Origin of the sequence: Micromonospora cathayae (genome assembly GCF_028993575.1) — a bacterium.
Lineage (GTDB): Bacteria > Actinomycetota > Actinomycetes > Mycobacteriales > Micromonosporaceae > Micromonospora > Micromonospora cathayae.
The window spans coordinates 5,371,084-5,601,769 of the sequence record NZ_CP118615.1; the positions used below are offsets into that span (position 1 = coordinate 5,371,084).

The following is a 230,686-nucleotide window of genomic DNA, read 5'->3' on the forward strand; positions in this document are numbered from 1 at the left end:
CCTCCCGCACCAGCTGCCCGCCGGACGGGGCGGTGTGTCCGGTGGTGTAGAGCAGGTAGATCACCGTGAGCACGGCGTCCAGCCGGTCCGGCAGTTCCTCGGGCGGCGGCACCCGGTACGGGATCCGGGCCGCCATGATCTTCTTCTTGGCCCGGGTGACCCGGGCCGCCATCGTGGTCTCCGAGACCAGGAACATCCGGGAGATGTCGGCGGTGCTCATGCCGCAGATCAGGCGCAGCGTCAGCGCGATCTGGGCTTCCTTGGCCAGCGCCGGGTGGCAGCACGTGAAGACCAGCCGTAGCCGGTCGTCGCGGAACACGTGCTCCTCGGGCTCCTCCGTCTCGGTCACGTCGGGCTCCACGAGCAGGTGCATCTTGGACCTGAAGCGTTGCTCGCGCCGGATCGCGTCGAGCACCTTGCGTCGTGCGGTCGCCGTCAGCCAGGCGCCGGGATTGTCCGGCAGGCCGTCGGCCCAGGCACTGAGGGCCGCCACGTATGCCTCCTGGACGCACTCCTCGGCGAGGTCGAGGTCGCGCGCGACGCGCACCGTCGCGGCGAGCACGGCGGCCCACTCACGACGGTGCACATCGGCGACGAACCTCTCGAGATCGGTCGCGGCGGGTTCGGTCACGCCGAGAGCAGCGGCCGAACCTCGACACCACCACTGGCGATCGGCGTCAGCTTCGCGATGGCGGTGGCGTGCTCGATGTCCCGGGCCTCGATCACGAAGAAGCCGCCGAGGACCTCCTTGGACTCCAGGAACGGCCCGTCGGTGACCACCTCGCCACGGACCCCCCGGGCGGTGCCGGCCGGCTCCAGGGCGAACCCGTTGACGATCTTGCCGCCGAGCTCCTCGATCTTGCCCGGGAACTGCTCGTGCGCCGCCATCACCTCCGGCGGGAGATCGGCCCAACCACCCGGGGTCTTCGACTCAAAGATCATGATCGCGTACTGAGCCATCAGGCTCTCCTTTCAACCAGATGTCACCGTGGTCGGAGAGGTCTCCACTTAGGGCGACGAACAGGTCAGGCCACATTCGACAGCGGGTGCGGACATCATACGGCCAGTTTCGCCCGGTCTGCCGTTCTGCGCGCCCTGCGTCATCAGCACGCTACCACTGGTCGTGACCGCTCAGCCGCTCACCACGGGGCACCGGCCCGGCCGGTCAGGTGCCCACCCGTAGCCAGACCGGGTCCCGGGGCCCCGCAGCGGCGACGATCGCGTTGTACTCCGCCAGGGCCCGCTGCGCCACCGGCTCGGCACGGGCGAGCCGGTCCGCCGGCTCGACCCCGTGCCGCAGCACGTCGTCCATCGCCTCCATCACGGCCATCTGCACCCCGTACGAGCCGGGGATGATCGGCGAGTACGAGCCGGGCGTCCCGTCGGTCCGGGCGATCTGGTCGACGGCGACCCGGTGGTGCGGGTTCCCGGCGAACCAACCGTCGGCCTCCAGCCGGTCGATGGCGCTGCGGACCACCGGAGTGGACCCGCTCGCCGCCCGCCACCGGGCGGCGTTCTCCGGCGTGCCCAGGTACATCAGGAAAGCCAGCGCGCCGTCGCGGACCTCCGGGTCCAGGCCGTCGGCGAGCCAGACCGAGTCCCCGCCGATCCAGTTGCCGACCGGGGCGACCCCGTCCCGGTGCGGCAGCTCGGCCACCGCCACGTCGAACCCCTCCCGCTGCCCGGCCGCCCGCATGAAGTCGGCCTCGAAGGACGAGCCGACCCGCATCGCGACCCGCTGCCCGACGAACTCGGCCGCGTTGCCCGGCCAGTCCTCCAGGACCCCCGAGTAGCTGAAGTAGCCGCGCCGCTGCAACCCGGCCCACCAGTCCGCCAGGGCCAGCATCGGCTCACTGGTCAGGTTGACGGTGGTGGCCCGGCCGGCGCGGCCGTTGTCCCGGTCCAGCAGCGGCGCGCCCTGCTGGCTCAGCCACTGCTGGACCAGCTTGCCGTCGTTGGGCCAGGTGACACCGCGCACGCCGGGCCGCAGCGCGGCGACCCGGGCGCAGGCCAGCTCCACCTCCCGCCAGGTCCGCGGCACGTCCCACACCCCGGCCGCCCGCAGCAGCGTGGTGTTGACGTAGAACAGCATCGTGGACGCGCTCAGCGGCAGTGAGGTGAGATCACCCTGGTAGGTGAAGAAGCCCCGGGCCGGCGCGGTCAGGTCGTCGAGCATCACCCGCTCGCCGAGGATGTGGCTGCGGCCGTCCACCGCCCGCTCGATCGAGGTGAACAGCGGCGTACCGGCGCGGGTGACGGTGTCCCGGGCCTGCCGGCTGGCCCCCGAGTAGTAGGTCGCGACGGTCGGCGGGGTGCCCGCCAGGGCCAGCCGGGACACCTCGGCCGGGATCTCCTCGTAGCCGCAGCCACGCACCGTCACCCGGTACCGGGGATGGGCCCGCTCGAACTCGGCCGCCCGCTGCCGGATCGGGTCGAGGAAGCCCGGGAACGGGTAGTCGGAGAAGAGCGCGTCGATGACGAGGCGGTCGGTGCCGGGTTCCCGGGCGTCGACCGGCGACGGCGGGTGGGTCTGCTGCATGGGTCCTCCACGACTCGGGCTGCCGGGAAGCGGCCGGCGCCGGGCACGAGCGGGCACGCCGGCCGTCCGGCGGGGCCGGTCGGGGCGCGTGCGCCCAGCTTGCCCCCGGTGACGCGGGGACGCATCTTCGTACGTGTCCTCCGCCGCCGCGGTGCGCGGGGCCCACGGTCGGCGTGACCGGCGGCGGCGCACGGCCCCCCGTCGGGGCGGCCGGCAGCAGCGCACGGCAGGAGATGAACGCCCCGGCCACGCCGGGCGAGGCTGGCCAGGATAGCCGGGCGGCGTGGCCGCACGCCGCCCCCCGCCCGAGAGCGAGGACGAGCGAACCCATGGCAGTCGCGACGAACGCCACCCCGCGCCGGCGTCCCGTTCCGGATCCGACCGTCCCCACCGGGGCGGAGATCCTGGCCCGGGCCGAGCGGATCGCGCCGGACCTGGTGGCCCGACAGGCCGAGACCGAGGACCGCACCTACTACGCGCCGGACACCCACCAGGCGTTCCGTGAGGCCGGCTTCTACCGGATCCTGGTCCCCCGCCGCTACGGCGGCTACGAGCTGGGTGTCGACACCTTCATCCGGGTGGTGCAGACGCTCACCGCAGCCTGCCCGTCGACGGGCTGGATGTACTGTCTCGGCTCGGCGCACGCCCTGGCGGTGGGCTCGCTGTTCCCGGAACGCGCCCAGGCCGAGCTGTTCGCCGACCCGGACTTCATCTGTCCGGCGACGGTCAACCCGAGCGGCACCGCCGAGCGGGTCGACGGCGGCTGGCGGGTCAGCGGCACCTGGAACTACTGCTCCGGGTCGCCGTACGCGACGCACTTCATGGGGCACGCGCTGGTGCACCCGGACGACGGCGGGGAGCCCGCCCCGATGCTGTTCGTCGCGCCGGCCAGCCAGTGGCGGCGGCTCGACGACTGGGGTGGGCAGCTCGGGCTGCGCGGCAGCGGGTCGCACAGCATCACCATCGACGGGGCGGTGGTCCCGGAGCACCTGACCCTGCCGCACCACCTCAGCCAGGTCGACGTCACCGCCGGCACCCCGGGGCGGGACCTGCACGGGCCCGAGTACGGCGGCGGTCAGATGAGCTTCATGGTGCTGGAGGACGCGGTGCTCGCCCTCGGCATGGCCCAGGGCGCGCTGGCCGCGTACGAGGAACTGATGGCCCAGCGCACCACCATCTTCCCGCCGATCCAGCCGCGCCGCGCGGACCCGGACTTCCAGCTCTGGTACGGCACCGCGGCGGGCCTGATCGCCACCGCCGAGGCGGCCGTGCACAACGTGATCAGCCAGTGGCAGGAGCTGACCGAGGCCGGTCCGGCGGCGATCACCCCCGAGCGGGAGCTGCGCCTGGCGGCGGTGTGCCACGAGGCGACCCAGCTGTGCTGGCGGGCGGTGCAGGGGCACCTGTACCCCACCGCCGGGTCCAGCGCGGTCCGGCGGGGCGCGCGGATGGAGCGGATCTGGCGGGACATGTCGATGCAGCACACGCACGCCGGCATCGCCGTCTACCTGGGGGCGATCGCCAAGCGGGAGCTGGCCCGCGCCCGGTTCGACGTGTCCTGAGCAGCGACCGCCACGACGGTCGGGGCCCCTCCTGCGCGCAGGAGGGGCCCCGACCGTACGGTGAGGACGACCGGTGGGCCGTCCTCACCGCGGGTGTTCACGCGGAGGCGGCCGCCGGCACGGTCAGCCGGACCGGCAGGGCGCGGTGGCCGTTCATGATGAACGTCGGCAGCGGCTGGAGTTCGGCCGCGTCCACCGCCAGGCTCAGGTCCGGGAACCGGTCGAACAGGGTGGACAGCCCCACCGTGGCGACCATCCGGGCGATACCGGCGCCCAGGCAGTAGTGCGGTCCGTGGCCGAACGACAGGTGTTCCTTGTCGGCCCGGGTCACGTCGAACTCGCAGGCGCTCTCGCCGTGCAGCGCCGGGTCGCGGCCCACCCCGCTGTAGTTGACCAGGATCGGGTCGCCCTGCGGGATGGTCACGCCGTCCAGCTCGACGTCGGTGACCGCGTACCGCAGCGGCAGGTGCGCCAGCGGCGACTCCACCCGCAACGTCTCGTCGATGACCGCGTCCCAGCCGATCTTCCCGGACAGCACGAGTTCCCGCTGCTCGGGGTGGGTGAGCAGCGCGGTGATCGCGTTGTCGAAGAAGTTGATGGTGGTCTCCGACCCGGCGCCGAGGATGGCGAAGATGGTGTCGGTCAGTTCCTGCTCGCTGAGCCGGGAGCCGTCGGTGTCCCGGGCGGCGATCAGGTCGCTGGTGATGTCCTCGCCGGGGTTGCGGCGCTTCTCGGCGATCAGGTCGGCCATCGCGCCCCGCCAGCCGGCCAGCACGGCCTGGGCCTGCTCGGGGGTGACGGTGGTGTCCACCATCATGTCGATCACCTTGGCCGTCTTGGCCCGGGCGTCCTCGGACATGCCGATCAGGTCGGCGACCAGCCGGGCCGGCAGCGGGTACGCGAACATGGCGCGCAGGTCCACCACCTCGCCGTGCCCGCCGGCGGCGGCGAGGCCGTCCACCAGCTCGTTGGTCAGCTCGACCACCCGGGGCCGGATGGCCTCGGTACGGCGCGGACTGAACGCGGCCCCGACCAGCCGGCGCAGCCGCACGTGGTCCTTGCCGTACGCGGTGACCATGTTGTCCATCGCGATCCAGCTGATCATCTCCCAGTCCGGGGGGATCTGGCCGTTGATGAACGCGGGCCAGTGGTTGCGGGCGCTCTTGGTGACCCGCGGATCGCTGAGGATCTTCTTCACCCCGGCGTAGCTGTTGACCGACCAGGCGAGGACCCCGCCCGGCAGTTCGACCTGGACGGCGGGTCCCTGCGCCCGCAGGCCGGCCGCTTCGGAGTGCAGGTCGCGGCCCGTGGTGTCGAGGGCGACCGGACAGTGCTGTGCCATCCATTCTCTCCTGGTTCTCGTGGGCTGCGCCGACGGCCCCGCTCGCGGGGCCGTCGGCGGACGGTCGTCGGTGGTCAGTCGTCCGCGACCAGGTGGTACGGGTCGTCCATCTCGTACCAGCCGAGGCCCGGCGGGCAGCGGTCGTAGCCGAGCAGCCGGCGCACCTCCTCGGGGTACGCGCGGACCGCCTCGCGGGGCACCGCGAGGTACTGGTTCTCCTCCTGCCGGAGGTTGCCCAGGTCGTACGCGATGGTCATGCCGGTCCGGGCCGTCGCGGCGGTGTTCGCGCCGCCGCCGTGGTAGACCCCGCCCAGCCAGATCAGGCCGGATCCGGCCGCCATCTCGGTGGGGATCGCCTCGGCGGTGGTCGGCGCCCGCTCGTCGTCCCAGTGGTGGCTGCCGGGGATGACCATGGTGCCGCCGTTGGCGGCGGTGAACTCGCTCATCGCCACCATGAGCTGGACGCGGGTGGTGGGTCCTGGGTGTCGGTTCAGGTGCAGCGCGTCGTCCCGGTGCAGCGGCTGACGGCCCTGACCGGGGTGGATCTGGATGAGCTGCGTGATGCTGATCTGGATCGACGGCACCATCTCGATCCGGGACCGCCCCATCCACATCACGGCCGGCCGCTGCATGATGCGCCGCGCCGGGCCGAGGAACAGCGGATGGGTGACCACCGGCGTCAGGCCGGTGGTGCGGGCGAACAACGACGACACCCGTCGGGTGCGGACGCCGTTGTACCAGTCGCCGCAGTACTCGGTGTCTCCCAGCGACGGTCCCAGGTCGGCCCAGAGCCGGTGGAGGACGTCGTCGGGAACCAGGTCCTCGACGATGACGGCGCCGTCCTCCTCCAGGATCTGGACCACGTCGTCGAGATCGGTGTCGGGTTTGACCCGGGTCAGCTCGGGCATGTGTTGCTCACTTTCTCCGGTTCCCCGGCCTCATCCGTGGGCCGGGCTGGTTGTGCGGTGCAGCACGCTGTCGGTGAGGGACGCCAGCGTCGGGTCGTCCTCGAAGATGTCGCCGACGTCGATCAGCACGTCGAGGTCCTCCTCGATGCGGGACACGATCCGGACCGCCGCGACCGAGTCGCCGCTCAGCTCGAAGAACGTGGCGTCCGGCTGGTCGCCGGAGACGGTGAGCACCTCCCGCCAGATGTCCGCCACCCGTTGCCGGATGAGCTCCTCGCGGTCGTGCCCGATGCTCTTACCGGTCATCGCGTTTCCTCCTTGTCGATCGGTGGGTGGGCCGGTCACGCCGTCGGCGTACGGTCGGCCGGGGCGTCGAGCGGGGCGTCCGGCGCGTCGACAAGTCGCCGCAGCAGCGCGCAGTACTCGTCGGCCATCCGGGCCATCCGGGCCGGGTCGAGCAGGTTGGTGTTGTAGAGCAGACTGCCGACGGTCTCGCCGTCCGGGTCGAGGTCGAAGGTCCACAGCGCGCCGTCCGGCACGTCGGTGGTCTCCTCCTGGGAGGTCAGCCGGCGGCGCAGGTCGCTGTAGACGACGTCGCCGACGGTCTCCGCCTTCATGGCGAACGGCATCTGGAACACCTGGAAGGCGAAGATGGCCTGGTCGTCGGCGGCCAGCGAGGCCATCAGCTCCGGTGCCTCGCCCAGCACCAGGCCGAACGGCAGGTCGTGCGAGTACGCCTGCACGCAGGTGCGCCGGGTGGCGGTGACCACGTCGCGGAAGGTGTGGCAGTCCGACACGTCGGTGCGCAGCGGGACGAAGTTGAAGAACGACCCCACCGTCTGGTGGAACCTGGCCTGGCCGCGCCCGGAGCTGAGCGTCGGCACGGTCAGGTCGCTGCGGCCGGTGTCCCGGCGCAGGAACTCCTTGTACGCGGCGAGCATCACCATGAACGGCGAGGCGCGCAGCGACCGGGACAGCTTCAGCACGTCCCGGGTGAGGTCGGCGTCGACCAGGAAGCGGTGCGCGGCGGTGCTCTTGGGCAGTTGCGCCGAACGCGGGTGGTCGGTGCGGGTGGTGTGGATGCGCGCGCCCTTGAGCTTGTCCCGCCAGTACTCCCGGTTACGGTCGGCGCCGGGCGTGCCGACCCGCTCCCGCTCCCAGACGGTGAACTCCCGGTACTGGCGGACCTCCGGCAGCTCCGGCACCTGGTGGCCGGTACGGGTGGCGTACGCGTTCGCCAGGTCCCGGACCAGCAGCTGCATCGACCACTCGTCGGCGGCGGCGTGGTGGGCGATCAGCACCAGGGCCGCGTCGTCGGCGGCGAACCGGCCCAGCACCGCGTTCAGCAGCGGCAGCTCACCGAAGCCGTACTCCTCGGTCTCGACCTCGGCCAGCAGCCGCTCGGCCCGCGCGTCCCGGTCGGCCGGGTCGGGCACCGGCAGGTCACGGACCTCCAGTTGCGGCTGCGACGGCGGCCGGACCAGCTGGGCGCTGTTCTCGCCGTCCCGGACCACCTCGGTACGCAGGATCTCGTGCCGGCGCACCACGTCGGCGAGCGCGGCGCGCAGCGCGTCGAGGTCGAGGCTGCCGCGCAGCCGCCAGGCGGCCACGATGAAGTACTTCGGGCCGAACGGGCCCTCCCCGTCACCCTTGTCGAACAGGGACAGGAACTCCTGGTTGAAGGAGAGCGGCGCGCGGGCGGCCACGCCGTCCGACGCCGGCTGGGTCGCGGGAACGGTCATGATCGGGAACCTCCGGCTAGTGGGGCGGGATGACGGTCGGCGCCGGAGCCGGCAGGTCCGGGCGGCACCAGGGCGTACGGGGTGCGGGTGGCGAAGTCCGGCACGGCGGCCTCGACGGCGGCGGCCAGCCCGGCGAGGGTGGGGTCGGCCCAGAAGTCGGCGGCGGCCACCTCGACGCCGTACCGCTGGCGGATGCGGTGCAGCAGCACCGGCACCAGCAGGGAGTGACCGCCGGCGGCGGTGAAGTGCTGCCGGGGGTCGCCCGGGGTGACCCCGAGCACCTCGGCGACGACGGTGGCCAGGGCCCGCTGGGCCGGGGAGACCGGCTCGCCGGGGCCACCGGCGGCGTCGCGGGCCGCCAGCGCGCGCCGGTCCACCTTGCCGCCGGCGTTGCGGGGCAGGGCCGGCACGGTCCGGAAGACCAGCGGTACGGCCAGCCGGCCGAGGTGCCGACGCACGGCGGTACGCCAACCGTCGGCGGTGCCGTCGGCGGTGGTCACCACGTGGGCGACCAGTCGGGCGATCCGACCGTCGGGTCCGGCGACCGGGACGACCGCGCAGTCGGTGACGGTGGGCTGGGCGGCCACCACCGCCTCGATCTCGGTGAGTTCCAGCCGTACCCCGTTGAACTTGATCTGCTGGTCGTCGCGGCCCCGGAACTCCAGCGCGCCGTCCCACCGTCGCCGGCCCAGGTCGCCGGTGCGGTGCCAGCGGCCGGCGTGCGGGCTGAGCGTGCCGGGCTCCGCCACCGGCCGGAACACCCGGTCGTCGGCGGGGGCCGCGCCGAGGTAGCCGGCGGTGACGTACGGGCTGTGCAGCACCAGGTGACCGGTGACGCCGGTCGGGCAGGGCCGGTCGTCGGCGTCCAGCACCAGCAGCTGCCGGCCGGGGATCGGGGTGCCGACCGGCACCGTCGCCGGGTACGACCGGGTGACCTCGTGCCAGGTGGACAGGATGGCCTCGGTCGCCCCGTACAGGTTGACCAGGCGGGTGCCGGGCAGCGCGGCGCGCAGCGCGTCGGCCAGCCGGCCGGGCAGGGCCTCCCCGGCCAGCAGCAGGTGGTCCAGGCCGGCCAGGCCGGCGAGGTCGCCCCGGCGGGTGGCCGCGGCGAGCAGTTCCCGGGCGAAGCTGGGCACCGTCTGGAACACGGTGATCCGTTCCGCGGCCAGCCAGTCGAGCAGCCGTTCCGGGTGGGCGCGGATGCGCTGCGGCACCAGGCAGCAGGTCGCGCCGGCGACGAGCGCCGCGAAGGTCTCGCCGAGGCTGGCGTCGTAGCTGGGGGCCGCCCACTGCGCCACCCGGGAGCCGGGCCGGATACCGAAGGCGGTGGCGAACCAGCGGGCGAACTGGGCCAGGGTGGCGTGGGTCTGCGGGATGCCCTTGGGGCGTCCGGTCGAGCCGGAGGTGTGCGCCACGTACGCGCATGTCTGCGGCGTCACCGCGACCGGCTCACCGGCCGGCCCGGTCTCCGGGGTGTCCGGCGCGGCCGGGGCGTCGTCCAGCGCCCCGGCCGCCGCCGTGCCGGCCTCCACGACCCGGCCGCCGAGTTCGTCGGCGTACCAGCGGGTGACCGCGTCGTCGGTCGCCGGGCCGGCCACCACCAGGCAGGCGGGCCGGAGTCCGGCCAGCACCGACCGGCCCCGCTCCCCCACCTCCCCGGCGTCCAGGGCGACCAGGTGGGCACCGGCCCGGAACACCGCCAGCACGGTGGCGACCTGCACCGCCGACGGCGGCATCCGGACCGCCACCGGCCGCCCGTCGACCGGGCCGGCCCGGTGCAGGGCGGCGGCGATCGCGTCGGCGACGCGCTCCAGTCGGCGGTACGTCACCGTGCCGTCGGTGTCCTCCAGGGCCACCGTGTCGGGGCGTTCCCACGCCTGGTCGCGTACCTGCTCGGACACGGGCGGGCCGGGTGGCGGGCCGGCCGCGATCAGGTCCAGGGCCGCCACGGTGGCCCGCAGGGTGGCCGGGCGTTCCAGCGGCAGCTCGGCCACCCGCCGGTCCGGGTCGTCGGCCGCCGCATCGAGCAGGACCAGGAGCTGGTCCAGCAGGCGTACCGCGGCCGGGCCGTCGAGCAGGGCGGTACGGTGCCGCAGGGTGCCGCGCAGGACCGGGTCGGCCCGCTCGACGGTGAGGACCAGGTCGGCGACGGTGACCCCGGTGTCGACCGGCCAGGACCGCGCCACCGCGCCCGGCAGCCGGGGCGGCGCATCGGGCGGGCCGACGACCAGGACCGCGTCGCCGTACGGGACCCGGCGCGGGTCGCGGGGCGGATCCAGCAGCCGGACCAGCTCCGACAGGGGCACGTCCCGGTGGTCCAGGGCGGCGCGCAGGTCGTCGGCGACCCGCCGGGCCACCTGCCGGAAGGTCGGGGTACCGGTGAAGTCGCCGACCACCGGCACCGGGTTGGTGCAGGCCCCGACGAGCCGGTCGGGTTCGGGCGGCAGCACGGCGGGCGTCGCCACGGTCAGTCGTTCGTGGCCGGTGTGCCGGTGCAGCAGCGCGAGGAACGCGGTGAGCAGCACGACGTCCGTGCCGGTGCCGGTCGCCTCGGCGAGCCGCCGCACACCGGCCGCGTCGGCGCTGAACGGGGTGGTCGTGGCGGTCGGCCAGGGCACGGTCGGGCCGTCGGCGGGCAGGTCGAGGTGGGCGGGGACACCGTCCAGGGCGGCGGCGCGGCGCTGCGTCAGGGCGCGGGCCGCCGCGGTGGCGAGCCGGTCGCGGTGCCGTTCGGCGTACCGGGCGTACCGGTCGGTGTCGGTCGGTCCGACGGCCGGCGCGGCCGGCCGGGCCAGCCGGGCGGCGTACCGGGTGGCGAGGTCCTCGACCACGACGGACAGCGATCGTTCGTCGGCGACGGTGCGGTGCGCGACCAGCAGCAGGCCGTGGTCGTCGGTGCCCAGCCGGGCCACCAGCAGCCGGACCGGCGGGCCGGCGTCGCCCGGGAGAGCGGACCGGGCGTGCCCGGCGCACCAGCGGTCCAGTCGGCGGGCCCGGTCGGCCTCGGCCGGCTGCCCGCCGTCGGTCAGGTCGGTCAGCGGCAGCGGCGACGGTTCGCCGACGGCGTCGATGTGCTGCACCGGCCAGCCGCCGACCTCGCAGACCGTGGTCCGCAGCGCGGCGTGGGCGCGCCGCACGTCGTGCCAGGCGCCGGCCAGCGCCGGCAGGTCGAGGCGGCCGACGATCCGGTACCCACGGCACAGGTTCCCGACCGCCGAGCCGGGGGTCAGGTGGTCGGTGAACCACCAGCCGTCCTGCAACGGGGAGGTCGCCGCGAACCGGCGCGGCGGGGTCGCGGGGTCGGACATCGGGCTGCTCCCTTCGGCCGGCGTGGGACGGTGCTCGGATGGGCGGGTGGACATCAGTCGGGCAACGCCGAGGTGCCGGGCATGACGTCGGCCCGGAACACGCCGGTCGGGTCGACCCGTCGCCGTACCCGGTCGACGCGGGCCAGGTCGGCCGGGTCGAGGTGCCCCTGCGGCTGGTGGCGGTCCTCCACGAAGGTCGGTGCGGTGCGGCCGGTGTCCCACGGGCCCAACGCCCGGCGCACCAGCGCGCAGCGGTCGACGATCGCGTCGACGCCGGCACCGGCCTCGGGCAGCCCGGCGGCCATGTACGCGACCTGCGCGGCCAGGTGGTTCAGCACCCCGCCGGCCGGGTCGGGCACCGCCAGCGCGCCGCCGAGCTGCCGCAGCTCGGCCACGGTCAGCGGGGACCCCGAGTCGGGGCCGGCGACCCGCAGCAGTTCGGTCAGCGTCCGGTCGTCGGTCCGGTCGAGCAGCATGTGGTCGCCGAGCAGCGCCACCGGGTCGGCCGGGTCCATGTGGGTCTCCAGCACGTCGACCGGGCCGGCGTAGTGCCAGGTGTCCATGATCGGCTCGGCGATGGCGCGCAGCGGGGCGAGCAGCGCGTCGGCCCGGGTCCCGGCGGTCGCCCGGTCACCGGGCCGGGCCAGTACCGTGCCGGCGACGCAGACCAGCCGGCCGGCGGTCAGCTCCGGTGGCACGTTCGGGTCCGGTGGGATGTGGAACAACCGGATCGAGGTGGCCGCCTCCGGTGGGGCGTCCAGGCTCCACGCGTGCCAGCGGGCGAGCACCCGTTCGGCGTACCGGGCGGGCCAGAACGCGGCGCCGGTCACCGCCCCGTCGACCGGGTACAGCCGCACCTCGACGCCGGTGACGACACCGAAGCCGCCGCCACCGCCGCGCAGCGCCCAGAACAGCTCCGGGTCGCTGTCGGCGTCGACCCGCCGGGCCCGGCCGTCGGCGGTGACCAGCTCGACGGCGGTGACGCTGTTGGCGGCCAGGCCGACGGTACGGCCGTAGAAGCTCACCCCGCCGCGCAGCAGGTACCCGACCACGCCCACGGTCGGTGACGACCCATGCGGGGCGGCCAGCCCGTACCCGGCGGCGGCCCGGACCACCTCACCCCAGCGGGTGCCGGCCGGCGCCCAGGCCACCCGGCGGTCCGGGTCGACGCGGACCCCGCCGGTGAGCGCGGTACGCACCAGCAGCGCCTCCGGTACCACCCGGGTGGTGGCCGACGCGTGGCCGGTGGTGTGCACCTGCACCGGCCACCCCTGGGCGACGGCGTACCCGACGGCGGCCCGTACCTGCGCCACGTCGTGCACGGTGACCGCCGCGGCCGGGCGCAGCGGCGCGGACAGGTTGTAGACGGCGGTGGCGTCCGTGTACGCCGCCTCGCCCGGTCGGGCCAGGTCCAGTCCCCGGGCCAGCGTCATGGCAGATCCCTCGCCTCGGCGGCCGGCTCAGCGGGCCGCGCCGGACGCGGCGGTGTCGGGCACCGGGGCGAGCGGCGTCGAGGTGCGCTCGGCGGTGACGAAGAAGAACGTCTCGGGGTCCTGTTCCTCGACGATGCGCAGCCCGGCGTCGGCCAGCCAGCGCCGCACCTCGTCCCGCTCGAACAGCAGCATCCCCTCCGGACGGCTGGGGAAGTAGTGCGACTCCTGGAAGAACCGGTAGACCGGGTCCGGGTCGAAGCAGAACGTCATCAGCGTCAGCTTGCCGCCGGGCCGCAGGACGCGGCCCATCTCGCGCAGCGCGGCGGCGGCGTCGTCGGGGAAGGCGTGCAGGGCGTTCCAGCAGTTGACCGCGCCGAGGCTGCCGTCGTCGAAGGGCAGGGCGAGGGCGCTGGCCTGCACCGCCGCCACCTCGGGCAGCCGGGCGCGCAGCACGTTGAGCATCGGCAGCGCCATGTCCAGGGCGATCAGGTTCTCCGCGCCGACCGCCCGGGCGATCACCTCGGTCCAGCGGCCCGCCCCGGCGGCCAGGTCGAGCACCGGCGCGTCGGCCGGGGCCAGGTGGGTCGCCAGGTAGCGGTCCTCGTCGGCGTGGCTGACCGCCTCGCCCCAGTTGGAGCCGGCCAGCCGCAGGAACGACGGCCGCAGCACGGACTCGTAGTACGCGCCCATGCGCGGCATCGCGGCCAGCTTCTGCAGCAGGTCGTCGGTGGCGTCGTGGCCGGCGCGGTAGCCGTCGCGGACACCGGAGGCCAGCGCCAGGATGCCGTTGACGATCGGGTAGGTGGTGCCGCAGTCGGCGCACCGCGCCGAGGTGTCGGCGATCTCCAGCTTGGCGCCGCAGTCGGGGCAGCGGAACAGGTTCGCGTACCGGGCCAGCGGACCGGTGTCCGTGCTGGACGTGCCGTCCTCGGCCGGTACCGGGATCGGCACCACCGGCACCGGGGTGCCGTACCGCACCGCCCAGTACGCCTTGGCCCCGGCGTAGCTGCGCACCATCCGGGTGTCGTTGCGCCAGTTGTGCAGCACCTGCTCGGGGGTGAGGCCCCGGATGAACGACTGGTCGAACTGCTGCTCCTCGCCGTCGAGCCGCCACACCGACGGCGACGGCCAGCACCGGCCGAGGTCCGGGGCGTCCGGGTCGAGGTCCGCCAGGGACCGCTCCAGGCGGGTGCGGTCGGGGTCGGAGAGGGCGAGCGTGCCGGCCGCGGCCAGGATGCGGTCCCGGTCGTCGGGGAGCTGCCCGAGCAGGTAGAGCAGGGCCAGGGTGCGGGGCTCGTCGGGGGTGCCGGCGGTCAGCGTGGCGAGCAGGTCGGGCAGCGCGGCGCGGACCGCGCGGGCCACCGGCCCGTCGGTCGTCGGGTACTCCGCGTCGACCAGCAGGCCGAGCAGCACCGCCAGCCGGCCCTGCCGGTCACCGTCGAAGGTGCTCCAGCGCCCGAGCAGCAGCGTCGCGGCGTCCGGGGCCGCCCCGGTGCTGCGGCCGCGCTGCCACAGCGCGTCGGTCAGCGCGGTGGTGGCGGCCGGCAGTTCGGCCGGCGCGGCGGCACCGAAACGATCGATCAGGTCGACGACCGACTGGTCGCGGGCAGGGCTCATCACGCTGTCCTTTCCTGGGGAAGAAAAGCGATTTCACCGCTGCCCTCTACGGCTCGGCGGTGCACTGGTCGTCATTGCCGTCCGGCGGTCGCGGAAATTGCGATTCCCGGTACGGGAAAATCCTCGCACCGTCGGTGCGGAACGTCTTCTCCTCTCGTGCGGAGCCGCCCCGGGGGCCACGCTCCCGGGCGGCCCGCACCGGCCGGGGGTGGCGTTTCCCGGGGCGGCCCGCACCGGCCGGCGGCCGCCGCCACCGTAGGGCGGGACCGCCGGCCCGCACCGGCCGACGGCCACCACCGCACGGGCGGGGCCGCCGGCGCACACCGGCCGGTGGTCCCGCCCACGTCGTCGGGGTGGGGACCACCGGCCGGTGCCGGATCCGGCTCAGCGGGCGACGCTGTCCGCGGGCCGGTTCGACGGGGAGATGTGCCCGGCCACCGCGGCCCGGGTCCGCGCCACCGGGCCGCCGAAGAACGACTTCCACAGCACCTTCAGCATGAAGGCGGGCTTCTGCATCGTCTCCGGCCGGTCGATCATGCCGGCGGCCCGCATGTACGCGGCCGTGATGTCGCCGTCGCGGGTCGCGGCCACCTGCACCCGCTTGAGGAACGCCTGACCGATCCGGACGGCCAGGGTGCGCTCCCCCTCCACGCCGGGGAAGCTGAGGTCGACCACGTTGGTCATGCCCCACGGCGGGTCGATGACGTCGCGGGACAGGTCCCGGAAGTACTGCATCGGCTGCGGGGCCGCGCCGGTGTGCAGGTGCTGGCGCATGGTCAGCGCGCCGAGCGCGGAGACCGTCATGCCCTGCGCGTACACCGGGTTGAAGCAGCACACCGCGTCCCCGGTGACCAGCAGGCCGTCCGGGAAGCGTTCCATCTTCTCGTAGTGCCGGCGCAGCGTGGTGGGGAACCGGAACGCGACCGGCTCGTCCAGCGGTTCGGCGTGCTGCACCGCGTCGTAGATGTCCGGCGTGGCCAGCGTCTTGAGCCACTGGTAGAGGCCGGCCTGGTCGGTGGGCGGGTGGTCGCCGAGCAGCCCGTAGGTGGTCAGCTCGACCCGGTCACCGTCGGTCTTGGTGAAGATCGCGCCGCGGGGCAGCTCCGGCGAGGCCACCGGGTTGATCGACAGGTCCCCGAAGTACGGGTCCTGGCGCAGCTTGTAGTGCTGGGTGACGTAGCCGAGGCCGATCTTCTTGCGTTCCTCCTCGACCCGCCCGTAGCCCAGCTCCTCCAGCCAGATCGGGGTACGCGAACCCCGGCCGGTGGCGTCGACCACCAGGTCGGCGAGGAAGACCTCCTCGTCGTCGCTGCCCTGCTTCTGGACCCGCGCGCCGGTCACCCGGCTCTTGTCGGCGGTGGTGGTCAGGCCGAGGATGTCGTGCTGCTCGGCGAACTCGATGTTGGGGAACGCCGCGGTGCGCCGCCGGATGTGCTTCTCCAGCATGGGCCGGCTGGCGGCCACGCACACCAGGCCGGCGTGCTGCTGCTTGAGCGGCTTGCCGTTGAAGTACCAGCGCACGTCACCGGCCAGGTCACCGGTGGGCACGCCGTCGTCGAACAACTGCTGGGTGATGCCCGGGTACAGCTCCTCCATCGCCTGCTGGCCGCGGGCCAGCAGGCCGTTGATGTGCCGGCCCTGCGGGCAGCCCCGCCGGGGGCCGTCCACGTCGAGCAGGACGTCCCGGTCGACGATCGTGACCTGGTCGTAGGCATCGGCGAGCACCCGGGCGGCGAACAGGCCGGCGAGGCTGCCACCGAGCACCAGGGCCCGGGTCTTGTGGCCGTCGTCCACGACGGACACCTCCTTCTGTGCTGGTCAGGCCGGCACTGAGCGGACCAGGCCCCCGTCGACGACGAGTTCCTGTCCGCTCACGTAGGCCGAGGCAGGGGAAAGCAGGTAGGCCACCGCGTCGGCGATGTCGGCGGGGTCGCCGAGCCGGCCGAGCGGAACCTGGCTACGGAAGAACTCACGAACCTGGTCGTTGCCGGTCATCGCGTCGAACATCTCGGTGCGGATGTGACCGGGGGTGACCGTGTTGACCCGCACGCCGCGCTGGGCGAGGTCCGGGGCGAGGGTCTGGGCGAGGTTGGCCACGGCGGCCTTGGTGGCCGCGTACAGCGAGCCGGTGGCCATCCCGCGGTGGGCCAGCCAGGAGGACACCAGCACCACGCCGGCACCCTCGGTGAGCAGCGGCAACGACCGCTGCACGGTGAAGAAGACCCCCTTGAAGTTGGTGCCGACGATCCGGTCGAAGTCGTCCTCGGTGACGTCGGCGGTGGCGGCGTTGAGCCCCTCGCCGGCGTTCGCCACGACACCCTGGAGGGACCCGAACCGGTCCCGGACCCGGGCGGCGAGGTCGTCGAGCTGATCGGGGCGGGAGACGTCGGTGGGCACGGTCAGCACCCGGCCACCGGCGTCGAGGTCCTTGGCCGCCATGGCGAGCCGGTCGGCGTTGCGGCCGGCCAGGACCACCTGGCCGGCTCCGGCGATGACGCGGCGTGCGGTGGCCAGGCCGATCCCGCTGCCGCCACCGGTGATGAGTACGGTCTTGCCGGTGAATTCGGGCATGCAGGAAGCGTCACACCGGATGCTTGATCGATCATCTCTGACATTGCGCTGTGGCCCGCCGAGGGCAGCACGAACGAATACGTCCGGACTCCGCGCCGCAATTCACAATGGGGTTTTTCGAAGGACGTGGAGGCCGAATGAAAACCGCGTACCGTACCTGTCCACTGTGTGATGCCGTCTGCGGGTTGCGGCTGACCCTCGACGACGCCGGGCGGGTCACGTCCGTGCACGGCGACACCGACGACCCCTTCTCGCGCGGCTACCTGTGCCCGAAGGGCGCGAGCCTGGGCCGCATCGACGAGGACCCGCACCGGCTGAGCCGACCGATGGTCCGCGTCGACGGCGAGCTGCGCGAGGTGAGCTGGGAGGAGGCGTTCCAGGCGGTGGACCGGGGCCTGCGCCAGGTCATCGACGCGCACGGCCGGCAGGCGCTGGCGGTGTACCTGGGCAACCCGACCTTCCACACCATGGGCGGCATCCTGTACCGCTTCCCGCTGGCCCAGGCGCTGGGCACCCGGAACGTCTTCTCGGCCAGCACCATCGACCAGATCCCCAAGCAGGTCGCCTGCGGGCACCTGTTCGGCAACGCGATGGCGATCCCGGTGCCGGACCTGGACCGCACCGACCACCTGCTGATCCTGGGCGCGAACCCGCTGGTGTCCAACGGGTCGCTGTGCGCCGCGCCGAACTTCGCGGCCCGGCTGGCGGCGCTGCGCAAGCGGGGTGGCCGGGTGGTGGTGGTCGACCCGCGCCGGACCCGTACCGCCGAGGCCGCCGACGAGCACCTGTTCATCCGGCCGGGCACCGACCCGCTGTTCCTGCTGGGCATCGTGCACACCCTGTTCGCCGAGGACCTGGTGACGGTCCGGGTGCCGGTGGACGGGCTGGACGAGCTGCGCGAACTGGCCCGGGACTTCGCGCCCGAGGCGGTGGCGGCGCGCTGCGGGGTGCCGGCGGAGACCATCGTCCGGCAGGCGCGGGCGCTGGCCGCCGCGCCCACCGCCGCCGTGTACGCCCGGATCGGCACCACCACGGTGGAGTTCGGCACGCTGGCATCGTGGCTGGTCGACGTGGTGAACACGTTGACCGGCAACCTGGACCGGCCGGGCGGGGCGATGTTCACCCGGCCCGCCACGTTCGAGTTCTGGGCCACCGGTGAGCCGTACACCGACGGGCGGTGGCACAGCCGGGTACGCGGACTGCCCGAGGCGATGGGCGAGCTGCCGGTGGCGACGCTGGCCGACGAGATCGAGACCCCGGGCGAGGGGCAGGTCCGGGCGCTGGTGACGGTGGCCGGCAACCCGGTGCTGTCCGCGCCGAACGGTCCCCGGCTGGACCGGGCGCTGCCGGGGCTGGACTTCATGGTCTGCGTCGACCCGTACCTGAACGAGACCACCCGGCACGCGGACGTGATCCTGCCGCCGCCGCGGATGATGCAGATGCCGCACTACGACTTCCTGCTGCTGACCGTGACGGTCCGCAACTACGCCCGGTTCTCCCCCGCCGCGCTGCCGCTGGAGCCGGGGCAGTTGTCGGAGGCGGAGATCCTGGGCCGGTTGACGATGATCGCCGCCGGGGCCGGCCCGGACGCCGACCCGTCCGCCATCGACGAGCAGTTCCTGGCCGGCATGATCGGCGCGTCGGTGCAGATCCCCGGGTCACCGGTCGCCGGTCGGGACCCGGCCGAGGTGCGTGCCGAGATGCACGGCGACACCGGTCCGGAGCTGCTGCTCGACGCGATGCTCAAGCTCGGCCCGTACGGGTTGTCGCTGGAAGAGCTGAAGAAGCGGCCGAGCGGGGTGGACCTGGGCCCGTTGCAGCCGCGGCTGCCGGAGGTGCTGACCACGCCGTCGGGCCGGGTGCAGTTGGCGCCCGCCCCGGTGGTCGCCGACCTGGCCCGGCTGCGCGCCCGCACCGCCGGCCCGGTGCCGGAGCTGCTGCTGATCGGCCGGCGGCAGCTGCGGTCGAACAACAGTTGGCTGCACAACATCCCGACCCTGGTCGGCGGCAGCAACACCTGCACGCTGCACGTGCACCCGGACGACCGGGCCCGGCTCGGGCTGGGTGACCGGGCGGTGGTGAAGTCCGCGGTGGGCGAGCTGGTGGTGCCGGTGGAGCCGACCGAGGACATCATGCCGGGCGTGGTGAGCCTGCCGCACGGTTGGGGCCACGCCGGTTCCGCCCAGCCGGTCGCGGCGGCGCACGCCGGGGTGAACGCCAACGCGTTGACCGACGACTCGGTGCTCGACGTGCTCTCCGGCAACGCCGTGTTCAACGGCGTACCGGTGACCGTCTCCCCCGCCTGATCCGACGGTCGGGGCCGGCGCAATACGGAAGGTGAACCCGCCGGGCGGCGGTGACATGGTGGTCGGTGACGCGGACGACCACCCGCTGCCCCGGCCGCGGCGGGCATCCGACCGCGGCCGCCACCCGCCGGTGCCGTCCGGCGCGCCCGGCTCCGCCCGTCCGCAGCACCGCCACACCCATCGACCGGTCCGTACGCCCGGACCGGTGTCCGAGCGCGTCGCCGAGGAGGACACATGTTGGACACAGAAACGCCGTCGCGGGAGCAGCTCGTCGCCCGCGCCGCCGACCTGGTGCCGACGTTGCGCAAGCACGCGGCCTGGGCGGAGGAGCACCGCCGCCAGCACGAGGAGACGATCGAGGCGCTGGCCGACGCGGGCCTGTTCCGCCTGCGGGTGCCCAAGCGGTACGGCGGCTACGAGGCGGACACCCGTACCCTGGTCGACGTCACCGCGCAGCTGGGCCGGGGGGACGCCTCGGCGTCCTGGATCACCTGCGTGTACTCGATCCCCACCTGGATGGTGGGCCTGTTCCCGGACTCGGTGCAGGACGAGATCTTCAGCACCCCGGACGTGCGGGTGTGCGGCACGCTCAGCCCGAGCGCGATGGCCGCGCCGGCGTCGGGCGGCATCGTGGTCAACGGCAAGTGGGGGTTCATCAGCGGGGCCCACCACAGCCAGTGGCAGGAGATCGTGGCGGTGCTGATCGAGCCGGACCGCGACCCGATGCCGGTGCTGGCGATGGTGCCGATGACCGACCTGACCATCGTGGACGACTGGCACACCTCCGGCCTGCGGGGCACCGGCAGCGTGAGCACGGTGGCCCAGGAGCTGTTCGTGCCGCAGGAGCGGGTGCTGCCGCTGCCGGTGATCCTGGAGGGCCAGGTGGTGTCGGAGGCGAACGCGAACGCCGCGATGTACCGGGCCCCGCTGCTGCCGGTGGCGTCCGCCTCGTCGGTGGGTACGCTGCTCGGCCTGGCCGCCGCGGCCCGGGAGACGTTCCTGGAGCGGCTGCCCAGCAAGAAGATCACCTACACCGAGTACGCCAGTCAGGCCGAGGCCCCGCTGACCCACCTCCAGGTGGCCCAGGCGACCCTCTCCGCCGACGAGGCCGAGTTCCACGCCCACCGGCTGGCCGGGCTGGTCGACGCCAAGTGCGCCGCGGGCACCCCCTGGCGGCTGGCCGAGCGGGTGCAGGCCCGCGCGGACATGGGCGCGGTCGGCACCCGGGCCCGGGAGGCGGTGGACCTCCTGGCCACCGCGTCCGGTGGCTCGTCCATCTACTCGGACGTGCCGATGCAGCGCATCCAGCGGGACATCACCGCCGGCAACCTGCACGCCCTGATGCACCCGGACACCAACCTGGAGCTGTACGGCCGGCTGCTCTGCGGCCTCGGCCCCAACTCGCTGTACGTCTGACCCTCCCCCTCTTTCGCGGAAAGTGAGCAGCGCATGACGACCAGCACCCACCCCGGGCTGTCGCCGGCCGAGCAGGCCGCCGTCGCGGCCGTGCCGGCCCGCATGATCGAGGCCTGGGGCAAGCACGACGCGGACGCCTTCGCCGACCTGTTCGTCGAGGACGGCACGATGATGCTGCCCGGCCTCTACGTCAAGGGCCGGGACGCGATCCGGGCGTTCATGGCGGACGCGTACGCCAGCCGGTACCGGGGCACCACCGTGACCGGCAAGCCGATCGAGATCAAGCCGCTCGGACCGGGCGCGGTGGCCGTGCTCACCGAGGGCGGCGTCCTCCCGCCCGGCCAGACCGAGGTCCCCGTCCGGGCGGCGATCCGGGCCTCCTGGATCCTGGTCAAGTCCGACGACCGGTGGCGGCTGGCGGTCTACCAGAACTGCCCGCGTTTCCTGGGCTGACGGACCCGGCCGGATCACCGGCCTCCCGACAGCGGCGACGTCGACGGCCCCCGTCGGCGTCGCCGCGTCGTGCGTGTCCCCGGCCGGTCCGATGACTAACGTCCTCGGTGCAGCCAGGCCAACAGATCCGGTGGGGCCATCTCAGCAGCACGCCGGTGGTAACGGCTGAGTTCCTCGGTGCTCAGGAGCGCCTGTCCAGCACCCGACCGGCCCTGCCGGAGGAATGCCTGCTGGTCTTTCAGCACGCCGACAGCATCGGGCACCGTTCCTGGTCGATGTTGTCGCTCTGGTGGCACAGGGACACCGCCATGTCCAGCGGGTGTCGCGCCACCACGATGTACGACACGTCGGGCTCGATCGGTACCCCGTCCAGTGGCGTGTGCGTCTTGATGAAGCGCCGATGCCGCTGAGCGGCGAGATGGTCGTACACCTGCCGCTGGGGAGCAGTCAGCCAGTCGAGCCAGGGGGACAGTTGCGCCAACGGCGCCGGCAGGTCCGCGGTCTGGAAGACCAGCAGCGCGCAGATCATCTGCATCCAGGTGGTGCCGCTCTTCGATCGGGTACTGATGACGACGTCGCCGCGCCGGAACGGGAAACCGAGCCACCTGCCGCTGTCCTCTTCCGACGAGCGGTAGCGCACCGGGGTCGTCATCCGAGCGAGCGTAGAGGACCGACATGGCTGTCCGCCGGCCCAGGAGCATGGCCGCCCGGTTCGGCGCGGCAAACGCACCCGGTCACGACCGGAGTGCCGCCACCGGACGGGGACGCGCGTCCGACGGACCCGGCGGCGCATACGACACCGGCCGGGGTGCGGGCGGTACCCGAACACCCCGGCCGGAAGGGCCGTACCCGGGAAGGATCAGTGCAGCTCGGCGCCGGCCTCCTGGGCCGCCGCGACGAACTCGCCCCGGCGCAGCGCGTCCGCCACCGCCTCGATGTCGTCGGCCATGTACCGGTCGACCCGTACCGTCTCGGCGAGGCCCCGGATCCGGTCGTAGGTGGCGCGGGCGACCGGGCTCAGCTGGTCGTACCGGCCGGAGATGTCGACCGCCTGGGCGGCGGCCAGGTACTCCACCGCCAGGATGATGTCGTTGTTGCGCAGCACCCGGCGGGCGTTGCGGGCGGCGATCAGTCCCATGCTGACCACGTCCTGGTTGTCGCCGTTGGACGGCACGCTCTGCGTGCTCGCCGGGGCGATGGTCCGGTTCTCCGCCACCAGCGCGGTGGCCGGGTACTGCGCACCGGCGAAGCCGCTGTTGAGGCCCGGGTCGCCCATCACCAGGAACTCCGGCAGACCGTCACTGAGGTACCGGTTGAGCAGCCGGTTGGTGCGCCGCTCGGAGAGCACACCCAGCTGGGTCATGGCGATGGTGACGAAGTCCATCACGAACGCGATCGGCTGCCCGTGGAAGTTCGCGCCGTGGAAGATCTCCTGGCCGTCGAAGAACAGCGGGTTGTCGTTGGCGGAGTTCAGCTCGGTGCCGAGCCGGCTCACCGCGTGGTACAGGGTGTCGCGGACCCCGCCGAGGATCTGCGGCACCGCCCGCAGCGAGTACGCCTTCTGCAGGTAGACGTTGGTCCGCGACACGTCCCCGCCGGTCTTGCCGGCCGTCAACTGCGCCCGCAGGTCCGCGTGGTCGACGGCCAGCCCGCTGGAGCGCATGAGGGCGCGCATGTTGGCCGCGCAGTCGATCTGGCCGGGGTGCGGGCGGGCGATGTCGTGGCCCTCGGCCAGGAACGGGCTGGTGGAGCCCTGCAACGTCTCGATCACCAGCGCGGCGACGATCTCCGCGTGCCGGACCTGCTGGAGCGCGTTGCCCGCCACCAGCGCACCGAGACCGGTCATGCCGGACGTGCCGTTGATCAGGGCCAGGCCCTCCTTGAAGCGCAGCTCCATCGGCTCGATGCCCAGCTCGCGCAGGACCGGGCCGGTCGGGGTGCGCTTGCCGTCGCGCAGCACGTAGCCCTCGCCGATGACGGTCGAGGCGATGTGTGCCAGGGGTGCCAGGTCACCGCTGGCGCCCAGCGAGCCGATCTCCGGAATGGCCGGGGTGACGCCCACGCTCAGGTACAGGGCGAGGCGTTCCAGCAGTTCCGGCCGGACCGCCGAGTGCCCCTTGGCCAGCGCGTTGAGCCGGGCCGCGACGATGGCGCGCGCCTCGTCCTCGGCGAACAGCGGGCCGGCGCCGGCGCTGTGGCTGCGGACCAGGTTGGTCTGCAGCTCCACCTCCTTGGCGGTGTCGACCAGCATGTAGATCATCTCGCCGTATCCGGTGGTGACGCCGTACACCGGGACACCCTGACGGACGGTGTCCTCGAAGATGGCCCGGCTCTTCGCCGCCCGGGACAGCGCCGACGGCGCCACCCGGCACGCCGGCCGTCCCTCGGCGACCCGCTGAACGTCGGTGATGGTGAGGCTTTCCCCGTCGAAGGTGACCTGGTCCCCGGTCGGGCCTTGCGTCATCGGACTTTCCTCCTCGTAGATATCGCGGAGTGAACAGGCGTCTTTTTCCAGCACGACGCGACGGCGACAACATTCGTGGCGTGGCGTCCTGCTGGCCGGATGAGGTGTCGACAATGAGCAGCTCACCCAGCAGGTGGAAGTACCCGTCAATGCATCCGGCCCGGTCCGGTAACGCCCTCCCCGCTGCCTCGAAATTCTGCCAACGCGCGCCGGGCAGGTCTTCTCTTGAACTGCTGAGCTGCCCGGCCGCCCCAATAAAGGGCCGGGAATTGCGCCGCACACCATCGGCCGGACTGTCCTGTCCGGACCGCCGACACGAAGATCGTTGACAGGGCGAACCGGCCCCGGCCAGGATGGGCGCACCCATCGGCGACCATCCCGTCGAGGTTTGTCACGTCCATCCACGACCCCCGCACGTCGCCCCGGACCGGATCGGCGCCGGTTCACCGCCCCGCACACCCGGTTGGCCCCGGACCGTGCGGGCCGATGTCGCGATCCGCACCGCACCCACCGGCCCGGTGGGTGGCACCTCCACACGTCTTTCGGTGGACCGGAGCGGTACCGGCCGACCGGCCGGGCCGCTCGTCCCCAACAGGGAAGGTGGCGACTGATGTCCCGCTCCGCACTACCCTCCTGGCGTCGGCGGCTACCCGCGCTGACCGCCGCCAGCGTGGCGTTGCTCCTGCTCGCCGGCCCGGCCACGGCCGGTTCGGCCGCGCCGACCGGCAGTGACCCCGGTACGCACGCCGGGCCACCGGCCGTCCTGGACCGTCCCGCCGACGAACAGGCGAACGTGGTGGAGGTGGTGGTCGCCGACAGCGCCGAGCTGGACGAGTTGGTGGCCACCGGCGTCGACCTCGACCACCACGTCGACCGCACCGAGCGGGGCATCGTGGTGCACGCGGTGGTCACGCCCACCGAGACCGCCGCCCTGAAACGGCTGGGATACCAGCTCGGCGACACCCTGTACGACGCGGCGGACTCCGCGGACCGGGTCGCCGAACGCCAGTCGACCATCGCCGAGCACCGGGCCGAGAACCAGGCGTTCTCCGCGGCCCTGACGGTGACCTCCACCGCCGCCGACGTCAAGATCATCCGGGCCGACTACTACACCTCCGGCACCAGCCAGGTGCTGTCGGTCGAGGCGAAGTGGGCCCAGGGCCAGACGTCCACCAGCGCGCTGACCGTGGTCCGGGACAGCGGACCGGGCACCGAGCTCGGCTCCGGCGGCACCCAGAACATCACCCGGTTCGTCGACGCCGGGGTGTACCTGTACCACCGGGGAGCGGCGACCGTCACCGCCCGACCGCACCGCATCCAGATCACCAGCCCCACCGGCGACGTCGCGGTCGCCGAGGTCACCGAGTGGCTGCCGATCCCGGCGGACGACCCGGAGGGGCCCGGCTACCAGAAGGACTTCGTCACCAGCTACCTCACCCCGACCGAGCTGTACGACCGGATCAAGCGGCTCGCCGCCGACCACCCGCAGCTCGCCGAGATCGTGGAGCTGCCGTACAAGACCAACGGGTACCGGCGCAAGGCGCAGGCGGTGCTGGGCACCGCGAACGCCAGCCGGGTCGCGGTGGACTCGCTCGCCTGGGGCCACCAGGGCGGCAACGACATCACCGTCGAGCTGGCCGACCCCGGCGCGGCCGACCGGCCGCTGTCGGTGACGGTGACCGGCACGGCCGTCCGGGTCAGCCTGGCCACCAACGGCAGCGGCGCGGTAACCAGCACCGCCGCCCAGGTCGCCGCGGCGCTGACCGCGCAGGCCGGAACCCTGGTGACCGCCTACACGTACCGGGGCAACGCCGGCACCGGCGTGGTCGCGCCGACCGCGGCCACCCCGCTCACCGACAACCTGAAGGCGCCGGCGAGCGTGTCGCGGGACCCGCACCCGGTGTACGCGATCCGGATCGGCAAGCACCGGGACGGCTCGAAGCCGGGCGTGCTCGCCTACGCGCAGGAACACGCCCGGGAATGGGTTCCCCCGTTGGTGACCATCGAGACCGCGGAACGGTTGCTGCGCAACTACGCGCACGACGGCCAGACCAAGCAGCTGGTCAACAACCTGGACATCTGGATCGCCCCGTCGATCAACCCGGACGGCGGTCACTACTCGTTCTACGATTTCAACTCGCAGCGCCGGAACATGACCAACCACTGCCCGGCCGGTGGCGCGACCGACGCCCTGGCCCGTAACTCGTGGGGCGTGGACAACAACCGCAACTACACCGAGTACAGCCTCTTCGACGGGTACTCGGGCGCGTCCACGAGCTGCACCAGCGACACCTACGCCGGGCCGAGCGAGCTGTCCGAGCCGGAGAACCGGAACCTGGACTGGCTGGCCCAGCGGGGCAACATCAAGTTCTCGATGAACCTGCACTCGTCCGGCAACTACTTCATGTGGTCGCCGGGCGCCTACGCCACACCGGGCCGGATCTCCGCGCCGCGTCCGACGCTCGCCGAGGAGTCGTTCTTCTGGGGCGCGTCGTCGCGGATCCTCACCGCCATCAAGCGGCACCGCAACCTGGCGGTCACCCCGGCCCGGACCGGCCCGATCTCCGACGTGCTGTACTCGGCGGCCGGCAACTCCGGCGACATGCTCTGGTACAAGTACGGCATCTACGCCTGGAACTTCGAGGTCGGCGCCAGCTTCCAGCCGACCTGGGACGAGGCGCACCAGCAGACCCTGGAGTACGCCAACGGTCTGGTCGAGCTGATGCGGGTGGCCCGCGACTTCGACAAGGACAAGCAGCGGCCGGAGAGCACGCTGTCGGTGTCACCGAGCGCCACGCCGGGCATGGTGAGCGTACGGTTCGAGGTCAGTGAGCCGGCGGCGGTGTTCTACACCCTCGACGGCGGCAAGCCGACCTACGCCTCCACCCTGTACGGCTCGGCGGGCATCCGGGAGGGTGCCGAGACGCTGACCGTGCCGGCCGGCACCACGGTCCACTGGTTCTCGGTGGACGCGGCCGGCAACGTGGAGAAGAACTACAAGCCGGACGGCAACGGGAAGAACTTCAACAAGGGCAAGGCGGTCCTGCCCACCAGCTAGGACCGGTGGGACGAGGGCGGGGCGGCAGCCGGTCGGCTGCCGCCCCGTCGCGTGGGCGGGTCAGGAGACCGGGTTCCAGCCGTCCGGGCCGGCCAGGTACGTCTGCGCGGTGTACCCGGGAGCCTGGGCGTCGGTCAACTGCGGACGGTCGGCGGTGACCGTCGCGCCCGGCCCGGTGTTGCGGTACTCGAAGAACCGGGCGTCCCGCCAGGAGAACCCGGACATGTCGGTCCACGGCGAGTCCTTGACGTGCGCCCCCAGTACGCTGTCCCGGAACACCACCTGGCCGATCGCGTTCACGTCGCCGCCGGGGTGCCACGGGCGGCCCAGGTGCACGCTCTGCGGCCCGGCCGAGTCGGTGGTCAGGACGCACCCGGTGAACAGGAAGCCGTACCGGTTGGTGATCATCGTGGACGGCGCGGTGACGTACCCGTTGTTGCTGGCCGAGCCGCGACTGAGCGACCGGATCTCGCAGCGGTCGAAGACGCCGGTGCCGCGGCCGAAGATGAAGTCGACGTCCCCCTCGACGTAGCAGTCCCGGAAGTACGCCCGGCCGATCGCGCCGGTGTTCGCGCTGTTGTGGTAGAGCGTGTCCTGGTTGCCGAGGAACCGGACGTTGTCGAAGACCAGCCGGTCGGCCCGGGTCAGCACCGCCACCGCCTGCTCGGCGCTGTAGTCGTGGGCCGCCTCGTCGAAGCTGTTCGAGAAGGTCAGGTGCCGCGCGGTGAAGTCGTTGCCGTCGACGGTCACCGAGGCGCTGCCCGAGGTGCCGTAGGTGCCGCCGTCCGGGTGCGGGGTGCCCGAGGCGTTGTCGTAGGTGATGACGACGTCCCGGGCGTCGCCGGTCGCGCCGACGAACGAGACGTACGGCTTGTCGGCCGGGATCTTCACCACCTCGCGGTAGGTGCCGGGCCTGATGGTGATGGTGTACCGGCTGGTGTTGCCGGCCGGCACGGCGTCCACCGCGGCCTGGACGCTGGTGAAGTCGCCGCTGCCGTCCGTGGCGACCACGGCGGACTGCCCGGCCGGTGGGGTGCTGGTGGGGGTCGGTGTCGCGGTCGGGGTGGCCGTCGGCGGCACGGTGGGGGTCCCGGTCGGCGGGGTGGTGGGCGGGGTGCCGCCGGTGGTCACGGTGACGTCGTCGAACCGGGCGGTGGCGTACCGGGTCTGCACTCCGATCCGGCCGGTGGTGGCGACCGTGCTGGTGCCGGCGGCCACCAGGGTGCCGTCCAGGTAGCCACGCACGGCCGCGCCGGCCACCTCGACGCGCAGGGTGTACCAGGTGCCGGTGGTGACCGGCCGGGCGGACGCGCCGAGGGTGGTGACGGTGCCGCTGCGGACCGCCTCCAGCCGGACCTGGTTGCCGGGGTGCAGGGCGAGCCGGAGGTAGGTGGTGGCGCCGGAGGCGCGGGCGAGCAGCGCCACGGCACCGGTGGACGGCAGGCTCACCGCCTTGATCCTGGCCTGCACCGTGTAGTCGGTCCAGGAGGAGGTGCCGGCGAAGAGTCGGGCGTTGTCGGTGTCCGCCTTGGACTGTTCGAGCACGGCGCTACCGTCGGTGCCGACGGACCAGGTGCCGCCCGATCTCGACCAACCGCTGGTGTCGCCGTCGGAGAAGTCGTCGTGCAGCAGGGTGTCGGCGTACGCGGACGACGCGCCGCCGGGCAGGGCGAGGGCGAGCAGCGCCGTGGTCGCGACCGCGGTGAGGACGGCGAGCAGGGGCCGCCGACGGATCGTGGGCATGGCGGGGAACCTCCGGGACGGGTGAGGAGGCCGGACGTGCGCAAAGAAAGCGCTTTCCTGCCGCACCGTATCCGCCCCATACAGCCCTGTCAATGAGGTCGGCGGGACCCGGGCGCGGCGGCGCGGTGGGCACCGGAGCGTCGGTGCCCACCGCTGGTACCGGCCGGGTCAGACCACCGTGCAGGTCGCCCCGTTGAGCTGGAACGAGGACGGCTTGCCGGCGTTGCCGGTGTGGGTGGCCTGGAAGCCGAGGCCGACCGAGGAGTTCGGTGCGATGGTCCCGTTGTAGGAGACGTTACGGGCGGTCACCGCACCGCTGGTCGGAGCGTACGTCGCGTTCCAACCGTTGGTGATGCTCTGCCCGCCGGGCAGGGTGAACGCCAGGGTCCAGCCGTTGACGGCGCTGCCGCCGGTGTTGGTGACGGTGATCTCGGCGGTCAGGCCGTTCGCCCAGGAACTGACGGTGTAGCCGACCCGGCAGGCGCCCGGAGCCCCGGTGGGCGGCGGGGTGGTCGGCGGCGGGGTCGTGGGCGGAGGCGTGGTCGGGGGTGTCGTGGTGGGGGGTGGCGTGGTCGGCGGCGGGGTGGTCGGCGTGGTGCGGTCCAGACCGAAGAACCGGAGCACCTGGCCGGCGTCGACCGGCAGGTTGTGCGTCACGCCCTGCATGCTGATCCCCTCGACCGGCGCGGTGCCACCGCTGCCGCCGTAGCGGGTACGGGTGTAACCGGACTGCGGGGTGTCGGTGTACGTGGGGGTCTGGCTCAACCCGTGCACGTTGGTCCACTGCTTGATCTGCTCGCCGAAGTTGGGGTACCGGAGTGTGTCGTCGTTCGTACCGTGCCAGACCTGCATCCGGGGTCGCCGGCCGGTGTAGCCCGGATAGGAACCGCGCACCAGGTCACCCCACTGCGCGGCGGTACGGATGATCTGGCCGTTGGCGCAGTCGCTGTTCCACTCCGAACCGTTCGTGGTGGCGAAGCAGGCGTGCGGCACACCGGCGAACGACGAGCCCGCGCTGAACACGTCGGGGTAGAGCGCCAGCAGGACGTTCGTCATCATCGCCCCGGACGACGTGCCGGTGGCGAAGATGCGGTCCGGGTCAACGGCGTACCGCTGCCGGACGTGGTTGACCATCGACATGATGCCGACCGGGTCGCTGCCGCCGTCGCGGCGCAGTGCCTGCGGTGAGGCGACGTCCCAGCACTTGCTGCTGCGGGTCACCGAGGGGTAGATGACGACGTAGCCGTACCGGTCGGCCAGGGCCGCGTACTGGGTGCCGGAGTACATGGCCGGACCGCTGCCGGTGCAGTAGTGCGACACCACGAGCAGCCCCGGTCGGGGCGCCACGGTGTCCGGTACGTAGAGGTGCATGCGTAGGTTGGTGGGATTGGTGCCGAAGTTCGTCACCTCGGTCAGCGTCGCCGCCGACGCCGGTGCCGGCACGGTCACCGCGGCCAGCGCGGTCACCACGGCGGCCACCAGTGCGGCGCCGAGCAGTCTGGTTGTCGCTCTCATCGGATTCCTCCGAAGCGGGGGGTGGCGGTGGCCGGTGGACGCGGCCAGGATCGGCCGGGGCGGGACGGCGGGCCGGGAGGCCGCCGTCCCGCCGTGGGCCGGGTGTCTCCGGTGGATCGTCCGCCTCAGGAGGCGGAGCAGGTGGGAGTGCCGGTGGGTCCGCTGCCGGTGCCCTGGAAACCGAACTCGGTGACCGCGCCCGCCGCCAGCCGACCGTTGTAGTCGACGTTACGGAAGGTGACGGCACCGCTGGTGCCGGTGGACTGCGCGCTCCAGGTGTTGGTGACCGTCGCGCCGGACGGCAGCGTGACGCCCACCGTCCAGCTGTTGACCGGGGCCGAGCCGGCGGTGACCCGTACCGTGGCGACGAAGCCGCCGGTCCACGAGTTCAGCGACACCGTGGCCGAGCAGGCCCCGCCACCGGGCGGCGGGGTGGTGGGCGGCGGCGTCGTGGGCGGCGGGGTGGTGGTCGGCGGCGGAGTCGTGGTGGGCGGCGGCGTGGTGCCACCGCCGTTGAGGGTGTTCAGGGTGGAGGTGTACGCCGGCTTCTTGTTGCCGCTGCCGTCGAAGAGCAGCGGGGTGCCGTAGGACCGCCAGGAGTCGGTGTCCCGGATGCCCCAGACGGTGATGCCGGTGCAGCGGGAGACCGCGAGGCAGGCCCGCATCACCCGGGCGTAGTTGTCGGCCTGGGCCTGCCCGGAGCCCTCGATGTCCAGCTCGGTGATCTGCACGTCGACGCCGAGAGCCGCGAAGCTGGACAGCGTGGTCTGGTAGTTGCCCGGCACCGGCGAGTTGGCGTTGAAGTGCGACTGGAAGCCGACGCAGTCGATCGGCACGCCGCGCTGCTTGAAGTCCTGGACCATCCGGTACACGCCCTGGGTCTTGGCGTGCGTCCAGTCGTCGGTGTTGTAGTCGTTGTAGCAGAGCTTCGCGCCCGGGTCGGCGGCCCGCGCGGTGCGGAACGCCACCTCGATCCAGTCGTTGCCGGTGCGCTGGAGGTTGGAGTCCCGCCGGCCGCCGCTGCCGCCGTCGGCGAACGCCTCGTTCACCACGTCCCAGGAATGGATCTTGCCCTTGTAGTAGCCGGCGACCCCGTTGATGTGGTTGATCATCGCCTGCCGCAGCGCCGAGCCCTCCATGCTCTGCATCCAGCTCGGCTGCTGGGAGTGCCAGGCCAGGGCGTGTCCCCGTACCATCATGCCCTGCGCGCGGGCGTGGTTGACGATCCGGTCGGCGTTGGTGAAGCTGAAGCGACCCTGCTGCGGCTCGGTCGCGTCCATCTTCATCTCGTTCTCCGCGGTGACCGAGTTGAACTCCCGGTTGAGGATGCCCACGTAGGTCGAGTCGGAGAGCTTGTGCGCCGCCACTGCGGTACCGAAGTAGCGACCGCTCTCGCCGGCCGCGGTGGCGAGGGTCGTACCGGCGCTGGCGCTGGAGGCCACGGCCACCGACGTGGCGACCAGGGCGACGCCCGCGACGGCCGCGACCAACGCCGCACGCGATCGTGGCCCGGTCGGCGGGCGCCCGCTGCCGCGGGCGAACAGGTTTCTCATGGCAGGTGCCTTTCGATGAGCGGTACGGGGATGCGGAAGGTCGCCTCGACCACTGCCCACCACGGTGCCGGCCCGTCGTCGGCCTGGTCGCCCGGAAGCCACGCCGACGGTCACGGGTCCCGCTGAAGCACCGCGGGTAAATCGAAGCCCTTGCATCGGCACGGTATCGAAACAAGCTCGATAACTCAACGCGTGACCATTGCGGACGGCGCAGTATTCCTGTCCGACGGGTCTGCCGACGCACCCCCGAAGGACCCGACTCACGCGTGCCAACATGCCGCAAGGCGTGCGATGATGGCCGGCGGCACGACCGTCCATCCCCGACCGGAGGAACCGAAACTTTCGGTTACCCCAACCGGGGGGGCGCGGTGTCGTCGCTCCGGACGGAGCGCACCCCACCCTCCCGGCCCGAGGGCCGGAACATGCTGCGGAGGTCCTGGTGAAGATCGCCGACGCTCGGGTCATCGTCACCTGCCCGGGACGCAACTTCGTCACCTTGAAGATCGTCACCGACGAGGGACTCACCGGGGTCGGCGACGCCACGCTCAACGGCCGGGAGCTGGCCGTCGCGGCGTACCTGCGCGACCACGTGGTGCCGCTGCTGATCGGCCGGGACCCGGCCCGGATCGAGGACACCTGGCAGTACCTCTACCAGGGGGCGTACTGGCGACGCGGCCCGGTCACGATGAGCGCCGTCGCAGCCGTGGACACCGCGCTGTGGGACATCAAGGGCAAGGTCGCCGGACTACCCGTCTACCAGTTGCTCGGCGGCCGGTCCCGGGAGGGCGTCACGGTCTACGGCCACGCCAACGGCGAGACCGTCGAGGAGGTGCTGACCGAGGTGGCCCGGTTCGTCGGCCTCGGGTACCGGGCGGTCCGGGTGCAGTGCGGCGTGCCCGGGCTGGCGAAGACCTACGGCGTCAGCACCGACAAGATGTTCTACGAGCCGGCCGACGCGGCGCTGCCCACCGAGACGGTCTGGTCCACGCCGGCCTACCTGGCCCACGTGCCGACGGTGTTCGCCCGGGTCCGGGAGGAGTTCGGCCCCACCCTGCGGCTGCTGCACGACGTGCACCACCGGCTGACGCCGATCGAGGCGGCCCGGCTCGGCCGCAGCCTGGAGCCGTACGCGCTGACCTGGCTGGAGGACCCGGTCCCCGCCGAGTTCCAGGAGGGCTTCCGGCTGATCCGGCAGCACACCACCACACCGATCGCCACCGGTGAGGTGTTCAACTCGGTCTGGGACGCCCATCAGCTCATCCGCGAGCAGCTCATCGACTACGTCCGCACCACGGTGGTCCGCGCCGGCGGCATCACCCACCTGCGGCGCATCTTCGACTACGCCGCCCTGCACCACGTCCGCAGCGGGTCGCACGGGGCCACCGACCTCTCCCCGGTCTGCCTGGCCGCCGCGCTGCACCTGGACATCGCCATCCCCAACTTCGGCCTCCAGGAGTACATGCGGCACACCGCCGAGACCGACGTGGTGTTCCCGCACGCCTACCGGTTCGCCGACGGCTACCTCCACCCCGGCGAGGCGCCCGGTCTCGGGGTGGACATCGACGAGGAGGCCGCCGCGCGGTACCCCTACTCCCCCGCCTACCTGCCGGTCAACCGGCTGGAGGACGGCACGGTTCACCCCTGGTGACCCGCACCGCCGTCGCGGTCAGGACCGGCCGGGCAGCGCGGCGTCCGCGTCCGCGTCGGCTTCGGCGTCGCGGGCCGGGCGGCCCCCGGCGGTGGGCGCGCCGGGGCCGGCGAGCAGCGCGGCCAGCCAGCGCAGCTGTCGCCGCTGCTGCACCGCCTCACCGCCCTCGTGCCCGTTGAACGGGTACACGTGCATCTCGCACGTCGGGGGCGTCGGCCGGCCGTTGGCGGCACCGTACTGGTTGTAGGCGGCGAACCCGGTGCTCGGCGGGCAGACGGTGTCGCGCAGCCCGATCCCGAAGTGCGCGGGCGCGACCGCCCGCCGGGCGAAGGTGACCCCGTCGACGTAGGACAGCGTGCGCCGGACCGCCTCCTCGGTTCCCCGGGTGGCGGCCAGATACCGCACGATCTCCCCGTACGGCGCGGCGTCGGTCAACTCGATCGCCCGCTGAGGCTGACACAGGAACGGTGCCGTGGTGATCACCGCCGCCAGGTCGGGGACGAGCCCCGCCACCGCCAGGGCGAGCCCGCCACCCTGGCTGTTGCCGGCGACCACCACCCGGTCGACGTCCACCCCGGGCAGCGCGCGGACCGCCTGGACCGCCCGGACCGCGTCGGTGATCAGGCGACGGTAGTAGTAGTCCCGGGCGTCGAGGATTCCCCAGGTCACCGGCCACGGGCCGCCGGCCGCGCCGGCGCGCGGATCCGGGGTGTCGCCGCCGGCGTGCTGCCCGTGCTGCCCCCGGGGGTCCATCAGCAGGTGCGCGTAGCCGGCTACCGGCCAGGTCAGCCGTTCGTGCGGCAGGCCCCGGCCGCGGCCGTAGCCCACGTACTCGACCACGGCGGGGAGCGGGGCGTCCACCCCGGTCGGGCGGGTGTACCAGGCGCGCACCGGGTCACCGGCGAAGCCGGCGAACGTGACGTCGAAGGACTCGACCAGCCGCAGGTCGGTGGGTTCGGGTCGGACCTCGAGGAGCACCGGACCGGCCGTCGCCTCCCGCAGCGTCGCGCGCCAGAACGCGTCGAAGTCGGCGGGCTCGGCAACGGTGGGCGTGTACCGCCGCAGCTCGTCGAGGGGGAGATCGAACAGCGGCATGGGTCCTCCCGGGCGGTCCGCGCCGGCGACCGGAGCCGGCCACCCCCAGTCGGCCAGGTTATCGGAAAAATTTCGGCACAGCCTACCATGCAGACCACTATCGATTGAGACTCATCGCTCTAGCCCACCGGCAGGCCGACCAGTTACCACGACCGGAATCCATGGCTTCCTGTTGTTGAGCAGTGGCTCAGGATGCTTGACACGGCCAAAACAAGGCACTTAAGTTGCCCGATACGAGCACCGAACGGAGATCGAAACTTTCAGGACCCTCCGTTGCCTCGTCGCGCGTCCTGTCGTTCACGGAACCGGCCTCCGGGATCCGGCTGGAGGGTTTGCATGGAGAGTCTGTCGCCCGTCGACCACCGCCCGGAGTCCCCCGGGACGCACCGGTGGCGCGACCCGCACCTGCCCCCGGCGGAGCGGGCCGCCGCGCTCGTCCCGCTGATGACCCTGCCCGAGAAGATCGCGCAGCTGGTCGGGGTGTGGGTGGGGGCCGACGCCTCGGGTGAGGGTGTCGCTCCCCTCCAGTCCGACATGGTCGACGACACTCCGCAGTGGCCCGCCGTGATCCGGCACGGCCTGGGCCAGTTGACCCGACCGTTCGGCACCGCACCGGTCGACCCGGTCCAGGGGGCCCGGTCACTGGCCGCCTCCCAGGAGGAGATCGTGGCGGCCAGCCGGTTCGGGATACCGGCGCAGGTCCACGAGGAGTGCCTGACCGGGTTCGCCGCCTGGCGCGCCACCGTCTACCCGGCCCCACTGAGCTGGGGTGCCGCCTTCGACCCCGAGCTGGTCGAGGAGATGGCCGGCCGGATCGGCCGGTCCATGCGGGCGGCCGGCGTCCACCAGGGACTGGCCCCGGTGCTGGACGTGACCCGGGACTACCGCTGGGGCCGTACCGAGGAGACCATCGGCGAGGATCCGTACCTGGTCGGGACGACCGGCGCGGCGTACGTCCGGGGCCTGGAGTCGACCGGGATCGTCGCCACGCTGAAGCACTTCGCCGGATACTCCGCCTCCCGCGGTGGCCGCAACCTGGCCCCGGTGCCGATGGGCCGCCGGGAACTGGCCGACGTCATCCTGCCGCCGTTCGAGATGGCGCTGCGACTGGGCGGCGCGCGGTCGGTGATGCACTCGTACGCCGAGATCGACGGCCTGCCGGTGGCGGCCGACGAGGGCCTGCTGACCCGGCTGCTGCGCGACGAGTGGGGGTTCACCGGCACCGTGGTGGCCGACTACTTCGCGGTACGTTTCCTGGAGACCCTGCACGGCGTGGCCGGCGGAGCCGTCGACGCGGCCCGGCTGGCCCTGCGCGCCGGCATCGACGTCGAACTGCCCACCGTGGACGCCTTCGGCCCGCTGGCCGAGGCGGTCCGGGACGGGTTGGTCGACGAGGCCCTGGTCGACCGGGCCCTGCACCGGGTGCTGACCCAGAAGATCGAGCTGGGTCTGCTCGACGACGACTGGCGGCCCCGCCCCGCCGACCTGGACGAGCTGCGGTTGGACGACGAGACCAGCCGGGACGTCGCCCTGCGCCTGGCCCGGGAGTCGGTGGTGCTGCTGCGCAACACCGGGAACCTGCTGCCGCTGGCCGGCGACCGCCGGGTGGCGCTGGTGGGTCCGGTGGCCGACGATCCGATGGCGATGCTCGGCTGCTACTCCTTCCCGCTGCACGTGGGGGTGCACCACCCCGACCACGGCACCGGCGTGGAGATCGACTCGTTGCGGGACGCCCTCGCCCGGCTGCATCCGACGCTCACCTACGCCCCGGGCTGCGCGGTCACCGGCGACGACACCTCGGGCATCGCGGCGGCGGTGGCGGCGGCCCGCGAGGCCGACGTGTGTGTGCTGGCCGTCGGGGACCGGGCCGGGATGTTCGGCCGGGGCACCTCCGGTGAGGGTTGCGACGCGGTCGACCTGCGGCTGCCCGGCGTGCAGGCGGACCTGGTCCGCGCGGTGCTCGCCACCGGCACCCCGGTCGTGCTGGTACTGATGAGCGGACGACCGTACGCGCTCGGCGCGGACGTGGACGCCGCCGCGGCCGTCGTCCAGGCGTTCTTCCCCGGCCAACGGGGTGGGCGGGCGCTGGCCGAGGTGCTCACCGGCAGGGTGAACCCGTCCGGCCGGCTGCCGGTCGGGGTGCCCCGGGACGCCGGTGGTCTGCCCGGCACCTACCTCGCCCCGGTGCTGGGGCACCGTTCCCAGGTGTCCTCGGTGGACCCCACCGCGGCCTTCCCGTTCGGCCACGGGCTCAGCTACACCACCTTCGACTGGACGGACGCGGCGGTCCGGACGGCCGGGCCGACCGGAGCGGACGCCCCCACGGGCCCGGCCAGCCCGAACGGCCCCGCCGGGACGGCCGGTCCGAACGGTGCGAACGGTGCGGACCCTTCGGGCGGTCCGGGCGGTCCCGCCGGGGCGGCCGGCGCGAACGGTGCGAACGGTACGGACCCTGCGGGCGGTCCGGCCTGGTGGGCGGTCGACGGGGAGGTGACCGTCGAGGTGACCGTCCGCAACACCGGCGGCCGCGCCGGCACCGAGGTCGTCCAGCTCTACCTGCACGACCCGGTCGCGCAGACCACCAGACCGGTGGTCCGCCTGGTCGGCTACACCCGGGTTCCGCTGGTGGCCGGTGACGCCGCCCGGGTGGTCTTCACGGTGCCCGCCGACGTCACCTCGTTCACCGGTGTGCGCGGCCGGCGCATCGTCGAGCCGGGGGACGTGGAGCTGCGGTTGGCCCGGTCCAGCGCCGACGTGGTGGCCGCCCTGCCGCTGCGGCTCGTCGGCGCCGAACGCGAGGTCGGTCACCACCGGCGGCTGGTGTCGTCGGCGCGCGTCGAGCCCGTCGTTCGCCCGCCCGCCGGCTGAGCCCACCGCCGACCCCGACAGCGCCCCAGGGAGGTCGCCGATGAGCACCCCGGGCACCCTGCGCCCACCGCCGTCACCGCCGGCCCGGGACCTGCCGACCCGGACCGGCCCCGGCCCGCGCCGCCGGACCCGCCGCCGTACCTGGCGGCAGGCGCTGCGCCGGGACTGGCAGCTCTACTCGCTGGCCGTCCTGCCGTTGCTGTTCTTCCTGGTCTTCCGGTACCTGCCGATGACCGGCAACGTGATCGCGTTCCGGCGGTTCGAGCCGGGCGGCAGCATCTTCGGGGAACGCTGGGTGGGCCTGCGGTACGTGCGGATGTTTCTCACCGACCCGACGTTCTGGGACGTCTTCACCAACACCCTGGTGCTGGGCGCGCTCACCCTGCTGTTCTGCTTCCCGCTGCCGATCGTGCTGGCCCTGCTGCTCAACGAGGTCCGGGTACGCCGGCTCAGGCGGTTCGTCCAGTCGGTGTCGTACCTGCCGCACTTCCTGTCGATCGTGATCGTGGCGGCCATGGTCATGCAGCTGCTGTCGGTCGACGGCACGGTGAACCAGATCGTCGGGGCCGTCGGCGGCGACGAGGTGCCGTTCCTGCAACGCCCGGAGTGGTTCCGGACGATCTACGTCAGCTCCGAGGTGTGGCAGACCGTGGGCTGGGGCACGATCCTCTACCTCGCCGCCCTCACCACCATCGACGACAACCTGTACGAGGCGGCCCGGATCGACGGCGCGAACCGCTGGCGGCAGACCTGGCACGTGACGCTGCCCGGCATCCGGCCCACCATGATCACCCTGCTGATCCTCAACATCGGCACGTTCATGGCGGTCGGGTTCGAGAAGATCCTGCTGCTGTACAACCCGCTGACGTACCCGACCGCCGACGTGATCTCCACGTACCTCTACCGGATGGGCTTCGAGTCCAGCAACTTCAGCTACGCGGCGGCGATCGGGCTGTTCGAGGCCCTGATCGGGTTGACCCTGGTGCTCACCGCGAACACCATCTCCCGCCGCACGGTCGGCACGAGCCTGTGGTGACCGTGGACGCCGGCCGGGACCGGCCGCGGGCACACCGGCGGACGAGCCGGGGCCGTCGGGTCTTCCAGGCGGTCAACGGGGTGGTCCTCACCGTCGTGGTGATCGTGACGCTCTACCCGTTCGTCACCATCGTGGCCCGGTCGTTCAGCGACGAGGCGGAGATCATCGCGGGCCGGGTCAACCTGGTGCCGCGCGGCTTCGACCTCGGCACGTACCGGCTGGTGATGTCGGACTCGCTGTTCTGGACGAACTACCGCAACACGGTGGTGTACACGGTGGTCGCCACCGTCATCTCGATCGTGCTGACCACCTGCTACGCGTACGTGCTGTCCAAGCCGCGGCTGCGGGGGCGGGGGGTGCTGGTCGGCGTCGCGGTGTTCACCATGTTCTTCTCCGGCGGCCTGATCCCCAACTACGTGCTGATCACCAGCCTGGGCATGAAGAACACCATCTGGGCGGTGGTGCTGCCGAACGCGATCAACGTGTTCAACCTGCTGGTGATGAAGGCGTTCTTCGAGAGCCTGCCGGAGGAACTGGAGGAGGCCGCCGCGGTCGACGGGCTGAACACCTACGGCACGCTGCTGCGGATCGTGCTGCCGCTGTCGAAGGCGATCATCGCGACGATGGTGCTGTTCTACGCGGTCTCCTTCTGGAACTCCTGGTTCACCGCGTTCCTCTACCTGGACCAGCAGGAACTGTTCCCGGTCACGGTGTACCTGCGCAACCTGATCGCCGGGGCCACCGGCGCGCAGTCGGCCGGCGGGGTCGGCGAGGCCGACGCGCTCCAGGCCGCGGCCACCCTCCAGTCCGTCACCATCGTGCTCACCACGCTGCCGATCCTGCTGGTCTACCCGTTCATCCAGCGGTACTTCGTGTCCGGGGTCATGCTCGGCGCGGTCAAGGGCTGACCGGCCCGCTCCACCCACCACACCACCACCACCCGACAGGAAGGACGTGCCATGGTCCACCGAACATGGCGCCGCGTGGCGTTCGTCGCGGCCGGTCTGCTCACCCTCGGTCTGGCCGCCTGCTCCGAGGACGCCCCGGACGCCAAGGACCTCTCCGGCAACCGGGCCGGCGCGATGGCCGCGTACGGGGTGGGCGACGCGTTCACGGCCACCGAGCCGGTCTCGTTCTCCATCCTGTACAACAACCACCCGTCGTACCCGTTGAAGAACGAGTGGCTGTTCTGGTCGGAGCTGACCAAGCGGACCAACGTGAAACTCGAGCCGGTGGCGGTGCCGCTGAGCGACTACGAACAGAAGCGCAGCCTGCTCGTCGGCGCGGGCGACGCCCCGATGATCATCCCGAAGACGTACCACCCGCAGGAGAACGCCTTCGTTTCCTCCGGCGCGATCCTGCCGGTCAGCGACTACCTGGACCTGATGCCGAACCTCAAGGACAAGATCGAGCGCTGGAACCTCCAGCCGGAGCTGGACACGCTGCGGCAGTCCGACGGCAAGTTCTACCTGCTGCCCGGCCTGCACGAGAAGCCCTGGGCGGAGTACTCGGTGGCGGTCCGCGCGGACATCCTCGACCAGCTCGGGCTGGCCGTCCCGAAGACCTGGGACGAGCTGTACACGGTGCTCAAGGCGATGAAGGCGCGGTACCCGGACTCGTACCCGTACTCCGACCGGTGGAGCAAGCCCACCCCGGGCGGCGCGCTGCTGCGCATCGTCGGCGAGTCGTACGGCACCCAGGCCGGCTGGACCTTCCAGCACGCCACCTGGGACCCGGCCGCGCAGCGGTTCGGCTACACCGGCTCCTCACCGCAGTACCGGCAGATGATCGAGTACCTGCACAGGCTGGTCGCCGAGGGGCTGCTCGACCCGGAGAGCTTCACCCAGAGCGACGAGCAGGCCCGGCAGAAGCTCGCCAACGGCAAGTCCTTCGTCATCAGTTCCAACGCGCAGACCCTGGTCAACGACTACCGACCGGATCTGGCCAAGACCCAGCCCGGCGCGAAGCTGGTCAAGATCCCGCTGCCGGTCGGCCCGGCCGGGGAGATCAATCCGGCCTCCCGGCTGGAGAACGGCGTCATGATCTCCGCGAAGGCCCGGGAGAGCAAGCACTTCGTGGCGATGATGCAGTTCGTCGACTGGATCTACTACTCCGACGCCGGCCAGGAGTTCGCCAAGTGGGGCGTCGAGGGGACCACCTACACCAAGGACGCCGCCGGCAAACGCACCCTGACCGCCGACGTCAACGTCGTCGGCCTGAACCCGAAGGGCAGCAAGCACCTCCAGAAGGACTTCGGCTTCTTCAACGGCGTCTTCTCCTACGGCGGCAAACTCGACCTGATGCAGTCCTTCTTCTCCCCGGAGGAGATGGAGTTCCAGCAGGTGATGAACGCCCGTAAGCCGATCGAGGTGCCGCCGCCGGCCCCGCTCACCGACACCGAACGTGAGCAGGTGTCGCTGTGGGAGACGCCGCTGAAGGACCACGTCACCCAGAACACGCTCAAGTTCATCCTCGGGCAGCGGCCGTTGGCCGAGTGGGACGCCTACGTCGCCGAACTGGAGGCCAAGCACGCGAAGCAGTACATCGACCTGGTCAACAAGGCCCACGACCGGTTCCAGAAGGACAACGGCTGACCACCATGCGGGTCACCGTCCCCGACCAGCCCACCGGCCGGCTCACCGACGCCTGGCGCACCTGCGTCGGTACCGGCCGGTTCGACCTGGCGCTGCGCCGCGACTACCAGGACTCGCTCGCCCTGGTCCAGCGGGAGATCGGCTTCCGGCACATCCGCGGCCACGGCCTGCTCAGTGACGGGGTCGGCGTGCACCGGCCGTACGAGTACCGGGGCACCCGGCGGGTGCGGCACGCGTTCGGCTACGTCGACCAGGTGGTGGACGCCTACCTCGCCCTGGGCGTCCGGCCCTTCCTGGAGCTGGGGTTCATGCCGTCCGGGCTGGCCTCCGGCGACCAGACGGTGTTCTGGTGGGGCGGCAACGTCACCCCGCCGCGGTCCTGGACCGAGTGGGCCGACCTGGTCCGCGCCACCGTCGGGCACCTGGTCGACCGGTACGGCAGCGCGGAGGTGCGGCGCTGGCCGATCGAGGTGTGGAACGAACCGAACCTGCCGGACTTCTGGCAGCACGCCGACCGGGACGCCTACCACCGGCTGTACGAGGTGACCGCGCACGCGATCAAGGAGGTCGACGCGGACCTCCAGGTCGGCGGACCGGCCATCTCCCCCGGGGCGGACGACTGGCTGCTGCCGTTCGCCGAGTTCGTCACCGCCCACGACGTGCCGGTCGACTTCGTCAGCCGGCACGCCTACACCTCCGGCCCGGCGCAGCACGTGCCGTTCGGCACCCACCAGACCCTCGCCCCGGCCAGCGACCTGCTGGAACAGTTCGCCGCACCCCGGACGCACCTGGCCGGCACCCCGCTGGCCGACCTGCCGGTGCACATCACCGAGTTCAACTCCTCCTACCGGCCGGACAACCCGGTCCACGACACCGCCTTCCACGCCGCGTACCTGGCGCCGGTGCTGGCCGCCGGGGGCGACCTGGTCGACTCGTTCGCGTACTGGACGTTCAGCGACGTGTTCGAGGAGGTGGGCGTGCCCACCTCGCTGCTGCACGGCGGCTTCGGGCTGCTCACCCACCGACAGCTCAAGAAACCCACCTACCACCTGTACGCGTTCATGGCCCGGCTGGGCGGGCAGGTGCTGGCCCGGGGCGACGACCACCTGGTCACCCGGGACGACACCGGTCGGGTCGCGGTGCTGGCCTGGGCGCCGGTGGACGTGACCGGACGGGACCCGGTGGACCGGCACACCCTGACGTTGTCGGTCCCGCTCGGCCCGCCCGGGGCGACCTCGGCGTTCCTGCTCCGCTCGTCGGTCAGCGAGGAACACGGCAACGTCTGGCGGGCCTGGGGCGAACTGGGTCGCCCCCGGTCACCGCTGCCCCGCCAGCTCGACGTGCTGCGGGCCCTCGCCGAGCCGGCCCGTACCCACCGCAACCTGCCGGTGGACGGCGGTCGGGTCGACCTCGACCTCACCCTCGGCCGGCACGAGGTGACCCTGGTCGAACTCTCCGCCGTCCACGACGAGACCCCGCCGTGGTGGGACGACGACCGGCTGCTCGGCCGGCCGGGCCGCCCCGACAACCGGCCCGGCCGGCACGACGAACACCGGCCTGACCGGTCCGACCGGCACGACGGGTCCCGGCCCGACCTTGCGGGCCGCGACCCGGACGGCGACCGGCGGGAGCGACCGTGACCGACAGCGTGCGCGCCTGGCGGCAGATCGGCGACGGCCCCCTCGCCCGGGTCGCCGCCACCGTCCACATCCTGCTGGTGGTGGAGGTCCTGCTACTGCTCACCGCCGGCCCCGGCCTGGTCGGGCTGGTGCTGCTGGCCCGGGACGCCAGCAACCTGCCCCTGGTCGCGCTCTGCGCGGTGCCACTCGGCCCGGCGGTCTCCGCCGCGTTGTACACGCTGCGCCACCAGCGGCCGGACCTGACCGACCTGCGGCCCGCCGCCGTGTTCCGGCGCGGTTGGCGGGTCAACCTGGTGCCGGTGCTGCGGGTCTGGCTGCCGCTGCTGCTGTGGCTGACCATCGTCGGCGTCAACCTGGCCCACTTCACCGCCGCCGGCCTGCCCGGCTGGTGGGCGGTCCTGCTGGTGGGCGTGGCCGGGGCGGTGACCCTGGTCGGGACCAACGCGCTGGTGATCGCCTCGGTCTTCACGTTCCGCACCCGGGACGTCGTCCGCCTGGCGGTGTACTTCCTGGTCCGCACGCCGGGCGTGGCCCTCGGCCACGTCTGTCTGCTGGCCCTGGCCGCCGGGGTCGTCGCGGTCACCTCGGAGGCGGTGCTCGCGCTGCTGGGGGTGGGTTTCGTGCTCCTGCTCGGCCGGTTCAGCGGCCCGATGACCGACCGGATCGAGGAGGAGTTCACCAGATGAGCCTGCCGCACACCGTGCAGCCCACTCCCGACCGGGCGGTCGCCCGCCACCCCGCCTGGCTGCCACCGGAGGCGTTCGGCCCGCTGGGCATCCGGTCCGCCCTGGTGTGCGGCACCGGCCCGCTGGTCGACACGGTGGTCGAGGAGCTCACCCGGGCGGGCACGCGGTACGGCGGCCGGGTCCACCGGCACGCCAGGGCCGGCGCCGTCGAGCTGGTGCTCGCGTTGACCGGGGCGGACCCGTTGCCGCCGGTCGCCGCCCGGCTCGCCGGCGAGGTGGCCGGCACGCTCGGCGCGGAGGGTTTCCTGCTGGACCGGTCCGGCCACGTCCCGGTGCTGCTCGCCGACACGCCGGCCGGCCTGCTGTACGGACTGTTCCACCTGGTCCGGCTCGGCGGGTCGGCGTTCGACCTCCACCCGGTCGAGCGGCACCGACCGGCGTTGGACCGACGGATGCTCGACCACTGGGACAACGTGGACGTACATCCGGTGATGGGCCAGGTGGAACGGGGCTACGCGGGCGGTTCGATCTTCTGGCGGGACGGGGCCGCCCGGAACGAACCGGACCGGATCCGGGAGTACGGGCGGCTGCTGGCGGCCTGCGGGGTCAACGCGATCACGGTGAACAACGTCAACGTGCACGCCACCGAGGCGCGACTGCTCACCGACCGGCTCGGGGACGTGGCCGCCATCGCGGACCTGCTGCGGCCGTACGCGGTCCGGGTGCACCTGTCGGTGACGTTCGCCGCCCCGGTCGTCCTCGGTGGCCTGCCCACCGCCGACCCGCTCGACGACCGGGTACGCGCCTGGTGGGCCACGGCCACCCGGCAGGTGTACGACCGTATCCCGGACTTCGGCGGGTACGTGGTGAAGGCCGACTCGGAGGGGCAGCCAGGCCCGTTCACCTACGGGCGCGACCACGCCGACGGGGCGAACCTGCTGGCCGGGGCGCTGGCCCCGTTCGGCGGGGTGGTGCACTGGCGGGCGTTCGTCTACAACCACCGGCAGGACTGGCGGGACCGGACGACCGACCGGGCGCGGGCCGCGTACGACCACTTCGCCCCGCTGGACGGCCGGTTCCGGGACAACGTGATCGTCCAGGTGAAGCACGGGCCGATCGACTTCCAGGCGCGCGAGCCGGTCTCACCGGTACTGGCCGCCATGCCGGCGACCCGGCTGGCGGTGGAGGTGCAGGTGACCCAGGAGTACACCGGCCAGCAGCGGCACGTCTGCTACCTCGGCCCCTGGTGGAGTGAGCTGCTGGGCTTCACGCCCTGGGGTCCGCAGGGCCGCACCGTCGCCGACATCGCCGCCGGAGCCGGCCGGACCGGCACGGGTGCCGGAGGCGGCCGGACCGGCACGGGTGCCGGAGCCGGCCGGACCGACACGGGTGCCGCCGGGGGTCGTACCCTGCCCGGCGGTGGTCTGGTCGGAGTCGCCAACGTCGGGGCCGACCCCTTCTGGACGGGGCATCCGCTGGCGCAGGCCAACCTGTACGCCTTCGGTCGGCTCGGCTGGGACCCCCGGCTGGATCCCCGGGCCGTGCTCGACGAGTGGATCGGGTTGACCTTCCCGCCGTCGACGACCGGTGATCCGGCGCTGGTACGCCGGACGCTGCACGAGATCATGGACGACTCGTGGCGCACGTACGAGCGGTACACCGCGCCGCTGGGCGTGGGCTTCATGGTCAACCCCCGGGACCACTACGGGCCCGGGGTGGACGGGTACGAGTACAGCCCGTGGGGCACCTACCACTTCGCCGACCGGGACGGGGTGGGCGTGGACCGGACCCGGGCCACCGGCACCGGCTTCACCGGCCAGTACCCGTGCCCCTGGGCGGAACGGTACGAGTCGGTCGAGCAGTGTCCGGACGAACTGCTGCTCTTCTTCCACCACGTGCCCTACGACCACGTCCTGCGCAGCGGGTCCACGGTCATCCAGCACATCTACGACACGCACTTCGCCGGGGTGGAGCAGGTGAAGACGATGCGGCAGCGGTGGCAGCGGCTGGCCGGGCTCGTCGATGCGGCGGTACACGCCCGGGTGAGCGGGCTGCTGGAGGAACAACTGCGCTGCGCCCGGGAGTGGCGCGACCAGATCAACACCTACTTCTTCCGCAAGTCCGGCGTCCCCGACACCCATTCCCGCCCCATCCACTAACCCCACCCACCCCCTCCCCCCACCTCCCCCACCCCCGTCACCCCTGTTGACCATGAAGTTGTTGTCGCGACACGCCGAGAGGGTCGACAACATCTTCATGATCAACGCGGCGAGCGCGCGGGCGGGGAGGCGGGCGGCGAGGAGCGGGGCGCGGGTGGGGAGGTGGGTGGGGAGGTGGGCGGGGGTGGGTGGGAGAGGAGGGTTGCGGCGAGGAGGCCGCCGGTGAGGACGGCGACCGCGCCGACGGTCTGGCTGACCGCGACGGCAGAAGCGAAGGCCCCGGTGACCAGGTCGCGTTCCGGCTCGTCGCGCGCGGCGGCCCAGGCCGCCGGGAACGATCCGGCAGCGGCCAGCACGGCGGGCAGTGCCGCGGTGAACCGGGCGTTGAGCACCGCGCCGAGCACGGCGACGCCGAGGCTGGTGCCGACCTCCGCCATGGTGCCGTCGATCCCCGCCCCGGTGCCGGCCTTCTCCGGGGGGATGGCGCTCAGCACCGCCTCCACGATGGCCGGGTTGGCCAGCGCGCACCCGCCGCCCATCAGTACCAGCCCGGACAGCAGGACGCCGTAGCCGTCGGTGGGCGCGTGGGCGGCCACCACCAGTCCGACGGCGAGCAGGGTCATCCCGGCCGCGATGGCCGCCGGGATGCCGAGCCGTCGGATCAGCCGGGCGGCGACGCCGGTGAGGTTGAGCAGCACCACGGTGAGCGCGAAGGGGGCCATCCGCAGGCCCGCCTCCCAGGCCGGGTACCCCCGGACGAACTGCAGCTGCTGGGCCAGCAGGAACAGCGACCCGGCGCTGCCGAAGGTGATCAGCACGACCCCGGACACCGCGCCCACGAACCGGCGGTCCCGGAAGAAGCGCAGGTCGAGCATGGGTGCGGGGGTACGCCGTTCCCAGGCCGCGAAGAGGCCGAGCAGCAGCGTACCGGCGGCGGCCGCGCCGAGCACGTGGGGTGCCGCCCAGCCCTGTTCGGGACCGGAGATGATCGCGTAGACGACCGCGCCGAGGCCGAGGGTGGACAGTAGCGCGCCGACCAGGTCGAGCCGGCCCGCCGGGAAGCGCGCCTCGGGCACCAGCGGGCCGGCCGCGACCAGGCAGACCAGCACGATCGGTAGGTTGATCAGGAAGATCACCGGCCAGCTGAAGTGGGCCAGGAGCAGGCCGCCGACCGGGGGTCCGGCGGCGAAGCCCAGGGCGCTGACCGCCGCCCAGACGCCGATGGCCCGGGGGCGTTCCTCGGCGTCGAAGACCTGCATGGCGATTGCCAGGGTGGCGGTGGCGAGCAGCGCGCCTCCGACACCCAGTACGCCCCGGGCGGCGACCAGGTGTCCGGTGGACTGGGCCGCCGCGGCGGCGGCCGAGGCGAGCCCGAAGACGACCAGCCCGACCAGCAGCATCCGGCGGCGTCCGTACCGGTCCACCGCGCTGCCGGCGGTGAGCAGCAGTCCGGACTGGACCAGCGGGTACGCGTTGATCATCCATTGGATGTCGGCGGTGCCGGCGTCCAGGTCCCGGGTGAGCGCCGGCACCGCCACGGTGAGCACGGTGTTGTCCAGCACCACGACCAGTTGGGCGAGGCAGAGCACGGCGAGGACCAGCCAGCGGGTACGTGAACGGGACGCCGTGGTGGCGGGGGTGACGACGGTGTCGGGCAGGCTCACCGGGCGGTCCAGTAGCCGAGGGCGCTCACCTGCTGGCGGCCGACGCCGAGACCGCGGCGCAGGTGCCGGACGATGCCCCGGGTGCTGGCCGCCTCGCAGGCCACCCAGTAGAACGCCCCGTCCTCGGCGCGGTCCAGGCCGGCGCGGACGGTGTCGACGAGATGCCGGCCGTCGTCGCGGCGCGGCACCCAGGTCACCTGCTGGCCGGTCCGGGTCCGGGGGGTGAGGGCCTGCTCGCCCTGGTGCGCGTACTCGAGCCAGACGGTGGCGGGGACGTCGGCGGCGGCGTCGAGCAGGCTGTTGACCGCCGGCAGCGAGGCGGCGTCGCCGACCAGGTAGAGGTGGCGCGGGGTGGGGTCGGGCAGGGTGAACCCGGTGCCCTGCACGGTGGCGTCGATGGTGTCGCCGGGTTTCGCCTCGGTGGCCCACCGGGCGGCCCGCCCGTCGTGCAGGGCGAACTCGAGGTGGAACCGGCCGGTGGCCGGGTCGGGGTCGACGAGGGTGTAGGCCCGCTGGTGTGGTCGGCCGGCGGCGTCGAACCAGAGCCGGACCCACATGGTGGGGTGGCTGCCGCAGGCGGCCAGCAGACCGCCGTCGTCGACGAGCAGCCGCTGGTAGTGGTCGTTGACCGGGGTCGACTCGAGCACGGTGAGCCGGAACTCCCGACCGCCCATGGCCCGGAGCACCAGGGCCTCCCAGTTCCGTTTCACGTACGCCTCCAGCCCAGACCAGCAAGTTAGGTTAGGTTAACCTAACTTCGCGGCCCTGGGGAGAGGCGGTATGCCGTGCGCCGGAAAGAAGGCACGACCACGAGACGAGGTACCTGAGATGCACGAGGAAGAGATCCCCGGCTTCGGGCGGTGCGCGCTGACGCCGGTCGACCCGGCGGCCCACGCCGGGCTGCTACACAGGTGGGTCACCCAGCCACGCGCCCGCTTCTGGGGCATGGGCGACCACTCGGTCGAGCAGGTCCGGGAGGTCTACGCGTTCGTCGACGGACTGTCCACCCACCACGCGTACCTGATCCTGCTCGACGGCACCCCGGTGGGGCTGTTCCAGACCTACCAGCCGGCGGCCGACCCGGTCGGCGAGCGGTACCCGGTCGAGCCGGGTGACGTCGGCATGCACCTGCTGCTGTCCCCACCCGAGGGCACCCCGCGCGGGCTGGCCGCCGCGGTCGGGCCCGCGCTCGTACGGTTCCTGTTCCGGGACCCGACCCGGGACCGCGTGGTGGTCGAACCCGACGTCCGCAACGGGTTGGCGCTGCGCCGACTGGAGATCAGCGGCTTCATCTTCGGCGACGAGATCGACCTGCCCGACAAGCGGGCCCGGTTGGCGTTCCTGACCCGGGAACGGTTCGCCGCCCGGCACGGCGCACCGTCGTCGAACTGAGCCACACGGCACCGCGCACCGTCGCCGAACTGAGCCACACGGCACCGCGCACCGTCGTCGAAATGAGCCGGACCACCGTCCGGAACTACCCACGGTGATCATGGCGAAAAGTGTCACGACAATGAATCACCAACGCAGGAAAATGCCGCACGCCGCCATCGGTCGACACCGGAGTGACCGGCCGGTGGCAGCGCCTCCCATCCCACCACGGCCCCTGCCAGCCCTCCCGTAATGCGGGACGGAACACCACGGAAACCGGAACAAGCTCGTCGGTTTCCGGATCGCACCGACACCCCGGATCCCCCGGTCCGGGGTGGCTTCGGGCGGGCCGGAAGAAGCCGGATCCGGTAACCGTCGAACCCCCCGGACGGGCGACGGTCCGCCCATTCCGCACCGCCGTCGGCGCGGTCGACAGCCCCGCGCCGGGCCACCGCGCCGACGGCAGGTCACGGTCCGCACCCGTTGCCGCGCAACGGCTCCGCATCCGGCCAGGCCGCCTCCATCGTGGACGAAACGCCCCGCACGGCGTACCCCGCCACCGAACGGGGCAAGGGTGACCTTGTCGAGCTTTACCAGCGGTACCTGTTCTTGGCCGAGTACTTTCGGGCATTCCGCACGAGCGGCAACCACCCTCCGTAAAGCCCTGGCAGAACATTCGCCAAGTCCTTGACCGGCCGTACGCCAAGACCGCAACATATAGGCGGCCGTCATTCGAATGGCTTTCCCTCGATGCCCCCGATTCACCTGACCTGGGGGAACGCGGAAACAAACCGGACGATCCCAGTAACTGGAACGCAGCCGCGCTTCCGGTCATATCGAGCTGACCCGGGAAAGGGCAGGCACCGTGAACCCGTTGGTCTCCGTCGTCATCCCCTGCTACAACCGGGCCCGTACCGTCGGGCTCTGCGTACGGTCGGTGCAGCGGCAGACGTACCCGGCCATCGAGATCATCGTGGTGGACGACGCGAGCGACGATGACTCCGCGACGGTCGCCGCGTCGACCGGCGTCACCGTACGGCGACTGCCGACCAACAGCGGTCCCGGCGCCGCCCGGAACCTGGGCGCGGCCCACGCCCGCGGCGAGATCCTGTTCTTCCTGGACGCCGACGTCGCCCTCGAACCGGACAGCGTCGCCGCAGCCGTCGCGGAGCTGCGCGCCACACCCACCCTCGGCGCGATCTGCGGGGTGCTCCGACCCGAGTCGCTGCTGTCGCACAACCTGATCGCCGAGTACCGGGCGTTGCAGATGTACCACTGGTGGCTGGCCCAGGAAGGCCCGATGGAGGGACTGCACACCGCGCTGTGCGCGATGCGCGCCGAGGTGTTCGCCGAGATCGGACCGTTCAACCCGGACCTGCGGCACACCGAGGCCCCGGAGTACGGCCACCGGATCCGGCAACGGTACGAGGTACGCAGCACCGCCGCCATCGCCGGCACCCACGACCACGACACCACCCTGCGGGCCCTGCTGCCCAAGGTGTTCCTCCGGGCCCGCGCCAGCGCCGTCGAGGTACGCCCCGGCGAGGTGCTCGGCGGTGCCGCCTCCCGGATCCTGGCCAGCGGCCTGATCCTGGCCGCCGCGCTGACCCTGCCGGCACCGCTGCTCACCGGACCGGTCGGCGGGCTGCTGCCGCTGCTCCTGCTGGCCGGCGCGGTCGCCCTGGACGCCGGCACGTACCGCCGGGTGGTCGCCAGCCGGGGTGCCCGGTTCGGCCTCCGGTTCACCGCCGTGCACCTGCTCTACCAGCTCACCTCGGCGGCCGGCGCGGCGATCGGGACGGTGGAGCGCCTGTGGCACCGGCTCGCCTGGCGGACCGGCACGTCGGTCGGGGTCTCCCGGTGAGCGTGCTGCCCCGGACCCCGCCCCGGGTCGCCCGCCGGGGCCGCGCCGTCCCGGTGGGCGGGGTGCTGCTGTTCGCCGTCGGCGGCACGGCGGCGACCATCGCCGTCGTCTGGTGGGTGGCCGCGCACACCGGCAGCGCCTGGTCGCCCGGCGGTGACCTCGCCGTCTACCGGGACGCCGCGCAGGCGGTACGGGCCGGCGGATCGCCCTACCAGGTCGACCGGGACGGGTACGGCTTCGTCTACCCGCCGTTCGCGGCGCTGGTGCTGACGCCGCTCGCCGTGGTCGGCCCACTGGCCGGGTACGCGATCTGGACCGTGCTGTCCACCCTGGCCGTACCGGCCGTGGTGTGGCTGCTGGTCGACCACCTGACGCCCGCCGGGGACCACCGCCGCCCCACCCTGCTGGCGGTCGGCACCCTGGCCGCGCTGCCGCTGTCCCCGATCGCCGGGACGCTGCTGCTCGGCAACGTGAACATCGTCCTGCTGGCGCTGGTCCTGGTGGACCTGCTGCGGGTCCGGGGGCCGCAGCAGGGCATCCTGCTCGGCGTCGCCGCCGGGATCAAGCTCACCCCGCTGGTCTTCGTGGTCCACCTGCTGCTCACCGGACGGATCCGGGCCGGGGTGACCGCCCTGGCGAGCTTCGTCGGCACCGTCGGCGTCGGCGCGCTGGTGCTGCCGGCCGACTCGGTGACCTTCTGGGCGGGGGTGCTGGACAGCTCACGGACCCGCCCGCCCGGCGAGGAGGCGTACGGCGGCTCGATCCGGGGCGCGGTGCTGCACCTGCTGCCGGAGGCGGCGCACGGGGTGTGGCTGCCGGTCAGCGTGCTGGCCGCGGCGGCCGGGCTGGCGGTGGCGGTGTGGGCCAGCCGCCGCCACGAGGAGCTGACCGCGATCCTGGCCTGCGCGGTGACCGGGCTGCTCGTCTCGCCGGTCACCTGGTACGCCCACTGGGTGTGGTCGGTGCCGGTGCTGGCGCTGCTCGTCGCCCGGACCTGGCGGCGGCCGGCCCACCGGCGGTGGCCGGCCGGTCTCCTCTGGTTGGTCTTCGCCCTGCCGCTGCCGTGGTGGGTGGGGTACGTGCTGGGCTGGGCGCCGCTGACCGAGCCGGCCTGGATGATGCCGGTCGACCTGCTGTACACGGTCACTGCGGTGGCCCTGCTGGTGCTGGCGGCGGTCTGGTTGCGGCGTACCGCCCCGGCGGCCCGGGGGTGTCCGCGATGACCGAGGACGCGGTGGCGGTGATCGTGCCGAACTACAACAAAGCCAAGACCCTGCGCGCCTGCCTCGACGCCATCTACGCCCAGACCCACCCACCCACCGACGTCATCGTCGTCGACGACCAGAGCACCGACCACTCCCCCACCATCACCCACGACTACCCCTGCACCCTCATCACCCAACCCGTCAACGCCGGACCCGCCGCCGCCCGCAACACCGGCGCCCGCCACACCACCGCACCCCTACTCTTCTTCGTCGACTCCGACACCGCACCCCACCCCGACGCCATCGCCAACGCCCTCCACACCCTCCACACCACCCCCGGAACCGGCATGGTCCAAGGCATCTACCACCCCCACCCCCTCTACGACGACGGCCCCGTCGAGGCATACCGCGTCGCCTTCGAACACTTCTGGCGCAAACGCAGCGTCGGTCGCCCACGGGCCGCGACGCTGTTCGCCGCCGCGCTGATCCCCCGTACCGTGTTCGAGGAGACCGGCGGCTTCGACGAGACCCTGCGCACCGGCGAGGACGCCGAGTTCGGCACCCGGCTGCCCGAGCGGTACCGCCTGGTGGTGACCGACACCGTGGTCACCCGGCACGACGACGTGGACCGGTTCCTGCCGTTCGCCCGCGAACAGTTCGGCTTCGCCACGCAGACCCCGATGGTGATGCTGCGGGCCTGGGGACGACGCAACGCCGGCACCGGCATGCGGGTGAACGCGTTCTCCCCGACCGGGCTGGTGCTGTCCGGGCTGAGCCTGGCCACCCTGCCGTTCGTCCCGTGGTGGCCCTGGCTGGCGCTGGTCTGGCTGGCGTTGCTGGTGGCGTCCACCGCGATGAGCCACGAGTTCCTCCGCTTCACCTACCGGATCCGGGGCCTCGGCTTCGCCGCGTACGCGACCGCACTGCACGCCCTGCTCTACGCGCTGGCGGTGGTCGGCACCGGGGTCGGCGTGCTCCGGGTGGCGTGGACCCTGGCCCGGGGGTACCGGCGATGACCGACAGGCCGGCGCCACCGGCGATGACCGACCACCCGACGGGCCGCACGCCCGACGACCCGCCGGTGTCCCCGGTGACCGAAGGCGGGCCGGTGTCCGCGATGACCGAGGACGCGGTGGCGGTGATCGTGCCGAACTACAACAAGGCCAAGACCCTGCGCGCCTGCCTCGACGCCATCTACGCCCAGACCCACCCACCCACCGACGTCATCGTCGTCGACGACCAGAGCACCGACCACTCCCCCACCATCACCCACGACTACCCCTGCACCCTCATCACCCAACCCGTCAACGCCGGACCCGCCGCCGCCCGCAACACCGGCGCCCGCCACACCACCGCACCCCTACTCTTCTTCGTCGACTCCGACACCGCACCCCACCCCGACGCCATCGCCAACGCCCTCCACACCCTCCACACCACCCCCGGAACCGGCATGGTCCAAGGCATCTACCACCCCCACCCCCTCTACGACGACGGCCCCGTCGAGGCATACCGCGTCGCCTTCGAACACTTCTGGCGCAAACGCAGCGTGGGGCGGGATACCGGGGCCCTGTTCGCGGCGACGCTGATCCCCCGGGCGGTGTTCGAGGAGACCGGCGGTTTCGACGAGCGGCTGCGCGACGGCGAGGACGACGAGTTCGGCACCCGGTTGCCGACCCGGTACCGGCTGGTGGCGACCGACACCGTGGTCACCCGGCACGACGACGTGGACCGGCTCGGGCCGATGCTGCGCGAGCAGTACACCCGGGCCCGCACCAAACCGGCGCTGATGGCGCGGACCTGGCGACGTCAGCGCGGCGGGGCCACCGGCGCGCGGGTCGGGATGATGTCCCCGGACCGGTTCCGGCACCTGGAGTGGGCCGCCCAGCTCAGCCTGGCCGCGTCGGCGGGGATGGCGCTGACCGTGCCGCTCACCCCGCTGGTGCCGTGGCTGCCGCTGACCTGGCCGGCGTTCGGGCTGGCGGTGGTGGCCGCCAACCACCGGTTCCTGCGTTTCGCGTACCGGCTGCGCGGCCCCGGGTTCGCGCTGTTCGCCGCCGGGCTGCACGTGCTGGCCCACCTGACGCTGGTCGCCGGACTGGTCGCCGGACTGCCCCGGGCCGGGTACGCGCTGCTGCGGGACCGCGACCGGCCCGCCACCATCGGGTCGGGGCCGTCGACGGCGGCCAGCGGTGCCGCCCGGCCGGGCGGGCCGGCTGGAACGGGCGGGCCGGGATGAGCCTGGACACGGTCGACGGACCGGCCGTCGCCGAGCGAACCGCGCCGCCCTGGCGGCGACGGCTGTGGCGGGTGCTCGCAGTCGTCTTCGGGGTGGCCGTGGTGGTCGCGGTGGGCCGGGCGCTGGCCGGCCAGGACTGGTCGGTGGTCGCGGTGCTGCTGGCCCGCCGCGACGGTACGGAGATCGGGTTGCTGCTGGCCGGGGCGCTGCTGGCCGCGACGGTCGGTCCGCTGATCGGGATGCTGTCCTGGCGGGTGATCCTGCTGGAACTCGGCCCGCCGGTACGGCTGACCCGGGTGATGCGGATCTTCCTGGTCGGGTTCCTCGCCAAGTACGTGCCCGGCAAGGTGCCGGGCATCGTGGCGGCGGTGAAGGTCGCCACCGCCAACGGGGTGACGCTGCCCCGGATGCTGGTCGCCGGCACGCTCAGCACCCTGCTGGTGCACCTGACCGGGTTGAGCGTCGGGCTGCTCACCGGCGGGCAGGTGCTCGGCGGGCAGGCCGGCTGGCTGGTCCTGGCGGCGCTGCCGGTGCTGGTGGCGGTGGCCTGGCCCCGGACCCTCGACCGCCTGGTGGCGCTGGTGCTGCGGCTGGCCCGCCGGCCCGAACCGGCCCGGTCGGTGTCCGGTCGGGCGGTCCGCGTCGCGGTCGGCTGGCAGACGCTGTCCTGGCTGGTCAGCGGGGTGCACCTGTGGTTGCTGGCGGTGGCGATGGGCGCGGATCCGGCCGCGTCGCTGCCGCTGTGCGTGGGGGCGTTCGGCCTGGCGACGGTGGTCGGCGTGCTCGCCGTGGTGGTGCCGGACGGGCTGGGTGTCCGGGAGGCGGCGCTGACCGGGGCGTTGGCGCTGGTGCTGCCGGTGCCCTCGGCGGTGGCCGTCGCGGTGGCCAGCCGGCTGGTCACCACCGTCGGCGAGGTGGTGCTCGGCGGGGCGGCGCTGGCGGTGGTGGAGATCGTGCATCGGAGATCGTCCGCAGCGGATGCGGCACTGGAGAGGGAGATGAGGGGCCATGTCCAGGTTGATCGGGCTTGACGAGTGCGAACGGTTGACGACCGGGGAGGTGCACGACCTGTACCGCCGGTACGTCAGCAGATCGCAGGTGTCCTTGATGACCACGTTCGGCTTCGGCCGGGAACTGGTGGACTCCGCCGAGGGCGCCTGGGTGCACATGCGCGACGGCAGCCGGGTGCTGGACATCTCCGGTGGGGTGGGGGTGCTCAACCACGGCCACAACCACCCGCGCATCCTCGCCGCCCGGGAACGGTTCGCCCGGGAGAAGCGGCTGGAGGTGCACAAGGCGTTCTTCTCGCCGTACCTGGCGGCGTTGAGCCACAACGTCGCCGAGCTGCTGCCGGGCGACCTGTCGATCTCCTACTTCCCGAACTCCGGGGCGGAGGCCAACGAGGGCGCGATCAAGATGGCGTACAAGTACCACGAGGGGCGGCGGCAGACGATTCTGCGCGCCGACATCAGCTTCCACGGCAAGACCCTCGGCGCGGGCAGCCTGACCGGGTCCGCGGAGAACCACTTCCGGTTCCCCGGCCTGCCGAACGCGGTCATCTACCCGTACGGGGACGTGGCGGCGGTGCGGGCGGCGGTGGAGGCCACCCGGGGACCGGACGGCCGGTGCGACGTGTACGCGCTGATGGTGGAGCCGTTCTCGGCGTCCAGCATGCGCTGCTGGTCGGAGGAGGCGCTGCGGGAACTGCGGCAGCTCTGCGACGACGAGGACATCGTGCTGATCTTCGACGAGGTGTACACCGGGTGGGGCAAGACCGGCAGCCTGTTCTACTTCATGCGGCACGAGGGGCTGCTGCCGGACATCCTGGTCTACTCCAAGTCGCTCGGCGGCGGGAAGGCGTCGATCTCCGGGTACACCGCCCGGGAGCGGGTGTTCCGCAAGGCGTACGACCGGCTGGCCGACGTGATCCTGCACAGCACCACGTACTACGGGTTCGGCGAGGAGACCGCCACCGCGATCGAGGCGGTCAACGTGGTGGTGGAGGAGGACTTCCCCGGCCGGGCCCGGCAGATCGAGGCGATCCTCGGCCCCGGCCTGGACCGGATCCGCAAGGCCCACCCGGACGCGGTGGACCGGGTCGCCGGGGTCGGCGCGCTGTACGGGGTGTTCCTCACCAGCGGACCGAAGCTGCTGGACCTGGCCGGCAAGCTGATGCCCGGGTTCGGCAAGGACCCCCGGTTCGGCACCAAGCTGATCACCCTGTCGGTGATCGCGCACCTGTACCGCGAACACAAGATCATGACGTACTACAGCCCCAACGTGGAGAACCCGCTGATGGTGGCCCCGACCCTGATGGCCGAACCGGCCGACCTGGAGTACTTCCTGGAGGCCCTCGACGCCACCCTGGCGCTGGGGCTGCGCCGGCTGCTCACCGGCTTCGTCAAGGAGAAGGTGAGCGCGTCATGGTAGGCGGCCCCGACGACCCGGTGCACGACAGCACGGCGGACGACGGCACCGTGGACGACGGCACCGTGGACGACGGCACGGTGGACGACCGGCCGGTGGTGGTGACCGGCGGGAGCGGCATGCTCGGCGGGTTCGTGGTGCGCCGGCTGCGCGCCGAGGGCGTACCGGTACGGGCGGTGGACCTGCGGGTCCCCGAGCGGGCCGGGCCGGGCGTGACCCCGATCGTCGCCGACGTCCGGGACGCCGCCGCGATGCGCCGGGCCTGCGCCGGGGCGGCGGCCCTGGTGCACTGCGCCGCCGCGCTGCCCAGCTACGCGCCCGGCGAGATCCGGTCGGTGATCGTGGACGGCACCCGCACCGTGCTGACCGCCGCCCGCGCGGCCGGCGTGGACCGGGTGGTGCACGTCTCCACCACCGCCGTGTACGGGCTGCCCACCATCGTGCCCACCCCGGAGGAGCACCCCCGGGAGCCGGTCGACGCGTACGGGCGGGCCAAGTCGGCCGCCGAGGAGGTCGCCGAGGAGTTCCGCGACGCCGGGCTGTGCGTACCGGTCCTGCGCCCCAAGACGTTCCTCGGGCCCGGCCGGATGGGCCTGTTCGCGATGCTGTTCGAGTGGGCCGAGGAGGGCCGGCACTTCCCGATCCTCGGCCGGGGCGACGCCCGCATCCAGATGTGCGACGTGGACGACCTCACCGAGTGCGTGCTGCTGGCCCTGCGCGCCGACCCGGTCGACGCCAACGACACGTTCAACGTGGCCGCCGCCGAGTTCGGCACCTTCCGGCAGGACGTCCAGGCGGTGCTGGACGCCGCCGGGCACGGCCGGCGGGTGGTGTCGGTCCCGGCCCGGCCGGCGCTGCTCACCCTCCAGGCGCTGCGCCGGGCCCGGCTCTCCCCGGTGTACGACCGGCTGCTGCACAAGCTGCTCGCCGACTCGTACGTCAGCGTCGACAAGGTCGGCAAGCAGCTCGGCTTCACCCCCCGGCACAGCAACCGGGACGCGCTGCTGCGCACCTTCGCCTGGTGGCGGACCCAACGCGCCGCCGGGGCCGGCCCGTCGTCCGGCCGGACCAGCCGGGAACCCTGGTCGCAGGGGGCGCTACGGGTGGCGAAGGCGTTCTTCTGATGAACCCGGTCACCCACACCACCCCGCCTCCGGTGCCGGCCACCGGCCCGCACCCCACCGACGCCGTCCTGGTCCGGCATCCCGGCACCGTGGCCGGGGCCCTGCTGCGGCTGGCCCGGCCCGGCCAGTGGCCGAAGAACATCCTGGTCGTGTCGGTGCCGCTGCTGGACCCGCAGTCCTGGAGCCGGGCCGGCCTGGCCGGACTGGGCTGGGCGATCACCGCGTTCACCCTGGCCTCGATCCTGGTGTACGTGCTCAACGACCTGGTGGACCGGCGGCGCGACGCGGACAACCCGGCCCGGTGGCACCGGCCGCTGGCCTCCGGTCGGCTCTCCCCGCGTACCGCGACGGTGTTCGCGGCGGCGGTGGCGACGGCGCTGATCGCGGCGCTCACCGCGCAGACCGCCGCGACCGCCTGGCCGATCGCCGCCTACCTGCTGCTCAACCTGGGCTACTCACTGGGGCTCAAGCACGTGCCGCTGCTGGACGTGTTCCTGGTCGCCACCGGCTTCGTGCTCCGGCTGGTGTACGGCTACCTGGCCACCGGCGCGCCGATGCCCGGCTGGCTGCTCACCGCCGTGTTCACCCTGTGCCTGCTGCTCACCCTCGGCAAACGCCGCCACGAACTGCGCAGCACCGGCGGTGAGCACCGGCCCGCGCTGCGCGGGTACACCGTCCCCCTCACCGAACAGCTCATGCAGCTGTCCGCCGCGCTCACCGCCGGCAGCTACCTGCTGTACCTGCGCGACGAGGCCCCGCTGGCCGGGTACGCGTCGATCGCGGCGGTGCTGCTCACCCCGATGGCGGTGTTCGGGCTGTTCCGCTACCTGCAACTGGTGCTGGTGCACGACGTCGGCGGCAACCCGGTCCGCACCCTGGTCCGCGATCCGGCGCTGGTCACCAACACCGCCCTGTGGGCCGCCCTGTCCGGCGGGTTCCTGCTGGCCGCCCGGGGACCGTGGTGACCGCGACCCGACTCGACCCGGCCCCGCCGGTCACCCGGCCCCCGGCGGCCCGTCCCCGGACCGCCCGACTGGTCGTCGGGGTCGCCGGCGTCTGGCTGGCGTACGTGGTCGCGCACACCGTGCTGTCCGGGCGGGCCTGGTGGTGGAACCTGCCGGACCTGGTGCCGCCGCTGGTCTTCGTGGCCGTACCGGTGCTGCTGCTGCCGCTGGTGACGCTGGCCCGGCCGCGCCGGCGGGTGGCCGCCGCGCTGCTGGTGGGCGCGCTCGCGGTGGGCTGGTCGTCCGCCGGGGTGAACGCGGCGACGCTGTGGCACCGCCCCGACCCGGCCCCGGCGGACGCGGTGCGGGTGTTCTCCTGGAACACCTGGTACTGGGACCAGCTGGTGGCGACCGGGCCGGCCGGCGAGCCGATCCGCGACCCGGACCGGTTCTACCGGTTCCTGCACGCCCAGGCCGCCGACGTGTACCTGCTCCAGGAGTACCTCTACATCGAGGCCGAGGACTGGGACCCGATCCGGATCGACGACCTGGACCGGCTGCGCCGCGAGTTCCCCGGCTTCCACGTCGCGGTCTCCGGCGAGCTGGTGACGCTGTCCCGGTACCCGATCGTCGGAGAACGGCCGCTGGACCTGCGTCCCCACCTGGACCGGGCCTGGTCGGACCTGCCGCCGGCCGAATCGGCGCTGCCCGCCTACCACACCGTCAAGACGCTCCGCACCGACCTGGCGGTCGCCGGCCGGGTGCTGTCGGTCTACAACGCGCACCTGTACGTGCCGACGGTCGGCCTGCCGACCCGCGCGCCGGACACCGCGCACGACGCGTTGGCCCGGCACGACCTGCGGCGGGCCAACGTCCGGGCGATCGCCGCCGACGTGGCCGGCAACCCGAACCCGGTGCTGCTCGCCGGGGACCTGAACACCTCCCCGGCGATGCGGCTGATCCGCACCCTGCCGGACCGGCTGGTCGACGCCAGCGGCGCGCTGGACTCGCCGTACCCGGTCTCGTGGGCCCGGTACGGGCTGCCGCTGTGGCGGCTCGACTGGGTGTTCACCAGCCCGGACGTCGCCGTGCACCGGTACCGGATGGTGCCCCCGGACGGTATCTCCGACCACCACGGGCAGCTCGTCGTCGTGTCGCTGTAACCCTGCGCAGAAAGGATCCACCCCCGTGTCGACCAACGACCACCGGTACGACCTGACGGTCGCGCTCACCTACTACACCCCGTACATGAGCGGGGTGACCCACACCGCCCGGACGGTGGCCGAGGGGATGGCCGCCCGGGGCTGGCGGGTGGCCGTGGTGACCAGCCAGCACGACCCGTCCACGCCGCGCCGGGAACGGCTCAACGGGGTGGACGTGTACCGGTCGCCGGTGCTGGGGCAGATCACCCGGGCCCAGATCAGCCCGGCGTACCCGGTCGAGGCGGCCCGGATCGCCCGCCAGTCGTCGCTGCTCTACCTCAACCTGCCGATGGCCGAGGCGGCGGTGCTGGCCCGGCTGGCCCGGCCCACCCCGATCGTCAGCATGCTGCACATCGACCTGTACCTGCCGCCCGGCCTGCTCAACCGGGTCGCGGTCGCCGCGTCCGACGTCACCTCCCGGGCCGCGCTGCGCCGCTCGGCGGCGGTGGTCACCAACAGCGACGACCAGGCGCACGCGTCGAAGTTCTGGCCGCTGGTCCGGGAGAAGCTGTACCGGCCGATCCCGGCCCCCTGCCTGGACCGGCGCGGCGGGCAGCCGCGCTACCGGCGCGGCGGCGGACTGCACGTCGGTTTCCTCGGCCGCATCGTCGAGGACAAGGGCATCGTCTACCTGGTACGGGCGTTCCGGCGGATCACCGACCCGGACGCCCGGCTGCTGATCGGCGGCAACTACCAGACCGTGATGGGCGGTGACAACCTCGGTGACATCCGGGCTGAGATCGGCGCGGACAGCCGCATCCACGTCCTCGGTGAGCTGCGCGGCGAGGAAATCAACGACTTCTACGCCTCGATCGACGTGTTCGCGCTGCCGTCGGTGGCCGAGTCGTTCGGCATCGTGCAGGCCGAGGCGATGATGTGCGGCGTACCGTCGGTCACCACCGACCTGCCCGGCGGCCGGTACCCGGTGCTGGCCACCCAGTTCGGCACCCTGGTGCCGCCGCGTGACCCGGAGGCCCTCCAGCGGGCGATCCTCGACCTGGCCGACGCCCCGGCCGACTGGCGGGAGACCAAGGCCCGGGAGGCCCGCAAGCTGTTCGCCGCCGAACGCGGCCTGGACGCCCACGAGGAACTCTTCCGGCTGGTCCGGAAAGGCGGTCGCCACTGAGCCACTGCCTGCCTGCTCAGGCCCCCTTCATCACGATGAACCCGGCTTCCTGTGCGGCTGATGCCGCATGCCGTCCGCGGTCACCCTGTCTCAGAGCTCGACCAGGGCCAGCGTCCACTGGCCGTGTGCGTCTTCCCAGAGGGTGACGATCTCGCCGACCGGGACCGAGTTGTACTCGTGCCGCCCGTCTTCCTCGTAGAAGTCGCCATCCTTCTCGGCCGCCGCGACGATGCGCAGGGCGTCCTCGCGGGTGCCGTCGGTGGCTGCCCGGATGCGGGAGACCCGCCACGTGACACCGCTGAGGTCGCGGCCGATGAGCTCACTACCGGGCACGAGATTCTTGTCGTCGTCATCGATCTCGAAGAGAGTGCGGGAACCGTCGACCAGTAGCGTGTCGGTGTCGCCGATCATCAGGCTTTCGTCGATGACCTGTTGTTCGCCGCGGAGTACCGCCGGGTCGAGCCAGGCCGGCCACCGGTCGAGTCCGACCTCGCTGATGAAGTTTCCCCAGGCGTAGAGCGCATACATGCGCGGCATGCTACCGAGCGGCAAGATCCTTGCCTGGACCACCTTCGTCCGGGCCACCAGGCCGACGCACTGACCTGATCCACTCCGGTTCGGCGATGTCGCGGCATCCCCATCCGCACGACACCACGACATCGCCGAAACCGGGACACCGCCACCAGGCTGACCCCGCGCCGTGCGGAGGTTGACGCGATCGGTCAGAATCGGCCGGGTGTCACCTCTCGTGTCCTACCGTGCCGCTGTCCCCCCGCCCGACGCCCGACCGGTCCGGTCGTCGTGTGGGTGATCTGGGTGGGCGGCGGCGTGCTGCTGGTCGCCGCCGGTTTCGTGACCACGCTGACCCCGCGCTGGCGGGCCCGGCAGCGGGAACGCCGGACCGCCTGGTCGGGCGCGCGGGCCGCGATCGACAGCGCGACGGTCAGCCGGGACGCGGCGGTCCGCCCGGTGCCCGAGGCGGAGCGGCTGCTGACCCGGGCCGAACTGATCGCCGCTGGGCGGGGCGGGTCCGACGCGGCCCGCACGGCGGCGGAGCACGCCGCCCGCGCCGACCGGCTGTGGCGGGAGCACGCTGATGGCTGAGCGTACGGTCGGCAACCGGTTCGGGTGGGTGCGCTGGCTGCTGCTCGGGCTCGCCGTGCTGGTGCTGGTGGTCTTCCTGCTCGCCCAGCGGCAGAGCGTCGACGTCAGCTACGGACGGTCCCCGGCGCGGGCCGCGCTCCCGGAGGGGTCGTCCGGGGAGTTGAGCGACGCGACCGTGCCGTCGGTGGACGAGATGACCGCGCTGGTCGAGGCCGACCGGGTGGTCCGGCTGCCCGGCGCGGTCGCGCAGTGGGACGAGGCGGCGGTCCGGGCCGCGATCGGCCCCGACGACATCCGCATCCTGGTCGCGCCACCCGGCCTGGACGAGACGGAACGCAAGCGGGTACGGGACGTCCGCAACGCGCAGATCCGGGTGCTCGGCACCCAGGTCTCCGGCGGGATGTACCAGGCCGTCGCCGACGACCTGCCCGGCTGGCGGGCCCAGTTCGCCACCGCCGACGTGACGGACCTGCTACTCACCCTGATCGCCAACGAGCGGGACCAGCCGGCCCCGGCCGACGACGACCGGCTGCGCTGGCGCGACCCCACCCCGGCGGAACTCGCCACCGTCGTGGCCGACCTGCGCGCCACCGGCCGGCACGTCGCGCCCGGGGCGACCCTGCGGGAGGTACCGAAGGCCGCCGGCACCGCCTTCCCGGACGCCACCGGCCTGTACGTCGCGCTCCCGGCGCGGTACGGCACGCCACTGCCCCGGTACGGGCCGGCGCTGACCAGCGTGTTCCCGGACCGTCCGGTGGTGGTGCTGTACGGCTCGTGGATCGAGTACCACGGTCCACAGGCCACGGAGTTCGCCGAGCTGGCGGCGGCGAGCTTCTACGCCCAGTTCGCCGACCGGCTCAGCCGGTACGACTACCCGCAGGGCAACGTGCTCAACGCCTGGCTGAACCGGGTCACCGACATCCGGTACGCGGGCCTGTTCGACCGTCCGCTGCCGTACCGGCCGGTCGACCCGCTGCGGGTGGCGCTACCGGCGCTGCCGTGGGTCTTCGCGGCCTGCGTGCTGGGATTCCTCGTACTGTCCGCCCGGTCGCTGCTGCGGCTGCGCGGCACCGCGCTGGCCCCGTTGCGGGGGCCGGGCCAACCGGCCCGGCTGGCCGGGCTCACCGCGTTGGCGGTCGAGATGTCGCTGCTCACCGACCGGCACGCGGACCCGGCGTTGACCCGGGGGATGGTGAAGCTCCAGGCGGCCCGCGCCGCGCTGGACGAGGAACTGCCGGACGGGCACGTCGGTGGGCTGCTGGACGAGGCGGAGGCCGAGCTGGACGAGTGCGCCCGTACGGTGGGCATCGCCGGCTACCGGCCGGCGGTCTACCTGCAGGGCAGGCTGGCGTGAGGCGGCTGGGCCGGTTCCTCGGCACCCCGTTCGGGCTGGCGGTGGCGGGTTGTCTGGTGCTGGCCGGCTGGGCGCTGTGGTCCGGCGGGATCCTGGACGGCCCGGTGGCCCGGGAGGTGCGCACCTCCTCGGTGTACGCCGCGCCCGGTACCGGGCTGGACGAGGCGGCGGCGGAGCGGGTCATCGGCAACCGGCGGCTGGTGGTGATCATGCTGGACGCCGACGCCGACCTGCGGGACGGCTGCCACGACGTCAAACGGGCCGCCGACGGCACCGTGGTGCTGCTGCTGCGCCCGGACGGCGACGACTACGACACCTACGGGTGCGCGCTGCTCCCGGACCGGGACGACGAGAACTTCGGCAAGGCGTTCGTCGCGGAGAGCGTGATCGGCCGGGGCATCGACCAGTACGTCGACCGTCCGCTGGAGGCGGTGAAGGTCATCACCGTCAACTACGACCTGCTGGTACGGGCCGGGACCGTCCCGGACGGCACCCGGACGATCAGCCCCTCGCTGCCCCGCTTCCTGGTCGCCGCGGCCGCCGTGCTGGCGGTCCTGGTCGGTTCGGCCGGGGTGTACGCGGCCGGGTTGCGGGCCGGCCGGCTCACCGCCCGACGGCGCAGACTGCGGGACGCGCACGCCGACGAGCGCAGCGCGCTGAGCGCGGCCACCGCAGTGCTGGCCCAGCAGATCATCGACCTCGACCGGCGCTACGCCAGGGTGCCCCGCCGGGTCGGCGGCCCCATCGGGGGCACCGTCGCGCCCCGCGACGACGGGCAGCGGGCGTTCGTCCGTGACTACCGGCGGCTGGTCGCCGACCACACGGACCTGCTGGACGCGGTCACCGGGGCGTCCGGCGACCCGGCGGAGCTGGCCCGGCTGACCGCCCGGGTCGAGGCGCTCAGCCGGCGGGCCGGCCTGCTGGCCGGGGACGACGGCAGCGATGGCCCGTCGGCGGCACCACCGTCGGCAGCGCCGTCGACCGCCGAGGGCGGCGGCCGGTCGGGGCGCGGTAAACCAGTCGGCGGGGTGGACCGGCACCGGCCACAATGACCCGCGTGCGGAGATCCACGAAGCGGCTGCTCGGCGAACTCGACGTCCTGGCGTACCGGGACCGGATGGCCCGGCTGGCCCGCCGGTCCCGGGAACTCGCCGCCAAAGGCGAGCTGACCGGGGTGCTGGCGGACCTGCGGGCCGGGGTCACGTACCACCGGCTGCTCGCGCTCACCGCCGCCCAGGTGGTCGGTGACCGGGACGCGGTACGGGCGGCGCTGGCCGACCCGTACCGGCCGATCCGGGCGACCGCGCTGGCTGCGTCCGTCCGGGCCGGCTGGCTGACCGCGACGGAGCTGGCCGACCTGCTCGACGACGCGCCGGCCGACCTGCGGCGCACCCTCTACCGGAGGTTGCGCCGGGCGCGACGCCCCGGTCTCGCCGACGAGCTGGTCGACCGGGTGCACCGCGGCTTCGGTGACGCCGAGGCCGCCGTGCTGCTGCCGGCGTGCGGCCCGGCCACCGTCCGCCGGCTGCTGCCGGTGCTGGCGCACGCGGTGCCGAACTGGCTGCCGCTGGCCCGCCGGCACGGCGAGGTGCTGCTCGACCATGCCGCCGCGACGCTGCCCGGCCTCGGCCCGACCGAACGGTCCCGCTGGTGGGCGACGTACGGCGGCGCGGTCCTGGCGGTCGGTGAGCGCCACCCGGACCGGGTGCTCGCCCTGCTGGAGGGGTACGCCCCGGCCGACCGGCTGCCCGGTGCCCCGACCGGCTACGGTCCGCTCGCCACGGCGGCCCCGCGCCGGGTGCTGGCGTTGCTGACCGCGCCCGGTCGGGCCGACTGGCTGGGCGGCGTCCGGCTGCCGGCGGCGGTGCTGCGGCGGGTCGGGCGGGCGGCTCCCCGGGACGAGGCGCTGGTCACGCTGGGCCGGCGGCTGCGCGGCCGGCCCGACACGTTCCGGCAGTTGCTGGTGGCGCAGCCGCCGGCCGTCCGGGGCGAGCTGTACGACGCGGTGCTGGCCGACGTGGCCACCGACCGGCGGATCCCGTCCGAGATCGTCGTCGAGGTGCTGCCCCGGGCCTGGCGGGAACGGGAGGGCCGCCGGCTGCTCACCCTGGAGGTGGTCCGGCAGGACGAGTCGGCGGTACGGCGGTGGAGCGCCCTGCTGCCCTGGCCGGAGGCGTCGGCGGCGCTCACCCCGGCGTTGCGGGCGGCCGACCCGCAGGACCGGGCCACCGGCTGGGCGCTGCTGCTGACCGCCGCGCGCCGCAGCGGCGACCCGGCGGCGGTGGCCGACGCGGTGGCCCGGCTGACCCGGCTGCGCAACGAGCAGGACCCGGTGCGGGTGCAGGCGCTGTCCACCCTGGCCGGACTGTCCCGCCTGCTGCGGGCCGACTCGGTGGAGGTGCTGGCGCAGGTCACCGTGGACGCGACCACGACCCGGGACGCCTCCACCGGCACGCTGTCCGCGCTCGGTACCCTCGCCGCCCGGGTGCTCGGCCACCACGTCACCGACCCGGCCCTGTCGGGGTGGGCGCTGGACACCCTGGACCGGCTCTTCGGCGGGCACCACCTGCCCCCGCTGGAGCGCTTCGACCTGCTGCTGCGGCGGGGCCAGGAACGGCTGGTGGTCGACCGGCTCCGGGGCTGGCTGGCCGCCGGGATGGCGCGGGGCCGGTTCGTCCCGCTGTTCGCGGTGACCCGGGCGCTGGGCCGGCGGGCCTGGCGGCTACCCGAACTCCAGGAGCTGCTGTACCGGGCCAGCGTCGAGGGCACCGTGGGCACGGTGGTCCAGCAGGCCGTCGAGCTGTGGCTGGCCGACCCGCGCAGCCGGGCGGACCGGGTGGCCCGGGTGCTGGCGGACGATCCGTCCACCGTCACCTTCCCGACGGTGTGGCGGACGGTGAGCGCCCGGCGTACCGATCTGCTCGACGCGGTGCTGCTCGGCCCGCCACCGGCCGGGGCGTTCCTCACCGCCGGCGTCCGCTGGGTCCCGCCCCGGCCGGTGTGCCCGCACCGCTGGCTGCCGCGCCAGCAGCAGGCGTTCGTGGCGTTGCAGGCCCGGCTGGCCGCCGACGCCGGCACCCCGCTGCACCAGCGGGCCGCCGCGATCCGGGCCGCCGCCCCGGTGCCGGACGCCGGCCGTGAGCTGGTGCTCCGGTACGTCGACGCGGCGGACGTGACGCTGGCCGAGGCGGCGCTGGGCGCGCTGCCCTGGACCGACCGGCCGGCGGAGGCGCTGCCGCTGCTGCTGTCGTACGCCGACGACGACCGGGCCCGGGTCGCCCTGTACGCCGCCGGCCGGACGGCCCGGTTCCTCCGGCCCAGCGAGCTGGTCGGGCCGCTGTCCCGGATCGCCCTGGGCCGGGGCAAGGTCACCAGCCGCAAGGAGGCCCTGCGGCTGCTCGGCCGGTTCGGTCCGGCCACGGCGCTGCCGGTGCTGGTGGCCGCCTGGCAGCAGCCCGACCAGCACCGGGACGTCCGGGCGGCGGTGGTGGCCACTGCCCGGCAGCGGCTGCGGGCCCCGGAGAGCTGGACGGTTCTCGAGCAGGCGGTGGACGGTGGCCGGGAGGACGCCCGGAGTGTCCTGGCGACCTGGCCGGCCGACGTCGCCGTCGCCGACCGGCCCCGGTACGCCGCGCTGGTGGTCCGGGCCTGCGCGCACCCGGACCCGGTGGTGGTGCGGGCCGCCTGGTCCGCTCTCGGGCCGTGGCTGCCCTGGGCGCCCGACGTCACCGACCTGGCCACGGCCGCGTTCACCGACCTGCGGGACCGGCACACCTGGTCGGCGCTGCGGCCGGTGGTGGGGGCGCTGCTGGACCATCCGGACCGGCCCGAGCGGGCGGTGCTCGGCCGGACCGTGCGGGCCCTGGTCCGGGCCGACGAGGCGGACCCGGACCCGGGTGGGCCGGCCGACGACCGGCCGGCCCGCCGTCGGCTGGCCGGCGTGCTGACCGCCGCCGGAGGGTGGGCCGGGTCGGCGGACCCGCGCCTGGACCGGTCCCCGGTCCGCGCGGTGGCCCGCGAACTGGCCGGGCATCCGGCGTATCTGGCCCCGGCGGCCGGCCTGCTGACCGACCTGCTACGCCTCGACGGCGTACCGGCCGACCAGCTCACCGCCGAGCTGGTGGAGATCGCCGGGCTGGTCGACGGGCGGCCGGCGCTCGCCGGCCGGCTGGCCGACCGGTTGGCCGGACGGCACCGGCGGCGGGCCGCCACGGTGGACCCGGACCTGGTCCTCGACGCCGCCCGGGCGCTCGCCGCCCGGGGCGGGGCCGCCAGCGGCCTGTTCGCGGTCGCGTTGGCCCGGCGGGGCGCGGAGTTCACCTGGTCGGCCCCGTGGCGGGAACTGCTGCACGCGCTGCGGGCGCACCCGGTGGCCGACGTGCGGGACGTCGCCTTCGACCTGTCGATGGCGACGACCTGACGCTCCCGGGTTCTCGCACGGACCGGGTGCGGGGAGGGCCGGCTGCGCTTCCCCGCACCCGGTGGCGGCTACGCCGCGTCGAGGCGTCGGCGCTGGTCCGCGTCGAGCGTCAGGTCGGCCGCGCCGAGACACTCGTCGAGCTGCGCGACCGAGCTGACCCCGATGACCGGCAGCACCGGCGGGTCACCGCCCAGCAGCCAGGCCAGGACGACCTGGTTGGCGGTCGCCCCCAGCTCGGCGGCGACCTCGCGGAGCACCCGGAGCCGGGCCGGCGCGGCCGGGGTGTCGTAGTCCTCCGGCAGCGGCACCTCCGGTCGGGTGTACGCGCCGAGCAGCAGCGGCGAGTACGCCAGCACGGTCAGGTCCGGTTCGGTCCGGGCGTAGTCCAGCAGTTCGGCGGTGACCGGGAGCTGGATGGCGTCCGGTGGGGCCACCCGGAGCCGGCGGGCCTCCAGGTAGCTGTGCCGCTGCTGGATCGCCGCGTAGCCGGGCAGCCCCTCCCGACGGGCGACGTCCCGGGCCAGGGCCAGCCGCCAGGAGGTGTGGTTGCTGGCCCCGAGCAGGCCGACCGAGCCGTCGGCGACGAGTTCGCCGAACGCCCCGAGGGTCTCCTCGAACGGGGTGCGCCGGTCGTCGGCGTGGGCGTAGTACAGGTCGATCCGGTCCACTCCGAGCCGGCGCAGGCTCTGCTCGGCCTGCTCACGGATCCGCCGGCGGCCGAGGCCCTCCCGGTTGTGCGCGCCGTACGGGACGGCGGGGTCGTCCGGGGCGGCACCCACCTTGGTCGCCAGGGTGAGCTGGTCGCGCCGGCCACGGGAGCGCAGCCAGCGGCCGATCGTCTCCTCGCTCTCGGCCCCGGTGCCGCCGTCGGCCCAGAAGGCGTAGCAGTTCGCCGTGTCCAGGAACGTCCCGCCGGCGGCGGTGTACCGGTCGAGGATGGCGAAGGAGGTGGCCTCGTCGACCTTGGTGCCGAAGTACATGGTGCCCAGACAGACGGCGGACACCGGCAGACTCTGTCCGCCCGCCCGGAGCAGGTGTTGACGCATGTGCTTCCTCTCGTCTCGCGGCAGGTCCGGCGCCGCGCCGGACCCGGATCCGACCGTTCCGACTGATCGAACAGTCGGTGATCGTGCGCGGCCGACTGATCGAACAGTCGGCTACCGGACCACAGTGGATTGATCTCCGATGGTAGAAAGCAGGCGAGTGCCTCACCTCTCAGGTGATCACCAGGAGACTCTCAGGAGATCATCATGTCGCGTAACCCTGTCACCCGCCGGTCGCTGCTCGCCACCGGCGGTGCCGCTGTCGCGCTCGGCGCGCTGGCGGCCCCCCGTACCGCCCTGGCCGACCCACCGGTGGCCGCCCCGGCCCAGGCCGAGCCGCCGGTGGTCACCCCGGCCGAGGCGTGGCGTCGGCTGCGGCACGGCAACCACCGGTTCGTCACCGGACACAGCCGTCACCCGCACCAGAGCCTGGCCGACCTGCACCGGCTGGCCGCCGGCCAGCACCCGTTCGCCATCACCGTCGGCTGCGCCGACTCCCGGGTCGCCCCGGAGGTGCTGTTCGACCAGGGTCTGGGCGACCTGTTCGACAACCGGGTCGCCGGCAACATCGTCGACGACCTGCTGCTCGGCAGCGTCGAGTTCGCGGTCGAGGAGTTCCACAGCCCACTGATCGTGGTGCTCGGGCACGAGCGGTGCGGCGCGGTCAGCGCCACGATCAACGCCATCCGGACCGGTGGCACCGCCCCGGGTCACATCGGCACCATCGTGGACAGCCTCCGCCCGGTGGTGGAGCCGCTGCTCGACCAGCCGGGTGACGTGGTCGAGGCCGGGGTCCAGGCGAACGTCCGGGCCCAGGTGGCCGGGCTGGTGCAGCGCAGCCACCTGATCGCCGAGCGGGTGCAGGCGGGCACGCTGGCCGTCGTCGGCGCCCGGTACGACCTCGACAACGGCCAGGTCACCCTGGTCAACTGACCGGCGACGGCGGCGGGTACGCCCCCGGTACGGTCGTGGGCCGTCCGGTCAGCCGACCGGGCGGCCCACCGCTGCTCCGAGGCCGGTCGGTTCGCGGCCCAGCAACGTCCGCAGGTCGTCGGTCTGCGTCTCCAGCGCCCGGTCCGGGCCAGGGCGTGCAGCCAGCCCATCGGCCCGGCGACGGTGCCCTCCCGGGACGGCACGACCAGTACGGCGGCGAGTTGCGGGTACGCCCACAGCGGCCCGGTCAGCTCGTAGGTGCGCCCCCGGTGGGCCGGGTCGACCAGGGCCACCGCGGCCGCCTCGGCCAGGTCGGCCCGGGTGGCGGTGTGCAGGCCCCGGCCACCGGTGGCGTGCACCAGTTCCGGGACGCCCCGGGCCGCCTCGACGAACGCGTCCGTGTAGAACGGGTTCCGCAGCAGCGTGCCGGGCAGTCCGGCGGCACGCAGGGCCTCCTCGGTGGCGCGGTGCGCGTCGAACAGGCCGTCGATGGGCAGGAAGCTGGTGTAGACGACCGCGTCGACGCCGGCACCCGCGGCGGCCTCGACCACGTGCCGGTGCTGCGCGACCCGGCGGGCCGGATCCAGTTCGGGCGAGGAGACGAAGAGCAGGTCGGTCACCCCGGCGAACGCGCCGGCGAGACCCACCGGATCGGTGTAGTCGCCTACGCGGGTCCCGACGCCGAGGTCGGCGGCGCGGCCGGGGTCGCGGACGATCGCGACGATCCGCTCCGGTGGCACCCGGCGGCGCAGTTGGGCGACCGCGAGACGGCCGAGGTTGCCGGTGGCGCCGGTGACGCCGAACAGTCGGGCGGGCATGGCGCCCACCGTGCCGTCCGCCCCCGGCCGGCGGCAACCCGATTCCCGACCGGTGGCGAACGTGGTCGCCGGCCGGGCGGCCCACCCGCTGTCGAGGACGGGCGTGGAGCCGGAGCGGGCCAGACCCTTGAATGGATTTACGGGTGACGATACATTCGCGCCATCTCCGGGAAAGCGTTTGCTGGACACATGGGCGGTGTCCGGCCGGTCCGTCCACCACCACTCCCCCACCGAGGAGCCTCGATGGCATTCACCAGCACGGCAGCGCGCCCACGCCGCTGGCGGCTCGCCGCGGCGGCCACGGCCGCCCTCGCCCTGATCGGCGTCGACCTGACGGTCACCGCGCCGGCCGCCTCGGCGGCCACCGTCGACACCGGTGCCAGCTACGTGTTCGTCAACCGGCACAGCGGCAAGGCGATGGACCTGTACAACTGGTCCACCGCCGACGGCGCGCCGGTCAACCAGTACGCCCGCAACGACCTCGCCGTGCAGCAGTGGCAGTTCGTCGACGTGGGCGGCGGCTACTACCAGATCCGCTCGGCGCACAGCGGCAAGGTGCTCGAGCTGCCCAACGCCACCGACGGCGTGCAGCTCGTCCAGAACCCGGCGACCAGCGGAAACACCCGCCAGCACTTCCGGCTCGCCGACTCCGACAGCGGGTACGTCCGGTTCGTCAACCGGCACTCGAACAAGGCCCTGGACGTCTGGGCGTGGTCCACCGCCGACGGCGGGATGATCTCGCAGTACGCCGACGTCGACGGCTGGAACCAGCAGTGGCAACTGGCCCGGGTCGGCTCGTCGGCCGACTGCGGCAGCGGCGCGTTCCAGGCCGAGGCGGTGCTGTCCGGCAGCACCTGGACCGCCCGCAACGGCGGCAGCACCGTGTACACCGGCACCGACATGCGCGCCGCCGTCCAGGCCGCGATCAACAGCCTCACCGCCGGGCGCACGTCCAAGCAGCGGGTGGTCGTCCGGGGCTCCGGGTCGATCAGCGCCGGTTCCCGGATCTCGCTGCCCAGCTACACCACCATCGACGTGTGCGGCACCATCAACGTCACCGGCTCCGGCAGCGGCGACCAGGCGCCGATCTACTCGCGCGGCACCACCCAGATCGAGGTGCAGCACCTGAACGTCACCGGCGCGCCGCTGTACGGGATCTTCCTGCGCAACGTCACCAACGTGGTCCTCGGGCAGATCGACATGCGGCTCTCCGGCGGGCTCGGCATCCGGATCGACAACCGGGGCGACACCAGCCAGTGGACCCGCAACGTCCGCATCGACAACGTGTACGTGTCCGGGGCCGGTTCGCACGCGGTGGAGACGTACGGCGTGGACGGGCTGACCGTCGGCACCGTCACCGCGCGCAACGTCGGCGAGTCCGGCCTGCTGCTCAACCAGACCATCAACGCCACGGTCACCACCGTCGACGCGGAGAACGCCGGCACCGGCACCGGGTACGCCGCGTTCCGGATGGCCAACCGCAACGGTCGGATCGGCGACAGCTACCCGACCAACATCCGGGTCGGTACGGTCCGGGCCCGGGGCGGCGGCCGGGGCGTCTTCTGCGTCTCCGAGTCCGGCGGCGCGACGATCGACCGGGTGGACATCGCCAACACCGGCAACAACGCGGTCCTGATCGAGAACTGCTACGGCGTGAGCCTGGCGACCAACGGCGGGACGATCAGCGGCGGTGGGGAGGTCCGGTTGGCCGCGCGCACCGAGTTCCCCGGCAACCGGGACATCACCCTGCGGAACTTCACGCTGGTGAACAACCGGATCGTGGAAAGTCCCTGCGCGACCAACTTCGTGATCAGCAACGTCGTGTTGTCCAACTCCACGATCAGCCGGTGCTGACCGGACGCTGACCGGTCGACGGGGGCGACGCCAGCGGCGGGTGGCGTCGTCCCCGTCGACCGGCACTGAGTGGATCTTGACCGGGATATTCGCAGGTCATAGGCTCCGGCCACCCTGAGCTGTCTCCCGGGAAGGGCAGAGAAGCGACATGGTTCCACTGAAGCGTCCCGCGTGGACGAGGTCCCGGAAGCGACTGGCCGGCGCGGCCACCATCGCTCTCCTGGCCGGGCTGAACCCCCTGGTGACCGGCGCGCCGGCCGGCGCCGCACCCCAACCCACCACCTGCGTCGACGACCCCACCGCCCGGCTGACCACCGTGCCGAGCCCGGAGGCCGCGCTCGGCTTCCCGCTCGGCACCGGCCAGCAGCGGGTGGTCACCAACGACGAGATCCGCCACTACCTGGCGGCCGTCGACGCCGCCTCGGACCGGGTCGTCACCGGAGTCATGACCACCAGCGTGCTCGGTCAGCCGCTGCCGTACGCGGTGGTGTCGAACCCCCGCAACGTGCGCAACGGGGCGCTGAAGCGGATCGCCGACGACCTGCGCGACCTGCGCGACCCGCGCCGGACCTCCGCCCGGCAGGCCGCCCGCACCGCCGCCGACACCCCGGCCATCGTCTGGGTCACCGCGAACGTGCACGGCGGCGAGAAGAGCGGCGCGGACGCCGCCCTGAAGACCCTGTACGAGCTGGCCGCCGGCCTGTCCTGCGACGTGGCGCAACGCAACGACAACCTGGTCACCATCATCGTGCCGACCCAGAACCCGGACGGCCGGGACGCCAGCCGGCGGCAGAACGAGTTCGGCTTCGACATGAACCGGGACTGGTTCGCCCGCACCCAGCAGGAGACCGACGGCAAGCTGGAGCTGATGCGGCAGTACCCGCCGCAGGTCTTCGTCGACGCCCACGAGATGGGTGGCCGGCAGTACTTCTTCCCGCCGAACGCCGACCCGATCCACCACGAGATCGCCGGTGAGGTGGTCGACTGGATCAACCGGATCGGTGACGCCAACAAGGCCGGCTTCGGGTACAACGGCGCCTGCGGTGGAGCCGTCACCACCGAGTGCTACTTCAACTACTCGACCTACGACCTGTTCTTCATGGGCTACGGGGACACCGTGCCGGCGGCCGGGTTCGGCGCGGCCGGCATGACCTTCGAGAAGGGCAGCGCCTCGGCGGTGCCGGACCGGGTGCAGCAGCAGTTCCACACCCAGTGGTCCACACTGGGTTGGGCGGCGGCCAACCGGCACGAACTGCTCACCGACTACTACCGGATCTGGGTCGACGCGCTCGCCCAGGGCCGCGCCGGCACGCTGGAGCCCAACGAGGTGGTCCAGCCCACCAACGAGGTGCGGTTCCCGGTGCCGGCCGTCCCGATCCGGTCGTACTTCCTGCTGCCCGACCGGCAGCTCGCCGACGTCCGGCAACTCGTCGAGCGGCTGCGCCGGATGGACGTCGAGGTCTACCAGGTACGCAAGCCCACGAAGCTGTTCACCGCCCGGATCTTCGGCGGCCGGACGGCCACCGACGTCACCGTGCCCGAGGGCGCGTACTGGATCCCGATGGACCAGCCGCAGAAGCACTGGATCCAGGCCATCATGGGCGAGGACCCGTACACCCCGTTCCCGTACTTCTACGACGTGTCGTCCTGGAGCAACCCGCTGCTGATGGGCGTGAACGCCCTCTACACCGGGGACGACGTCCGGCCGCCGGCCACCCTGGTCCGGGGCATCTCCGGCGGCAGGACCTCGGCGGCCGGGGCGAAGGGCTCGTACACCTACCCGCTGGACTCGGCGGCCGCCGCCGAGTACACCTTCGCGCTGCTCGGCCGGGGCGTACCGGTGGTGCGGGACCTGACCACCGGTGAGGTCGGCCTGCCGGCCAGGAGCCTGACCCGGGAGGTCGACGAGCTGGCCGAGTCGCTCGGGGTGACCCTGACCCCGAACAGGTCACCGGCCAGCGGCACCCCGCTCTCCCGGCCCGACGTGGGCCTGTTCCAGGGCACCGGCATCTCCACCACCTCCGGTTCGCACGGCGAGGCCCGGTACGTGCTCGGCAAGCGCTGGGGGCTGGACCTGACCCCGGTGACCACCGCCGACATCAACGACAACACCCCGGCGTTCACCGGACGGGACGTGCTGCTCGTACCGGACGGCAGCAGCGCCACCGGCGGGCTCACCGCCACCGGCCAGGCCAACCTGCGGGCCTGGGTGGCCCAGGGCAACACGTACGTCGGGCTGCGCAACGAGGGCACCCGGATGGCCCGGTCGGCCGGGCTCACCTCGACCACCGAGAAGCCCAAGCCGGCCGGCTACACCGTGATCGGCTCGCACCTGCGGGTGAACGTGGACGGTGACAGCCCGGTGGCGCTGGGCCGCCCGGCGGAGGACTTCGAGTTCAACAACAACGACACGATCCTCAACCCGAGCAGCACCGGCACCAACGTGCTGACCTACCCGACCGGGGACACCTTCTGGGCCAACGGCTACACCGTCAACGGTGACGCGCTCAAGGGCACGGTCGCGCTGGTGGACGAGCCGACCGGGGCCGGTCGGGCGGTGCTGTTCGCGTTCAACCCGCTGTTCCGGGCGTACAACGAGAACGGCCTGCACCTGGTGGCGAACGCGCTGCTGTACCCGACGGCGGACCCGGCCGACGCGCCGGCCGCGCGCGGCTCCGCGCAGCGGACGACCGGGGTGGACCCGGCGCGGGCCGCCGCGGCGGCGTCGCCGGTGGTGGACGACCTGGGTGGCGGTTGGCGGCCGATCACCATCGAGGTGGCCGCCGCCGACCAGGCCCGGACCGAGGCGGTGGTGGACCGGTTCACCGGCACCGCCCGGGTGAGCGCCGGGGCGGACGGCGCGGTCCGGTTGGTGATCCCGAACCCGGCCGGACTCCAGTCCGACGAGCATCCGTTCCTGGGTGACCTGGTCCGGGCGCTGGCGGACGCCGGCGTCCCGCTGCGGTCGCTGGTGGCCTGAACCGACGGTGGTCCGGCCGGGCCTGCGCCCGGCCGGACCACCTGGGATGCGGCGGGTCAGCCGACGGTGCCGGTGACGTTGCCACCGGTCTTGGTCACCTTGTAGGTGAGCTTCGCCCCGCTCCAGAAGTGGAAGGTGAGGGTCACCGGGGCGCCCTCGTTGACCTCGGCGAAGAACTCGGGCTTCAGGGTGATGGTGTTGCTGGCGTAGTTCGGCGCGAACGTCACGTCGAACTCCTTGTACGAGGTCCAGTTGTGCGGGCCGGCGTTGCTGCCGTCGGCGTACTTCGCCTCCATGGTGGCGAGCTGGTCACCGCGGAACTGGGTGGGGACGTTGAACGCGGCGGTGGTGCCGGTGGCGTTGGACAGCACCGGCGTGTCGTAGCTGATGATGTCGATCCGCCACGGGACGCCCGCCGAGAAGTGCGCGTGCAGCGTCGAGTTGACGCCGTACGCCCGGTTGCCGGTCAGCCGGGTCAGCGCGGCGGCGGTGAGGGTGAGCTGGTCGCCGCTGACCGTGTAGTCGGTGCCCCGGACCAGGTCGGTGCCGCCCTGCTTCAGGCTGACGAACGAGGTGCCGTTCAGGTTCAGCGTGAGGGTCTTGCTGCTGATCGCGCTGGCCTTGGCGTTGTAGACCTGGTCGGACGAGGCGGTGCCGGACCGGGTGGTCCAGCTCGACTTGATCTGCCCGAACAGCTCCGGGTCCTTCCAGGTGAACGCGGTGCGGTTGAGGTGCTGGCCGTTGTCCCAGAGCATGGTGGTCAGCTTCTTCGACCGGGCGTAGTAGCCGAGGAACTCGAAGAACTTGAGCTTCTCGCCCTGCTGGATGGTGCCGGTGTGCCGGTCGAAGCCGAGCAGGCCGTACTCGCCGACGATCACCGGGATGCCCCGGGCCACGAAGGAGTTGTACACCCGGTCGAACGAGTCGGTCAGGTCCTTCTGCACGGTCGCGTCGAAGCGGGTGCCGCCGGCGACGTTCACGCTGAACGGCCAGTAGCCGTAGAAGTGCACGGTGGCGATCAGGTTCCGGTCGTTGAGCTTGGTGAAGGTGGCGCTCAGCTCGTCGATGCGGGCCTGCTCGGACGAGGTGTGCAGGGTCGGCAGCACCAGCAGCCGGGTGGCGTTGTTGCCGCCGGAGGCCCGGACGATGCGGTGGAACGACGTGTTCAGCTCGTCGAGCAGGGTGGCGTTCTGGGCGTCGCCGGAGCTGCCGGTGAACTGCGGCTCGTTGACGCTCTCGAAGACCAGCTTCGGCGAGGAGCTGCGGAAGGTGCTGGAGAGCTGGGTCCAGATCGAGTTGTACTTGTTCAGCACGTTGGTGCGGTCGGTGGGCATGGTGTTGATCCACTGCCACGAGTCGTGGTGAATGTTGATCATCACGTAGAAGCCGTCGGCGAGCGCCCAGTCGACGACCTCCTTGACCCGGTTCAGGTAGGCGGCCTCGATGGTGTAGCTCGGCGCGCCGCCCAGGTGGGCGCTCCAGGTCACCGGGATACGGATGCTCTTGAAGCCCTGCGCCCTGACGTTGTCCAGCAGCGCCTCGGTGATGCGCGGGTTGCCCCAGGCGGTCTCGTCGCTGCCGACCGCGTCGAGCGAGTTGCCGAGGTTCCAGCCGGGCTGCATCGCCGCGACGGCGGCCATCGCGTCACCGGCCGGCGGCGGGGTGGTCGGGGGCGGCGTGGTGGGCGGCGGGGTGGTGGGCGGCGGCGTGGTGCCGACCGTACCGTTGCAGGTGGTGCCGTTGAGCGCGAACGAGGTCGGCGCGGTGTTCGTGCCGGACCAGGAGCCGTTGAACCCGAACGAGGTCGACGCGTTCGTGGCGAGCGATCCGTTGTAGTCGACGTTGGTGGCGGTGACGGCGGCACCGGAGGCGGTGACGGTGGCGCTCCACGCCTGGGTCACCTGCTGCCCGGACGGGAAGGTCCAGGTCAGCCGCCAACCGTTGATGGCGTCGCCGAGGTTCTTGATGGTCACGTTGGCGCTGAAGCCGCCCTGCCACTGGCTGCCGACCGCATAGGTCACCTGGCAGCCGGCGGCGGCCTGGGCGGTGCCCACCATCATCATGGCGAAGCCGACCACCAGGGCGGCGATGGTGCCGCCGACCAGGCTGAGTCGCCATCGGGTTCGTTGGAGTGTGCCGCGCATGCCGGTCATCGCTGCTCCTTGCCGCAGACGGGGGTGTTTCGGTGGGGGTGGAACGCCCGCCGCCCACGCCGGCAACGTCCACGTCAGGCGCAGATTAAGTTTGGAGTCCAAACTTTGTCAATCGATCCCCCACGATCACCAGAGGCCGGCGCCCGCCGCGCACCCCGACCCGGCCGACCGCCACAGTGGAGCGACAATGGATGGTGGTCCGCTCCGCCGTCCTGTTGCACCGACAGTTCTCCGCTACGCGTCAGTCCGGTCCCCGTAAGGTGAGAAAACGTGCCACCTCGCAGATCCAAGCGGCCCAAAGGCCAGCGCAAGCCGTCGAATCGACAGGCGGAAACGCAGCCGTCTCCCCAACCGTCAGGCGGGCAGCCGGACCAGTCCGGGGCAGGTACCTCGCGCCGGACCCTGCTGTTGGCGGCCGGCGGCGCAGCGGCCAGCGCGGTCGTCGGCGCGGTGGTCGCCGAGGTAGCGAACCGGATCACCTCGTCCGAGCAGGCGGTACGGGACGACCGGGCGGTCGAGGAGGCCAAGCGGTCGTCGGCCCGGCAGAAGCCGCCCCTCACCGCCAACGCCTACTACTACAACCGGTCGGATGAGGCAATGGTGTGGGCGCTTCCGAGGCCGCTGACCGATCAGGAGCGGCAGCGGCTCGTCACCCCGCCGTCGCCCGGGTCCCTGGGTCTGGCCCCGGATTCCTTCACGGACGTCGTCCACGGGGTGATGCAGTACACCGCAGAGCCCCACCGGTTACTGACCCGGATCCGGATCTCCGTGGTCGGCCAGTGGAGCGGTCCGGTGTTCGTCAGACAGATCCGGGCCAGGGTGGTGCGACGAACTCCGCCGATCTCCGGTGCCTTCCTCTTCCACAACAGCCAGGGTGGAGGGGAGCCACTGGAGATTGGCTTCGACCTGGACGAGCCGGACAGCCTCGCGCGGCTGGTCGGGTCGGACGGGCACACCCTCGGTGCGGCATACCTGGATCGCCGATCGCTCACCCTCTCGCCGAACGAGCCGCTCACCATCGACGTGCAGGCGTACACGGCCCGCTCGTACTGTGAGTGGGTCATCGAGCTCGACCTCGACCTCGACGGCAAGCGCCGAACGCACGTCGTCGACGACCACGGCCAGCCGTTCCGCAGCACCGGTCTGGCCCGCCACTACCAGGACAGGTACTACATGCACATCACCAACGGTTGGACCGCCGAGGGTGCTGGTCCTCCCAGCTACAAGACGTGAACGCCCGTCGACAGCGGATCGTCGGGTTCGTCGTCGTCGCGGTGCTACCCGCGTTGCTGGCCTTCACGGTGGTGCGACTGCTGCGGGACGATGGTGGCGGTGCGCAACGGGCAGCGCCGTCCCACACCGGCGGGCCCGCCGTTCCGCCCAGCCCGGCGGTTTCGGATGGTGACGTCGACCTGGCCGTCCGGTTTGCCGGGTCCGCGCCGGGCGTCGAACCCACCTTCATGATCAATGAGAAGCAGGCTGCGGCAGGTCCGCCTCCGGAGATCAGGGACTGCCGTCGGTTCGCGGACTGGGCGCAGCGGGTCGGGGGCATCCCGGTCGACTTCACGCCGTCCCACGTCCTGTCGGTGCACGCCCGACGGAGCCTTGACCTGAACGGCGCGTGGATCGAGGCGGTACCGGTCGCCCAGGTCTCCATCACCGAGGGGGACGGCCCGTGGGTGGAGTTGGCCTGCCGCGACGGTGCGCCGACCCCCACCGCCACCCCGTCCGGTGAGTTCCCGTCGCAGGGGGAGGACGACAGCCCGCCGGTCGACCGGCCCCACGTCCTCGTCGCCGGGCAGACCATCGAGCTACCGATGGAGCTCAGCGAGCCGTACGACGGTGGGGACGCGTTTCCGCACGGCGTCTCCGACTACGAGCTCACGGTTTCCCTGGAGATCGACGGAATCTACCGGACGTACCGGCTGAAGAACGGTGACTCCTACTTCCGGTGCTGCGGGCGGACCACCTACATGGGCTACCAGGCCGCCAGCTACGAATGGAACCTCTCCCCTCCCCGCAGCCTCCGGCACTGCGAGGAACTCCGGTACGCCGAGGAACCACCACCACCGACGTGCACGGTCAGTCAACGTTGATGCCGTTACGTCCCGTGCGTCGATGTCGGTGGTGAACGTTCGCGCCGTCCGACAGTGGCAACCGGGCAGCGGTCACGGTCAGCGACGCGGGGTTGTGGTCGTCCTCACGGTTCCCAGGAAGCTGGCCCAGGTGTCACCGTCGAACGCGAGAGTCGGGCCGGTGGGGTTCTTGGCGTCCCGGACGCCCACTTCGTCGCTGAGGACGACGAGCCCTACCGGCCCGTCACCGGGAGGGTACGTCGACTGGTCCGGCACCGAGGTCCTCGCTCCCGCCGCGTCGACGACAGAAGCCGGCCAGGCCGACGATCGCCCCTCCCTCGCACCGAAGCAGCCGCGGTAGCCGCCCCACGTCGGCGTTGGTCGACCCGGCCCCGGTGGCGGCCCCGGCACCGGCACCGGCACCGGCACCTCCATCACAACCAGGATCAGTTGCACTGAAGCCTAGGAACCGCCAACCGCTCAGGAGCATTCGCGGAATGATCGGAATTCGGCTCCGCACTCCATAAAGGACGATTTCGCAAGTAGTTCGTCAGCGGCGAAGGCGGACACCGCCGCCTTGCTGGAGGAAATTTGATCTCCTAGGCTTCCATCGATACACCCGGATATCGGGTGTGAGATCCGAAGGGATGCGCATGCGTAGACGAATCAATGCTGCCCTGATCGCCTGTGGTGCACTCGTCGGCGGGCTGGTGGGTGTGGCACCCGCCCAGGCTGCGGACACTGCGCAGGTGTCCCAGACCGCAGAAGCCAGGCAACTGTTCCAGGCCGCGAGCGTTTCGCAGACCGTCAAGAAGATCCCCTTCTCGCCTTCGGCCAGGTCGAAGCCGGTGCAGATCTCCAGTCTGAACTGCTCGGCGGGAACGTTCAATTACGACGGATACCAGTGGTACTTCAACATCGCGTGTTCGCCCATCTCACCCACCACGGTCTGGCTCGCGTACATCACCTGCAACAACCAGAACACCTACACGTCCAACCTTCTGTACTCCTACTGGAACGTCAGTGTCTACTGCCCTCCGGGAACGATCCCGGTAGAGGCGGGCGTGGCGTGGGCATGACCCTCGGCTGACGGATCATGCGGCTACCGGAACCGGCCGCCCGGCCCGCCCGCCAACTGTCGACCTGCGGGATCGTCCGATGAGAACGGCACGGTACCGGCCGAGAGTGGGCGGGGTGTGCTGGCCGTACCGGACGGGCGGGTCGTTCGTGACGAGCTGCGACGGCTGGTCCCGGCCGATCCGCTCGGGCCGCCCGGTGGCCGGACGAGGAGTTCCCCACCGCGAGGATCCGATCGACCGCTACGTCCTGGGGCACCTCGCGCCCAGCGCGTTTCATGGCGCTGGTGGACCGGCGCGGTGACCGCACTGCGGGTCACCGCCAGGTGGCCCGCTACGAGCGGGCGGGTGCACCGACGTGGCCCGGTCAGCCCGGCAGCCGGGCCACGTCGGTCGGCCGTACCCTCAGCCGATGTTCGACTGCGGGCCGGCGTAGGTACGGACCAGGTTCGGTACCTCGGCGGCCGGGTCGAGGCGGTAGGAGTAGAAGCTGGACGGGTTGAACGCGGACCCGCCGGTCTGCTGCTTGCCGGACGAGTTGACCACGATGCTGCCGGACTGCCGCAGCTCGGCGGTGGTGTCCTTGTAGTAGGGGTCCTTCACCTTGTCGAAGTAGCTGTTCTCCAGCACCATCCTGGTCGCGCCACGCGAGTAGTTGCCGTACCCGGTGACGTTCTGCAGGTAGTTGTTGTAGAGGTGCGCGTACGCCACGTTGTCGGTGCTCGGGTTACGCGAGTTGGTGTCGCGGATCCAGTTGTGGTGGATGGTGATGCGGGCCGTGACGTTCTCGGTCCAGCCGATACCGAAGGTCTTGTTGTTCTCGGCGATGACGTTCCACGACACGGTCAGGTTCGTGGTGTCCTTCCGGCTGTCGATCAGGCCGTCGTTCATCCGGGTCAGGTGGTTGTGGTCGATCCAGATGCGGTCGGCGGTGTCCAACTGGATGGCGTCGTAGTCGAAGTCCTTGTCGTCCGGGTCGTCGGAGGCCACCCGGGTGTCGCGGATGGTCAGGTTCCGGATGATCACGTTGCTGGTGCCGGCCCCGAGGAAGAACCCGCCGCCGACGATGTGTCCGTTCTTTCCGACGCCGACGATGGTCTTGTTCGACCCGACCCGGATCTCCTTGCCGTACGGGGAGACGGTGATCGCGCTGTTCACCCGGATGATGTGCGGGGTGCTGGCGGCGGCGTAGCGCTCCAGGTCGGCCTGGTTGGTGACGGTGACCGTGGTGCCGCCCTGCCCACCGGTGGTCCCGGCCGCGCCGGCGAACCCGTCCGGGGTGTTCGAGTACGGCCCACTCGGCGGCGGGGTTGTGGGCGGGGGCGTGGTCGGTGGCGCGGTGGTGGCCGGCGGGGGCGTGGTCGGGGCGGTCGAGCCGGTGCACACCGTGCCGTTGAGGGTGAAGCTGGTCGGGGCCGGGTTGCTGCCGTTCTGCGTGCCGTTGAAACCGAAGTTCACGGTGCCGTTGGTCGGGATGGCGGCGTTGTAGTCGACGTTCGTCGCGGTGACCGTCGAGGTGCCGGTGGGGATGGTGGCGCTCCACGCCTGGGTCACCTGCTGACCGGCCGGGAACGTCCAGCCGAGCCGCCAGCCGTTGACCGCGTCACCCAGGTTGGTGACGGTGACGTCGGCGCCGAAGCCGCCGGCCCAGGAGTTGGTCACCCGGTAGTCGACCCGGCAGCCGGCCGCCGCCTGGGCGGACACCGCCAGGACCGAGCCGGTGACGGCGAGGACGGCGGTGGTGGCCAGGACCAGTCCGGTCCGCCAGGGACGGTTGTTCTTGACGAGTTTCACGGAGAATCCTTCGTGGGACGGGTTGGTGGGGGTGGTGGTCACAGCGGGTTCCAGCCGTCGGTGCCGGCGAGGTACTTCTGCGGCGTGTGGTTGGCCGCCTGCGCGTCACTGAGCTGGGGACGGTTGCTGTTGACCGTCGCGCCGGGACCGGTGTTGCGGTACTCCAGGAACCGGGCGTTCTGCCAGGTGGCGTCGCCCATGTCGGTCCACGGCTGGGCGTTCCTGACGGTGCCGCCCAGGATCGACTCCCGGTACAACACCTGCGCGCCCTGCCGCCACGGCCGGCCGAGGGTGGTGTTGTTGCTGCCCGCGCCGGTGATGGTGGAGCGGTAGAACAGGAACCCGTACGTCTTGGTGTCCGGGGTGCTGGCGGCGGTGATCGGCCCGCCCGTGGAGCGCTTCTCGTGGATCGTCGACCGGTCGATGACGATCGTGCCGCCACCGAAGACGAAGTCGGTCGTGCCCTCGACGTACGAGTCGACCAGGTAGGCCCGGGTACGGTCGTTGACCAGGAAGGTGTCCTGGTCGCCGAGGAGCCGGACGTTGCGGAACACCGCCCGGTCCGCGTTCAGGTGCAGGGCGACCGCCTGGTGCCCGCTGGGGGTCGAGTTCTCGTCGAAGTCGTTGGCGATGGTCAGGTTCTCCGCCACGAAGTTCGCCCCGTCGACGAACACGCTCGCACTGCCCGACGTGCCGTGCGTGTACGCCGAGTTGTGGTACACCAGCACCGTCTGCGCCGCCGCCGAACCCAGCCCCTGCAACGTGACGTGCGGCTTGTTCGACGGCACCCGGACCACCTCCCGGTACGTGCCGGACTTGATGGTGATCACCCTCCGGGTGGTGTTGTTGGCCGGCACCGCGTCGATGGCCTGCTGCACCGTCCGGTACGTGCCGGTGCCGTCCGCCGCCACCGTCGGCGTGCCGCTGGTCGGCGGCGGGGTCGTGGGTGGTGGGGTCGTGGGTGGTGGGGTCGTGGGTGGTGGACTGGTGGTCGGGCCGACCGGTCCGGTGCAGGTGGTGCCGTTGAGGGTGAACGTGGTCGGCTTCGGGTTGCTGCCGATCCAGGTGCCGTTGAAGCCGACGTCGATGGTGGCGTTGCGGGCGATCCCCGCGTTGTAGTCGACGTTGGTGGCGGCGACGGTGCCGCTGGTCGGGTTGGCGGTGAAACCCCAGGACTGGGTGATGGTCTGGCCGGCCGGGAAGGTCCAGCCGAGCCGCCAGCCGTTGATCGGATCGCCGAGGTTCCTGACGGTGATGGCCGCGGTGAACCCGCCGGCCCACTCGCCGCTGACCTGGTAGCTGACCTGGCAGCCACTTGCGGCCCGGGCGGAGGCCGCGGTCAGGACACCCGCGGCGAGGGTGGTGGCGACGGCGGCGGCGAGGATTCCCGCCGTACGTCGCCTCGGGTGGACTGTCACGTTTCGTTTCTCCCCATGTCGTCTGAGTCGCTGTCGGACGGTGGCGGTGACCGGCGGCCCGGCTCCGACGGTCACCCCACGCGGTACGACGTCCGGCGCTGGTGGACGCCGGACGGCCCGGACCGGGCCGTGCCCACGGCCCGTCGGATGAACAGACGGGGCTACGGCATCCGCATTACCGGTTTCGGCGACTTTTCTTCCGGCGACTTCTTAGGGAGCGTCGCCGGATTTCGGCAGCGTCGGCGCGGTCAGGACGGGGGACGGTCCGAGATGGGCCGGCCTCGACCGAGGGCGTCGGCGTACCCCCAGCGGCCCCGGATGTCGAGCAGCTCGATCTGGCCCAGTTCCTCCGGGACGCCGGCGTCGATACCCAGGTGGTTCTCGTACGGTTCGAGACCGAGCAGGGTACGCAGCAACAGCAGGGTCGCGCCGGCCGACGGGGCGTACGGGCTGTCGGTGAACCGGTGCGGCACCGGCACCCGGGTCCGGGCCCGGTCGTAGCCGGCGAACAGCGCCGGCAGCCGGCCCTGGAAGTGCTGGCCCGCCTCGAGCAGCGCGGACGCGATCCGGGCGGCCTCCTGCTTGAAGCCGTACCGGCGCAGGCCCCAGGCGATCAGCGAGTTGTCAGCCGGCCAGATCGCCCCGGTGTGGTGGCCCAGCGGGTTGAACTGGAACTCGGTGCTGGCCAGGGTCCGCACACCCCAGCCGGACCAGAGGGCCGGACCGGTCAGGTGGCGGACCACGCTCCCGGCCCGTTCGGGTGCCACGATGCCGCTCCAGAGCAGGTGCCCGAGGTTGGAGGCGAGCCCGTCGACCGGCGTGCGGTCGGACTGCAACGCCAGCGCGTACCGCCCCCGGTCGGGCAGCCAGAAGTCCCGGTCGAACCGCTCACGCAGCGCGGCGGCCTCCCGTTCCAGTTGGTCGGCGTAGCCGGGATCACCCCAGAACGACCGGGCCAGCCGGGCGGCCCGCCGTTTGGCGTCGTAGACGTACCCCTGGGTCTCGCAGATCGCCTGCGGGAAGGTGGCGAGCCGGCCGTCGGAGAAGCAGATCCCGTGTACCGAGCTGCGCCAGGTCTCGTTGGCCGGGCCGGTCCGGGTCTGCCGGCAGGTGGACCAGACGTAGCCGTCGCCGGCCCGGCCGGCGTACTCGTCGATCCAGGCGAGCGCGGCGCGGGCCTGGAACTCGTAGGTACGCACCAGGGTGTCGTCGCCGGTCCAGCGCTCGTACTCGTCGAGCAGGACGACGAAGAGCGGCGTGGTGTCGACGGCGGAGAAGGCGGCGGAGTCGGGGGCGTCGTTGAAGGCGGCCGACTCGCCGTACCGGCTCTCCTGGACGATCCGGCCGGGCTGCTCGCCCCGGAACGGGTCGACCCGCACCCCCTGGCTGAGCGCCAGGATCCGCAGCGTGCTCAGCGCCCGCTGCGGCAGGAAGGGCAGCACCTGAAGGCAACTGATCAGGCTCTCCCGGGCCAGCAACGTCATCGACCAGGGCAGCCCGGTCGCGGGCAGCCGTTCCCGGAAGTTGAGTCCCTGGTAGGTCAGCGCGGCGAGGTCCCGCACGCTGCGGTCGTAGGCAATGCTGAGCGGCTCGTGGTCGGAGCGCAGCCGGGGCATGCCGGCGATGGTCTGTTCGACCTCCCGGCTGGCCTCGGCCCGGGACCGGCCGGTCGAGCTCTCCAGTCGTTCCCGCAGGTCACGCCGGCGCAGGTCGCGGACCAGGGTCAGCACCCGGAGCCGGGTGGACCAGGTGCCGTGCGGCGCGACGGTGACGGTGAACGTCAGGCCGCTCCCGTCGATGTCGGCCGGTTCGCTGGCGGAGATCACCGTCTCCCGGTGCAGGGTCTCCCGCCGGTAGTGCAGCCGCAGGGACCGCTCGTCGATGGTGGTGGACACCTGCCGGTCCCGCTGGTATCCGTCGCGGATCTCCTGCACCTCGGCGAAGTCGGCCCCGACGTCGAGCCGGACGGTGTAGCACAGCGGCTCCGGCGCGAAGTTGAACAGGGTCAGTTCCTCCTCGAAGGTCTGCGCCACCCACCGGTGCCGCAGAACCGAGGTTGTGGCGTTGACGTAGTGCGTGGGCTGTCCGGGTACCAGCGCGAACTTCGCCTCGGCGGAGCTGATGTCGTCGATCGAGAGCACCGCCAGTCGTTCCCCGTCGACGGTCAACCGCCAGGTGGACAGGAACCGGGTGTCGAAGAAGAACAGGCCGAGCGGGGTGGGTTCCGGGGCGATGTCCCCGTGCCGGTCGCTGATCATGAACAGGTTGCCGTAGAAGATGCTGGCGGACTCGTGGATGTCGGTCCGGAACCGTTCGGCGGTGCGGGAGACGTCGGTGACCGGTTCGGGGTTGGCGCTGTCCGCCTCGATCGGGAGCAGCCGTCGGAAGATCAGGAACAGCGAGAGGTCGCCCTCGACCGAGACGACCCCCCGGAACAGCATCGACACGACGTTGTCGGCGCCGGCGAGCAGCCGCTCGAAGGTCTCCGGGCGCATCTCGACCACGCAGTCGGCGTCCGCGCCGGTCCGGGCCACCACGACCCGGCCGGATTCGAGGCGGACGAACCAGGTGGCGGGGTGGGTGTCGGTGCCGACGAAGGTGAACTGGATCGTACCGCGCGGTGGTGCGGGCAACCGCCCGGCGGCGGCCTCCTCCAGCCCGGCGAAGAACTCGTCGAGTAGCTCACTCACCGCCAGGCCCCTGTCGTCGCGCGCCGGCCTACCCCTTTCGCTCGACGTCGCAAAAGGGAGATAATGCCGCGAAAGAGAGATTACGCTACGAGCGCCGGCGCTGACCGCGCTTCAGTGGAACGACCGGGACACCACCCGGGTGACCTGCGGGAGGATCGCGATGGCACACCGGCAGACCGCTGCGGGGATGCGCTACTGGACGTACGGCCACGGCGGACCCGAGACGTACCTCCTGGTGCACGGCTGGTGCTGCCACCACGGGTTCATGGAGCCGATCGCCGGCCACCTCGCCGGCCGGCACGCCCGGGTGATCGCCGTCGACATGCCCGGCCACGGCGAGAGCCCACCGCCGCCGGAGGGCTACGGCGTGGCCCAGTTGGCCGCCCGGCTCCGGGCCCTGGCCGCCGCGCTCGACCTACGGCGGGTGGTGGTGATCGGGCACAGCCTCGGCGGGGTCTGGTCGCTGGAGGCCGCCGCCGGTGACCGGGACCGGTTCACCGGGCTGGTCATGCTCGACTCCGCGGTGGCCGGGGCGCCCGGTTCCGCCGAGGCCATCGCCCAGGTCGCCGAGTCGCTGCGGACCGACACCTCGGGCACGGTCCGGGAGTCCATCGTCCGGTCGTACTTCCTGCCCCGCTCCGACCCGCGCCTGGTCGAGTGGGTGGTCCGCGAGATGGCCCGGCCCACCACCGAGGTCGCGTACGAGCCGATCGCCGGGCTGGCCGCGTACGTCGGCGCGGAGGGGGACGTGGCGGCCCTGACCCGCTGGGACCGTCCGCTGCTCTACATCGGCAGCAACGCCCCGTTCGCCGACCGGGCCCGGCTGATCGAGCTGGCCCCGCAGGCCGACTACGGCCTCACCGTGGGGTCCGGGCACTTCGTCCAGCTGGAGGTGCCCAACCAGACCAACGCGATGATCGACCGGCATCTGCAGCTGACCCGCTGACCGGGCCGGCCCGCAAGCCGTCCAGCACCAGCCCGACGATCCGCTCGGACACCACGCCGGAGTCACCGGGGTCCTCCCGGAACAGCAGGGCCAGCAGCCTGGCGACATCTGCGGCGTCCACGTCCGGGCGCAGCGTCCCCTCGGCCTGGGCGGCGTGCACGATCTCGTCGAGCAGGGCGAGGCACTCCGACCGGAGCCGGGCGACCTCCGGGTCCTCCTGGGCGGCCGTCCAGGACGGTCCGGACCGGGCGGCCAGCCGGACGGTCAGCCGGACGCCCGGGCAGCCGGTGACCAGCCGGGCGAACGCGGCCCAGGCGGTGGGCTCCTCGGCGACGGCGGTCCGGGCGTCCCGCTGGACGGCGGCGAGGGTCTCCCGGGCCACCGCCCGGACCAGCGCCCCGCGATCGGGGAAGCGGCGGTAGAGGGTACCCACACCGACCCCGGCCCGCCGGGCGATCTCCTCCATCGGCACGTCGGTACCGGCGGTCACGAAGACGGTCCGGGCGGCGGCGATGATCTGGTCCCGGTTGCGGCGCGCGTCCGCACGCAACCGGTGTTCCGTGGGATGTGTCATGGCCGGGATTGTCCCGGAGAGCACTGTGGACGTGCCTCCCCCGCTCGGGTTACCGTGCGGGGAAACCGGAGACAGATCGTCCACTTGACCTTGACCGTTCACGATGGGATGGATCGATGACGGCTCCCGAGCTTCCGTTCACCCGTACCTGCCCCTTCGCGCCGCCCGCCGAGCACGTCCGACTCCGGGAAGAGGAGCCGGTCGCCCGGGTGACCCTGTCCACCGGCCGGGAGGTCTGGGCGCTGAGCCGGCACGCGGACATCCGGACCATGCTGACCGACCCCCGGTTCAGCACCGACCGGCGGCACCCCGGCCACCCGTTCCACGCCCCCGACCTGCCCCGGCTGGAGCGGTCCCGGCCGTCGTTGATCGAGCTGGACCCCCCGGACCACGGTCCGGCCCGGCGGGCCGTCACCGGCGAGTTCACCGTACGGCGGGTGGCCGCGCTGGGCCCGCGGATCCAGCAGGTCGTCGACGAGCACGTCGACGCGCTGCTCGCCGGCCCCCGGCCGGTCGACCTGGTCCAGGCGCTGGCGCTGCCGGTGCCCTCGCTGATCATCTGCGACCTGCTCGGCGTGCCGTACACCGACCACGACTTCTTCCAGGACCGCACCGCCCGGATGCTGCGCCGCACCGCCACCAACGAGCAGCGCTTCGCCGCCGCCCAGGACCTGCAGCGGTACCTGCTCGACCTGGTCTCCGGCAAGGCGGCCACCCCGGGCGACGACCTGCTCAGCCGGCAGTTGGCGCGCGGCGGCGACCTCGAGGACGTGGTCAGCCTCGGCTTCCTGCTCCTGGTCGCCGGGCACGAGACGACCGCGAACATGATCTCGCTCGGGGTGCTGAGCCTGCTGGAACACCCCGACCAGCTCGCCGCGATCCGGGCCGACCCCACGCTGACCCCGAAGGCGGTGGAGGAGCTGCTGCGCTACTTCACCATCGCGGAGCTGGTGGTGGCCCGGGTGGCGGTGACGGACGTGGAGATCGGCGGGGTGCTGATCCGGGCCGGGGAAGGCGTCGTCACGCTGGGCAACGCGGCCAACCGCGACCCGGCCGCCTTCCCCGACGGCGACCGGCTGGACCTGACCCGGGGTGGCCGGCACCACCTCAGCTTCGGTTTCGGCGTACACCAGTGTCTGGGGCAGAACCTGGCCCGGCTGGAGTTGCAGATCGTCTTCGACACCCTGCTGGCCCGGGTGCCGGGCCTGCGGCTGGCGACGCCGGTCGACCGACTGCCCTTCAAGGACGACGGAGCCGTCTACGGCCTGTACGAGCTACCGGTCACCTGGTAGGGGCGGCTCGGGTAGCCGGTCCCGTCGGCCGGCCGGTCGGGCTCAGGGCTCTACAGTGATCGCCGACGCCGGGCAGACCGCCGCGGCGTCGGTGACGTCGGCGAGCCGTTCGGCGGCGGGCGACGGGTTCAGGAGCACCACCACACCGTCCTCGTCACGCTGGTCGAACACGTCCGGCGCGGCCAGCGCGCACTGCCCGGACCCGCAGCACCTGTCCTGGTCGACGGTGATCCGCATGGTGCCCACCCTTCCGTGGTAGCCGGCTTCCGGCGTCCAGAGTGCCCGCTCGGCCGCCCGCCCGCCAGAGGCCGGCGACGAAACCGCAATGGACAGGACCCGGATCGCCGGCTACCGTCCACACCTCAGGACTGATCGACGTTGATGTATGTCTGGAGGTGCCGTGTCCCCACGTCATGCCCGAGGAAGGCGCTGCCTGGTCACGCTGTCCGCAGTGGCCGTCCTCGCCACCGCGGCCGCCACCACCACCGCCACCACCGCGGCCGCCACCACCGCCAGCCCCGGCACCGCCAGCCCCGTCGCCGCGGCTCCGGCCGTCGACGTCGTACCGGCGGTGACCGCCCGCCTTCTCGACCAGGCCGCCACCGGCCACCCGGCCCTGCGCGCCGCCGGACCGGACGACACCCGGGTCACCGTCAGCCGACGCGACGGCCGGACCTGGGCGACCGGCACCGCCGTCGTGGTGGCCCCGCGCGAGGAGGGCGCGTACCCGGCCGGCTGGGTGTTCCTCGCGCACCGGGACCGCACCGGCTGGCGGGTCGCGTTCGACGGCGAGGCCGCCTTCGCCGACCTGGCCCGGCACGCCCCGACCTCGGTGCTGTCCAGCCGGGAACGGGCCGTGTTCACCAGTCCGCCGGCCCCGACGTACGCCGGCGGTGACTACCGCACCGGCATGCGGCTGCCGTACGGCGTCGGGCAGTCGTGGTCGTACACCGGCGGGCCGCACGGCTGGGGCGGCAGCGACTCGCCGTGGAGTTCCATCGACCTGGCCGGCGGTGACCAGCGGGTGCTCGCCGCCCGGGGCGGCACCGCCTACACCATGTGCCGGGGCTGGATCCGGGTCATCCACGACCGCGGCTACGCCACCGACTACTACCACCTGTGGAACAGCATCAGCGTCAACGGGGCGGGCGTGGGTGAGGGCGCGTACCTCGGCGACACCGGCACCGACGTCACCTGCGGCGGCTCCGCAAGCGGCCGGCACGTGCACTTCGGCCTGCGGCAGAACAACGCGTACGTGCCGATCGCCGGGCACGACCTCGGCAAGTGGGTGCTGGCGAACGGCGGCGGCACGTACCAGGGCTCCGCGCTGCACGGCTCGGCGCAGGTGAACGTGGGTGGAACGCTCTACAACCACGGCGCGCTCGGGTTCACCCAGGGCGTCGTGGACAGCGTCGGCGGCGGCACGGTCAACCGGCGGTCCGGCCCCGGCACCGGGTACGGCGTGGTCGGCTCGGTCGCCGACGGGGCCACGGTGTCGATCGCCTGCTCCGCCAACGGCACCACGCACACCGGCCGGTGGGGCGCGACGGCCCTGTGGAACCGGCTGACCGACGGCAGCTGGATCAGCGACGCGTACCTGTGGACCGGCGTGAACGGCCCGGTCAACGGCTGGTGCTGAGACCGGGCACGGGCACGGGACGGCGGGCCGCCGTCGGCCGGGGCACGGGCGGAACCGCGGGCCGCCGGACGGGCCGGGGCACGGTCGGGCCGGCGGGGCACGGACCGGACGGTGGGTCGCCGTCGGTCAGGCCGCGCGCCGGGACGTGGGGTCGGTGTCCGGCAGGCCGGCGTACCGGCCCCGGTGGTAGAGCAGCGGTGAGCCCACGTCGGCGTGCCGGAGCAGCTCCGGTTCGGCCAGCACGATGGCGTGGTCGCCGACCGCCACCCGGTCCACCACCCGGCAGACCAGCCAGGCCAGGGTGTCGTCGAGGATCGGCACCCCCTCCGGACCGGTCCGCCACCCGGTGGGCGCGGCGAACCGGTCCAGGCCGCTGGTGGCGAAGGTCCGGGCCAGGTCCCGCTGGTGGTGGGCGAGCAGGTGTACCGCCACGTGCCGGGCCCGGGCCACGGTGGGCCAACTGGAGGAGCCGAGACGCAGGCAGAACGACACGATCGGCGGATCCAGCGACACCGAGGTGAACGAGGTGGCGGTGAAGCCGACCGGCGGCGGACCCGGCGCGGTGACCACGGTGACGGTGCTGGCCTGGTGGCGCAGCAGGGCACGCAACGCGTCCACGTCGGCGTCCGCCGGCAATGACACGTCGGCGTCCGCCGGCACCGGCACGTCGGCGGGCGGGATCATGCGCTCTCCTCCCCGGAGCCCCGGCCGGCCGGTGCGGGCAGGGTCGGCTGCCGCTCGTACGGGATCTGCTCGCCGGCCTCGACCGCGACCGGCAGCCGGTTCTCCGGCGGGGGCAGCGGGCAGGTGGCGAAGTCGGTGTACGCGCAGGGCAGGTTGACCGCCCGGTTAAAGTCCAGGGTCACCCGGCCGTCCGGGCCCGGCGGGTCGACCGCCAGCCACCGGTTCGCCGGGTACGTGGTGACGCCCGAGGTGGCGTCGGTGAACAGGATGGACAGCCCCAGACCGGGGGCCAGGCCCTCGAACACGGTCAGGCTCAGCGGCAGCCCGTCCACCTCGAACCCGACCCGGCCCAGGGCGTGGTAGACGTGCTCGAGCCCCTCGACGGTCGCGCCGACACTGGTCGGTCGGGGCGGCTCGTACGGCACGAACCGGCCGTCCCGGACCCAGCGCGGGTCCGGCGGGTACGTCGGGGTGCCCCGGTACCCGGTGCGGAGCGGGTGGTCCGGTCGCCGGGGCCGGACGACGTCCCGCCCGCCCCGGCGGGCCACCTCGACCACCCCGCCCTCGACGCCGACGGTGACCCCGCCGCGTTCGGAGATCGGGCCGAACTCGTACCGGTGGCGCACCGGACGGTCGGCCACCACGATCTCCTCTCCGGCGGACAGGGTGACGACCACCCCGGCGGGGCCGGTCTGCCACTCCCCCGGCGCGTCGGGCAGGCGGTGCGGCGTGGACGTGAGCCAGTGCAGGCCGGTGACGGCGAGGAAGCCGTGCGGTGCGGCCAGCTGGGCGTCGCGTCGGCGACGCCACTCCTGCCAGTCCCGGACGAAGGACGTGGGCGCAGCGGTGGTCATGGGTGGCTCCTCACCGGGCGGTCGGAACGTGACGTCGGGGAAGAACAGGGTGACGGGGCCGAGGGCCGGCGGCGGTGTCGGCCAGCGGGGGCGGCCGGACCAGGGGTCGGACCGCGGCGTTCGCCGACCGGTCAGGCCGGGGCACCCGGTACGGAACAGAGCTGCGAGGCGACCCGCATCAGGTCCACGACCCGACGCGAGGTGAGCAGTCGCGCGACCAGCATGGATCGATATTCCTACCGAAAGAATGGGATTTCAAGGGGGTGGTGGTCGGCGTCTCCCCCGGCCCGGTCTCCCGGCCCGTCCGGCAGCCGGCCACGCCCGGACGGTTTGTCGGCTAATGTCCGGATCACCGGGTGGCGGGGGCGGCATGGGCGGAATGCCAGCCGGGAGGACGACCGCAGCGGAGAGGACGACCACGGCGGAGGATGACGCATGACCAGCGCGGGCGGCCGGGGTGGCCGGCTGCGGGCCTGGCTGCTGTCCGACCCCACCCGGCCCGCCCAGCCGCAGGGCCCGTACCCCCGGGAAACCGGACGCCGGCACCACGCCTGGTGGAAGGTCATGTGCCTGACCGGCGTGGACTACTTCTCCACCCTCGGCTACCAGCCGGGCATCGCGGCGCTGGCCGCCGGGGCGCTCTCCCCGGTCGCCACGCTGGTGCTGGTCCTGGTCACCCTGTTCGGGGCGCTGCCGGTGTACCGGCGGGTGGCGCGGGACAGCCCGCACGGCGAGGGCTCGATCGCCATGCTGGTCCGGCTGCTCAGCTTCTGGCCGGGCAAGCTGCTGGTCCTGGTGCTGCTCGGCTTCGCCGCGACCGACTTCATCATCACCATCACCCTCTCCGCCGCCGACGCCACCGCCCACCTCGACCAGAACCCGTTCTGGCCGGCCGCTCTGCAGGGCCACCGGGTGGCGGTCACCCTGGCGCTGGTGGCGCTGCTGGGCGCGGTGTTCCTCCGGGGCTTCGGCGAGGCCATCGGGATCGCCGTCGTACTGGTCGGCACCTACCTGACGTTGAACGCGGTGGTGCTGGTGGACGCCCTCTGGCTGGTCGCCAGCGAACCGGGCCTGGTCAGCGGCTGGAGCGGCGCGCTGACCGCCCGCCACGGTGACCCGCTGTTGGCGGTCGGCCTCGCGCTGCTGGTGTTCCCCAAGCTCGCGTTGGGCCTGTCCGGCTTCGAGACCGGGGTCGCGGTGATGCCGCACATCCGGGGCGGCCACGACGACACGGAGCAGCGTCCGACCGGGCGGATCCGGGGCGCCCGTCGGCTGCTCACCACGGCCGCCGTCACCATGAGCGTCTTCCTGGTCGCCAGCAGCGTCGCCACCACCGTGCTCATCCCGGCCGACGCGTTCCGGGCCGGCGGCGCGGCCAACGGACGGGCCCTGGCGTACCTGGCCCACGCCCACCTCGGCCCGGTCTTCGGGACGGTCTACGACCTGTCCACCATCGCGGTGCTGGCGTTCGCCGGGGCATCGGCCATGGCCGGCCTGCTCAACCTCGTCCCCCGCTACCTGCCGCGGTACGGCATGGCGCCGGCGTGGGCCCGGGCGGTACGCCCGCTGGTGCTGGTGTTCACCGCGGTGGCGGCGCTCATCACCGTGCTGTTCTCCGCGAGCGTGGACGCGCAGGGCGGCGCGTACGCCACCGGTGTGCTCGTCCTGATCACCTCGGCGGCCGTCGCGGTGACCCTGGCCGCGCGACGCGACCGCCAGCGCGGCCGGGCGGTCGCCTTCGGGGTGATCACGGTGGTCTTCGTCTACACCACCGGCGCGAACGTCGCGCAACGCCCGGACGGCGTGAAGATCGCCACCTGCTTCATCGCCGGCATCATCGGAGTGTCCCTGCTGTCGCGGCTGTTCCGGGCGTTCGAGCTGCGGGTCGGCACGGTCGACCTGGACCCCACCGCCCGACGGTTCGTCACCGAACGGGCGGACCGGCTCCGGCTGGTGGCCCACGAACCGGAACGCGGCGACGCCGAAGAGTACCGCGCCAAGCTGGCCCAGGTCGTCCGGGACAACGATCTGCCCTCCGACGCCGACCTGGTCCTCGTCGAGGTGACCGTGACCGACCCGTCGGACTTCGAGACGGAGCTACGGGTGACCGGTACGCTCCGGCACGGCCGCTACCCGGTGCTGCGGACGGCGAGTTCGTCGGTGCCGAACGCGCTGGCCGCGCTGCTGCTGCACGTGCGGGACCTGACCCGGCGGCGGCCGCACCTCTACGTCGACTGGTCCGAGGGGAACCCGGCCGGCAACTTCCTGCGGTACCTGGCCTTCGGGCAGGGCGAGATCGCCTCGGTCGTCCAGGAGATCCTGCGCCAGCAGGAACCCGACCGCTCCCGGCGACCGCACGTGCACACCGGCTGACGGGCCGGGCCGGCAGTCGCGCGGGCCCAACCGACGGCGCGGCGGACCCGCCGGGCCGGTACGTCGGGGTGGGCACCGGGGCGGCGCCCGACCTGTCCTGGGGGAGTCGAGGTCGGGCGCCGCAGCTGTGGGGCGGGTCGGCCGGTGTTACGCGGACTTCGCCGGCACCGGCTCCTCGGCCGGCGCGTCGGTCGCCGGCACGTCGGCCGCGTCCGGGCCCTCGTCCCGGGGGGTACGGACCAGCGCCACCACCGCCACCGCGAGCAGCACGGTGATCGTGGTGGCGATCGTGGCGACCACGTTCAGCCCGCCGGTGAAGGCGTCCCGGGCCGAGGTGAGCAGGGCGTTCGCCGCGTCGGCCGGAAGCTGCCCGGCGACGGTGACCGCGCCGGCCAGGGTGTCGGCGGCCGCCGACCCGTCGGCGGTGCCCGCCGGCACGTCCACCCCGCTGCGGTAGACGATGCTGCCGATGGTGCCGAGGATCGCCACGCCGAGGGCCATGCCCAGCTCGGTGCTGGTCTCGGAGACCGCCGCGGCGGAACCGGCCTGCTCGGGCGGGGCCGAGCCGACCACGATGTCGGTGCCGAGGGCGATCAGCGGACCGCCACCGGCGTACACCAGCATGAACCCGACGACGAGCTGGGTGAGCCCACCCTCGCTGGGGATCAGGGCCAGCATCAGGTGGCCGACGGCCGAGATGGCCAGACCGGCGGCGACCACGTGCGCCGGGGCGATCTTCGCGGCCAGCACCGGGGCGAGCACGGAGGTGACGATCAGCGCGAACGCCGCCGGCAGCAGCCACAGGCCGGCCTTCAGCGGCGACAGGCCCACCACGAGCTGGAGGTACTGGGTGACGAACAGGTACGTGCCGCCGGCGATGAGCATGCTGAACAGCATCGCCACCAGGGCGGTGCTCAGCGTGCGGTGCCGGAACAGCCGCAGGTCGATCAGTGGGCTGTCCAGGGTGCGCTGCCGGCGGGCGAAGACCACCCCGATGGCCAGGCCGACCACGATGGTGAGCACCGGCACCACCGGGGAGGCGTCCTTGGCGAGTTCCTTGAGGCCGTAGATGACCGGCAGGATCGCGGCCAGCGAGAGCAGCACGCTGGTCAGGTCGAGCTTGCCGGCGTCCGGGTCGCGGTACTCGGGCAGCAGCCGGGGACCGGCGATCAGCAGCACCGCCATGATCGGTACGCCGAGCAGGAAGACCGACCCCCACCAGAACCATTCCAGCATCGCGCCGCCGACGACCGGGCCGAGCGCCACCCCGACGGAGAACATGGTGACCCAGATGCCGATCGCCACGCCCCGCTGCTGCGGGTCGCGGAACATGTTGCTGATCAGCGCCAGGGTGGACGGCATCAGGGTGGCCCCGGCGACACCGAGCGCGGCACGGGCGGCGATCAGCAGCACCGGGTCGTCGGCGTACGCGGCGGCCACCGAGGCGACCCCGAAGGCGGCGGCACCGATCAGCAGCAGCCGACGGCGGCCGATCCGGTCGCCCAGGGTGCCCATGGTCACCAGGAAACCGGCGATCATGAAGCCGTAGATGTCGATGATCCACAGCATCTGCGGGGCGCTGGGCAGCAGACTCTCGCTGATGTGCGGCACCGCGAGGTGCAGCACGCTCAGGTCGATGGAGAGCAGCAGCGTCGGCAGCGCCAGCACGGCGAGGCCGAGCCACTCGCGCGGGCCCGCGCGGTGGGGTGCTTCCAGGGTGGTTCCCAAGGTCTTTCCTTCCGGGTTACTGGGTTGTGCCGTGGTCGGGGTGCCCACCGGGCGGGTGCCCGGCCGCCGGGGCGAGCGCGGCGACCAGGTCCGCGGCGACGGTCGCGGCGGTGGTCGGGTCGTACAGGTAGAAGTGGCCGCCGGTGAACATGCGGCGGCGGAACGGGCCGGTGGTCTCCAGCGACCACAGGGCGAGCCGGTCGGCGACCACGATCGGGTCGTCCGTGGCGCCCAGGGACAGGATCGGCACGCCCGTGCCGCTCGGCGGTCGCTGGTAGGTCTCCATCGCCTCCAGGTCGGCGCGGATCGCGGTCAACGCGGACCGCACCAGGTCGGTACGGTGCAGCAGCTCGGGGGTGACCCCGCCGATCTCCACCAGGTGGTCGAGCATCTCCGCGTCGGTCCGCAGGTGCCCGAACGGCGGTTCGCTGGGGAAGCAGGGCGGTTGGCGGGCCGACACCGCCAGCAGCTCGGGTGGCAGCCCCTTGCGTTCCAGTTCCCGGGTCAGCTCGTAGCCGAGCACGCTGCCGAAGCTGTGCCCGACCACCGCGTACGGCAGCGGCTCCAGCTCGGCCACCGCGTGCGCGAGCCCCTCGACCAACGGTTCCACCCGGTGCAGCGGCGGCTCGCCGGCCCGTAGGCCCCGGCCGGGCAGCTGCCCGACGAGCAGTTCCACCCCGGCGGGCAGCACCCGCCGCCAGGCCCGGAACGCGGACGGCCAGCCACCGGCGTGCGGCAGCGCCACCACCCGCCCCCACGGCGTGCCGGGTCCACCGGGCGGACCCACCCGCAGCAGCCAGTTCCCGGTCATCCCGGTCCTCCCCCGGCCAGCAGCGGGTGGTGCGTGGCGAGGTGGTCGAGCACCCGGGCCTGGTGCGGGCGCAGCCGCTGCCCCGGCAGGTGTTCCAGGGAGTGCAGGAACGGGTCGGGTGGCTCGGGCCGGCCGGCGAGCGCGGCGGCCACGGCCATCACCAGGGTCGGCTGGTACCAGGCCGAGTAGCCGCCCTCGTGGGCCAGGACGATCCGCCCGCCGCAGAGTTCCTCGGCCAGCGCGCACATCCGGACGGTCATCGCGTGGAAGGTGCGGCTGGTGCACATCATCCGGCCCATCGGGTCGTGCCCGCTGGCGTCCACCCCGGCCGCGACCAGGATCAGCTCCGGCGCGAAGGCCCGCGCCGCCGGCTCCACCAGCCGGCTGAGCGCGGCCAGGTACGCCTCGTGGCCGGCGCCGGCCGGCAGCGGCACGTTGAGCGTGTACCCGGTGCCGGGGCCGGTGCCGGTCTCGGTGACCAGCCCGGACGCGGGCGGGAAGAGCCCCTCCTGGTGGATGGAGACGTACAGCACGTCCGGGTCGTCGTAGAAGGCGCGCTGGATGCCGTTGCCGTGGTGCACGTCCCAGTCCAGCACCAGCACCCGGCGTACCCCGTGCCGTTGCGCCGCCCGCGCGGCCACCGCCACGTTGTTGTAGAGGCACAGGGCCATCGCCCGGTCCGGTTCGGCGTGGTGGCCGGGCGGGCGGACCAGACAGTAGGCGCGGTCGAAGCGGCCGTCGAGTACGGCGGTGGTGGCCTGGACGCAGGCCCCGACGGCCAGCCGGGCGGCCTCGGCGCTGTGGTGGTTGACGTGCGCGTACACCCCGGCGTCCCCCGCGCCGAGGGCGGACGCGGCCTCGACCCGGTCGATGTGCGCGGCGGTGTGCACCAGCCGCAGGTCGTCGTCGGTGGCCGGGGTCGGGGTGACCCGGGTGTAGAGGTCCAGCAGCCCGGACAGCCGGACCAGACCCTCGGCCCGACGCAGGTCCGGGTCCACCGCGAACTGGCGCAGCGGCTCGATGCCCGGCCCGACCGGCAGGTATCCGGAGCCCTGGCCGGGGTCGTGCCAGAAGCACAGCTCGTGGCTGTACCAGGCGAGGTTCGACATGGTGGGTGTCCTCGGTGCTCGACGGGCGGGGCGGACGCGCCCGGCGTCGTCGGCGACGACGCCCGGGCGCGCGGCAGGTCAGACGCCGACGTTCTCCGGCAGCCGGGCCAGCCCGGACACCTCGGCGATCTTCCCCAGGTAGTACTCCCGTTCCTCGGCGGGTGTCTGCTTGGTCCGGAACGTCGAGTCGAGCCAGCCCAGCACCTGCTCGATCTCGGCCGGGGTGAGTCCCCGTTCGCCGACCTCCTTCTCGAACTCCCGGATCCGGGTCGCCGGAGCCAGTACGCCCTCGGCGTAGCCGGTCTCGTCGGCGTTGTGGTTCCGGGTACACGCGATGGCCTTCAGGACGGCACCGAAGAAGGCCCTGCTGTCGACGTCACTCACTGCGGTCTCCTCTCGACGGGATGACACGCGCCCCGGCGTGCGCGGGCCGGCGGCGCGGCTGATGCGGTTGCGGGCACCCCGGGGCCCGTCGGGCGTGCCCTGCGGCGACGGACCCGACGGGTACCTCCGGAGTGTCCAGCCCCGACCGGTGTGCTCAGGCGATGAGCCCGACCTGCCGGCCGGCCTTGGCGAAGACGGCGACGGCCTGGTCCAGGTCGTCTGCGGAGTGGCTGAGGTTGACGATGGTCCGCAGGCGCGGCAGCGCCTTCGGCACGGTGGGGTACACGATGGGTTGGACGAAGATGCCCTCCTGTTGGCAGAGCCGGGCCATCTCCTGGGCCTGCTCGGAGCTGGCGCAGATGATCGGCACCACCGGGGTCTCGCTGGCCAGGGTGTCGAAACCGAGACCACGCAGTTGCGCGCGGTACCGATCGGTGAGGGCCCGCAGGTCGTCGGGGAGGTTCGGGGCGGCGCTGATCACCTCGATGGCGGCGCGGGCGGCCGCCACCTGCATCGGGGTGCCGGCGGCGGAGAACATCCAGCCCCGGGCGTTGTTCTTCAGCGCGAAGATCAGGTCGGCCGAGCCGGCGACGTAGCCCCCGGTGCTCGGCACCGTCTTGGACAGGGTGCCCATCTTCACCGGCACCCGGTTCGGGTCGATGCCGAAGTGCTCGGTGATGCCCCGGCCGGTCGCGCCCAGCACACCGAGGCTGTGCGCCTCGTCGACCATCAGCGGCGCGTCGTACCGCTCGCACAGCTCCAGGATCCCGGGCAGGTCGGCGACGTCACCGTCCATGCTGAACACCGCGTCGGTGACGACCAGCCGGCCGGCGTCGCCGGCCTTGCGCAGCGCCCGCTCCAGGTCGGCCAGGTCGTTGTGCGCGTACGTGATGACCTTCGCGCCGGAGAGCCGGTACCCGTCCAGGATGCTGGCGTGGTTGTAGACGTCCCCGATGACCACGTCACCCGGGCCGACCAGCGCGCCGACGGTCGCCACGTTGGCCATGTAGCCGCTGGTGTAGACGATGGCGTCCTCGGTGCCGAGGAACCGGGCGATCGCCAGTTCCAGCTCCCGGTGCAGGTGCAGGGTGCCGGCGAGCAGCCGTACGCCGTGCGCGCCGGTGCCGTGCTTCTCCAGGGCCCGCTGCGCCTGGTGGTCGATGTAGTCGTGGCCGATCAGGCCGAGATAGCTGTACGAGGCGAAGTTGAGGAACCAGCGGCCGTCGAACTTGATCCACGCCCCCTTGCTCTCCTCGATCACCGGCTCGTAGAAGTAGCCGTCCTGGGCGATGACCTGCCGGTCGTCCACGGACAGCGCGTCGATCCGGCGATCCAGGAAGGAACCGTCCGGCCGGTCGCCGAGCCGGCCGGGCAGGGTCCGGCGGGGCACCCCGGCACCGCCGGCCGACGGCCCGAACGGATCGACCGGTCGGCCGGTCGTCGGCGCGGGACCGGTCAGCGCCGGTGCCGGTCGGTGCCCGTTCGGCGCGGCCGGAGCGTGCCCGTTCGGGGCGGGGTGGTGGCCGTTCGGCGCGGCCGGCCGGGTCACCGGGGCCGGTCCCGCTGTCGCCGGTCGGGATGCCGGGACGGTGCCGGCCCGGGACGAGGCGGCGTACCGGTCCGGCGGAGCGGCCGAGTCGACCGCCCGGAACCGGTCCCAGTCGGGGACGAACGCGGGCGTCTCGGGCTGGCCGACGGCGGCCGGTACCGGCCGCTCGACGGGGACCGGGGCGACCGGCCGCGCGGGCGCCACCGCGGCCGGCACCACCGGGGCCACCGCGACTGGGGCCACCGCGACTGGGGCCGGCGCGACCGGAGCCGGCGAAACGCCGTCCGGGGTGGCGGCGGCCTGGCGCGGCTGCTGCTCCAGGTGGCGCAGCAGGGCGTCCACGTCGGCGTGGTCGAAGAACGTCGCCGGGTCCACGTCGAGCCCCTCGGCGGCCAGCGCGGCCGACACCTCGACCGCCATCATCGAGTCCAGGCCCAGCTCCAGCAGGTTGTCCTGCGGCGACACCTCCGCGACGTGCAGGGTCTTCTTCAGGATCGCCGACAGGGCCGGCCACAGCCGGGCCTCGACGCTGCTCACAGGGGTCATCGGTGCGTCCTTCGGTTCACGGACTGCGGACAGGACGTAGTTGGCGGGCGGCAGGTCGAGGACGTGCCGCAGCAGCGCGACACCCTCGTCGGCGGTGAGCGCCGGCACGCCCCGCGCGGCGGCGGCGTCGGCGATCGGCTCGCCCATGCCGACCCGCCACAGCCCCCAACCGAGGCTGTACCAGGACTCGCCGGCCGCCCGACGACGGGCCGCGTACCCGTCCAGGTAGGCGTTGGCGCTGCCGTACGAGCCCTGGCCGAGGTTGCCGTACACCGCCGAGACGGAGGAGAACAGCACCACGAACCCGGGCCGGGCCGCGTCGGGGAACGCGGCGTCGAGCGCGTGCACCCCGCCGAGCTTCGGGGCGTACACCTCGTCGATCCGGTCGGCGGTGAGGCTGCGGACCAGGCCGTCGCGGAGCACCCCGGCGGCATGGAACACGCCGTCGTAGCGTTCGTGCGGCACCTCGGCCAGGGTCCGCACGTCGACGCCGAGGATCCGCAGCTCACAGGCATCCGCGAGGCGGTCCAGCCGGTCCCGGGTGGGCCCCTCGGAAGGTACGGTCCGGCCCACCAGGGTCAGGTGGGCGCAGCCCGCCCCGGCCAGGTGTTCGGCCACGTGCAGCCCGATCCCGCCCAGGCCACCGGTGATCAGGAACCGGCCACCGGCGATCCGGCGCGGCTCCCCGGTGCCGGTGCCGTCGACCGGTGTCACCGTCGGGGCGTACCAGGTGCCGTCCCGCCAGGCCAGTTCCGGCTGCTGGTGCCGGAGTTCGTCCAGGGTGGGCGGTTCGGCCGTACCGTCGAGCCCGACGTCCACCAGCCGGACCCGGGTCTGCGGGTGCTCGATCCGCAGCGTCCGGGCCAGTCCCCAGAGCGCGGCCTGGGCCGGCTCCACCGGCTCGTCCGGGGTCAGCTGCTGGGCGGCGTTGGTGACGATGGTGACCGCCGGCAGCGGCGGCTGCCCGGCGAGCCGCCGCAGCAGGGTGAACACCCCCTGAAGGAAACCGGTCGCGGTGGCCGGGTCGGTGACGTCCCGGGGCGCGACGTACACCACCTCGGCGGGCCGGGCCCCGGCCCGCAGCTCGTCCACCCGATCCGTGGTCAGGTCCGCCGGGTCGAGCCGGACCAGGCCGTCGACCGGGTCGGTGCCCACCGCCTCCCGGGTGACCAGCCAGATCGGGCCGCCGTCGGGAGCCGGCTCCGGGGTGGGTTCGGTGGCCGCCCAGGTCAGGGCGGTGACCGACCCGGCCGGCACCGACCGGCCACCGGCCGGCGTCGACCGGGTACTTTCCGCCGGATCAGCCGGGGTGGTACGGCCGGCCGGATCGGTCGGGGTCGACCTGGTACGGCCGGCGGGGTCGGTCGGGGTCGCGCCCTTGAGGACGATCCGGTCGAGTTCGAGCAGCACCTCGCCCTGCTGGTTGCAGACGGTGGCCCGGCCACGTACCGCACCGCCGGACCCGGTCCGCTCCACCAGGGCCACGACGGTGCCCGAGATCCGCCGCCGGACGTCGATCCGCCCCACGTACCAGGGCAGACAGCCACCGGAGGCACCCGCGTCGAGCAGCCCCAACAGTTGGAAGACACTGTCCAGCAACGGCGGCGGCACCATCGCCGGTTCGCCGGGCTGCTCGGGCGCGCGCAGCAACGCCACCATCCGGTCCGGTCCCCGGTGCACGCTGCGGATCACCTGGAAGGTGGGGCCGTACTCGATGCCGCTGGCCCGCCGCCAGTCGGCCACCACCGACAGGGGTACCTCGTCGGCGCAGCCGGCCCGCAGCTCGGCCAGGTCCAGGTAGTGCGGCGGGGCCAGCGGGCTGCGGACCGCGCGGGCCCGGCTGTGCGGGGTCGGGGTGACCGCGTCCGCCGGCCGGGAGCCGAGGGTGCACTCCCCGTCCGTGGTCAGCACGGTCTCGATCTCGACCGGCGCGCCGGGTTCGACACGCAGCGGGGCGAGGAACGCGACCTGTTCCAGCCGCCAACTGCCGCCCGGCTGCGCCGCCTCGCAGGCGGCGAGCAGGTGATCGATCTGGGCCGCCGCGGCCAGCACCGGGGTGCCACCGATCCGGTGGTCACGCAGCACGGGCTGGTCCGCGACGAGCAGGTGCCGGCGGCTCACAGCCGTAGGTCGAATCTGTCCGTGGCCAGGATCTGGCCGTTGACCTGGATGTCCACCAGGTGCTCCCCGGGGTAGTAGCGTCGGGTGGAGACCTCTCGGACGGGGTGGGCCTTCTCCACCGTCCGCCGCTCACCGGGCGCGAGGTCGAGGGTGGTGAGCTTGAAGACCTTCGGGATGCTCTGGCCGTTCTTCCGGACGTGGTGCACCACGTAGTCGACGGCCACCGTGTGCCGACGCCGGTCGGTGTTCTCGATCTCGAAGCGGAGCGTGGTCGAGTCACCGAGGGTCAGCTCGCGCGGACTCAGCCGCAGCGACGACACCCGGATGTGCTCGCCGCCGGTCACCCCGACGATCGCCAGGGCCTCCGGGTTGCCCTGCTTCACCAGGGTGCGCAGGGCGTGCTTGACGATCCAGGCGGTCTCCGGGGTACGGCTCTCCTGGGACCAGCGCAGCACGGTGGCCAGCGCGATGTCGGGCGAGTCCTTGGCGATGTCGTTGAGGTTGTTCGCCACCGACTTGCGGACGTACTCCGACGGGTCGCTGCGCAGCGGTTCGAGGATCTCCAGCACCGGCTGCGGGTCCTTGACGAACCTGGTCAGCGTCCGGGCCCAGGGCAGCCGGGGACGGATGCCCTCGCTGGCCGCCCGACGCAGGTTGTGGCTGGGGTCGCGGGCCCAGTCCGCCATCCGCGCCATGGTCAGCTCGTAGTGCCGCTCGACGTAGGGGCGGACGGCGTACTCCGCGGTGTGCCGCTTGGTGATCTCGGCCAGGGCGTCCAGGGACACCTCGGGGTGGTCCAGTCCCCACTCCTCCACGAACCGGGCCACCGGCATGAGGTACCAGCTCACGTTGAACATCCCCTCACCCTCGGCGAGTTCGTCGCCGAGGATGGCCAGCAGGATCTTCACGCTCTCGACGTAGTCCTCCGGCAGCCGGCTGCGCAGCCCCTCGGCCAGGACGAGGACCCGGTCCTTCAGTTCCTTTCCGGGAATGCGCCGTTCCACCTCGGTGGCGTAGCCGTCGACATCGAAGGTCGGGTGAAAGTCGCGGATCTTACCGCCGATGAGGCGGGCGGCGTCACCGTTGAAGTGCCGCTTCAGTCCGTATTCGCCAGTCATTTCATGGTCCTTACCGATGTGCGCTTTCCCTACGGGGCGGATAGAGGCGGATCCTAGGTGGCCCCGTTTCCTCCACCGGAGTGACGCGCCCGGCCGGCCCGGCACCGGCACCGTCCGGGGCTTTCGAGATCCAGTACTGCTGCCGCTCGAAGGGGTAGGTGGGGATGGTGGTGATCCGGTGGTGTTTGCCGTGGTGGATGCCGGTCCAGTCGAGGTCGCCGTGGCCGTGGTTGTAGAACGTGGCCACGGCGGCGTGCAGTTGCGCCTGGTCGGTGTGGTCGCGTCGGAGGGTGGGGAGCCAGGTCAGTCCGTCGGTGCCGAGGGCCTGTCGGCCGAGACCGACCAGGACCGGTTGCGGGCCGATCTCCCAGAACACCCGACCACCCGCGGCGTGCACCGCGTCCAGGGCCTGCGCGAACCGCACCGGCAGCCGGATTCCCGACCCCCACAGGCCGGCATCCGCCACCGACTCCGCGTCGTGCCAGGCACCCGTCACCGTCGACGCGAACTCCGCCCGCGGCGCGTTGGTCGTGACCCCGGCGAACGCCTCCGTGAACGGGTCGACCGCACCGGCCATCGCCGCCGAATGGAACGCGTGACTCACCGACAGGCGCTGCGTCCGCAACCCCGCCCCTGCGACGAATGCCTCCACCGCGTCCACCGGACCAGACAGGGTGACGTTGCGGGGACCGTTGAAGGCCGCCACCTCGACCCCCGGGAACCGGTCCACCACAGCGGCCACCTCGTCAGGGGAAGCGAACGCCACCGCCATCGTCCCGTCCGACGGCTGCGCCTGCATCAGCTCGCCCCGCACCGCCACCAACCGCACCAGGTCATCGAGCGAGAACACACCCGCCGCCCAACCGGCGGCCAACTCACCCACGCTGTGACCCACCACCACACCGGGCCGCACGCCCCACGACTCCAGCAGTCGTACCAGGCCCACCTGTACCGCCACGATTCCCACCTGCGCGAACCGCGTCTGCACTAGTTCATCCCGGCCGGAACCGAACAACAACTCCGTCAGGGAGACGCCGGAACGGGCGGAAAGAAGATCCCGGAACTCGTCGATGGCCGACCGGAACACCGGCTCCGTCGCATACAAACCACGACCCATGTCCGGATACTGCGACCCCTGCCCGGTGAACAGGAACACCGACACCGGCGGCTGATTCACCAACCGACCCACCGGCCGGTCACCCGCCGCCACCGCCGACAACCCCGCCACCAACACATCCCGGTCACCACCGGAAACCGCGACCCGGAACCGATGCGACGCCCGACCCACATTCGCCGTGAACCCGACATCACCAACATCCGCAGCCTGCGGCAACGCCTCCGCATACGCCCCGGCAAGCCGCCGCACCGCGTCCTCCGACGCGGCCGACACCCGCACAATGTGCGACTCCTGCCGAACCTCCGGACGATCAGCCGGCAGCGGCGCCTCCTCCACGATCACATGCGCATTCACCCCACCCATACCGAACGCCGACACCGCAGCCCGCCTCGGCACACCCACCACCCGACGCCACGGCACCACCCGATCCGCCACAAAGAACGGCGAACCCTCAAACCGAATATGATCATTCGGACGCACCACATGCAACGTCGGCGGAATCCGCTCCCCCTCCAACGCCAACAACACCTTCACCACACCAGCCAAACCCGCAGCCGGCTCCAAATGCCCAATATTCGACTTCAACGACCCAATCGCACAAAACTGCGTCCGCGACGTAAACGACCGCCACGCCCGCGACAACCCATCCACCTCAATCGGATCACCCAACGACGTCCCCGTACCATGCGCCTCCACCATCCCAATCGAATCCGGAGACACCCCCGCATCCCGCAAAGCCGCCACGATCACGTCGCGCTGGGCGCGCGGACTCGGTGCCGAGTACCGGGTGGTCCGTCCACCGTGGTTCACCGCCGCACCCTTGATCAGGCCCCGGATCCGGTCACCGTCCCGTTCGGCGTCGGCCCGCCGCCGCAGGACGACGGCGACCGCGCCCTCCCCCGGCACGAAGCCGTCGGCGGAGACGTCGAACGCGCGGCACCGGGACCCCGGCGAGAGGGCCATCAGTTCCGCCATCGAGCTGAAGTACTCCGGGCTGATCGCGGCGTGCACCCCACCGATCACGGCGGTGTCGATGTCACCGGCGCGCAGGTGCTGGAGCGCGCTGTGCAGCGCCACCAGCGAGGACGAACAGAGCGTGTTCACCACCACGCTCGGCCCGTGCCAGTCCATCAGGTACGACAACCGGTTCGGGATCATGGCCTCCAGGCCGAGGCCACGCCCGGCGGCGACCCCGTTGCGGGACCGTTCCTCGTGGTAGTGGTCGTGGCTGTAGCCGATCCAGAGACCGATCCGGTCGTCACGGTCCCGTCCCATCCGGCCGGCGTCCTCCAACGCCTCCCAGATGGTCTCGTACACGATCCGGGCCTGCGGGTCGATCAGCGGCGCCTCCCGTGCGGAGATCCGGAACGGGGTGGGGTCGAACTCGTCGACCCGGTCCAGGAAGGACGCGCTCGGCACCGGCCCCTCCACGGTGGGCCAGCGGCCGTCCGGGACGGTCCGGACGGTGTCGCGTCCCTCCAGCAGCAGCGACCAGAAGCCGGCGAGGTCGTTGGCGGTGGGCACCCGGATCGCCGCCCCCACCACGGCGACGTCCCGTACCGGGTCTCCGGCCCCGGCCGGGGCGGGCACCGGACGGTCCGCCGGTTCGTCGGCGACGGACGCCACCGACGTGACACCCGGTCCTGCGGACACCGCCCGGTCGGCGGGTGTGGACAGCGACGACGCGAGCAGCTCGGCCGACGCGGACGGCGATGGCGCGATCGGCGACGGCGCGGGGTCGGCGGACACGGCCGGCGACGGCGTGGACCGGGTCGCGCCGCCGGCCGGCGGCTCCGACGCGGTGGACGCCGGCAGGGAGGCCACGAACTCGGGAGCCTCGTCGACCAGGTGCTGCGCGAAGCTACGCGGGGTGGGGTACTCGAAGAACACGGTCGGGTACAGGGCCAGGCCGTGTTCCCGGGAGAGCCGGTCGCTGAGACCGACCAGGCCGACCGAGTCGAATCCGGCGGAGAGGAACTCGGTGTCGGCCTGCTCCTCGCCGGTGCCCGCCTCGGCCAGGAACCAGCCGAGCGCCCGGCCCAGCGGGCCGCCCGACGCCACGACCGCCGGCCGGGATGCCGCCGCCGGGGAACCGTCGTCCGCCACCGGGGACGGCCCGGACACCGCCGCGGACGGCCCGGACACCGACCCGGCCACCGGCCCGGACGGCACGGACGCCGGAGCGACAGGGCTGGACGACGACGCCGGGACCGTCCCGGCCGCCCGGTGCGCCTCGCCGGCCGGCTGGTCGGTGAAGGCGAGCACCGGTACCCGCTTGGAGGAGATGTCCCCGAAGACCAGCAGCGGACGCCCCTGCGCGTCGAGGACCACCTGGGTCACCCGGCAGGCTTCCTCGTTCCAGAAGGCGACCTCGGTACGCACGTACGCGGCGTCGTCGAGCGGGCCGTACACGGTGACCCGGTCGACGGAGAGCGGGATGAAGGCGGACGCCCGGTCGGTGCCGAACACCGGGTTGTCCGGGTCGATCGCGGCGATGGTGACGCTGTCCAGCAGTCCCGGGAAGAGTCGCACCTCGGCCGGGTTCATCGCCCGCTGCCGGCCGCCCTCGATCCGGGCGAGGGTACCGCCGGTGGCGAGGCTCGCCACCCACGAGATGTTCCGGTAGTAGCGACCGTGGTGGTAGCCGATGCGGCGCAGCCACCGGTAGACGCCCGATCCGGCGTGGACCCGGGCGCAACCCGCGAGCAGGTCGGCCAGGGGTTCCGGGGCGGCGGCCGGGCCGGGCCCGGACGCGTAGCCGCCGGTGACGAACGGCTTGCCGTCGACGTCCTCGACGGTGAACCGGCCCCGGCCGTCGACCCGGCACACCACCCGGTGCGCCCCGGTGGGGATCAGCGGACGGTGGAACAGCACGTCCCGCACCCCGTGGAACGGGTCACCGCGCAGTTCCGCGCCCTGCCGCAGGAAGTCGAACCAGGCGACGCCGGGCAGCATGATCCGCCGGTACACGGAGTGCTGGGCGGTGGGCGTCTCAGCCGGGCCGAACACCCGGGAGAAGACGTACCCGGCCGGGCCGGCGTCCTGGTCCAGCGTGGTCGGGCCGCCGGGTTCGGCGGAGCGGCGTGGTTCCCGCAGGTCCAGCGTCAGGCCCCGGGGCTGGGCGACGGGGAGCAGTCGCCGACGCCAGGGGGCACCGCCCTGGTAGGCGGTCCAGTCGACGTCCCGACCGGACTGGTGGACCTCGGCCGCGACGGTGGCGAACACCGCGGCCACCTGGTCGTCGTCGGTGGCGGTGGCGAGCCGGGCGCACAGGTCCCCGGCACCGTCGGGCGCGGGGTCGTCGGCGGGGGTGGCGGCCAGGACGGCGGCGAGGGCCTCCTCCAGGGAGGTCCGGCCGTACGCGAAGTCGGCGACCGCCGTCCAGCCGGCCGGCAGGTCGACCGCCTGCTCCGGTACGCCCACGTCGCGCAGTGCCACGGTCAGCGCCACGGCGGTGCAGATCCGCAGCAGCGGGCCGGTGAAGGTGCTCAGCGGGCTACCGACGGCAGCCTCGAACCGGCCGACGACCTCGCCGACCGCCGGTACGGCCCGGGGCAGGGCGAGCAGCCAGTCCGGTGGGGTCGACGCGGTGACCGTCCGGACGGCCACCGTGGCCGGGTTCGTGGCCGTCTCGCCGAGCGGGGCGTCGGCATGCAGCAGCCGGGCCCGCAGGGCGGCGGCCAGCTCGTCGGCGTCCCGTCCGACGACCGTGCAGCGCACGGCCCGGTGTGGCCGGGCCAGCCGGGCGGTGGCGCAGACGTCGGCCAGGTCGGCACCGGTGGCGGGCAGGAACTCCAACCACTGCGCGACGAGTTCCCGCAGCCCGTACGGGGTGTCGGCGGAGATCGGCAGCACCTCGACCGGCCGGCGGGCCGGCGCGCCGGACGCCTCGCCCGGCCCTGCGGCGTCGGTCGGCACGGCCTGTCCGACACCGGTCGACACGGCCTGTTCGGCGGGTGTCGGGTCGGTGACCGCCTCGGCGACCACGTGCGCGTTGGTGCCGCCGAAGCCGAATCCGCTGATCCCGGCCCGCCGGACCGGCGCGTCCGGCCAGGGCAGCGGCTGCGGGGGCAGGTGGAACGGGCTGGTGTCCAGCCGCAGTCGGGGGTTGACGGCGTCGATCGGGATGCCCGGGACGACCCGGTCCCGGAGACAGAGCAGGATCTTGGCGAGTCCGGCCATGCCGGCGGCCGAGTGCAGGTGCCCGATGCGCCGCTTGAACGAGCCGAGCGCGACACTGCCCCGGGCCACGTCGTGCCGGCCGAAGACCTCGGTGAGCGCCCGCACCTCGATCGGGTCACCGATGGCGGTGCCGGTGCCGTGCGTCTCGACGTACTGGACGGTGCCCGGGTCGATCCGCCGGTACACCTTGTCCAGCAGCTCGATCTGCGCCTCCAGGTTGGGCGTGGTCACGCCCATGGTGCGGCCGTCGTTGTTGACCCCGGTGCCGGCGATCGCGCCGAGGATCAGGTCACCGTCGGCGACCGCCGCGCCCATCGGCTTGAGCACCAGGGCGACGGCTCCCTCGCCGGGCACGTACCCGTTGGCCTTCTCGTCGAAGGTCTGGCACAGCCCGTCCGGGGAGAGCGCGCCGGTGCGGGAGAGCAGCACGAAGGTCAGCGGGTCGACCAGCAGGTCCACCCCGCCGACCACGGCCAGCTCGCAGCTGCCGGCGGCGAGGCTCTGGCAGGCCAACCAGACGGCGGTCAACGAGGACGAGCAGGCGGTGTCCACGACCAGGCTGGGGCCGGTCAGGTCAAGCCGGTCGGAGAGCCAGGCGGCCATGAAGTTCTGCGAGCGCCCCCAGAGCGCGGCCGGGACCGGCGCGCCGGTGTCGGCGGTCGCTCCGAGGCCCCGGTGGTGGTCGAAGCCGTAGGAGTTCATCCGGGCGGCGACGAACACCCCGGCGCCCAGCCGTCGGCGGTTCTCCCGGTAGCCGGCGTCCTCCAGGGCCCGGGCGCCGACCTCCAGCATGAGCCGCTGCTGCGGGTCGAGCCGGACGGCCTCGGCGGCGGTGAGCCCGAACGCGTCGTGGTCGAAGGTGAACGGGTCCTGGAGGAACGCCCCCCGGTGGTGGGCGCCCTGGTGGTCGCCGTCGCCGAGGTAGAGGTGCCGGGCCCAGCGGCTGGGCGGGACCTCGTCGACCTCGACGGAGTCCTGCCCGAGCAGCCAGCGCAGGTCCGGCACGTCCTCGGCGCCGGGAAGCCGTACCGCCATGCCGATCACCGCGATCCGGTCGTCGACCATGGTCGTGTCGCTCCTTCCATACCGATCGTCGGGCATGTCACTGGCCGCCCGGCCCGTGCTGGACCAGCAGGGGTCGCAGCAGCGCGCTCAGGGTGGCCGTCGGGGCGGCCGTGGAGCGGGTCGCCTCGGACGACGGGACGGCCTCGGCCGGGGTGGCCCCGGACCGGGCGGTCGCCGGCGTCCCCGCCGACGCGTTACCGAGCCAGGCCGCGATGTCGGCCATGGTGCGGGCGCGCATCACCACGGACGGGTCGACGGTGATCCCGCCGCGCCGTTCGATGGCGTTGGTCAGGTCGGCGATGACCAGCGAGTCCAGCCCCAGGTCGGGCAGGGGGACCAGGCCGGGGTCCTCGCCGAGCACGTCGACGAAGGCGCTGCGCACCACGGCGAGCGGGTCGGTCCCGGCCGCGAGCGCGCCAGCCGGTACCGGCTCCGCCCCGGCCGGACCGGCCGGCTCGACTGCCGGACGTGCCGGACCGGTCAGGTCAACTCCCCGGCGTGCCGGACCGGTCAGGTCGGCTGCCGGAGCGGCCGGTCGGTGCCCCGGCGCGGCGGTCGCCGCTGGCTGTTCCGCCACGACCGGCACCATCGGTCGCTCCCGTGAGGCGGGGGTCGACGGCTGCTCCCCCGGTACCGGGGCGACCGGCTGCTCCGGTGCGGCCGCGCCCGGGAAGACCACCGCACCACCGCTGAGCAGGTGGGTGCCGAACCCGCTCAGCGCCTGCGCCAGGCCGAGGGAGTGGCCGGCGGAGACGGACGCGTCCGCCTCCATGCCGATGCCGGTCCAGTTGGGCCAGGCGTGCGCGGTCACCGTCGGACCGTCGGGGCCGGCCTGTTCGGCGAGCGCCAGCTGGTACGCGTTGGCCAGGGCGTAGTCGACCAGCCCGCGACCGGCGTGCGGCAGCGCCCCGGCGATCGACGAGACCAGGGTGACCCAGCCGGCGCCCTCGGCACGGGCCAGGTCCAGCACGTTGCGGGACCCGGCGACCTTGGGCGCGGTGACCCGGGCCGCCTCGGCCCAGGGCCGCCGCCGCAGCGACCCGAACGGGTTGACCCCGCCCGAGCAGTGCACCACCCCGCGCAGCCGGCCCCAGCGGCGGCCGAAGGCGGTGGCGGCGGCGGTCAACGCGGCCTGGTCGGCCACGTCGCACGACCGGTAGTCCACCTCGGCCAGGGTTCCGAGTTCCCGCAGCACCGGGTCGGTGGCCGGGTCCACCGGGGACCGGCCGACGATGCCGACCCGCCGGGCCCCGGCGGCGATCAGGTGGGCGACCAGCCGGCGGCCGATCGCGCCCAGGCCGCCGGTCACCAGGTGGTAGCCGTCGCCGGTCAGGTCGACCGGTGTCCCCGGTCGGGCCGGGAGCTGCTCCGGCACGTACCGGCTGCCCTTGCGGTAGGCGACGACGTCGTTGGTGCCGGGGCGCAGCGCGGCGAACTCGGCGGCGATCTGCCGGGCCCGGGTCTCCACCGGATCGGTGGGGTCGAGGTCGAGTGCGACGACGGCCAGCCGGTTCTCGGCGGCGGCGGCCCGGACGGCGAGCACCCGGGCGGCCGCCGCCGCGTCCAGCCGGGCCCGGTCGGCGGCGTCGACGGCGGCCGAGTGCTGTTCCACCCAGACCACCCGGGCCTGCGACGGCAGCGCCGCCAGCAGGTCCCGGAGCTGCTCCCAGAAGCCCGCCAGGTCGGTGTCGTCGTCGGGGCGTCCGGTGGCAGCGGCGACCACCACCAGGCCACGGGCCGACTTGTCGTCGGCGACGATGTCCACGCCGCGCGCGGAGAGGGTCGCGGTGACCGCGCCGCCGGTGGCCCGGTCCGCGGCGACCACCCGCACGGTGATCCCGTACGCGGAGGCGGCCGGGAGCGGCTCGGCGAGCTGCCATCCGGTACGCCACGCCTGCGGCGGCTCCACGTCGGACGGGGGCAGGACGGCGGCGGAGGCGGTGGCGGGGGTACGGGTGTGCCAGTACCGGCTCCGGTCGAACGGGTAGGTGGGCAGCTCGACGACGCGGGCTCCCGGCACGGAGAGCGCCGCCCAGTCCACGCCGGGGTGCCCCTGCCGGACCAGCTCGGCCAAGGCGGCGTGCCAGTCGGTGGTCGACCCGGTGCCGCCCGTGGGAACCGGGGTCGTGAGGGTGTCGTCGACCCGGCCCACCGGGACGCGGCCGGCGGCGACCGCCCGGAGCTGCTCGGCGAGGGCGGGACCGTCGGCCCCGGTGACCGCGGTCTGGTGGCCGAACGGTGAGCGGCCGGTGTTGGCGGTGTGGCAGAGGTCGGCGGTGTGCCAGGGATCGGTGGCGGCGGCGAAGACGTCCGCGTACGCCCCGGCGAGCCGCCGCACCGCGTCCTCCGACGCGGCCGACACCCGCACGATGTGCGAATCCTGCGACACCGGCCCACGCTCGGCCGGCAACGGCGCCTCCTCCACGATCACATGCGCGTTCACCCCACCCATACCGAACGCCGACACCGCAGCACGCCTCGGCACACCCACCACCCGACGCCACGGCACCACCCGATCCGCCACAAAGAACGGCGAACCCTCAAACCGAATATGATCATTCGGACGCACCACATGCAACGTCGGAGGAATCCGCTCCCCCTCCAACGCCAACAACACCTTCACCACACCAGCCAAACCCGCAGCCGGCTCCAAATGCCCAATATTCGACTTCAACGACCCAATCGCACAAAACTGCGTCCGCGACGTAAACGACCGCCACGCCCGCGACAACCCATCCACCTCAATCGGATCACCCAACGACGTCCCCGTACCATGCGCCTCCACCATCCCGATCGAATCCGGAGACACCCCCGCATCCCGCAACGCCGCCACGATCACCTCAGACTGCGCCGCACTCGACGGCACCGTCAGACCCGACGTCCGACCACCGTGATTCACCGCCGAACCCCGAATCACCCCCCGAATCCGATCCCCGTCCCGCACCGCATCCACCAACGGCTTCACCACCACCGTCACCACACCCTCACCCGGCACGAACCCGTCCGCACCCGCATCGAACGCCCGCGACGCACCCGTCGGGGAAAGCGCCCGGAGGCTGTTCATCGCGACATAGTGCAGTGGGGACAGGGCCAGCCGAACGCCGGCGACGATGGCCTGATCGCATTCACCGTTACGGATACTGCGCACCGCGGTGTGCAGCGCCACCAACGACGACGAACACAACGTGTCGATCGTCATGCTCGGCCCGACCAGATCCAGGAAGTAACTCACCCGATTCGCCAGGAAGGCGTTGTGGTTACCGAGACCGCTGGGCGCGTCCAGTTCCGGCGGGATGTTGTAGTCCCGGTAGTGCTGGTAGCTGGCACCCACGAACACGCCGGTCGACGACGGCGTCGCCAACGGTGGGATGCCCGCCGACTCCAGGGCCTCCCACGCGGTCCGCATCAACCAGCGCACCTGCGGATCGAGTACCTCGGCCTGCTTGGCGAAGAAGTCGAAGAAGCGGGCGTCGAACTCGTCGATCCGGTCGAGGAAACCGCCCACGGCGTCACCGGCAGCGGTGGCCCCGGCCCAGCGGAACGTGGGAGCCGGTCCGATGCCGTTGCCGCCCTCGGTCAGCAGCGACCAGAAGCCGGTCGGATCGGTCGCGCCGGGCAGCGCGCAGGCGACCCCGATCACCGCCATGTCCTGACGGTCCGCGCCGCCACCGTCCGCGTCGCCGGTCCGGCCGGTCCCCGAGGGGGTCCGGACCGGATCGGTCACCGCGACCGGCACCGGCCCGGCCGGCGTGGCGGGCTGCTCGGGTCCACCCGGTTCGTCCCCGGGAACGGCGGACGCGACCTCGGAAGCGACGGCAGTGACCTCGGGGGACGTGACCCCGGAACCGGGGGACGTGACCTCGGGAGCGAGGGACGCGACCAGCCCGGTCAGCTCGCGGCAGTCCCGGGCCTGGAGAATCTCCACCGGGCTCACCACCGCCCCGAACTGTTCCTGGATCTCGGCGGCGACCATGGTCGCCAGCATCGAGTCGATGCCGGTGGCCGCGAGCGAACCGGTGGCGGTGACCTCCGGGTCCCGCAGGACGCCCCGGACCAGGGCGACGACCGCCGACTCCGACACGGCCGTCCGGGCGGCGGGACGCGCCACAGCGGCACCGTCGCCGCTGCCGCCGCTGACGGTGCCGGGGGCCGGGACCGGCCGGTAGACCACGTCGGTCAGGGTGACCAGCGGTCGGCCGTCGGCGTCCAGCAGGACGGCGTCGGCCCGGCGGTTCCCGTCCGGGTCCTGCTCGGTGAGTCGCAGGTGGACGTACGCGGTGCCGGACGGATCGTGCCAGCGCACCGCCCGGCCGACGGACACCGGCAGGTAGGTCAGCGTGGAGGCGGTCGGGTCGGCCAGGGTCAGCACCGCCATGGCCTGGAAGGCCGCGTCGAGAGCGGCCACCACCCGGACGCCCGGATCCCGATCGTCGACGGCGATCCCGGCGAACACGCTCGTCGGGCCGTACCCGATGTCGGTGAGCACCCGCAGCGTCGGCCCGAAGTCGACCCGCTTGGCGGCGAACCAGGCGTACAGACCGGCCGGTTCGATGCTGCGCGGGTGGTCGGCCCGGACCCGGTCCACGGCCAGCGGGTCCGGCTCGGTGGGCCGGGCGCCGCCCAGCGAGAGCTGACCGACGGGCTGGTCGGCGTACCGGAACGTCACCGCGCGTCCGGCGGACTCGTCGCTGGTGAGCTGGTGCCGGCCGGTCGCCCGGGCGGTGAAGGCGAGCCGGTCCAGGACGGCCGACCGGGCGAAGCCGCTGGCGACCAGGAACGCCGCCGGCACGGTCGGCTCGCCGAAGACCCGGTGCGCGTCGAGCAGCCGGGTCAACGCCTCCGCGTCGGGAGCGACCGGCCGGAGCGCCTCCGCCGACGCGCCGGGGCCTCCGCGAAGGCCGCCCGGACGCGCGGCCGGGGGCAGGTCGGTCCGGTCCCGGAACGGGTACGGCGGCAGGGTACGGCGGGTGCCGCGCCCGGCGTCGTGGACCCGCCGCCAGTCGACGGCGCGGCCGGCGACGTAGAGCAGGGCCAGCCCGGTGAGCAGCCGGTCGTCGGGGGTACGCAGCTCGGCCGCGATCCGGTCCACGGTGAGCGGCGCGTACAGGGCGAGCTGTTCGGCCAGTTCCCGGCTGACCGGCGCACCGTCGGGGAGCACCGTGCCACCGCGCAACGCCAGACCGGGCAGCTGGTCCGGACCGGCGTCGAGCGCCCGACGCAGACCGGCCGCCAGCTCGTCGGTGTCCGTGGCGAGCACCGCCACCCGGTACGCCAGGTGGCTGCGCCCGACCGCCGCGGAGAAGCACAGGTCGGCCAGGTCGACCGGGGTGTCCTCGGTGATCAGCCGGGACACGTCCGCCACCCGGCGGGCCAGCAGGTCCGGGGTGTGCGCGGAGAGCACGAGCAGGTGCTCGCCGTCCGACCGGTCCGCGCCGGCGCGGCCGGCGGTGGGCGTACCGACGTACTCCTCGACCACCACGTGCGCGTTGGTCCCGCCCATCCCGAAGGCGCTGATCCCGGCCCGGCGGGGGCCGGCGGAACGCCACGGTCGGGGCGCGGTCGGGATGGCGAGCAGGTCGGCGGGCAGGTTGATGTGGGCACCGAGCCGCTCGAACCCGGCCACCGGGGGGATCTCCCCGTGCTGGAGGCAGAGCAGCACCTTGACCAGACCGGCCAGGCCGCTCGCCGGCTCCAGGTGGCCGAGGTTCGCCTTGACCGAGCCCAACTGGCACGGTTCGGGTCGGTCACCGGCCGCGCCGAACACCTCGGCGAGGGCGGCGATCTCGATGGGGTCACCGAGCCGGGTGGCGGTGCCGTGCGTCTCCACCAGGGAGATGTCGGCGGGGTCGAGCCCGGCGTCGGCGAGGGCGGCCCGGATCACCGCGACCTGTGCCTCGCTGCGCGGCACCGGCAGGGCGCTGCCCCGGCCGCCGTGGTTCACCGCCGCGCCGCGCACCACCGCCCAGATCCGGTCCCGGTCGCGTTCGGCGTCCGCGAGGGGCTTGAGCATGACCGCGACCGCACCCTCACCGGGCACGAACCCGTCGGCCCGGTCGTCGAACGGCCGGGGCCGGGACGGCGAGAGCGCGCCGAGCTGGCTGAGGCTGCGGTAGTACCACGGGGTCAGGCCGACGTGGCAGGCGGCGACGATGGCCGCCCCGCACTGACCGGTACGCAGACTCACCACCGCCTGCTGGAGCGCCACCAGCGACGACGAGCAGAGCGTGTCCACGGTCTGCGACGGCCCGGTCAGGTCCAGCGCGTACGAGATGCGGTTGGCCAGGACGGCGTTCATCGAGCCGAGCGCGGTGTGCGGGCCGACCGCGTCCAGCCCGTTGGCGTCCCGGTGGTGGGTGTAGGTGGCCCCGACGAAGACACCGATGTCGCGCCGGCCGGTGAGGCCGCTGTCGTCCACCACCGACCAGGCGTGCTCCAGCAGCAGCTTCTGCTGCGGGTCCATCTCCTCGGCCTCACGGACCGCCATCCCGAAGAACTTCGGGTCGAACCGGTCGATGCCGGCGACGAACGCGCCGGTACGGCAGTAGGTGCCGGTCAGGTTCGGGCCGCGCCGCTGGTAGTGCTCGTCGATGTTCCAGCGGTCGGCGGGGATCTCGGTGAAGGCGTCCGCGCCGGCGCGGAGCATCGCCCACAGGCCGGTCAGGTCACCGGCGCCGGGCAGGTCACCGGAGACGGCGACGATCGCGATCTCGTCCCCGCGCCGCTCGACGGCCGACCCGGCCGGCGCGACGCGGTCCACGACGGACGGCGCGACGGAGGGGAGGACGGACGGCGCGGTGGTGACGACCGGCGCGGCGGTCGGCCCGGCCGGCTCCGGCGCGGGTCCGGCCAGCGGACCCGGCTCAGGCATACGGTTCGGCTCGGGCGTGCCGGTCGACTCAGGGGTGTTGGTCGGCTCGGGCGCGGGTCCGGTCGCTGTGTCCGGCTCGGACGTGCCGGTCGGCTCGGGTCCGGGTCCGGTCGCTGCGTCCGGCTCGGGCGCGGGCGGGGCGGCCCGGTAGCGGGTGACCAGCGCGTCCGCGAGCTCGGCGAAGTCCCCGTACTCGAGGAACAGGGTCGCCGGGAGGGTGGCCTGCCAGCGGCGGGACAGCTCCTCGGCCAACTCGACGCTGACGATCGAGTTGATGCCGTAGTCGGTCAGCGGGGCGGTCGGGTCGAAGTCGACCAGGTCCAGTCGTTCGGCGAGGAACGCGCCGAGCGCGTCGGCGGTCCGCTCGGCGTCCGCCGCGTCATCGGTACGGCCCGCGTCGACCCCGCCGGCCCGGTCGCCGGAGCCGGTCGTGACGGCGGAACCGGTCGTGGTGGCGGGACCGGTCGTGGTGGTGCCGGACCGGCCGGCCGGCGGGCTGCCGGTGGCGGCCGACGACGTTCCGCGAGCCGTCGGGGCCGGCGGGGCGGCGGAGGCGTCCGGATGCGCGATGACGACCTGACGTACGTCGTCACGCAGCGCGGTCATCATCGCGTCCAGCGCCTCGACCGTGCCCAACGGCCGTACGCCCCGGCGACGGAGCTGCTCGGCGACGGCGGTACCCATGCCGACCTCGCCCCACAGCCCCCAGTCGACGCTGGTCCACGGGTTGCCCCGGGCGTGCGCGAAGGCGTCCAGGTAGGCGTTGGCGGCGGCGTACCCGCCCTGGCCGAGGTTGCCGAAGGTGCCGGAGACCGAAGCGAACAGGACGGCGAAGTCGAGGTCCACCCCGTCGACGGCCTCGGCCAGCGCGTGCACCCCGTCCACCTTGGGCCGCAGCACCTCGGCCACGTCTTCGACGGTGGCGCTGCGCAGCAGCCCGTCCTTGAGCGTGCCGGCGGCGTGCACCACGCCGTGCAGGTCGCCGTACCGTTCCCGGATCTGCGCGACGGTGCCGGCCAGCGCGCCCGGCACGCCGACGTCCGAGGCGTACGAGACGACCCGGCAGCCGTACGCCTCGATGGCCGCCACCGCGTCCGGGTCGACGTTGCGGCCACCGGAACGGCTGACCAGGGCGACCAGGCCGGCTCCCTCGGCGGCGAACCGGCGGGCCACCACCAGGCCGAGCCCGCCGTGCCCGCCCAGGATCAGGTACCGGCCGCCGGGCCGGACCGGGGGCCGCCCGGCGTCGAACGCCGGCAGCGGTACCCGGCTGGGCTCGTGGCGTACGCCGGCGCGGTAGCCGGTCTCGACCGGGCCGGCGGCGGTCAGTTCGGCGGCGAGGGCCTCGGCGGACGCCGGGTCGAGGTCGACCAGGCGGGGCTTGAGCCCGGGGTACTCGATGGCGGCGGTGCGGACCAGTCCCCACAGCGCGGCGCGGGCCGGGACCGGCCGGTCCGCCGGCAGCAGCGGCTGGGCGTGTTCGGTGGCGACCACGAACCGGCCGGTGCGCTGCCGCTGGCCGAGCGTCCTGATGGCGTGCAGCACCGCGTAGAGACCGTCCCGCAGTTCCGCCGTCTCCGGGCGGGCCTGGCCGGTGTTCCACAGGTGCACCACGCCCGCCACGGGCTCGTCGATGTCCGCCCAGAGCTGCTGGAAGGCCGGTTCGTCCGGCTCCGGCATGATCCGCTGGTCGGGACCGGGGGTGCTCGTCGGCCCGGGCAGCACCTCGACCACCCGGGCGCCGTCGGCACGCAGGCTCCGGACCACCGCCGGGCCCACGCCGTCCGGCAGGCCCGGGTGCAGTACCACCCAGGTTCCGGTCGCGGGGGTGCGCCCGGCGGTCGCCCCGGCGGGGTGCCAGTCGATCCGGGTGAGCAGTGGATCGGCCGTCGCGGCACTGGCCGGTGTGGCGCTGGCCGCACTGGTGCCGGCCGTCGTGGCGCTGGCCGGTGTGGCGCTGGCCGCGGTGGTGGGCAGCCGCCGCATCCGGACCCCGCCGAGTTCGGCGACCACCTGACCGGCGGGGTCGAGCAGGATGGCGTCCGCCTCCGACCAGGCGTCCCGCACGGCGGTACGACGGACCCGGACGGTCACCCCGGCGGTCAGCCGGGACAGTTGAGCGTGCAGGGTGAACCGGGTGACCCCGATGGGCAGCATCGGCCGTGGGCCGGCACCCCCGGTGAGGTCCTGGAGGGCACAGCTCACCACCTGGAACACCCCGTCGACCAGCAGCGGGTGCGCGTACCAGGGCAGCGGCTGGGCCACCGTCTCCAGGGTCGCCTCGGCAGTGCCGTCCCCGACGGCGAGGGCACGTACGGTCCGGAAGTCCGGCCCGTACTCCAGGCTGGCCTCCGACCAACTCCGGTAGAGCAGCTCGGGGGCGACCGGTACCGGGCAGGTGACCGTCCACGCGGCAGGTGGACGGACCTCGGCGGCCACGGTCCGGCCCGACCCGGTCGAGATGGTCTTCCGACCGTCCGGGGTGACCGCGCTCAGCTCGAACCGGATCGGTTCGCCGATGGTCGCGTCCAACCGGGCGGTGACCCGCTCGCCGTCGCCCACGGTGAACGGCCGGACGAAGGAGACGTCGGCGAGTTCGAGTGGGGTGAAGCTCCGGCGCTGGGCGACACCCAGCAGGGCCATCTCCAGTTGCACGGAGGCGGGCAGGATGCCGGTGCCGTGCGAGCGGTGCTGGGCGATGAACGGTTCGTGCCCCGCGAAGGTCTTCTCGTAGGTCTCAACCCGGTACGTCACGGTCCCTCGCTCTAGTGCTCGTAGTGCCGGTCGAAGAGCGGGTGGCCGGCCGCCTGGTCAGCGGTGGCGGGCACGGCGGCTTCCGGTTCGGACGGTCGGCGTGCGGTGGTGGTCTCCCGTGCGGTGGTGGTCGCCCGTGCGTGCGGTGCTCTCAACTCCCTGCGGTCGAAGGGGTAGGTGGGGATGGTGGTGGTCCGGTGGCCCTTGCCGTGGTGCACTCCGGCCCAGTCCACCTCGCCCGCGCCCTGGCTGTAGAACGTGCTCACCGCCGCGTGCAGCTGTGCCTGGTCGGTGTGGTCGCGTCGGAGGGTGGGGAGCCAGGTCAGTCCGTCGGTGCCGAGGGCCTGTCGGCCGAGACCGACCAGGACCGGTTGCGGGCCGATCTCCCAGAACACCCGCCCACCCGCGGCGTGCACCGCGTCCAGGGCCTGCGTGAACCGCACCGGCTGCCGGATCCCTGAACCCCACAGCTGCGCGTCCGTCACGGTGGCCGTGTCGTGCCAGCCGCCGGTCACCGTGGACGCGAAGCCCACCTGCGGGGTGTGGGCCGTGATGCCGGCGAACGCCCGGGTGAACGGGTCGACCGCGCCGGCCATCGCTGCGGAGTGGAACGCGTGACTCACCGACAGCCGCTGCGTCCGCAACCCCGAACCCGCCACGAACGCGTCGATCGCTTCCGTCGGTCCGGACAGGGTGACGTTGCGGGGCCCGTTGAACGCCGCGACCTCGACCCCCGGGAACCGGTCCAGCACGGCGGTCACCTCGTCCGGGGACGCGAACGCCACCACCATCGTCCCGTCCGACGGCTGGGCCTGCATCACCTCGCCCCGCACCGCCACCAGACGCAGCAGATCCGACAGGGAGAACACCCCCGCCGCCCATGCCGCGGTCAACTCGCCCACACTGTGCCCGACCACCAGGCCCGGCCGAACCCCCCAGGATTCCAACAACCGGACCAGACCGACCTGCACCGCGGCGATACCCACCTGCGCGAACCGCGTCTGCACCAGATCATCCCGACCCGACCCGAACAACAGATCCATCAACGACAGCCCGTGCCCGGACAGCAGATCCGCGCATTCGTCGACAGCCGACCGGAACACCGGCTCCGTCGCATACAAACCACGACCCATGTCCGGATACTGCGACCCCTGCCCGGTGAACAGGAACACCGACACCGGCGGCTGATTCACCAACCGACCCACCGGCCGGTCACCCGCCGCCACCGCCGACAACCCCGCCACCAACACATCCCGGTCACCACCGGAAACCGCGACCCGGAACCGATGCGACGCCCGACCCACATTCGCCGTGAACCCGACATCACCCAACTCACCCGCCCGCGGCAACGCCTCCGCATACGCCCCCGCGAGCCGCCGCACCGCATCCTCCGACGCGGCCGACACCCGCACGATGTGCGACTCCTGCGGCACCGGCCCACGCTCGGCCGGCAGCGGCGCCTCCTCCACGATCACATGCGCATTCACCCCACCCATACCGAACGCCGACACCGCAGCCCGCCTCGGCACACCCACCACCCGACGCCACGGCACCACCCGATCCGCCACAAAGAACGGCGAACCCTCAAACCGAATATGATCATTCGGACGCACCACATGCAACGTCGGAGGAATCCGCTCCCCCTCCAACGCCAACAACACCTTCACCACACCAGCCAAACCCGCAGCCGGCTCCAAATGCCCAATATTCGACTTCAACGACCCAATCGCACAAAACTGCGTCCGCGACGTAAACGACCGCCACGCCCGCGACAACCCATCCACCTCAATCGGATCACCCAACGACGTCCCCGTACCATGCGCCTCCACCATCCCAATCGAATCCGGAGACACCCCCGCATCCCGCAAAGCCGCCACAATCACCTCAGACTGCGCCGCACTCGACGGCACCGTCAAACCCGACGTCCGACCACCATGATTCACCGCCGAACCCCGAATCACCCCCCGAATCCGATCCCCGTCCCGCACCGCATCCACCAACGGCTTCACCACCACCGTCACCACACCCTCACCCGGCACGAACCCATCCGCACCCGCATCGAACGCCCGCGACGCACCCGTCGGGGAGAACGAGCGCAGCCGGGAGCCGAGCTGGAAGTACTGCGGGGACATGCCGAGGTGCACCCCGGCGACGATGGCCTGGTCGCACTCACCGTTACGGATGCTGCGCACCGCCGTGTGCAGCGCCACCAACGACGACGAACACAACGTGTCGATCGTCATGCTCGGCCCGACCAGATCCAGGAAATAACTCACCCGGTTCGCCAGGATCGCGTTGTGGTTACCGAGACCGGCGGCGGTCTGCACGACGTCGCCGACCACCATGTCCCGGTAGTGCTGGTAGCTGGCACCCACGAAGACACCCACCGAGCGGCCGGCCAGCCGGCCGGAGAGACCGGCGTCCTCCAACGCCCGCCAGGCGGACTGGATGAGGTGCCGCTGCTGCGGGTCGATCCACTGTGCCTCGGCCGGGGAGATCCGGAAGAACGGCGCGTCGAAGGTGGTCAGGTCGTCAACGAAGCCCGCGCGGCGCAGGTAGACGGTGCCCGGCTCGGCCTCCTCCGAGTAGTAGTCGTCGATGTCCCACCGGGACTTGGGTACCTCCTGGAGGCAGTCCTGCTGGTTGGCGAGGATCTCCCACAGTTCGTCCGGGCTGCCGGCGTTGGGGAACACCCCGTCGTACCCGATGATGGCCATGGCGTGCCGGTCCCCGCGGTCGGGAGCCGGCTCGACCACCGACACGGCGGGTACGGCCACCGGCACGGCGACCTCGGCCGCCGACGGCACGGCCATCGGCACGGCAGCGGCCGGCGGTGCGGTCGGCGACGTGGCGGCGGCCGGCGGCGCGTCGACGGGCAGCGGCGCGGACGGCACCGCCGAGGCCCCGGGGACACTGGTGACACCGTAGTTGTCGCGCAGTTCGGCGGCGAGGTTCTCCACCGTCCCGACCTCGAGCAGCAGGGTCACCGGGATCTCGACGTCCAGCTTGGAGCGGATGTCCTGGGCGAGCGAGATGGCCAGCATCGAGTCGAGGCCCTGGGCCTCCAGCGGCCGGTCCAGTTCGAGGGTCTCGATGTCGGTCTCCAGCCCTTCGGCGATCCACGCCGCCAGGGCCGAGGTGAGGTTCCCACCCCCGTTGACCGGGATGCCGGCCGGACGCGGCCCCGCCGCCCCCGGGGCCTGCGGACCCGTCGGTCCCGACGCCTGCGGGCCCGTCGGTCCCGACGCCTGCGGAGGCGTCGGTCCGGCGACCGCTTCCGCCGAGGGTGCGGCGGTGTTCGCCACCGGGTACCCGGCGGTGCTGGCACTCACCTGGCCGGTCACGGCCGGCACGTGGCCGTTCTGGCTGGCGGTGACCCGGCCGTTGGCGGTGCCGTTCGCCGGGGAGCCCGGCTGCGCCCGGTCCTGGCCGCCGGTCGTGCCGGGACGGCCGGTCGGAGGCGCCGTGGAGATCCGCCGCCAGGTGATCCCGTGGGCGGTCAGCACCGGACGGTCACCGTCGACCACCACCAGGCTGGCGGTGAGCAGGCCGGCGTCGGGGGCGCTGCCCCGGTCCCGGCGGGCGTAGACCCGGACCGTGCCGGACAGTCGTCCGGAGACGGTCAGCCGTTCGACGGTGAACGGCACGTACAGGCCCTGGGCTCCGCAGGCGGCGAGCGCCACCTGGAAGGCACCGTCGAGCAGCCGTACGTCGACCGGGCCGGGCCCGGCGGCGGCTCCGGCGAGGGTGCCGACGGCCTGGCCGGGAGCGGTGGCCAGGGTCTGTACGCAGCGGAAGCCCGGGCCGTAGGCGAGCCCGTTGCGCGCGAAGTCGCGGTACATGCCGTCGAGGTCGACCGGGACGAAACCCGCCTCGTTCAGTGGCGGGGTCAGCGTCGGTTCGGTCGTCTCCGGTTCGGTCACCTCGACGTCGCAGACCACGGTGCCGCCGCCGTCGCGGAAGGAGATCCGGCTGCCGTGCAGTTCGGCGGTCAGCGTCGCCGGGGGCCGGACGGTCGCCCGGAAGGTGAGGTCCCGCAGGGTGAACCGGTCCCGGCCGACGATCTCGGCGACCTTGCCGGGGTAGCCGGAGCCGGGCAGCGTCGGGTCACCGAGCACGACGTGCTCGTGGGCCTCGGGGTGCTCGCGCCAGGTCCAGGCGTGCGGTCGCCCACCGAGGGCGGTCCGTTCGGCGGACGGCAGTTCGCCCTGCGGCTCCAGCCACAGGTACCGCTCCTCGTGCGGGGTGGTGGGGAACCGGACCGGGGCCCGTTCCTCGGTGGTGAGGCTGTCGCCGGCCACGAAGCGGCGGGCCGCCGTGTCGAGGGTGTCCCGGCCGGGGTTGCCGCCGAACGGCGCGATGGTGCGGCCGGTGGGTTCGGCGACCCCGACGTACAGGTTCCGGGTGCCCTCGGCGCGGGCGAGGAACAGCATCAGCTTGTCGTCGAGCTGTTCGACGGAGTCGACCACGCAGGCCAGCCGGTAGGTGGCCGCCGGTCGCTGCCGGCTCGCCACGCAGAGCCAGGCCAACGGGGGGCAGTACGGCGAGCGGAGCAGCCGGACCAGCCGGCCGGCGAGGACGCGCAGCCCGTCGACCGAGCCGGCCGAGAGGGTGAGCAGGCCGGGGCCGGTCGCGGCGGGTACCCGGGTCGGGGTGGGCGCGGCGGTGAGCACGGCGTGCGCGTTGACCCCACCGAAGCCGAAGCTGCTGACCCCGGCGACCCGGGGGCCCGACCAGGGGACCAGCCGGTCCGGGACGAACAGCGGCGAATTCTCGAAGCGGAACGCCCGGTTGGGGTGGGTGAGGTTGGCCGAGGGTGGGATCCGTTCGGCCTGGAGGGCGAGGATGGTCTTGATCAGACCGGCGACCCCGGCGGCCGGTTCGAGGTGACCGATGTTGGTCTTGACCGAGCCGACGGCGACGGTGCCCCGGCCGGCCCCGGCGAGGGCGGCTTGGAGGGCCTCCAACTCGATCAGGTCACCGAGCTGGGTGCCGGTGCCGTGCGCCTCGACGTAGCCGACACCGGTCGCGTCGATCCCGGCGCGTTCCAGGGCGGTCCGGATGACCGCCTGCTGGGCGGTGCTGCTCGGCGCGGTGAGGAAGCCGGCCGCGCCGGTGTGGTTGACGGCGGCGCCACGGACCACGGCGAGGATCGGGTCGCCGTCGCGTTCGGCGTCGGCGAGCCGCTTGAGGACGATCACCCCGCAGCCTTCGCCCCGGACGTACCCGTCGGCGTCGTCGTCGAAGGTGCGGCACTGCCCGCTCGGCGAGAGCATGCCGTTGCGCAGGAACGACCGGGTCTTGGTGGGGGTGAGCACCAGGTTCGCCGCGCCGACCACGGCGGCGTCGATCTCGCCGGAGCGCAGGTGCATGGCGGCCTGGTGCAGGGCGACCAGCGACGACGAGCAGGCGGTGTCGACGGCGAAGCTCGGGCCGGTCCAGTCGAACGCGTGGGAGAGCCGGTTGGCGACCATGGACACGGCGGTACCGGTGGCGACGTGCGGGTCGCCCGCGCCGACGCTGCCGGCGACGATCTCCGGGAAGTCACTGGCGATGGTGCCGACGAAGACGCCGGTGTGGGTGCCGAGGGTGGCCGAGGTGTGGCCGCAGCTCTCCAGCGCCTCGTCGGTGACGCTGAGCAGGATGCGCTGCAACGGGTCGAGGCGGCGGGCCTCCCGGTCGGTGAGCTTGAACCGGGCGGCGTCGAAGTACTCGATCCGGTCCACCCAGCCGGTGGGGACCTCGTCGGTGTCGGTCCACAGGTGCCCCCAGCCGCGGTGGCCGGGGGGCGCGTCGCCGACGTCGACCACGCCCTCGGCGAGGTTGGCCCAGAACTCGTCGGGGGTGGCCGCGCCGGGGAACCGGCAGGCCATGCCGATGACGGCGAGGGCGTCCTCTTCGCCGGCGGGTTCCGCCGCGGGGCGGACCGGTGCCGGGTCACGGCGGGTCGGGTCGCCGGCGTCCGGAATCGTCCCGGCCGGCGGCGGGGTCGGTCCGGCGGCGGGGACAGCCGGAGCCGGGGTCGGGTCGGTGGCGGTCGGCAGCGGGTTCGGGTCGGCGGCCGGGGTGGGCTCGGGTTGCGGTACCGCCTCGACCACCGCCTCGGCCGCCGCCAGGACGGCCTCCTCGACGCTGGTCGCGGGCTCCGGCTGCGGTACGCGGACCGGGCCGGCCGGTTGCAGCAGGTCGGCCAGGCGTTCCGGGGTGCCGGTGGCGAACAGGGCGGTGGGGCTCACCTCCACGCCGAACTCGGCGCTGAGCGCGGTGGCCGCGCGGGTGACGTTCGCCGAGTCGCCGCCGAGGTCGAAGAAGTTGTCGGTGACCAGGAAACCGTCGTGGCCGAGGACGGTGGCGAGCACCCGCGCGATCCGCTCGGCCGGGGGTTCGGTCACCGCCGGTTCCGGCGTGTCCACGGCGTGGGCCGGGGTCGGCGCCTCGGCGTCGACCGGTTCCGGCGTGTCCACGGCGTGGGCCGGGGCCGGCGGCTCGGTCGGGGCGACGGACGGCACACCGGTCCGGATGATGCTGTGCCGGGTCGGTTCGGGCAGCAGCCGGCGGGCGATCTTGCCGTTGTCGGTGAGCGGCATGGCGTCCAGCCGCACGTACGTGTCGGGCACCATGTACTCGGGCAGCCGCTGGCCGACGAACTCGTCCAGTTCGGCCTTGACCAGGGTGCGCTCGGCGACCAGGTACGCGGTGAGTCGGGGCTCGCCACGGCCCTCGAAGGCCACGGCGATCACGGCGGCGGCGGTGACGCCCGGGAAGGTGGCGAGCACCCGCTCGATCTCGGCCGGTTCGATCCGGTTACCCCGGACCTTGACCTGCGAGTCGGCGCGGCCCAGCCACTCGATCGCCCCGTCGGCGTGCAGTCGTACCGTGTCGCCGGTCTTGTAGAGCCGCAGCCCGGTACGCGGGTGCTCCAGGAACACCTCGGCGGTGCGGTCGGGACGGTTGACGTAGCCGCGGGCCAGCCCGATGCCGGACAGGTACAGCTCGCCGACGCCGTCGGGGCCGCACGGGTCGAGGTTGTCGTCGAGGACGTGCAGGTCGAGGCCGGGCAGCGCGTCGCCGAGCGGCAGGAACGTCCCGACCCGGTCGACCCGGTGGGTGGAGACCCAGATGGTGGCCTCGGTGGGGCCGTACAGGTTCCACAGTTCCCGGGCGGTGGCGTGCAGCCGCTCGGCGACCGCCGGGACGAGCGCCTCCCCGCCGGAGAGGACGGTGAGGTCCGCCGCCGGCGTCCACCCGGTCTCCAGCAGCAGCCGCCACAGGCTGGGGGTGGCCTGGGCGACGGTGACCTCGCCGATCAGGTCGGCCAGCCGCTGCGGGTCGCGGGCCACCTCGCGGGAGGCCAGCACCACGGTCGCGCCGACGGTGAGCGGCAGCAGCAGTTCCAGCAGGGAGATGTCGAAGGCGACGGTGGTGTGGGCGAGCATCCGGTCGTCGGGCCCGGAGCCGAGGCGTTCGCCGATGCCGGTGAGGAAGTTCGCCAGCGCGGTGTGGCCGATCTCCACGCCCTTGGGTTCGCCGGTCGAGCCGCTGGTGAACAGCACGTACGCCAGGTCGTCGCCGGTGACCGGCGGGGGTACGGCCAGCGCGGAGCCGTCGGCGGTGGGGATGGGCAGCACGGCCGGGCCGATGGTGGTGCCGAACGCCAGGCTGCGGTGGTCGGCCAGGATCAGGTCGCAGGCGGCGACCTCGAGGTACCGGCTGAGCCGTTCCACCGGGTAGTTGGGGTCCAGCGGCAGGAACGCGGCCCCGGTGCGGAGGATGCCGAGCATGGCCGGCACGAGGTCCGGTCCCCGTTCGGTGAGCAGGCCGACCACCGAGCCGGCCTCGACGCCCTGGTTCCACAGGTGGGCGGCGACGGCGTCGGCCCAGGCGTCCAGGGTGGCGTAGTCGATCTCCCGGTCGCCGCTGCGGACGGCGACCGCGTGCGGGTGCGCGGCGACGGTGGCCGCGACCAGGTCGAGCAGGGTGGGCACGGACGACACCGGATCCCGTTCGGTGTCGTCGGCGACCGGCTCGGGCGCGGCGTGCGCCACCGGCTCGGGCGCGGCGTCGGCGACCGGCGCCGCGACGGTGGTGGTGTCGGCGGGTACCCCGGTGGTCGCGGGGTCGGTCCGCTCCCCGCCGGTCACGGTGGCGGGCTGCCCGGTGGTCGCGGCGGCGGGCTCGACCGGGGCGGCCGGGGTGGTCTCGGGTTCCGGGGCCACCGGTACGCCGGGCAGCATCGCGCCCAGCGCGACGTCCTCGACCCGTTCGGTGAACTCCAGGGCCTCGTCGGCGCTCATCGCGGTTTCCCGGACGAACACGATGGGCGGCCCGTCCCGCAGGCAGAGCAGGGCGATCTCGGTGTCCGCCTCGGTGGCGGCCTCCTCGTCGGGGGCCCGTTCCAGCACCATGATCCGGGTGAAGGTGGGGCCGTCCGAGCCGTACGGGCGGTGCGCCAGACCGAGGCGTACCTCCAGGTCGGTGGCGTACCCGTGGCGGGCGGCAGCGGCGTCGAGCCGGTCGGCGAGCGAGTCGGCGTCGGCGGCGTCGAACCGGACCGGCACCCGGGCGACGGCCAGCCCGTGGGTCTGCTCGGCCCGGGCCCGGACCGCCGAGGTGGACCAGGCGAAGTCGAAGCTGGGTGCTTCCATCCGCTGGGCGAGCACGGCGAGGAAGGCGCGGACGACGCTGACCGTCTCGGCCCGGGAGCGGGGCACGTACGCCAGCTCGTACCGGCTGTAGTGGGCGCCGGCGGCGGAGAAGTCGGCGGCCTCCAGCGGTGCCGGGCGCAGGTCGGTCAGGTGTTTCTTCCACCAGTTCTCGTGCCGGCGCAGCGGTGCCTGCGCGTCGGCGATGGCGGCGAGCACCTGCGGCGGGGCGGCCGGCAGGGGCTTGCCCACGGCCAGGCCGAGCCGCTGGGCGACGGCGCGGCCGCTGAGCGTGCTGCCGTCGGTGCCGCTGAAGTCGCTGACCAGCAGGTCGGCGTCCGGGGCGGAGAGAGTCAGCGCGGTGTCGGTGACCGCGGCCACCAGGGTCTGCGGGAGGGCGCCCTCGCGGGGGACGAGCCGGACCTGGCGCGCGAAGACCGCCCCCTGGGCGGTGATCAGGGCCGGCACGCCGAGCGGGTTGGGGAAGTTGCCGTAGTCGAGCGCCTTGGCGATGCGTTCGGCTTCGGCTGCGGAGGTGCCGGCGTGGATGAGCCCGCCGGCGGCGATCCGGTCGGAGCTGAGGTAGAAGCGGCGTTCCCGGTCGCTGGTGTCGATCGGCTCGGGCAGGGTCCGGGCGACGACGTGCGGGACGAGGTCGGCGAAGAGCTCGATGCCGACCTCGGCGGCCTCGTAGGTGAGCGACAGCGCGGTGGAGTGGTTGCGGATCGGGAACCACCGTTCCAGCAGCACCGACCCGGCGTCCACCGCCTCGGTCATCACGTGCCAGGTGGCCGCGTGCCGGCCGGCGCCCTCGTAGAGGGCCCAGGCGGCGACGTTGCTGCCGGAGTACCGGGGCAGCGGCCCGTCGTGGAAGTTGATCGCGGCGACCTTCGGCAGCGCCAGCACCGGGCCGGGCAGGATCCGGAAGTTGACCACGCTGAACAGGTAGTCGACCGGGGTCTCGGTGAGCGCGGCGACCAGGTCGGCGCGCGGGTCCAGCACCGGGACGCCGTGGCCGGTGGCCCAGTCGACGGCGACCGGGTCGTCGGTGAAGACCCCCTCGACGCGGACCCCGGCCGCGACGAGCTGGGCCGCGCACCGGGCGAGGACCCGGGTGCCGCCGATGAGGAAGCAGTTGGTCACGGTGCTCATGCCTCGGTCTCGGCCGGGTCGGCGGTCTCCTGGGCGACCCAGGCGTCGATCTGGGAGACGACCTCCTCGTCCAGCGACAGCTGGCCGGGGGTCCACCTCGGGTTGGACAGGCCGCGGTGGGTGCGCTCGCACAGCTCCCAGTCCTCGTAGTTGGCCTTGTCCCAGAGGGCGAAGACGGCTTCGTGGGAGAAGTCCTTCTTGGCCGTCTCGTTGGGGTGGAACAGCCAGAAGTGCCGCACGTAGCAGGTGCCGGGGCTCTCCGGCCAGACCCACTGCATGAACACGTAGTCGGCGGTGAAGCCGAACAGCAGGTTCGGCAGGATGGTGATCCAGTTGATCTTGCGACGGTCGGCCTCGGGCACCAGCGGCATCGGATCGCGGGTGCTCCGACCGGTCATCGAGACCGAGTTGAAGCTCTCCCGGATCACCTGCCAGGCGCCGATGATGTTGTCGCCCTTGAGCTCGTAGGTGCCGGCGTCGTCGAAGTCGGTGATCCGGTGCAGGTCCTTGTGGGCGGTCGGGAAGTGCAGGCTCTCGTTGACGTTGTGCGCGACCAGCTTCCAGTTGCAGGCGACCGGGTAGTCCTTGGCCTGCACGCACTGGAGGTTCTCCAGCTCGTACACCCGGGCGAACTCCCCGAACTCGCCCAGCGAGACGTCCAGGTCGGGGGCGTCCTCGGAGAAGGTGATGAAGACGACCCCGAACCGGATCTCGGTGCGTACCGGCAGCAGACCGTTCTTCTCCTTGTCGAAGAAGTGGTCGAAGTAGGTGCCGTTGAAGCTCTTGAGCTTGCCGTTGCGGTCGTACACCCAGCAGTGGTAGATGCACACCAGGCTCTGCCGCTTGCCGGTGGCCTCCTCCACCAGCCGGTAGCCCCGGTGCCGGCAGTAGTTGTGGTACGCCTGGATGCCGTCGTCACCGTGGATGATCAGCACCGAGCCGGTGCCGATGGTGAGGGTGGCGTAGGAGCCCTTCTCCTTGAACCGGGAGACGTGGTCCACGGGCAGCCAGTGCCGCCCGTAGATCCGCTCCATCTCCCGCTGGTACTGCTCCTGTCCGGTGTAGAACTCGTGGCTGCGGCCCCGGCCTCCGGTGTCGAAGTAGGGCCGCTGCTCATCCTGCTCGCTGATCAGGTCGAACATGCTGGACGCGGCGGTCATCTGGTGGCTCCTCCAGAGATCAAGTGCAGGGTTGACCGGCGGAGGACCCCAGATGCCTTCGCCGTCGGGGCCGCGCTCGTCCCGCGCGGCGCAGCTAGCGGGTCACGCCCACTCGTGGGGCGCGGCTAGCGGGTCACGCCCACTCGTAGAGGCGCTCGTCCTCGGGCACACCGGTGTCGTTGTAGAGGCGCTCGAGGGCGTCCGGCGCGAAGATCTCGCCGCCGTCCACGCCACCGGCGATCATCCCGAGCATCTTGGTCGTCCACGCGTCGCTCTTGCTGATCGCCGAGAGCACCGTCTCCAGGAACGGAGGGAGGTGGAACTCGGCCATGGTGGTGGTGAAGTCGTAGACCGGCGCGCTCTCCTCGTCGCGCAGCTTGGCGTACTCGGCCAACGCGTCGTCCATGGTCCGCAGTCCGGAGAGCGCCTCGTTGATCTTGTCGGCGAGCAGCTCACCGTGGAGGAACGCGTCCGTCATGCCCCAGCCGGTGATCGGGTCCTTGTGGTAGCCGGCGTCGCCGACCAGCGCCCAGCCCGGTCCGTGCGACTTGCGGTAGTAGTTGTCCGGGTAGCGCATCGGCCGCAGCGGCTCCTCCCGCCGGCCCAGCTCGCGAAGCTGCTGGCCCTTCTCCGGCTCGACGTCGTCGAAGACGGCGAGGAAGCGGCGCTCCGGGTCCTGCCGGAACTCCTTGAGCTGCCGGCGGCTGCAGATCACCGCGACCATGTGCTGGTCGAAGTTGGTCGGCCAGGCACCGAACCACTGCTCGTGGAAGCCGGTCTTGTGCTGCATCTCCCAGTCGAGACCGCTGTAGTACGAGTAGTAGATGAACCCCGAGGCGGGGCGTACGTTGTACAGCTCGGCGTTGACCTTGCGGGCCACGGTGGAGTGGAAGCCGTCCGCACCCACCACCACGCTGGACCGGAACTCCTGCTCCGGCCCGTCGCCCTCGCGGCCCCGGATGCCCACCACGCGTCCCTCGTCGAAGACCAGGTCGGTCATGGTGAACTGCTCGATCACCTCGACGCCGGCCCGGCGGGCGGCGTTGACCAGGATCTCGTCGAGCACGACCCGACGCGGGCAGTAGACCGCGTCGATGCCGTCGATGGGGTCGGCCCAGCCGACCAGCGGGATACCGGTGTAGGAGAAGTTCATCTTGCGGACGGCCGGCGTTCCGGCGGCGATCACCTCGTCGAGGAGTCCCCAGTCCTGGAGGCGGGACAGCCCGGCCTGGTGGATGTAATGGGTCGACACCGTGTCACTGGGGAATGACGAACGGTCGACCATCAATACCCGATGACCGCGCCGCGCCAACAGCATTGCCACCGGCGAACCCGCGCAGCGCGCACCGACAACGATTACATCGAACATGGGCCTGCTCCGATCAGTCGTCAGCCCGAATAGCACCCGTCCAATGCGGATCTCGGTGGCCCAGAAGGTAATAGATCAAGTCCCGCACGGTCAATGCACGAACTTCGACGCAGAATGGTCGCCCCAAGCAACCAACCGGATGGTGGGAGCGTTAAATCACCTGCATGTCGCGCATCCGGGAAAAGCCGACAGCGACGCAGGTGTGACCTGGATCACGTCCGATATGCCGTGTTCCGCCCGCCAAACCCACCATTCGTCGGACCGGTCGGATTACACCCGACATCAGCACCGACAGAGAGGTGAATTACCGACCGAATGCCACGAGACATCCACCATGACCGCCATCAGTCAACGAAGCACAACGGAACGCAACCGTTGCCCACGAAGATACTTCAGAGGCTTCAATCGATCCCTCACCCGGCCAGAACCCAGCCAAGGTATCCGGAGTATATCGACCGTCGCCTGCACACCCAGATCGCCTCAACTCGGACATCACCCGCTCTGAGCTGGGAAGATGCAGCGGTTAACACCGGGCAACGGCCAGTCGACGACACGCTGGACGACCGACGGGCAATAGTTGTCGGCGGGCAACCTTCAGTGGCCACGGTATGCGGCACCAAGCAGCCGGCGGACGCCCGTCCTCCGCACCGGAACTCCGACCCGACCGAGGCAGATGGAGCAGCCGCAAGCGGCCCGGACAGCTCCAGCCGCAGACACCCGGGCAATCGGACGATCCGAAACGACAACAGGAGAATGGTGGACTGAAACGGAAAGGCATTTCCGGGCCGGAAACCACGACCGCCGACCGGGTCGACAACGAGCCGACCGATGTTCGATTCCATTCGCAGCGGAACGCCGCCCGCCACGGGCGTCTTTCGGCGACGACTCCTGTCGCCGGCAAAGACCGGACCCGACATCACCCTTACGCGTCGGACCGGCCACCCGACGGCCCTTCGCCGTTGTCGCCGATTCCGCACGGCGGCCGATCCGGCCGGTAAACCGGAAACCGCACCCCCCGGTCGGCGGCCATCGGGACCTACCGAACCGACCGGTCGCGGCGTCACCAGCCCGGCCCACACGTCGTCCGTGATCGTCGGCGCCAGCCGGTCACACCACCGTCGAAGCGACCACCAGGCAACGACAGTCATCAATCAGAAGCGGATCGGGTCGGGGCCGGACAGCCCCCTCAGGGACCGGAGCAGCGGAGCCGGGCTCCGACCCACCCACCTTCCATCACATTCGACCAGCATCGATGGAGTCAGGCCAAGATCGCTGGTCCGGCCCCTCCTCGACGGTCCGATCGCCTCCCCAACCGAGCCTCGCACCCCGCGCCGGCGACACTCCATCCAACTGAGACCGGGGCGGGGCCACGCTGCCATCCGCCGCCCGGTACACTGCCCAACCCCGTCCTGATAAAAGTTTTCAGAATCGCCGGCGTCCACCTGCCACCGAACGCATCGACGCCGCCGGCACACCGACTGGAAGCCGGACATCTTGCGGCGGAATTCCGGGTCGGCCGCAACACCGCCGCACGACGAGGGTCCGCACCGGACAGCCCGCCGCACCCGGACGCCAGCGCCCATCGGGCGATGTTCGTTACATCCAGGCTCAGCAATGTCTCGATGTTCGGTCGAGAGCGCGGCACGGAACATCGACATGCGTACCACCTCCGGGTGGAACCGAAGCCGGCCGGGGCAACGGCGCACATCGACGGAGGGCCACACGATTCGTAGACAGATGTCTGACAACTGGGACCGAACCGGTTCAGGTCTTGGGGTCGCCGGACCAGCCCGACCGGGCCAGCAGCCGCGCGGAAAAATCGGGCGGGGTAGCGTCGAAACCGGCCTACGCTGCGGAATCCGTCGCCTGAGGACGGCCGTCCGTCGGAGATGGCCGGAGAAGCGGCCCCCACACCACCGACCACCGACCACCGACCGCCCGGCCGGGCCGGCAACTCCCGACCGCGGGCCGACCGGCCGTTGCCCGGCCGGATCCCCACCGCCGCCCGGTCCGGTCTCCGGACCCACCGACCACCGCCCGGCCCGACCGGTCGCGACAGCGGCCGGCACCCCGATGACAGGAGCCACCGGCGATGACGCTCGTCCACCTGCGCCGTGCCCGGACCAGCCTGGTACTCGACGCCCGTGGCCCGGGGCTGCCCCGGGTCGTGTACTGGGGTACCGACCTGGGACCGCTGTCCGCCGCCGACCTGCCCGCCCTGGTCGACGCCACGGTCGCCCCGCTGGTGCCGAGCAGCTTCGACGTCCCGGCCGTCCTGTCCCTGCTGCCGGAGGCGGGCGCCGGCTGGAGCGGTCGCCCCGGGCTGGCCGGGCACCGCGCCGGTTCCGCCTGGACCACCGCGTTCCAGCTGACCGCCGTCGACGTCCACGACGCGGACACCGTCCCCGGCGCTTCCCCCGGGCGGCCGCACCCCGAGCCGGGCCAGGACCCGGGCCCCGGGGACGGGTGGGCGCGGGTGACCGTCCGGGCCGCCGATCCGGACGGGGCGCTCACCCTGACCGTCGAGATCGAACTGGACCCGGCCGGACTGCTCCGAATGCGCCACCGGCTACGCAACGACGGCGACCGCCCGTACGACCTGCACGGACTGACCCCGGTGCTGCCGGTCCCGGCGGTCGCCACCGAGCTGCTCGACCTCACCGGACGCTGGTGCCGGGAACGGGTCCCGCAACGGCACCCGTGGCCGATGGGTACCTGGGTACGGGAGGGCCGGCACGGGCGGACCGGACACGACGCCACCCTGCTGCTGGTGGCCGGGACCCCGGGCTTCGGCTTCCGGCACGGCGAGGTGTGGGCGGTGCACACCGCCTGGAGCGGCGACCACGTCACGTACGCCGAACGCCTGCCGACCGGCGCGGCCGTCCTGGGCGGCGGTGAGCTGCTCGTTCCCGGTGAGATCAGGCTCGCGCCCGGCGCGGAGTACGCCACTCCCCTGCTGTACGCCGTGCACTCCACCGACGGGCTGGACGGGATCAGCGACGTGCTGCACACCCATCTGCGCGCCCGTCCGGAGCATCCGCGTACGCCCCGGCCGGTGACTCTCAACGTGTGGGAGGCGGTCTACTTCGACCACGACCTGGGGCGGCTGCGCGCCCTCGCCGACCGGGCCGCCGAGGTGGGCGTGGAACGTTTCGTGCTCGACGACGGCTGGTTCCGGGGCCGCCGGCACGACCGGGCCGGCCTGGGCGACTGGTCCGTCGACCCCGACGTCTGGCCGGACGGCTTGGGACCGCTGGTGGACCACGTGCGTGGGCACGGCATGCAGTTCGGGCTCTGGGTGGAACCGGAGATGGTCAGCCCGGACTCCGACCTGTACCGGGCCCACCCCGACTGGGTGCTCCGACCGACGGACCGGCTTCCGCTGCCATGGCGGCACCAGCAGGTGCTCGACCTCGCCCACCCCGACGCGTACGCCCACCTGCTGTCCCGGCTGGACGCGCTACTCACCGGACATCCGGGCATCGCATACCTCAAGTGGGACCACAACCGGGACCTGACCGAAGCCGGGCACCGGGGCCGGCCGGGGGTGCACGCGCAGACCGTCGCGGTCTACCGGCTGCTCGACGAGCTGCGGGCCCGGCACCCCGGCGTGGAGATCGAGAGCTGCTCGTCCGGCGGGGGCCGGGTGGACCTGGAGATCCTGCGCCGCACCGACCGGGTCTGGCCCAGCGACTGCAACGACGCCCTGGAGCGGGTCGCCATCCAGCGCTGGACCGGGCTGCTGCTCCCACCCGAGCTGATCGGCGCGCACATCGGCCCGCACCGGTCGCACAGCACCGGCCGGGTGCACGACCTGGCCTTCCGCGCGGTCACCGCGATCTTCGGCCACCACGGCATCGAGTGGGACATCAGCGCGGTCTCCGCCGGGGAACGGGCCGAACTGGCCGCCTGGGTAGCCGCGCACAAACGCCTCCGACCGCTGCTGCACTCCGGTCGGGTGGTCCGGGTCGACCACCCCGACCCGGCCGTCGAGGCACACGGCGTGGTCGCCGGGGACCGCTCCCGGGCGGTGTACGCGATCTCCCAGCTCGGGACGTCGGTGGCCCAGGTCCCCGGCCCGGTGCGGCTACCGGGTCTGGCACCGGGGCGGCGGTACGCGGTACGACCGGCGGCCGGCGTGCCGCAGCCGGCGGTGCTCCAGGTGACCGCGCCCGGGTGGCTGGCCGCCGGCGGAGTGACCCTCACCGGGCGGGTGCTCGGCGCGGTCGGGGTGCAGCTACCGGCGCTCCGCCCCGAACAGGCGCTGCTGCTGGAGGTCACCGCCGTCGACCGCGGTGCCGGGCCGCCTGCCGCGGGGGTGGACGGCGCGGACGTCGGCGGGCCGGTCACCGGCCGCGACGCGAGCCGCGGCCGGTGACGGAGTCGGCCCCGAGGGCTGATTCAGGGGTGTTTCGACAAACCGTGCCATGGGCATGGCACCGCTGTGCTGCGGAATTGAACCTCGCTCGCCATGATCAGTTTTCGGAGGAAGCACAACAACAGAAGAATGACGCTGGGCAACACCCCGCGAAGGCTATGGATTCACCACAAGCTATGGACATCGGTCCATGGATGTGGAAGAGTCACTTTCAGCGATGAAGCGACCACGCCCAGCCAGGACAGTCTCGACATGCACAAAGGATATCTGTACCCCCATGTCGCTCGCGGCCCTCCGGGAGCACAGCGGCACTGGCACGGGAACACGCTGTCGCGGCCCGGTGCATGGGGAAAGCGCATCGTCGCGTCGATCCGTCCGGACCCGGCCACCGCCTTCGGGAAATCCTTTCATCGGCCGCCTTTCGGGAGCGGGAGCACGCCGGGACGGACCCGCTTTGCCCGCTGACCGTCCACAGCGAACGGGGAGCGCATGAAAATAGACCTTTTCGGCCCTGTCCGGGTGCGGGGAAACAACAGCGTGGCGCAACCCACCGCACCGAAGCAACGCCAACTGGCGGCGCTTCTCGCGCTTCGCCCGAACAAGCTGGTCACCAAGGACCTGATCATATCCGAACTGTGGCAACACAGCCCTCCACCGAGCATGACGACGACCGCGCAGACGTACATCTACAAGTTACGCAAGTTGCTCGCCGAACACTCGGAAGCAAGGTCCGGGAAGGAACTGATCAAAACTCACGACCCGGGCTACATTCTCACGGTCGACGAGTCGCAGATCGATGTCTTTCGCTTTCGCGTCCTGGCTAGGCGGGCTCGCGAGCTGAGCCGAGAACGACCCGAGACGGCAGCCGTGGTGCTACGGGAGGCGCTCGGGCACCTGACCGAGCCGCCGCTGGTCGACGTACCGCTGGGTCCCGTCCTCCAGATCGACGCCGCCCAGCTCGCCGAAGAGGCGATCAGCATGGTCGAGCTGCGGATCGAGTTGGACATGCGGCTCGGCCGCCACCAGGAGCTGGTCAGCGAGCTGCGCTCGCTGGTGGCGCGGCATCCGCTCCGTGAGTGGTTCCACTACCACCTGATCCTCGCGTTGGCCCGCTCCGGTCGGCGCAGCGAGGCATTGCAGGCGTACGACCGGCTCCGCCGCACCATGCGCGAGGAGCTCGGCATCGACCCGCAGCCGCTCGCCGAGCGGTTGCAGCGGGTGGTGCTGGACGGCAACGACGAGTTGCTGGACCCCCGGCTCGTCCCGCACGCGCTGGTCGGCGCGGACCGGTAGCCGCCCGGGTGGTCGCCGCGCGGCCGGCGACCACCCCGCCCCGATCCGGTCCGCTCCCGCCGACGACCGGCCGGAGCCGTTCCGGTTCCCCCTCCCGCAGGAAAGGACGACCGTACCGTGCCCGTTGAATTCGTCGGCATCGGCGCCACCAATGACGGATCCGAACTCCAGGCGAGATCCGGCCCGGCGTTCGACCGGGAACACACCCTGAAACTGGCCCGGGCGCACGAGGCCCACGGCTGGGACCGGGTGCTGTATCTCTACGGCTCCGGCGCACCCGACCCGGCAATGGTGGCGTCATACGTCGCAGCGCACACCGAAACCCTCGGTCTACTGGTGGCGCACCGACCGAACGTGTCGTATCCCACCTTCGCCGCGAAAACCTTCGCCACTCTCGACCAGATCTGCGACGGCCGGCTCGCCGTGCACTTCATCACCGGCGGGAACGATCGGGAACAACGGCGGGAAGGCGACACCCTGAGCAAGGACGAACGGTACGCGCGCACCCGGGAGTACATCAGCGTCGTCAAACGGATCTGGACCAGCGAAGAACCGTTCGACCATCACGGGAAGTACTACTCCTTCGAGAATTTCGTCAGTGACATCAGGCCCGCGCGGCAACCCCGCCCAATCGTCTCGTTCGGCGGTTCGTCTCCGGCCGCCTACGCTGCGGGCGGCGCGGAGGCGGACATCTACTGTCTACTCGGCGAGCCGCTCGAACACACCCGGGAACAGATCGCCTCGGTCCGTGCCGCGGCGCGGGCGGCGGGCCGCGCGGATCTGCCGCGCATCCAGGTCGGTTTCCGTCCGATCATCGCCCCGACCGAGGAAAAGGCATGGGACCGGGCCCGGGAGATTCTCCGCAGAATAGAGGACAACACGTCCGCCGGAGGCGCTCTGCGGTACGCGGTGACCCGACCGGAGAACACCGGATCGCAACGCCTGCTGGCGATCGCCGAGAAGGCCGAACGGTACGGCAGGACGCTGTGGACGCCGACCGCCACCGCGACCGGCGCGATCGGCAACTCCATGGCCCTGGTCGGCACCCCGGAGACCGTGGCCGCCGCCCTGCTCGACTACTACGACCTGGGGGTGACCGTGCTGAACACCAACGGCTACCACATCCTCGAGGACGCTGTCGACTTCGGCCGGGAGGTCATTCCCCTGGTCCGGGCGGAGGTCGCCCGGCGGGACGCGGAACAGGCGGTGGCCGACCGGGCCGTACCGCACGACGGCCCGGACCTGCCGGCCTACCGGGGCAGCACCACCTCGTGAGCGAGCTGCGCCTCGACCGCGATGCGCCGCGCCGCCAGGCGCAGCGCGTCGCGGTCGTCGTCCGGGCCACCCGGCCGCGCCGGGAGCATCGCCACCACCGCGCTGGCCCCCGAGGCGACCGCCCGGTGCCGGCTGGCCAGCGCCGTCAGACCCCGGCCCGGCCCGGCTTCGACCAGCAGCACGTCGCCGGCGGCGAGCAGCCGGTCCAGGGTGGGCCCGAACAGCACCGGGTCGACCGGCTGCCGGGCCCAGAACCGCGGGTCGCAGGCGTGCGCGGCGGTCAGCACGTCCCCCAGGTACGCCGAGTAGACGGTCCGGCGGGGCGGACGCAGCCGGGTGAGCCGCCACTGTTCCAGCGAACTCTCCGCCGCCGCGGTCATCGCCGGACTGTGGAAGGGCTGCCGGGACCGGACCGGGAGACAGGCCCGGCCCTCGGCACGCAACGCCCGCTCGGCCGCGGCGAGCGGCGCGGCGGGTCCGGCGAGCAGGAGCTGTCGGGGCGCGTTGACGGCGGCGACGGCCACCCCGTCGCCCAGATGGGCGGCGACCTCGTCCGGGGTGGCGGCCACCGCCAGCATCCCGCCCGGGGGTGCCAGCCGGCAGCTCGCCACCCGGTCCCGGATCAGCCGTACGCCGTCGGCGAAGTCCAGCACCCCGGCCAGGGTGGCCGCGGCCAGCTCGCCGACGCTGTGTCCGAGCAGGGCGACCGGCCGGACGCCCCAGCTCAGCACCGTACGGCCCAGCGCGTAGTCAACCGCGTACAGCAGCGGCTGCGCCCGGGTGGCGTCGTCGAGCAGGTCCGGTGGTCCGTCGGCCAGCCAGTCCCGCCGGATCGCCGGCCCCTCCGGGCCGAGCAGCGCGAAGGCCCGGTCCAGGACCGAGGTGAACACCTCCTCCCAGCCGTACAGTCCGGCGGCCATCCGGACGTGCTGCGCGCCCTGGCCGGGAAACATCAGCGCCACCGCCCGGGGCCGACTCGTCGTGGTGACCATCTCGCTCCCTTCTCAGCGCGCCGCGGCGGGCGACGCCTCGGGCAGCGGGGGGAACGGGAACGGTTGCAGCACCCCCGGGCGGAGCACCCACGCCTGCCCGCTGCCGGGACTGTCGAGGACGGTCCCGAAGGCGTCGGCCACCTGGTCGGGGGTGAGGACCGGCAGCCCCCGGTCCCGTAGGCCGGCCCGCGCCTCGTCGATGAACGGGGTGTCGACGAAGGTCGGACAGAGCGCGTTGATCCGGATTCCGTCCGGTGCCAGGGCCGGCGCCAGACACCGGACCAGGCCGATCACGGCGTGCTTGGTGGTCGCGTAGACCGGGTCGAAGGCGGACCCGACCAGGCCGGCCAGGCTGCCGGTGACCACGATCGTGCCGCCCCGGCCGCGCAGCCGGGGCAGCGCCGCGTGCACTCCGAACACCACCCCGTTGAGGTTGACCGACAGCGCCCGCAGGTAACGGTCCGGCGCGAACTCGTCGCCGAACCCGCAGCCGCCGCTCACCCCCGCGTTCAGGTGCACCACGTCGAGCCGGCCCAGCCGGGCCGCCGCCGCGACCACCGCCCGGTTGTCGTCGAGGCTGGTCACGTCGGTACGGACGAAGACACCGCCGATCTCGGCCGCCAGTGCCTCACCCGCGGGCACCGCCAGGTCGGCGACGACCACCCGACGCCCTGAGGCAGCCAGCCGCCGGGCCACCGCGGCGCCGATCCCACCGGCGCCGCCGGTGACCAGCGCGACCCGGTCGCAGGGGGTCCGGTCGCGAGCGTCGTCAGCCACGGGACGCCCCGGCGAGCTGGACGACCCGGCTCTGGTCGTGGTCGATCCGGCGGGACCGGACGTACAGCCGACCCTCCACGCGGTGCAGCACGTCGTGGACGAGACAACTGGTGGGGATGATCGGTTGCACACCGGGCCGGGTGGCGACGACCAGGGCGTAGTAGTCGGCGCGGATCGAACCGTCGTCGTCCGGGGCGACACAGAGCATGTTGAACCAGTGCCGCCGCACGACCGGGTCGTCCCGGTACCGCTCGTCGAACTGCCGGATGGCCGCGACGATGTCGGCCCGGCCGTACGCGGGTGGCTTGTCCGGTGACGGCTGGTGCGAGCCGTCCGGGGTGAAGGTTCCGGCGAACTCGTCGAGCCGGCCGGCGTCGAGCAGGTGCATCTGGCGGGCGTAGAACTGCTGGACCTCGACGTACAGCTCGGCCGGGGCGGGTCGGGGGGTCATCGGCAACTCCAGGGGTCTCGGGGCACGGGGGGGTGCGGTGGTCCGGTGGATCGTCAGCGCGCCGCCACGGCGGCGTCGACGAAGTCGAGCAGCTTCCTCGGGGTGTCCAGCTCGGTCACCTGCTCGTCCGGGATCTCCACCCCGTACCGGCGGCGGAGCCGGGCGGCGGTCTCGATCAGGGCGAGCGAGTCGTAGCCGAGGTCCCGGAACGGGGTGTCCAGGATGTCGCCGTCGAGTCCGGTGGACTCGTCCGCGCCCGCGGCTTCGACGAGGATGTCGCGCAGCGTGTCCAGGGTGATGCCGGTCATCGGTCGCCTCACTTTCGTCGGTTCGGTTCGGTCCGGTCGGTCGGGAGGTCCGGTCAGTCGGGGGTCGGCGCCTGGAGCACGACGGCGGAGTTGTAGCCGCCGACACCCCGGGCGAGGACCAGGGCCGCGTCGATCCGCTGTGCCCGTGGCTCGTCGCGTACCAGGTCGATCCGGTGTTCGGGCAGCACGTCGGTGGACTGGACGGTGGGCGGGACCAGGCTGTCCCGGATGGCCAGCAACGCCCAGGCCAGGTCCAGCGGCGCGCCGCCGCCCAGCAGACGACCGGTCATGGTCTTCGGCGCGGTGACCGGTACGCCGTACGGGCCGAACAGCTCCCGCAGCGCCGCCGCCTCGACCTCGTCCAGGGCGGGCAGTGCCGCCGCGTCGGCGAACACCACGTCGATGTCGGCGGGGGTCAGTCCGGCGTCCCGTACGGCCGACTCCGCCGCCCGGAACAGGCCCGGTCGCCGCCCCGAGCCGGGTGGCGGGTCGAACGTGGCCGCGTACCCGGTGATCCGGCCGTAGCAGGGCCGGCCGTCGAGTCGGGCGGCGTCCTCCACCACCAGGATGGCGCCGCCCTCGCCGGGCACGTGCCCGTCGGCGTTGACGTCGAACGGCAGGTACGACCGTCGCGGGTCGGTCTGCCAACTCAGCCGGTGCGACGCCATGTGTGCCACCCAGCCCCACGGGTCGAGGGAGGACTCCACCCCGCCGGTGAGCACCAGCGGCGTGCCGCGGCGCACCGTACGGCGGGCGTGCCCGACCACGTCGAGCCCGCCGGCCTGCTCGGTGACCAGCACCGTGCTCGGCCCGCGCAGGTCGTTGCGGATGGAGATCTGGCCCGTGTTGGCGGCGTAGAACCAGGCGAACGACTCGTAGACGCTGACGAACTCCGGGCCTTCGGTCCAGAGTTTGCGCATCTCGGTGTGGGTGAACTCGAACCCGCCCGACGCGTTGGTGGTCACCACGCCCATCCCGCCGGGTGGCAGCGCGGCGGTGTCCACGCCGGCGTCGGCCAGGGCCCAGTCGGCGGCTACCAGCGCCAACCGGGTGACCCGGTCGGTCTGCGGCAGCAGCCGGTTCGGCAGGTGCTCGGCGGCGTCGAAGTCGTCGATCAGCCCGGCGAACCGGCTCCGGTAGCCCGACGGGTCGTACCGGTCCAGCCGGCCGATCCCCGACTTGCCGGCCAGGGTCGCGGCCCAGCACCGTTCCACCCCGAGACCGTTCGGGGCCACCACGCCCAGCCCGGTCACCACCACGTCGGTCATCGCGCCACCACCGTCGGGTCGCGCAGGACCAGGGCGCTCTGGAACCCACCGAAACCGCTGCCCACGGTCAGCGCGGTGGACACCCGGTGCTCCCGGGCCACCAGCGGCACGTAGTCCAGGTCGCACTCCGGGTCCGGTTCGCGCAGGTTCGCGGTCGGCGGCACCACGTCGTGCCGGATCGCCAGCGCGCAGGCGGCGATCTCGATCGAGCCGATCGCGCCGAGCGAGTGCCCGACCATCGACTTGATCGAGCTCATCGGGGTGCGGTAGACGTCCGCGCCGAGGCTGCGTTTGACCGCCGCCGTCTCGTGGATGTCGTTCTGCCGGGTGCCGGAGCCGTGCGCGTTGACGTAGTCGACCGGGGCGGCTCCCAGGTCGGACTGCTTCAGCGCGTCGTTGATCGCCTCGGTCATCTCCCGACCGTCGGGACGCAGACCGGTCATGTGGTACGCGTTGCACCGGGTGGCGTACCCGGTGATCTCCGCGTACACCGTCGCGCCGCGACGTTCCGCGTGCCCCCGTTCCTCCAGTACGAGCATGGCCGCTCCCTCGGCGAGCGCGAAACCGTTGCGGGTCCGGTCGAACGGCCGGCAGGCGCCGGCCGGGTCGTCGTTGCGGGGCGTGGTGGCCTTGATGGCGTCGAAGCAGGCGACGGTGATCGGCGTGATCGGGGCCTCGGTGCCCCCGGCGAGCACCACCTCCGCGCTGCCCTCCTGCACCAGCTGGTAGGCGTGGCCGATCGCGTCGAGACCGGAGGTGCAGCCGGAGGAGAGGATGGTGACCGGCCCCTCCGCGCCCACCGACCGGGCCACCTCCGCGGAGATCGCGCTGGGCACGAAGTAGTCGAAGAGGCCGGCCGACTGGTAGTCCGCGTCGACCACCCACTGTCTCCCCGAGTCGGACAGCACCAGGTACTCGCGCTCCAGGCTGGTGGCCGAACCGGTCGCGGTCCCCACCACCACCGCCAGCCGCTCCGGCGGAAGGCTGGCCAGGTCGATTCCGCTGTCCCCGACGGCCGCGCGGGCACACACCACCCCGAACTGGCTGGCCCGGTCCATCCGGCGGATCTCCCGGGGGGTGAACCCGTGCGCCGCCGGGTCGAAGTCGCACTCCCCCGCGACGCGCGAGCGGTACGGGCTGGGATCGAAGGTGGAGATGAGGCGGGTGGCGCTGCGCCCGGCGACGATCATGTCCCAGAACGCCCCGGTGTCGCCGCCACCGGGCGCGAGAACGCCCAACCCGGTGATCACTACCCTTCTGTTCATGGGGGCAGTCTGTTCCCGGCGCCTTGAGCGGTCCTCGAGCGAAGTTCGTCTCGACAATCCGTCGAGTTTCGCTCCAAACCGACCCGCACCATCGGCTGTGGCAATGTCTCCGAGCCGAGGGGAACCACAGGGATGGGCGACAGTGGAGACCACGTCGTCGAACGGCAGACCGTCGTGGACGCGCCGCCACAGGCACTGGTCGACCTGCTGGACGACGTTCCCGCCTGGCCACGGTTCGATCCGGAGGGCGTCCACGCCCACCGCCTCACCGACGGCGGTGGCGGCCGGTACCGCTACTGGACGCTGGCGGGCGACACGGCGGTACGCGTCTGGCGGCTCGGCTGCCGGACGGACCGGGCGGACGGACGGATCACCTTCGAGGCGGTGCCCGAGGACGGTGGCCCACCCGTGTCCGGGCACTGGTGGCTGCGGGAACGGGGGGCCGGCACGCTCGTCCGGCTGCGGTTGACCTCGGCGGGCGGGACGGACGTGGCGACGCTGGACCGGGCCGCCGGCGCCCAGCTCGACACGCTCCGGCGGGCGTACCGGCACCGGACGGAGGCGACGCCGACGGTGGTGACCACCGACGACTCGGTCCTCGTCGCCGGCTCCCCGCACCGGGCCTACGACTACCTGTACGACGTACGGAGCTGGCCGCACCGACTGCCGCACGTCTCCCGGCTGACCCTCACCGAGCAGCCCCGCAACGTGCAGTTCTTCGAGATGGACGCCGTCCTGCCGGACGGCACCCGGCACACCACCCGCAGCGTCCGGCTGTGCTTTCCGACCCGGCTCATCGTCTACAAGCAGCTCACCCCGGCGGCGCTGATGGAGGGGCAACTCGGCCGGTGGCGGTGTGAGCCGACGCCGGAGGGGACGCGGCTGACCGCGCAGCACACGCTCATCCTGAAACCCGGCTCGCTCGCCACGCTCGGTATCGCACCCGGCGCGCCGGACGCCCGACAGCGACTGCGGGACCTCTTCTCGACCAACAGCCGGACCAGCCTGCGGCTGGCGAAGTCCTGGGTCGAGCAGCCCACCGATGCCGCCCGCCCCGGCTGACCCGGCACGTCGGCCGTCCCACGTCCGCAGTCGGCCGGCGGGAGCGATCCGTCCCGGCCGGACGGCCGGCCCACCAGGTTCCGGCGACCGCCGTGACCAACCGCGGCACCCGGTGCCGCCCTCTTCCGATGGGAGCCCCACAATGACCTCGACCGCCCTCACCCCGGTGGCGGAGTTCACCGACGCCCCCGGCGACGCCGTCGAATCCAGCTACCGGAAGCTGGTACGCGGACTGTGGGACGACGGACGGCTCACCGAGGCCGCCCTACCCACGGTGCCCGAGCTGGTGCGCGCGCTCGGCACGGTCGGCCGGGACCGCCGGGGCCACCTCGCGGTGCTGCTCGGCCTGCTCGCCGAGGTCGAGCCCGAGCAGGACGCCCGTCCGGTGCACGAGGCGGTACGCGCCGGCCTGGCCGGCTACCTCGACCAGCTCGCCGCCGCCACCGACGACTACCCGTTCCGGCTCGCCCTGCTCTACCTGCTCGCCCACTTCCCGGCGGACGCGGCGGCGATCCGGCCGGTGGTCGCCGGACTCCGGCTCGACGAGGACGACCTGACCCGGTTGGAGCGGTGCCTGCAACAGCTCGACCCGGACGCGCCGGACCTGGGGCGGGTCTGGCCCGCCCCCTCCGCGTGGAGCCTCACCGAGGCCGAGCGGGCCCTGGACCGGAAGTGGATCAGCCAGTTGACCCCGGAACAGGTGCGGATCACCTGGCGCAACGACACCGACTCGCTGCTGGGCTACGCCGGGGCGAAGGCCCGCTGGGCGGTCGGCAACGGTGACCCCGTCCAGCTGCCCGGTACCGTCGACACCGTGCCCGCCGGCCCGGCCGCCCCGGCGGGGGCACCCCGGCACCTCGCCGTCCTCCGGTGCCCGGTGTGCCGCTCGGGCGGGCTCACCGCCGACACCGGCACCGACACCGGCACCGTCCGGTGTACGGACTGCGCGACCCGGTACGGGATGCGCAACGGCTGCCTCGACCTGTCCGCCGGGATCGACGAGAAGACCACCACCGTGGTCGCGGACGTGTTGCAGGAGTCCGCGGTGCTGGAGAACATCGCCATCTCCTACGAGAGCCGCATCCGCCCGGCCTTCCTCCGGGTGATGGGTGGCAACTGGTCCGGCGGGGTGACGCCGGTCGACGAGGACCGCTACCTCGACGACCACGTCCGGCCGGTGGACGGCCCCGTCCTCGACCTGGCCGCCGGTTCGGGACGGTGGACCGAGGTGCTCGCCCGCCGGTTCGGTGCCGACCGGGTGATCGGCCTGGACGTCAACATGTCCATGCTGAGTTGCCTGCGCCGCCGGCTGCCGGACGTGTTGGCGGTGCGGGCCAGCGCGTTGGCGCTGCCCTTCGCCGACGCCAGCCTCGGCGCGGTGAACTGCTGGAACGCCCTCCAGGCGTTGCCCGACGCGGCGGAGGCGATCGCCGAGGTCGGCCGGTGCCTGCGGCCCGGGGGGACGTTCACGGTGATGACCTTCCGGCCGTCCGAGGACCCGGTCTACGCGCACTTCCAGATGCTGCACCGCTTCCCCAGCCGGCCACAGCAGTTGCTGCTGTTCCCGCCGGAGCTGATCGAGGGTTGGCTGGCGGCGGCGGGCCTGACCGTACGGCACCGCGGCGGGTCGGGAACGTTCGTGTTCCTCACCGCCGTACGCGGCGCGGACCGGGGGGAGTAGTCCGATGGCGGCGAGGACCGCAGCGGTGACCGGGGGGACGAGCGGGATCGGACTGGCCGTCGCCCGCACCCTGGCGGAACAGGGACTGACGGTGTTCATCTGCGGTCGGGACCGGGCCCGGGTCGAGGACACCGTGCGCGCGTTGCGCGCGGACGGCCTCCCGGTCGACGGCCGGGTGTGCGACGTGCGGTCCCGGTCGGACGTACGGGCGTTCATGCGGGCGGTGGCGACGGCCGGCGGGGTGGACGTCCTGGTCAACAACGCCGGTCGTAGTGGTGGCGGCCCCACCGCCCAGCTCTCCCCCGACCTGTGGACCGATCTCGTCGACACCAACCTGACCAGCGTGTTCACCGTGACGCAGGAGGCGTTGACCACCGGCGGAATGCTGTCCCGCGACTGGGGCCGGGTGATCAACATCGCGTCGACCGCCGGCAAGCAGGGGGTGCCGCTCGGCGCGGCGTACTCGGCGTCGAAGGGCGGGGTGATCGCCTTCAGCAAGGCGCTCGCCAAGGAACTCGCGCAGCACGGCATCACCGTCAACGCGGTGTGTCCCGGCTACGTCGACACCCCGATGGCCGACCTGGTCCTGGACGCGTACGCCGAGCTGAACGGCAGCACCGTCGAGACGGTACGCCGCCAGTTCGAGGCGAAGATCCCGCTCGGCCGGTACAGCACCCCGGAGGAGGTCGCCGCCCTGGTCGGGCACCTGGTCCGGCCGGAGGCCAACTCGATCACCGGGCAGGCCGTGAACGTCTGCGGCGGCCTGGGCAGCTACTGAGATCCCGTGAGGAGGGTCGCGTGACCACCAAGGTTCCCAAGGGCCACCCGGCGTACGCCGGCTCGGCCCCGTACAATCCCGCCCAGTTGCGTTTCTACGACCCGGTCGTGCTCCGGTTCGCCAACCGGTTCCTGTGGCGGTGCCCCACCGACCGGATCGTCGACCTGTACAGCCGGAACGTCTCCGGCCGGCACCTCGAACTGGGCCCCGGCACCGGCTACTTCCTGGACCGGTGTCAGTTCCCCGTGCCCGATCCGGAGATCACCCTGGTCGACCTGAACTCCAACCCGCTGGCTCACACCGCGCGCCGGATCGCCCGGTACCGGCCGCGGACCCTCCAGGCCGACCTCCTGGAGCCGTTGGACCTGCCGCCCGGCGGTTTCCACTCGGTGGGGATCAACTACGTCCTGCACTGCCTGCCCGGCCGGATCGAGACCAAGGCGGCCGTGCTCGGCAACCTGCGACCGCTGCTGGCCCCCGGCGCCGTCGTGTTCGGTGGGACGATCCTCGGCGACGGCGTACGGCACACCCGCCTCTCCCGGCGGATGATCGAGCTGTACAACCGGATCGGCGCGTTCACGAATCTGGCCGACGACCGCGACACCCTGGACCGGGTGCTCGGCGAGCGGTTCACCCACCACCGGATCGACGTGTGCGGGGCGGTCGCCCTGTTCGTCGCCCGAACCGACTGACTACCGGGCCAGGGGCGGATCCCGGCCGTCGAGGCACCCGGCGTGATCGCCGGGGACCGCTCCGGTGCCGGGTACGCGCTCTCCCGGTCGGGGGCCTCGGTAGCCCAGGTCCCCGCCGTCGACCGACCCGTTCGCGACGGGACCGGCCGGGACGGGGACCGGGCGGTCGGGGCCCCGGACCCGGAAGGTGCGGCGGTACGCCGACGGGGCGACGCCGACCTGCTGGTGCAGGCGCTGGCGCAGCGCGGCAGCGGTGCCGAAACCGGACCGCCGGGCCACCTGCTCGACGGCGAGGTCGGTGGTCTCCAGCAGCAGCCGGGCATGGTCGGTGCGTTGCCGCAGCAGCCACTGTGCGGGACTGAGTCCGGTCTCCGACCGGAAGTGCCGGGTGAACGTGCGGACGCTCATCCGGGCGTGTGCGGCCAGCTCGCGCAGGGTCACCGGCTCGGCCAGCCGCTGCCGGGCCCACTCCCGGGTGGCGGAGGTGCCGTTGTCCGGTTCCCGGGGCACCGGTCGTTCGATGTACTGCGCCTGTCCACCGTCGCGCCAGGGTGGCACCACGCACCGCCGGGCCGCCCGACCGGCCACCTCGCTGCCGTGGTCGGTCCGCACCACGTGCAGGCACAGGTCGAGGCCGGCGGCGACCCCGGCCGAGGTCAGCACGTCACCGCCGTCGACGAACAGCACGTCCGGGTCCAGGTCGACGTCCGGGTGCAGCCGGCGGAACCGGTCCACGTACGCCCAGTGGGTGGTGGCCCGGCGGCCGGTGAGCAGGCCGGCGGCGGCGAGCACGAACGCGCCGGTGCAGATCGCCATCACCCGGGCCCCCCGGGCGTGGGCCGCCCGCAACGCCGCCCCGACCACCGGGTCGACCGTGCCGCTGTCCAGCGCAGGACCGCCCTGCACCCCGGGCACCACCACCGTGTCGGCGGCGGTGAGCAGGTCCGGCCCGTGCTCGGGCAGCACCCGGAAGCCGTTGCTGCTGCGCACCGGACCACCGTCCGGGGTGCAGATCCCGACCGCGTAGCGGTCGGTGCCGTCGCGGTCCCGGGCGGCCCCGAAGACCTGGGTGGGCATGCCGAGGTCGAGACCCACCACCTCGTCGAGGGCGAGCACGGCGACCCGGTGCGGAGCACTCGTCATGGCCCGATTCTTGCGTATGGTGGCCGTCCGGCCACTCGTCGGGTCCACGGACCGGCCTCCAGACTCGGTACGTGTTCCGTACCCGCCGGGTCCACCCGGCTTGGATCGTGGCCGCTGTCGCCTTCGTGGCGCTGGTCGGGGCCGCCGGCTTCCGCGCCGCGCCGTCGGTGCTGCTGAACCCGCTGCACGAGGAGTTCGGCTGGCCGCTGGCCACCATCTCCGCCGCCGTCTCGGTCAACCTGCTGCTCTACGGCCTCACCGCGCCGTTCGCCGCCGCCCTGATGGACCGGTTCGGCGTCCGGCGGGTGGCGTCCGCGGCCCTGCTGCTGGTGGCGCTGGGCAGCGGCCTGAGCGTGTTCGTCACCGCGAGCTGGCAGTTGCTGCTGTGCTGGGGGGTGCTGGTCGGGCTGGGCACCGGGTCGATGGCGCTGGCCTTCGTGGCGACGGTGACCGGGCGCTGGTTCGTCCGCCGCCGGGGCCTGGTGACCGGGGTGCTGACCGCCGGCGGGGCCGCCGGTCAACTGGTCTTCCTGCCGCTGGTCGCCGTCCTGGCCCGCGACCACGGCTGGCGGGTGGCGATCCTCGTCGTCGCCGGGACGGCGCTGGCGGTCGTCCCGCTGGTCGGGTGGCTGCTGCGGGAGCACCCGGCCGATCTGGGTCGGCCGGCGTACGGGGCGGCCGAGGTGAGCCGTCCCGCGCCGCCGACCGGGAACGCGGCGGCGCGCGCGGTGGGCGCGTTGACCGCCGCCGCCCGGACCCGACCGTTCTGGGTGCTCGCCGGCGGGTTCGCGATCTGCGGCGCGACCACCAACGGCCTGGTCGGCACACATTTCGTACCGGCCGCCCACGACCACGGGATGCCGCAGACCACCGCCGCGTCCCTGCTGGCCCTGGTGGGTCTGTTCGACATCGTCGGCACGGTCGCCTCCGGCTGGCTCACCGACCGGGTGGACAGCCGGCTGCTGCTGGCCGCCTACTACGCGCTGCGCGGGCTGTCCCTGCTGCTCCTGCCCGGTCTCTTCGCCGCCACCGCCGAGCCGAGCATGCTGGTCTTCGTGGTCTTCTACGGCCTGGACTGGGTGGCGACCGTGCCGCCCACGGTGGCCCTGTGCCGGCAGTACTTCGGCGCGTCCGCCCCGGTGGTCTTCGGCTGGGTCTTCGCCGCCCACCAGGTGGGCGCGGCGGTCGCCGCCACCGGGGCCGGTCTGGTGCGGGACGGGTTCGGTGACTACACCCTCGCCTGGTACGTCGCCGGGGCGCTGGCGCTCGGCGCGGCCGGGCTGTCCCTGCTGCTCGGCCGGCCGCACCCGGTCGCCGCACCGCCACCGGTCACCGCACCGCCACCGGCACCGGCACCGGCACCGGCACCGGCACCGGCACCGGTCACGGCACCACCGACGGTGCCGACCACCGGTGGCCGACCGGCCATCGACGACCGATAACGGTGGAGGTGCGCGTGACGACGGTGGGCTTCGTCGGCCTGGGGATCATGGGACAGCCGATGGCGCTGAACCTGGCCCGGGCCGGAGTGCCGCTGGTGGTGTGGAACCGGACGGCGTCCCGGGCCGGCCCGGTGCTGGCGGCCGGCGCGGAGTGGGCCGACGGCCCGGCCGAGGTGTTCGCCCGCGCGGAGGTGGTGCTGCTGATGCTCGCCGACGAGACCGCGGTCGACGCGGTGCTGGCGCGCGGCACCGGCGGGTTCGCCGACCGGGTCCGGGACCGCACGGTGGTGCAGATGGGCACGGTCGCCCCCGGGTACTCCCGGGACCTGGCCGACGAGGTGACCGCCGCCGGCGGCGGCTACCTGGAGGCGCCGGTCTCCGGTTCGCGGGGCCCCGCCGAGGCGGGCCGCCTGGTGGCGATGGTGGCCGGGGACCCGGCCCGGGTCGCGCGCTGCCGTCCGCTGCTGGCACCACTGTGCGCCGAGGTGTTCGACTGCGGGCCGGTGCCCTCGGCGCTGGTCATGAAGTTCGCGGTGAACGTCTTCCTGATCACCATGGTCACCGGTCTGGCGGAGTCCGTGCACTTCGCCGAGGAGCACGGGGCCGACCCGGCGCTGCTGGCCCGGATCCTCGACGCCGGGCCGATGGCCTCCACGGTCTCCCGGACCAAGGTCGACAAGCTGGTCCGGGGCGACTTCTCCGCGCAGGCGGCCATCGCCGACGTGCTGAAGAACAACCGGCTGATCACCGACGCCGCCCGCCGCCGGGGCACCGCCGCGCCGCTGCTGGACGCCTGCCACGCCCTGTACGCCGAGACCGTGGGGCTGGGCCACGCCGACGCGGACATGGCGGCCGTGGTGCACGCGCTGCGGAACCGGACCCGGACGGTCGGTCGGACCCCGGAGGCCGGCGGACCGCTGCCCGCTACGCCCCCGGCGCGGCCGGTCGGATGACGGTGAACACCGCGCCGGCCGGGTCGGCGAGCGCGGCGACCCGGCCGGTCGGCACGTCGCGCGGCGGCACCAGCAGCCGCCCGCCGAGCCGGTCCGCCCGCTCGGCGGCCCGGTCCGGGTCGGCCACCGCGAAGTACACCATCCAGCCGGTCGGTAGCAGCTCGGCCAGCGGGGCGGGCAGCGTCAGCCGGCCGGCGACCGGTCGACCGGCGGCGCTGAGCAGGACGTACGAGTCGTCCGGCGCGCCCGGCGGCGGGTCGGCCCGCAGGCCGAGGGTGTCGTGGTGGAACCGGTCGACCTCGGCGGGGGTGACCGTCATGTACTCGTACCAGCAGGGCCGGCCGGGGCCGGGTGGGGCGGCGGTCGCCCCGGCGCGGACCCGGAACCCGCCACCGAACGGGTCGTGCACGTCCTCGCCGTCCAGCCGCGCGCCAGCCCGGACCGCGGTGGCACACACCTCGTCGGCGTCCGGCGCGGCGAACACCGGCCACCAGCGGGCGGGGGCCGCGCCGGCCCGCAGCGACGCGGCCGGAGCGCCGTCGGCGTACGCGGTGGCACCGTCGCCGGTCTCGGTGTAGCTCCAGCCGAACAGGTCACGGTAGAAGAGCCGAACAGCGTCGAGATCGGAGGTGACCAGTTCGACGCGGTCGGGTACCGCCGGGGTGGCTGCTTCGTTCACCTGGGGCTCCAGACGGGACGGTGCGACTTCAGTGATCATGATGACGTACCGCGACGGTGGGCGCGGTAGGCCGTTCGTCCCTGATCCGGCGCAAAAGGATGTCCAGCGGCACCGGACGACCCAGGTGGTACCCCTGGCCGGCGTCCACACCCAACCCACGCAGGGCGGGCACCAGCCCGGCGTGCTCGACCGACTCGGCGACGGTCCGCATGCCGAGCCCGTGCGCGGCACGGACCACCGCGTCGATCAGCACCGGGTCGGCCCCGCCCCGGTCGGCCTGGCGGACGAAGTCACCGGCGATCTTCACGGTGCTGAACGGCAGGTGCTTGAGGTAGGCGAACGAGCCGAAACCGGCGCCGAAGTCGTCCAGGCTCAGCCGGCAGCCCACGTCGCGCAGGGTACCGGCCAGGTTCCGCACGGCCGCCACGTTGGTGATGGCCGCGGTCTCGGTGACCTCCAGCCCCAGCCGGCCGGGGGCCACACCGACGGCCCGCAGCCGTTCCACCACCCAGTCACCGAACCCGGGCGACTCCATGGAGCGGGCCGAGATGTTGACGTCGAAGCACACCCCGGCGGCGACGGCCGACGGTTCGGCCAGCGCGGACGTGGCGGTCGCCACCACCCACCGGTCGATCTCGCCGATCAGGTCGTCCCGTTCCACGGTGGGCAGGAAGTCCACCGGCGACAGCGGTGGCTGCCGGCCGTCCCGCAGCCGGATGAGCAGTTCGTGGCTGACCACCTCACCGGACAGCAGGTCGATGATGGGCTGGGCGTCGAGGTGCATCCGCTGCTCGTCCAGGGCGGTACGGACCCGGGTCGTCACGTTGACCCGCTGCACCGCGTGCCGGTACTGCTCGGGCAGGTACAGCCGGGCCCGGTTGCGGCCGGCGTTCTTCGCCTCGTACAGCGCCAGGTCGGCGTGGGCGAGCACCGCGTCCCGGGTGTCGCCGGGCTCCACCGAGGCGGCCCCGATGCTGAGGGTGACCCGCAGCCCGCCGCCGGCCACCGGCACCGGGGTACGCACCGCGACGTTGCACAGGCTCTCGGCGACGGCGAGGGCGTCACCGGCGGCGGCGTCGGGCAGCACCACGGCGAACTCGTCACCGCCCAGCCGGCCCAGCACCGTCCCGGTCGGCAGGTGCCGGACGAGCAGTCGGGCCAGCACCCGCAGCACGTCGTCGCCGACCGCGTGACCGTGTACGTCGTTGATGTCCTTGAAGTTGTCGATGTCGATCAGCAGCAGCGCCCCGGACGGGACGCCGGACGGGGCGAGCAGGTCGTCCAGGCGCGCGAGCAGGGCCCGCCGGTTCGGCAGGTCGGTCAGCGGGTCCCGTTCGGCCAGGTGGGTCAGCTCCTCCTGGACGCGGCGCATGGCGGTGATGTCGTGGGCGGTGCCCAGGACGCGCACCGGCGCGCCGGACGGGTCGGTGAAGACCTCGCCGTAGCACTCGAAGACGCGCAGCGTGGTGCGGTCCGCGAGGTACATGCGGTGGGTGTAGGAGAACGGTCCGCCGGTGCCCAGCGCGGTGGCGAGGGTCTGCTCGATCAGCCCCACGTCCTCGGGGTGCAGCAGCTCCCGGTAGGACGGGTAGTCCAGCTCGGTGCCCGGTGGGTACCCGAACATCTGCAACAGCACGTCGGACCAGATCACCGTGTCGGTGGCGATGTCCCACTCCCAGGTGCCCACCTTGGCGAGCTGTTCGATGTGGGCCAACCGCCACCGGTAGTTGCGGCCCAGTTCCCGTTCGACACGCTCGTCGGTGACGTCGCGCAGTTCGTACAGGCGGCCGGGCCGGCCGTCGTGTTCCAGCGGGTGGCAGCACGCCTGGATCCAGCGGGTGCTGCCGTCGGGAGCCGACCAGGGCAGCTCGACGGCGTCACCGCCCGGTTCGATCCGCTCCAGCGGCAGTTCCTCCGGCCGGACGCCCAGCCGTCGCGCCGCCGCGTTCGACCAGACCGGCCGGCCGTCGGCCGCGAGCACCGTCATGGCGGTGGAGGCGACGTCGGCCACGACTGCCGGCAGAGTGCTCACCTGCGGGTCACCCATCCCTTCGCCGATCACGACGGCCCGCCGCGGTCACCGACACACGGTCGTCCCGTCGCGACGCGGAGTCTACCCACGGACCAGCCGCGTCGGCGGTCCGATGGTGGTGGCGTCGACGCGCGGCGGGTGCCCTGGTGGGTGGGTGGGCGGGCGGCCGGGCCGCCCGCCGGCTGCTCTTCGTGGTCAGGACCGGGCGCGGCGCGACGCCCCGGCGGGCGGCCGGCCGGAGGGGGTCGGGTGGGCGGCGGGGCAGGGTCGGGCGGCACGCGCCGGTCAGACCGGGGCGACCCCGTTGACCCGGGCGCTGACCGTCAGCGTCCGGGTCTGTTTGCCGTGAGCGTTGGTCACGGTGAGCTGGTACGTGTGCTTCTGGGTGCTTCCCTCCGGCCCGGAGCAGGGGAAGTTCAGGGTCTCGGTGCCGGTCGGCGCGTAGCTGTCGCCGTAGATGCCCGGCCCGTCGACGGAGAGCGCCACCCGGTCGACGTTGGTGGCCTCCCACTCCAGGACGACCGGGTTGCCGGCGATCGGGTTGACGTTGGTGCCGGCCGGGCAGGACGGCTGCTGCCGTACCCGGAACTGGACGATCTGCGGGCCGTTCGCCGCGGCCTTCGTCGTGGTGGAGGTCGCGGGCTTCGTGGTCGGGTTCCCGCCACCGGTGGAGCCGCCGCCCGTGGAGCCGCCGGTGGAGCCGCTGCTGCTCCCGCCGCCGGTCGCACCGCCGTCGTCCTTGCTGCCGCCGCCGTCGGTCGGCGCGGATCCCGGCCCGTCGCCGGTCGACCCGGCGGTGTCCGTCGCCGGGTCCGCGCCGGACGCCTTGGACCTGCCGGACGGGTCCACCGTGACCGAGCAGCCGGTGACCGCCACCGTGGCGGTCAGCGCGGCCACGACGAGTCGGGAAAGGTTCGAGCTACGCATCGGCGCTCCTCGGGAAGGACGCCGGTGTCGGGGCGTCCGGCTGACTGATGTCTGCACGGTAGGGACGCCAGTCAAGCCACCCGGCCGGTCGGGGTCCCGCCCCGTCCGGGAACGGGGCGGGACCGGTCAGTCCGCCTGACCGGCGGCCGGTGGTGTCGCCATCTTGTGGTTCTGTCCCGGCACCTGGAAGTGGTGGAACGTGACGGTGGCGCTGACGTCCAACGCCGCCACCCAGTGCCACCAGCCGACCGGGACGAGCAGCATCTGGCCCGGTTCCAGGACGGTCTCCAGCACGGTCGCCTCAGCGAAGCGCGGGTGCCGGGCGAGGTCCGGCTCGGCCGCGTCGACCGCGCTGAACGTGCCGCCGCGCGGGTAGACCAGGTGCCGCTCGTACGACGGGACGAGCCGCACGTGCTTGCGCCCGAACACCTGGCACAGCAGCACCGAACTGTTGTCCACGTGCAGGGGCGTCACCGTACCGGCCGGCCCGAGCAGCAGGTGCCCGAGCGCCGACGGGTCGACGATCCCGGCCGGCGGTCGGACGTCGGCGGCGAGCGGCCGGAGCGGACCGGACCAGTTCTCGTTGCGCGGCACCATGTAGTAGTCGTTGGTGCGGGCGCCGGAGCCGAGCAGCGCCAGGTAGTCGCGGAACGGCATGGTGGTGCGGTGCCGGTCGTACTGCCAGGCGTGGTCGGGGTTGGTGTCCCGGCCGGTCATCACCTCGACCTCGGCGTCGCCGCACCGCCGCGCCAGCGTGTCCAGGGTCCAGTCCAGTGCGGGCCAGTCCGCCATCAGGCCGTCCAGCACGACCGGACGGTGGCCGAAGTAGTACCGGCTGAAGAACTCGTCGGCCGTGACGCCCGTCCGGTGTTCCAGGGTGCGGCCCCCGTCGCTGTTGCGCAGCGCCCGGTACGTGTCCAGGACGGACTCCATCCAGTCGTACCGCAACGCCAGCCGACGGCACACCGCGAAGTACGGGTGCGCGGTGAGTTCCCGGAGTTCCGCGTCGACGGCGTCCGGGTCGCCGCACCCGGCGACGGCGGCGGCCCGCACCTGGTCGACCGGGGCGCCCATGGCGAGGTTCTCCACCAGCCACTCCCGCCAGTCGGCGGCGAGCCGGGACAGGGTGGGCACGGTCATGCGCCGGTGCCCGGGACGACGGTGAGCCGGGCCGCGCGGGCGTAGTGCTCGCAGTTGACGTAGGAGCCCTTGACGTGCGTCGGGAAGTGCTCGGCCGCCGGCGGCGGACTGAGCCGGGCGGTGCGGGCGTACTCCTGGCAGTTGACGTAGGAGTTCTTGACGTGCGCCGGGAAGTGGTCGGCCGCCGGCGGCGGGCCGAGCCGGGCGGCGCGGACGGACTCGCCGCAGGTGGGGTAGGAGTTCTTCACGTGCGCCGGGATGTGGTCCGGGGAAGAGGTCATGGCCGCAGTCAACCGGCCGGGGTGTCCCGGTCACCAGTGACCGGTGTCCCGCCCGGGACGGGACACGCCGGTCCCCCGAACGGCCGGTGGGTCGGCCCCCGGAGGCGGCTGGATCACCGTCGCGCCGGCTGACAGAGTGGACCCGCCATGCCGACCTCCCCCACCGCCGGCCGGATCGCCGCCCGGCTGGTCCTCGCCGTCACCGCCGTGTTCACCACCGCCGCCGTCGCCGCCTGGTGTGTCGCCCTGCCGGCGTTCACCGTCACCCAGCTGTACTCGCTGGTGGACCTGATGGACGGGATCGTCTACGGCGGCGTCGCGTGGCTCGTGCTGGGCCGGCGACGCACCGGTGGGCGGCTCGCCGGGTGGATCACCGCCGCCGCCGCGGTGGGTGGCTCGGTGTCCGCCTTCGCCGCCCAGTGGGGGCTGCTGTCCACCGGGCCGTACTGGTTGCTGTCCGCCCACCACTGGGCCTGGATCCCCGGCCTGTACGCGCTGGTCGTGGTGATGCCGTGGCTGCTGCCCGAACGCCGGCCCCGGCCGGTCGAGCGGATCGCGGTCGCGGTCGGGCTCGGCTACGTGGCGCTGGCCTGGGTGGCGGTGCTCACCGCGCCCGCGCCACGCGGGCTGGTCCCGCTGGGGCCCGCGGCGGTGGAGTTGCGCGCCGGGCTGGTCCGCCCCCTGCCGTACCTGCTGGTGCTGCTCGGCCTGGCCGCCGCGGTCGGGGCCGGTTGGCGCTGGCGGCGCGGCCCCCGGGACGGTCGGCACGGCATGGGCTGGGCGACCGCCGGCAGTGCGCTGCTCACCCTGGCGTTCCTCACCACCATGCTGCCGCCGTTGCTGCCCGCCACCGTGCCCGCCCTGCTGATGCTGGCCTCGCAGGCGTTCTTCCCGGCGGCCGTCGCGGTCGTCGTGCTGCGCCAGCAGATGTGGGGACTGCGGCTGGTGGTCCGGCGCACGCTGGTGTGGTACCTGATGACGGCCGGGGTGATCGCCGCCTACAGCGCCGCGGTCACCGTGCTGGACCGGCTGCTGCCCGACTCGTCGTCCGCGCCCCGGATCGTGGTCACCGCGGCCATCGCGGCCGCCTTCCAGCCGGTACGGCAGGCGGTGCAGCGGGCCGTGGACCGGCTCGTGCACGGCGACAGCCCGGAACCGTTGATGCGCCGGGTCGCCGACAGCCTGCGCAGTTCAGCCGAGATCGGCCCGGCCGTCGCCGCCGCGCTCCGCCTGGCCGGCGTCACGGTCACCGATGGTCCCGGGCCGCCGCCCGACGCCGGGGGCCGGTCGGTGACCGTACCGTTGACCAGCGGGGACCGTACCGTCGGCTATCTGCACGCCTGGCCGCGGCCCGGTGAGCTGCTCGGCAGCCGGGCCACCGGGGCGCTCACCGAACTCGCCCCGGTGGTCGCCGCCGTGGTGGACCTGGCCCGCACCAACGAGGAGTTGACCCGGTCCCGGCGACGCCTCGCCGAGGCCCGGGACGAGGAACGACGGGCGCTGCGCCGGGACCTGCACGACGGGCTCGGCCCCGCGTTGAGCGGCATCGGGCTCGGTCTCGCCGCCACCCGCAACCTGCTGCACCGGGACCCGGCCCGCGCGGACGAACTGCTGGACCGGCTGATCGCCGAACTCACCACCCGCGCCGACGACGTCCGGGACCTGGCGCACGGGCTGCTGCCGCCGATCCTCGCCGACGGCGGCCTGGAGCCGGCGGTGGACACCCTGCGGCACCGGTTCGCCCGGGACGGCCTGGCGGTGACCGTCCACGTCCCGGTGCCGCTCGAACCGCTGCCCGGCTCGGTCGCCACCGCCGCGTACGGGGTGGCCGCCGAGGCGGTCCGCAACGTGCACCGGCACGCCGGGGTGCGGCACTGCACGGTACGGCTGGACCGGCTGCCGCACCTGCTGCGGATCAGCGTCACCGACCACGGTCGGGGTCTGCCGGCCGCCGGGCCGGCCCCGGGTGTCGGCCTGCACGCGATGCGGGAACGGGCCGACGGCGTGGGCGGCACGCTGACCGTCGGGCCGGCCGAACCCCGGGGCACCACGGTGTGCCTGAGCATCCCGCTGGAGGCGGCGTGACCGGACCGATCACGGTCGTCGTGGTGGACGACCATCCGGTGTTCCGGCTCGGGATGGTCGCCCTGCTGTCCACGCTCGACGGCATCGAGTGTGTGGGCGAGGCGGCCGACGTACCGGCCGCGCTGGACACGGTGGCCCGGACCCGGCCGGCGGTGGTGCTGATGGACCTGCACTTCGAGCGGGGGTCGGGCATCGAGGCCACCCGGCTGCTCACCCGCGACCGGCCGGGGATCGGTGTCCTGGTCGTGACGATGCTCGACGACGACGCGTCGCTGGTCGCGGCGATGCGCGCCGGGGCGCGCGGCTACCTGCTCAAGGGGGCCACCGCGGCCGACGTGGAGCGCAGCATCCGCGCGGTGGCCAGTGGTGACCTGGTGCTCGGTGCCGCGGTCGCCGGCCGCGCCGGGCTGCTGTTCCGCGCCGGGCCCGCCGGGCGGGTACCGTTCCCGCAGCTCACCGACCGGGAACGGGAGATTCTCGAGCTGCTCGCCCGGGGGCTGCCCAACGCGGGCATCGCGCACCGGCTCGGTCTCAGTCCGAAGACGGTCCGCAACAACGTCTCCACCATCCTGCTGAAACTGGGCGTGGGCAGCCGATCGGAGGCGATCGCCGCCGCCCGGGACGCGGGGTTCGGGGCCGCCACCGCAGGCTGACGTGATCCCACGTCGTCCGGCCGGGTGTCCGGGCGTTTCCGGTCGGCGGTCGGCCGCGGGTCGTGGCGCGACGCACACAGATCGATGTACGTTCCTCGGGTTCGTCACCTCGGAAAGGACGGTCGTCCATGGTCGATCTGCCGGTTGTCGCACGGGACGAGTGGCTCACCGCCCGCAGGGAGCTGCTCGACCAGGAGAAGGAACTCACCCGGCTGCGGGACCGGGTGACCGCGTCGCGGCGGCAACTGCCGGCGGTCGCCGTCGACAAGGAGTACACCCTCACCGGCCCGGACGGCCCGGTGCGGTTGGCCGACCTGTTCGAGGGCCGGCGGCAGCTCATCGTCTACCACTTCATGTTCGATCCGGCGTGGACCGAGGGGTGCAGCAGCTGCTCCCTGCTGGTCGACAACGTCGGCCACCTGGCGCACCTGCGGGCCAGCGACACCACCTTCGCCGTCGTCTCCCGCGCGCCGCTGTCGTCGATCACGCCGTTCCGGGACCGGATGGGCTGGACGTTCCCCTGGTACTCGTCGCACGGCAGCGACTTCAACTACGACTTCCACGTGACCAACGACCCCGACGTGGCCCCCGTCGAGTACAACTACAAGGACGCCGCCACGCTGGAGCAGGAGGGACTCACCCCCTTCCTGCGGGGTGAGGCGCACGGGCTGAGCGTCTTCGTCCGGAGCGACGACGGCCGGGTCCTGCACACCTACTCGACGTACGGGCGGGGGCTCGATCCGCTGCTCAACACCTACAACTACCTGGACCTGACCCCGCTGGGCCGGCAACGGTACGTCAACGAGTTCCCGCACCACGACACCTACGACACCCCGTCCACCGGCGGGCACTGCCACTGACGTCCGCCCCGCCGACCGGCCCCACGGCCGGGCCGGTCGGCGGGGGTGAGCCGGTAGACGCCGGGAGGGCTCAGCGGGTCGACGTCGGCGGGCAGCCGGCCGGCGTTCGGAGGGTCAGCCGGCCAGGGCCGCCTCGACCAGTCGTGCCTCGACGTCGCGCAGCAGCCGCTCCGCCCGCTGCGGCGGCAGGTAGACGCTGTCGACGGTGACCACCAGTTCCACCGCGCCGGGCGCGTCGACCACCTGGATCCGGCACCGCCAGGCGAACCGTTCCAGCTCCTCCAGCCAACGGAACGGGCTGGCGTCCCGGGCCGCCCGCAGGGTGGCCGCGTCCGGGGCGGTGACCCCGGCCGGTACCTCCTGGGGCAGCCGGATGTCGTTGAAGAAACAGAACGGCGCGAGCGCGGTGCCGTAGTCGATGCCGTGCCCGGCGAAGGCCGCCGCCATGGCGAGCGGGTCGTAGTAGGCGTGCCGGTACCCGTCCAGTGACGCCTGCTTGGTCCGGGTGAGCAGGTCGGCGAAGTCCGGCCGACCGGTCAGGTCGATCCGGCACAGTCCGAGCTGGTTCAGTTTGCTGATCGCGGTGTCGTACTCGGGCTGGAACCGGTTGTTGCCCATGGTGAAGATGCCCCGGGCGTCCGCCCCGTCGCCGGGGAGCACGTCGGCGACGGCGGCCAGCAGCACGGTGGCGTTGCTGACCCGGTACCGGGCGGCGAGCAGCCGGGCCGCGTGGTAGGCCGCCGTCGAGGTCAGTGCGCCCCGGCGGTACCGGGGGGTCGTCCCGGCCCCGGCCACGTGGAAGGTGCCGACCGGCAGGGCCCGGAACTGGCGCAGCCAGTACGCCACCGCCCGGTCCGACCGGCGTCGCTCGACCTGCCGTTCCCGCTCCGCCACGTCCAGCGACTGCAGGCCCGGCGGGTGGGGTGCGGTGCCCCGGACCAGCAGCATCCGCAGGTCCCGCAGCACGGTCTCGGTGGCGTGGAAGTCGACGGTGGAGTGACTGAAGACCACCACCACCTGCCGGACCAGACCGTCGACCACCACGACGGCGGCCCGCAGCGGCCACTCGGTGGCGTGGTCGAACCGCGGGTCACCCAGCCGTACGGCGAGCGACCGGGCCGCCTCCTGCCCGACCGGGTCCGCCCCGGCCGTGGGCACGGTGTGCACCAGCACCGGCAACCGGCCCTCGGCGGCGGCCTCCTGACGCAGCTCACCGCCGGCCGGACGGACCCGGGTCCGCAGTGACTCGTGCCGGTCGACCAGTGCGGCGAGCGCCCGCACCGCCCGCTGCGGCGACACGTCCGCCCGGGGCGAGACGGCCAGGACACGGCGCAGGTTCAGGAAGCTGTGCTGGGCGGACTCGAACTCGGTCACCGCCCGCCACATGGCCCGTTGGCCCCAGGTGAGCGGTCCGGTGGCGACCCGGCCGCCGTGGAAGTCCGCGTACGCCAGTTCCTCGGTCGACGCGGCGACCTGGTTCATGAACGGGGAAGTGAGCACGCCTGGAGGTTACCGTCCACGTCAGCCCAGCAGCGCCCGCGACGAGGGCGTCCACGGCCAGTCGACCTCCCGGAAGGCCGCCGTGACCAGCAGGTCCTCCAGGTCCCGCAGGAACGGCTCGATCGATTCGGCGGGCCGGAACCGGGTGTCGACGCTGAGCGTGACGCCGACCGCGTCCGGTTCGTCGACGACGTGGGTCAGCAGGTGCCAGGCGGTCCGGGTCAGGCCGTCGACCGGCTGGAAGGTGCTCTCCGCCATGGCCGCCCGCAGCTCGTTCTCGCTGGCGGTGGGGACCGGCTGCGCGCCGCCACCGGCGAGCCGTACGTCGTTGAAGTAGTAGTACGGCAGGAAGGCGGTGTCCGTGTCGTAGTCGGCGGCCAGGAAACGTTCCCGCAGCCCCTTCGGGTCGTAGTAGGCGTGCCGGTAGCCCTCCAGCGCGGCCCGCCAGATCCGGGGCAGCAGCTCGGTGAAGGAGGGACGGTCGGCCACGTCCACCACACTCATGCCGATCTGCCCGATGTTCGCCACCGCGTGCGTGTACTCGGCGCGGAACCGGTTGTGCGCCATGGTGAACAGGCCGCACCGCTGCTGGCCGCCCCCGCCGGCGGCCAGCGCGGTCGTCCCGGCGAGCAGCACCGAGGAGACGCTGACCCGGTGCCGGGCGGCGATGATCCGGGCCGCCCGGTCCACCGCCGACGACACCAGGGTGCCGCGCTGCACCAGTGGCGTGCCGGCCGGGTGCTCCGGTGTCAGCGGCGACCGGGGCAGCCGGCCGAACTCCCGCATCCAGTGGTCCAGCGCCCGGGTCGAGCGGGCCTGGTCCACCCCGTTCTGGTCCCGGGCCACCTGCACCGACTGCGGGCCGGGCGGGGTGGTCAGCTCACCGCGCAGCAGGATGAGCCGCAGGTCACGCAGCACCACCTCGGCCGCGTAGGCGTCCACCGTCGAGTGGCTGAAGACCACCACCACCTGGCGTACCAGGTCGTCGACGGTGACCACGGCGACCCGCAGCGGCCACTCGGCGCCGTGGTCGAACGCCACGTCGGCGAGTCGGTCGGCCGCCGCGCGGGCCGCCGCAGCGCCGTCCGCCTCGCCGGACACCACCAGCACCGGCAGCTGGCCGCCGGCGGCGGCCTCCTGGCGCAGCTCACCGTCGACCGACCGGACCCGGGTCCGCAGCGCGCTGTGCCGGCCGACCAGCAGGCCGAGCGCCCGGGTCGCCCGGGGCAGGTCGGCGCGGACCCGCGCGGAGACCGGCACGGTACGACGGAGGTTCATGAACCGGTGGTTGGAGCCGGACCGCTCGGCGGCCCGCCACATCACCCGCTGCGCCCAGGTCGGCGGGGCGGTCTCGGTACGGCCACCGCCGAACTCGGCCAGGACCATCGGTTGGTCGGCCCACTCCGCGGGCACGGTGGCATCAGCGAATCGCATTCCTGACCGTAGGCCGGCCACCGGGCCGCCGGATCGATCGTTCGGGTTTTCCACAGTGCACCGGACAGGCGCTTCGTACTGCGCCGAACAGTTGATTACATGCGTCGGTTGCATTCGGCAGACTGCTTGCCTCGCCCGCCATCGACCTGAGAAGGCCTCCCCGTGACCAATGTAGACCTTCCGGCCCGGGCTGTCCGTCCCGTCACGAGCGGGATTTCCGGCCCGGCCGGGGCGGGACCGGTGCTGTCGTTCGGGCAGGAACGGATCTGGTTCACCGAACAGCTCACCCCCGGCACGGCCGGGTACCTCGTCTACGCGACGCTGCGGCTGACCGGCCCGCTCGACCCGGGCCTGCTCGCCACCGCCATCGACGCCACCGTCGGTCGGCACGACAGCCTGCGGATGCGGTTCACCGAGAACGACCTCGGCGAGCCGGTGGTCGAGGTGGTGCCCGCGGTGCAGGTGCCGGTCACCGTCACCGGCGTCACCGACGAGGCGCAGGCCCGCGCCCTGGTGGCCGAGTCGGCGTCCACCCCGTTCGACCTGGCCGCCGCTCCCCTGCTCCGCGCGCTGGTGATCAGGCTGGGGGCCGACGACCACGTCCTGCACCTGGCGATGCACCACATCATCAGCGACGGCTGGTCGCTGGACCTGCTGCTCACCGAGATCGCCACGATCTACGGCGCGTTGCGTGACGCCGGCCCGGTGCCGGCCCCGCCGACGCTGTCGTACCTCGACTACGCCGCCTGGCAGCGGGAGCGGGTGGACGGTCCGGGGGCCGGCGCGGAGCTGACCTGGTGGACCGAGGCGCTGGCCGGGGTGCCCGCGCTGGAACTGCCCACCGACCGGCCCCGCCCGGCCGTGCAGACGTACGCCGGGGCCACCCACCGGTTCCGGATCGACGCCGAGCTGACCGACGGGCTGCGGCGGCTGGCCCGCAGTCACCGGGCCACCCTGTACATGACGCTGCTGTCCGGGTTGCAGGCGCTGCTGTTCCGGCACAGCGGGCAGCGGGACTTCGCCATCGGTTCCCCGGTCGCCGGGCGGGTGGTGCCCGAGCTGGAGAACCTGATCGGCCTGTTCGTCAACACGCTCGCCCTGCGCGCCGACCTGTCGACCACCGGCGGCACCGCCGACTCCCCGGGTGCGGAGCCCAGCTTCGGGATGCTGCTGCGGCGGAACCGGACGACCGTGGTGAAGGCGCTGGCCCGGCAGGAGATCCCGTTCGAGCGGCTGGTCAAAGAGCTGAACGTGACCCGGGACGTGAGCCGCTCCCCGGTGTTCCAGGTGCTGTTCACGCTCCAGAACTACGCCCGTACCGGGGGCGGCCGGTGGCCGGACGGGCTGCGCACCGAGGGCTTCGGCGCGGACGGCAACGCCGCCCGGTTCGACCTGTCGCTCTACCTGAGCGAGGTCGGCGACGGGTTGCGCGGCATGTTCGTCTACAACACCGACCTGTTCGACGCGGACACGGTGGCCCGGCTGACCGACCGGTTCAGCACGCTGCTGCGGGCGGCGGTGGCCGACCCGGACCGGCCGATCGTGGACCTGGACCTGCTCGCCGACGGGGAACGGGACCGGGTGCTGGCGTTCAGCGCGCCGGACGAGCCGGTCGGGCCGGTCAGCGCGGCGTCGGAGGTCGCTGCGGTGACCGGCCCGGCCACCACCCTGGCGGAGCTGCTCGTTCCGCACGTGGCGGCCACCCCGGACGCGCCGGCCGTGGTGTGCGGCGCGGACACCCTGACCTACCGGGAGCTGGACCGGCGGGCCAACCGGCTGGCGCACTGGCTGCGTACCGTCGGGGTCGGCCCGGACGCGCTGGTCGGGGTGCTGCTGGACCAGTCGGTGGAGTTGGCCGTGGCGCTGCTCGGGGTGCTGCGCGCCGGTGGGGCGTACCTGCCACTGGACCCGGAGCAGCCGCCGAACCGGTTGGCGACCATGCTCGCCGACGCCCGCCCGGCGGTGGTGCTGACCAGCAGCGACCTGCGGGACCGGCTCACCCCGACCGATCCGACGATCGTGGTCCCGGTGACCCCCACCTGTCTGGACACGATCACCGCCGAGGTGGCCGCCCAGCCGGACACCGTCCCGCCGTCCGGCACCCGACCGGACAACCTGGCGTACGTGATCTACACGTCCGGTTCGACCGGCGTCCCGAAGGGGGTGGCGGTGCCGCACCGGCAGGTGCTGCGCTACCTCGACGGGGTGGCCGCCCGGTTCGACGTCGTGCCCGCCGGCCGGTACGCGCTGCTCCAGTCGATGTCGTTCGACTTCAGCGTGACCATCTTCTACCTGGCGTTGGCCACCGGCGGGGTGGTGCACCTGCTGCCCCGCCGGGGCACCGGGGCCGAGCTGGCCGAACAGCTCCGCACCCACCGGATCGACTATCTGAAGATCACCCCGTCGCACCTGGCCGCGTTGACCGCCGACGCCGAGCCGGCCGAGCTGCTGCCGGCCCGCGCCCTGATCCTCGGCGGTGAGGCGTCCGACCTGGAGCGGATCCGACCGCTCGCGGCCGTCGGGGCGACCCGGGTGTTCAACCACTACGGGCCGACCGAGGCGACCGTCGGCATCGCCACGTACGAGGTGACCGCCGACGCCGCCGGGACAGGTCCGGTGCCGACCGGCCGGCCGCTGCCGTACGCCCGGGTGCACGTGCTCGACGAGCGGATGCGGCCGGTGCCGGTGGGCGTACCCGGGGAGATCTACCTGGGCGGGGACCGGCTGGCCCGGGGCTACCTGGACCGGCCCGCGCTGACCGCCGAGCGGTTCGTGCCCGACCCGTACGGCCCGCCCGGCGCGCGCCTCTACCGCACCGGTGACCTGGGGCGGTGGCGGGCCGACGGGCAGCTGGTGTTCCTCGGCCGGGCCGACCACCAGGTCAAGATCCGGGGGTACCGGGTCGAGCTGGGCGAGGTGGAGGCGGCGCTGCGCGACTGCCCGCCGGTGCACCAGGCGGTGGTGGTGCTGCGCGACGACCGGCTGGTCGCCTACCTGGAGTCCACGCCCGGGGCGGACCGGCCGGAGTCGGCGGCGCTGCGGCGCGTCCTCGGCGACCGGCTGCCCGACCACATGGTCCCGCAGCGGTTCGTCTGGCTGGACCAGCTGCCGTTGCAGCAGCACGGCAAGGTGGACCGCAGGGCGCTGCCGGAACCCACCGCCGAGACGCCGACCGGGGAACGGCTCGCCCCGGTCGGCCCGGTGGAGACCCTGATCGCCGGGATCTGGCAGGAGGTGCTGGGCCTGCCGGAGGTCGGCGTCACCGACGACTTCTTCGACATCGGCGGGCACTCGCTGCTGGCCACGCAGGTGGTGGCCCGGATGCGCCGGGAGTTGCCGGCCGACGCCGACGGCAACCCGCCCCGGGTCAGCGTGATGGACCTGTTCCGGCACCGGACGGTCCGTGAGCTGGCCGAACGGGTCGGCACGACCGACACCGGGCCGGCCCTCCTGCTGCACGAGCTGACCCCGCCGGTGCCGGCCGCCGAGCGGGTCGCCACCCTGGTCTGCGTCCCGTACGGCGGTGGCAGCGCGGTGGTGTACCAACCCCTTGCCGACGCGCTGCCGGCCGGGTACCGGCTGTTCTCGGTCTCCATGCCCGGCCACGACATCGGGCTGGCCGACGACCCGGCCCCGATCGACGAGGTCGCCGGGGACGTGGTCGCGGAGATCCTGACCCGGGTGGACGGTCCGCTGGTGCTGTACGGGCACTGCGGTCCGGGTGGGGCGCTCGCGGTGGAGGTGGCCCGGCGGCTGGAGGCGGCCGGCCGGGAGCTGGCGGCGGTGTACCTGGGCGCGGTGTTCCCGTTCGCCCGGCCGGTGGGCGGGGTGCTCGGGCCGCTGATGCGGCTGCGGCTGGCCGAGCGGATCCGCAGCGACCGGATCTACCGCACCTGGTTGCAGGCGCAGGGCACCTCGATCGGCGCGCTCGACCCGGACGAGGTGGCGTTCCTGATCCGGGCCATGCGGCACGACGCCCGGGTCTCCGAGGAGTACTTCACCGACCTGATGCAGCAGCAGGTGACGCCGCTGCGGGCACCGATCGTGTCGGTGGTCGGCGACCGGGACCGGGGCACCGAGTACTTCGAGGAGCGGTTCCGGGAGTGGCACTTCCTCAGCGACCGGACCGCCCTGGCGGTGGTCGACGAGGGCGGGCACTACTTCCTCAAGTACCGGGCCGAGGAGCTGGCCGAGATCGTCACCACCGTGCACCACCGGCTGGCCGAGCCGGCCGGGGTGGTGGGCACGGTCGGCGCGGACGGCCCCGATCCGGCCTGGGTGCTGGCCGCCGTCTCGGACCGCGGCCCCGAGCCGCCCGCGCCGGTCACGGCCCCGGCCGTGCCGCCGGACCGGCCGGCCCGCCGGCCCCGCACCGGCACCGACCGCACCCCGCAGCCGAGCATGGCCCGGTTCGGTCTGGTCGCGGCCGGTCAGATCGTCTCCAGTACGGGCACCGCGCTGACCAACTTCGCGATCCCGCTGTGGATCTACCTGGAGACCGGGTCGCTGGCCCGGTTCGCCCTGTTCGCGGTGATCGGGCTGCTGCCCGGACTGCTGGTGGCCCCGCTCGCCGGGGCGCTGATCGACCGGACCAGCCGCCGCCGGGTGCTGCTGCTGGCCGGCCTGGCCGCCGGAGCGGCCAACGCGGCGTTGGCCGGGCTGGTGCTCACCGACCGGATCGAGGTCTGGCACTTCTACGTGCTGGTGGGCTGGCTGTCGGTGGCGTTGGCGTTCCAACGGTTGTCGTTCATGTCGGCGGTGCCGCAGCTGGTGCCGAAACGGTTCCTCGGGCACGCCAACGGGCTGACCCAGACCGCCACCGGCATCACCCAGTTCATGGTGCCGCTGATCGCGGTGGCGCTGCTGGACGCGGTCGGCCTGGCCGGCATCCTGGTCCTCGACGTGGTGTCGTACGTGTTCGCGATCGGGGTGCTGCTGGCCATCCGGTTCCCGCGCACGCTGGCCCTGCAACGCCGGGAGGGCATCGGCGAGGAGATCATGGGCGGGCTGCGGTACTCGGTACGCCGCCGCGAGTTCCGGTCCATGCTGATCTTCTTCGCCGCGCTGAACCTGTTCCTGTTCCCGGTGCTCTACCTGCTCTCCCCGCTGGTGCTCGGCTTCGCGGAGCTGGCCCAGGTGGCGCAGATCGCGCTGACCGGTGGGCTGGGGGCCGCCGCCGGTGGGCTGGTGATGCTGGTCTGGGGCGGCCCGCGCCGGTACCGGATGCGGGCGGTGCTGCTGGGCACCCTGGGCATCGCGGTGGCCTGCCTGGTCACCGGCCTCCGCCCGAACCTGGTGGTGATCGGGGCCGGCGCGTTCGGCATGTACCTTGCGCTCGGCATCGTCAACGGCGTCTACAACACGATCATCCAGACCAAGGTGCCGCCCCGGTTCCACGGTCGGGTGTTCGCGCTGAACCAGATGGTGGCCTGGTCGACCATGCCGCTGGGCTGGGGGGTGATCGCCCCGTTCGCCTCGCAGGCGTTGGAGCCGCTGCTGATGCCGGGCGGGGCGCTGGCCGGCACCGTCGGCGCGGTGATCGGGGTCGGCCCGGGTCGCGGCATCGCCCTGCTGTACGTGGTGTTCGGCGGGTGCATCGCGCTGACCGCGCTGGTGTCGCTGCGGACCCGGGTGCTGTCCCGGTTCGACGACGAGGTGCCCGACGCCCCGCCGGACGACCTGATCGGCATCGAGGCCCGGCAGGCCCGCGCCGCAGCGACCGGGGCATCCGGAGCGACCGGGGTATCCGGAGGGTCGACCGGGGTGGCGGTCGACGCGACGTCCGGGGTGGCGGGCGGCACGACGGCGAGCGCGCCGGCCGAACCGGCCGGGAAGGCGGCCTGAGGTGACCGCGACCCCGGTACGCCGGCCGGTGACGCCGGCCGCCCGGACCGTACCCGAACTGCTCGCCTGGCGGCGCGCGGTGCACCCGGACCGGGTGGCGGTCGAGGTGCACGGGGTGGCCGCGCTGACCTTCACCGCCTGGGACGACGAGGCGACCGCGGTGGCCCGGTCGCTGCGCCGTCGCGGGGTACGCCCCGGCGACCGGGTCGGCCTGGTGTTCGGCCCCCGCGACTGGACCGGGTACGCGGTCGCGTACTGCGGGGTGCTGCGGGCCGGGGCGGTGGCCGTACCGCTGTCGGAGCGGCTGGCCGCCGGCCAGCTCGACCACGCGTTGACGCACTGCGCGGCAGGCGCGGTGGTGCACGGCGACGACGCCGCCGCCCCGCCGGCCCCGGCCGGGGTGCCGGTGTGGCCGGTGGCCGAGCTGCGCGCCGCGCCGCAGGTGCCGGAGGCCGCGCACGCCGGGGCCGACGACGACGGGGACGTGGAGCTGCCGACGGTCCGGCCGGGTGACCTGGCGCAGATCCTCTACACCTCGGGCACCACCGGCCGACCCAAGGGGGTCGGGGCCAGCCACGCCAACCTGGTGGTCGGCGCGCCGAACCACCCCCGGCGGCTGGCGCTGGCCCACTCGGAGCGGTTCCTGCACGCCTTCGCGATCGGCACGAACGCCGGGCAGACCATGCTGTTCAACGCGCTGACCGCCAAGCCGACCGCGGTGACCCTGCCCCGGTTCACCCCGCTGCGGTTCGCCAAGCTGATCGAGACCGGCGGGGTGGGGACGGTGTTCGTGGTGCCGTCGGTCGCGATCGAGCTGCTCGAATCGGGTGCGCTGCGGGACCGGGACCTGTCCGGCGTACACCTGATCGGGTCGACCGCGGCGGCCCTCGCGCCGGCGGTGGCCGCCCGGCTGGCGGCGGTGTTCCGGCAGGCCACCATCGTCAACTACTACACCTCCACCGAGGCCGCCCCGGCCCAGACCACGATGATCTACGACCCGACACGGCGGGACGCGGTGGGTCGGCCGGTCGGCGGACAGCTCATGATCGCCGACGCCGACGGCAACCCGCTGCCGGCCGGGGCGACCGGGGACGTGTGGCTGCGTGCCCCGCACCCGCGCGCCTACTACCGGGACGAGGCCGCCAACCGGGCCACCTTCCGGGACGGCTGGGTCCGGATGGGGGACGTCGGCCGGTTGGACGCCGACGGCTACCTGTACCTCTCCGACCGGCACCAGGACGTGATCAAGTCCGGCGCGTTCAAGATCTCGTCGTTGGAGGTCGAGGCGGCACTGCACGAGCATCCCGGCGTCGCCGAGGCGGCCGTGGTGGGCGTGCCGCACCCGGTGCTCGGCGCGGCGGTGGCCGCCGTGCTGGTGCCCCGGCCCGGGACACCGCCGGACGAGGTGTCGCTGGCCGCGCTGCGCGGGTTCCTCGCCGACCGGCTCGCCGACTACCAGCTGCCGTCAAGGGTGCGGCTGGTCGACGAGCTGCCCCGCAACGAGGGCGGCAAGGTCCTCAAACGCCAGTTGACCAGCCAGTTCGACAACTGACCACCCGAAGATCGTTGGGAGAGCACGTGGGCACCGCCGAGACGACATACGCGCAGCACGCCGTCTGGTTCACCGAGCAGGCCGGGGTGGCCGGCACGGCGTACCACATGGCGCTGGGCATCCGGTTCGGCGCGGAGCTGGACCGGCGGGCGCTGGTCGAGGCGTGCGCGGCGGTGATCGCCCGGCATCCGGTCCTCGCCACCCGGGTGGTCGCCGACGACGACGGCACCCCCCGGCTGGTCCCGGCGGACGGGCGACCGGCGGTCACCTCCGGTGAGTGGACCGACGCGCGGGTCGCCGAGGAGATCGCCCGCCGCCACGACCCGGCCGTCGGGCCGCTGGCCCGGTTCGTCCTGCTCACCGCCGCCGACGGCGGTCACCTGCTGCTGGTCTGCGCGCACCACCTGGTCTTCGACGGGATGAGCAAGGACGTGCTGGTCCGGGACCTGGCCGCCGGGTACGCCGCCGCGCGCGCCGGCGGGTCGGCCGACCTGCCGGCGCTGTCCGACGGGTACCCGGGGCACGCCGCCGCCGAACAGGACCGCATCGGCGGGCAACTGCCGGCCGCCCGGGAGTACTGGGCGGAGCACTGGTCCGGCCCCGGTGACCTGGTGCTGCCCGGCCTGCGCCGGGTGCCGACCGCCGCCGAGCCCGGGGCCACCGTCGACGTGGACCTGCCCGCCGACCTGGTGTCCGGGGTGGAGCGGACCGCCCGCTCGCTCGGGGTGACCCGGTTCGAGCTGCTGCTCGCCACGGTGCACGCGCTGCTGGCCCGGTACGGCAACACCGGCGTCCCGGTCGGGGTGGGACTCTCCACCCGTACCCCGGCCCAGGCCGACCAGATCGGCCTGTTCGTCAACGAGCTGCCGGTCCGGGTCGCCCCGGCCGACGGCGACGTCGCCGGCTACGCACGGGCGGTGCGGGCCCGGGTCCGGGAGCTGAACGCGTTCCGGGACGTGCCGCTGGCCCACGCGGTGTCCGGGCTGCGGCCGGCTCCCGCGCTGACCCCGGTGTCGGTGGGCTACCGGCGGCGCGGCGCGGAGCCGACCTTCGACGGCGTGGCCAGCCGGGTCGAGTGGACGCTGTTCAGCGGTGCCGCCCGCAACGCGCTGCACGTGCAGATGGTGGACGGCCCGGACGGGCTGACCGTCGGCCTCCAGTACGCTCCGGCGGCCATCGACGCGGACGCGGTGACCCGGATCGGCGGGCACCTGCGCACCATGCTGGCCGCCGTGGTCGCCGACCCCGGGCAGCCGGTGGCCGGGCTGCCGCTGCTCCCCGCCGACGAGGCCGACCTGGTACTGCGTGCCTTCAACGACACCGGCCGGGCGTACCCGGTCGGGGTGACCGTGCCGACGCTGGTCGCCGAGCGGGTCCGGGACACCCCGGACGCGGTGGCCGTGGTCGACGGCGACCGCACGTTGACGTACGCCCAGCTCGACGCGTCCGCCGCCCGGCTGGCCGGGGTGCTGGCGGACCGGGGCGTCGGGCCGGGCACCCTGGTCGCGGTGGCCCTGGACCGGTCCTGGCAGGCGGTGGTGACGCTGCTGGCGGTGCTGCGCCGCCGGGCGGCGTACCTGCCGGTCGACCCCGGTCACCCGGTGGCCCGGCAGGAGCTGATCCTGGCCGACGCCGACCCGGCGCTGGTGGTCACCGCCGCCGGCCCGCCCGCCGGGCTCGACCCGGGCCGGCCGGTGCTCGCCCTCGACGAGCTGACCGACCTGGCCGACGCGCCGCCGCAGGACGTACCGGCCGCCGCACCGCCCACCGGTGACGACCTGGCGTACGTGCTCCACACCTCCGGCTCCACCGGCCACCCGAAGGGGGTCGCGGTACGGCACGGCGAGCTGGCGAACCTGCTGCTGGCGGTCCGGGACACCCTGGACAGCGGGCCGGCGGACCGGTGGCTGCACCTGACCTCGCTGTCGTTCGACATCTCCGGGGTGGAGGTGTTCCTGCCGCTGGTCACCGGTGGTCGGGTGGTGGTCGCGTCGGCGCTCAGCGCGCTGGACGGGGCCGGGGTGCTGCGGCTGGTCCGCGAGGCCGGGGTGACCCACGTGCAGGCCACCCCGTCCGGCTGGCGGGTGCTGCTGGAGGCGGGGCTCGACCCGGCCACCGGGGCGCAGCCGCTGGTGGCGGTCACCGCCGGCGAGGCGCTGCCGGTGCCGCTGGCCCGGGAGCTGCGGGCCCGGGTGGGCCGGCTGGTCAACGGGTACGGCCCGACCGAGGCGACCATCTACGCCACCATGGCGGACATCCCGGCCGACCCGGACGAGGTGACCATCGGCCGGCCGCTGCCGAACACCCGGGCGTACGTGCTGGACGACGCGCTGCGGCCGGTGCCGGTGGGGCTGCCCGGTGAGCTGTGCCTGGCCGGGGCCGGGCTGGCCGCCGGTTACCTGGGCCGCGACGACCTGACCGCCGAACGCTTCGTCACCGGCCCGGCCGGGACCGACGCGGGTGGCGACGCCGAGCGGATCTACCGCACCGGCGACCGGTGCCGGTGGCTGCCGGACGGCCGGATCGACTACCTCGGCCGCACCGACGACCAGGTCAAGATCCGGGGACACCGGATCGAGCTGGGCGAGATCACCGCCCGGCTGCTGGCGCACCCCGCGGTGGCCGAGGCGACGGTGGTCCTGCACACCCCGGCCGACGGGGACGACCCGAGGCTGGTCGGCTACCTGGTCACCCGGCCGGGCGTCGCGGCCCCGGAACCGGCCGAGCTGCGTGCGCACCTGGCGCTCACCCTGCCGGCGGTGATGCTGCCGGCCGACTGGGTGCTGCTGGACCGGCTGCCGCTCAGCCCGAACGGCAAGGTCGACCGGGCCGCGCTGCCCGCCCCGGCCGCGCGGGCCGCAGCGACCGCCGACGTGCCGGCGGCCGACGTCGACCCGCTGGTCGAGACGCTGCGGGAGATCTGGCAGGACGTGCTGAAGATCCCGGACATCGGCCCGCACGAGGACCTGTTCGACCTGGGTGGCCACTCGCTGACCATCACCCGGATCAGTGCCCGGATCGAGCAGCGGCTCGGCGTCGAGGTGCCGCTCGACGCGTTCTTCGACACCCCCACCATCGCCGAGATCGCCGAGATCATCCGGCAGTCCGGAAAGGAGTTCTGATGGGTACCACCGAGCTGCGGCAGCGGATCGCCGAGCTGGTCAGTGCGGCGACCGGCGGGGAGGTGACGGTGGCCGACCTGCTGGCGGGCGGCTCGATGGTCGCCCTGGGCGTGGACTCGCTGGGCCTGCTGCGGCTGGTGGACGCCATCGAGCTGGAGTACGGCGTCGAGGTCGACCTCCAGGCACCCGGCCGGGGCCTGGACACGCTGGACGACCTGGTCACCCTGGTGGCCGGGGCGCGCGCCGCGCTGACCGGCTGACGCTCCGGCGCGGGCCCCTCCGGCCGCCTGTCCGGCACCGGAGGGGCCCGGTTCGGCTGCCGGCGGGGGCCCGGTTCAGGTCCCGGCGGAGGGCCGGCCGGACAGCTTGGCGCGGAACCGGCCGAAGTGCGGATCGAACCGGGCCGGGTCGGTGCCGGACAGCTCGGCCGGCGACCACCACCGGGCCGCCCGGAACTCGCCCTGCTCCGGGTCGAGTCGCTGGTCACGGCGTACCTCGACGACGTACCACAGGCTCACGTCGGTGTGCCCGGCGTCGATGCCGACGGTCCGGGTCACGGTCAGGAACGCCGGGACCTCGGCGACGGCGTGCTCGGCCAGGACGAGACCCAGCTCCTCGTGGGCCTCGCGGCGGGCGGTGGCGGCCGGGTGTTCGTCCGGTTCGACGTGACCACCGGGCGGCAGCCACAGTCCGGCGTTGACGTGGTCGACGAGCAGGACGCCGCCGTCGTCGGGGTCCACCGGCACCACGTACGACACCAGGTGCCGGGCCGGTGTCGCCGGCCTGGCCCGGCGGAACACGTCGTCGGTGCCGGACAGCCAACGCAGGGTGTCCGCCCGGTGCTCCGCCTCCAGCGGGTCGGCCGGCACGATGTCCGCGACCAGCTCCGCCACCACCGCCACCGAGTCACGCATCCGGCCGATGATGCCAGCTCCGGCGCGGCCCTGCACCAGCCCGGTCGCCTCAGGGCGTACCGACGGTCTCCTGCGGCAGGTGGCGTGCGCACAGTTCCCGGCTCAGGGCGGTGACCGCCGCGATGGTCGCCGGGTCGGTGGCCCGGGGGTCGACGGCCCTGCGGCGGCCCCGGACCCCGACGATGCTGCCCGGCTCGACCTGGTCCGAGGTGGCCGCGATGATCGAACTGGACGCCGCGGTGGTGACGCTGGTCCGGTAGAGGTTGACGTAGATCAGCGGGAAGGCCAGCTTCATCGGCCAGGGAAAACTGTCCGGGCGCATCGACCTGCCCATGTCGGTGGCCGTGCCGCCGGGGTCGGCCGAGAGGGCGGTGACCCCGGTGCCGCGCAGCCGCCGGGCCAGCCCGGTGGTGTACGCGAGGTTGGCCAGTTTGGCCCGCCCGTACGCGGTGAAACCGAAGTACCGTCCGGACACCTCGACCCGGTCGAGGGGGGTACGGTCGGCGACCCGGACGGCCCCGGAGCTGAGGTTGACGATCCGGCCGCGTCCCCGGTCGACCATGTCGCCGACCAGCAGTTCGGTGAGCAGGTAGCCGGACAGGTGGGACAGGGCGAAAGCCGCCTCTATCCCGTCGGTGGTGAGTCCGTGCCGGCGGTAGCTGCCGCCGACGTTGTTGACCAGGACGTCGACCGGGCCGCTGGCGCGCAGCGTGGCGGCGAGGTCGCTGACCCCGGTGAGCGAGGACAGGTCGGCGCGGACGAACCGGGCCGGCGCGGGACCGGCGGCGGCGAGTTCCGCCCGGGCGGTCGCGCCGCGGCCGGGATCCCGGCCGACGATGGTGACCGCGTAGCCCTGTCCGGCGAGGCCACGTGCGGTGGCGAGGCCGATTCCCCCGGTACCGCCGGTGACGACGGCGGTGCCTGCAACGTTCTTCATGACTAAGAAAATAGTACTAGCTACGAAAAACACAAGAGGGTACGCGGTTAGAGTTGGCACCGTGCCGGACGTGCCCGCCCCACCCACGCCGACGCCGGACTCCCGGACGCTGATCGACGCCGCCGGCCGGCTACGCGGCCGCTGGGCACTGCACGTCGTGCAGGCGTTGCTGGCCGGGCCCGCCGGTTTCAACGACCTGCGGCGCGCGGTACCGGGCGCGGGCCCCAGCGTCCTCACCCGCCGCCTCGCCGACCTGGAGGCCGCCGGGATCGTCAGCCGGGAGGTCATCCCACGCACTCCCCCGGCAAGCCGCTACGCGCTGACCCCGTCCGGTACGGCGCTCGGCCCGGCCATCGAGCGGATGGTGGCCTGGGCGGCGCAGTGGCGGATCGGCGATCCCCACCACGACGTCGCCGGCGCGCTGGCGATCTTCCAGGAACGCTGGATGCTGGAACTGCACTGCGCCCTGCTGGCCGGCCCCCGGCGGTTCGGGGAACTGGCCCGGACCATCGGCGTGAACGAGGCCACGCTCAGCCAGCGCCTCGGCGACCTCGAACGCCGCGGGCTGATCCACCGGCTGACCGACCAGCCCGGGTCGCCGTACGCGTTCACGCCGGCCGGTCGGGGCTTCGAGCCGGTCGGGACGGCGCTGCTGGAGTGGGCGGCCGCCGCCTCCACGCCGCCCACTCCCTGACGGGACGTACCGGTCGCCGGGAAGGACCACCCCCCCGAATCGACACCGGGCACCAGCGGTTTCTACTGTGGAGCACCGGGCCGGCCCACGCTGCGGGCCGGCCACCCCAGGCCACTCCATCGAGGACCGATGACCGGTAACGACTCGTTGCAGCCCTTCCGACCCGACGGCCTCGTGCCACGGTCGACCGGGGTGCCCGCACGCCCCGGCCCGGCCGCACCCGTGCACCGGCCCGGGGAGGTACGGTGGTCCGACTCCCCCGCCAGCCGGGAGGAGTGCTGGCAACGCCTCAGCCCGGCGGTACGCGGCCGGGTCGACCAGCGCATCGGGCGGATGCTCGACTGGTGGGCCACCGACATCGCTGGCCGGGTCAGTGCCGCCGTGCTGGGCACCCGCGCGCTCGTCGTGGTCAACCCGACCGTCAACAGTGCCGGCCAGCCCGCGTACGAGCTGGTCACCGTGCACCTGGCCGAGGCGTCCTTCCGGTCCGCCCCGGTCCGGGGAGCCAGTCCCGAACCGACCGCCGACGCCACGGCGGGCACCACCCCGTTCGGCGCGGCACCAGGCCCGGCACCGGTCGGGTCGGCACCGGGCGGCTCCGCGCCGGGCGCACCGGGTGGGCCGGCCGGGACGCTGCCCCTCGGCCGGGACTTCACCGCCGTACTCGGGCTCCTCCCGCCCCGCGCCCAGCAACTCGTCCAGGACCCGTTCCTGGCCTCGCCGAAACCGGTGCGCGGCGACTGGTACGTCTCCTACACCGGCAACCCGGCCTCGCTGGGCGGTGCCGTCATCCGGCTGTGGTGCTACCTGACCGACGAGCGGACGCTCACCTTCTGCTCCGGTCTGGGCCACGGCTACCGGGAGGGCACCGGGGCCCGCTCGTGGGAGGTCACCTGCTGGCGTGCCACCACCCTGCCCCGGTCCGAGGCCGCGAACCGGTGAACCCGTCGCTGCGCGCCCTGGGCGGCCGGGATCCGTACGAGATTCTCGGCGTGCCGCGTACGGCCACCACCGGGCAGATCGTCGCCGCCCACCGCCAGCGGGTACGGACGCTGCATCCGGACTCGGGCACCGGGGACCTGCACGCCGCCACCCTGCTCAACCTGGCCCGGGACGTGCTCTGCGACCCGGCCACCCGCCGCGCCTACGACGAACGGACCGCCCCCGACGACGGGCCGACCGGCGCGGACGGCCCGGCCGCAGACGCGCCGGGCACCTCGCTCTGGGACGACCCGGACGTCGTCACCGGCACGACCGAGTCACCCCACACCGGGTGGCGGCACCACTCGCCACCGCCGGATCCCGGGCCGGTGGTCACCGAGACCTTCCCCGACCCGCAGCCGCAGCCGCAGCCGCCGTACGGGTATCCACCGCCGTACGGGTATCCGCCGCCCTACCACCCGCCACCCCGGGCGGGGCTGCCGCTCGGGGTGCTCGCGCTGATCCTCACCTTCGTGTGCGGACCGGTCGGTCTGGTGCTGGGCATCGTGGCGCTGAGCCGCCGACCCGCCCCCGGCACCGCAGACCGGACCTGCGCGCTGCTCGCGGTCGGCATCGAGAGCGTGCTGCTCTGCTGCACGGCGTCCTACCTCGGGCTCGTCGTCGTCGGGGGCGCTCTCGGGTCGTAGCTCCGCCGCCGACCGCGACCCGGTCGGACGCTCAGGACCGGACGATCCGTCCCAGGTGGACATCCAGCGCGCGGTCGTATCCGGTGCGCTTCGCGTCGCCGCCCGTCAGACAGCGGTGGGCGAACGGACGGGACATCGGCCGCAGCGAACGCATCCGCAGCTCCGACCCGCACAGCCCCAGTTCGCAGCCACAGCGCCCGGTGTCGGCACCGTGGGCGAGCAGGCGACTGACGAGACAGCCGGGCAGCGCGTCGTTCGTCAACGCGCCGACCCGTAGCCTCGTGCCGGTCTGGTCCGGCTCCGCCACCCGCAGGCGGGCCTCCAGCAGATTGAGCACGATCGTGGTAACGGCCAGTACGCGCGCGGCACCGTCGTCCAGTTCGTTGCCGGCGGTCGCCAGCGCATCGGTGTCGTCGGGCCAGACCGACCGGTAGACGTCGGGACCGAGGTCACCGCCTCCCGTGCGCACGACATCCGCGAGAAGCCGCGAGTAGTCGCGGGTGACGGGATGCCCGTCGGCGCTGCCTTCGTCAAGCAGGTGCCGGACCAGGCTGATCCTGGCCGGCTCCGCTGCCGCGCCGAGCACACACGCCTGCAACGCCACCAGCCGTGACACCCAGGCCCGGCCGGCGCGCACGGTACGGACGGCGGTGGTCCACACCTCGTCCGGTAACCGCCTGCCCGACTGCATCACGACGTGCGCGGCGTCCTTGCAGCCCTCGGCGAGCGAAATCTCCAGGCCGAGGTCCGCGCGCCCGTCGTCGATCAGGTCGCCTCCGGGTACCGTCGTCTCGGCGAACCGTCGTAGCAGGTCGACCACCCGCACCGCCTCGTCGCCTTCGACGACGATCGTGACGGCAGGGAGGATCCAGCCCAGTGAGGCGAGGGCGTTGCCGTGTCGCCGCCACACCGGGCCGCGTCGGTCCCGCCAGGCGAGGCCGCCGCTCTCCGCGGCGCGAACGGCTTCCTCCCACTGCGGACCGAGCCGCCGCCAGGCCGCCTCGCCGCGGCTCTGGAGCGCCCGCGCGATGTCCCTGCGGAGGCCGTGGCCGGTCCGGTTGAACAACGGCGCGCGCAGCCGGCTCCACAAATAGTCCATGGTCGTCGTGGGCAGCACACCCGGGAGACGGTTGACGAACATGGACCGCTCGGCGTCGTCGGCCGCCTCCCACAACTCGCCGAGCAGGTCGACGGACAGCTCAGGAGGGCTGACCCCGAACGAGTTCAGAGCCCGCGCGGCGTCGCCGACGGCGCTCAGCAGGCCACTGCGGACCGCGGCCTCGCAACCTGCCCGCCACACCGCTTCGCGTGTTCCGTCGTCTGCCGCGGCCGTCCGCTCGAGCAGTTCCCCGGTGAACGCCGGCCCGCCCCGCGCCACAGAGTGCCGGAACGCCGCGACGGATCCGGCCAGACGTATCCCCACCACGAGTTCGCGCAGTTCCGGGTCCAGGAACCGGATCACCTGGTCCGAGTCCCGTTCCTGCCGTTGGACGATCGACCGTCTCTCCAGTTCGATCACGCCGAGCAGAAAGCCGTCCACCCGGCTCCAATCGAGTCCGTCCACCAGGTCGGACCAGCTCGCCTGGCTGGTGTCGTGCACCAGCAGGTGCTCGACGACCCGGTCCAGGGCAGCCCAGGCGACGACGGCGACCGGCTCGGGCGTCGTGGACCTTCGGGCCAGCACGGCCGGCGCGGCTACGCCTGCGGGAAGCCGACGTAACAGCAGGGCCGTGGGGCCGTCCGTGTCGATCCGGGCGGCGAACGTCCGGAGGAGGGCCTCGTCGTCCGCGTCGTCGCCCCACATGTCGGCGGCTGCCGCGCGCAGCGTGTGCAGGCTGAGTCGCAGGTGGCGGAGGTCCGAGCCGATCCGTCTCAGCAGCCCGTCCGTCGTCCGGGACGGTGCCGCGCCCCGGGTGACCAGACTGAGCAGGGCGGTGTGGCTGATCGGCGCCAGTCGGATCCGGGCCGCGAGCGCCTCCGGCGGGGTGGCGTTGGCACCGATGACGGCGACGTGCGCGAGATGGGCGGCGCTCAGCTCGTCCAGGCGTCGCCGGATGGCTTCCGCCGCCGACGAGCGGCGAGACAGGTGCACCCGGCAGTCGAGGCCGTCCACCAGGACGACGATCCTCCGTTGCTTCGCCAGGAGTTCCATGGTGCGCAGTAGCGGGGCGTCCACCCCCGCGTGTGCCATCAGGCGACCGAACCTCTCGGTGGCGGCCTGGACGACGGACGCCCCGGTCAGGTCCGCCTCGTCGAGTTCGATCGCCACCACGCCCCGCTCGGACAGTACGGTGACGAGCTGACGCAGGAACGAGGTCCGGCCGCTACCGGCCGACGCCTCGATGACGATCGAGCCCGACTGTCCGACATCCGTGAGCTGTGCCGCGATGGCGCCTGCCTGCCGGACGCGATCCGTCGGCCGGTCCGTGCCGGCGCCGGAGGTTACCCGCTGGACGGCGAGCAGTCGGCGCAGCGCCTGCCGCCGCGCGGTGACCACGAAGGTGACCACGGCGGCGGCACCGACCACCACCGACGCGGCCACGTTCACCGACAGGTCCGCGGCGGTACCGACCAGGCCCTTCCCGTCGACGGCGAGCGCCAGGCCACCCAGGATCAGCGCGGCGGAGACTGCCGCGGGTAGCCAGGTGACGAGTCGTCCAGCGGCGCGACGCGGCAGACCGACCGTGGCCCGTCGCACGAACGTCCGTCCGGCCCGGAACCGGGCACGCCAGAGGAACGTGTCAACGGCGGGCCAGATGTTGTCCGGCATCAGCGACGACTACCTCACCCGACAGTGCAGGATTCGCTATTGCGACCGCGGTCAGCGCCGCTGCGGCCTCGTCCGGACTGAGTACCGACCCGCGCGGCGTACGGCTGCCTATGCTATCGAAGTCGGTCTCCCTGCCCATCAGCCGACCGAGACGGACGTAGTTGGCCGTCCGGGTGGTTCCGAGGGCCACCGCGTTGATCCGGATTCGGTCCCGTGCCAGGGGCCCCGCGAGAGCGGCCACCAGTCCGTGCAGGCCGGCCTTGGCAGCGGAGTAGCCCGGTGCCCCGTAGCCGCCGAAGGCGTTGGTGGAGGACGTCAACGTGTACGAGCGGTCTCCGTCGGTCGCGCGGAGAAGGTCGACCGTGGCCCGGATGACCGTGTGCGCGCTGAACAGGTTGAGCGCGACGGTTCTCTCGAACACCCCGGCCGGCACCCGCGCCAGGTCGGTCTGGCGCAGCTCCTCGACGTCGCTTCCCCCGACCACGTGGACGACGTACTGCAGCGCGCCCGCCGCCGCCAGGTCGTGGAGCGCGGTCTCCGGCACCTCGGCGGCTGTCAGGTCCACCGGCTGGTACGAGGACAACGGGAGGTCCGCCCGGGGCGGCACGACGTCCCATCCGACGACCGTGTAACCGGCGTCGTCGATACGCCGGCACACCGCGGCTCCGATGTCCCCTGAGCACCCCGTGACCAGGGCGGTGCGGGGGACGCTTCCGTCTATCACGGGGCAAGCCTACGACCGACGGTCGAGGCACGACCGGATCTCCGGTGCCCACGTACCCCTGAGGGCCCCTGACGACCGGCCCCGATCCGGGGACGATCGGCCACCCGGCGGTATCGGGCACGCCGGGAAACCGCGGTATCGCCGCCATCGAGTCGATCGAGCGGCCCGGTGCTGCAGCGTGACCAGCAGGTCCAGCAGGGGCGTCGCCAGGCGACCACGCGCGTCAGCGGCCACCGCGTCCGTACGCCCGGTACGGGCGGGGCCACCGCCGGTCCGTCCACGATGGAATGACAGCATGTCGGGATGGATATCTACGAGGACGCCCGGACCGTGTCGCGGGCGGATCTGGCCGCCTGGCTGCGGCAGGTCGCCAACCAGCTGGAGACCACCGGACAGGTCTTCTACGGCGCTGCCGGAACGATCGCCGTGCCGGACCGGGTCCGGTGCGAGCTGGAGATCGAGCAGGAGGACGACGAGTTCTCGGTCGAGATCGAGTTCTCCTGGGCGGCCCCGAAGGCCATCGAGTCCGCCGACTCCGCCGGTGAGCCGGACGGTGAGGAGGACGGGACGACCCCGGAGACCACGGCGGCCGAGTGACCCAGCGGTACCCGCACACCCGGCACCGCGAGTCGGCGACGACGGACGACCCTGGTCCGGGGGTACTCCCCGGGCCGGGGTCCACCCGTCGGATCCCCGCTGGTCCGTCGGTGTCGTGCGCGCTCCCGGTCGACCGACGGGAGCTGACGTGCGGCGTACGCCCGGATCGAGGCCAGCAGCCGGTAGCGGCGCGGGGCGGTCGTGGTGTCGACGGTGACCAGTGACTTACGGACCAGCGCGACGAGGTGGGCGATCAGCCGGCCGTCGGCAGCACGACGGTCTACGCCGAGCCCGTCGGCACCGGGCCGGTCCACGCCGGACCGGCCGTCGGCACCACGACGGTCCGCGACGAACCGGCCGTCGACGCCGCGCCGGTCCACACCGAACCGGCGGGCGGCGGCCAGGTCGAAGCTTCCCTCGATGGCGCTGAGCCGGTCGAGCAGCCGTCGTTCGCCGTCGGTCAGCGACCGGTAGCTCGCGCCGATCGCGGCGGCCAGGCTGCGGTGCCGTTCCGGGCGGTGCGGACCGGCCGTGAGCAGGGTGAAGCGGTCGTCCATCCGGTCGGCGACCTCGACCAGGGACAACGCCCGGCACCGGGCGGCGGCGAGTTCGATGGCCAGCGGCAGCCCGTCGAGGTCCACGCAGAGCCGCTCGGCGACAGCCCGGTCACCGTCCTCGATTCGCCCGCCCACCGCGGCGATCCGCTCGGCCAACAGGGTGACCGCGTCCCCGACGGGCAGCGGCGGCACCGCCAGGACGTGTTCGCCGGGAATGTCGAGGGCCTCCCGGCTGGTCGTGAGGATCCGCAGCCGTGGGCAGCGGGCGAGGAGCCCGCCGACCGCCGGGACCAGACGCGGTAGCAGGTGTTCGCCGTTGTCGAGGACCAGCAGCGTCGACCGGTCGGCCAGCGCCGCGGTGAGCTGATCCGGGTCGCCGCCCGGCCGGCCGAGGGCGTCGGCGATCGCGTCGATCACAGCTGACGGCTCCCGCAGGTCGGCCAGGTCGACCAGCCACGGGCCGTCACGGTCGGTACGGCGGCGGGCGAGTTCCCGGGCCAGCCGGGTCTTCCCGACACCCGGCGGCCCGGTCAGGGTGACCAGCCGGTACGCGGCCACGGCTGCTTCGGCCCTCGCCAGTTCGGCGGTACGTCCCACGAAGGACGAGAGCCGGGCCGGTACGTTCCCGCCGCCGGCCGCCAGGGCCGGTGCCGCGGGCGCGCGGTCCGTCCCGGCCGGCACTGCGACCGCCCGGTCCGCCCCGCCTACCAGGACCGGCGGGGAAGCGGCGGTGAGCGACTCGTCGTGGGTGAGGATCGCGGTCTCCAGGCGGCGCAGCGCCGGCCCCGGGTCGGTGCCGAGCTGCCCGGCCAGTTCGGTACGGGCGCGGCGGAGCACGGCGAGCGCGTCGCCCTGCCGGCCGGACCGGTACAGCGCCAGGGCGAGCAGTTCCCAGCCGCGTTCCCGCAGCGGGTGTTCGATGACCAGCGCCTCCAGGTCACCGAGGACGGCGGTGTGCCGGCCGAGGTCGAGCAGGGCCCGGATCCGTAGTTCGACGGCGGTGGCGCGGGCCGCCTCCAACCGGGTGACCTCGGGCAGCGCGAACGGCCGGTCACCGACGTCGGCGTAGGCGGGCCCGCGCCACAGCGTCAGGGCCGCCTCCAGGGTGACCGCCGCCTCGCCGGCCCGGCCCTGGTCGAGCAGGGTGCCCCCGTGCCCGAGCAGGGCGGTGAAGCGTTCGGCGTCGACCCGGTCCGGGGGCAGGCGTACCGCGTACCCGGGCCCCTCGCGGACCAGCAGGCTCCCGGAGCGGGCGGTGCGGTCGGGCTCCAGGGCCCGGCGCAGGCCGGCGACGTAGCCGTACAGGGTGGCGCGGCTGGCGGTCTGGTCCCGGTCGCCCCAGACCAGGTCGCGCAGGCGGTCCACCGGGACCACGCGGCCCCGGGCGAGGAGCAGGGCGGCCAGTACCATCCGCTGCCGGCGACCGCCGAGCGGCACCGGCCGGCCGCCGCGCCGGGCGCTCACCGGGCCGAGTACGCACAGCTCGACGCCGGTTGCCGCATCCGTCACGGATCACCTCCACTGCCCCGGTGCGCCGCCGGGCTCGACTCGTCGCCCCCTGTGGACGCCGGCGGTGATCGGGATGGTTCGTGTCGGGTAGCGGACTGTCCCGCCGGGTCCCCAGCCGGACCCCAGACGGATCCCAGACGGGCCGCGTTCGCTGCCGATCATGAGACGTCTTCTCGCGGCTGTCGCCGCGGCGGTGGTCGCCGTCACCGCCGCCGTCACGGTCACCGCCGTCCCCGCCAGCGCCCAGCCCGACTGCGACCAGTTCCCACCGCCGCCGATCTGCCTGCCGCCGGAGGAGGACCCGCCGCCGCCGGAGGGCAGTGACAAGTCGCCCACCGGCCGGGTCGAGTCGTACGGCTACGCCAGCGGCCAGTTCCACCTGCGCGGGTGGGCCCGGGACGTCAACGGCGGGCCGGTGACGGTCTGGGTCAACGTGGACGGGCCGTTCGTCGGCGGTTTCCCGGCCGGGCAGTGGCACGCCGGGCAGGGCGGGTACGTCGGCTTCGACATCACCGTGCCGGCACCCTCCACGGCCGGCACCCACCAGGTGATGGTCACCCTGGTCAACGTGCCGGACGGGACGCAGCCCGAGGCACCCTACTCGTCGATCCTGAACTACCTGACGTACACGGTCACCCCGACCGCGCCGGCCGACCTGACCCTGACGCCGGGCCGGATCAACGGCCAGTACGCCGTGACGGTGGGCTTCACCGACCTGTCCACCAGCGAAGAGGGCTACTCGATCACCTACGACTGGCTGGCCCGCACGTTCGAGGACGGGCGCTGGGTGTACACCCCCGAGGCCCGGACCGTCACGGTCGGCCCCGGCGCGGGGACCGGCTGGTACACCCACACGGTCGGTTCGCTGCTGCCGAACACCTTCTACCGGTTCTACGTCCGGACGAAGGAGAACGGTCTGCTCTCCACCACGGTCTCCGCCGGGGTCACCATTCCCGAGTGATCCGGGCGGCGGCGCGGTCCGCGGGTGCGGCGCGACCGGCCGGCCGCGGGGGTGGGGACGGCGTGGCTCGTCGCCCCCCCCCCGCGGGTCACGCCGACAGACAGGCCCGCAGGGCCGCGGTGAGCCGGTTGGACCGGTCGTCGACGGACCCGCCCATCTGGTTGACCACGTAGCCGAAGCCGATGCCGTACCGGTCGTCGCCGAAGGCGAGGTGCCCGCCGGCGCCGTCGTGGCCGAAGCTCCGCGTGCCGAGCAGAGGTCGGGCCGGCGGCGAGTCGAGCAGGAAACCGGTGCCCCACCGCTGACCGGCGTCCGGCCCGCCGTGGAACTGCCGGCCCCGGACCCGTACCACGGTGGCGTCGTCCACGGACGCGGTGCTGAGCAGCGGCGGCCCGTCGACACCGGAGACGCAGGCGGCGTAGAGCCGGGCCAGCCCGTCGGCGGTGCTGACCGCGCCGGCCCCGGGTAGCCCGGCCGCCTGGATGGCCGGGTCGTTGAAACTGACCAGACCGGTGTCGTCGGCGGGGAACGCGTGCGCGCCGCCCATGGTCGCGGCCCGCTCCACCCAGTCGGGCATCGGCTCGCCCGGCGGCCCGGCCTCGGCCGGCGCGGCCACCATCCAGGCGACCGTGTCGCGTTCGGCGGCCGGCAACCCGAGCCAGGTACGCAGCCCGAGCGGGCCACCGAGGGTGTCCTGGACCAACACCCCGGGCATCCGGCCGGTGATCCGGCGGAGCACCTCGCCGACCAGCCAGCCGTACGTCATCGGGTGGTAGGCGTGCGCGGTGCCCGGCTCCCACAGCGGGGTCTGCGCCTCGATCGCCTCGACGACCGGTGTCCAGGCGAGCACCTCCGGCAGGGTGAACGGGCGGTCCAGCGCCGGCAGGCCCGACTGGTGGGTGAACAGCCACCGCACCGGAACGTCCGCCTTGCCGTGGCCGCCGAACTCGGGCCAGTAGCGGGTCACCGGGGCGTCCAGGTCCAGCCGGCCCTCCTGCACCAGCAGGTACGCGCAGACCGCCAGGATTCCCTTGGTGCAGGAGAAGACCACAGCGGGGGTGTCGGCGGTCCAGGGCCGTCCGGATCGGGGGTCGGCGAGGCCGCCGTACAGGTCGACGACCTTGCGGCCGTGCCGGTAGACGGTGACGGCCGCGCCCACCTCGCCACGGCTGGCGAAGTTGTCGCGGAACACGTCGGCGACCGGGCCGAAGGACTCGTCGGCGTCGCCGTGGATGGGGGGTCGGGTGGTCACGCGGTCGCCCTTCGGGGGTGGGGAGCGGGTCGTGGTCGGGCTCAGAAACTGCTGACCAGTTTGACGAACGCCTCGTCGATCATCGCCGGGTCGGTGGCGTCGAACGCCTTGCCGGAGGACGCCTTGGCGATCCGGTCCAGGGTGGCGAGGTCGGAGTCCCGGTCGAAGGCGATGCAGAAGACCTTCACCGGGCGTTCCGGGTCCAGGGCGACGTCGGCGAGCAGCCGGGCCAGGTCGTTGTCCCGGGTGTACTCGTTCTTGCCGTCGGTCAGCACGACCACCGCGTTGATCCGGTCCGGGTCGTACCGGTCGAGCAGTTGCCGGTGGGCGGCCCGGACCGTCGCGTACAGCGCGGTGCTCCCCTCGACGTGCAGGTTGGCGATCCGGCTGGTGACCTTCTTCCGGTCGAAGTCACCGAGCCGGACCTCCTCCCGGTACGGGCCGTCGGGGCGTTGCGACGTCTCCGACGAGAACGACCAGAGCCCCACCCGGTCCTCCGGGTTGAGCAGCGCCAGGCCCTTGGCCGCCGCCGCCGAGGCCACCTGGAAGCGGGTACGGTTGCCGATCGCCGCCTCCATCGACCCGGAGGTGTCCAGCGCGATGAGGATGTTGGCCTTCTTGCGCAGCGTGCCCCAGCCGTCCAGCATGGCGTCGACCACGCCCGGGTCCGGCGGATCGAAGTAGGTCAGCCCGCCGGTGGGTTCGGTGCCGACGCTGGCGAGCAGCTCGTCCGGGGCCCGGCGTTCGTGGTCACGGAAGCCGAGGTCGGCGAAGGCCGCCTGCTGGTCCTTGTCGGTCAGGAAGGTCAGGAAGTCGTCCGCGGCGGCGCGCTGCCGTTCGTCGGCGGTGGGCAGCACCACGTACGGGTGGTCCAGGTTGAACGTGCCCTCCTTCGGGTGGATCGCGACCAGCGGCACGTTCGGCTTGCGGCCGCGCTGCTCGCCGTCGCCCTTCGGGCTCAGCTCCCCCTCGTTGTAGAGGTGGACGAGTTCCTCCTGCATGACGACGGCGCTCAGGTCGTCCGTGCTGGCGCCCCCGCCGGCCAGGTCGGCCTCGGCGTGGTCACGCAGCAGGTCCACCACGTCGTCGCTGTAGTGCGACACGTTCGCCTCGATGCGGCGGACGAACTGGGTCACCTTCGGGTCGGCGAGGTCGGCGCGGGTCAGGTCGCTGGCGCGCTGCACGGCGGCGTAGTAGGTGGCGATGGTGGCGGCCAACCCGGAGGTGGACAGGTTCGGATTGTCCTTGCCGAAGGTGAAGCGGCCCCACTCCGGCTTGCCGAATCCGGCCCAGCCCTCCCGACCGGACAGGCCGAGGATCTCACCCCAGCCCAGCGCGCCACGCTGGCGGATCAGGTCGGCCTTGGGCTTGGGCATCGCGATGACCAGCGGGCTGTTCGCGATCGACGGGTACCGGTCCGGGGTCTGTGGTGGCCGTCCGGCGGCCTGGTCGAGCAGCCGCAGCTGACCGGTCCACAGGCTCGACGTAGGCAGCCAGACCTGCGGCCGGGGCAGCCCGGTGCCGGTCCAGCCGGCGGCCAGGACCTCGGTGGCCTTGCCCGAGGTCAGGGCGGTGACGTGCACCCGGGCGCAGCCGCCGCCGTCGAGCGTCCGGTCGGCGCTGTTGTACCGCTCGGCCAGCCCGGCCACCAGCGCCGCCTTCTCGGTGGAGGAGTTGACCTCCAGGGTGACGGTGCAGTCGGCCCGGGGCCGTCCCGGGTCCTGGTCCTGCCCGCGGACCAGTAGGAACGCTCCGGCGATGACCACCAACCCGGCGGTGACGGCGGCGGTGTACGGCAACCACTGCCGGTTACCCGACGATGGCGCTACGGCCATGGGAGAGCCCTCCTCGACGGTCGACTGACGGAAGTCAACCTATCGGTTGGCCGCCAACGGACCGGCCCGCAGACCACCCGGCGGAACAACTGGCGGTACGACTGGCGGCGCGGCCGGCGGTACGACTGGCAGCGCGGTGCACGGCGGCCAGCGGCGACCAGCGACGGTCAGCGGCGGTCGGGGCGGCCCGCGAGGGACACCGCGAGCAGCAGCCGGACCAGGTAGACCACGACGAAGGCGACCAGCCCGGTCGCCGCAGCGGTGGCGACGTCCTCCGACGCGACGTAGCCGGCGGCCGACCCGGCCAGACCGAGGAAGATCGCGGCGGACATCCCCCACGGGTCGACGGCCTCCCGCCGTAGCCGGGTCCCCCAGCCGTCACCCTCCGGGCGGGACGGCGCGACCTGCACCGTGGGCGCGGCCGGTCCCGGCCACGCGGCCGATCCCACCGACGCGGACGGTCCGGCATACGCCGCCGGTCCCGTGGACGCCGACGGACCGGCATACGCCGCCGGTCCCGTGGACGCCGATGGTGACGCGGGAGCCGGTGGGTCCGGCCGGAGCTGCGCCGGCACCACCGACACCGGCCGGTCGTCCGGCGACGGGGACGGCGGGACCGGCACCGGCGCGGCGACCGGCCGGACCGCCACCGGCGACGACGGCGACGATGGCGGCGCATCGGCCGGTGGGACCGGCGACGACGGGTCGGGCAGTGGCAGCGGCTGGTTCGGGGTGGGCGCTCCGGCGGTGTCGTTGCCCAACTGGAGCACGGTCTCCCGGCGGAGCGGACTGGTCACCCTGGCGTCCTGCCGGAGCAGCCGGATCAGCACCTGCTCGGCCTCGGGCCGCCGGCCCGGGTCCTTGTCCAGGCACTCCCGGATCAGCTCGTCCAGGCCGGGCGGCAGCGGCGGCAGCTCGGGCGGGGCGTGCACGACCCGGTGCATCACGGCGAACAGCGAATCGTTGCCGAACGGTGGCTGCCCACCGGCGGCGAAGGCGATGGTGCCGGCCCAGGCGAAGATGTCGCAGGCCGGGGTGACCGTGTCGTTCTGGAACCGTTCCGGGGCCATGTACGCGGCCGTGCCCAGCACCCGGCTGGTCGCCGTCTCGGTGACCCCCAGGGCCCGCGCGATACCGAAGTCGATGACCCGTGGGCCGTCCCGACCGAGCACCACGTTGTCCGGTTTCAGGTCACAGTGCACGACGTCGGAGCGGTGGATCGCGGCGAGCGCGGTGGCGGTGCCGACCGCGAGCCGGTGCAGGGCGTTGCCGCCGACCGGGCCGTGCTCGCGGACGTGCCGGTACAGCGTCGGGCCCTCGATGAACTCGCTGACCACGTAGGGCTGGTCACCGTCCACCTCGGCGGCGAGCACCTGGGCGGTGCAGAACGGCGCGACCCGCCGGGCGGCGGCGATCTCGCGCAGGAACTGTGTCCGGGCCCGGGGATCACTCAGGTCGACGTGGACCATCTTGACCGCCACCCGGTGACCCTGGTCGTCCTCGCCGAGGTACACCACCCCCTGCCCGCCCATGCCGAGGCGACCGACCAGACGGTAGGGGCCGGCGGTGGCGGGATCGTGGGTCCACAACGGCGTCAGTCCCGGCACCGGCCCCTCGGCCCGTCCTGTCATCGGCGACTCCATCGGTGTCGTGTCCGCGCCGACGGCACCGGACCCCGGCCATCGTGCCATGCCGGCACCGACGGCCACGGTCAGAAGGGTACGCCGCAGGGACAGCCGGGCCGCCGGAACATGCACCCGGCCGGGGCGTCACCGGTCGGTGCGCCGTCGGCGGGTGGCTCGGCACGGGCCACCGGGTAGGTCCGGTGCGGTGTGGTGATGGTGCGCGGCGGCCGGCTGCCGCTACCGAAGAAGGAGAGCTTGCGGATCGGTTGCCCCGGCGCGGTCGCGGAATCCGTCACGGTGGTGTCCCCTCTCGCTCAGTCCCAGACGACGGGCACGGTCCGTACGACACCGCCGTCGCGGCGGATCTCGTCCAGGAGACGGTCCGGTGACACGGCGAGCCGGAGCGTCGGCAGCCTGCGGAACAGCGCCCGGTACAGCAGTTCGAGCTCGAGGCGGGCCAGGTTGGCCCCCGGGCACCGGTGTCGCCCGTAGCCGAAACCCAGGTGCGGGTTGGCCGGCCGGCGCCCGTCGAAGTCGTACGGGTCGGCGAAGTGGTTCTCGTCGTAGTTCGCGGTGTGCGTGTCGAGGATCAGCAGGTCACCGACGTTGATCTGGGCGTCGGCGAGCTGGAAGCTGGTGTTCGCGTAGCGGGACAGCCCGTTCGGCGGGTTCGCCTCCGGTCGGGGGCGCACGAAGGAACGGACCCGGACGATCTCGTCGATCAGGCCCGGGGCGAGTTCCTCGTCGTCGAGCAGGGCCCGCTGCTCGGGATGGTTGAGCAGCAGGACCAGCCCGTGGTCGAGGACCGACGTGGGGGTGATGCTCCCGGCGATCAGGATCAGCGCGGCGAGGTTCTGCATCGGTGGCGCGGCGGTGCCGGCCGCCTGCCCCGAGCGGTCCGCCCGGGCCAGCACCGTGAGCAGGTCCTCCCGCGGGGACCGGGCCCGTTCCCGGAGCTGCTGGAGCATGTAGTCCTGCAACTGCGACACGGCGGCGCTGGCCCCGTGCCGGTCGGCCCCGTCGTGGGTACGTTCGATGAGCGCGCCGAGGTGCTCGTGGTCGTCGTCCGGGACGCCGAGGACCACGCCCACCACGGTACGGGGCAACGGTTCGGCGACGAGCTGGTGGAAGTTCGCCGGCTGCGGGGCGTCGGCCAGGCGCTGGACGTGCTCGTCGACCACCCGCTGGACCAGGTGCCGGAGCCGCTGCGAGGCCCGCCAGCTCGCGATGGTCTGCATGACCTGGCGCATCAGGTCGTGCTGGGCGCGTTCCTGCTCGGGGGTGACGTCGAGGGGCCCGACCATCGGCGAGTTGAGCATCCGGGAGGCGAGTCGCGGTACGGGGTGCGCCAGCCCGAGCCGTTCGTCGCCGAGCAGCGAGCGCACCAGGTCGTAGCAGCCCACGTGCCAGGCGAGGGCCCCGCCGGAGGCCCGTACGACCCGCAGGCACTCGGCGTGCGCCGCGTCCGGGGTGGCGGTCATGCGAGGATCGCCTTCGGGGCCACCAGGTCGATGTGCGCGCCGGTGACGCCGTTGCCGAGTCCGATGTGCAGCCCGCCGACGGCCTCGTTGAACTGCGAGTTGATGCTCCAGTCGACGTCCACGGGCCACTGGATGGCGGCGAACCCGAACTCGGTGATGAACTCCCGTTTGTTGGGGTCGACGAAGGTCAGCACCTCGTCGAGGACCGATTCCGGGCCGCAGGTCAGGCTGACCGGGCGGGAGTCCCTGATCTCGACGACGATGGGTGCGCCGCCGTTGCGGGCACGCAGGTCGGTCAGGTAGTTCCAGGCCCGGGCGGCGGTCTGCCCGATGCGGTCGGCGTAGAGACGGTGGTGGGCCACCACGAATCCCTCGGCCACGAAGGTGCCGTTCATGTCGTGGTGCGGACGCTGGGTCTCCGGTGCCGAGACGAGACCGACCTCGAGGTACTGGGCGATGCTGACCCACTCGCCGCGCTGGATGGCGATGTTGCCCTTGGGGCTCATCAGGTTGACCTCGTCGCCGAGGACGACCTCGACGTCCGTGCCGCCGCCGACGAGGCGGAGCCGGGGCGCGGTCTCGAGTTGGCCGAGCCAGTACTGGACACCGTCGACACAGCGAGGCAGGTCGATGTCGGCGAGCAGGGTGAGCATGTACCGGGCGCCGTGCTCGGTGCCGCAGAACGAGGCGACCGGCACCACGAGCATGGCCGAGTTCCCGAAGTGCTGCTCGATGACCGGCCCGGGTGGCGTGGTGGTGAAGTCGATCGGGATGGCCACCACGTCCCGGAGCAGGTCCGGGTCCGTCGTGGTGATCTCGCTGTAGGAGCAGGCGGTCAGCCCGTGCTCCCGCAGGACGTCGACCAGGGCGGCCGAGTCACTGAGGAAGGTGGGCACCCGACCCGAGAAGGCCGGTTTCAGGTTCGACCCGAGCGACTCGAGGCTGGGCACGCTTGTCCTCCAGGGGTGAACGGGTGCGGACGCGTCCCGGCCCGGCGGGGCGGGGTTTCGGGCGGGCAGCGCCGCCCGGAGACAGGCCGTGGAGGGATGCGGCGCTGCCGGCCCGACCGTCGACGCACCGGACCGGCAACACGTTCGCGGGGTCAGTGACCATTGGGCGGGTCGCCCAGGGTCAGAAGGTGGCGCTGCAGGGGCAGAGCTGGGGCTCCGCGGGGGCGGCGAACTCGACCCCTTCGGGGGCCGCCGCGATCTCGTCGTAGACACCCTCGACGTAGGACTGGGTGTAGGTCTCCCGGAGGACCAGTGGTGCGTTGTCCACGTTCCAGGAGCCGGCCGCCGTGGTGACCGTGTTGTCGCCGTGCACGCCGTCACCCAGCATGCGCAGTTTTCTGGTTTCTACCGCCACTTGTCACACCTCCCGTGCCCGAAGGCAGAGCTGGTCAATACGCCGAACGTATACTACGAATCCAAAACACTCAACCAGTTGACGTGAGTCAATCTTTAATTGAAGATCCATTTTCTGTCTGACGGATCTTGCCAATGCGGCCCACGTCGCCGGGCACCGGGGCATTCCAGCAGGCGGTTCACGATTCGCACGACCCGCCCGGCACCCGTCGACACCCGCCCCGAGACCCGTCGCCATCCACCCCGAGACCGCGCCCGGAGCAGGACCGACCCGGCCGCACCGGGACGGCGACCGCACTGGAGCACCCCGCCCGGTGGACGGCCCACCCTGACCCGACAACGCTCGCCCCACCCACCGCACACCCGGCCCCGGGCCACGCCCTGCGGCACCCGGCACCCGGCACCCGGCAGGAACCGGCCCGGTCAGGCGTACGCGGCGGCCTGCTGGGAATACATTCCCGCATACTTTCCACCCAGCGTCATCAGTTCGTCATGGGTACCCTGCTCAATCAGCCTGCCGTTGTCGAGAACCAGGATCCGATCGGCCACCCGAACCGTGGAGAATCGGTGGCTGATAACGAGTACGGCCCGACTCCCCCGCAATCGGGAAAGGGTCGAGAAGAGCTTCGCCTCCGCCTCGGCGTCCAGGGACGCGGTCGGTTCGTCCAGGACGACCAGCGACGGGTCCCGGTACAGGACCCGAGCGATAGCCACCCGCTGCCACTGCCCCACCGACAGGTCGACACCGCCGGCCAACTCCGCCGCCAGCAGGGTCTCGTAGCCGCGCGGCAGGCCCGCGAGGAAACCGTCCGCCTCGGCCTCCCGGGCCGCCGCCCGGACCCGGTCCAGGTCGGCGTCCACCGGCCCCACCGCCGCACCGACCCGGATGTTGTCCGCCGCCGAGAACCAGTACCGGGCGAAGCTCTGGAAAACCGCGCCGATTTCGTTGCCCGGATCCTGGGCCCGAATCGGCCGACCGTTCCAGCGGACCTCCCCCGACTGCGCCTCGTACAGTCCACAGAGGAGCTTGGCGAGGGTGGTCTTGCCGGATCCGTTGTGCCCCACGATCGCCACCATCTCGTCGCCCCGCAACGAGAACGAGACGTCGCTGAGCGCGGGACGGTTGGCGGCCGGATAGGAGAAGGTCAGCTGGTCGACGTCCAAGCGGGTCAACGGCCCGGCCGCCGGCCGCCGGTCGACGCCGGTGCCGGCGAGCCGGTCCAGCAGGCGCATGGTCGCCAGGAAGTCGGCCAACTGTCCGGAATGTTCACGGAGCGCACCGACGTTGGCGGCGATCGTCTGCGACTGGTTGGACAGGATGAGCACGGAGACCCCGACGGTCACCGCCGCCAGCAGATCGACATGGCCCCGGGCCAGCAACCAGGCGAGCGAGACCAGCAGGACGGTCAGGCTGGCCGCCACCCCGACCGCGGCGACGACGGCCCGACGCAGGAAGCCCCGGACCAGGTCCCGGATCTCGTCGATCCGCTCGTCGTACAGGTGCCGCCACCGGTCGGCGAGGAAGTCCTGGATCCCGAAGACCCGGATCTCCGCGGCCTGGTCCCGGGACTCGAGGATGTTCTCGATGTGCTGGCGTTCCCGGTCGCTCGGGGTGTGTCCCCAGGTGAACGTCAACAGCCGCTCGCCGAGGGCCCGACCGGTCAGCAGCACCGGCAGCCCGGACAGCAGCGCCACCGGCAACAGGACGGGGGCGGTGAGCGCGACGGCGACGACGAGACCGCCGACCGTCAGGGACGCGGCGATCACCCGGGGCACCGCGAGGGTGATCTGCAGGGCCGAGGTGGAGGCCCGGCGGGCCCGTACGAGCCGGTCGTGGAACGCCGGAGTGTCGAACTCGATGAGTTCGCTGTGCGCCGACAGGAGGGTGATCTGCTCCTCACACCACCGGATGACCTTCTCGGTCAGCAGGCGGTGCAGCCCGCCCCCCACCATCCGGCCGAACGCGACGACCGCGACCAGCAGGACCACGGCGGCGAGCAGGAGCCACAGCGACAGGCCCGGTCGTCCGTCCTGCCGGGTCAGCCCGGCGGCCAGGCTCCGGCCGAGGACCAGGACGGCGGCGAGTCCGATCCCGGTCGTGCACATCGTCGCCAGCACGCCGTAGAAGGACGCGCCGCCGGCCCGGGCGACCAGCAGGACGACCTGCCAGAGCGACACGCGGGGCGGTGAACCGACCTCGTCGTCCCGCCCCGGGCCGGTCACGACCCGGCCCGGTTCGTCCGGCTACCGCCGACCACCGCACCCACCCGGGCGGCGGCCGGCACACCCCGGCCCCCGTCAGAAGTCCGTCGAGACACGGCTCGAAAGTAGTCGATGGATATACCCGGGGCAACCACTCCGGCACCCTACGGATGCGGCACCCGCCCACCGACCGGTCGGCGCGGGCCGGGGATCCGGCCCGCGCCGGTCGGCTCAGCTCGCCGTGCAGGTCAGGGACGGGGCGGCGTTGCCGCCCTGCCCGGAGCCGAGGAAACCGAAGGTGGTGCCGGCACCGGCGCCGAGGTTGCCGTTGTAGCTCACGTTGCGCGCGGTCACCGCCGCCCCGCTGCTGCTCACCGTCGCGTTCCAGGCGTTGGTGACCGCCTGCCCGTTGGCGAAGGTCCAGGTGACCGTCCAGCCCCGGATCGCCGCGCCGCCGGCGGTGATCCGCACCTCGCCCTGGAAACCACCCGGCCACTGGCCGATCACGTGGTACGTGGCGGTGCAGGCCCCGGGGCCGCCGGTCGGCGTCGGCGTGGGACCGACCGGCGGGCTCGTCGGGGGCGTGGTGGGTGGTGTGGTCGGGCCCGTACCGCCGAAGACGGTGGCCTCCCGGGCGGTCGCCGCGATGCCGTCGGTGCCGTGGAAGATGCGCTGCCCCCAGGTGGTGAGCTGGTCGGGGTCGAAGTCGCGGGCCATGTCCAGGATCGGGTCGGTGTTGCCGCTCCAGGACCAGCCGAGGTAGCCCAGGTCGCGGCGGTTCGCCTCGGCCAGCAGCGTCTCGTGGTCCACCTCGCCGGCGGTGAACCGCCAGCCGAACTCACCGATCACCAGCGGCCAGCCGTTGGCCTCGAACCGGTCGAGGTAGTCGACGATGCTGGCGGCGGTGTTGAACACCGCGTACATGTGGATGGACAGCACCGTGTTGTGCTGCCGGTCGGCGTCCAGGACCGTCTGGGCGTTGTCCCGCATGACGTACTGCCAGTCCTGGCCCCAGTTCGGGCCGTCGACCATGAGCAGGTGCGCGAAGCCGTTGTCGCGCATCTTCCGGATCGCGGCGGCCGTCGCACTCGTCCACTGGGCGGCGTTGACGTTGCCGATCGGCTCGTTGCCGATGTTGATGACGACGTAGTTCTCCTCGCCGACCAGGGCGCTCTTCTGGCTGATCCAGTAGTCGACGGCCTCGTCGAGCGAGGCGGCGGCGCCCTCCTCGCCGTAACCGGTGGTGTCGTGCACCTCCAGTACGCAGATCAGCCGGTTCTGTTTGCACCGGCTGACCACATCGGCCACGTCGGTGGAGGGCCCCCACCGCTTGCCGCTGCCCAGCACCACCCGGACCGTGTTGGCGCCGAGGGCCTTGACGTCGGCGAACGAGTTGGTCTGGCCGGTGTACCACACGTGCGGGTGGTTGACCCCGCGCATCACGAACGGCTGGCCGTTGGCCTCGACGATGGTGGTGCCGTCGACGTGCAGACCGACGGCCGCCTGGGCCGGCGGGACGAACATCAGGACGGAGCCGGCGAGCGCGAGCAGCGCGGCGCCGAGCAGGGCGAATCGTCTTGTCATGACCTACCTCGGGGTGGGTGGCCCCGGAGCCGGGGCGCACGACGACCACGCCTACCGGGGTGCCCAGATCCGACCGCCGTTGCCCTGGTGGTCGCGGATCAGCCCAGCTCGTGGTTGTTGTTACGTTTGTAATCCGGCTCGCTGCCGTACGATACGCTTCGATCTCTTCGCGGGCAATCGACGACCCCGGCGGACGACCCGGGGACGGGAGAGCGAGGCGGGACGGTGACCGAACGCGGCGGGCCACGGCGGGTCCGGATGCGGGACGTCGCCGTGGCGGCGGGAGTGTCCGCCTCGACGGTCGCCAACGTGCTGAGCCGGCCCGACATCGTCGCGCCGGAGACCCGCCTGCGGGTGGAGCAGGCGATCCGGCGTACCGGTTTCGTCCGCAGCGGGCCGGCCCGGCAGCTACGCGGGCTACCGAGCCCGATCGTCGGTAGCGTCGTGCTCGACCTCGCCAACCCGTACTTCGCCGCGTTGAACCGGGGTGTCGAGGACCGGCTCGCCGAGGCGGGCTGCCTCCTGTTGACCGCGAGCACCGACCTGCGTCCGGAGAAGGAGGGACAACTGCTCGACCTGCTCCAGGAGCAGGCGGTACGCGGCATCGTCATCGCGCCGATCGGGTCCGATCGCGGCGCGCTGCTCGCGGCGAGCCGGCGCGGCACCCCGGTGGTGCTGGTCGACGAACCCCGCTCGGGGCTCGACCTGTGCGCGGCGGCGGTCGACGACGTGCTCGGTGGGCGGCTGGCCGCCGAGCACCTGTTGGCGCTGGGCCATCGCCGGATCGCCTACCTGGGCGCGACCGTCGAGTCCGGCACGGTCACCCGGCGTCGCGCCGGGGTACGCCAGGCGGTCGCCGACGCCGGGCTGGATCCCGACGACACCGTCGTCGACCTGCGGATGGTGTTGCATCCTCCGGCCCTCGTGGACGCCGCCGCCGGGGCGGTGGACCACCTGCTGGCGCTGCGTCCCGCGCCCACCGCCGTGCTGTGCCTCAACGACACCGCCGCCCTCGGCGTCCTGCGCCGGCTGCACGCCCTCGGGCGGCGAGTGCCGGAGGACGTCTCCGTCGTCGGGTACGACGATCTGCCGTTCGCGGCCCTGCTGTCACCGCCGCTGACCACCGTGCGGCAGCCGACGTACGCCCTCGGCCGGACCGCCGCCGGGCTGCTGCTGGACGAGGCCCGACCGGACCACACCCACCGGCAGGTCCTGTTCCGCCCGGAGCTGATGGTCCGTTCCTCGACCGCGCCGCCGCCCGGCGAGCCGGCTGCGGATCCGCCGCCGCCGACCGCCCGCCGGGAACGGCGGTAGACGGCGGCGGGCGGCGGCCGGTCACGGGTGGGCACTGTCCCGGGCGGCCGGCACCGGCGCGAACACCCGGCCCCCGGTGACCAGTTCGGCCACCACCAGCACCACCGCCTGACCGATCACCAGCGTGGTCACCACCGCCGCCATGGTCCCGGTGGCGGCCACGGTCGCCGCGCCCAGGTTGTACAGCGCGTGCCAGACCGCCACCGCCGGGACGCTGCCGGTACGGTTCCACAGCCAGCCGAGGACCACCGCGCCACAGAGGATGCCGATGGTGAAGCCGACCAGGGTTCCGACGGAGAACCCCCGGTAGCTGCTGAGGACGGCGAAGAGCGGCAGGTGCCAGCCGACCCAGATGCCGGTGAGCACCACGACCGCGACCAGGGGTCGCAGCCCGCGCTGGAGCCGGGGCTGGAGGAACCCGCGCCAGCCGGTCTCCTCCCCCAGTCCGTTGACCAGCACGAGCAGCCCGAGCACCCCGACGACACCCCACTGGGGGAAGCCGTTCACCAGGCCGAAGTCACCGGGCGCGGGTGGGTCTCCGGCGAGCGCGGCGACCGCCGCCCCGAGCCCGACCATGGCCAGCGGGGAGCACGCCACCAGCCACCACCGGCCGATCCGCCACCGGGTCAACCGGGCGCGCATCCCCACCGGCCGGCCCCGCCGGGCCAGCACCGCCGCGACCAGCAGGGCGGCGAGCGCCGGCCCGAGCAGGCCGGGCAGGTGGGTGGCCGAGCCACCCACCCGCACCACCCGCCCGGTCATCAGCAACGGCAGCCAGCAGGCCCAACTGCTCGCGTACGCGAGCAGCGCGTACCCGACGACCACCGGCCAGCCGACGGCGGACCGGTCGGGGCGCGACCCGACGGGACGGGTACCGGTGCGGTCGAGTGTGCTCATGCCCTGATCGTGGCCCTCGTGCGACGGGCCGGACACGGCCGTCTGGCACCGGCCGGCCGGGCCTTTCGGCCCCGTTCCGCCGCACCTGGCCCGATCTGCCGCGAAAAGCATGTCGGAATGGTGGCCGCCACTACTGCTCCGCCAATACCGCCGCTGACCTGAGACGTAACTTAGCCGACATGTAAGTGTGGTCAAGTCACCGGATGACAATTTCCGGATGCGGAAAAGCGATGCGGACTGCCCGGCGCGCCTTCCTGCTGGCAGCAGGGCTGACAGCGCTGGCTGTCCCCCTGGTGACGGTCCCGGCACAGGCGCTGACCCCGGCGGCTGCGGAGATCAGGATGCCGGAGTGCGCCTGGTCGGCGAAGTACGGCGTGAACGGCCTGAACGCATACTGGCCGGATACTGCCGCCACCTACTGGTCGACCATCTATCCGGTCACCGGCGACCTGGAAGTCACCATTTCCGGAGTTTTCCCGGACGCCCGATACGCGTCTTTCAACGTTTATGACGAGAAGCCGGCCCAGTTTACCCGTAACGGTGTCGCGTCCAGCCTCCCCGACTATCTGATCGTCCCGGACCCGGGCAGCGTCAACCCGTGGCGGACGCCCGGGACGTCGGGCGGCCGGTTCACCGTCACGCTCAGTCCGGAGGTGACGGTCGGGGAGGTCAACCGGCTGCCACTGTCCCGGGAGGACGCACCGGCCGGCGCGAAGGCATCGGTGATCTTCCGGGTCTACCTGCCGACCGGCGGCGACGCGGCGGTGGTCCTGCCGACGGTGACCCTGACCCAGGGTGGGGTGTCGACGACCCTGCCGCCCTGCGCGGCCGGGACCGGAAACGGGACCGGGACCGTTGCCGCGCCGCTGGAACCGCCCGGCAGCGGGACGGGTGGTTCCGGCCGCACCGGTGGCGGGCCGGGGCAGCCCGGCGGACCCGGCCACCCGGGTCACCCCGGCGGGCCGGGAGGACCGGGAGGACCGGGGCATCCCGGCGGGCCGGGCGTTCCCGGGCACCCGGGGCACCCGGGAGGACCCGGCGGTCCGGGGCATCCTGACGAGGCGGGTGAGAAGCTCTTCCGGCACACCTCCGAGGTGGAGAACCTGGCCCCCAACCCGGACAACGCGTACCTGGGCGCGTGGATAGCCCCGCCGGGAGCGGAGAACGTCGTGGTGATCCGGGGCCGGGCACCCCGGGCGGTCGCCGGAACCCATCCGGAGGTCTGGCCCCGCCGGAAGACCGATCTCCGCTACTGGTCGATGTGCACCAACCTGGGCGGTCAGCTCAAGCCGGTCGTGATCAACAGGCCCACCGACGGACCGGCGAGCTACGGCTGCCGGTACGACGACGAGACGTCGACGGACCGACACGGTCACTACACCTTCGTCCTCGGCACGGAGGCGCAACGGCCGGCCATCGAGGCCGTGCCGGGGGTGACCTTCCTGCCCTTCTCCACGTCCTACCCGACCTCGACGCACATGGTCCTGCTCCGGAACCTGATCCCGGTCGACGGGTTCCCGCACGCCGTGCAGAACGTGCCGTTGAACAGTTCGGCGGAGACCGCGGCGGAGGTCATGGGCCCGTACTATCCGCTGGTGCGGGTCTGCGGACTGGCCGACCTCGCCAGCCGGGGGCCGCGGCACTGCGCCGCCTGACCGGTGGGTGGCGGCGGGTGGGCTGTCCCGTCCGCCGCCGCTCCGGCCGGACGCCGGCCGTCAGCCCGGCCCGGTGCCCCACGCGGCGTCGACCAGGGCGGGCAACACCCGGGCGGCCGGGCCGCGCAGGTTCAGGTCGGCCACCCGGTCCAGCGGGGTCTCCTCCGGGTTGACCTGCACGACGGTGGCCCCGAGTCGGGCCGCCACCTGGGGGATCTCCGCCGCCGGGTAGACCACTCCGGAGGTACCCACGGTCACCAGCAGGTCGCAGGAAGCCGCCGCCTCGGCGGCCGCCTGCAACGCGTCCGGGGGCAGCGCCTCGCCGAACCACACCACGCCCGGTCGGACCGGGGCGGCGCACCGGACGCACCCGGGCGGCGGCAACCGCCGGCCGTCCGGCGGTTCCTCGCCGTCGGCGACCGGGGCGGGGTGGGCGCAGGCCGAACAGCGGGGCGCGAAGAGGCTGCCGTGCAGGTGGACCGGGGCCGGGGAGCCGGCGCGCTCGTGCAGGTCGTCGACGTTCTGGGTGACGACGACGGTGCCCGGGAGCCGGCTCTCGATCGCGGCCACGGCCCGGTGGCCCGCGTTCGGCTGGACCCGCCGGACCGTGCTGCGCCGCCACTCGTACCAGCCCCAGACCAGGGCGGGATCCGCCCGGAACGCCTCCGGGGTGGCGAGCGCCTGGGCGTCGAACTGCCGCCACAGGCCGGTGAGGGCGTCCCGGAAGGTCGGCACGCCGCTCTCGGCCGACATCCCGGCCCCGGTGAAGACCACGACCTGTCGGGCCTGGCTGAGCAGTGCCGCCGCCTGCCGCAACGGGTGCGGTGTCATCTGCCTGGCCCTCCCGGGTACGTGCACCGTCCGGACGGCGGTTCACCGGTGCCCGGCGGGGCCGATGTCCACCACCCGCGCCCAGTCCGGAGGCCGGTCCGGTACCCGGTCCGGGTCGCGCTCATCGTATCCGGACCGGGGGAACAGCCCGACCACGGTCCGGCACGGCGGCCGCACGGTGGGCCAGGGGGTCTGTCCGTCGGTCAGGACCACGACGACGTCCGGCCCGGGCGCCTGCCGCAGCGCCCGAGCGAAGCCGGTACGCAGGTCGGTGCCGCCGCCACCCAGCAGCGGAATGTCCTCGGCCCGGCACAGCGGGTGCACCACCCGGGCGGCCGCGTCGCACGGCAGCACGGTGACCAGGTCGCGCCGCCCGGCCACCGCCCGGGAGATCGCGGTGACCTCCAGCAGCGCGCTGCCCAGCTCGGCGTCGCTGACCGAGCCGGAGGTGTCGATCACCACGCACACCCGGGGCGGCCGGCGGCGCAGGGCCGGCAGCACGACCCCGGGCACCCCGCTGGACCGGCGGGCCGGCCGGCCGTACGTGTAGTCCTCCCCGACGCCGGCGACCGACACCGCCGAGCGGACCGCCGCGCCCAGCAGTTCCCGCCACGGCTGCGGTGGGTGGAACGCCTCCTCGGCCCAGCGACGCCAACCCTGCGGGACGCTGCCCGGCCGACCGGTGATCCCCTGCGCCACCCGGAACCGCACCGCGTCCCGTTCCTGCGGGCTCAGGCCGTGCGCGCCGTCCGGCCCGAGGTCCCACTCCCGTTCCCGCCCGTCGGCGCCGCTGCCGCAGTCCAACCAGACCCAGTCCTGGGTACGCGGGCCGAGCCGGAACCACCGGAGGTAGTCCTCCATCAGCTCACCGGGGGGCAGTCCCAGCCCCGCCGGGTCGACGACTCCCTCGGGGCGGGCCAACCCGTCACCGAAGACGTCGTCGTTGATCTCGCAGTCGGCGGCGATGTTCATCCGCAGCCGCTCCCCCGGCCCGGTCAGCCCCCGCTCCCGGGCCACCCGGTCACCGCGCCCGTGGTGGTCGCGGAGCAGGTGGGACACCTCGTGCACCCACACCCCGGCGAGTTCCGCCACCGGGGTCCGGGCCACGAAGCCGGGTGAGACGTAGCAGCGCCAGTGCCGGTCCACGGCCATCGTCGGCACCTGCCGCGACTCGACCACGTGCAGGGCGAACAGCGCGGTCGCCAGGTAGGGCCGCACCTGCACGGCGTGCAGCCGCGCGGTGAAGAGTTTGTCCCGGTCCAGCGTCCCGGTGGCGGCCGGGGTCACCGATCGGCCCCGGCCGCCACCTCGGCGGCCCGCCGGGACAGGGCCACCACGCCGGCGAGCCGGTCCACCGACGCGGGCACGTCCCAGTCGTCGCGGCGCAGGGCGGCGAGGGTACGCGCGGGCACCACCACCAGGTCGGGGGGACCGGACTCCAGGGCCCCGGCCAGCACGGTCCAGGCGGCCTCCCAGCGGGTCCGCTCCGGACGTCGCCGTACCGCCTCGACCACCCCGTCCAGTACGGCCTGGCGCAGGTCGCCCCGCTCGGGCAGGGTCGCCGCGCCCGGGTCGGCGAGCAGCGTCTCCGGGTCCGGCAGGTCCATCCGGTCCAGACTGGCCAGCAGTTCCAGGCCGGGGCCGTCGCCCACGGCTCCCCGGACCAGCAGGGACAGCACCTCCCGGGAGGTGTCGGCGGCGGTGGCGAAGGCGACCAGCCGGACGGTCATCTCCCAGCTTCGGGGCGACGGCCAGGCACCGCCCCGGCGGGCCTCGGTGGTGGGCAGCCGGTGCACCAGCCCCGGGCGGGCGGCGAGCAGGCCGCAGACCGCCCGGCGGGCGAACCCGACCGCCGGGACCAGCCGGTGCCGGTCGAGGCGGGGCAGGACGCACCGGGGCCAGGTGCCGGCCAGCCCGCGTACCACCACCTCGTGGTCGTGGGTCCACTGAAGGTGGACGAAACGGTTGGCCAGCGGCGGACTCAACTCCCACCCGTCGGCCGCCGAGGACCGTGGGTTGGCGGCGGCCACGATCCGCACCCCGGGCGGCAGGCTCAGCGCGCCGATCCGCCGTTCCAGCACCACCCGCAGCAGGGCGGCCTGCACGGCGGGCGGCGCGGTGGAGAGTTCGTCCAGGAAGAGCAGCCCGCGCCCGGCGCGGACCAGGCGTACCGCCCAGTCCGGCGGGGCCATCGGGACGCCCTGGTTCGCCGGGTCGTCCCCGACGACCGGCAGGCCGGCGAAGTCGGACGGTTCGTGCACGCTGGCGATCACGGTGGTCAGCGGCAGGTCCAGGGAATCGGCGAGCTGGGTCAGCGCGGCGGTCTTGCCGATGCCCGGTTCTCCCCACAGCAGCACCGGCAGGTCGGCGGCGACGGCCAGGGTCAGGGCGGCCAGTTGCGGGTCGGGGCGGGGCTCGGTGGTGGTGGCGCGCAGCAGCGCGAGCAGGTCGGCGGCGACGTCGAGCTGGGGCTCGTCGGTGGTGGCGGGCACGGGGTACACGGGCATGGGCGGTCACCTGTCAGGTCGGAGGTTCAGGGTGAAGGGGGGTGCCCGGGTCAGCGGGCGAGGGCGTGGCGTGGGTGGCCGCGACGGTCCCGCTTGCGGGTGTGGTCCGCGTCGGAGCGGCCAGGGCCCCAGCCGGCCAGTCCGGCCCGGAACAGTCCGTACGTGACCCGCCGCGACGCGGCGGTCTCGAGTTCGGTACGCAGGTCACCTGCGCGCAGCAGGGCATCCGGGCCGAGCAGGGCCTCGACCACGGCCAGGGCGCCGGCGGTGTCTCCGTGGTCGAGGCGGCCCCGGACGTCGGCCAGGCCCTCCGGGTGGCGGTACGCCCGGTCGACGGCCCGCAGGCAGGGCAGCGGGGTGCCGGTGAGCGCGGCGAGCAGCTCCTCCCGGCGGATCTCCGCCGGGTCGTGGTCCAGTGCGGTGAGCAGCCCGTCGACCACGCCGATCCGGTGTCGGGCACCCCGGCACACCACCGGCGTCACGACCGGGCCCGGTACCGGGGCATCCGGGGTGCGGGTCCGGTCGGGAGCCAGTGCCGCCGCCACCAGCGGGTGCAGCCGCTCGACGTCGAGCAGCCCCCGGCGCAGCAGCTCCAGGTCGGGTGGGAGCCAGGTCGCCGCGTCCGGCAGCACGGGGGTGCCGGGCGGGGCGGCCGACGGGTGGGCCGGCCGTAGCCGCGTCCCGTCCGGCGAGACGTCGAGCAGCAGGCGTTCCCGGGCCCCGAGGCGGACGACGACGGGTCCGTGGCCGGGCCCGTCGGCACGTAGCAGCGTGGTCGCCTCGGCCGCCCACCGGCCGACCGCGCACCCGCGGTCGGCCAGGGCCGCGGTGCGCTGGTCGGCGGCGACCCGGCCGGATGGGTCAACAAGGTCGGCGTCGACAACGGCTTCGGCGTCGAGCCGGTCCGCGCCGCAGCGGTGCCGCAGGTCGCCGGCCCGGCGGGCGTCCCAGAGGTGCCGGTGCAGGTCGAGCCGGAACCGCCGGTCCGGTCGGGGGTGCGGGTGGGTGCCGGGGCCGGTTCCGGACCACAGGGCCAGGCTGATCCGCTGGGCCGCGTCCGCCCACGCCGGCGGGGTCCGCACCACCAGGTGCGGCGTGACCCCGCCGGGTGCCGCCAGCGGGTAGCGGGCCAACGCGACGGTCAGCCCGGGGCGCAGCAGCCCGTCCGGCGCGATCCGCGGCAGGTGCCACCGGAGCAGGTCGGGGGCCAGGTGCCGGAGGTCGTCCCGGACCCGGGCGGCCAGGTCCCGGCCGTGGGTCCGGGCCACCGTACGGAGGTCGAGGTCGACGTCGACCCGGGCGGCGGCGCAGGCACCGGCCCAGTCGCCGACCAGACGTCGGGCGGTGGCGGACTCGATCATGGACGGTGGCACGGCGTACCGGCGCACGTGCGACCAGAGGGAGAGACGGGTTTCCGCGTTCGCGGCCGGGGAGCGCATCAGCACTCACCTTGCGTGAACGGGGCCCCCAATCTGCGACGAGGAGTCATCATCGCCGGGGACACTACCGCCACGCCGTACCCGACGCCACCCCGATACCGGTACCGGACCGGGGCGGTTGGGGCGGCCGTTGCCGGGGCAGTAGGGGGTGATGGATGAGCGTGTGATGGTGTTCGCCCCGGCACCCCTGTTGACCGTGACGATCGAGCAGCAGGCCGACACGCTGGAGCTGCACCTGCATCCGGGGGGCCAGGGCGTGTGGCAGTCCCGCATGATCACCTGCCTGGGCACGCCGGTGACGCTCTGCGTGGCCCTCGGTGGGGAGGTCGGTGCCGCGCTGGGCAAGCTCCTCGTCGACGAGGACGTCACGCTGCGGGTGGTGAACGGGGGATCGACGACCGGCTGGTACGTCCACGACCGGCGGGACGGGTCCCGGGCGGAGGTCGCCGAGAACCCGGGCACGCCGATGGCCCGGCACGACATCGACGAGTTGTACACGGTCACCCTGACCGAGGGGCTGCGCGCGCCGGTCAGCGTGCTCAGTGGTCCGGCCGATCCCGACGTGGTCGACCCGGACATCTACCGGCGGCTCGCCGCCGATTTGACGGCCAACGGCGGGACGGTGGTGGCGGACCTGTCCGGGGCACACCTGGCGGCGGTGCTCGACGGCGGGATCGCGGTCCTCAAGGTCAGTCACGAGGAGCTGATCGACGACGGCCTCGCCGACGACGACAGCGTCGGGGCCCTGCTGGCCGCCGGCCGCGCGTTGCGGGAACGGGGCGCGGCGTCGGTGCTGATCAGTCGGGCCGGCGAGCCGGCCCTGGCGCTGCTGGACGACCAGCCGCCGATGCTGGTGCACGCTCCGCCGCTGGAGTTGGCCGACCATCGCGGGGCCGGTGACTCGATGACCGCCGGTGTCGCCGCGGTGCTCGCCCGGGGCGGTGACCTGACCGAGGCGGTACGGACCGGCGCGGCGGCCGGGGCGCTGAACGTCACCCGGCACGGGCTGGGCACCGGCCGGGCGGAGGCGGTACGCGAACTCGCCGGCCGGGTGCGGCTGACGCCGCTCGACGAGGGGACGGCGGGCAAGCAGACGGGGAACGAGAAGACGGAGGACGGGCGGACGGGGGACGACGGTGGCCGGTGACCGACCGGGCCGGGTGCTGGTGACCAACGACGACGGGGTGTACGCCCCGGGTATCCGCTGGCTGGCCCGGGCCGCGTACGACCGGGGCTTCGAGGTGGTGATCGCCGCGCCCCGGGAGGAGGCCAGCGGGATGAGCGCGGCGCTGACCGCCGTCACCGACGAGGGGCGGGTGGTGTTCGAAGGTACCGAGCTGGCCGGGCTGCCCGGGGTGCCGGCGTACGCGGTGGCCGCCTCGCCGGGCTACATCGCCGTGCTGGCCGGGCTGGGGGTGTTCGGTCCGCCGCCGGACCTGGTGCTGTCCGGGATCAACCGGGGCGCGAACGCCGGCCACGCGATCCTGCACTCGGGGACGGTGGGTGCGGCGCTGACCGCCGCCAACAGCGGTGCCCGCGCGATGGCCGTGTCCCTGGACGTGCTGTCCCCGGCGGCGGCGAGCGCGGACAGCGGCGGCGCGGCCATCGCCGTGCTGGACTCGGTCGACGACGAGGCCCGGCACTGGTCCACGGCCGCCGACCTGGCGGGCCGGCTGCTGCCCTGGCTACGGGACGCGGAGCCCGGGACGGTACTCAATCTCAACGTGCCCGACCTGCCGCCGGACCGGGTCGCCGGGCTGCGCCGGGCCACCCTCGCCCCGTTCGGTCAGGTGCAGATGACGGTCGCCGAGAGCGGTCAGGGGTTCGTCCGGACCAGTGTGGAGGAGAACGGGGCGGACCGGGTTCCCGGCTCCGACCTGGCCTGGCTGGCCGACGGCTACGCCGCGGTGACCGTGGTCCGGGGGCCGGGAGAGCTGCCCGACGTGGTGGTACCGACCGACGCCTGACCGGCGTCGGTCGGGGTCTAGGCGATGAGCATGCTGCGGGCGCGGTCCAGGCCGCCGACGGTGTCCCGCAGGGCCGCCACGATCGCCGTGTCGAGGTCCGGCCGGAGGCGGGTCACCGGCACCGAGATGCTCACCGCGTCGACCGCCGGCGTGGCGAGTGGTACGGCCATCGCGAAACACACGATGCCTTCGGCGTTCTCCTCGCGGTCGACGGCGTACCCGGCGGTGCGTACCTCGGCCAGGGCGGCGTGCAGCGCCTGGCGGTCGGTGACGGTGTGCGGGGTGAGCGACGGCAGGGGCCAGGTCAGCAGTTGGTCGACCGCGTCGTCCGGGTGCCCGGCGAGCAGGGCCTTGCCGAGCGCGGTGGCGTGGGCCGGCAGCCGGCGGCCGATCGCGCTGTAGAGGCGCAGCCGGTGCACCGATTCGCGTTTGGCGAGGTAGACGACCTGGTCTCCGTCGAGGCGGCCGAGGTGGACGGCCTCACCGAACCGGCGGGACAGCTCGTCGAGGACACCGGCGAGCAGGTCGACGTTGTCGTCTCCGTCGAGGTAGGCGGCGCCGACCCGCAGGGCGCGCATGCCGAGCCGGAACCGGGTGCCGGTGTCGTCGGCGCGCACCCAGCCGCGGCTGGTCAGGGTGCGCAGCAGGCCGTGCAGGCTGCTCTTGGGGATGTCGAGGGCGCGGGCCAGGTCGCCGAGCGCCCAGGGCCGGGGCTGGTCGGCGAGCAACTCGAGCAGGTCGAGGGTGCGACCGGCCGACTTGACGGGCTGGAAGTCCTCTGGCGCGCTCGGCACGCCATCACTCTAGCGAACGCTCCGCGCCTCCAGTACGGTCACGTACGTGACTGACGTTCATAGGAGTGAACAGTTGGGGATCGGGCGCATCCTGCCGGTCGTCGTCCTCGACGACGCACGGCACGCCGATCCCCTGGGCGACGCGCTGGTCAAGGGCGGGTTGGCCGCGGCCGAGGTGACCCTGCGCACCGCCGCCGGGCTCGACACGATGAGGGCGCTGGCCGCCCGGGGCGACCTGGCGGTCGGCGCGGGCACGGTGCTCAGCGCCGGGCAGGCGGAGCAGGCGATCGCAGCCGGGGCACGGTTCGTCGTGACGCCGGGTTTCGCCCCGGCCGTGGTCCGGGTGTGCCAGCAGGCCGGGGTGCCGGTGGTACCGGGGATCGCCACCGCCACCGAGATCCAGATGGCCCTCGACGCCGGCCTGGACACGGTCAAGTTCTTCCCGGCGCAGCAGCTGGGCGGGGCCCCGATGGTCAAGGCGCTGGCGGCACCGTTCCGCCAGGTGCGGTTCGTGCCCACCGGCGGCATCACGCCCGCCGTGGTGGCCGACTACCTGGCCGTACCGGCGGTGCTGGCGGTCGGCGCGAGCTGGATCGTCGCGTCGGAGCTGATCGCCGGCGAGCGCTGGGACGAGATCACCGCCCGGACCGGGGCGGCGCTGGCGGCGGCCGGGGGTGCGGCATGAGCGCCCTCACCCCCCGGCCGGCGGCCGACTGCCGGTACGACCTGGTCTCGCTCGGCGAGGTGATGCTGCGCCTGGACCCCGGCGAGGGCCGGGTCCGCACCGCCCGGCAGTTCCGGGTCTGGGAGGGCGGCGGGGAGTACAACGTCGCGCGTGGCCTGCGGCGCTGCTTCGGGCTACGGACGGCGATCGTCACCGCGTTCGCCGACAACGAGGTGGGTCGGCTGCTCGAGGACCTCGTCCTGCAGGGCGGCGTCGACCCGAGCCTGATCACCTGGATGCGCTACGACGGGATCGGCCGCAGCGTCCGTAACGGCCTGAACTTCACCGAACGCGGCTTCGGGGTACGCGGCGCGGTCGGCACGTCCGACCGGGGGCACTCCGCGGCCAGCCAGCTCCGCCCCGACGACGTCGACTGGGACCACCTCTTCGGCGCCCTCGGGGTGCGGTGGCTGCACACCGGCGGCATCTACGCGGCACTGTCGGAGACGGCCGCCGAGACGGCCGAGGCCGCGATGACCGCCGCCCGCAGGTACGGCACGATCGTCTCCTACGACCTGAACTACCGGCCCAGCCTGTGGAAGGCCGTCGGGGGGCAGGACCGGGCGCGGGAGGTGAACCGCCGGCTCGCCCGGCTGGTCGACGTGATGATCGGCAACGAGGAGGACTTCACCGCCTGCCTCGGGTTCGAGGTGCCCGACACCGACGTGCACGCCGGTGGCGCACTGGACGCGGGCAACTTCAAGGCGATGATCGAGCAGGTCGTCCGGGAGTACCCGAACTTCCGGGTGGTGGCGACCACCCTGCGCGGCGTCCGCAGCGCGACGGTGAACGACTGGGGTGCCGTGGCCTGGGCCGGCGGGTCGTTCGCCGAGGCCACCCACCGGCCCGGCCTGGAGATCCTGGACCGGGTCGGTGGCGGGGACAGTTTCGCCTCCGGGCTGATCTACGGCCTGCTGGAACGCGGCGGCGACCTGGCGCTGGCGGTGGAGTACGGCGCGGCGCACGGCGCGCTGGCGATGACCACCCCCGGCGACACGTCGATGGCGAGCCTGGCCGAGGTGGAGGCGCTGGTGCGCGGAGCGGGCGCGCGGGTCCAACGCTGACCGGCTCCCCCGGCGGCGGCCCCGTCGCCGCCGGGGCCGTCCCGCAGATATTGGCAACCATCTTTACTGTTAACAAGCTTTAATTTAACGTGGGTGTCACCTCACCAGTCCTGACCTCGAGGAGATGACACCCATGCGTCGAACATTCACGATCCCGTTGGTGGCGGCCGGCGCGGTCACCGCCACCCTGGCCGTCGCCACCCCCGCACAGGCGCACGGCTACGTCTCCGGGCCACCCAGCCGCCAGGCGCTCTGCGCCCAGGGCCGGGTCCCGGACTGCGGACAGATCAGGTACGAGCCGCAGAGCGTGGAGGGTCCGAAGGGGCTGCGCAGCTGCCACGCCGGGATCGCGCACTTCGCCGTCCTCAACGACGACAACTGGGGCTGGCCCGCCACCTCCGTCGGCTCGACGGTGACGTTCACCTGGACGAACACCGCCCGGCACGCCACCAGCAACTGGGAGTACTTCATCGGCAACACCCGGGTGGCGGTGTTCAATGGCGGCGGGCAACAGCCGGGGGCCACCGTCTCGCACACCGTCAACCTGGGCGGCTGGTCCGGCCGGCAGAAGGTCCTCGCGGTGTGGAACATCGCCGACACCGCCAACGCGTTCTACTCCTGCGTGGACCTCCAGATCGGCGGGGGCGGCAACCCGACGCCCAGCCCGACGCCGCCGTCCCCCACGCCCACCCCGACCGTCGCGCCGACCCCCACGCCGCCGCCGACCACCACCCCCGCGCCGGGCGGCACCTGGACGGCGGGCCGGACGTACCAGGTCGGCGACCAGGTCAGCTACGGCGGACTGAGCTACCGCTGCCGGCAGGCGCACACCGCGATCCCGGGCTGGGAGCCGCCGTACGTGCCGGCCCTGTGGACCCAGCTCTGACCGGCCGGCGGCCCGCGCCACCGCGAGCGGACCGGAGCACGACGTGACCCGACTGTCGAGTGTCGTCCTGCTCGCCGCCCTGCTGCTGGTCACCGGATGCACGGCCGGAGCCTCACCCGGGCCGGGCACCGCCCCGCCACCCGGGCCGGCCCCGGTGACCAGCACGCTGAGCGGCCTCGACGTGGTCTTCCTGACCACCATGGTCGCGCACACCGAGCAGACGCTGGAACTGCTCCGGCTCAGCCGGGGACGGGTGACCGACGAACGGCTGCGCACCCTGGTCGCCGCGATCGAGGCCACCGAGTCCGACGAGCTGACCACCATGCGCGGCTGGCTGCGGGAGGCCGGGCCGGTACCGTCCGGCGGGGCGCACCGGCACGACCACGGGGCGGGCACCGCGGGCCTGGCCCGGCTGCGGGCCGCCCCGCCCGGCCAGGTCGACCGGGTGCTGCGCGACCTGCTCGGCACCCACCAGCGCGCGGCGGCCGACCTGGCCCGGTCCCACCAGGCGGTCGCCGCCGACCCACGGGTACGGGACCTCGCCGGGCGGGTGGAACGGTCCCGGGCGGCCCAGGTGTCCCTGCTGGCCGGGCCCGGCCAACCGACCGCGGGCTGACCCGCACCGCCGACGCGGACGGGTCCCGCCGGCCGCTCCGTCGACTGTGGACTCCGCCTCGTATCGTCGGGCGCACCCACACCACCCCGTGAACGAGGAGTCGCCACATGCACGTCCGATCCCACGCCCGCCGCGCCGGCCGGCGGACCGTACCGGCCCTGGGCCTGGCGGCCATCATGGTGCTGACCACCCAGTTGGCGGTGGTCGCGCCGGCCGGCGCCGCGCTGGCCGGCCTGACCCGGGTCACCAGCACCGGCCCGAGCAACAGCGACTGGAAGACCAGACAGGCGAACTGCCCGACCGACACCCTCCTCGTGGCTGGCGGGGGTCGGGTCAACGGGGCCACCGGCCAGGTGGTGATGGACACCATGCTGCCGGTCCTCGGTGCCACCGACGGCTACTCGGTGACCGGCCGCGAGGACGACGCCCCCGGCTTCACCGGCGACTGGTCCATCACCGCCACCGCCCTGTGCGCCCGGGAGCCGGCCGGCTGGGAGCTCGCCGAATCGACCACGCCCTGGTCCTCGGCCAGCAAGGCGCTCACCGTGTTCTGCCCGCTCGGCAAGCAACTGCTCGGCGTCGGCCTGGAGATCAACGGCGGTCTCGGCCAGGTGGTGGTGGACGAGGTGCGGCCCAGCGCCGACCTGAGCCAGGTCACCCTCACCGCGATCGAGGACGGCACCGGTTACGCCGACGAGTGGCAGATCCGGGGCAAGGTGATCTGCGTGTCCCCGCTGGCCGGACTGGCCCGGGTCGCCGGCATCGGCGTGCTCGACTCGAATCCGGTGAAGTCCGCCACCGCGACCTGTCCCGCCGGCAAGCTGGTGCACGGCGTCGGTGGTGAGATCGACGGCGGTGCCGGTCAAGTCCGCCTCACCGGCCTCGAACCGATCTCCGACACCCAGGTCCGGGTGACCGCCGCCGAGGACGAGGACGGCTTCACCGGCAACTGGGCGCCCCGGGCGTACGCCATCTGCGCCTGACCCGACGGCAGCGGGCCAGGGACCAGCCCCCGTGGGACGGCCCGAGGTGCCGGGCGTACGCCTCGACGGTGAAGAACGCCGGCAGGTCCTCGTCGAGCGCGGTCCGCTCGAAGATCCGCGCCGCCGCCCCGGCCCGCTCCCGGCCGGCGTCGTCGCGCCCCTCGGCCAGCGCGGCCAACTCCTCGGCGAGAATCGACCGGACCAGCTCCTCGGTGACCCGCCCGCCGTCGGCCAGCGGGGTGCCGTGGTGCCGCCACTGCCACACCTGGCAGCGGGCGATCTCGGCGGTGGCCGCGTCCTCCATCAGGTTCCAGAGCGCCACCGCGCCGGTGCCGCCGAGCCAGGCGTCGACGTAGCGCAGCGCCACCGCGACGTTGGACCGCAGGCCGGTGGCGCTGACCTGGCCGGGGGTCTTGTCCACGGCCAGCAGGTCGGCGGCGGCGACCTGCACGTCGTCGCGGCGTCGGTCGACCTGGTTCGGGCGGTCGCCGAGCACCACGTCGAACACCTCGCGGCACACCCCGACCAGGCCCGGGTGGGCCACCCAGGAGCCGTCGAAGCCGTCACCGGCCTCCCGCTGCTTGTCCGCCCGCACCTTCGCCAGGGCGGTCTCGTTGACCGCCGTGTCGCGGCTGGGGATGAAGGCGGCCATCCCGCCGATGGCGTGCGCGCCGCGCCGGTGGCAGGTCCGCACCAGCAGTTCGGTGTACGCGCGCATGAACGGCACGGTCATGGTGACGTCGGCGCGGTCCGGCAGGACGAAGTCCGGCCACTGCCCGAAGTTCTTGATGATGCTGAAGATGTAGTCCCACCGGCCGGCGTTCAGTCCCGCCGAGTGTTCCCGCAACTCGTAGAGGATCTCCTCCATCTCGAACGCGGCGGTGATCGTCTCGATCAGCGTGGTGGCCCGGATGGTGCCGATCGGCAGGCCGAGGTAGTGCTGGGCGAAGACGAAGATCTCGTTCCACAGCCGGGCCTCGCGGTGGGTCTCCAGCTTGGGCAGGTAGAAGTACGGCCCGGAGCCGGCGTCGAGCTGCCGGCGCGCGCAGTGGAACAGGTACAGCCCGAAGTCGACCAGGCTGGCCGAGATGGGCCGCCCGTCCACCGCGATGCCCTTCTCCACCAGGTGCCAGCCGCGCGGCCGGACCACGATGGTGGCGAGGTCGTCGCCGAGCGCGTACCGCTTGCCCCGGTCGTCGGTGAAGTCGATCCGCCGGTCCAGGGCGTCGATCAGGTTGAGTTGGCCGCCGATGACGTTGTGCCAGGTCGGGGCGGTGGCGTCCTCGAAGTCGGCGAGCCACACCTTCGCGCCGGAGTTGAGCGCGTTGACGGTCATCTTCCGGTCGGTCGGCCCGGTGATCTCCACCCGCCGGTCGACCAGGCCGGGGGCGGCCGGCGCGACCCGCCAGTCCGGGTCGGCGCGGATGTGCGCGGTCTCGGGAAGGAAGTCGGGGAACTGGCCGGTGGCGTAGCGGGCGCGCCGGGCCCGGCGGGTGTCCAGCAGCGCCACCCGGCGGGCGGCGAACTCGCTGTCCAGGGCGACCAGGAACTCCAGCGCCTCGGCGGTGAGCACCTCGTCGTACCGGTCGGCCAGCGGGCCGATGATCTCGTACCTCATGCGAACTGCTCCTCTTCGGTGGAGCCACGCAGGGCGGTGGTCTCGGCGGCCGGGTTGAGCACCGTGCTGATCAGGTCGAAGTAGCCGGTGCCGACCTCCCGCTGGTGCTTGACGGCGGTGTAGCCGGCCGCCTCGGCGGCGAACTCGCGTTCCTGGAGGTTGACGTACGCGGCCATGCCGTCGCTGGCGTAGCCCCGGGCCAGGTCGAACATCGAGTAGTTCAGGGCGTGGAAGCCGGCCAGGGTGATGAACTGGAACCGGTATCCCATGTGGCCCAGTTCCCGCTGGAACTTGGCGATGGTCGCGTCGTCGAGGTGCTTGCGCCAGTTGAACGACGGCGAGCAGTTGTAGGCGAGGAGCTGGTCCGGGTACCGGTCCTTGATCGCCTCGGCGAACCGGCGGGCGACCTCCAGGTCCGGGGTGCCGGTCTCCATCCAGATCAGGTCGGCGTGCGGCGCGTAGGCCAGGCCCCGGGCGATGCACGGCTCGATGCCGTTGCGGACCCGGTAGAAGCCCTCGGCGGTACGCTCGCCGGTGACGAACGGCTGGTCCCGCTCGTCCACGTCGGTGGTGAGCAGGCTGGCGGCCTGCGCGTCGGTGCGGGCGACGATCACGGACGGCACGCCGGCCACGTCGGCGGCCAGCCGGGCCGCCTCCAGGGTGCGGATGTGCTGGCCGGTGGGGATGAGCACCTTCCCGCCCAGGTGGCCGCACTTCTTCTCGGCGGCGAGCTGGTCCTCCCAGTGCACCCCGGCCGCGCCGGCCGCGATCATGGCGGTCATCAGCTCGTACGCGTTGAGCGGCCCGCCGAAGCCGGCCTCGGCGTCGGCGACGATCGGGGCCAACCAGTCGATGCCCCGCTCGTCGCCCTCGGCAGTGGTGATCTGGGCGGCCCGGAGCAGCGCGTTGTTGATCCGGCGGACCACGGCGGGCACCGAGTTGGCCGGGTACAGGCTCTGGTCGGGGTAGGTGTGTCCGGCCAGGTTGGCGTCGGCGGCGACCTGCCAGCCGGACAGGTAGATCGCCTTCAGCCCGGCCCGGACCATCTGCACCGCCTGGTTGCCGGTGAGCGCGCCGAGCGCGTGGATGTAGTCCTCGTCGTGCAGCAGTCGCCAGAGCCGGTCGGCCCCGTGCCGGGCCAGGGTGTGTTCCTCCTGGATCGCGCCGCGCAGCCGCACCACGTCCTCGGCGCGGTAGCTGCGCTGCACTCCCTGCCAGCGCGGGTCGGTCTCCCATTCGTGGCGCAACTGCTCGGCTGTGGTCCGCATGGTCTTCTCCTCGGGGGTTTCGGTGCCGGCGGCACCGTTTCCCGGCGGCGGCGTCGACGCTGGCGCGCTGCGGGCCGGGTGGATCGGTGCTGGTGGACCGGTGTGTCACCAACGTTCACACGACGTGGGCAATGCGGTCGAGAGACGGAATCAGCCAATTCTTGAAAACTCTCCGAGCAAATCTGTTAAGTTGTGAATGAGCCTCTTTACAGTGGTGTTAATGTGATCCCGTCCGGGCCGGATCCAGCTGTGGGAGGTGAGGGCGGTCGACAAGACCTTCGTCGGCGCCCGGCTCCGCCGGATGCGCGAGGAGCGGGCGCTCAGCCAGGCGGACCTGGCCCGCCTGCTGAACATCTCACCCAGCTACCTCAACCAGATCGAGCACGACACCCGGCCGCTCACCGTCCCGGTGCTGATGCGGATCACCGAGGTGTTCGGCGTCGACCCGACCGTCTTCGCCCCGCACGACACCCCCCGCCTGGTCGCCGGGCTCCGGGAGGCGCTCGGCGGCCGGGCCGGCCTGGCCGAACTCACCGAACTCGCCGGCCGGCTGCCCGAGGTCGCCGAGGCCGTGATCGAGCTGCACCGCCGCTACCAGCAGGTGGACGAACAGCTCGCCGAACTGGTCGGCGACCGCGAGCGGGTCGGCCGCAGCCCGCACGACCAGGTCACCGAGTTCTTCTACCGGCGGCAGAACTACGTGCCGGACCTCGACGAGGCGGCCGAACGGCTGGCCGGGCAGATCGGCCTGCGCCGCGGCGAGGTACGCGCCAACCTCCAGGACCGGCTGGCCCGGCGGCACGGGGTACGCGTCGCCCGCGACGACGCCGACGCGCTCGGCGGCGAACTGCACCGCTACCGCCCGCAGACCCAGACGCTGCACCTGTCCACCTCACTGCGCCCCGGGCAGGAGGCGATGCGGATGGCCGCGCAGATCGCCCTGCTGGAGTACGCCGACGTGATCGACGAGATCGTCGAGGAGGAGCGGTTCGACGACACGCAGACCCAGATCCTGACCCGGGTCGGCCTGGCGAACTACTTCGCCGCGGCGCTGATCCTGCCGTACGAGCGGTTCCTCACCGCCGCCGAACGCCTCCGGTACGACATCGAGCTGCTCACCGAGCACTTCGCGATCGGCTGGGAGACGGTCAGCCACCGGCTCAGCACCCTGCAACGGCCCCGGGCGCGCGGCGTGCCGTTCTCGTTCGTCCGGGTCGACCGGGCCGGCAACATGTCGAAACGCCAGTCGGCCACCGGTTTCCCGTTCTCCCGCACCGGCGGCACCTGCCCGCTGTGGAACGTCTACGAGGCGTTCAGCTCCCCCGGCCGGGTGGTCACCCAGGTGGCCGCCATGCCGGACGGGCAGCGCTACCTGTGGATCGCCCGCACGGTCACAAGGCACCACGGCGGCTACGGCCAGCCCGGCAAGGTCTACGCGATCGGGCTGGGCTGCGAGACCCGGCACGCCGGCCGGCTGGTGTACTCCGCCGGGATGGACCTGCACGCCGCCGAGGCGGCCACCCCGATCGGGCCCGGCTGCAAGACCTGCGAACGGATGTCCTGCCCGCAGCGGGCCGCCCCGCCGATCAGCCGCCGGCTGGACCTGGACGAGAACCGCAGCACCTTCATCCCGTACCCGCTCAAGGACTGACCCGTCACGGGGCTGTTGGCGGTGGCGGCGCGGGCGCGGGCCGACCACCCGGGGTGGGCGCGTCGAGGGTCGCCCACGTTGTCGTACCCGCCCGGTAGCTTGCTCCGGTCCACAGTGGTCGACGGGCGGGGGCGGGCGATGACCGAGGTGACCGACGAGGTCCTGGCGGCGGTGGCGGCGCAGGTAGGGCCCCTCGTGCCGGTACTGGCGGCCCGGATCCCCCGCGGCCCCGCCACCACGCTGGGCCGGTTGGGTGCCCCGGACGACGAGCGCCATCGCGCCCCGGGCGGCCCGGTCCGGCCCGAGGTGGCCCGGAGGCCGTCCGGCCCGCTGCCGCCCCATTCGGTGTCCCCGCCCGCCGCCCGCCCGGTATCCCGTCCCGCCGCCCTCCCGGCGCAGCCGGACGCGCTGGCCGCCCTGCACGGCCTGGGGTCGTTGCTGGCCGAGCGTCTGCTGGGGGCGCTGGAGCTGAGCGTCACCGACCTGGTGCCGTCCGGCCCGCCGGCGCTGGAGGCGCACCTGCCCCCGGGTCCGGCCGGTCAGCAGTTCGCTTGGGTCTCGACCGGGCAGGACAGCGCGGCGCGGACCATGTCCGAACTGTACGAACGGCTCCGTCCCGGGGTGACCGGTCTGCTGGTGTCGCTGGTCCGGCGGTTGACGGAACACCCGTCTATCCGTCCGTCGCTGGACGGGGTGCCCGGGGTCGGCGACGAGGCCACCATCGCGGCCCGGCACGGGGCGGTCCACCTCGCCCTCGCCGTGGCGACCGCCGCGCTCGTGGTGGATCCGCGGCACACGCCGGCGGCGGTCGACCGGGAGGCCGCCGTGGTGGGGCTGGGCACCGGCGTGGCGGCGCTGCTGCTGCGGGAGACGCCGATGCCACCCGGGTACGCGGCGGCGCGGCTGGCCCGGATCCGTGCGGAGTACCTCCTCCCCCGCGAGTCGTCCGGGTCGGTGCGGGTGTCCGGTCACCGGTTCGGGCTGGTCGAGGGGGAGCTGGCGGGCCACCGAGGGCCTGGCGTCGGTCTTCGGCCCGGCCGGCGAGACGGCCACGCACCGCAGCGGCCAGACCCCGCCCTGGCCGGGCGACTACCGGCTACGCGTGCACGCCCGGGGCCGCGACGACGGCGACGCCGAGTTCGAGGGCTACCGGCTGGTGGTCTGGGCGGCACCGGCCACCCCGCCGGCGGTGCACCGACGGACCGATCGGCTCGGACACCGGCTGCGCGGTGAGCCCGAGCCGGTACGCCCACCGCGCCCGGAGCACGGGTACCGCTGGATCCACCGCAGCCCGCTGTCGACGGCGGCGACCGTCACGGTCGTCACCGGGACCACCACCGGCGATGTGCTGCGGGCCTTCGGTGCCGACCCGGACCGTCCGGTCCGCCTCCGTGACCTGCGCCTGCAACCCGGTGCCGACCCCTGGGTCGCCGTGCTCGACACCGGCGCCGCGGTACTCGCGGTGGAGTACAACGGCTATCTCGGGTCGCGGGCGGAGGTGCTGCTGGCCGCCTCCGCGCAGGGCCGGGCGGCGAGCATGTTCTGGAACGTCAACGCGGTGACCCGGCTGTCCTTCGCGGAACGGGGCCGGCTGCTCGCCTCGTTCGAACCGATGGGCGACGTCGACACCGATCCGGTGGTCGCCGCGACGCTCGCCGGGCTGGACTTCGCCGGGTACGGCGGACGGGCGGAGAAGGGCCTGGTGGCGGTGGAACGGTTCACCGGGCGGGGCGTCACCGCCGTCGATCTCGCCCGCATCGAGGAGGAGGGCATCGCCTTCCGGGCCGCCCGGCCGATCGGCCGCCGGCGGGGCCCGGACGAGAGCCACGCACCGTCGTCCCGTACCCGCTGAAGGATCGACCAGGCCGGGATCTTCATTAATCCATCGATGATGATTACGCTTCGGGAAGCTCGTTGGTGATCGACAACGGAGGTGCCCATGAAGAAGATGACCATCCGCCGCACCAGCACCCTGCGCCTGCTCTCCGGGGCCCGCCGGCTCTGGATCGAGTGGTGCTGGTAGTTCCCCGCCCGGCGGGTGCCCCCGGGCACCCGCCGGCCCGCACCGACAGGTCGTCCCGGCCCTCCGCCCGCACCGGCAGGTCCACCCGTTCCTCGCCCCGGACCCGGCGGTTTCCGGGGAGGGCGGGCGCGCCGGTCCGACGTCCTCGGCGAGCCGGCCCCGGCCGCCGGTCGTGACCGACCGCCCGTACGTCCACGACTGCCACCGCGACCACGGGCCGTACGCCGGGGTCGCCGACCTGCTCGTCCGGATCGCCGCCGAGCGTCCCCGGCTGGCCGCCCGGCACGCCGTGGAGCTGCACGCCATCGCGCCCCGGCTCGACCCCGTCGCCCGGCCCGCCGCCGAGGAGGAGCCGATCCGGTTCCACCCGGCCCGGCGCACCGCCGCGCTGGCGTACGGGGCGACCGAGTTCGTGGCGACCTGGGCGGAGCGGCTGCGCCGACCGGTCACCGTCCGGTTCGACCACGTCGACCACGCCGACGAGACCACCCGCGAACTGCTGGACACGCTGACCCGCCGGCTCGCCCCGTCCCCGCTCCGCCTGGACCTGCGCGGCGACGGACCCGACCGGCCGCCGACCGAGCCGGACCCGGCCGCACTGCGCGGGGCACTGGGCGACAGCCTGGCCCGCGGCTTCTACCACCACGCGGCCCGGACCGCGCGCCGCGGTCGCGCCCTGGTCCGCCCGGACGACGACCTGCGGCACTGGTGGGCCTTCACCACCGGGCTGGCCACCGCGCTGGCCGCGCTGGACCGGGCCGCCGAGGCACTCGACCTGTACGACGAGGCCCGCGCCGCCACCGACCACCCGAAGATCACCATGTCCGCCGCGTACGCCACCGCGATGCTGTACGCCCGGCACCTGCCACCGGCCGACCAGGATCCGGCGCGGGCGCGGCACTGGCTGGACCGGGCCCTGCGCCTCGCCGCCGGGCTGGACGACCCCCGGCAGCGGGTGCTGTCCACCGTCTTCTACGAGCAGGGCCTGGCGCTGCTGGACAGCCGGGCCGGCGAACCGGCCCGCGCGCTCCGGCTGGTCGACGACGGGCTGGCCCGCCTGCACGCGGTGCTCGCCCCCGGCGAACGGCGGCAGGACCTGGCCCGGCTGCGGCACAACCGGGCGCAGGTCCACCTCGCCCTGGGGGATCCCGGGCGGGCGCTGGCCGACCTCGACACGGTGATCGCCGACGATCCCGACAACTGTGAGTACTACGTGGACCGGGCCGCCCTGTACCGGGCGGCGGGCCGGACCCGGGCGGCGATCCGGGACTACGGCACCGCGATCCGGTTGGGCCCGCACCTGCCCGAGGCGTACTACAACCGGGCCGTGCTCCAGCAGGAACGGGGTCGCCCCGGACGGGCGGCCGACGACCTGGACCGGGTACTGGCCATCGACCCCGGACATGTGGACGCGCGGATCGCCCTGGTCAACCTGCACCTGGCCCGGGGCGCGCAGGACGCCGCCGAGACGGCCGCGCGGGCCGGGCTGGCCCTGGCCCCGCAGGAGCCCGCGCTGCTGTGCACCCTCGGCCTGGTCCGCTCGGAACGCGGTGGCCTCGCCGAGGCCGACGACCTGCTGACCCGGGCGCTGGCCGGGGACACCACGCTGGTCGAGGCCTGGACGAACCGGGCAGCCGTCCGGTTCGAGCGGGGCGAGGTCGCCGCCGCCGTCGCGGACCTGGACCGGGCGGTGGCGCTGTCGACGGCCCCCGTACCACGCTTCAACCGGGGTACGGCGTTGCTGCGGCTGGGGCGCTGGGACGAGGCCGCCCGGGACTTCACCGCCGCGCTCGCCCAGCCCGACCTGGACCGGGCCCTACGCCGTGAGCTACGCGCCGGGCTGGCGCGCTGCCGACGCGCCGGCACCGGACGGCCAACCGACGGCTGACGCCGCAGCCGGACGGTGTCGGCGAGCTGCGCGCCGACCGGCTGCCGCCGGACCCGACCACCCCGATCGGGGCGAGGTGGCGACCGCGCACAGGCAGGCGACGCGCAGGCAGGCGGGGCAGGGTGGCGGTCGTTCAGGCCAGCATGGCCGGGCGCAGTTCCGCGCCGAGGTTGATGGTGCCGACCACCCGGTCGCCGGCCGGGTGGTACACCTCGATCCTGTTGTTGCGACGCATCAGGTCCCGGACCGGCGGCGGCAACCGGGGCGGATCGTCCAACGCCGCCCGGATCTGCTGGGTGGCCGAGATCAGCCGGACGGCCAGCGACGCGGCGTCGACGTCCACCCGGACCTGACCGTACTCCCACCCGGCGACGGTGAGGTCGAACACCTCGAACAGCTGAGCCAGCAGCGGTTCCGGGTCGGTGATCCGGGCGAGCCGGGTCGCCCCGTCGCCGACCACCGTCACGGCCGCCGCCACCTGCACGTACGGGTGGAAGCCGCAGGGCAGGGCGAACAGGGGCGTACGCAGCTGCGGCCCGGCCACCTGCCACAGCGGGCGGTAGTTGCGGCGGTCGGCGACCAGCCACCGGCCGGTACGCCGTTGCAGCTCGAACGCCTGGGTGAGGATGGCCGCGTGCGCCTCCTCGGCGACCTCACCGACCACCCGGGCCGCGACGATCAGCCCGTCGTCACCGGCCAGCAGTCCGGTGACCGCCGCGACCTGGTCGGCCACCGGGGTCGGTACCCGTGCCCCGAAGTGGTGCCGGACCTGCTGGAGCAGCTGTTCCTGTCGGGCCGGGTCCTGCTGGACCGGTTGCTGCCCACCCAGTATGCGCCGGAGCCATTGCATATCGCCTCGTCTCAGCAGCCTCCTCGGAAGGCCGCAATCTAGCACCCGACCGGCCGTGGTGGACGGTCCGACCCGGACCGGTCGGCCCCGGCGGTCCGGGTCGCCGGCCACCACGACCCGAGAAGGCGGTAAATCCGATAGATTTGATAGGGCTTACCATCTCGCCAGGAGGAAGACGTGCCCACACCCGCGACGCCGCTCGGAAAGCTCGGTTTCCTCACCATCGGCCTGTTCGACGAGACCGATCCGCGCGCCGGCCACGAGTCGACCCTGAACCTGATCGAGCTGGGCGAACAGCTCGGCTTCGACAGCGCCTGGGTACGCCACCGTCATCTCCAGTTCGGCGTCTCCTCGCCGGTGGCCGTCCTGGCCGCGGCGTCGCAGCGGACCCGACGCATCGCGCTCGGCACCGCGGTCATCCCGCTCGGCTGGGAGAACCCGCTCCGGCTGGCCGAGGACCTGGCCACGGTCGACGTCCTCTCCGGCGGGCGGCTCAATCCGGGGGTCAGCATCGGTCCACCGGCGCACTACGACCGGGTCCGGCAGGCGCTCTACCCGGACACCGCAGACGTCGAGGACTTCAGCTACACCCGGGTACGCCGGCTGCTCGACCTCATCGCCGGCAAGCCGGCCAGCGACTTCGCGGGCGTGGAGGGCTTCGAGACCTACTCCGACCGGGTGCAACCGCACTCCCCCGGCCTCGGTGCCCGGATCTGGTACGGCGCGGGCAGCCTCCGGTCCGCACGCTGGGCGGGCGAGCAGGGCCTGAACCTGCTCACCAGCAACGTGGTGAAGGCCGAGGAGTCGACGGACTTCGCCGAGATCCAGGCGGCGCAGATCAGGGCCTTCCGCGCCCACCACCCGGACGCCGCACGGGCCCGCGTCTCCCAGGGGCTCGTCGTCATCCCCACCGACACGGCCACTGCGGCCCAGCGCGACAAGTACGCCCGGTACGTCCACCGCCGCACGCCGCGCACGACGGCGCCCCAGGGACCGGCCCGGATGATGATCGCCCCGGATCTCCTCGGCCCGGCCGAGCTGATCGCCGAGCGCCTGGCCGCGCACGCCGGGTTCCGGGAGAGCACCGAGGTCACCTTCGCGCTGCCGTTCACCTTCGACCACGCCGACTACGTCCAGATCCTCACCGACATGGCGACCCGGCTCGGTCCGGCGCTGGGCTGGCGTCCCGCCGGCTGACCCGCGCGCCCGGCCGGACACCGGGATTCCCCGGCAGGTGGCCGGGTCGTATGCTTGTCGGCAGGTCACGAGCGCCAGCGTGAAGCCCCGGCTTGCTGGCCGGCAACCCTCGTCGAGTTCGCGGTGGGGTGCCCCGGGTGATGACCGGGCCCAGCCCCGTCCGGTGCTGGGCAAGCGCGGACCCCGTCCCGGTGCTGTCACCCGGGGTCCCCGGACTCCGGAGGTTGTCGTGTCCGTCGCCCTGCTGACCCCGCCCGTGGCCCGACCGCTCGACGTGCTCGGCGTACCCGGTCAGGTGAACCTCGACCACGCCGCCAGCGCGCCCTGCGCCCGGGTCGCCGCCGACGCCGTGGCCGAGCTGCTGCCCTGGTACGCGAGCGTGCACCGGGGCGCGGGCGCGCTGTCCCGACGCTGCACCCTGGCGTACGAGCAGGCCCGGCAGACGGTCGGTGACTTCTTCGGTGCCCGCTCCGACGACCACGTGGTCTTCACCCGCAACACCACGGACGCGTTGAACCTGCTGGCGCGGGCCCTGCCGGCCGGGACCACGGTGGTCACCTTCGCCGGCGAGCACCACGCGAACCTGCTGCCCTGGCCGCGCCGGTCGGTGCGGCTGCCGGTGCCGGCCACCCCGGGCGAGGCGGTCCGGGCCCTGGCCGCGGCGCTGACCGAGCTGCGGCGCGCCACCCCGGCCGACCTGCCGGTCCTGGTGGCGGTGACCGGGGCGAGCAACGTGACCGGGGAACGCTGGCCGGTGGCCGAGCTGGCCCTGGTCGCCCGCCGGCACGGTGCCCGGATCGCGGTGGACGCGGCCCAGCTCGCGCCGCACGCCCCGGTCGACGTGGCGGCGCTGGGCGTGGACTACCTGGCCGCGTCCGGGCACAAGCTGTACGCGCCCTTCGGGGCCGGGGTGCTGGTCGGCCGGGGTGACTGGCTGGACTCCGCTCCGCCGTACCTGGCCGGTGGTGGTGCCACCAGCCACGTCGGCGCGGCCACCCACGACGTACGGTGGGCCGTCGGGGCGGCCCGGCACGAGGCCGGCACGCCCAACCTGCTCGGCGCGGTCGCCCTGGCGGCGGTGTGCGCGGCGCTCTCCGCCGCCGACCGGGCCGCGCTGCACGTCCGGGAGCAGGCGCTGCTGACCCGGCTCCGGGACGGGCTGGCCGCCCTGCCCGACGTGGTGGAGCTGCGCACCTTCGGGCCGGACGCGCCACGGGTCGGCATCGTGTCGTTCGTGGTCGCCGGGCGGGACTCGGGCGAGGTCGCGGCGGAGCTGGCCACCGGGTACGACATCGGGGTCCGCGACGGCCTGTTCTGCGCGCATCCCCTGGTCCGGCGGCTGCTGGCCGGGGCGGCGGCGCGCAGCGGACGCACCGACCTGCCACCGACCGCGCTCCGCGCCAGCTTCGGACTCGGCAGCACGACCCAGGACGTGGACCGGCTGCTCACCGCGCTCGCGGCGTTGACCTGAGCGACCGGCGGCGGGGCGGCCGACGGCGGCGACGGGGCTCCGTCCGGGCTCAGCCGGGGCAGTTGTTGCTGGTCCGGCGGACGGTGTACTCGCGGTCGTCCCGGGTGATGCCGGACGGTTCCCCGTCGAAGTACGTCTCCACCTTCTCCCAGCCCCGGCGCTGCTCGTAGTGCAGGTGTGGTGCGCCGGAGTTGCCGGTGCTGCCCAGCCGGCCGATCTGCTCGCCCTGGGCGACCCGCTGCCCCTCGCGCACCAGCGGGGGTTCCAGCAGGTGCAGGTACTGGGTCTCCCACCGGCCCCCGTGGTCGATCTTGACCCAGTACCCGCCGCCCCGGCCGCGCGGCCCGTCCGGGTTCTCCGGGGTCCGGCCGCCCAGCGAGCCGTTGATACCGGCGACGGTGACCGTGCCGGCGGCGGACGCGAGCACCGGCCGCCCCCATGCCTCGCCGTCGAGGGGGAACAGGTCGACGTCGTAGTCGTCGTGCCCGGGATAGGTGCCGAGCTGCCAGTTCTCCCCGCAGGCGACCGGGAGTTGGAACAGCGGTCGCGGGCCGGGCGGCAGCAGCATCGGCACCACGACCACCGCGAGGGCGGCCAGGGCGGCCACCGCGCCGAGCGCGAGCACGACGCGCAGGACTCGGTGGCCGCCACGACGGTGGGAACGCGGACGGATGGGGTGGCCGGTCGTCACCCTGCCAACAATGACAGACCCGGGACGGTCCGCCGTCCCGGTGGTCAGGCCGGCAGCCGCCAGACCTGGTTGGCGCCACCGAAGCAGTCCCAGATCTGGAGCCGGGTGCCGTTGGCGGAGCTGTTGTCGGTGGCGTCCAGGCACCTGTTCGACGCCGGGTTGCGCAGGGTGCCGTTGGCCTGGGCCTGCCAGACCTGGGCGCCGGTGCCGTTGCAGTCCCACAGTTGGATCTTCGTGCCGTTGGCGGTGCCGGCGCTGGTCACGTCGGCGCACTTGCCGAGGGCCCGGAGGGTGCCGTCGCCGCCCACGGTCCAGGTCTGCGCGGCGGTGCCGTTGCAGTCGTACAGCTGCACGGCGGTGCCGTTGGCCGAGCTGGCGGCGGCCACGTCCACGCACTTGCCGCCGATACCGGTGATCGGGCCGGTCCGGCCGCCCGGCGGCGGGGTGCCGCCGCCCAGGACGGTGTCGTAGATCGCGCTGACCAGCGACGTCGAGCCGGTGGTGTCCTGGCTGAGTTCCCAGTTCATCATGCCGCCGGCGTTGGCCAGCGCCCACTGGGTCTTGCGCTTGACGGTCGGTACGCCGTTGTAGCACTGCTGGACGCCGCCGACGGTGGTGCAGTCCCGGTTGGCGTTGGCCGGGTCCATGCCGACCAGCGCCGAGTAGGTGTAGTAGCCGGGCCGGCTGTAGAAGGGCACCCCGAGGACGGCCTTGCTCGCCGGCAGGCCACGGGCCTTCCAGCCGTTCACGGCGTTGATCGACCAGTCGTAGTTGGCGTGCGGGCTGCCGCCGTCGTACGCCATGATGTTGAGCCAGTCGACGTAGCCGAACACGGCGGTCGGCACGCCCGAGGTGTAGTAGCCCTCGGCGACGACCGCGGCGGTGAGCAGCTTGCCCCGGCTGCGCAGGGCGCTGCTGAGCTGTTGCATGAGCAGGCTGTAGTTGGTGGCCGAGGCACCGGGGTCCGGGTACTCCCAGTCCATGTCGACGCCGTCGAGGTTGTACTGGTTGACGAAGTTGACCACGTTGGTCACGAACGCGCTCCGGGTGCCGGAGTTGGCGGCGAGGGCCTCGAACGCGGAGTCGTCGCCGTCGTTCCAGCCGCCGATGGCGATGGACACCTTGACGTTGTTGGCGTGGGCGAGGGACACCAGCGTGGAGAGCTTGCCGGGGTTCTCCACCGCCCGGAGGCTGCCGTCGCTGTTGGGCAGGACGAACGCGTAGTTGACGTGGGTGAGCTTGCCGTACTGGACGGTGTTGACGTTGCCGGTCCAGGACGGCAGGTAGCCGACGCTCTTGAAGTTGTTCGGCAGCACGGCGGCCTCGGCGGGGGCCCGGGTCAGGGTGAGCGTGGCGACGGCGGTGGCCAGCGCGAGCAGGCCGGCGGCGAACCGGGTACGGCGGGAACGTGGTGAGGGCATCGAGGGCCTTCCCGTGGCGGGGGTGCCACACGTCCGCCGGACGGATACCTGACGATCGGGCACCGGCCGGCGTGCGGGTGGCGGGACGGGGTCGGACTTCCTCGAGGCAGGCAAATACTAAAGAGTATTAACTGTGAACGTCAACGACGATCGTCGATTAATCGTGCGGGGCGGAACGGCGCCGGTCAGGCTGGGGCTGGTCCGTTGTCGGTGAACCGGAAGCTGTTCGCGGGAGGCGCGTCGCCCAACTCCTCCAGGATCAGGCCGTTGCGCGCCGAGGTCCGCAGGAACGCGCCCGCGTTGCTGATCACGTACGCGCGTTCGCCGCCGGTGGCCGCCGGGGCGATCTCGAACTGCTGGCGCGGGTCGTCGGTCCGGCAGGTGGCCGTGTCGACCGACAGCGGGCGGGTGTCGCCCGGGTTGTGCACCCGCCAGCACACGGGTTCACCCGCGCCGGGCCCACCACCGGAACCTCGGTACGCCTTGATGAGGTACTTCCCGTTCACCGGAGTGGGCACGAACAGTTGCCGGCCGCTGTCGTCGTCGACCTCGGTCAGCCGCCCGTCGTCCCCGAGCGACAGCCCCGACTCGAACGCGTCGACCCGGACGATGGTGACCTGCCGCCGGCCGGAGAGCACGGGCGAGGTGGCATCCGGCCGGGCCGTCGCGGTGGCGGACGGCGTCCCGGCGGAGGACGTACCGGCGGACGGCGTCGACCTGGACGGCGCGGCGGACGGCGTCCCGGCGGTGGTCGCGGCCGACGGCGTCGGGCCGAGGTCCGGGGTGGCCCCGGAGGCGCCCGGGGTGTCCGGGGCACCGGTCGTCCCGCAGCCCGCCATCGTCAGGGTCGACGCGACCAGACCGGCGGTGGTCAACCATTCACGCTTCGCCATGCTCCCACTCCCCACTGGTACCGCACCTGCCCGACCAGATCCCCACCGCGCTGCTGCCAGACCGGCCGGGCTGGCCGTCCGGAGGGCAGTGACCACCAACCCGCCGCCCCTGCGTGCGGTGGCGGCTTCCCGGCGCGTTCACCCGGTACCCTCCACCCCGGACGGCGAAACGACCAAACCGGTCAGCAGGTACGGATTCGCCTGATCCGTCGTCGCGCTACGGACGGTCGTCGGCCAGGTCGGCGAGCGCCCGGCGGTGCGGGTCCTCCTCCGCGAGACGGGCGAGGACCGCCGCGCTGATCCCGGCGAGCGCGTCGAGCTGCGCCGGGGTGAGCAGGTCGAGCAGGTACGAGCGGATCATCTCGGTCCGGTGGGCGGCGGCGGCCCGGACGGCGGCCTGCCCGGCTCCGGTCAGTCGGACCACCGCGCCGCGCGAGTCCTCGACGCACTCCTCGCGGACCACCAGGCCACGGTGCTGCATCCGGGCGAGCTGGTGGGAGAGTCGACTCTTCTCCCACTGCACCTCGCACCGCAGCGCCAGGGCACGGAGCCGGTGGTCGGGCGCGCCGAGCAGGGCGTCGAGGATCACGAAGTCGGCCTCGGAGAGCCCGGCGCGGTGCAGCAACTGCCGGTTGAGCTGGGACGCCAGCCCGGCCTGCATCCGCCGCCAACCCTCCCACGCGCGCTGTTCCGGGGCGGTCAGCGGGCGGCTCTCCATGCCCTGACGATAGCCGTTGGTTGACGCATCATCCACAGCAGCTATGGTTGACGCATCAACCAGCTTCGGAGGTGCGGTCATGGCCGACTACGGGCACGATCTGCTGTTCGGAACCTTTCTCACCCCGCACGCCGACCGCGCCGACGAGGTCGTCGCCCTGGCCCGGCTCACCGAACAGGTCGGGCTGGACCTGGTCACCGTGCAGGACCACCCCTACCAGCCGGCGTTCCTGGACGCGTGGACGCTGCTCTCGGTGATCGCCGCGAGCACCGAACGCGTCCGCGTCTCACCGAACGTCGCCAACCTGCCCCTGCGGCCCCCGGCCGTGCTCGCCCGCTCGGCCGCGAGCCTCGACCTGCTCAGCGGCGGCCGGGTCGAACTCGGCCTCGGTGCCGGCGCGTTCTGGGAGGCGATCGCGGCCAACGGCGGCCCGCACCGCACCCCGGCCGAGTCGGTGGCCGCGCTGGACGAGGCCATCCGGATCATCCGAGGGCTGTGGGGCCAGGCCGGCCGTAGCGTCCGCGTCGAGGGCAGCCACTACCGGGTCACCGGCGCCAAGGTCGGCCCCCGGCCGGCGCACGACGTCGGCATCTGGGTCGGCGCGTACAAACCCCGGATGCTCCGGCTGGTCGGCCGTGCCGCCGACGGCTGGCTACCCAGCCTCGGCTACCTCCAGCTCGACCAGCTCCCCGAGCTGAACGCGATCATCGACGACTCGGCGACCCGGGCCGGCCGCTCCCCCGGCGACGTCCGTCGCCTCCTGAACATCACCGGTACCTTCGGGCCGGGTGGCTCCGGCCCGCTCAGCGGCTCGCCCGAGGAGTGGGCGGAACGGCTGGCCGGGCTCACCCTCGAACACGGCATCTCCACGTTCATCCTCGGCAGCGACGACCCGACCGACATCCGGCGCTTCGGTGCCGAGGTCGTTCCCCTGGTCCGTGAGCTGGTCGACGCCGCCCGCGCCGGTACCCCGGCACCGCCGACGGACGGAGCGGGCACATCCGCCACGACGGACGGAGCGGTGCCGCCGACGGACGAGGCGGTGCCGGCGACGGACGGAGCGGCCAGGTCCGCCGGGCCGGACGGTCGCCCGGACCGGACCGGCTCCCCCGCCGGCGACCACACGGTGGCGCGGGAGATCCCCGGGCTCGGGGTGACCCCGACCCCCGACGACGGCCACCGGCACAGCGACACCGCCGTCTGGGACGAGAGCACCCGTCCGACCGGCCCCGCACCCGAGGCGGGCCGCCGGTACTCGGCGCGGGAACGGGCCCAGGGCCAGCACCTGGTCGACGTGCACGACCACCTGCGGCAGGAACTCACCCAGGTACGTGACCTGGTGGACCAGGTCGAGGCCGGCACGCTCGGGGTGGCCGCCGCCCGCTCGCACATCAACACGATGACCCTGCGCCAGAACAACTGGACGCTGGGCGCCTACTGCGAGTCCTACTGCCGGGTGGTGACCACCCACCACACCATCGAGGACGCCACGATGCTCCCCCACCTGCGCCGGGCCGATCCGCGGCTCGCGCCGGTCACCCGCCGGTTGGAGGAGGAGCACCGAGTGATCCACGGTGTCATCGAGGCGGTCGACCGGGCCCTGGTCGACCTGGTCAGCGGCGACGGCGACGTCAAGAACCTCCGTTCGGCGGTCGACCTGCTGACCGACACGTTGCTGTCCCACCTGTCCTACGAGGAGCGTGAACTGGTCGAGCCCCTGGCCCGGCTCAGCTTCCACTGAGCCCGGTCAGGGCCGGCGGCGCGCCGGACGACGGCGCGCGGCGCTGCCGCCCGGCGACCCACCCGGGATACCGGCCGGTCGTTCCACCCGGACGGGGTCGCCACGCACCAGTTCGTCGTGGATGCGGCGGCGGGCGGCGGCGACGGCCCGGCCGGCGGCCTCGTCGCCGTCGGCGAGGCGTCGCCGGATCAGGTCCAGGGCCAGCCGGCGGTTCAGGCTGAACTGCCGCTCGGTGTCGACCACGACGACCAGCCCCGACGGGCGGTGCGTCGCCCGGGCGGCGGTGGCGACCTTGTTCCGGCGCTGCCCGCCGGGCCCACCGGTACGGCAGGCGACGACCTCCACGTCCGCCTCGGCGAACCTGGTCGGTGCCGCCTCGGACGGACTCGGGCCGGCGACGACGTACCAGTTCCGGCGACCGGTACCGGCCCGGTAGGGGCTGTGCGCCTGCCAGCACAGGGTGCCGGTCCACGAGGCGACGAACGCGTCGGCCCCGTCGCCGGCCACCCGGACCAGGGCCGACCGGTAGGTTCCGGGCCGGTCGCCGGGAACGGTCCGGCCCCGGGCCACCGTCAGGCCGTGCCGGCCGGCGTCGGCCTCCAGTCGCCGCAGCAGCTCGGCGACCGCCCAGGCGCACTCCTGCGGGCCCCGTCCGGCGGACAGGACCAGGTGCCGGTGGTCGCCGGCCGGGCTCACGACCGGCCCCGGGCACGGCGGGGGTGGTCCGGGCGGCCCGTCGGCCGGGCGGAGTCCCGGGGCTGGTCGGCGGTCTTGTACGTGACCAGCGGCACGGTGGTCGCCACCGGGGTGGCCAGCCCGTGCGCGGTGAGGTCCCCGATCACCTGCTCGATCCGCTTGTACGCCGTCGGGGCCTCCTCGAACAGCAGTTGCCGGTCGCCGCAGACCACGA

159 protein-coding genes, 2 pseudogenes and 1 riboswitch (2 of these 162 running past the window's edge) are annotated in these 230,686 nt (G+C 73.3%); of the genes and pseudogenes, 75 read left to right on the forward strand and 86 right to left on the reverse strand.

Annotated elements, in window-relative coordinates; genetic code table 11:
• The 3 genes from PVK37_RS23935 to PVK37_RS23945 form a co-directional block, all read right to left on the reverse strand.
• A protein-coding gene (locus tag PVK37_RS23935; protein WP_275035219.1) for an RNA polymerase sigma factor crosses the window boundary here: on the reverse strand, positions 1 to 562 show its 5' portion. The gene continues 617 nt to the left of window position 1, outside the view; only the first 562 of its 1,179 coding nucleotides appear in the window; the start codon lies at positions 560 to 562; the stop codon falls past the left edge of the window.
• Between the two features lie 65 nt (positions 563 to 627).
• Positions 628 to 960, reverse strand: coding sequence for a YciI family protein (locus PVK37_RS23940; protein ID WP_275030033.1), 333 nt, complete (start codon positions 958 to 960; stop codon positions 628 to 630).
• 205 nt (positions 961 to 1,165) lie between these two features.
• Positions 1,166 to 2,539: an extracellular solute-binding protein gene (locus tag PVK37_RS23945; RefSeq protein ID WP_275030035.1), complete on the reverse strand. Its 1,374-nt coding sequence runs from the start codon at positions 2,537 to 2,539 to the stop codon at positions 1,166 to 1,168.
• 329 nt (positions 2,540 to 2,868) lie between these two features.
• Between PVK37_RS23945 and PVK37_RS23950 the strand changes: the two genes are divergently transcribed.
• On the forward strand, positions 2,869 to 4,101 hold the full coding sequence (locus tag PVK37_RS23950; protein ID WP_275030036.1) for an acyl-CoA dehydrogenase family protein: 1,233 nt from the start codon (positions 2,869 to 2,871) through the stop codon (positions 4,099 to 4,101).
• A 97-nt stretch (positions 4,102 to 4,198) separates the two neighbouring features.
• Here the strand turns inward: PVK37_RS23950 and PVK37_RS23955 are convergent, their stop codons facing one another.
• The 9 genes from PVK37_RS23955 to PVK37_RS23995 form a co-directional block, all read right to left on the reverse strand.
• Positions 4,199 to 5,443, reverse strand: a complete 1,245-nt coding sequence (locus PVK37_RS23955; RefSeq protein WP_275030037.1) for a cytochrome P450 family protein — start codon at positions 5,441 to 5,443, stop codon at positions 4,199 to 4,201.
• 74 nt (positions 5,444 to 5,517) lie between these two features.
• Positions 5,518 to 6,351: a phytanoyl-CoA dioxygenase family protein gene (locus PVK37_RS23960; RefSeq protein WP_275030038.1), complete on the reverse strand. Its 834-nt coding sequence runs from the start codon at positions 6,349 to 6,351 to the stop codon at positions 5,518 to 5,520.
• 30 nt (positions 6,352 to 6,381) lie between these two features.
• Positions 6,382 to 6,657, reverse strand: coding sequence for an acyl carrier protein (locus PVK37_RS23965; protein ID WP_275030040.1), 276 nt, complete (start codon positions 6,655 to 6,657; stop codon positions 6,382 to 6,384).
• A gap of 35 nt (positions 6,658 to 6,692) precedes the next feature.
• Positions 6,693 to 8,093, reverse strand: coding sequence for a condensation domain-containing protein (locus tag PVK37_RS23970; protein ID WP_275030041.1), 1,401 nt, complete (start codon positions 8,091 to 8,093; stop codon positions 6,693 to 6,695).
• Complete coding sequence (locus tag PVK37_RS23975) at positions 8,090 to 11,401, reverse strand: non-ribosomal peptide synthetase (protein ID WP_275030043.1); 3,312 nt, start codon at positions 11,399 to 11,401, stop codon at positions 8,090 to 8,092. The genes PVK37_RS23970 and PVK37_RS23975 overlap by 4 nt, the downstream gene beginning before the upstream one ends.
• 53 nt (positions 11,402 to 11,454) lie before the next feature.
• Positions 11,455 to 12,834: an FAD-binding oxidoreductase gene (locus PVK37_RS23980; protein WP_275030044.1), complete on the reverse strand. Its 1,380-nt coding sequence runs from the start codon at positions 12,832 to 12,834 to the stop codon at positions 11,455 to 11,457.
• A 27-nt stretch (positions 12,835 to 12,861) separates the two neighbouring features.
• Complete coding sequence (locus PVK37_RS23985; RefSeq protein ID WP_275030045.1) at positions 12,862 to 14,451, reverse strand: class I SAM-dependent methyltransferase; 1,590 nt, start codon at positions 14,449 to 14,451, stop codon at positions 12,862 to 12,864.
• A gap of 384 nt (positions 14,452 to 14,835) precedes the next feature.
• The gene (locus tag PVK37_RS23990) at positions 14,836 to 16,218 is read right to left on the reverse strand and encodes an FAD-dependent oxidoreductase (RefSeq protein ID WP_341483457.1); all 1,383 of its coding nucleotides are present in this window, start codon (positions 16,216 to 16,218) and stop codon (positions 14,836 to 14,838) included.
• Between the two features lie 51 nt (positions 16,219 to 16,269).
• The gene (locus PVK37_RS23995) at positions 16,270 to 17,022 is read right to left on the reverse strand and encodes an SDR family NAD(P)-dependent oxidoreductase (protein WP_275030047.1); all 753 of its coding nucleotides are present in this window, start codon (positions 17,020 to 17,022) and stop codon (positions 16,270 to 16,272) included.
• Between the two features lie 137 nt (positions 17,023 to 17,159).
• On the opposite strand from PVK37_RS23995, the gene PVK37_RS24000 reads away from it, so the two are divergent.
• The 3 genes from PVK37_RS24000 to PVK37_RS24010 all read left to right on the forward strand — a co-directional run bounded on the left by PVK37_RS24000 (position 17,160) and on the right by PVK37_RS24010 (position 21,197).
• Positions 17,160 to 19,328, forward strand: coding sequence for a molybdopterin-dependent oxidoreductase (locus tag PVK37_RS24000; RefSeq protein ID WP_275030048.1), 2,169 nt, complete (start codon positions 17,160 to 17,162; stop codon positions 19,326 to 19,328).
• 234 nt (positions 19,329 to 19,562) lie between these two features.
• Positions 19,563 to 20,744, forward strand: coding sequence for an acyl-CoA dehydrogenase family protein (locus tag PVK37_RS24005; protein ID WP_275030049.1), 1,182 nt, complete (start codon positions 19,563 to 19,565; stop codon positions 20,742 to 20,744).
• A 33-nt stretch (positions 20,745 to 20,777) separates the two neighbouring features.
• A complete protein-coding gene (locus PVK37_RS24010; protein WP_275030051.1) occupies positions 20,778 to 21,197 on the forward strand; it encodes an SgcJ/EcaC family oxidoreductase in 420 nt (139 codons plus the stop codon).
• 238 nt (positions 21,198 to 21,435) lie between these two features.
• Here the strand turns inward: PVK37_RS24010 and PVK37_RS24015 are convergent, their stop codons facing one another.
• Together PVK37_RS24015 and cmdF are read right to left on the reverse strand one after the other, a co-directional pair.
• Positions 21,436 to 21,849, reverse strand: coding sequence for a sulfotransferase domain-containing protein (locus PVK37_RS24015; protein WP_275030053.1), 414 nt, complete (start codon positions 21,847 to 21,849; stop codon positions 21,436 to 21,438).
• Positions 21,850 to 22,056: 207 nt separating this feature from the next.
• Entirely contained in the window at positions 22,057 to 23,661 is a 1,605-nt protein-coding gene (gene cmdF / locus PVK37_RS24020; protein ID WP_275030055.1) for a tyrosine 2,3-aminomutase, read from the reverse strand.
• 610 nt (positions 23,662 to 24,271) lie between these two features.
• On the opposite strand from cmdF, the gene PVK37_RS24025 reads away from it, so the two are divergent.
• Entirely contained in the window at positions 24,272 to 26,719 is a 2,448-nt protein-coding gene (locus tag PVK37_RS24025; RefSeq protein WP_275030056.1) for a M14 family metallopeptidase, read from the forward strand.
• A 60-nt stretch (positions 26,720 to 26,779) separates the two neighbouring features.
• On the opposite strand, the gene PVK37_RS24030 is transcribed toward PVK37_RS24025, so the two are convergent.
• The 3 genes from PVK37_RS24030 to PVK37_RS24040 form a co-directional block, all read right to left on the reverse strand.
• Entirely contained in the window at positions 26,780 to 28,462 is a 1,683-nt protein-coding gene (locus PVK37_RS24030) for a pectinesterase family protein (protein ID WP_275030057.1), read from the reverse strand.
• Positions 28,463 to 28,630: 168 nt separating this feature from the next.
• Positions 28,631 to 29,977: an extracellular catalytic domain type 1 short-chain-length polyhydroxyalkanoate depolymerase gene (locus PVK37_RS24035; protein ID WP_275030058.1), complete on the reverse strand. Its 1,347-nt coding sequence runs from the start codon at positions 29,975 to 29,977 to the stop codon at positions 28,631 to 28,633.
• A 125-nt stretch (positions 29,978 to 30,102) separates the two neighbouring features.
• Positions 30,103 to 31,530 (reverse strand): glycoside hydrolase family 10 protein, encoded by a 1,428-nt coding sequence (locus PVK37_RS24040; protein WP_275030059.1) that lies wholly within the window; start codon positions 31,528 to 31,530, stop codon positions 30,103 to 30,105.
• 439 nt (positions 31,531 to 31,969) lie between these two features.
• Here PVK37_RS24040 and manD point away from each other — a divergent pair, with 439 nt between their 5' ends.
• Positions 31,970 to 33,178 (forward strand): D-mannonate dehydratase ManD, encoded by a 1,209-nt coding sequence (manD, locus tag PVK37_RS24045; protein WP_275030060.1) that lies wholly within the window; start codon positions 31,970 to 31,972, stop codon positions 33,176 to 33,178.
• A gap of 18 nt (positions 33,179 to 33,196) precedes the next feature.
• On the opposite strand, the gene PVK37_RS24050 is transcribed toward manD, so the two are convergent.
• Entirely contained in the window at positions 33,197 to 34,273 is a 1,077-nt protein-coding gene (locus PVK37_RS24050; RefSeq protein WP_275030061.1) for an acetylxylan esterase, read from the reverse strand.
• A gap of 336 nt (positions 34,274 to 34,609) precedes the next feature.
• On the opposite strand from PVK37_RS24050, the gene PVK37_RS24055 reads away from it, so the two are divergent.
• The 7 genes from PVK37_RS24055 (at position 34,610) to PVK37_RS24085 (ending at position 45,256) form a co-directional block, all read left to right on the forward strand.
• Entirely contained in the window at positions 34,610 to 37,141 is a 2,532-nt protein-coding gene (locus PVK37_RS24055; RefSeq protein ID WP_275030063.1) for a glycoside hydrolase family 3 N-terminal domain-containing protein, read from the forward strand.
• Between the two features lie 40 nt (positions 37,142 to 37,181).
• Positions 37,182 to 38,177: an ABC transporter permease gene (locus PVK37_RS24060; RefSeq protein WP_275030064.1), complete on the forward strand. Its 996-nt coding sequence runs from the start codon at positions 37,182 to 37,184 to the stop codon at positions 38,175 to 38,177.
• Positions 38,174 to 39,085, forward strand: a complete 912-nt coding sequence (locus tag PVK37_RS24065) for a carbohydrate ABC transporter permease (RefSeq protein WP_275030065.1) — start codon at positions 38,174 to 38,176, stop codon at positions 39,083 to 39,085. Before PVK37_RS24060 ends, PVK37_RS24065 begins: the two co-directional genes overlap by 4 nt.
• Before the next feature lie 75 nt (positions 39,086 to 39,160).
• The gene (locus tag PVK37_RS24070) at positions 39,161 to 40,771 is read left to right on the forward strand and encodes an ABC transporter substrate-binding protein (protein WP_275030066.1); all 1,611 of its coding nucleotides are present in this window, start codon (positions 39,161 to 39,163) and stop codon (positions 40,769 to 40,771) included.
• A 5-nt stretch (positions 40,772 to 40,776) separates the two neighbouring features.
• Positions 40,777 to 42,411, forward strand: coding sequence for a GH39 family glycosyl hydrolase (locus PVK37_RS24075; protein WP_275030067.1), 1,635 nt, complete (start codon positions 40,777 to 40,779; stop codon positions 42,409 to 42,411).
• Positions 42,408 to 43,097 carry a hypothetical protein gene (locus tag PVK37_RS24080; RefSeq protein WP_275030068.1) on the forward strand — a complete coding sequence of 230 codons (690 nt, stop codon included), beginning with the start codon at positions 42,408 to 42,410 and terminating at the stop codon, positions 43,095 to 43,097. The genes PVK37_RS24075 and PVK37_RS24080 overlap by 4 nt, the downstream gene beginning before the upstream one ends.
• Entirely contained in the window at positions 43,094 to 45,256 is a 2,163-nt protein-coding gene (locus tag PVK37_RS24085; RefSeq protein WP_275030069.1) for an alpha-glucuronidase, read from the forward strand. Before PVK37_RS24080 ends, PVK37_RS24085 begins: the two co-directional genes overlap by 4 nt.
• 101 nt (positions 45,257 to 45,357) lie before the next feature.
• Here PVK37_RS24085 and PVK37_RS24090 read toward each other — a convergent pair whose 3' ends face one another.
• Positions 45,358 to 46,920 (reverse strand): MFS transporter, encoded by a 1,563-nt coding sequence (locus PVK37_RS24090; RefSeq protein ID WP_275030070.1) that lies wholly within the window; start codon positions 46,918 to 46,920, stop codon positions 45,358 to 45,360.
• Positions 46,917 to 47,630, reverse strand: coding sequence for a siderophore-interacting protein (locus PVK37_RS24095; protein WP_275030071.1), 714 nt, complete (start codon positions 47,628 to 47,630; stop codon positions 46,917 to 46,919). Before PVK37_RS24095 ends, PVK37_RS24090 begins: the two co-directional genes overlap by 4 nt.
• Before the next feature lie 118 nt (positions 47,631 to 47,748).
• Between PVK37_RS24095 and PVK37_RS24100 the strand changes: the two genes are divergently transcribed.
• From PVK37_RS24100 to PVK37_RS24150, 11 genes are all read left to right on the forward strand, one after another.
• Positions 47,749 to 48,312 carry a GNAT family N-acetyltransferase gene (locus PVK37_RS24100; RefSeq protein ID WP_275030072.1) on the forward strand — a complete coding sequence of 188 codons (564 nt, stop codon included), beginning with the start codon at positions 47,749 to 47,751 and terminating at the stop codon, positions 48,310 to 48,312.
• A gap of 844 nt (positions 48,313 to 49,156) precedes the next feature.
• Positions 49,157 to 50,155, forward strand: coding sequence for a glycosyltransferase family 2 protein (locus tag PVK37_RS24105; RefSeq protein WP_275030073.1), 999 nt, complete (start codon positions 49,157 to 49,159; stop codon positions 50,153 to 50,155).
• Positions 50,152 to 51,378 carry a glycosyltransferase 87 family protein gene (locus tag PVK37_RS24110; protein WP_275030074.1) on the forward strand — a complete coding sequence of 409 codons (1,227 nt, stop codon included), beginning with the start codon at positions 50,152 to 50,154 and terminating at the stop codon, positions 51,376 to 51,378. The genes PVK37_RS24105 and PVK37_RS24110 overlap by 4 nt, the downstream gene beginning before the upstream one ends.
• Complete coding sequence (locus PVK37_RS24115) at positions 51,375 to 52,376, forward strand: glycosyltransferase family 2 protein (RefSeq protein WP_275030076.1); 1,002 nt, start codon at positions 51,375 to 51,377, stop codon at positions 52,374 to 52,376. The genes PVK37_RS24110 and PVK37_RS24115 overlap by 4 nt, the downstream gene beginning before the upstream one ends.
• Positions 52,373 to 53,596, forward strand: a complete 1,224-nt coding sequence (locus tag PVK37_RS24120) for a glycosyltransferase family 2 protein (protein WP_275030077.1) — start codon at positions 52,373 to 52,375, stop codon at positions 53,594 to 53,596. Before PVK37_RS24115 ends, PVK37_RS24120 begins: the two co-directional genes overlap by 4 nt.
• Positions 53,593 to 54,627, forward strand: a complete 1,035-nt coding sequence (locus PVK37_RS24125) for a lysylphosphatidylglycerol synthase domain-containing protein (RefSeq protein WP_275030078.1) — start codon at positions 53,593 to 53,595, stop codon at positions 54,625 to 54,627. The genes PVK37_RS24120 and PVK37_RS24125 overlap by 4 nt, the downstream gene beginning before the upstream one ends.
• Before the next feature lie 76 nt (positions 54,628 to 54,703).
• Positions 54,704 to 56,026, forward strand: coding sequence for an aspartate aminotransferase family protein (locus PVK37_RS24130; RefSeq protein ID WP_275035220.1), 1,323 nt, complete (start codon positions 54,704 to 54,706; stop codon positions 56,024 to 56,026).
• Complete coding sequence (locus PVK37_RS24135; protein WP_275030079.1) at positions 56,020 to 57,147, forward strand: NAD-dependent epimerase/dehydratase family protein; 1,128 nt, start codon at positions 56,020 to 56,022, stop codon at positions 57,145 to 57,147. The genes PVK37_RS24130 and PVK37_RS24135 overlap by 7 nt, the downstream gene beginning before the upstream one ends.
• Entirely contained in the window at positions 57,147 to 58,112 is a 966-nt protein-coding gene (locus tag PVK37_RS24140) for a UbiA prenyltransferase family protein (RefSeq protein ID WP_275030080.1), read from the forward strand. Before PVK37_RS24135 ends, PVK37_RS24140 begins: the two co-directional genes overlap by 1 nt.
• Positions 58,109 to 59,254 carry an endonuclease/exonuclease/phosphatase family protein gene (locus PVK37_RS24145; protein WP_275030081.1) on the forward strand — a complete coding sequence of 382 codons (1,146 nt, stop codon included), beginning with the start codon at positions 58,109 to 58,111 and terminating at the stop codon, positions 59,252 to 59,254. Before PVK37_RS24140 ends, PVK37_RS24145 begins: the two co-directional genes overlap by 4 nt.
• A 25-nt stretch (positions 59,255 to 59,279) precedes the next feature.
• Positions 59,280 to 60,419 (forward strand): glycosyltransferase family 4 protein, encoded by a 1,140-nt coding sequence (locus tag PVK37_RS24150; RefSeq protein WP_275030082.1) that lies wholly within the window; start codon positions 59,280 to 59,282, stop codon positions 60,417 to 60,419.
• Positions 60,420 to 60,509: 90 nt separating this feature from the next.
• Here PVK37_RS24150 and PVK37_RS24155 read toward each other — a convergent pair whose 3' ends face one another.
• Positions 60,510 to 60,947, reverse strand: a complete 438-nt coding sequence (locus PVK37_RS24155) for a hypothetical protein (protein ID WP_275030083.1) — start codon at positions 60,945 to 60,947, stop codon at positions 60,510 to 60,512.
• Between the two features lie 279 nt (positions 60,948 to 61,226).
• Here PVK37_RS24155 and PVK37_RS24160 point away from each other — a divergent pair, with 279 nt between their 5' ends.
• From PVK37_RS24160 to PVK37_RS24175, 4 genes are read left to right on the forward strand one after another with little or no spacing between them, the layout of a single operon-like run.
• Positions 61,227 to 61,523 carry a DUF6403 family protein gene (locus tag PVK37_RS24160; protein WP_275030085.1) on the forward strand — a complete coding sequence of 99 codons (297 nt, stop codon included), beginning with the start codon at positions 61,227 to 61,229 and terminating at the stop codon, positions 61,521 to 61,523.
• Positions 61,516 to 62,877 (forward strand): hypothetical protein, encoded by a 1,362-nt coding sequence (locus PVK37_RS24165; protein WP_275030087.1) that lies wholly within the window; start codon positions 61,516 to 61,518, stop codon positions 62,875 to 62,877. The genes PVK37_RS24160 and PVK37_RS24165 overlap by 8 nt, the downstream gene beginning before the upstream one ends.
• Positions 62,874 to 63,929: a hypothetical protein gene (locus PVK37_RS24170; RefSeq protein WP_275030088.1), complete on the forward strand. Its 1,056-nt coding sequence runs from the start codon at positions 62,874 to 62,876 to the stop codon at positions 63,927 to 63,929. Before PVK37_RS24165 ends, PVK37_RS24170 begins: the two co-directional genes overlap by 4 nt.
• A gap of 5 nt (positions 63,930 to 63,934) precedes the next feature.
• Positions 63,935 to 67,297, forward strand: coding sequence for a hypothetical protein (locus PVK37_RS24175; RefSeq protein ID WP_423790832.1), 3,363 nt, complete (start codon positions 63,935 to 63,937; stop codon positions 67,295 to 67,297).
• 68 nt (positions 67,298 to 67,365) lie between these two features.
• Here the strand turns inward: PVK37_RS24175 and PVK37_RS24180 are convergent, their stop codons facing one another.
• Positions 67,366 to 68,301, reverse strand: a complete 936-nt coding sequence (locus tag PVK37_RS24180; protein WP_275030090.1) for an aldo/keto reductase — start codon at positions 68,299 to 68,301, stop codon at positions 67,366 to 67,368.
• A 246-nt stretch (positions 68,302 to 68,547) separates the two neighbouring features.
• Here PVK37_RS24180 and PVK37_RS24185 point away from each other — a divergent pair, with 246 nt between their 5' ends.
• Positions 68,548 to 69,273, forward strand: coding sequence for a carbonic anhydrase (locus PVK37_RS24185; protein ID WP_275030091.1), 726 nt, complete (start codon positions 68,548 to 68,550; stop codon positions 69,271 to 69,273).
• 287 nt (positions 69,274 to 69,560) lie between these two features.
• Here the strand turns inward: PVK37_RS24185 and PVK37_RS24190 are convergent.
• Positions 69,561 to 70,091 (reverse strand): annotated as a pseudogene (locus PVK37_RS24190) (NAD(P)H-binding protein); the annotation flags it as partial.
• A gap of 243 nt (positions 70,092 to 70,334) precedes the next feature.
• On the opposite strand from PVK37_RS24190, the gene PVK37_RS24195 reads away from it, so the two are divergent.
• Positions 70,335 to 71,945: an RICIN domain-containing protein gene (locus PVK37_RS24195; protein WP_275030092.1), complete on the forward strand. Its 1,611-nt coding sequence runs from the start codon at positions 70,335 to 70,337 to the stop codon at positions 71,943 to 71,945.
• Between the two features lie 148 nt (positions 71,946 to 72,093).
• A complete protein-coding gene (locus PVK37_RS24200; protein ID WP_275030093.1) occupies positions 72,094 to 74,925 on the forward strand; it encodes a M14 family zinc carboxypeptidase in 2,832 nt (943 codons plus the stop codon).
• 56 nt (positions 74,926 to 74,981) lie between these two features.
• Here the strand turns inward: PVK37_RS24200 and PVK37_RS24205 are convergent, their stop codons facing one another.
• Positions 74,982 to 77,078, reverse strand: coding sequence for a cellulase family glycosylhydrolase (locus PVK37_RS24205; RefSeq protein WP_423790833.1), 2,097 nt, complete (start codon positions 77,076 to 77,078; stop codon positions 74,982 to 74,984).
• 408 nt (positions 77,079 to 77,486) lie between these two features.
• On the opposite strand from PVK37_RS24205, the gene PVK37_RS24210 reads away from it, so the two are divergent.
• Positions 77,487 to 78,311: a hypothetical protein gene (locus tag PVK37_RS24210; protein ID WP_275030094.1), complete on the forward strand. Its 825-nt coding sequence runs from the start codon at positions 77,487 to 77,489 to the stop codon at positions 78,309 to 78,311.
• Positions 78,308 to 79,174, forward strand: coding sequence for a hypothetical protein (locus PVK37_RS24215; protein ID WP_275030095.1), 867 nt, complete (start codon positions 78,308 to 78,310; stop codon positions 79,172 to 79,174). The genes PVK37_RS24210 and PVK37_RS24215 overlap by 4 nt, the downstream gene beginning before the upstream one ends.
• Positions 79,175 to 79,252: 78 nt before the next feature.
• Here the strand turns inward: PVK37_RS24215 and PVK37_RS24220 are convergent, their stop codons facing one another.
• Entirely contained in the window at positions 79,253 to 79,588 is a 336-nt protein-coding gene (locus tag PVK37_RS24220) for a DUF397 domain-containing protein (RefSeq protein ID WP_275035222.1), read from the reverse strand.
• Positions 79,589 to 79,806: 218 nt separating this feature from the next.
• On the opposite strand from PVK37_RS24220, the gene PVK37_RS24225 reads away from it, so the two are divergent.
• On the forward strand, positions 79,807 to 80,232 hold the full coding sequence (locus tag PVK37_RS24225; protein ID WP_275030096.1) for a hypothetical protein: 426 nt from the start codon (positions 79,807 to 79,809) through the stop codon (positions 80,230 to 80,232).
• Positions 80,233 to 80,634: 402 nt separating this feature from the next.
• Here the strand turns inward: PVK37_RS24225 and PVK37_RS24230 are convergent, their stop codons facing one another.
• The 3 genes from PVK37_RS24230 to PVK37_RS24240 form a co-directional block, all read right to left on the reverse strand.
• A complete protein-coding gene (locus tag PVK37_RS24230; protein ID WP_275030098.1) occupies positions 80,635 to 82,023 on the reverse strand; it encodes a cellulose binding domain-containing protein in 1,389 nt (462 codons plus the stop codon).
• Positions 82,024 to 82,061: 38 nt separating this feature from the next.
• The gene (locus tag PVK37_RS24235; protein ID WP_275030099.1) at positions 82,062 to 83,441 is read right to left on the reverse strand and encodes a pectinesterase family protein; all 1,380 of its coding nucleotides are present in this window, start codon (positions 83,439 to 83,441) and stop codon (positions 82,062 to 82,064) included.
• A 248-nt stretch (positions 83,442 to 83,689) separates the two neighbouring features.
• Entirely contained in the window at positions 83,690 to 86,131 is a 2,442-nt protein-coding gene (locus tag PVK37_RS24240; protein ID WP_275030100.1) for a glycogen debranching N-terminal domain-containing protein, read from the reverse strand.
• A 160-nt stretch (positions 86,132 to 86,291) separates the two neighbouring features.
• Between PVK37_RS24240 and PVK37_RS24245 the strand changes: the two genes are divergently transcribed.
• Positions 86,292 to 87,077: an alpha/beta fold hydrolase gene (locus tag PVK37_RS24245; protein WP_275030101.1), complete on the forward strand. Its 786-nt coding sequence runs from the start codon at positions 86,292 to 86,294 to the stop codon at positions 87,075 to 87,077.
• Here PVK37_RS24245 and PVK37_RS24250 read toward each other — a convergent pair.
• A complete protein-coding gene (locus PVK37_RS24250; protein WP_275030104.1) occupies positions 86,989 to 87,651 on the reverse strand; it encodes a TetR/AcrR family transcriptional regulator in 663 nt (220 codons plus the stop codon). The genes PVK37_RS24245 and PVK37_RS24250 overlap by 89 nt on opposite strands.
• Before the next feature lie 116 nt (positions 87,652 to 87,767).
• Between PVK37_RS24250 and PVK37_RS24255 the strand changes: the two genes are divergently transcribed.
• The gene (locus PVK37_RS24255; RefSeq protein ID WP_275030106.1) at positions 87,768 to 88,943 is read left to right on the forward strand and encodes a cytochrome P450; all 1,176 of its coding nucleotides are present in this window, start codon (positions 87,768 to 87,770) and stop codon (positions 88,941 to 88,943) included.
• Positions 88,944 to 88,985: 42 nt separating this feature from the next.
• On the opposite strand, the gene PVK37_RS24260 is transcribed toward PVK37_RS24255, so the two are convergent.
• Complete coding sequence (locus tag PVK37_RS24260) at positions 88,986 to 89,180, reverse strand: ferredoxin (RefSeq protein ID WP_275030108.1); 195 nt, start codon at positions 89,178 to 89,180, stop codon at positions 88,986 to 88,988.
• Between the two features lie 214 nt (positions 89,181 to 89,394).
• Here PVK37_RS24260 and PVK37_RS24265 point away from each other — a divergent pair, with 214 nt between their 5' ends.
• Positions 89,395 to 90,582, forward strand: coding sequence for a peptidase M23 (locus PVK37_RS24265; RefSeq protein WP_275030110.1), 1,188 nt, complete (start codon positions 89,395 to 89,397; stop codon positions 90,580 to 90,582).
• 126 nt (positions 90,583 to 90,708) lie between these two features.
• On the opposite strand, the gene PVK37_RS24270 is transcribed toward PVK37_RS24265, so the two are convergent.
• The gene (locus PVK37_RS24270; RefSeq protein WP_275030111.1) at positions 90,709 to 91,266 is read right to left on the reverse strand and encodes a flavin reductase family protein; all 558 of its coding nucleotides are present in this window, start codon (positions 91,264 to 91,266) and stop codon (positions 90,709 to 90,711) included.
• On the reverse strand, positions 91,263 to 92,120 hold the full coding sequence (locus PVK37_RS24275) for a DUF1684 domain-containing protein (RefSeq protein ID WP_275030112.1): 858 nt from the start codon (positions 92,118 to 92,120) through the stop codon (positions 91,263 to 91,265). The genes PVK37_RS24270 and PVK37_RS24275 overlap by 4 nt, the downstream gene beginning before the upstream one ends.
• A 435-nt stretch (positions 92,121 to 92,555) precedes the next feature.
• Between PVK37_RS24275 and PVK37_RS24280 the strand changes: the two genes are divergently transcribed.
• Positions 92,556 to 94,493, forward strand: coding sequence for an APC family permease (locus PVK37_RS24280; RefSeq protein WP_275030113.1), 1,938 nt, complete (start codon positions 92,556 to 92,558; stop codon positions 94,491 to 94,493).
• A gap of 147 nt (positions 94,494 to 94,640) precedes the next feature.
• On the opposite strand, the gene PVK37_RS24285 is transcribed toward PVK37_RS24280, so the two are convergent.
• The 11 genes from PVK37_RS24285 to PVK37_RS24335 all read right to left on the reverse strand — a co-directional run bounded on the left by PVK37_RS24285 (position 94,641) and on the right by PVK37_RS24335 (position 132,168).
• Positions 94,641 to 96,221 (reverse strand): MFS transporter, encoded by a 1,581-nt coding sequence (locus PVK37_RS24285; RefSeq protein WP_275030114.1) that lies wholly within the window; start codon positions 96,219 to 96,221, stop codon positions 94,641 to 94,643.
• 16 nt (positions 96,222 to 96,237) lie between these two features.
• Positions 96,238 to 97,032 carry a thioesterase II family protein gene (locus PVK37_RS24290; protein WP_275030115.1) on the reverse strand — a complete coding sequence of 265 codons (795 nt, stop codon included), beginning with the start codon at positions 97,030 to 97,032 and terminating at the stop codon, positions 96,238 to 96,240.
• Positions 97,029 to 98,141, reverse strand: coding sequence for a class II histone deacetylase (locus PVK37_RS24295; protein WP_275030116.1), 1,113 nt, complete (start codon positions 98,139 to 98,141; stop codon positions 97,029 to 97,031). The genes PVK37_RS24290 and PVK37_RS24295 overlap by 4 nt, the downstream gene beginning before the upstream one ends.
• Positions 98,142 to 98,219: 78 nt before the next feature.
• Complete coding sequence (locus PVK37_RS24300) at positions 98,220 to 98,525, reverse strand: hypothetical protein (protein ID WP_275030117.1); 306 nt, start codon at positions 98,523 to 98,525, stop codon at positions 98,220 to 98,222.
• 154 nt (positions 98,526 to 98,679) lie between these two features.
• A complete protein-coding gene (locus tag PVK37_RS24305; RefSeq protein WP_275030118.1) occupies positions 98,680 to 102,741 on the reverse strand; it encodes an aminotransferase class I/II-fold pyridoxal phosphate-dependent enzyme in 4,062 nt (1,353 codons plus the stop codon).
• Positions 102,738 to 103,859 carry a DNA alkylation repair protein gene (locus tag PVK37_RS24310; RefSeq protein WP_275030119.1) on the reverse strand — a complete coding sequence of 374 codons (1,122 nt, stop codon included), beginning with the start codon at positions 103,857 to 103,859 and terminating at the stop codon, positions 102,738 to 102,740. Before PVK37_RS24310 ends, PVK37_RS24305 begins: the two co-directional genes overlap by 4 nt.
• 10 nt (positions 103,860 to 103,869) lie before the next feature.
• Positions 103,870 to 110,223, reverse strand: a complete 6,354-nt coding sequence (locus PVK37_RS24315; protein WP_275030120.1) for a type I polyketide synthase — start codon at positions 110,221 to 110,223, stop codon at positions 103,870 to 103,872.
• A gap of 37 nt (positions 110,224 to 110,260) precedes the next feature.
• Positions 110,261 to 119,845 (reverse strand): SDR family NAD(P)-dependent oxidoreductase, encoded by a 9,585-nt coding sequence (locus tag PVK37_RS24320; protein WP_275030121.1) that lies wholly within the window; start codon positions 119,843 to 119,845, stop codon positions 110,261 to 110,263.
• Between the two features lie 11 nt (positions 119,846 to 119,856).
• Positions 119,857 to 129,639 carry a polyketide synthase gene (locus tag PVK37_RS24325; RefSeq protein WP_275030122.1) on the reverse strand — a complete coding sequence of 3,261 codons (9,783 nt, stop codon included), beginning with the start codon at positions 129,637 to 129,639 and terminating at the stop codon, positions 119,857 to 119,859.
• Positions 129,636 to 130,799 (reverse strand): aromatic ring-hydroxylating oxygenase subunit alpha, encoded by a 1,164-nt coding sequence (locus PVK37_RS24330; protein ID WP_275030123.1) that lies wholly within the window; start codon positions 130,797 to 130,799, stop codon positions 129,636 to 129,638. Before PVK37_RS24330 ends, PVK37_RS24325 begins: the two co-directional genes overlap by 4 nt.
• A gap of 133 nt (positions 130,800 to 130,932) precedes the next feature.
• Positions 130,933 to 132,168, reverse strand: a complete 1,236-nt coding sequence (locus tag PVK37_RS24335; protein ID WP_275030124.1) for an NAD(P)/FAD-dependent oxidoreductase — start codon at positions 132,166 to 132,168, stop codon at positions 130,933 to 130,935.
• Between the two features lie 2,092 nt (positions 132,169 to 134,260).
• Between PVK37_RS24335 and PVK37_RS24340 the strand changes: the two genes are divergently transcribed.
• The 3 genes from PVK37_RS24340 (at position 134,261) to PVK37_RS24350 (ending at position 139,114) form a co-directional block, all read left to right on the forward strand.
• The gene (locus PVK37_RS24340) at positions 134,261 to 136,546 is read left to right on the forward strand and encodes an alpha-galactosidase (protein ID WP_275030125.1); all 2,286 of its coding nucleotides are present in this window, start codon (positions 134,261 to 134,263) and stop codon (positions 136,544 to 136,546) included.
• Between the two features lie 489 nt (positions 136,547 to 137,035).
• Complete coding sequence (locus PVK37_RS24345) at positions 137,036 to 137,839, forward strand: AfsR/SARP family transcriptional regulator (RefSeq protein ID WP_423790834.1); 804 nt, start codon at positions 137,036 to 137,038, stop codon at positions 137,837 to 137,839.
• Between the two features lie 117 nt (positions 137,840 to 137,956).
• Positions 137,957 to 139,114, forward strand: coding sequence for an LLM class flavin-dependent oxidoreductase (locus PVK37_RS24350; protein ID WP_275030126.1), 1,158 nt, complete (start codon positions 137,957 to 137,959; stop codon positions 139,112 to 139,114).
• Here PVK37_RS24350 and PVK37_RS24355 read toward each other — a convergent pair.
• Genes PVK37_RS24355 through PVK37_RS24380 form a run of 6 tightly spaced genes read right to left on the reverse strand, consistent with a single transcriptional unit; the run spans position 139,090 to position 144,175 of the window.
• On the reverse strand, positions 139,090 to 140,106 hold the full coding sequence (locus PVK37_RS24355; protein ID WP_275030127.1) for an acyltransferase domain-containing protein: 1,017 nt from the start codon (positions 140,104 to 140,106) through the stop codon (positions 139,090 to 139,092). The two genes, PVK37_RS24350 and PVK37_RS24355, sit on opposite strands and share 25 nt — an antisense overlap.
• Positions 140,107 to 140,118: 12 nt before the next feature.
• On the reverse strand, positions 140,119 to 140,883 hold the full coding sequence (locus PVK37_RS24360; RefSeq protein ID WP_275030128.1) for an SDR family oxidoreductase: 765 nt from the start codon (positions 140,881 to 140,883) through the stop codon (positions 140,119 to 140,121).
• A complete protein-coding gene (locus tag PVK37_RS24365; protein WP_275030129.1) occupies positions 140,876 to 141,334 on the reverse strand; it encodes a nuclear transport factor 2 family protein in 459 nt (152 codons plus the stop codon). Before PVK37_RS24365 ends, PVK37_RS24360 begins: the two co-directional genes overlap by 8 nt.
• Before the next feature lie 53 nt (positions 141,335 to 141,387).
• Positions 141,388 to 141,642: an acyl carrier protein gene (locus PVK37_RS24370; RefSeq protein WP_275030130.1), complete on the reverse strand. Its 255-nt coding sequence runs from the start codon at positions 141,640 to 141,642 to the stop codon at positions 141,388 to 141,390.
• A 53-nt stretch (positions 141,643 to 141,695) separates the two neighbouring features.
• Positions 141,696 to 142,910: a ketosynthase chain-length factor gene (locus tag PVK37_RS24375; RefSeq protein WP_275030131.1), complete on the reverse strand. Its 1,215-nt coding sequence runs from the start codon at positions 142,908 to 142,910 to the stop codon at positions 141,696 to 141,698.
• A complete protein-coding gene (locus PVK37_RS24380) occupies positions 142,907 to 144,175 on the reverse strand; it encodes a beta-ketoacyl-[acyl-carrier-protein] synthase family protein (RefSeq protein ID WP_275030132.1) in 1,269 nt (422 codons plus the stop codon). Before PVK37_RS24380 ends, PVK37_RS24375 begins: the two co-directional genes overlap by 4 nt.
• 132 nt (positions 144,176 to 144,307) lie before the next feature.
• Between PVK37_RS24380 and PVK37_RS24385 the strand changes: the two genes are divergently transcribed.
• The 4 genes from PVK37_RS24385 to PVK37_RS24400 all read left to right on the forward strand — a co-directional run bounded on the left by PVK37_RS24385 (position 144,308) and on the right by PVK37_RS24400 (position 148,388).
• Positions 144,308 to 145,237 (forward strand): SRPBCC family protein, encoded by a 930-nt coding sequence (locus tag PVK37_RS24385; RefSeq protein WP_275030133.1) that lies wholly within the window; start codon positions 144,308 to 144,310, stop codon positions 145,235 to 145,237.
• Between the two features lie 142 nt (positions 145,238 to 145,379).
• Complete coding sequence (locus tag PVK37_RS24390) at positions 145,380 to 146,918, forward strand: class I SAM-dependent methyltransferase (protein WP_275030134.1); 1,539 nt, start codon at positions 145,380 to 145,382, stop codon at positions 146,916 to 146,918.
• Between the two features lie 4 nt (positions 146,919 to 146,922).
• Complete coding sequence (gene fabG / locus PVK37_RS24395; RefSeq protein ID WP_275030135.1) at positions 146,923 to 147,696, forward strand: 3-oxoacyl-ACP reductase FabG; 774 nt, start codon at positions 146,923 to 146,925, stop codon at positions 147,694 to 147,696.
• A 20-nt stretch (positions 147,697 to 147,716) separates the two neighbouring features.
• Positions 147,717 to 148,388 carry a class I SAM-dependent methyltransferase gene (locus PVK37_RS24400; RefSeq protein ID WP_275030136.1) on the forward strand — a complete coding sequence of 224 codons (672 nt, stop codon included), beginning with the start codon at positions 147,717 to 147,719 and terminating at the stop codon, positions 148,386 to 148,388.
• Here PVK37_RS24400 and PVK37_RS24405 read toward each other — a convergent pair whose 3' ends face one another.
• The gene (locus PVK37_RS24405; protein ID WP_423790835.1) at positions 148,389 to 149,531 is read right to left on the reverse strand and encodes a GlxA family transcriptional regulator; all 1,143 of its coding nucleotides are present in this window, start codon (positions 149,529 to 149,531) and stop codon (positions 148,389 to 148,391) included.
• Positions 149,532 to 149,602: 71 nt separating this feature from the next.
• Between PVK37_RS24405 and PVK37_RS24410 the strand changes: the two genes are divergently transcribed.
• Together PVK37_RS24410 and PVK37_RS24415 are read left to right on the forward strand one after the other, a co-directional pair.
• Positions 149,603 to 150,973 carry an MFS transporter gene (locus PVK37_RS24410; protein WP_275030137.1) on the forward strand — a complete coding sequence of 457 codons (1,371 nt, stop codon included), beginning with the start codon at positions 149,603 to 149,605 and terminating at the stop codon, positions 150,971 to 150,973.
• 14 nt (positions 150,974 to 150,987) lie between these two features.
• Complete coding sequence (locus tag PVK37_RS24415) at positions 150,988 to 151,926, forward strand: NAD(P)-dependent oxidoreductase (RefSeq protein WP_275030138.1); 939 nt, start codon at positions 150,988 to 150,990, stop codon at positions 151,924 to 151,926.
• Here PVK37_RS24415 and PVK37_RS24420 read toward each other — a convergent pair.
• From PVK37_RS24420 to PVK37_RS24440, 5 genes are all read right to left on the reverse strand, one after another.
• Positions 151,898 to 152,605: a VOC family protein gene (locus tag PVK37_RS24420; protein WP_275030139.1), complete on the reverse strand. Its 708-nt coding sequence runs from the start codon at positions 152,603 to 152,605 to the stop codon at positions 151,898 to 151,900. The two genes, PVK37_RS24415 and PVK37_RS24420, sit on opposite strands and share 29 nt — an antisense overlap.
• 28 nt (positions 152,606 to 152,633) lie before the next feature.
• Complete coding sequence (locus PVK37_RS24425) at positions 152,634 to 154,637, reverse strand: putative bifunctional diguanylate cyclase/phosphodiesterase (protein WP_275030140.1); 2,004 nt, start codon at positions 154,635 to 154,637, stop codon at positions 152,634 to 152,636.
• 285 nt (positions 154,638 to 154,922) lie between these two features.
• A complete protein-coding gene (locus tag PVK37_RS24430; protein ID WP_275030141.1) occupies positions 154,923 to 155,564 on the reverse strand; it encodes a hypothetical protein in 642 nt (213 codons plus the stop codon).
• Positions 155,565 to 155,690: 126 nt separating this feature from the next.
• Entirely contained in the window at positions 155,691 to 156,704 is a 1,014-nt protein-coding gene (locus PVK37_RS24435; protein ID WP_275030142.1) for a cupin-like domain-containing protein, read from the reverse strand.
• On the reverse strand, positions 156,701 to 156,985 hold the full coding sequence (locus PVK37_RS24440; RefSeq protein ID WP_275030143.1) for a hypothetical protein: 285 nt from the start codon (positions 156,983 to 156,985) through the stop codon (positions 156,701 to 156,703). Before PVK37_RS24440 ends, PVK37_RS24435 begins: the two co-directional genes overlap by 4 nt.
• Positions 156,986 to 157,132: 147 nt before the next feature.
• Here PVK37_RS24440 and PVK37_RS24445 point away from each other — a divergent pair, with 147 nt between their 5' ends.
• The 3 genes from PVK37_RS24445 (at position 157,133) to PVK37_RS24455 (ending at position 160,583) form a co-directional block, all read left to right on the forward strand.
• Positions 157,133 to 159,070, forward strand: a complete 1,938-nt coding sequence (locus PVK37_RS24445; RefSeq protein WP_275030144.1) for a sensor histidine kinase — start codon at positions 157,133 to 157,135, stop codon at positions 159,068 to 159,070.
• Positions 159,067 to 159,723, forward strand: a complete 657-nt coding sequence (locus PVK37_RS24450) for a response regulator (RefSeq protein WP_275030145.1) — start codon at positions 159,067 to 159,069, stop codon at positions 159,721 to 159,723. The genes PVK37_RS24445 and PVK37_RS24450 overlap by 4 nt, the downstream gene beginning before the upstream one ends.
• 128 nt (positions 159,724 to 159,851) lie before the next feature.
• Positions 159,852 to 160,583: a DUF899 domain-containing protein gene (locus PVK37_RS24455; RefSeq protein ID WP_275030146.1), complete on the forward strand. Its 732-nt coding sequence runs from the start codon at positions 159,852 to 159,854 to the stop codon at positions 160,581 to 160,583.
• A 114-nt stretch (positions 160,584 to 160,697) separates the two neighbouring features.
• Here PVK37_RS24455 and PVK37_RS24460 read toward each other — a convergent pair whose 3' ends face one another.
• Positions 160,698 to 162,083, reverse strand: coding sequence for a condensation domain-containing protein (locus PVK37_RS24460; protein WP_275030147.1), 1,386 nt, complete (start codon positions 162,081 to 162,083; stop codon positions 160,698 to 160,700).
• Between the two features lie 21 nt (positions 162,084 to 162,104).
• On the reverse strand, positions 162,105 to 163,517 hold the full coding sequence (locus PVK37_RS24465; protein WP_275030148.1) for a condensation domain-containing protein: 1,413 nt from the start codon (positions 163,515 to 163,517) through the stop codon (positions 162,105 to 162,107).
• A 240-nt stretch (positions 163,518 to 163,757) separates the two neighbouring features.
• On the opposite strand from PVK37_RS24465, the gene PVK37_RS24470 reads away from it, so the two are divergent.
• The 4 genes from PVK37_RS24470 to PVK37_RS24485 are packed head-to-tail and all read left to right on the forward strand — an operon-like array spanning position 163,758 to position 174,295.
• Positions 163,758 to 169,361: a non-ribosomal peptide synthetase/MFS transporter gene (locus PVK37_RS24470; RefSeq protein ID WP_275030149.1), complete on the forward strand. Its 5,604-nt coding sequence runs from the start codon at positions 163,758 to 163,760 to the stop codon at positions 169,359 to 169,361.
• Position 169,362: 1 nt separating this feature from the next.
• Positions 169,363 to 170,913, forward strand: coding sequence for a class I adenylate-forming enzyme family protein (locus PVK37_RS24475; RefSeq protein WP_275030150.1), 1,551 nt, complete (start codon positions 169,363 to 169,365; stop codon positions 170,911 to 170,913).
• Between the two features lie 26 nt (positions 170,914 to 170,939).
• Positions 170,940 to 174,035 (forward strand): non-ribosomal peptide synthetase, encoded by a 3,096-nt coding sequence (locus PVK37_RS24480; protein ID WP_275030151.1) that lies wholly within the window; start codon positions 170,940 to 170,942, stop codon positions 174,033 to 174,035.
• Positions 174,035 to 174,295 (forward strand): acyl carrier protein, encoded by a 261-nt coding sequence (locus PVK37_RS24485; RefSeq protein ID WP_275030152.1) that lies wholly within the window; start codon positions 174,035 to 174,037, stop codon positions 174,293 to 174,295. Before PVK37_RS24480 ends, PVK37_RS24485 begins: the two co-directional genes overlap by 1 nt.
• 75 nt (positions 174,296 to 174,370) lie before the next feature.
• On the opposite strand, the gene PVK37_RS24490 is transcribed toward PVK37_RS24485, so the two are convergent.
• Both PVK37_RS24490 and PVK37_RS24495 read right to left on the reverse strand, forming a co-directional pair.
• Positions 174,371 to 174,949, reverse strand: coding sequence for an NUDIX hydrolase (locus tag PVK37_RS24490; RefSeq protein ID WP_275030153.1), 579 nt, complete (start codon positions 174,947 to 174,949; stop codon positions 174,371 to 174,373).
• A 49-nt stretch (positions 174,950 to 174,998) separates the two neighbouring features.
• Complete coding sequence (locus PVK37_RS24495; RefSeq protein WP_275030154.1) at positions 174,999 to 175,886, reverse strand: SDR family NAD(P)-dependent oxidoreductase; 888 nt, start codon at positions 175,884 to 175,886, stop codon at positions 174,999 to 175,001.
• A 61-nt stretch (positions 175,887 to 175,947) separates the two neighbouring features.
• Here PVK37_RS24495 and PVK37_RS24500 point away from each other — a divergent pair, with 61 nt between their 5' ends.
• The 3 genes from PVK37_RS24500 (at position 175,948) to PVK37_RS24510 (ending at position 178,208) form a co-directional block, all read left to right on the forward strand.
• Positions 175,948 to 176,580 carry a winged helix-turn-helix transcriptional regulator gene (locus tag PVK37_RS24500; protein ID WP_275030155.1) on the forward strand — a complete coding sequence of 211 codons (633 nt, stop codon included), beginning with the start codon at positions 175,948 to 175,950 and terminating at the stop codon, positions 176,578 to 176,580.
• 129 nt (positions 176,581 to 176,709) lie between these two features.
• Complete coding sequence (locus PVK37_RS24505; protein ID WP_275030156.1) at positions 176,710 to 177,522, forward strand: hypothetical protein; 813 nt, start codon at positions 176,710 to 176,712, stop codon at positions 177,520 to 177,522.
• Entirely contained in the window at positions 177,519 to 178,208 is a 690-nt protein-coding gene (locus PVK37_RS24510; protein WP_275030157.1) for a J domain-containing protein, read from the forward strand. The genes PVK37_RS24505 and PVK37_RS24510 overlap by 4 nt, the downstream gene beginning before the upstream one ends.
• A gap of 31 nt (positions 178,209 to 178,239) precedes the next feature.
• Here PVK37_RS24510 and PVK37_RS24515 read toward each other — a convergent pair whose 3' ends face one another.
• Both PVK37_RS24515 and PVK37_RS24520 read right to left on the reverse strand, forming a co-directional pair.
• Positions 178,240 to 180,978, reverse strand: a complete 2,739-nt coding sequence (locus tag PVK37_RS24515) for a hypothetical protein (RefSeq protein ID WP_275030158.1) — start codon at positions 180,976 to 180,978, stop codon at positions 178,240 to 178,242.
• Positions 180,950 to 181,702 carry an SDR family NAD(P)-dependent oxidoreductase gene (locus PVK37_RS24520; protein ID WP_275030159.1) on the reverse strand — a complete coding sequence of 251 codons (753 nt, stop codon included), beginning with the start codon at positions 181,700 to 181,702 and terminating at the stop codon, positions 180,950 to 180,952. The genes PVK37_RS24515 and PVK37_RS24520 overlap by 29 nt, the downstream gene beginning before the upstream one ends.
• A gap of 303 nt (positions 181,703 to 182,005) precedes the next feature.
• Between PVK37_RS24520 and PVK37_RS31920 the strand changes: the two genes are divergently transcribed.
• Positions 182,006 to 182,299 (forward strand): amphi-Trp domain-containing protein, encoded by a 294-nt coding sequence (locus tag PVK37_RS31920; RefSeq protein WP_423790836.1) that lies wholly within the window; start codon positions 182,006 to 182,008, stop codon positions 182,297 to 182,299.
• 866 nt (positions 182,300 to 183,165) lie between these two features.
• Here PVK37_RS31920 and PVK37_RS31925 read toward each other — a convergent pair.
• Positions 183,166 to 184,266, reverse strand: a pseudogene (locus tag PVK37_RS31925) (AfsR/SARP family transcriptional regulator); the annotation flags it as partial.
• A 259-nt stretch (positions 184,267 to 184,525) separates the two neighbouring features.
• On the opposite strand from PVK37_RS31925, the gene PVK37_RS24530 reads away from it, so the two are divergent.
• Positions 184,526 to 185,326 (forward strand): hypothetical protein, encoded by an 801-nt coding sequence (locus tag PVK37_RS24530; RefSeq protein ID WP_275030161.1) that lies wholly within the window; start codon positions 184,526 to 184,528, stop codon positions 185,324 to 185,326.
• An 88-nt stretch (positions 185,327 to 185,414) separates the two neighbouring features.
• Here the strand turns inward: PVK37_RS24530 and PVK37_RS24535 are convergent, their stop codons facing one another.
• The 9 genes from PVK37_RS24535 to PVK37_RS24575 all read right to left on the reverse strand — a co-directional run bounded on the left by PVK37_RS24535 (position 185,415) and on the right by PVK37_RS24575 (position 196,669).
• Complete coding sequence (locus PVK37_RS24535) at positions 185,415 to 186,578, reverse strand: serine hydrolase domain-containing protein (RefSeq protein ID WP_275030162.1); 1,164 nt, start codon at positions 186,576 to 186,578, stop codon at positions 185,415 to 185,417.
• A 41-nt stretch (positions 186,579 to 186,619) separates the two neighbouring features.
• The gene (locus PVK37_RS24540; protein WP_275030163.1) at positions 186,620 to 188,413 is read right to left on the reverse strand and encodes a vWA domain-containing protein; all 1,794 of its coding nucleotides are present in this window, start codon (positions 188,411 to 188,413) and stop codon (positions 186,620 to 186,622) included.
• 167 nt (positions 188,414 to 188,580) lie between these two features.
• Positions 188,581 to 190,044, reverse strand: a complete 1,464-nt coding sequence (locus PVK37_RS24545; protein WP_275030164.1) for a serine/threonine-protein kinase — start codon at positions 190,042 to 190,044, stop codon at positions 188,581 to 188,583.
• An 80-nt stretch (positions 190,045 to 190,124) separates the two neighbouring features.
• Positions 190,125 to 190,334, reverse strand: coding sequence for a hypothetical protein (locus PVK37_RS24550; protein WP_275030165.1), 210 nt, complete (start codon positions 190,332 to 190,334; stop codon positions 190,125 to 190,127).
• Between the two features lie 18 nt (positions 190,335 to 190,352).
• Positions 190,353 to 191,519 carry a cytochrome P450 gene (locus PVK37_RS24555; RefSeq protein ID WP_275030166.1) on the reverse strand — a complete coding sequence of 389 codons (1,167 nt, stop codon included), beginning with the start codon at positions 191,517 to 191,519 and terminating at the stop codon, positions 190,353 to 190,355.
• Entirely contained in the window at positions 191,516 to 192,469 is a 954-nt protein-coding gene (locus PVK37_RS24560; protein WP_275030167.1) for a CgnE/CgnB domain-containing protein, read from the reverse strand. Before PVK37_RS24560 ends, PVK37_RS24555 begins: the two co-directional genes overlap by 4 nt.
• A 181-nt stretch (positions 192,470 to 192,650) precedes the next feature.
• A complete protein-coding gene (locus PVK37_RS24565; protein ID WP_275030168.1) occupies positions 192,651 to 192,884 on the reverse strand; it encodes a hypothetical protein in 234 nt (77 codons plus the stop codon).
• A 422-nt stretch (positions 192,885 to 193,306) separates the two neighbouring features.
• On the reverse strand, positions 193,307 to 195,061 hold the full coding sequence (locus PVK37_RS24570; protein ID WP_275030169.1) for an ABC transporter ATP-binding protein: 1,755 nt from the start codon (positions 195,059 to 195,061) through the stop codon (positions 193,307 to 193,309).
• A gap of 255 nt (positions 195,062 to 195,316) precedes the next feature.
• A complete protein-coding gene (locus tag PVK37_RS24575; protein ID WP_275030170.1) occupies positions 195,317 to 196,669 on the reverse strand; it encodes a cellulase family glycosylhydrolase in 1,353 nt (450 codons plus the stop codon).
• Positions 196,670 to 196,894: 225 nt separating this feature from the next.
• On the opposite strand from PVK37_RS24575, the gene PVK37_RS24580 reads away from it, so the two are divergent.
• Positions 196,895 to 197,983 (forward strand): LacI family DNA-binding transcriptional regulator, encoded by a 1,089-nt coding sequence (locus PVK37_RS24580; protein WP_275030171.1) that lies wholly within the window; start codon positions 196,895 to 196,897, stop codon positions 197,981 to 197,983.
• 21 nt (positions 197,984 to 198,004) lie between these two features.
• Here the strand turns inward: PVK37_RS24580 and PVK37_RS24585 are convergent, their stop codons facing one another.
• On the reverse strand, positions 198,005 to 198,880 hold the full coding sequence (locus PVK37_RS24585) for a CPBP family intramembrane glutamic endopeptidase (protein ID WP_275030172.1): 876 nt from the start codon (positions 198,878 to 198,880) through the stop codon (positions 198,005 to 198,007).
• Between the two features lie 230 nt (positions 198,881 to 199,110).
• On the opposite strand from PVK37_RS24585, the gene PVK37_RS24590 reads away from it, so the two are divergent.
• Entirely contained in the window at positions 199,111 to 200,535 is a 1,425-nt protein-coding gene (locus PVK37_RS24590) for a hypothetical protein (RefSeq protein ID WP_275030173.1), read from the forward strand.
• 60 nt (positions 200,536 to 200,595) lie between these two features.
• Here the strand turns inward: PVK37_RS24590 and PVK37_RS24595 are convergent, their stop codons facing one another.
• Genes PVK37_RS24595 through PVK37_RS24610 form a run of 4 tightly spaced genes read right to left on the reverse strand, consistent with a single transcriptional unit; the run spans position 200,596 to position 205,312 of the window.
• Complete coding sequence (locus tag PVK37_RS24595) at positions 200,596 to 201,366, reverse strand: SIR2 family NAD-dependent protein deacylase (RefSeq protein ID WP_275030174.1); 771 nt, start codon at positions 201,364 to 201,366, stop codon at positions 200,596 to 200,598.
• 42 nt (positions 201,367 to 201,408) lie between these two features.
• Positions 201,409 to 202,653: a vWA domain-containing protein gene (locus PVK37_RS24600; RefSeq protein WP_275030175.1), complete on the reverse strand. Its 1,245-nt coding sequence runs from the start codon at positions 202,651 to 202,653 to the stop codon at positions 201,409 to 201,411.
• Positions 202,650 to 203,873 (reverse strand): AAA family ATPase, encoded by a 1,224-nt coding sequence (locus tag PVK37_RS24605; RefSeq protein WP_275030176.1) that lies wholly within the window; start codon positions 203,871 to 203,873, stop codon positions 202,650 to 202,652. The genes PVK37_RS24600 and PVK37_RS24605 overlap by 4 nt, the downstream gene beginning before the upstream one ends.
• 50 nt (positions 203,874 to 203,923) lie before the next feature.
• The gene (locus PVK37_RS24610) at positions 203,924 to 205,312 is read right to left on the reverse strand and encodes a hypothetical protein (protein WP_275030177.1); all 1,389 of its coding nucleotides are present in this window, start codon (positions 205,310 to 205,312) and stop codon (positions 203,924 to 203,926) included.
• Positions 205,313 to 205,463: 151 nt separating this feature from the next.
• Between PVK37_RS24610 and PVK37_RS24615 the strand changes: the two genes are divergently transcribed.
• The gene (locus PVK37_RS24615) at positions 205,464 to 206,459 is read left to right on the forward strand and encodes a 1-phosphofructokinase family hexose kinase (RefSeq protein WP_275030178.1); all 996 of its coding nucleotides are present in this window, start codon (positions 205,464 to 205,466) and stop codon (positions 206,457 to 206,459) included.
• Positions 206,449 to 207,279: a 5'/3'-nucleotidase SurE gene (surE, locus tag PVK37_RS24620; RefSeq protein WP_275030179.1), complete on the forward strand. Its 831-nt coding sequence runs from the start codon at positions 206,449 to 206,451 to the stop codon at positions 207,277 to 207,279. The genes PVK37_RS24615 and surE overlap by 11 nt, the downstream gene beginning before the upstream one ends.
• Before the next feature lie 17 nt (positions 207,280 to 207,296).
• Here the strand turns inward: surE and PVK37_RS24625 are convergent, their stop codons facing one another.
• Positions 207,297 to 208,073 (reverse strand): IclR family transcriptional regulator, encoded by a 777-nt coding sequence (locus PVK37_RS24625; protein WP_275030180.1) that lies wholly within the window; start codon positions 208,071 to 208,073, stop codon positions 207,297 to 207,299.
• Between the two features lie 46 nt (positions 208,074 to 208,119).
• Between PVK37_RS24625 and eda the strand changes: the two genes are divergently transcribed.
• From eda to PVK37_RS24650, 5 genes are all read left to right on the forward strand, one after another.
• Entirely contained in the window at positions 208,120 to 208,758 is a 639-nt protein-coding gene (eda, locus tag PVK37_RS24630) for a bifunctional 4-hydroxy-2-oxoglutarate aldolase/2-dehydro-3-deoxy-phosphogluconate aldolase (RefSeq protein ID WP_275030181.1), read from the forward strand.
• Positions 208,755 to 209,861: a sugar kinase gene (locus PVK37_RS24635; RefSeq protein ID WP_275030182.1), complete on the forward strand. Its 1,107-nt coding sequence runs from the start codon at positions 208,755 to 208,757 to the stop codon at positions 209,859 to 209,861. The genes eda and PVK37_RS24635 overlap by 4 nt, the downstream gene beginning before the upstream one ends.
• Positions 209,862 to 209,994: 133 nt before the next feature.
• On the forward strand, positions 209,995 to 210,747 hold the full coding sequence (locus PVK37_RS24640; protein ID WP_275030183.1) for a lytic polysaccharide monooxygenase: 753 nt from the start codon (positions 209,995 to 209,997) through the stop codon (positions 210,745 to 210,747).
• Between the two features lie 43 nt (positions 210,748 to 210,790).
• Complete coding sequence (locus PVK37_RS24645; RefSeq protein WP_275030184.1) at positions 210,791 to 211,363, forward strand: DUF305 domain-containing protein; 573 nt, start codon at positions 210,791 to 210,793, stop codon at positions 211,361 to 211,363.
• Positions 211,364 to 211,470: 107 nt separating this feature from the next.
• Entirely contained in the window at positions 211,471 to 212,346 is an 876-nt protein-coding gene (locus tag PVK37_RS24650) for a hypothetical protein (RefSeq protein ID WP_275030185.1), read from the forward strand.
• On the opposite strand, the gene aceB is transcribed toward PVK37_RS24650, so the two are convergent.
• Together aceB and aceA are read right to left on the reverse strand one after the other, a co-directional pair.
• Complete coding sequence (gene aceB, locus PVK37_RS24655; protein ID WP_275030186.1) at positions 212,303 to 213,964, reverse strand: malate synthase A; 1,662 nt, start codon at positions 213,962 to 213,964, stop codon at positions 212,303 to 212,305. The two genes, PVK37_RS24650 and aceB, sit on opposite strands and share 44 nt — an antisense overlap.
• Positions 213,961 to 215,232: an isocitrate lyase gene (gene aceA, locus PVK37_RS24660; protein WP_275030187.1), complete on the reverse strand. Its 1,272-nt coding sequence runs from the start codon at positions 215,230 to 215,232 to the stop codon at positions 213,961 to 213,963. The genes aceB and aceA overlap by 4 nt, the downstream gene beginning before the upstream one ends.
• Positions 215,233 to 215,488: 256 nt before the next feature.
• Here aceA and PVK37_RS24665 point away from each other — a divergent pair, with 256 nt between their 5' ends.
• The 4 genes from PVK37_RS24665 (at position 215,489) to PVK37_RS24680 (ending at position 220,794) form a co-directional block, all read left to right on the forward strand.
• Positions 215,489 to 216,883 (forward strand): short-chain fatty acyl-CoA regulator family protein, encoded by a 1,395-nt coding sequence (locus PVK37_RS24665; protein WP_275030188.1) that lies wholly within the window; start codon positions 215,489 to 215,491, stop codon positions 216,881 to 216,883.
• 138 nt (positions 216,884 to 217,021) lie between these two features.
• Positions 217,022 to 218,116, forward strand: a complete 1,095-nt coding sequence (locus PVK37_RS24670; RefSeq protein ID WP_275030189.1) for a hypothetical protein — start codon at positions 217,022 to 217,024, stop codon at positions 218,114 to 218,116.
• Positions 218,073 to 218,735 carry a DUF6461 domain-containing protein gene (locus PVK37_RS24675; RefSeq protein ID WP_275030190.1) on the forward strand — a complete coding sequence of 221 codons (663 nt, stop codon included), beginning with the start codon at positions 218,073 to 218,075 and terminating at the stop codon, positions 218,733 to 218,735. The genes PVK37_RS24670 and PVK37_RS24675 overlap by 44 nt, the downstream gene beginning before the upstream one ends.
• Before the next feature lie 343 nt (positions 218,736 to 219,078).
• Positions 219,079 to 220,794: a tetratricopeptide repeat protein gene (locus PVK37_RS24680; RefSeq protein WP_275030191.1), complete on the forward strand. Its 1,716-nt coding sequence runs from the start codon at positions 219,079 to 219,081 to the stop codon at positions 220,792 to 220,794.
• 133 nt (positions 220,795 to 220,927) lie between these two features.
• Here the strand turns inward: PVK37_RS24680 and PVK37_RS24685 are convergent, their stop codons facing one another.
• A complete protein-coding gene (locus PVK37_RS24685) occupies positions 220,928 to 221,644 on the reverse strand; it encodes a hypothetical protein (RefSeq protein ID WP_275030192.1) in 717 nt (238 codons plus the stop codon).
• A 177-nt stretch (positions 221,645 to 221,821) separates the two neighbouring features.
• Here PVK37_RS24685 and PVK37_RS24690 point away from each other — a divergent pair, with 177 nt between their 5' ends.
• Together PVK37_RS24690 and PVK37_RS24695 are read left to right on the forward strand one after the other, a co-directional pair.
• Positions 221,822 to 222,841 (forward strand): LLM class flavin-dependent oxidoreductase, encoded by a 1,020-nt coding sequence (locus PVK37_RS24690; protein ID WP_275030193.1) that lies wholly within the window; start codon positions 221,822 to 221,824, stop codon positions 222,839 to 222,841.
• Between the two features lie 63 nt (positions 222,842 to 222,904).
• Positions 222,905 to 223,024: riboswitch (SAM riboswitch) on the forward strand.
• A gap of 46 nt (positions 223,025 to 223,070) precedes the next feature.
• The gene (locus tag PVK37_RS24695; RefSeq protein ID WP_275030194.1) at positions 223,071 to 224,312 is read left to right on the forward strand and encodes an aminotransferase class V-fold PLP-dependent enzyme; all 1,242 of its coding nucleotides are present in this window, start codon (positions 223,071 to 223,073) and stop codon (positions 224,310 to 224,312) included.
• A gap of 49 nt (positions 224,313 to 224,361) precedes the next feature.
• Here the strand turns inward: PVK37_RS24695 and PVK37_RS24700 are convergent, their stop codons facing one another.
• The 4 genes from PVK37_RS24700 to PVK37_RS24715 all read right to left on the reverse strand — a co-directional run bounded on the left by PVK37_RS24700 (position 224,362) and on the right by PVK37_RS24715 (position 228,035).
• The gene (locus PVK37_RS24700) at positions 224,362 to 225,003 is read right to left on the reverse strand and encodes a M23 family metallopeptidase (RefSeq protein WP_275030195.1); all 642 of its coding nucleotides are present in this window, start codon (positions 225,001 to 225,003) and stop codon (positions 224,362 to 224,364) included.
• Positions 225,004 to 225,047: 44 nt separating this feature from the next.
• Positions 225,048 to 226,424, reverse strand: coding sequence for a glycosyl hydrolase family 18 protein (locus tag PVK37_RS24705; RefSeq protein WP_275030196.1), 1,377 nt, complete (start codon positions 226,422 to 226,424; stop codon positions 225,048 to 225,050).
• 185 nt (positions 226,425 to 226,609) lie between these two features.
• A complete protein-coding gene (locus PVK37_RS24710; RefSeq protein WP_275030197.1) occupies positions 226,610 to 227,317 on the reverse strand; it encodes a RodZ family helix-turn-helix domain-containing protein in 708 nt (235 codons plus the stop codon).
• Between the two features lie 217 nt (positions 227,318 to 227,534).
• Positions 227,535 to 228,035 carry a MarR family winged helix-turn-helix transcriptional regulator gene (locus tag PVK37_RS24715; protein WP_275030198.1) on the reverse strand — a complete coding sequence of 167 codons (501 nt, stop codon included), beginning with the start codon at positions 228,033 to 228,035 and terminating at the stop codon, positions 227,535 to 227,537.
• Between the two features lie 79 nt (positions 228,036 to 228,114).
• On the opposite strand from PVK37_RS24715, the gene PVK37_RS24720 reads away from it, so the two are divergent.
• The gene (locus tag PVK37_RS24720; protein ID WP_275030199.1) at positions 228,115 to 229,776 is read left to right on the forward strand and encodes an LLM class flavin-dependent oxidoreductase; all 1,662 of its coding nucleotides are present in this window, start codon (positions 228,115 to 228,117) and stop codon (positions 229,774 to 229,776) included.
• A 6-nt stretch (positions 229,777 to 229,782) separates the two neighbouring features.
• On the opposite strand, the gene prfH is transcribed toward PVK37_RS24720, so the two are convergent.
• The gene (gene prfH / locus PVK37_RS24725) at positions 229,783 to 230,472 is read right to left on the reverse strand and encodes a peptide chain release factor H (protein WP_275030200.1); all 690 of its coding nucleotides are present in this window, start codon (positions 230,470 to 230,472) and stop codon (positions 229,783 to 229,785) included.
• Positions 230,469 to 230,686 carry the final stretch of an RNA ligase RtcB family protein gene (locus PVK37_RS24730; RefSeq protein ID WP_423791110.1) on the reverse strand. The gene runs 985 nt beyond the window's last position, so the window shows 218 of its 1,203 coding nt (coding positions 986-1,203); its start codon lies off the right edge, out of view; it ends in the stop codon at positions 230,469 to 230,471. Before PVK37_RS24730 ends, prfH begins: the two co-directional genes overlap by 4 nt.

Excerpts from the sequence above, each read along its gene's own strand:
- PVK37_RS24605 (WP_275030176.1), bottom strand. The coding sequence starts at position 203,873 with ATGCCCGTGTACCCCGTGCCCGCCACCACCGACGAGCCCCAGCTCGAC.
- PVK37_RS24595 (WP_275030174.1), bottom strand. The coding sequence starts at position 201,366 with ATGACACCGCACCCGTTGCGGCAGGCGGCGGCACTGCTCAGCCAGGCC.
- PVK37_RS24040 (WP_275030059.1), bottom strand. The coding sequence starts at position 31,530 with ATGAGAAACCTGTTCGCCCGCGGCAGCGGGCGCCCGCCGACCGGGCCA.
- PVK37_RS24120 (WP_275030077.1), top strand. The coding sequence starts at position 52,373 with ATGACCGACAGGCCGGCGCCACCGGCGATGACCGACCACCCGACGGGC.
- PVK37_RS24575 (WP_275030170.1), bottom strand. The coding sequence starts at position 196,669 with ATGACAAGACGATTCGCCCTGCTCGGCGCCGCGCTGCTCGCGCTCGCC.
- PVK37_RS23985 (WP_275030045.1), bottom strand. The coding sequence starts at position 14,451 with ATGAGCCCTGCCCGCGACCAGTCGGTCGTCGACCTGATCGATCGTTTC.
- aceB (WP_275030186.1), bottom strand. The coding sequence starts at position 213,964 with ATGAGGTACGAGATCATCGGCCCGCTGGCCGACCGGTACGACGAGGTG.
- PVK37_RS24590 (WP_275030173.1), top strand. The coding sequence starts at position 199,111 with ATGCGGACTGCCCGGCGCGCCTTCCTGCTGGCAGCAGGGCTGACAGCG.
- PVK37_RS24290 (WP_275030115.1), bottom strand. The coding sequence starts at position 97,032 with ATGACCGGGAACTGGCTGCTGCGGGTGGGTCCGCCCGGTGGACCCGGC.
- PVK37_RS24325 (WP_275030122.1), bottom strand. The coding sequence starts at position 129,639 with ATGAGCACCGTGACCAACTGCTTCCTCATCGGCGGCACCCGGGTCCTC.
- PVK37_RS24720 (WP_275030199.1), top strand. The coding sequence starts at position 228,115 with ATGGCCGACTACGGGCACGATCTGCTGTTCGGAACCTTTCTCACCCCG.
- PVK37_RS24335 (WP_275030124.1), bottom strand. The coding sequence starts at position 132,168 with ATGTTCGATGTAATCGTTGTCGGTGCGCGCTGCGCGGGTTCGCCGGTG.
- PVK37_RS24010 (WP_275030051.1), top strand. The coding sequence starts at position 20,778 with ATGACGACCAGCACCCACCCCGGGCTGTCGCCGGCCGAGCAGGCCGCC.
- cmdF (WP_275030055.1), bottom strand. The coding sequence starts at position 23,661 with ATGACGCAAGGCCCGACCGGGGACCAGGTCACCTTCGACGGGGAAAGC.
- PVK37_RS24710 (WP_275030197.1), bottom strand. The coding sequence starts at position 227,317 with ATGGCGAAGCGTGAATGGTTGACCACCGCCGGTCTGGTCGCGTCGACC.
- PVK37_RS24540 (WP_275030163.1), bottom strand. The coding sequence starts at position 188,413 with ATGGCCGTAGCGCCATCGTCGGGTAACCGGCAGTGGTTGCCGTACACC.
- PVK37_RS23995 (WP_275030047.1), bottom strand. The coding sequence starts at position 17,022 with ATGCCCGAATTCACCGGCAAGACCGTACTCATCACCGGTGGCGGCAGC.
- PVK37_RS24140 (WP_275030080.1), top strand. The coding sequence starts at position 57,147 with ATGAACCCGGTCACCCACACCACCCCGCCTCCGGTGCCGGCCACCGGC.
- PVK37_RS23950 (WP_275030036.1), top strand. The coding sequence starts at position 2,869 with ATGGCAGTCGCGACGAACGCCACCCCGCGCCGGCGTCCCGTTCCGGAT.
- PVK37_RS24465 (WP_275030148.1), bottom strand. The coding sequence starts at position 163,517 with ATGCGATTCGCTGATGCCACCGTGCCCGCGGAGTGGGCCGACCAACCG.
- PVK37_RS24185 (WP_275030091.1), top strand. The coding sequence starts at position 68,548 with ATGTCGCGTAACCCTGTCACCCGCCGGTCGCTGCTCGCCACCGGCGGT.
- PVK37_RS24270 (WP_275030111.1), bottom strand. The coding sequence starts at position 91,266 with ATGATCCCGCCCGCCGACGTGCCGGTGCCGGCGGACGCCGACGTGTCA.
- PVK37_RS24555 (WP_275030166.1), bottom strand. The coding sequence starts at position 191,519 with ATGACCGCCACCCCGGACGCGGCGCACGCCGAGTGCCTGCGGGTCGTA.
- PVK37_RS24050 (WP_275030061.1), bottom strand. The coding sequence starts at position 34,273 with ATGCCGCTGTTCGATCTCCCCCTCGACGAGCTGCGGCGGTACACGCCC.
- PVK37_RS24455 (WP_275030146.1), top strand. The coding sequence starts at position 159,852 with ATGGTCGATCTGCCGGTTGTCGCACGGGACGAGTGGCTCACCGCCCGC.
- PVK37_RS24250 (WP_275030104.1), bottom strand. The coding sequence starts at position 87,651 with ATGACACATCCCACGGAACACCGGTTGCGTGCGGACGCGCGCCGCAAC.
- PVK37_RS23940 (WP_275030033.1), bottom strand. The coding sequence starts at position 960 with ATGGCTCAGTACGCGATCATGATCTTTGAGTCGAAGACCCCGGGTGGT.
- PVK37_RS24225 (WP_275030096.1), top strand. The coding sequence starts at position 79,807 with ATGCGTAGACGAATCAATGCTGCCCTGATCGCCTGTGGTGCACTCGTC.
- PVK37_RS24715 (WP_275030198.1), bottom strand. The coding sequence starts at position 228,035 with ATGGAGAGCCGCCCGCTGACCGCCCCGGAACAGCGCGCGTGGGAGGGT.
- PVK37_RS24385 (WP_275030133.1), top strand. The coding sequence starts at position 144,308 with ATGGGCGACAGTGGAGACCACGTCGTCGAACGGCAGACCGTCGTGGAC.
- PVK37_RS24255 (WP_275030106.1), top strand. The coding sequence starts at position 87,768 with ATGACGGCTCCCGAGCTTCCGTTCACCCGTACCTGCCCCTTCGCGCCG.
- PVK37_RS23945 (WP_275030035.1), bottom strand. The coding sequence starts at position 2,539 with ATGCAGCAGACCCACCCGCCGTCGCCGGTCGACGCCCGGGAACCCGGC.
- aceA (WP_275030187.1), bottom strand. The coding sequence starts at position 215,232 with ATGCGGACCACAGCCGAGCAGTTGCGCCACGAATGGGAGACCGACCCG.
- PVK37_RS24295 (WP_275030116.1), bottom strand. The coding sequence starts at position 98,141 with ATGTCGAACCTCGCCTGGTACAGCCACGAGCTGTGCTTCTGGCACGAC.
- PVK37_RS24405 (WP_423790835.1), bottom strand. The coding sequence starts at position 149,531 with ATGACGAGTGCTCCGCACCGGGTCGCCGTGCTCGCCCTCGACGAGGTG.
- PVK37_RS23970 (WP_275030041.1), bottom strand. The coding sequence starts at position 8,093 with ATGACCGTTCCCGCGACCCAGCCGGCGTCGGACGGCGTGGCCGCCCGC.
- PVK37_RS24205 (WP_423790833.1), bottom strand. The coding sequence starts at position 77,078 with ATGACCGGCATGCGCGGCACACTCCAACGAACCCGATGGCGACTCAGC.
- PVK37_RS24025 (WP_275030056.1), top strand. The coding sequence starts at position 24,272 with ATGTCCCGCTCCGCACTACCCTCCTGGCGTCGGCGGCTACCCGCGCTG.
- PVK37_RS24685 (WP_275030192.1), bottom strand. The coding sequence starts at position 221,644 with ATGCAATGGCTCCGGCGCATACTGGGTGGGCAGCAACCGGTCCAGCAG.
- PVK37_RS24195 (WP_275030092.1), top strand. The coding sequence starts at position 70,335 with ATGGCATTCACCAGCACGGCAGCGCGCCCACGCCGCTGGCGGCTCGCC.
- PVK37_RS24220 (WP_275035222.1), bottom strand. The coding sequence starts at position 79,588 with ATGGAGGTGCCGGTGCCGGTGCCGGTGCCGGGGCCGCCACCGGGGCCG.
- PVK37_RS31920 (WP_423790836.1), top strand. The coding sequence starts at position 182,006 with ATGGATATCTACGAGGACGCCCGGACCGTGTCGCGGGCGGATCTGGCC.
- PVK37_RS24435 (WP_275030142.1), bottom strand. The coding sequence starts at position 156,704 with ATGACCGTGCCCACCCTGTCCCGGCTCGCCGCCGACTGGCGGGAGTGG.
- PVK37_RS24245 (WP_275030101.1), top strand. The coding sequence starts at position 86,292 with ATGGCACACCGGCAGACCGCTGCGGGGATGCGCTACTGGACGTACGGC.
- PVK37_RS24485 (WP_275030152.1), top strand. The coding sequence starts at position 174,035 with ATGGGTACCACCGAGCTGCGGCAGCGGATCGCCGAGCTGGTCAGTGCG.
- PVK37_RS24430 (WP_275030141.1), bottom strand. The coding sequence starts at position 155,564 with ATGCGTAGCTCGAACCTTTCCCGACTCGTCGTGGCCGCGCTGACCGCC.
- PVK37_RS24075 (WP_275030067.1), top strand. The coding sequence starts at position 40,777 with ATGCGGGTCACCGTCCCCGACCAGCCCACCGGCCGGCTCACCGACGCC.
- PVK37_RS24130 (WP_275035220.1), top strand. The coding sequence starts at position 54,704 with ATGACCACGTTCGGCTTCGGCCGGGAACTGGTGGACTCCGCCGAGGGC.
- PVK37_RS24370 (WP_275030130.1), bottom strand. The coding sequence starts at position 141,642 with ATGACCGGCATCACCCTGGACACGCTGCGCGACATCCTCGTCGAAGCC.
- PVK37_RS24280 (WP_275030113.1), top strand. The coding sequence starts at position 92,556 with ATGACCAGCGCGGGCGGCCGGGGTGGCCGGCTGCGGGCCTGGCTGCTG.
- PVK37_RS24275 (WP_275030112.1), bottom strand. The coding sequence starts at position 92,120 with ATGACCACCGCTGCGCCCACGTCCTTCGTCCGGGACTGGCAGGAGTGG.
- PVK37_RS24390 (WP_275030134.1), top strand. The coding sequence starts at position 145,380 with ATGACCTCGACCGCCCTCACCCCGGTGGCGGAGTTCACCGACGCCCCC.
- PVK37_RS24445 (WP_275030144.1), top strand. The coding sequence starts at position 157,133 with ATGCCGACCTCCCCCACCGCCGGCCGGATCGCCGCCCGGCTGGTCCTC.
- PVK37_RS24060 (WP_275030064.1), top strand. The coding sequence starts at position 37,182 with ATGAGCACCCCGGGCACCCTGCGCCCACCGCCGTCACCGCCGGCCCGG.
- PVK37_RS24135 (WP_275030079.1), top strand. The coding sequence starts at position 56,020 with ATGGTAGGCGGCCCCGACGACCCGGTGCACGACAGCACGGCGGACGAC.
- PVK37_RS23960 (WP_275030038.1), bottom strand. The coding sequence starts at position 6,351 with ATGCCCGAGCTGACCCGGGTCAAACCCGACACCGATCTCGACGACGTG.
- PVK37_RS24380 (WP_275030132.1), bottom strand. The coding sequence starts at position 144,175 with ATGAACAGAAGGGTAGTGATCACCGGGTTGGGCGTTCTCGCGCCCGGT.
- PVK37_RS24000 (WP_275030048.1), top strand. The coding sequence starts at position 17,160 with ATGAAAACCGCGTACCGTACCTGTCCACTGTGTGATGCCGTCTGCGGG.
- PVK37_RS24440 (WP_275030143.1), bottom strand. The coding sequence starts at position 156,985 with ATGACCTCTTCCCCGGACCACATCCCGGCGCACGTGAAGAACTCCTAC.
- PVK37_RS24650 (WP_275030185.1), top strand. The coding sequence starts at position 211,471 with ATGCACGTCCGATCCCACGCCCGCCGCGCCGGCCGGCGGACCGTACCG.
- PVK37_RS24705 (WP_275030196.1), bottom strand. The coding sequence starts at position 226,424 with ATGCCCTCACCACGTTCCCGCCGTACCCGGTTCGCCGCCGGCCTGCTC.
- PVK37_RS24505 (WP_275030156.1), top strand. The coding sequence starts at position 176,710 with ATGACCGGTAACGACTCGTTGCAGCCCTTCCGACCCGACGGCCTCGTG.
- PVK37_RS24125 (WP_275030078.1), top strand. The coding sequence starts at position 53,593 with ATGAGCCTGGACACGGTCGACGGACCGGCCGTCGCCGAGCGAACCGCG.
- PVK37_RS24330 (WP_275030123.1), bottom strand. The coding sequence starts at position 130,799 with ATGACCGCCGCGTCCAGCATGTTCGACCTGATCAGCGAGCAGGATGAG.
- PVK37_RS24315 (WP_275030120.1), bottom strand. The coding sequence starts at position 110,223 with ATGGTCGACGACCGGATCGCGGTGATCGGCATGGCGGTACGGCTTCCC.
- PVK37_RS24310 (WP_275030119.1), bottom strand. The coding sequence starts at position 103,859 with ATGACTGGCGAATACGGACTGAAGCGGCACTTCAACGGTGACGCCGCC.
- PVK37_RS24345 (WP_423790834.1), top strand. The coding sequence starts at position 137,036 with ATGAAAATAGACCTTTTCGGCCCTGTCCGGGTGCGGGGAAACAACAGC.
- PVK37_RS24115 (WP_275030076.1), top strand. The coding sequence starts at position 51,375 with ATGACCGAGGACGCGGTGGCGGTGATCGTGCCGAACTACAACAAAGCC.
- PVK37_RS23965 (WP_275030040.1), bottom strand. The coding sequence starts at position 6,657 with ATGACCGGTAAGAGCATCGGGCACGACCGCGAGGAGCTCATCCGGCAA.
- PVK37_RS24545 (WP_275030164.1), bottom strand. The coding sequence starts at position 190,044 with ATGACAGGACGGGCCGAGGGGCCGGTGCCGGGACTGACGCCGTTGTGG.
- PVK37_RS24200 (WP_275030093.1), top strand. The coding sequence starts at position 72,094 with ATGGTTCCACTGAAGCGTCCCGCGTGGACGAGGTCCCGGAAGCGACTG.
- PVK37_RS24490 (WP_275030153.1), bottom strand. The coding sequence starts at position 174,949 with ATGCGTGACTCGGTGGCGGTGGTGGCGGAGCTGGTCGCGGACATCGTG.
- PVK37_RS23955 (WP_275030037.1), bottom strand. The coding sequence starts at position 5,443 with ATGGCACAGCACTGTCCGGTCGCCCTCGACACCACGGGCCGCGACCTG.
- PVK37_RS24035 (WP_275030058.1), bottom strand. The coding sequence starts at position 29,977 with ATGAGAGCGACAACCAGACTGCTCGGCGCCGCACTGGTGGCCGCCGTG.
- PVK37_RS24005 (WP_275030049.1), top strand. The coding sequence starts at position 19,563 with ATGTTGGACACAGAAACGCCGTCGCGGGAGCAGCTCGTCGCCCGCGCC.
- PVK37_RS24635 (WP_275030182.1), top strand. The coding sequence starts at position 208,755 with ATGAGCGCCCTCACCCCCCGGCCGGCGGCCGACTGCCGGTACGACCTG.
- PVK37_RS24355 (WP_275030127.1), bottom strand. The coding sequence starts at position 140,106 with ATGGTCACCACGACGAGTCGGCCCCGGGCGGTGGCGCTGATGTTTCCC.
- PVK37_RS24375 (WP_275030131.1), bottom strand. The coding sequence starts at position 142,910 with ATGACCGACGTGGTGGTGACCGGGCTGGGCGTGGTGGCCCCGAACGGT.
- PVK37_RS24670 (WP_275030189.1), top strand. The coding sequence starts at position 217,022 with ATGACCGAGGTGACCGACGAGGTCCTGGCGGCGGTGGCGGCGCAGGTA.
- PVK37_RS23980 (WP_275030044.1), bottom strand. The coding sequence starts at position 12,834 with ATGACGCTGGCCCGGGGACTGGACCTGGCCCGACCGGGCGAGGCGGCG.
- PVK37_RS24030 (WP_275030057.1), bottom strand. The coding sequence starts at position 28,462 with ATGCCCACGATCCGTCGGCGGCCCCTGCTCGCCGTCCTCACCGCGGTC.
- PVK37_RS24100 (WP_275030072.1), top strand. The coding sequence starts at position 47,749 with ATGCACGAGGAAGAGATCCCCGGCTTCGGGCGGTGCGCGCTGACGCCG.
- PVK37_RS24340 (WP_275030125.1), top strand. The coding sequence starts at position 134,261 with ATGACGCTCGTCCACCTGCGCCGTGCCCGGACCAGCCTGGTACTCGAC.
- fabG (WP_275030135.1), top strand. The coding sequence starts at position 146,923 with ATGGCGGCGAGGACCGCAGCGGTGACCGGGGGGACGAGCGGGATCGGA.
- PVK37_RS24530 (WP_275030161.1), top strand. The coding sequence starts at position 184,526 with ATGAGACGTCTTCTCGCGGCTGTCGCCGCGGCGGTGGTCGCCGTCACC.
- PVK37_RS24055 (WP_275030063.1), top strand. The coding sequence starts at position 34,610 with ATGGAGAGTCTGTCGCCCGTCGACCACCGCCCGGAGTCCCCCGGGACG.
- PVK37_RS24165 (WP_275030087.1), top strand. The coding sequence starts at position 61,516 with ATGGCTGAGCGTACGGTCGGCAACCGGTTCGGGTGGGTGCGCTGGCTG.
- PVK37_RS24260 (WP_275030108.1), bottom strand. The coding sequence starts at position 89,180 with ATGCGGATCACCGTCGACCAGGACAGGTGCTGCGGGTCCGGGCAGTGC.
- PVK37_RS24640 (WP_275030183.1), top strand. The coding sequence starts at position 209,995 with ATGCGTCGAACATTCACGATCCCGTTGGTGGCGGCCGGCGCGGTCACC.
- PVK37_RS24015 (WP_275030053.1), bottom strand. The coding sequence starts at position 21,849 with ATGACGACCCCGGTGCGCTACCGCTCGTCGGAAGAGGACAGCGGCAGG.
- PVK37_RS24155 (WP_275030083.1), bottom strand. The coding sequence starts at position 60,947 with ATGTATGCGCTCTACGCCTGGGGAAACTTCATCAGCGAGGTCGGACTC.
- PVK37_RS24615 (WP_275030178.1), top strand. The coding sequence starts at position 205,464 with ATGGATGAGCGTGTGATGGTGTTCGCCCCGGCACCCCTGTTGACCGTG.
- PVK37_RS23975 (WP_275030043.1), bottom strand. The coding sequence starts at position 11,401 with ATGTCCGACCCCGCGACCCCGCCGCGCCGGTTCGCGGCGACCTCCCCG.
- PVK37_RS24085 (WP_275030069.1), top strand. The coding sequence starts at position 43,094 with ATGAGCCTGCCGCACACCGTGCAGCCCACTCCCGACCGGGCGGTCGCC.
- PVK37_RS24585 (WP_275030172.1), bottom strand. The coding sequence starts at position 198,880 with ATGAGCACACTCGACCGCACCGGTACCCGTCCCGTCGGGTCGCGCCCC.
- PVK37_RS24495 (WP_275030154.1), bottom strand. The coding sequence starts at position 175,886 with ATGAAGAACGTTGCAGGCACCGCCGTCGTCACCGGCGGTACCGGGGGA.
- PVK37_RS24610 (WP_275030177.1), bottom strand. The coding sequence starts at position 205,312 with ATGCGCTCCCCGGCCGCGAACGCGGAAACCCGTCTCTCCCTCTGGTCG.
- PVK37_RS24515 (WP_275030158.1), bottom strand. The coding sequence starts at position 180,978 with ATGCCGGACAACATCTGGCCCGCCGTTGACACGTTCCTCTGGCGTGCC.
- PVK37_RS24365 (WP_275030129.1), bottom strand. The coding sequence starts at position 141,334 with ATGACCCCCCGACCCGCCCCGGCCGAGCTGTACGTCGAGGTCCAGCAG.